This is a genomic window from Roseburia sp. AF22-2LB (genome assembly GCF_003461125.1).
Classification (GTDB): Bacteria; Bacillota; Clostridia; order Lachnospirales; family Lachnospiraceae; genus Roseburia_C; species Roseburia_C amylophila.
Map to the genome: position 1 here is coordinate 230687 of NZ_QTWM01000003.1, position 161814 is coordinate 392500.

The following is a 161814-nucleotide window of genomic DNA, read 5'->3' on the forward strand; positions in this document are numbered from 1 at the left end:
GCACTTAACGGACGGGACTTAATAGAACTTGGTGTGAAGCCCGGTCCGCAGATAGGGAACATTTTGGCAAAACTTTTAGATGTGGTAATTGAAGAACCGGAAAAGAATACAAAAGAATATCTGACAGGTTATACTTTAAAGAACCTCTTCATATGATAGAAAGACGCATAAAGATTTGTGCGAATTCGTCGTATGGAGGGGTTTTTGTGTATAATTTATCGAGCCAGTTGTTAGAACAGTATCCGTTTGAGGTAACCGCCATCCAGAAAGGAAGGGGAACCTATATCTGCACGACATCAGAGGGCGGAAAAATAATAATAGGATCTTTTCGCGGGTCAAAAGGCAGAGCGGAAGCTATAGAACATGTTTTGCTCCGTCTGAAAGAAAATGGAATAGAAGCAGATGAAATCATACATACCAGGGAAGGAGAAATTTTAGTCCAGGAGGTGGATGAAACCTGGTACTATGCCAGAAAATATATGGAGGGCAGGGAGTGTGAGACCAGGAGCCGTGATGATGTACTTGCTGCGGTAGAAGAACTGGCAAAGCTGCATCTTGTCCTGCAGAAGGTGGAGGATGAAAATTTAAAAATTGGCGGACAGGATTATGCCATGGAGGTATTCCGGCACAACCGGGAGCTTAAAAAGGTGCGCAATTATATTCATGGAAAGCATAAAAAGAATGAGTTTGAAATGATATTTATGCGCAATTATGAGATTTTCTTAAAACAGGCACTGGACGTGGAACATCGGCTGATGAAACCAAATCCGGGTGAAACGCAGGGGCAGAGCGGAAAGCAGAGCCTGGAAGCAGCAATGTATGGAATCTGCCATGGAGACTTTAACCAGCATAATGTATTATTTACCCATGGTAAAATTATAATTACAAATTTTGAACAGGCACATTATGATGTGCTGGTAGGGGATCTGGCGCATTTCTTACGGAAACTGATGGAAAAACATAATTTTAATATCGGGCTGGCAACGGATATGCTGGCAGCTTACGAAAAAAGACGAAAATTATTACCAGAGGAATGGGAGCAGCTTTATGTAAGGATGGCATACCCACAGAAGTTCTGGAAAGTGGCAAATCACTACTTTAATGCCAATAAGGCGTGGGTGTCCGGCAGAGACATTGAGAAGTTGAACCGGGTTATCGAACAGGAAGAAATCCGCCAGCAGTTTTTAAGAATGTTATTTTATTTTGTGGAATAATCATGTATAATCATGTACAGGCAATTGCCGGAGGAAAAGAGCATACAGGAGAAAAAGAGGTGCGAAATGAAGCAATCAGGGAAGCACTGGCTGTTGGCCTTGGCTATTTTCACAGTATTTGTGGCCTTGAGCGGCTGTGGAAGGAAAGACGATGGGCCTGTCAGCATGAAAGGCTATGTATCAGGTGTTGAGGCAGCAACGGAGGAAGTGACACAGGCAGAGGAAAGCAGCTTGTATACGGTAAGTGGTGCTGATACAACACTTTCAACAATGACATTTCTGAATATTGACACGGGACGTTATGAACAGTATTCTTATACAGATGGGACAATTTTTAAAGACAGACATGGCAGTCTGATTTCGGCTGCATCCATGGTACCGGGAAAAGTGGTTACTTTAACACTCCGGGATAAAGACCTGATATTAGAAAAGGTGGAGCAGTCGGCAGATGCATGGGAGATGGACGATATCGGAAAATTTTCCTATAATGAAGAAGATAAGATATTTACCATAGGAGACACAAAGTATTCTTATGATGAAGAATTACAAGTGTTTTCCGGAGATGCAGCCATAGAATTGTCCGCAGTTACCGGACAGGACACCTTAAGAATACAGGGAATTGACCGGAAAGTGCTGTCAGTGTCCGTTACAACAGGACATGGAGTCATCCAGCTTGTAAATACACAGGCATTAGAGGGCGGCTGGTTAAGCCTGAATCATAAGAATTATTATAAGATCACGGAGAATATGCAGTTAGAGGTGCCGGAAGGAACCTATGAATTAACCGTTGCCGGCAATGGCTACGGCGGTTCCACAGAGGTAGCTGTAACAAGAAATGAGCAGATTTCCGTGGATGTAGATTCCATAAAGGGTGAGGATCCGAAATATTGTACTTTAACCTTTGCGGTTGATGTTGCAGGCGCTTTGATGTATATTGATGGTAGTCAGGTTGATTATACACAGCCATTACAGCTGCAGTATGGCATCCATTCCATACAGATTACTGCAGATGGATATGACACCTGGTCGAAGCGGCTATATGTAAATTCGCCGGAAGCGCAGATAGAGATTGCGTTGTCAGGTGATGATACGGGCAGTACAGAGACAGAATCGACGGAAACTGCCGGAAATGAAGAGAACACAACCGTGGAGCATAAGCATTCCGACAGTACATCGAATTCCAGTGGAACGAACAGCTCCAGTGGAAGTTCATCCAGTGACTCTGATGCATATAGGAAGGCATTGAGTGAAATTATTGATACATTAACCAGTAACAATAATTCTTCGACAAGTACATTAAATCAGGTAGTTAACAGTCTTACGAATTAGTGAGAGAAATGAAAGGGCGAGACATCCGAAGGAGGCTGCCACTGGCAGGCTCTTTTGGTAAACAACATAAATGAAAAGTAGGAGGAAATCAGGAATGGGTTACAAGGAAACTTACGAAGCATGGCTTGAGGGAGCGTATTTTGATGAGGCAACCAAGGCTGAACTTCAGGCAATCAAAGACAATGACAAGGAAATTGAGGATCGTTTCTATAAAGATCTTGAGTTTGGTACAGCAGGATTACGTGGGGTAATCGGTGCCGGTACCAACCGTATGAACATCTATACTGTCCGCAAAGCAACACAGGGTCTTGCAAATTATATTTTAAAAGTAAATGCACAGGATAAGGGTGTGGCAATTGCCTTCGATTCCAGACATATGTCACCGGAATTTGCAGATGAATCCGCACTTTGCCTTGCAGCAAACGGAATCAAAGCATATGTATTTGAGTCATTAAGACCAACACCGGAATTATCTTATGCAGTCCGTAAATTAGGATGCACTGCCGGAATTAATATTACAGCAAGCCACAACCCGCCAGAATACAATGGGTACAAGGTATACTGGGAGGACGGTGCACAGATTACACCACCTCATGATACCGGAATTATGGATGAAGTAAAGAAAGTAACTGATTACAGCACCGTTAAGACCATGTCCTTAGAGGATGCCAGGGCAGCAGGCCTTTATGAGACTATCGGTGCGGCAATCGATGATGCTTATATTGCAGAGCTTAAGAAGCTTGTGGTACATCAGGATGCCATTGATGCAGTAGGCAAAGACCTTAAGATTGTATACACACCATTACATGGAACAGGAAATATCCCGGTCCGCCGTGTGTTAAAAGAGCTTGGCTTTGAAAATGTATATGTTGTTCCGGAACAGGAACTTCCGGATGGAGATTTCCCAACCGTAAGTTATCCGAACCCGGAGGCAGAGGAAGCATTTGCATTGGGACTTGCACTGGGCAGGAAAGTAGATGCAGACTTAATCCTTGCAACTGACCCGGATGCAGACCGCCTCGGTGTATATGTAAAGGATTCTAAGACGGGAGAATATCATTCCTTAACCGGAAATATGTCCGGCTGCCTGATTGGTGATTATATCATCGGACAAAAGAAAGCAATCAACGGCTCCCTGCCGGCAGATGGTGCATTTATCAAATCCATCGTATCTACCAATATGGCAGATGCCATTGCAGAATACTATGGCATTCAGTTAATCGAAGTATTAACCGGATTCAAGTTTATCGGCGGCAAAATCTTAGAGTTCGAAAAGACCGGAAAAGGAACCTACCTCTTTGGTATGGAAGAAAGCTACGGCTGCCTGACCGGAACCTATGCAAGAGATAAGGATGCAGTGGTAGCATCTATGGCGTTATGTGAGGCTGCTGCATATTACAAGACCAAGAATATGACTCTTTGGGATGCAATGCTTGCCATGTATGAAAAATATGGATACTATAAAGACCATGTTGAGTCTATTACATTAAAGGGAATCGAGGGTCTGGCTAAGATTCAGGAAATCATGGATACACTGCGCAGCGAAACTTTAACTGAAATCGGTGGCTATAAAGTTGAAAAAGTACGTGATTACAAGAAGGATACCATTACAGACCTTGCAACCGGAGCAGTAACAGCAACAGGACTTCCAAGCTCTAATGTACTTTACTATGAATTAAACGATGCTGCGTGGTTCTGTGTAAGACCATCCGGTACCGAGCCGAAAGTAAAATTCTACATTGGTGTGAAGGGTTCATCTATGGAAGAAGCAGAACAGAAATATGAAGTCCTTGGAAAAGCAGTTTTAGACAAAATCAACAAAATGTTATAGACCAAATTGTATGCCTTAATTTACCGTATTTTCCTTGACAAATAAAGGAAAAACAAGTATAAATATATTCGTAGGTAATCTTGGAGAGTGTAGACCTCAAGAAGAATTATAAAATCCAGAGGAGGAATTTTAACATGAACAAAGCAGAATTAGTATCAGCTATGGCTGAAAAAACAGCTTTATCTAAAAAAGATGCAGAGGCAGCTTTAAAAGCTTTCACTGATATCGTAGCTGAAGAATTAAAAAAAGGTGAGAAAATCCAGTTAGTTGGATTCGGTACTTTCGAAGTATCTGAAAGAGCTGAAAGAACAGGAAGAAACCCACAGAGCGGTAAAGAGATGGTTATTCCAGCTTCTAAAGCACCTAAGTTCAAAGCAGGAAAAGCTTTAAAAGATTTAATCAATAAATAAGTTGATAAAATGATTCTGATTAGAGGTGTAACGAAAGTAGAAAACTGCTTTTGCTACACCTTTTTTTATTGAAATTCGAATGAAAAAAGAATTTTCTATCATTCTATATGCATGAAGACACAGAAACGGAAACTGTTTTTGTGAAACCAGAATGCTGTAATTGCAGCCCTGATTTTTCCTTTTGTTAATTGAGCCTGTCTTTCCAATGTTTGACAAAATGCGGTGGGTGTTCGTCTGTATGCGGATACATGAACGAGACGGTTAGGGTGGCTTGCATTCTGCATAGCAACCGGCAACGCTGACACAGGGAGGTGTCAGCGAGGTGCAATTGGAGCATGGATGCGACTTTGCACCGATTGCCAGAATAACCATTTTCTTTAAGCAGAATGCTTAGCCACCCTTGCTGGCGAGTGGTCGTATCCGCAGCAGACGGACACCCGCCGCATTCCGTCAAAGCAAGCGGAAAGACAGCCTTACATCAAGGAAAAATCAGGACAGAAATTACAACGCATTCTGATTAGATACAAAAGCCAGTTTCCGTTTCTTTGCTTCATGGAACATAGAAGGATGGACAATGCTGCTTTGAATTTCAAAAAGAAAGAAGGTAAGCAAATGAGATTAGACAAATATTTAAAGGTAACCCGCCTGATTAAACGCAGAACCGTTGCCAACGAAGCCTGTGATGCCGGACGTGTCACCGTAAATGGCAAACCGGCGAAAGCATCCGTCAATGTAAAAGCAGGTGACATCATCGAAATCATGTTTGGCCAGAAGACGGTGAAAGTAGAAGTGGTTGCAATCGCAGATACCACCAAGAAAGAAGAGGCAGGAGAATTATTCCGCTATCTGTAAAAGAGTAAAAACGCATAAAAAGAGAAACAGTCTCATATATTTTGGAAAGGACTAACTTTCGGGTAAAGGAGTATGAGACTGAATGGAAGAATTGAAAACAGCAAAAGCACATAAAGTATTGCTGGCAAACCGGAAAAGTGCAAACTTCAGCGGAGTGCTGGATGTGCTTTCTTTTGATGTAAATGAAATTTTACTGGAAACAGAACAGGGAATGCTTCTGATAAAGGGAAATGACCTTCATGTAAACCGCCTGTCCTTAGAACAGGGGGAAGTGGATGTCACAGGGAAAATTGATGGCTTAACCTATTCGGATGTGGAAACCTATCACAAAGGTGGCGGAGAATCCTTCTTAGGCAGGTTGTTTAAATGATAGAAATCAGCCCGGAAATTTCCGGTGAAGCCTTAAGGTTCCTCCGGTTCATGCTGGTGGGATTTCTGTTAATCTTAGCCTTTGACCTGCTTCGGATTCTGCGCAGGCTGATACCCCATAGAACCGGGATGGTTGCAGTGGAGGATATGCTGTACTGCATCGGCAGTGCCATATTTATATTTATTATGCTCTGCCGGGAAAATGACGGAGCAATCCGGGGCTTTTGCATGCTGGGCATGAGTGTTGGGATGCTGTTATGCAATTATGCCATCAGTCCATGGCTGGTGAAGGGAATCGTAAAAGTATTTAAGAAACTGTTTCAAGTAGTGGGGAAACCATTGCGGGCAGTATTTCGCATGGTGGCAGTACCCTTACGTTTCCTGAAAGGGAAAATCAGAAGATTATTACGAAAATTACAAAAAACGTTGAAAAAAATCCGTAAAACTATTAGAATGGTGTTATGTAAACTATAGATGAGGAAATGAGTATGACAAATAGTCGAAGAAAAAGAAAACAGAAACGAAACGGAAGAATCTGTATCTCTTTGATTGCGATAATGTTCTTAGTGATTATGTCAGTTCAGATTGTTAAGCTCTACCAGAAGGAGCAGGAGTATACTGCCAGAGAGAAGGCACTGACGGAATCTTTAGAAGATGAAACAGAACGTCAGAATCAGCTGGATAATTACGAAGAATATACCAAGAGTCAGGAATATATTGAAGACCAGGCAAAGAGCAAGCTGGGACTGACCCATGAAAATGAGATTATCTTCAAGGAAGACAAGAAGTAGAACAGCTTCGAGAACATAAAGACCATAGAAAAACTTAAAATAGACAAACCATTCCGCTTTTTGCCGAAAACTTTTTTGAAATGAGACAACGGTTTGACAAAGATTTCGGACAAACATTTCTATAATAGCTTCTGCTGTCACAAATGACAGGAGAAGGAGGAACAATGGAAATGAAGAAATTGAGAACGAAACAGGCGGTAATATGCTTTATAGGGGTAGCAGTGTGTAAATTAGGATTTGCAGGCTGCTACCCTTTTATCCCGGCATATTTTGCGGCAGCTTACCTGGAACGGGGCGGACGGCTGCTGCTGGGAATTGGAATGTTTCTTGGAATGGCATTTATGCTGCCGCTGACACTGATGACAAAATATGTAATGACACTGCTGGTAACCATAGTAATCATCAAGCTGGCAGAATGGGTAAATAAAGGCTGCTATACCTGGATAGCTGCCTTTGGCGCAGGCTGTTCGGCAACCTTATTATCCGTATTTGGAGAAATGTTAAACGTAAGAGACGGAATGCGGACGGAAATGGCGGTCTTAGAAGGAGTCTTTATATTTGCAGCCACCATGGTGTTAAGCCGTATCATACATAGCTTTCTGGAATTCACATTTGTGAATCAGCCAATACCGGAGATAAAGAGTAATGAAGAAGAAAAACTACTGACCTATGCAAAGTCCTTTCAAAGCCTTTCAGATATATTCGGGCGGATGAATGTGGAACATACCAGTTTCTCGGCAGAGGAAATGGGCAGGATGCAAAATGAGATAACTGGGAAAATGTGTGTTTCCTGCGACCAGTGCGCTTTTTGCTGGGAAAAGGATGACAGCCCCATGTACGGCTATTTGTCGTCACTGCTGCAATCTATCCGGGAGGCGGGAAAGACAAACCGCGATATTGAAAAGAAAATGGAAGAATATTGCCCCTATATGCAGGAAATGACGGCGGAGGCTCTTCGGATATTTGAAAAAGCTTCTTTAAATATGGCGTGGTACAACCGGCTGGTAGAAAACCGTGAGGTCATAGCCGAGCAGCTGGATGCCATGGCATATATCATGGAGGATTGTGCAAAGAAGCAGAAAAATATTACAGAAGAGTGCCGGTCAAATCTGCAGGACATAGCTTACCGGGCAAGAGAGCGGGGCATAAAAGTGATTGATGAACAGCTCTGGGAAAAGGAAAACGGCCGCTGGCAGCTTGTGATGAAAGTCATGGTAAAAGATGGCTGTGTCACTACGAGAGAACTGACAAAGGCAGTAGCCGGAGCACTGAACCGGCGCATGATTCCGGAGAAGGATACCAAGACGCTGATTGGAAAAGGCGTCAACCTCTATACCTATGAAGAAGAGCCGCGGTTTCAGGCAATTTATGGCGTAGCCCGGATGGTAAAGGATGGAGCAGCAGTTTCCGGGGATAACTTTTCCTTTTTGGAGCCGGAAAGTGGAAAAATGGTCATGTGCTTATCGGATGGCATGGGTTCTGGAAGTCTTGCCTGCAAGGAAAGTGAAATGGTTATTGAACTGGTGGAAAAATTCCTGGAGGCGGGATTTGATGTGGAAACGGCAGTCCGCATGATGAATTCTGCCATGGTGATGAAAGGGCAGGAGGATTTATTTTCCACGGTGGATATCAGTGAACTGGATTTATATGACGGAACCTGCCACTTTTATAAAATCGGAGCGGCGGCAACCTTTATCCGGCGAAATGGCATAGTGGAATGTCTTATTTCCACCAGTCTTCCGGTGGGCGTGTCTTATAAACTGGATATGGAAAAAAGCGAAAAGGACTTATATAACGGAGATTTCCTTGTCATGGTATCAGATGGTGTGCTAGAATATTTACATGTGCCGAATCCGGAAGAAACCATGCAGGAAATTATAGAAAGCATTGAGACCAATAATGCAACAATTCTTGCAAAACGCATTTTGGAGCGGGTGTTACTTTTTACCGGAGGAAAGGCAGCAGACGATATGACGGTGCTTGCTACCGCAATTTGGGAGAAATAATATGATTCCTGGTGTAGAATCTTTTCTGGAACAATATCATATGATTGAGCAGTCGGATGTAGTGGTTGCCGGAGTGTCCGGTGGCGCAGATTCCGTATGCCTGCTGTTGCATCTGCTGGAATTGAAAGAAAAACTTTCCTTTACGCTGGCAGCAGTCCATGTGCAGCATGGCATCCGGGGCGAAGAAAGCCTTCAGGATGCAGCGTTTGTAGAGGAACTTTGCAGGCAGTATCAGGTGCAGCTATTCCGCTATGATTATGATGTGCCGGAATATGCAAAGCAGCATGGATATTCGGAAGAAGAGGCGGGAAGAAATTTACGATACGAAAGTTTTCATAAAGCGTTAGAAGAACTGGGTGCGCCGGAAGGGAAAATTGCAGTTGCCCATAACCGTAATGATCTGGCAGAGACCATGCTCTGGAATATGATCCGGGGCAGCGGCATGCGTGGCATGGCTGGAATTCCGCCGGTGAGAGATGGCATCATCCGTCCGCTTCTTCATACGGCAAGGGTGGAAATCGAAAATTATTTAAAAGAAAAAGGTGAAAGCTACTGTACGGATGCTACCAATGCATCTTTGGATTATAGCAGAAACCGGATCCGTAATCAGGTGCTTCCAGTGTTGGAGGAACTGAATGCCGGAGTTTATGCCCATATGGAACAGCTTGGGGATGACATCCGGAAGACACAGGAATATCTGTCTGCTGTAATAGAAGAAAAAAAAGCACAATATGTAGAAAAAGATTTCCGGAAGACGCAGGCTTTCCTGATATCGGAGGAACTTTTAAAAGAACCGGAAATCCTGTATACAAGCATGATAAAGGAGTGTATCTGTGAGACGGCCGCAAGCAGTAAAGATATTACAAGAACCCATGTAGAACTGGTGCAGAAACTTTTTGCCATGCAGACGGGAAGAAGCGTGAACCTGCCTTACCAGGTGGTGGCAGAGCGGACTTACGGCGGGGTGCGTCTGCAAAAGTGCGAAAAACAACCGGAGCATAAAATTACAGAACCGGTAGGAATGCTATCCAGTCAGTCTTCCAGTCAGCCGGTCGGACGACAAAGCGGTCAACCAGCCGGTTGTTGTGGGATTTCAATAGAAGAACATCCGGATTTTACCTGCCGGATTTATAAACGGGAAGAGTTACCGGAAGGAATTTCTAAAAAAAAGTATACGAAATGGCTGGATTATGATAGAATAAAAAATAGTCTTTTGATTCGGAACAGACAGCCGGGCGATTATTTTGTGCTGGATGAGACGGGCAGAACACAGAAGCTGAAGCAGTATTTTGTAAATGAGAAAATTTTAAAAGAGCAGCGGGACACTATTCCGTTGGTGGCAGACGGTGCTCATATCCTGTGGATTGTGGGATACCGAATCAGTGCATATTACAAAGTAAGCAGTACAACGAAGACAATTTTGGAAATACAATATCATGGAGGAAGAGAAGACAATGAGTGAGCAGATTCGTGTATTACTCTCAGAGGAAGAACTTGATCGTAAAATTGCTGAATTAGGAGAAAGAATTAGCAAGGATTATGAAGGTGAAAGCGTTCATTTAATCTGCATACTGAAGGGAAGTATATTCTTTACCTGTGAACTGGCAAAGCGTATTACCGTGCCGGTAACAATTGATTTTATGTGCGTTTCCAGTTATGGCGCGTCAACCGTGTCCAGTGGAAAAATCACCATAAAGAAAGATTTGGAAGAATCTATTGAAGGTAGAAATGTAATTGTCATTGAAGACATTATTGATACAGGAAGAACACTGCGTTATCTGCTGGATGATTTATCCGCCAGAGGACCGAAGAGCTTAAAATTGTGTGCAATGTTAGATAAACCGGATCGCAGGATAACAGACGTTGCGGTAGATTATACCGGTTTTGAAATTCCGGATGAATTTGTAGTAGGATATGGTCTTGATTATGACCAGCGCTATCGCAATCTGCCATACATTGGCATTCTTGATTTGGGATAGGAAGGAGTTTGCGTGAAGAAATCATATAGAGGATGGGGCTTTTATATCAGTCTGATTGTAGTTGTGGTTTTGGTCTGGTTCTTACTGGACGGACAGCATCTGAATCAGGATGACTATAATTATGCCCAGTTTAAACAGGAACTGGCTGATGATGAGATTAAATCTGTAGAAGTGCAGCCAAACAGAGTTTATCCAACCGGAAGACTGGATATTGTCAAAACGGATAAGTCAGAAGAGACCTTATATGTGCTGGATGTCAGTGAGGCTCAATCGCTGATGGATAAGGAAAAATTTACTTCTTATGTGGTGAATGATATTCCGGCAGAAAACTGGCTGATGAATTTATTGCCGCTCTTACTTGTGTTTGGAGCAATGTTTATTCTGTTTATGATTGTTATGAACAATCAGGCAGCAGGCGGTGGTGGTGGCAGCAAGATGATGAATTTTGGAAAAAGCCGGGCAAAGATGACCACCGATGAGAACCGCAATGTAACCTTTGAAAATGTGGCAGGACTGCGGGAAGAAAAAGAAGAATTAGAAGAAATTGTAGATTTCTTAAAAGAGCCGAGAAAGTATACCAGACTGGGAGCGAGAATCCCGAAAGGAGTTCTTCTGGTGGGACCTCCCGGAACCGGTAAGACTCTGCTTGCCAAGGCAGTTGCCGGAGAAGCAGGTGTACCGTTCTTCAGCATTTCCGGTTCTGATTTCGTGGAAATGTTTGTGGGTGTCGGCGCATCCCGTGTACGTGATCTTTTTGAAGATGCCAAGAAAAATGCACCTTGTATCGTGTTTATCGATGAGATTGATGCAGTGGCAAGAAGAAGAGGAACCGGTATGGGCGGCGGTCATGACGAGCGTGAACAGACGTTAAACCAGCTGCTGGTAGAGATGGACGGATTTGGTGTCAACGAGGGTATTATCGTGATGGCAGCCACCAACCGTGTGGATATCTTAGATCCTGCTATCATGCGTCCGGGCAGATTTGACCGTAAGGTACATGTGGGGCGTCCGGATATTGGTGGAAGAGAAGAAATCTTAAAGGTACATGCAAAGAATAAACCCCTGGCAGAGGATGTGGATTTGAAACAGATCGCACAGACTACAGCAGGTTTTACCGGAGCAGACCTGGAGAATCTTTTAAATGAGGCGGCAATTGTTGCAGCCAAAGAAAACAGAAGTTATATTATCCAGAAAGATATTAAGGAATCCTTCTTGAAAGTAGGTGTCGGTCCGGAGAAGAAGAGCCGGATTATTACCGAGAAAGAAAAGAAGATTACCGCATATCACGAATCGGGTCATGCGATTTTATTCCATGTACTTCCAGATGTGGGACCGGTATATACCGTATCCATTATCCCAACCGGTGGTGGAGCAGCAGGCTATACGATGCCATTGCCGGAGCGTGATGAAATGTTTGATACCAAGGGAAGAATGCTGCAGCAGATAATTGTTTCATTAGGTGGACGTGTGGCAGAAGAGTTGATTTTTGATGATATCACAACCGGAGCTTCACAGGATATCAAGCAGGCAACCGAGCTTGCCAAAGCAATGGTAACGAAATATGGATTTTCTGAAAATGTCGGACTGATTAATTATAACAATGATGATGACGAAGTGTTTATCGGAAGAGACCTTGCACATACCAGAGGCTATGGCGAGGGTGTGGCATCCAAAATTGATGAAGAAGTAAAACGTATCATTGACGAATGCTATGCCAAAGCAAGGGCAATCATTCAGGAAAATAGTGATGTACTCCATAAATCAGCAGACCTTCTTTTGGAAAAAGAAAAGATTGGAAGAGATGAATTTGAAGCATTATTCCAGAGCGGAGCTGATGTTGTAACTGAGACAACGGAGGAATAGAACACAAATAGAAAGTTTTTTCGAAAATGGGAAAAAGGTACTATATAAAGTATACAAAAAGTAGGCACAACTTTTGTGAAGTTTGTGCACACTTTAAACGGGAGAGGTGATACTATAATTAACGTAAAAACCCCCCAATACATTATATATATAGTTTTTACTACACCCCATAGTAAAAATACCTTCTCCTTAAAAGGGCAGCCGATCGGTGGCTGTCTTTTTTTTACGCGAGTAATGAGGAAAAGTGACAGGCGAGGAAAAGAAACCAAGCTTGCTTGAGTTTCTTTTTTACAGCTTGGAACTTTGACGAATACCGCGATAGCGAGGGAACTTGTTCCTGAGCCTATCGCGGAAGTGAGGGAGTTTTTCCCTCACTTATCTCGCATAGAAAACTCCCATCCCTCAAACAGTGGACATCGGTCCTAAAACTGCCTATAATGAATCTTAAGAAAAGAATATTTCGATAAAGCTGATACATAGATGGGAGATACAACATGATAAAGGCAGCATTTTGCGATGATGACGATACGGTTTTAAAAGAACTGCAGAGCTTACTGGAGGAGTATCGCAGGGAGCGTGATTACAGAATAGATGCAAAAGTCTATCACAGTCCGCTGGATTTGCTGAATGAAATGGAAAAAGGAACCCGCTTTGACATTTTGTTTTTGGATATTTTAATGCCGGGGGTAGATGGAATCCAAACGGCATCCGAGATTCGGAAGTTTGATAATAATATCAAAATTATTTTTCTTACTTCTTCGGTGGAGTTTGCGGTGCAGTCTTATGAGGTGAAAGCATATTATTACCAGTTGAAGCCGATTGAAAAGGGCGGATTCTATCATCTGCTGGATTCTGTGTTAGAACAGATGGATAAAGAGCATGGCAGCAGTATTGTACTGCGTTGTAAGACGGGAATTGCCCGGATTGAGTTAAAACAGCTGGAATACTGTGAAGTAATTCACAGGACTTTATTGATACATCTTGTCGATGGGACGGTATATGAATGCAGCGGCAGCCTGGATGAACTGTGCCGGCAGCTTATGCCTTATGGAACCTTTATACGTCCACATCGTTCATATCTTGTGAATCTGGAATATATAAAGAATCTTTCTTATCGTACCATTACGATGTCAAACTTTGTGGAAATTCCTATTCCAAGAGGGAAATACAATGAAATAAAGAGTGCATTTCTGAAAAATGCATTTGAAGATGGGCAGGTGACGTTATGAGCCTTTGGATGTCCCTTTTTAACAATGTGGCAGTCAGTGTTTTTGGAAGTGTGCTGGCGGCGTCCTTCTGTGATGCACTGGACCGGCGGAAAAACCGGATCATATTCTGGATATGCATCGCACTGATTCCGATTGCACAGGGGATTATTTACTATGTATGGGATGATGGCTTTTTGAGGCAGATTTATCCGCTGCTGGTACATGTTCCGTTGATTTTACTGTTATGTGGACTGACCGGTAAACTGCTATGGCCGTTTTTCTCTGTGATGGCAGCATACCTGTGCTGTCAGTTACGACGCTGGCTGGCACTTCTTGCAGTGGAAATTTTGGGCGGAGGAGCATTGATGTTGGATGTGGTGGAATTATTAATTACGCTGCCACTACTGTTTGGACTGATGCACTTTATGACGCCGGCAGTCCGCTATATTTCTGGTTATTCCAGAAAAATGCAGTGCCAGTTTGGTGTGATACCGGTGCTGTATTATGTATTTGATTATCTGACAAGGGTGTACACAGATCTTTTGTCCAGTGGGGCTCCGGTTGTTGTGGAATTTATGCCGTTTATCTGTTGCGGGGCATATCTTGTGTTCTTGTTGTATAACTTTACAAAAGGACAGGAAGAAAACCGGATGAGGGAGATTCAAAAAAGCCTTGATATGCAGGTGGCACAGTCCATGCGTGAAATAACGGCGTTGCGGGAGTCGCAGAATCTGGCGAGCCGCTACCGCCATGACCTGCGTCATCATTTACAATATCTATATGCCTGTTTAGAGAACCATCAGATCCAGAAGGCAGAGGATTATATATCTGATATCTGTAATGAGCTAGAACAGCAGAAGGTGATACAGTATTGTGAAAACGAAGCTGCGAATCTGATTTTGTCATCCTTTGCAGGAAGGGCAGAAGCGGAAGGAATTGTGATGAAAGTGGAAGGCGGCATGAAAGCGAAGACGGTGATAAGTGATACTGACTTGTGTGTGCTATTGTCTAATGCCCTGGAAAATGCCATCCATGCCTGCAGGGAAGTACAAAAAGAGGGAAAAGAAGCCAGAATAGAAGTACAGATTTATGAAAAACAGCAGCAGGTATTTTTACAGATAAAAAACTCCTGTGCCGGAGCACCAATCTTCGAAAACGGAGTCCCGGTTTCAAAGAAAAAAGGACATGGTATCGGAACCCGGAGTATCTGTGCCATTGTGGAACGCTATGGAGGTGTATATACATTTTCATTGGAAAAAGAGTATTTTGTACTCCGTTTGAATCTGTCGGAAAAGAATGTCGATTCAGTACATTTTACTGCCGTTTGAGACGTGAATCTCCTGCTGGATAAGAAAGAATGGTAAAATATATCTAAGTCAAGGATGACACACAAAAGACAGGAGGAAGATGAAAATGAAGAAAATAATTTCATGTTTAGTGGTATTGACTATGTGCATTTCACTGGCTGCCTGCGGGGGAACGGATAAACAGGCTGCAATTGATGCATTCAATAAAGCAAGCACATCATTCAATGAAGTAGCGAATGCCATCAATGCGGATCCGGATGCATACGACCAGGATGTGATTGATACCATGGTTGAAATGGCAGATGTCTTACAGCAGCACAAAGAGCTGTTAGAGGGAGACACTGAAATTGAAGAAGACAAATTAAATGAAATGATTGAATGGTATGGTACCGTAGAAGAATGGGTATCAGACGTAAAGGCGGAGTTAGGTATATAATAGATTTCATAGAGTTACTTCTTTAAAGAGGGGACGGATACGGAAAATGTATCCGTCCTTTTCTGGTTGTAATCTTTGGAACTTTCGTATATTATAGTAATAAAAATAATTATTTAGAAACGAGAGGCTTGTTGTAAGATGATGAAGAAACAGCAATCGATTTATGAATTGAACAGAATTCAGCAGTATATTATGCAGATGCGCCCGATTCTTAGAAAACGCGCACTCTTTTCTGATGGAACAGAAGATTATCGTAGTCCGGCAGAACCCAAAGTCGGAGAGCTGGTGACCATTCGTTTTCGTACAGCAAGAGATAATGTAGATGCAGTCTGGCTTTGTACAGAACAGAAAAAATATTTTATGGAAAAGACCGAGTCAGAGGGGCTCTTTGATTATTATTCCGTAGAAATCCGTATGACAGAGGAGCATTTCTACTATTACTTTGAAATTGAGACGGGAATGCTTCACTGTATCTTTGACCGCTATGGCGTGAATCAGACACCAAGACCGCAGTATAATTTTGAAATTGTACCGGGTTTTTCCACGCCGGACTGGGCAAAAGGGGCGGTTATGTATCAGATTTTAACAGACCGTTTTTACAATGGAGACACTTCCAACGACCCGTTGACGGATGAATATTTCTATATCCGTGCTACCAGTCAGAAGGTAGATAACTGGGAGAAATGCCCGGAGAATTTTTCGGTAGCAGAATTTTATGGCGGAGATTTAGAGGGCGTGAGAAAGAAAATGGATTATCTCACAGAACTTGGAATAGAGGTGATATACTTCAATCCACTGTTCGTTTCTCCGTCCAATCATAAGTATGATATTCAGGATTACGATTATATTGACCCGCATTACGGCAAAATAGTGGTGGATGAGGGAGAACTTTTACAACCGGGTGACCGCAATAACCAGCATGCCAGCCGCTATATCACCCGCGTGACGGATAAACGGAATTTGGAGGCAAGCAATGAACTTTTTGCAACGCTGGTAAAGGAAGCGCACCAGAGGGGCATCCGCGTTATCCTGGATGGAGTGTTTAATCATTGCGGTTCCTTTAATAAATGGCTGGATCGTGAAAAAATCTACCGTAGTGAAGCAGGCTATGAACCGGGAGCCTATATCAGCAAGGACAGTCCGTACAATGACTTTTTCCAGTTCCATGATCAGAATGCATGGCCGGATAACGGAAGTTATGATGGCTGGTGGGGACATGATACATTGCCGAAGCTTAATTATGAAGATTCAGATACATTGCATGATTATATTCTTCATGTGGCTGCAAAATGGGTTTCTCCACCTTATAATGCCGATGGCTGGAGACTGGATGTTGCGGCAGATCTGGGACACAGTCCGGAATATAACCATCAGTTCTGGAGAGAATTCCGTGATGCCGTAAAGAAAGCCAACCCACAGGCAGTGATTTTGGCAGAACATTACGGCGACCCGAGAGACTGGCTGGGTGGAGACCAGTGGGATACAGTTATGAACTATGATGCTTTTATGGAGCCGGTGACATGGTTCCTTACCGGAATGGAGAAACACAGTGATGATTTTAAACCGGAAAATATCGGAAAGTTTGAGAACTTTAAAGGTGCTATGAAGCATTATATGGCAAGCTTTTTGACACCATCGCTGCAGTGCTCCATGAATGAACTTTCTAACCATGACCATTCCAGATTCTTAACCAGAACCAATCATAAAGTAGGTAGAGCGGAGCACCTTGGAACAAAAGCAGCAGAAGAGGGCGTAAATACAGCAGTTCTCCGGGAGGCGGTTGTTATTCAGATGACCTGGCCGGGAGCACCTACCGTTTATTACGGTGATGAAGCCGGACTATGTGGATTTACAGATCCGGATAACCGCAGAACTTATCCGTGGGGCCGGGAAGATAAGGAGCTGATTCGTTTCCACCGTGATATCATCAGGATTCATAAAGAGAACCCGGCACTTCGTACCGGAAGTGTGAAATTTTTGAATGGTGAGGATAATCTTCTCTGCTATGGAAGATTTAACCGGGAACAGCAGTTTGTCATTATTGTAAATAATGATGAAAATATCCGGCACATTGATTTGTCAGTATGGGCAGTGGGGCTTCCGAAGTACGGAACTTTAGAACAGATACTTTTTACTAGTGAAAATGGATACTCCATTTCTTCTGTCAGCTATGACATCGTCAATGGAAGACTGGATATTACATTGCCAAAGCATGCAGCTGTCATTCTGAAAGGAAAGAATCCGGAAGAATAAAAAAATGGCAAAATAAAAAATGCAAAAAATGCATAAAAACGCCTTGCGCACAGCAGGGCGTTATGCTATAATCTATATTCGTCAGGACAATTAATGACTGATAAATGGGCAGATTCCCGAGTGGCCAAAGGGGACAGACTGTAAATCTGCTGCAAATTGCTTCGGTGGTTCGAATCCACCTCTGCCCATTCTCATTGTGGTTATGCAATGAGGATTTTTTTATGTAACTATAAAAAGATACTTGCCCGCGTGGCGGAACTGGCAGACGCGCAGGACTTAAAATCCTGTTGTGGTGACACAGTACCGGTTCGATTCCGGTCGCGGGCATTAAAAAAGGAAACGGTCGTTTCCTTTTTTTTATGCCGGAAATCCGCAAAGCACATTTCCATTGTTGTGATGTTCCCTTTGTGAATAGTCCTATTCTTTTTCTGCCTCTTCTTCTCTCTCTGCACATGGAGCAGTAGAAGCTCTTGTAATAAGCTGCGGACGCAGTAAAGTCATGCTGACGGAGACATGATTAATAAGGTTACTCAGAGCAGCATATCCACATTTGCCGAGCTCGGTTCTTTCCTGACGGACTGTAGTCAGTGGCGGCTCTAAGAAAGAAGAAATCGGCAGGTCGTCAAAACCAACCACACTGATATCATCCGGAACAGAAAAACCTCGAAGCCGGCATTCTGTAATGACTCCGGAAGCAATCAGGTCATTACCACAGAGAATTGCTGTTGCTCCGGCAGCAAGAAAATTCGGTACATGATATTTTGCACTGTCTGCAACATAGTAGCCATGTGCAACCATATCTTCTTCTACTGGAAGATTGTGGGATTTCATGGCATCTAAATATGCCTGATAGCGTTTCTCACTGACCATGGAATAGAGAGAACCGTTGAGAAAAGCAATCTTTTTGTGACCAAGCTGATAGAGATGGTCGACTGCAGATTCAATTCCTTCAGAGTTATCTGTTCCTACATAGCACACATGTGGATTCTTCTTAATATAATTATCGAAAAGAACGGTCGGAATGGAGGTGAAGGCAAGCTGCCGCATCCAGTCATCATGGAGAGCAAAGCCTACCAGGAACCCGCCGGAATAACCGTTCTTTAACATGTAAGTATCATATTTTTCAGTCATCTGGAAAGCCGGAGTAACCGGAATTACACTGACGGACCAGCCATCCCGGAAAGCAGCCTGACGGAAACCCAGGATGATTTCGTATCCGAACTGGTTGGCTGTTTCATAGTCCATATTTTCTATAAAAAGGCAAAGCTTCTTGTTTTCGTCCTTTTTCATCTTCTTGGACTGATATCCCATTTCTACAGCGGTATCAAGAACCATCTGCCGTAAATCTTCACTGATATCACTGGCACCGTTTAATCCTTTGGAAACAGTGCTGACGGAAATACCGAGCCGGTTGGCAATATCTTTAATTGTGACCATAACAAGCCTCCATAAATCTGGTATATTTTAAGTAAAATCATATCAAAAACCTCTTATATTCTGTATTATATAGAATTTGCATGACAGGTGCAAGTACTGCAAAATATTATTTTTCGAAAAAAACAGGGTTTTAAATAGCAATATAACCAAAAAAACAATGCGAATTCCGTTAAAAACGGCAAAAATGATGCTAAAAGGACTGTTTTGTTTGACAAAGTTGTTAAAAAGACGTAAAATAACCTCAGATACGAAAATTAACGAAAAGCAAAAAACAAAAACCGATGTGGGGGAAAAACATTGGAGGCAAAGAGACTAACCAGAGGAGCAGGAATCCTGATGGCAATAACAAGTCTTCCATCTGATTATGGAATCGGAACTCTGGGTGATGCAGCTTTCAATTTCGTAGACTTACTTGTAGACCTGAAACAAAGATACTGGCAGATACTTCCGATTGGACCAACCAGTTTTGGAGACAGCCCGTATCAGTCAATATCAGCATTTGCAGGAAATCCGTATTTGATAGATTTAGATGACCTGGTTCGCGACGGTCTGCTTATGGAAAGCGAGATTCGAAGCTATAACTGGGGTGCAGATGAGAAAGATGTTGATTATGCCAATCTTTTTGAAAACCGTTTTCAGATATTAAAGAAAGCATTTGAACGGTTTGATACCGCAAAGCCTTCTTTCCGGAAGTTTGAAGAAGACAATGATTGCTGGTTGACTGATTATGCATTGTTCATGGCAGTCAAAGGAAAAGAAAATAACCGGGAATGGATGGCATGGGAACCGGGAATCAGAAATCGTACACCGGAGGCATTACAGGAATACACAGAATTACTAAAAGAAGAGATCCTGTTTTGGAAATTCTGCCAGTATAAATTTTATGAACAGTGGAAATTCTTAAAACAGTACGCAAATACAAGAGGAATACAGATTATTGGGGACATACCGCTGTATATGGCAATGGACAGTGCTGATGTGTGGGCAGACCGGAAACTCTTCTTATTAGAAGAAGACGGAAGCCAGCAGTATGTAGCAGGCAGCCCGCCGGATAATTTTTCAGAAGAAGGTCAGAAATGGGGCAATCCCGTATATGACTACTCTTATATGGAAGAGTACCGGTTTGACTGGTGGAGACACCGGATTGAGAAAAACGCAGCGTTATATGATGTAATCCGGATTGACCACTTCCTTGGAGTTGTAAGGTACTATACGATTCCGTTTCGGGAAAAGGATTGCTGCAATGGGAAATGGAACAAGGGTCCTGGAAAGAAATTGACAGATGTGATGGAAGAAAGTGCCGGTGACTGCAGAATCATAGCAGACAATGCCGGAAGTGCCATCGCCGGGAGCAGAAAGCTTCTTGCAAGAATTGGATGGCCTGGAAGTAAAATCCTGATGTTTGCATTTGATGGAAATACAGGAAATGAAAATCTTCCACATAACTTTGAAGAAAATAACATAGTGGTATATACCGGAACACATGATAATGATACTGTTGTTGGTTATTTCCGGGATAAGACAGAATATGAACTGGCTTACCTCTATGAATATTTGAATATCGGCTCGAAGGAAGAAATTCCGGACGCCTTAATCCGTCTGGCTTATTCAAGCATAGCGGATGTGGTAATTATTCCAATGCAGGATATTTTACAGCTTGGCAATGAGGCCAGAATGAATCAGCCATCCACAGTCGGACAGAACTGGAAATGGCGGGTGGGAAAAGATACTCTGAGTGAAGAACGAAGAGCGTGGATCCGCACCATTGCGGCAGTATACCGCAGATAATTTCTATATGATATAGAACGGATTACCGTTTTATATAAATGCTTAATCGAAATCACATTTTTAAGGAGGAAGAAAATGAAAAAGAAAGCATTATCATTATTTCTTGTAACAGCTATGGCAGTATCCATGGTAGGATGCGGTAGCAAAGACGCAGACAAGAACACAGAAAAGAAAAGTACTGAAGTAGCAGTAGAAACAGAAAAACCAGCTGCAGCAGAAGATGAAGCTTGGGAGGGTGACTTAACAGTATGGAGCCCACAGGAAGATCAGGATACAAACTGGCTTCAGGATCAGTGTGAAGCATTCGCAGCTGAGCATCCAAACTGGAAAATCAACTTCAATTATGGTGTATGTGCAGAGGGTGAAGCAAAAGACAACGTAACAAAAGACGTTGAAGCAGCAGCAGACGTTTACATGCTTGCTAACGATAACATCCCGGATCTGGTATCTGCAGGCGCATTATCAGAGCTTGGTGGAGATTATCTTGGATATGTAACATCTACAAACTCTGATTCTATTCTTGCATCTGTTACATACAACGATTCAGTAGTAGCATTCCCATTTACCTCTAATACATGGTTCATGTACTATGATAAGAGCGTATTCTCAGAGGATGACGTAAAGAACTTTGATACAATGTTAGAGAAAGCTGGAGAAGCTGGAAAGAAAGTTTCTTTCAAATTAACTGATTCCTGGTATATTCAGGCATTCTATGTAGCTAACGGATGTACATTATTCGGTGATGGAACTGATACAGATGCTGGTATCGACTTCGGTGGAGACAAAGCAGCAGCAGTTACAGAGTACTTAGTAGACTTAGCAGCTAACCCTAACTTCTTAGTAGATGCTGACGGATCTGGTCTTGCTGGATTAGGCGACAGTGTAGCAGCAGTATTCTCCGGAACATGGGATGCTGATGCAGTTAAAGAAAAACTTGGTGACAACATGGGTGTTGCAGCTCTTCCTACCGTTACAATCGACGGAAAAGAAGGCCAGATGAAATCCTTCATCGGATCTAAAGCAATCGGTGTTAACCCTAATGCTGAGAACCAGCAGGTAGCTATGTCTCTTGCAGCTTACTTAGCAGGTGAGAAGGCTCAGACAGCTCATTATGAAATGAGAAACATCCTTCCTTCAAACATCAACATCTCTTTAGCTGACGATCCAATCGCAACAGCAGTTACAAATGTTATGACAGATACATCTATCATGCAGCCATTATGTAAAGAAATGGGTAACTACTGGTCACCAGCAGAGAATATGGGTAAAAATATCCAGTCTGGCGAAGTAACAAAAGACAACGCTGCTGAGAAGACAGAAGAAATGAACACAACTATGAATACAGACGTTGCTGAATAAGCAGAAGATGTAATTGGAAGTTCATTATAAGAATTCCTAAAAAAGCGGTTTGGAAAAGAACCGGGGACTCCAGGATACCGGAAACGGTACCCTGGATGTCTTACTATAGAGAGTATAGGAGGCCCATAGCGTGAAGAAGGCTGCTACAAAAAAGAAAAAAGCAAAAGAGTTCCAGACACCATATACTGTTGCTGGTGCGTTAGTTAAGGGAAATGCAATTACTAAGCTCTCCATGTTGATCATGGGCTTGGGCAATATTGCGCATAAACAGATTGTAAAAGGTCTTATGTTTTTGGCAATCGAGGTTGCGTATCTTTATTACATGATTTCTTATGGATTCTATGCAGTTTCCATGCTGCCATCACTTGGATGGAGAGAGCGGGAAAAGGTATGGAATGATGCAAAGAGTATTTATGAATATCAGGCTGGTGATAATTCACAGCTTATCTTACTTTATGGAGTTGCAACATTATATATTACCTTCATGTTTATCATTGTATGGAGGGAAGCAGTAAAAAGTTCATATAAATCAGAACTGCTGGCAAAAGCAGGTAAGCATTTAAACACATTTAAAGAAGACTTCAAGAGTTTGTTTGATCAAAATTTACATAAATTACTGTTAGCACTCCCACTGATGGGAATTTTGATCTTTACTGTTCTGCCATTGATTTACAATATTTCAATGGCATTTACCAACTACAGTACGTCTGGAGAACACTTAGTGTTATTCGACTGGGTTGGATTTGCTACCTTTAAGAAAATATTGAATGTTGGAGACAGTATTGGAAAACAGTTCTATTCCGTATTAGGATGGACCCTGATCTGGGCTGTGTTTGCAACAGCATTAAACTATATTTTTGGTATGATTCTTGCAATCATTATCAACCGGAAAGAAACAAGAGCAAAGGGATTCTGGAGATTCTGCTTTGTATTATCTATTGCAGTACCACAGTTTGTATCCCTTCTGATTATGAGAAGTATGTTACAGCCAACCGGTATTGTTAACACACTGCTTATGAAATATGGTATTATTGACACAGCATTGCCGTTTTTTACCAAGGCAATGTGGGCAAGGGTTACCGTTATTGTAATCAACCTGTGGGTAGGTATTCCATATACGATTCTTCAGGTAACCGGTATCTTACAGAATATCCCGGCTGAGTTATACGAAGCAGCAAAGATTGATGGTGCTAATGCTGTCCAGACTTTCTTCAAAATTACTCTGCCATATATGTTATTCGTAATGACACCGTACTTAATTACACAGTTTACAGGAAACATCAACAACTTCAATGTTATTTTCCTTCTGTCCGGAGGAAATCCTACGCCAGTGGATGCAACCGCAGGAAAGACAGACCTTCTGGTTACCTGGTTGTATAAGCTGACTGTTGATAAGAAATATTATAACCTGGGTGCCGTTATTGGTATTATGACATTCGTGGTATTGGCTATTGTTGCCCTGGTTACTTATCGAAATACCACATCCTACAAAGATGAGGAGGGATTCATGTAATGAGTAAGCAGAAAACAGCCACATCTGGCGCAAAAGTACGTAAAACATTTGTAAATGTTTTAATTCATATATTTCTTGCAGTATTAGCATTTATCTGGGTACTTCCGGTATTCTGGGTAGTACTTACAAGCTTCCGTGCGGAGAAAGGTTCTTATGTTGAGACCTTCTTCCCGAAGAGTTATACTTTTGACAATTATATTAAAATATTTACAGATACAAGTATCCTGAACTTCCCTAAGATGTTCATGAATACACTGATTATTGCAATCTTTACCTGTATCATTTCAACCATCTTTGTACTTTCAGTTTCATACTGTATGTCAAGAATGCGTTTTAAAATGAGAAAACCGTTTATGAATATTGCAATGATTTTAGGACTGTTCCCATCCTTCATGTCCATGATTGCGGTATACTTTATCTTAAAGGCACTGGGATTATCCGAAGGCTCCATGATTCGTATTGCGCTGATTATTGTATTCTCCGCAGGTAGTGGTGTTGGATTCTATGTAGCAAAGGGATTCTTTGATACCATTCCAAAATCCTTGGACGAGGCAGCAATCATTGATGGAGCGAGCAGATGGCAGGTATTCACTAAGATTACCATTCCACTTAGTAAACCAATTATTGTATACACCATCCTGACTTCCTTCATGGGACCATGGATTGACTTCGTATTTGCAAAGGTTATCTGTGGTGCAAATGCAGACCAGTTTACCGTATCTATCGGTTTATGGAAGATGTTAGAGAAAGAGTATATCAACAGCTGGTATACATGTTTTGCAGCAGGTGCTGTAGTAGTATCAATTCCGATTGCTATCCTCTTTATGTTTACACAGAAATTCTATGTAGAAGGAATGAGTGGAGCAGTAAAAGGCTAAATTTCACAGCCGTTTAAAATGTTTAAAAGAGAGGCAGTTTTTTGCCTCTCTTTGTTATATCAGTTGATAATGAAGGGTGTGGAAGATTGCGAAGGATATTTGTTCTGTGTTTGAAATAACAGGTGTTTTCATTCAGACAGAATGCGTCTCAATTCTTGGCAGTACATTTTTCTGATTTTCAGATGTCTTGCCACTGCTTTGACTGGATGCAGTGGGTGTCCGGCTGATACGGATACCTCATGCAACCGGTAAGGGGCGCTAAGAATTTCAATCTACATTATATCTATTCCGGCAACCGGCGCAAAGTCACATCCGTGTTCCAGTTGCGCCTCGTTGGCATGTCCTGTGCCAACGTTGCCGGTTGCCAGATGAAATTCCAAGCGCCCCTAACCAGTCACAAAATGGTATCCGCATTCAGCCGGACAACCACTTGCATTCTGTCAAACATTGGAAAGACAGATGATAATAAGAAAAGAAAAATGTGCTGGTTAGAATTGGAGCATTCTGTCTGGAAAATAACGTTATTTCAAATGCAGAACAAAAGCATCGCATTTACATCACCCCTTCATTTCAACGAAATAAGAAAGAGAAGAAAAGGAGAATCATATGAAAAAAAGACTACAGGTGTTACTTCTTGCACTGTGCCTTACCCTTGGAACTATAGGTGCCGGCTGTGGCGGCAGACAGGATAACAATGCTGCGGGAACAGAGACTGCTACGGCGACAGAAACTGAAAAGACCGCAAGTGTGGAAGACTCTGCTATGGCAAAGGCAAATGCAGGAGAACTGAATATCATTGATGATAAATACCGCACCTATTATGAAGTGTTTTTATATAGCTTTTATGACAGTGATGGAGATGGAATCGGAGATATCCAGGGATTAATTGATAAACTGGATTATATCAATGATGGAGATGACAGTACAGATACAGACCTTGGCTGTAATGGAATCTGGCTGATGCCGATCATGCCATCACCGACCTATCATAAATATGACATTTCTGATTATGAAAATATTGATGAGCAGTATGGAACTATAGATGATTTCAAACAGTTAATCGAAGCATGCCACAAGCGCGGAATCCGTGTGATTATTGATTTCCCGATTAACCATACATCGTCCAAGCACCCATGGTTTACACAGGCGGTGGAATATCTGGAGGGATTAAGTGACGGACAGCAGCCGGATAGCAGCGTTTGTCCGTATGTAGATTATTATAACTTTACAACAGATCAGTTAAGCAGTGTGTATTATAAAGCTGGCAGCAGCAATTGGTATTATGAAGGAAAATTCTGGAGTGAAATGCCCGATTTGAACCTTGACTGTGAAGCGGTGAGAGCTGAATTTGATGAGATTACATCCTTCTGGATGGATCTTGGGATAGATGGTTTTCGTATGGATGCTGCTAAAGAATATTTTTCAGATAATACCACTGAAAATGTGGAAGTCTTAAAATGGTTTAATGATATGGTAAAAGCAAAAGATGAGAATTCCTATATTGTGGCAGAGGTCTGGACGGATCGTGAGACATATGCAAAATATCTGGAAAGTGGAATTGATAGTGTATTCAATTTTGATTTTGGAGATGGCGATGGGATTATTGCCAATGCAGTAAAAGGAAGCTCAGAGTCTGGAGCAAAAGGATATGCCAATGTCTGCGGCAAAATGGATGAGCTTTTAAGCCAGTATAATGAAAATTATATCGATGCACCATTTTATACGAATCATGATATGGCAAGAGGTGCCGGATATTATAGCGGTGAGTATAAAGCTGCACAGATTAAGACTGCCGGAGCCATGAATCTTATGATGAGTGGTAATGTATTTCTTTATTATGGGGAAGAAATTGGTATGAAGGGCTCTGGAAAAGATGAAAATAAGCGTGCACCAATGCAGTGGTCCTCAGATGCATCTGCAGAGGGTATGTGTAAAGGACCGGACGGAATGGAAAGCATTAAGATGACAAATGGAAGCTTGGAAGACCAGCAGGATGACCCGGATTCCATTTATAATTATTTCAAGCAGGCAATCCGTCTGAGAAACCGTTATCCGGAAATCGCCCGTGGTATCGCTGCAAATGTAGAGAATCTTTCTGATAAGAATATAGCAGCAATTACCAAGACATATGATGGTAAAACCACATTACTGGTATTTAACCTTTCCCAGGAAACTCAGAAGGTTGACATTTCAGGTGTAGATTTAGGCGGAGAAGGTACTATCGGTGGAATGCTTCTTACCGGAGAAGATACAATTACGCTGGATAATAATGAACTGACACTGCCATCTTATTCCATGGCACTTATTACCGTAGAATAAAGCCGAAATGCATAAAAACGGAACAGAGTTATCGTGCCACCGGAATAAAAATGAAAAAATGAAAAAAGCAGGAAAATTGTCTTGACAACCCCTGCTTTTTCCGATAAAATAATCAGTGCTGTGAGTGCTTTACAGCACAAGCCCAGTTAGCTCAGTTGGTAGAGCAGAGGACTGAAAATCCTCGTGTCTCTGGTTCGATTCCGGAACTGGGCATTGCCGAAAGGCAATGAACTGCGGGTGTAGTTCAATGGTAGAACACCAGCCTTCCAAGCTGGATACGTGGGTTCGATTCCCATCACCCGCTTTGCAGAATACAATTGCATATGCGATAGTGGCGTAGTTGGTAACGCGCGACCTTGCCAAGGTCGAGACCGCGGGTTCGAGCCCCGTCTATCGCTCTTTCAAAAAGCAAGAAATTTATCTTGCTTTTTTTGACTTTACAGGAAATTGCTTTCCTGTAAAGTCAAAAACGCTCCGCGAGGATGCGCACTGCGGCGTATAAGGTAGATGTCGCAAGCGACCGCCGCAGGCGCGGGAATGTGCCAAGGCACATTCGATGTTCTATAAAAGTCTGATTTGGGAACATAAGAAATAAAAGAAAGCTAGTAAAGGAGTAGATTCATAGTATGGATAAAAAAGGTGTGGCAGAGTTAAAGAGACGTTTTACAAAAGAAAATTGTACCTTTACAAGATTATGTGGCTGTTATGTAGATGCCGGTAAGAATAAGGTCGTTGATTTAAGTGAGACATTTTTAAATCTGGAAGATGAAGAATTTTATAAATATTTAGAGATTGCCAAGAAAACCTTATCAGGAACTATTGGAAATAATCTTTTGGAATTGAATTTTCCACTGGATGAAGAAGCAGCAGGAGGAAGACAACAGTTTCTTTTAGGTTTAAGGGAAAGTAAATTAAAAAATCCTGAGTTACTGGAACGTTTTTATGATATGGTCATTGAAAGCTATGACTATGCAGGCAACTATCTGATTTTGCTGTTCCATGATGCTTATGATGTCATGACCAAGACCACGGATAATAATGCGTTGGATGAATCAGAAGAAGTGTTTGAATACCTTCTATGTGCAATCTGTCCGGTACAGTTATCCAAACCGGGACTGGGTTACAGAGAAGATGAAAACCGTATCGGACCAAGAATCCGTGACTGGGTGGTAAGCGTACCGGACAGCGGTTTCTTATTCCCGGCATTTACCGACCGCAGTACAGATATTCATTCCCTGATGTTCTATACTAAGGATACCAAGGCACCGCATGCGGAATTTATGGAGTTGGGATTAGGCTGTGGCGCAAGACGCACCGCAACGGAGCAGAAGATGACCTTCCATTCTATCGTCAAACAGGCATATGGCGATGATGTGGAAAAGAGCGGTGAAGTGCTGATGGAGATTCAGCAGAACTTAAATGATCTGGTAGAAGAGAAAGCAGAACTGGAAGAAGACCCGGTAATTCTGACACCGGAGCTTTTGACCAATGTTATGGAAGAAAGCGGCGTTGCACCGGAAAAGGCAGAAAAGATTGGAAAGACCTGCGCAGAGGAATTTGCAGAAGAAGCACCACTGGCAGAAAATGTAGTAGACAGCAAAGCACTGGCTGCCAATGAGCAGATTCAGAAGGAAAAGGAGCTGGTAGCCCAGGTTGAAGTGCTGCAGCAGCAGTTAAAAGAGAAACAGATCGAGGAAGAAGCAGACGAAGTAGTTAAGACCTATGATGTTGTGCTTCGTGTAAAACCGGAAAAAGTTTCACAGATTAAGTCCGAGGTTATCAACGGACAAAAATGTCTGGTAATTCCAATGGCAGAAGACGAACATGCCAATGTAAACGGAGTAAATACAACTGTATAATAAATAAGAATACCATCTTTACCGGCTGGTAGATTGAGCCGGTAAGGATGGTATTTGTATATAAAATCATTATGATGAAATACTTCTTTTGAATGTCAGATTAGTGCAGATTCCGGAGATAGGATGCAAAAAATCAGCAATCCACACAGCAGAAGAAATAGGAGAAGCTGGAAGAATCTGCCCCAGCGGAAGCTGCGATGGTTTAACTGGGTGCCGTCAATGAGAATGACATCATTGGCTTCGGCGAGGGCAATGGCACCGGGATAGAAAACGCTGTTGGTAATGACGATTGCTTCATCGCAATCGTAATAGGATTTGCCGGCAACGGCTTCCTGTACGGCACTGTTACCCACCTTTCCCTGATATAATTTGCACTGGACTGCATAGGTAGTCCGGTGTTTTTTTGCAATTAAATCCACACCAAAATCTCTGGAAGCTTTGGTGACAGTAACCTTTGAATATCCGTTGCGTTTTAAATATCCGGCAGCATATTCTTCAAATTCGTAGCCATTCATTTTGTCAAAATTGACACCAAAAAAGAAATGCCGCAGTCCATGGAATACGGCGAACGGAAGATGTATAATAAATCTTATGAAAAAGAAAAGTATTTTTCCAATCAGGCGAAACATAAAAGAATTCCTTTCCGTTCATAATAACGGATGCTATACTGTAATTGACCCGCTTGCATTCATTATAGCATAACATAGAGGTGATAGATTTGAAAGAAGAATTGATGGAATTAAGACAGAAGATGAAAGAATACGGCATGGCGGCATATCTCATTGTTTCCGATGATTTCCATGCATCAGAATATGTAGGAGAATATTTTAAATGCCGTGAATATATTTCCGGATTTAACGGTTCGGCAGGAACGCTGGTAATTACTGAAGATATGGCAGGACTCTGGACAGACGGAAGATATTTTATCCAGGCAGAAGAACAGCTTGCCGGCACCGGCATTACATTATTCCGGAGTGGACAGCCGGGGGTAGTGGATATTGGCACTTTTCTGGCAGAAAAAATGGAAGATGGCACCGTATTGGGGTTTGATGGAAGAACCGTAAGTACCGGCATGGCAAAGAGTTTAAAAGAAAAATTGCGGGAGAAAAAGATTACATTTGCTCCAGACCGTGATGTCGTAGGCGAAATCTGGGCGGATCGTCCGGCATTATCCTGTGATCCAATCTGGGAGCTTGGCGTGGAATATGCAGGTGAGAGCCGGAAAGATAAGGTGGCGGGGGTACGAAAAGCAATGGTGGATTGCAAGGCGGATTACTTTTTAATTCCGTCTTTGGATGAAATCGCATGGCTTTTTAATATCCGTGGAAATGATATTGCATACAATCCGGTGGCATTATCTTATGTGCTGATTGCACCGGATGAAATCCGCTGGTATGTAAATGAAATGAGTGTGCCGGCTGACTTAAAGGAAAGCCTTTCAACTGAAAAAATCGTTATTTACGGATATGAACAGATTTATACGGACGTAAAGAAAATTCCGGCAGACAAAAGCATTCTTATAGACGAGAGTATGACAAATTATGCACTGTATGATGCCATTCCAAAAGAGGCACATAAGGTAAAGAAGAACAGCCCGATTGAGCTTATGAAGGCAGTGAAAAATGCCACCGAAATGGAGCATGAGCGGCTGGCACATAAGAAGGATGGCATTGCTTTAACAAAACTTATCTACTGGTTAAAGCATGTGGAAGATAAGCGGCAGATAACGGAGCTTGCGGTATGTGATAAATTAGAAGAATTCCGGAGGCAGGGAGAAGGTTATCTGGGACAGAGTTTTGCACCAATTGCTGCATATGGTGCCCATGGAGCTATTGTGCATTATGAGCCGGATGAGAAGAGCAATATTCCACTGGATAACAAAAGCTTTCTGCTGCTGGATACTGGCGGACAGTATCTGGATGGCACAACGGATGTGACAAGAACCATTGCCCTTGGAGCATTAAGCTCAGAGGAGAAGAAGCATTATACTGCCGTATTACGAGGAAATCTGAATCTTTCGGATGCAAAATTTAAATATGGCTGTACGGGAGTCAATCTTGACTATCTGGCAAGGGAACCGTTGTGGCACATGGGGCTTGATTATAACCACGGAACAGGCCATGGCGTTGGCTATTTGTTAAATGTACATGAAGGACCGAATGCATTCCGTTACCGGGAACGGTATGGCACCGGAATTGTCATGGAAGAAGGTATGATTACTTCGGATGAACCGGGACTGTATCTGGAAGGAAAATACGGCATCCGCCTTGAGAACCTGCTGCTTTGTAAGAAAGCGGAGAAAACGGAATATGGACAGTTCATGGAATTTGAAACATTGACTGTTGCGCCATTTGATCTGGAGGCTATTGACTGGGAAGAATTAGACAGCCGGGAAAAGGCACTGCTTCGGAAGTATCAGCAGTATGTCTATGATACCATTGCAGACTTCCTTTCCGAAGAAGAAAAAACATGGCTGAAGGAGCAGATTCCGGCGTAGAGATATGGGTATTTATTGCACAGGGAGAACAAAGAATGTGCCTTGGCACATTCTCGCGCCTGCGGCGGTCGCTTGCGAAATCTACCTTATACGCCGCAGTGCGCATCCTCGTGGAGCGTTTTTTCCTTTACAGGAAAGCAATTTCCTGTAAAGTGAAAAAAGAGGCTTCATAAATCAAGCCCCTCTGTGTTTCCCGTAGTTTATTTCCCATAGTTTATTTATATGGAAGAATATCCTCGGTATAAGCCCGGAGAATTTCTCCGACACTCCATGCCTGGGCATAGCAGCCGCGGGAGGTGTGCGGTTCATCTCCGTCAAAGATTTCTGCAATAGAACCAATACAGCCGTGATAGAACTGCTCTCTGGTGGCATCTAACATGGCATCGGCCTGTTTGATGACTTCTTTGGAAGTTCCATAGACATGCACATAAGCAGTCAGAAAACCGCCTAAGAGGAAACCCCAGGAAGTACCCTGATGGTAAGCATGGTCACGTTTATCAAGACAGCCTTCATAGGTCGGATGGTATTCCTTATCATCAGGGCTTAAGGAACGAAGACCGGTTTTAGCATATAGTTTCTCGTAAACCTTATCTACAATCTCCTTTTCTTTGTCTGCATCTAACATGCGGTGTGGCAGGGAAACGGCATAAATCTGATTTGGACGAAGGGTGGCATCACCTTCCAGTCCGTCTACCACATCATAGAGACATCCATCTTTTTCATTCCAGAATTCTTTTGTGAAAGATTCCTTTGCATGCGCAGCAAGAGCTGCATAGTGGGAGCCGTCTTCTCCAAAACGCGTTGCCCATTCCTCCATCAGGCAGAGTGCATGATACCAGAGCGCATTGATTTCTACCGGCTTGCCGTGCCGTGGTGTAGCAACCCAGTCGCCCACACGGACATCCATCCAGGTTACCTGGTCGAGACCGCTTCCGGCATGGATAAGTCCATCTTCTTCCATATAGATGGAGAAATCTGTTCCGTGCTCATAAGCTGCAATAATTTCTTTTAATTTCGGATAAATGGTTTCCTGCACAAAAGCATAATCTTCCGGAGTGCCGGTATAATCGAGATATTTTCCAACTGCATAGAAATACCACATGGAAGCATCCGCAGTGTTATACAATGGGGCGCTTCCTTCATCCGGGAACATATTTGGTACCATGCCATGGTGGACATAGCGGGCAAATGTGGTCAGGATGTCTCTGGCATCCTGATAGCGCCCGGTAGACAGAGTTAAGCCGGTGAGGGCAATCATGGTATCCCGGCCCCAGTCGGTAAACCAAGGAAGTCCGGCAAGAACAGTCATCAGTCCGGTAGACTGCCGGTATGCAAGAAAATGGTCAGCGGCAATGGTCAGAGTCTCTGCCAGTTCATCATGGTAGCCAGCTTTTTTCTCTAACGCATTAAAACGTGCCATTTCTGCGGCAGCAGTGGCAAAAGCATCCTTTTCATAAGCATCTTCAATGGTGCAGACGATAGATATTTTCTTGCGGCATCCGGCGTCCAGCGGAAATTCAATCTGGTATGGCGTGTAGTTATCATCTAAAGCATCGGATTCTACATCCAGTTCTTTTTGTAACTGCATTCCGGTGGTATATTTTTCTTCACATGGAACAACGGTTCCGTCATCGGTAAAAAGACGGATGGTGACATCTTTATTCTGCTGCGGAACCAGTCTGATTTCCGGCTGCTCATAAGTAGTATCGAATTTTAAAGTGTCTACGGTAGAAGCATCATGGTGTACCCGGTAATTAAAGAGCGGAGTCAGCACCAGTGTAGCAGCCTCTCCATCATTCTGGATATCATAGGAAACTGCAATAGTATTCTTGCCGTGTTCAAAGGCGAGAGTCTTTGTCATGGTAAATTCCGGAGCTTTGGTGGTAAAATGTACCAGCCCGTCATAAGTAAAGGAATTAAGGTATTCAATACCTTCACGGTAAGCAGTGCTGCCATCACCGGCAAGATACTGTTCTACGGTAAAATCTATTTTCTCGGAAGAACGAATCAGACACTCGTTGATTTTGGAGAGAATGACGAAACGTTCTACCGGCGGGTGCAGGCTGGCAATCAGATAGCCATGGTGCTTTCTTGCATGAGCACCGGTTACAGAACTGCCGGCATAGCCGCCGATTCCATTGGTCAGAACCCATTCCTTCTGTACACCCACCGACATTGGGGTGAGGGCATCTTTATTTAAATGATATGCTTTCATAGAGATCTCCTTTATCGTGTAATCTGTCCGGGTGGCGGGGGAGAAAAAAACAGGAAAACAATTGTAAATGTCATTTCAGGCTTCGGCTATTTTTGATACAGAATGCTGCAGAACTAAGCTGCTTTGTTTTCTTTTGTTATTCAGCCGGTCTTTCCAATGTTTCACAGTATAGCGGCACGGTTCGCTGCAATGCGGATGCATGAGAAAGGCTGATAGGGACACTTGGAATTTCATCTAGCAACCGGCAATGCTGGCACAGGACGTGCCAGCAAGGTGCAATCTGAACATGGATGTGAATTTGCACCGGTTGCCAGATGAACGATTAGCCTTTTTGAAATTCTTGGTGCCCCTTGCAGGCTTTCTGTCGCATCCGCATGCAACGGACAGTACCGCTATCCGGTGAAAGCAACGGAAAGACAGCCTGCAATCAGAAAACAAAGGCAGCTAAGAACTGCTGCGCATTCTGTCTCCATAAAAAGGAGCAGAAGCTTGAAATAACATTGAAATATGTTTTCGTCTTATAGTTCTTTCCTCCACCCGGACTGTTTGCCTCTATTGTAACGAAATAAATCGAAAAAATCTACTGAAAAACACGGAAAAAACATAATTATTAAATAAATATAATCTACTGGATTAATCGCAGAAAAAGAGATATAATGAAAAAGAATCTGCATGAGAAGCAGCTGCAAAAAGAAAAATTGAGAGGTTTGAAGTATGAGTATTTTTGAAAACACAGTTTTAGTAGATAAGAAGGTGTCTGTTGTAAATGTAATCTTAAGGTATCTTTGTATCGCATTGGCGATTTTCTGTGTACTGGTTTCCATTATTGTGTATCCAGGAATTTTACTGGTTCCTGCAATTATCTTTGCAGTTTTCTGGTATCTTCTTAAAATTGCATCACAGATTGAATGGGAATATACCTATATTGAAGGAAGACTTAGCTTTGCACGCATCAAGGCAAAGAGAAAGAGAAAAAATGTTGCAAAGATTGAGATGGAAGAGGTTGTGCTGATTGCACCGTCAACTGCACATGAATTGTATAATTATCATAATAACAATCAGGTGAGCGTAAAGGATTGTTCTTCCAAGCAGTCGGGAGCGAAGACCTATGAAGTGATTTATAAGAACGGTAGCGGACTTGGAGATATTATCTTTGAGCCGGATGAAAATATGCTGGATATGATCTGCAACCGGAATGCAAAGAAAGTCATCAGATAGGAGAGGTGATTTTATGGCAGAGCAGGGAAATTGTGATACCTGTGTAAATTTTGTTTATGATGAAGATTACGAATATTATGTCTGTGATATGGATCTGGATGAAGATGATATGGTAAGATTTCTTACCGGCAACACCAATTCCTGCCCGTATTATCAGTTATATGATGAGTACAAGATTGTGCGTCATCAGATGTAAATTTTAAATAGGAACGGTTTTAAAGAGGTCTGCATTTTCTTCATAGACCTGATTGAGCCAGTCGCAAGCCTGACCAATGCCTTCGTCGGAATATTCGAAGGTGTTGGTCTTTTTTTTCTCATCCGGCGTGGCGGTAAAGCAATAAGGACCCGGCCACCAGGTGGCAAGCAGTGTGGTGGAGTCGTCTTCTACATGCTTCTCAATGCGGTAGCGCATGCCCAGATGGCTTCCGGTATACTGTGTTTTGTTATAAAAAGGAATGGAAAATAAATCTTTACGTTGTATCATAATTGCACCTGCTTTCGATTCTTTATTAAAAATAGCATGAAAAAAGTTGTCTGGCAAGGAAAAGGGATTAGATGATAATCCCTTTTTTTCTATATTCGGTTGGTGTGATTTTCAGATTTTTCTTAAATAATCTTATAAAATGTTCCGTTGTATCATAACCCACCTGGGAAGCAATATCTGCAACCGTAAGATTAGTATCAGAAAGAAGTACCTGGGCTTTTTCAATCCGGACCTGCTGTAACAGCTGGGTAAAGGTTTTCCCGGTAGTGCTTTTAAAAAGTCTTGAAACATGTTCAGGTGTATAGTGAAATTTTTCGGCAACCTGCTCTAATGTAACCGTTGCATAATTTTCCTGAATGAATTGAAGCAGGGCAAAACGCTGCACATCAGATTTACGGTTGAAAGTAGGAAGCTCGGAACTTTTTTCATAATTCCGGATTAAAAGACCAAAAGTTATCATCAGTGTGTAGGAAATCATCTGATCCCAGTAAAGGGAGCGGTTCAGAGATTCCCAGTACATCCAGAGAAAGCCAGAACGTATTTCATTATCATTGCCGGTGTGAAATACAATATAATCGTTGCCGTTTTCGGAATAGATATTATTTAAAAAGAAAGCGGACAGGATGTTTGGTGAATTTAAAAAATTGAAAAAGATATTATGTAAAGTGCTTTTTCGAATCAAAATATTTAAGATAACGCTGTTGTCATCGAAGACACTGACGGAATGTTTGATGCCGGGTGGAATAATACAAAGGTCTCCGGTGCGCAGTGTGAGCTGACTGTCACTGATTTTCTGGGAACAGCTTCCGTCATAGACATATAAGAGTTCAAAGAAAGTGTGGTCGTGAGTAAGTGCCGGAGAGTAACGGTTATGTCTGGTTACAGTAATAGAAACGTGGTTTCCTGCATCAAAAAAGAAATTATCTTCAAAGCGTGGAGGAATGGTTTCTTTGATTTCCGGAACCAGCAGATGCCGGCGCAGTACATCATCTATATTGATAGTACTTAAGAATTCCTGCAGGGAATACTCCTGCTGTTTGGCATAATAATATTTTTTGTAAAACTGCTCATCTTCATTCAATTTATATATTACTGTTCTTAACGCTTCATGATCCATAATGGAATCCTCCAATTCAAATATCAAAAATAGTCAATAACAACATAAAGAAAATGATATATCTATCAAAAAAAGTAAATAGAATTGGTTGTTACAAACAATTGGAAAACCACTTGAATAGATTATAATAGATTTAACAACAAAAGAAAAGTGATTTTCACAAAAACAATGATTACAGAGAAGGGGCATATGGATGAAGCAGGAAATCTTAGTAAAAGTAGAACATATGAATAAAAGATTTGGCTCTACCGTTGCATTAAAGGATGTTTCAATAGAGGTTTGTTCAGGCAGAGTTCTCGGACTTATTGGAGAGAATGGTTCTGGTAAATCAACAGTTACATCTATTATTGCAGGAATGCAGAACGCAGACAGCGGTACGATGACATATCATGACAAAGAATGGAAGCCGGAATCAATGCTGTATTCGTTGGAACATGGAATTGGAATGATTGTCCAGGAAACTGGAACAGTGCCGGGAATTACAGTAGCAGAGAATATATTCCTTGGCGAGACAAAATTTTTTAAGAGTTTTGGCGAAAAGCATAAATGGGGACCGGTTAAAAGGAAGCTGTTAAATCAGAAAGCACAGGAAGCCTTAGATGCAATCGGTGCCAGCCATATTCGAGCAGAACAGATGACAGCAAACCTTGATTTGCAGGAACGTAAGCTGATTGAGATAGCAAGAATTATGAATAAGCATCCGGAAGTGCTGGTAGTAGATGAGACTACAACTGCATTGTCACAGAAGGGAAGAGAGATTATCTACAATATTATGGAACAGATGAAAAAAGAAAACAAAGCGGTGGTTTTCATCTCCCATGATTTGGAAGAGATTATGGAAAAATGCGATGCATTGACGGTTCTTCGTGATGGAAATATTATAGTTACTTTTGATAAGAGCGAATTTGATGAAGACAAAATAAAATCAAGTATGATTGGAAGGCAGCTGGAAGGCGACTATTATCGAAGTGATTATGATGGAAGCTGCGAAGATGAAGTTGTCTTAGAAATGAAAGATGTAAATCTGACTGGCAAACTGATTGATTTTAATCTGCAATTGCATAAAGGAGAGATTCTTGGAATCGGCGGACTTTCGCACTGTGGAATGCATACACTTGGCAAAGTCATGTTTGGAAATAAAAAACCGGAGTCTGGTGAAATAAGAATCAAAGGAAAGAAATTGAAAAACGAAGCCGATGCAATGAAGCATATGGTTGGATATGTGGCAAAAGACAGAGACACTGAGTCGCTATGCCTGAATGCCAGCATCAAAGATAATATTGCTGTTGGCGGACTGGACCAGTTTACAACTGGTGGATTCCTGATTTTCCCGTGGAATGAAAAGAAATATGTTCAGAAACAGGTGGAAACATTAAGCATTAAATGTGCAGGAATAAATCAGTATGTTTCGGCATTATCCGGTGGAAATAAACAGAAGGTTGTATTTGGAAAATGGATTGGACGAGGCAGTGATGTATTGATTCTGGACTGCCCGACGCGAGGCGTTGATATTGGTGTGAAGCAGGCGATGTATCAATTGATGTACCAAATGAAAAAAGAAGGAAAATCAATTGTTATCATTTCAGAGGAATTAACAGAACTGATCGGTATGTCAGACCGTCTGATGATTATGAAGGATGGAAAGATTATGCATGAATTTCCAAGAAGTGAATCGCTTTCAGAAGCAGATGCGATTCAGTACATGATATAGGAGGCGGATGAAATGAAAACAAAGAATTTAAGAAAAAATGTTATGCTCCTTGCCCCTTTATTTGGTCTTGTGGCATTGCTGGTTGCTTTCTTTATCATTGGAACATCTAAAAATATAAATGTTGCATATGGAATGAAAAGTATTATCAACCAGTCAGTTGTGGTTGCAGTAGTAGCAACAGGTGCAATCTTTATTTATACCCTTGGTTCCTTTGATATCAGTCTTGGAGCATCTGTAGCAGTAAGCGCACTGGTAGGAGGGATTGTTTATAACAAAACAGAGAGCCTGGTAATAATGTTTGCAGCTTGCCTTGGAGTGGCGGTCTTTATAGGACTATTTAACTCAGTACTGGCATCTATTTTTAACCTCCCTGTTTTCGTAACAACGATTGCAATGCTAAGTGTATTGAATGCACTGGTACTGGTTCTGATTAAGATGAATGGAACAGGTTCTGAAATAAGAGTGCCAATGATGGCGGTCAGTAAGCTGAATACAACACAGTTTAAAATATTCGTATTAGCTGCATTTTTCTTAGTATGTTTACTGGTATTCTCTTTTACTAAAGTAGGAAGAATGCAGAAATTCCAGGGCGGAAATCCAATTTGTGCAAAATTAAGCGGTATTTCTGTAAAGAAAATGTCGATTATAGCATTTATCATGTCTGGAATAGGAGTTGGACTTGGCGCATGTCTTTCCATTGTCTATGCTCCGACTTTAACGAGAAATACTGCATCCAGTGTAGGAATGGATGTCATCATAGCGATTGTATTTGGTGGTATGCCGGTATCAGGTGGCGCAAGAAGTAAAATTTATGCAGCAGTAATCGGAGCTTTTTCCATGACATTGCTCAGTCAGATTATGGTGATGTTTAATCTGAATTCCGGAATTGGACAGATGGTAAAAGCAGCAATATTTATATTGGTAGTATTCCTGGCAACCAGTGACCAGAGAGGAAAGATGTTACCAAGATAATATCCATATGGTATTAAGTGATAGTCACTTTATACATAAACATGTAATGTACAGGAGGAAAGAAACATGAAAAAAATTCTAGCAATGTTGCTGGCAACGGTCATGGTAGTAGGATGCTTTACCGGATGCGGAAGCGACAAGAAGAATGACAGTTCTGAAGTAGTAAGTACAGAACAGTCAGGCAGCAAAGAAGAGACACCAGAACTTGATATGAGTGAAACCGTTAAAATGGGTATTCTTGTATCAGATGCAACAAGTGCAGAGGCGTTGGCATTCCGGACATACTATACAGAGTATATTCAGAAACAGTACAATGTTGAGCTTATTTATTCTGATGAATTAAAGGATGCAGCAGGGGAAACATCAGCAATTGATACTTTTATTACAAATAATTGTAAAGCAATTATTTCATTCTCATCCTTTGACCGTGCAGCACAGATTGAGCAGTGTGAAGCGGCAGGTGTGTATTATGCAGTTGCAACAGGAACTTTAACCGATGAAGAATATGAGACTTATAAGGGATATGAGCATTATGTAGGTGCAATCGGGCCATCTCTTGAAGTAGAATATCAGACTGGTTATGATATGGCAAATTACTATCTGGAGCAGGGCAAGAAAAACTTTGCTATCTTCGGTGGAGCAATTCCATATTATACAGATATGCATATTTATCGTGCAGCAGGTATGATTGCAGCTATGGTAGATGCAGGTGGAGCAGATGCTAATTACAAAGGTGCTACAGATGAAGCTGGAATTATTGGACAGATTTATGCAGATGGACAGATTGAAACCGGAGCAATTGGTGATGTAAATATCGTTGGTTATGTAGGTGGATATGACATGGATGATGCATGGTTTGGAAAATGTGCTCAGATGGCACAGACTCCTGACTTAGAGGTTATCTTAGCTGTTGGAAATGGTTCTGACTTCTTTGGAACAGCAATTGAAGGCACAGATGTTAAGATTGCCAGCGTAGATGCTTATGCAGAAAGCTATGGTACTGCAATGGATGGTGGAATGCTTGATTACCTTGCAGGTAAGTTCTCAGCAAGTATCGGACCTATCTTTATTGCAACTTATCGTGCAGTACTTGGAAGCCCGATCCGTACAGAAGATGGAAATGCTTTAGCTCTCAGCCAGGGTTACTGGGTTGCAACTTCACCAGAAGAGTTCTCTGAGTGCTATGCAGTAGACAGCTCTGTAGACAGCCCTGCATATACAAAAGGTATGTTAGATGGACTTCTTACAGCAGATTATGCATCATTTGAAAAATTTGTAAGTGCTTATGGATTTAAAGATATCCAGGAAGAAGCAAAATAAGTAACATATTAATAAAATTTTTGTTCTGCTCCGGAATTCTCCGGAGCAGAATTTAGAAAAGACATGAGGGAAAATAACATGAAAAGTAAAGGAAGAAATAGCATTTTAAAAAAGATAATTGGAACTTTGTGTATTCCGGTAGTGACACTGCTCGTAATGATACTCTTATGTCAGAGGAATGGTGTTGTATTTTTTGAATCAGAAGGAAACTGGATTTTGTTTTCCCGGGCAACAGCAACAGTAATGTTAACGACATTTGCTCTTTCATTGAATCTGAATTCCGGAAGATTTGATTTCTCAATCGGAGCAATTTCGTTATTGTCATCAGTAATCAGTGCATCAATTTGTTCATCCCATGGACTTTCAACACCATATATGCTCGTGATTTCTATTGTATCTGGAGCATTGCTTGGACTGATATCCGGAGCAATTTATGTAATTGTAAAATTACCACCGATTATTGTGTCACTGGGAGTAACACTGTTTTACGAAGGAATGGCATTCGCACTTACCGATGGTTATGGCGTGTCATTTGTAGCAAATAAAGAATTAACAAGTTTTCCAGGTGTTTTGAATTATGTACTTGTAATTGTAATTGGACTCGTTTTATTTATTGCGATTTTTGATTATACACAATTTGGTTATGAATATAAGTCACTATTATCCGGACAGAAGGTTTCTGTTAATACAGGAATTCATGAAGTATCCAATGCAGTAATCTGTTATACCATTGCAGGCGGCTTCATGGGTGTAGTTGGATTTATTAGTGCTTCAAATACAGGAAATATTCAGATGTCTTTAAACTTTGGCTCAATTGGAGTAATGTTTACAGCTTTCTTACCGATGTTTATCGGTGGATTTATCGGACGGTTCTGCAATGAAAAAATTGGTTATCTGTTAGGAGCAGTAACAACAGCATTCATATCATTGATGTATGCAAGATTAAATGTAGATGCATCCATTCAGCAGATTGTTACCGCAGTTATCCTGGTATTGTTCCTGATTTATCTGAATAACGAGAATAAGGTAATTGAGCTTGTAATGCTGAAGAAACAGTTGAAGAAAAAAAGACAAGAGGATAATTAGATGAAATATAAAGGAATCATTTTTGATTTGGACGGAGTAATCTGCTTTACCGATAAGTATCATTATCTGGCATGGAAGAGACTGGCAGATAAACTGGGAATATATTTTGATGAAACCATAAACAACCGGTTAAGAGGCGTAAGCCGGATGGAAAGCCTTGAGATTATTTTAGAGAAAAGTACAAAGAAATATTCCAAAGAAGAGAAAGAAGATTTCGCAGAGCAGAAAAATAAGATGTATGTGGAATTGCTGGAAGACATGACACCGGCTGATTTGCCAAAAGAAGTAAAAACAACCTTAGATGATTTAAGGAAACAGGGAGTTTTACTGGCAATTGGTTCATCCAGTAAAAATGCAAAGAGAATATTAAAACATTTAGGATTAGAAAATTATTTCGATGCCATCAGTGATGGAACGAATATTACAAAATCAAAACCTGATCCGGAGGTATTTTTGAAAGCAGCAGAATACCTGCAGTTAGAACCACAGGAGTGTCTTGTTGTAGAAGATGCGGTGGCAGGAATAAAAGCAGCTACAGCTGGAGGCTTTGATAGTGCAGGATTGGGTGAAGCGTCCGAATGTGAAATGACAACATATCCATTGAGCGGTTTTGCTGAACTGAGAAATATTAATTAAGAAAAGGAGCAGCCGTGGCTGCTCTTTTTGTGCCTTAAATGAAAGGAAAAAGAGATGAATTATAAAGAAAAACCATTTTATTTAGATGATGTAGACATTGCCTGGGTAGAAAATACGCTGGAAAATATGAGCCTGGAAGAAATGATAGGACAGTTGTTCTGCCCGATTGGATATTCAACGGATCCGGAGTATCTGAATATGTTATTACATTTCCATATCGGCGGATTATTTTTCCGGGATGGTGTGGCAGAAGAGATGCAAAGTACATTTACCTATGCGCAGGAGCACACAAAGATTCCGCTTCTGATTCCATCAAATTTAGAAGCGGGAGGAGATGGAGCGGCTACCAATGGAACTGCATATGGAAAACAGATGGCATGTGCAGCTGCAAATGATCCGGTATATGCATATCGTCTGGGAAAGATTGCCTGCTCAGAAGGAAGTGCATTAGGAATTAACTGGGCTTTTGCACCGGTAGTTGACATAGATAGAAATTATCATAATCCAATTACCAATGTCAGAACATATGGCGATGATCCGGAGAAGGTTTATGCCTATGCAAGGGAGTATCTTCGTGCAGCAGATGAATGCAATATGGCAGTCTCAATTAAGCATTTCCCGGGAGATGGTGTGGATGAAAGAGACCAGCATCTTTTGACATCGGTAAATAGTCTTAGCATGGAAGAATGGGATAAATCCTATGGAAGTATTTATCAGCGGCTGATTGACGATGGTGCCAAAACTGTTATGGCAGGGCATATTGCAATGCCAGCGTATCAGGAACATTTTAATCCACAGTTAAAGGGCAAGATTGTTCCGGCTTCTCTTTCCAGAGAGCTTTTGGTGAATTTGCTTCGGGACAAATTAGGATTTAACGGACTTGTCATTACAGATGCAACACCGATGGTCGGATTTACGGCAGCCGGTAAACGAAGTGAAACGGTACCAATGGCAATAGAAAATGGCTGTGACATGATTTTATTCAATAAAGATTTAAAAGAAGATTATCAGTTTATGCTAGATGGTTATAAGAATGGTCTGTTATCCCGTGAAAGATTACTGGATGCAAACAGACGCATACTGGCATTAAAGGCTTCTTTAAGATTACATGAAAAGAAGATAAAAAGACAGCTGGTTCCTGGAAAGGAAGCATTAAAAAACTTACGCACCACGGAGCATATACAGTGGGCAAAAGAGCTGGCAGACCAGTCTGTTACACTGGTGAAAGATATTGCAGAGAATCTTCCAATCAGTGCGAAGAAGACACCGCGTATTTTGCTGGAAATTTTAGGACATTTTCCGTCCAATGAAAGAGTAGTCGGAAAAGTAAAAGAAGAACTGGAAAAGAGAAATTTCCAGGTATTCCTCTATGAGAAGGAAGATTTCGAAAAGGGTGTCGATAATGTAACAGCTTTTAAAGATAAGTATGACATGGTAATTTACATCGGAAATGTGGAAAATGCCAGCAATCAGACCACCAACCGGTTAAACTGGTATACCTTCTGGGGACAGGGAAATAATGTTCCGTGGTTTGCAGAAGAAGTACCGGTAATTTTTATCAGTGTAGCCAATCCATATCATTTACTGGATGTGCCAATGATAAAAACGTATATTAACTGTTACTCCAATAATGATTATGTATTAGAGGCAGTAATAGCAAAGATTGCCGGAGAAAGCAGATTTAAAGGAGTAAGTCCGGTAGATCCATTCTGTGGACGAATCGAACTTTCCTACTAAAAGAATAACGAGACATAAGGGAGAACCGGTTATATGTATATCAGCAGATTAAGAGTAAATCATAAAAAAAATCCATTAGGTTTTAATTTGGCAAAAATCCATTTGTCCTGGGAAGTAAAGGATGTCTGTGGAAAATGGGCCGTGGAAACAAGAATTATAGTATCAGAGAGCAGCAATATGGAAAAGCTGGTATATGATTCCGGAGTACAGGAGAATTATCATGAGAACCAGATGCTGGTTTCCTTCGACTTAAAACCAAGAACCAGATATTACTGGCAGGTAGAAGTTAAAGATGACAAGGGAGACTGCGCAAAAAGTAATCCGGCATGGTTTGAAACGGGAAAACTGCAGGAAAGCTGGACCGCAAAATGGATTGGAACAGAAGAAAATGAAAAGAGAATGCCTCTTTTATATAAAGAGTTTGAATTAAAAGAGAAACCGGAGTCTGTCAGATGGCATGTATGTGGTCTGGGATTATATGAAGCATATGTCAATGAAAAGAAGGCGGGCAGAGAATTTCTTATGCCGGGTTATCATTGCTATGACAGCTTTTTAGAATATCAGACACTGGATGTTACAGAACTGTTATCTCAGGGAAAGAATAAAATTGCGGTTCTGTTAGGCGAAGGCTGGTATAAAGGAAGATTTGGATTTGATGGTGATTACAGAAATCTATATGGTAATCAGAAGAAGTGCATTGGAGAATTACATATACGATATGCCAATGGACAGGAAGAATGTATTGTAACAGACAGCAGCTGGAAGGCAGAAGAAAGCAGCATATGTGAAAATGGAATCTATGATGGAGAACATATTGATGAGACATTAGAACACAAAATGCTTTCCGTGGAGGAAATAGAAGAAACAAGACCACTTGTGGAACGATTTAATCCAAGAATTCATAAAGTAGAAGAATTTCAACCGGTATCAGTAAAACAGGAAGATGAAGCACTTTTGCTGGATTTTGGGGAAACAGTCACCGGTTGGGTAGAAATAACTGGTGCATTTGAAACAGGTCAGAAAGTTATGATGCAGTATGGAGAAGTTCTGCAAAAGGGCAGATTTTACAGGGATAATCTCCGTACTGCCAAAGCAGAATTTACATATGTATCGAAGGGAAAAGGAGAAACCATACGTCCTCATTTTACCTATTATGGATTTCGCTATGTGAAAATAAAAGGTCTGAATCCGGAAAAAGAATATAAATTTATTGCTTATCGTATTATGTCTGATATTGAGAGAACCGGCTGGGTGGCAACAGATCATGATAAGGTAAATCATTTATTAGAAAATACACTGCGTTCCCAGAAATGTAATTTTCTGGATATTCCAACGGATTGTCCGCAGCGTGATGAACGAATGGGCTGGACAGGTGATGCGGGAATTTTTGCATCCACAGCATGTTTTCATATGGATAGCGGAAGTTTCTTTCATCACTATATGAAAAATATGCAGGCTGAGCAGGAAAAATGTAATGGAGCTATTCCGTTCTTTGTTCCAAGACCAAAGGTAAAAAAAGAAGAACATACGAATCCTTTCTATCTGGATTCCGGAGCGGCAGTATGGGGAGATGCAGCAACGCTGATTCCATGGAGACTCTATCAGTTTTATGGAGATAAGGCAATGTTAGAGGAACAGTATCCTGTTATGAAAGCCTGGGTGGATTACGAATATGAGAGAACAAAAGAGAATGAGATTCCGTATCTGTGGCAGAATGACAGGCAGCTGGGAGACTGGCTGGCATTAGACAATGGAAATATCAATAATCCGATTGGAAAGACAGACAGTGGCTTTATCGCATCCGTTTACCATTATTGGTCAACCAAAATGGTGAAAGAAGCGGCAGAAAGTCTAGGATTAGAGGAAAGTAAAGTATATGCAGAGAGAGAAAAAGAGATTCGGAATGCAATTTTAAATTATTACTTTCCAGATAAAAAGTTTTGCTTGGAATACACACAAACCGCTTGTGCACTTTTGCTTTATTTAAAACTTTATCCAGAGGGAGAAAGAGAAGTTATAACGGCAAAACTGGCAGAGTTACTTAAGAAAAATAATGGACATTTAAATACAGGTTTTGTTGGAACACCAATTCTGTGCATGGCTTTGTCAGAGAATGGACAAAATCAGCTTGCTTATGACCTGCTTTTAAACGAGGACTATCCAGGATGGCTGCATGAGGTGAACCTTGGTGCAACAACGGTATGGGAACGATGGAATTCATTGGAAGAGGATGGAAGTATCAGCGGAACCGGTATGAACAGCTTAAACCATTATGCATATGGAAGCATTGCAGAATGGATATACAGATACATGTGTGGTCTGAATCCGTCTATAGGAGAGGCGGTAAAGATGACCATATATCCGATGCCAGATCAAAGATTAAAAAAAGCAGAGGGAAGCTGGAGAAGTGTATTTGGTAAATATGTCTGTGCATGGAACTGGAAGAGTGAGCAGGAAGTAGTCTGTAACATAGAAGTTCCATTTAATGCAAATGCGAGATTTATTTTGCCGGATGGAACGGAAGAGATATTAGACTGCGGAAAATATGAAAAAATTTTAAACATACGTCCTTAGAGAAGGTGTAAATATGAAGAAAACAATAAAAAAAGAATTTCTATTTATGGCAATTGGTTTATTTCTGGTAATGGTAATTGGAATTACGGTAATTATCGGAGAGGTAACAAAAATTGAACAGGCAGAGCAGCTTGTTACGGATGGCTATATTTCCATGGAGAAATATTATGGAAGAGTGGAAAAGAAAATTGAAACCTGTCAGAAATATGCCAATATTTTAACCGCACTCAGTGATGAAGACATGCTGATTGCCGGGGATATCAGTGGAAATATGGAAACAGAGGAAGAAGCCATTGCCCAGTATCTCACGGAAATGGAAAAGCTGACCAAAGATATTTCAGAGCAGAGTTTAACCGACAGTTTTATGACTTACAGCAGTGTAAATAAAGAACTGATGGAGCAATTGAAAGAATGCAGACAGGCAAGAGATGATGGAGATATTGCAAAAGCAAAATCCATCATTGGAGGCAGTGCATTAGAAAAAATACAGGCGCGGGAGTCGGCATGCAATGATTTTCAGGAAAAGTTAGATGAGAATGTAAAACGCAGTTCACAGAATATGAAAGCCCGGACCCAAAAAACTTATCTTATCAGTGTAACAATCGGCATATGTTTTCTGATTATCTGCTTAGTTACATACATACTGGTGAATAAGGCGATTATTCAGCCACTCAAAAAAGCAAGTTTACAGTTAAACCAGATGGTAGAGGATATCCAGAATGGAAATGGAGATTTAAGCATCCGGATTCCGGTAAAAAGGATGGATGAGATAGGACAACTGGTTACAGGAGTAAATCTTTTTGTAGAAAAATTACAAAATATCATGAAGCAGTTAAAAGATGGTTCATCCGATATGGACGAAGTTGCAGATAAAATGAACAGGCAGGCTGGAAATATCGGAGAAGAGACCATGAATATGTCAGCTGTAATTGAAGAGTTATCTGCAGGAATCATGGAAATTAATGACCGTTCCGGACAGGTTAGTGAACGGGTTGGAAAAATAGTAGAAAATGTCAGAGATATATCAGAGGAAACCGGAAATGGAGTTCAATTCGTAGATGAAATGCGTGAACGGGCAGATTATATCGAGAAAAAAACAGCAGAAAGCAAAAAAGAAACCAATGATATGATTGGCAGTTTAGGACATAGCATTGCGGACAGCTTAAAAGGAAGCAAAAAAATCTATGAAATAGGAAATCTGACAGAACAGATTCTTGGAATTGCAGAACAGACTAATCTTTTGGCTTTGAATGCTGCAATAGAGGCTGCAAGAGTAGGAGAGGCGGGAAAAGGATTTGCAGTAGTAGCATCTGAAATCAGGGAACTGGCAGATAATAGCCGGGAGACGATGGGTGAGATACAGACAATTAATATGTCTGTGACCACAGCAGTCAGCACACTGATTGAACAGGTGGAAAAAATGATGGAGTTCTTAAATCAGAACATATTGCAGGATTATAACGGTTTTGAAATGATGGCTTCCCGCTACCGCCAGGATGCAGACTATATGGGAGATTTTTGCGGAACAATCAATCATAATGTGCAGGATATGTATCAGGCAATGGATGAAATGAAAGAAAACATGGATACCATAGCAACGTCTATCGATGAAAGCTCGGAAGGGTTACAGGTCTTCGCAGGAAGTGTCGAGGATTTGGCAAAAGCAGTAGAAGATATCAAAGAGCAGTCATATGTAAATCAGACCGTATCAAATGGACTTAAAGGAGAGACAGAAAGGTTTATTAATATATAGTGTTTATTAAAGAAGATATTTAATGGAGAGGGAAAATGCTTTTTTGTGGGAGAAAAAGGAAACATAAATTTCATATAGTACAGGCATTATTAGCGGTAACACTATTACTTCTGCTGTCTTTTGCACAGAATGCGAATGCAAAAGAGCAGGAAAATGGTGAAGAAATTTATGAAACAGAGATAGGTGAGTTAGAGCAGAGTACAGAAGAAACAGAGGACACAGAAGATGTAGATAATACAGAAGAAAACAAGATAGCCTTTTTTTCACAGACTTATGGAAGTGGCACGATTTCACTGGGCAGTTATAACGGTGGAGGAACAATTTCTTTGACAGAGGATGTGACAGCTTCAGGCATTTGTCAGTTAAATGGTGTTTTGAATATTGATTTGAATGGCCATAAGATGACGATGCAGAATAACGCAAGTTTTATGTTATGCAGCGATAATGCAGTACTCAATATCCGGGATTCTGCCGGTGGAGGTGTCATTTACGCATCCTGTCAGTTAATCTGGATCTATAGTGGCGGAACAGTAAATTTATATGGTGGAACATTGGAGGGGGAGAATATGACAAAGCTTCCACAGAGTGGTGGCTGCGTGAACTTATCCAGAAACAATATGGGAACACCGGTATTCCACATGTATGGTGGAGTTATACGTAATTTCCAGGCATCACAGTATGGCGGTGCAGTATATGTGGCAAGCACTTTCTCCGGGAAGAAACCGTCTTTTTATATGTATGGAGGTACAATTGAAAATTGTAATGCATCAGAAGGAGCTGCTGTTTATGTAGATGATTCCGGAGATGGACCAGGCTATTTCTATATGAAAGGTGGAACGAAGACAGAAGAGGGCGGTGAAAGCAAGGCTGTGATACATTGCGCAGCTTATAATGGAAATAAGACTAAGAATGCCATATATAATTATGGATATTTTGGAATAGAGGGTGTTATAGATATAGAAGGAATTGTATATCTGCACCAGAATAACTGGGCAAGCACGACGAAGCATTTTATTAAGGTTACAGACAGGCTTGTTGTAGTGGGAGATGGATATATAGATATTGATTCAGCATATCCCAACAGTAATGCAGTCTGTACCGGACATACAGTTATTGAAAATGCGACACAGACCGAAGGAATTTCGCAAAATCCAATCTCACAGGAAGAATTTTATACTTATTCCAGTTATTTTATTAATTCTACAAAAGGATTGATGATTTCGGCGGGATTTGACCCGGCGAAGAATGAAATGGCTGGAAAGGAATATCCGTCCAACTGGCCGTCTTATCAGGCAGATTTGTACAGCAGGAAGTATACCTATAAAGATGTAAAGGGACAGACCATGCTGATTCAGGCTTCTGATTCACCAGGAGACAAAAGACAGATGCAGAATTATAATTATCTGATTTATACAGAACGGGATAAATTAGAGGAAGATTATGCTGTGTACTATAGTATCAAAATATCAAAACGGGATATTGGAACGGATGACAGATTAAATGGGGCTGTATTTTCACTTAAGAAAAAGAATATAGCGGAAGACGGAACAGTGCGTTATGAAGATATCGGAATAAGTGGAACAACCGGTATGGAAGAAGATGGCGTGGCGGCCGGTGAAACTTATATTTATCTGGATGCTGAGAAAATGGGAAAGTTAATGGTAGATGATGGAACTTATGTTTTGACAGAGGATACTGCGCCGGATGGGTATGTGGCAAGAGGTGAATTAGCTGTTATTGAAATTAAACATAAGCTGGATGAAAGTACCGGAAAGACAGTATCAGTTGTAGAAGTGGTTGCCAATAACAAAGTGCTTGGAACGTCAGAACAGGTAGTGAATTCTACATATGGCGACAAAGGAATGCTGGTGAATAAAGAAATTGTGTTTACTTTGAAGAATTCTACGGAACTGTTAGAAGAAAATATAGATTATACCATTCAGGTGGATAAGTACCGTGACACAGAATACCAGCAGAGACTCTCAGGAGCGCATTTTGAATTATATACAGCAGAAGAACCGGTTACACTGGTGGCAAACGGAACAACAGATACAAATGGTACGGTAAAACTGCTGGATTTAAATGGCTCAGAATTTACCTGTTCAAAAGGAGCCCATTATAAATTAAAAGAAGCAGAAGCACCGGAAAACTTTTATCTGATGTCAGATGAGATAGATATCAGGATAAAAGAAGAAAATCAGGTATTTATCAATGACGTTTTATTGGAAGATGGAAATACACTTTCCGGGGCAGATGCAGGTGGCACAACAGAATATGGGGACTGGCGTGTGACAAGGCAGGAAGATGCCATAGTATTTTCTGTTTATGATGAGGAAAAACCACCGACATGGACTTTACAGGCAAGAAAATATGGAACAAAAGTAATTGATGCATTGGCTCTGTCTGGTGCAGAATTTACGTTATATCAGGTGGAATCATCCGGCGAAACGGAAATTATATCGCTTACAAGTTCGGATGGAACAGATGGACATGAAATCGGAGAATTAGAATTTACAGATACAAATGGAGAACCACTGCAGCTTGCATGTAATACAACCTATATTCTGCGGGAAACACATGCACCTGTGGGATATGAAATAATGGAAGATATTATCTTAAGTATAAATGAGGATGCTTCACAAATAGAAGTAACGCAGGGTGGGGCAGGTTATGGAGAGGCATCATATGATGCGGTAAATAAGGTATTAACACTTTCAATTATAGATAAAGCAGTATATCGTATGCCAGAAACAAAAAGTGGAGGGCTCTATCCGCTTGCGGTTATCGGTACACTTTTCATGAGTTTTTTTGCCGTACTAATGCTGGTGATTTCCCAACGCCAGCAAAAAGTATAGGTTCTTCACCAATCAGTAGTATAACTTAGTTTTTTTTAAATTCCCTAAAAATGTAAGAATGATTGACAGTGTTGATATAAACTGGACGATTGCAAGGCGGCCTGGAGCACCGCTTTGATAATTGTCTGAACAAGTAAAGGAGAGAGAATATGAAACAGAGAGTAAGAAGATGGAAGGCAATGATGATGGCAGTAATGCTGGTACTTAGTATAATTCTGCCGGCGAAAACGGTTAGGGCGGCAGATCTTGCCACTACGATTCAGGTAACCGGAATCGAGGAAGGATGTAATGTTTATGCATATGCAGTTGCAATTGATGCAGTAGATGCAAATGGAAATCATTACTGGAAATACAATCCGGAGGGAAATGTTGAGTCGAGAGTAAAAGATGGCAAAGTGGATACAGATGATCTGGTTTATTTTTATATGAATCTGAATTCAACAATGGGAGCTGATGACTGGGATTTACATGATGGAGAAGGAGATGCTGTTGTAGATAAGACTGTATTACACATGCAGTATAATGCTGCAGATGCTTCCTATAGTGTATCAAATGTAAAACCTGGTTTATATGTAATCGCTGCAAATAAACAGGTCAAAGAATATTCTTATAGTGGTAATGTGGTTGCGGTAAATTATCAGTACAGTGGTACTGGAATAGCATCTATTGCAGATGAAAACGGAGTGATTCATGTAGCAGCGAAGAAATCCAGCGATCCAACCATGAAGAAGGAAGTAATTGAAAATGGAAATGCATATAAATATGGGGATGCGAATATTGGAGACACAGTAGAATTTAAGATTACGATGACAATTCCGGATTATCAGGGATCCTGGTTATCTGATAAGTTACATTATAATATTAAGGATTCACTCACAGATGGACTGACTCTGGATGTAAGTTCTATTAAATTAGAAGGAACATCCATCAATGATTTATTTGTAACAAACAAGAAATGTACTTCAACCAATATTACAACCTCCACAAGTGGTTTTACATTAGATTTATATGGTGAGGATGTTTATCAGTATGCAGGAAATACGATTGCAATTACTTATCAGGCAAAAGTAAATGAGAAAGCAAAAGTAAACTTTGATTCAGATGAGAATAAAGCAACTTTAAAGTATTCTACGGTAGCATCCGGTACTGATATGAGTGATCCGATGCAGGATATCACACATCATTATACATTTGGATTTGATACTCTGGTAAATGGAACTGGTTCTGAGAAAACTACAGAGATTACCAAATATGGTGTAAAGACAACGACAGAACTTGATAATAAAGTAGCACTGGACGGTGCACAGTTCCAGTTATTTGATGCAAATGGAAAGCAGTTATATTTTACCAGTGATGGTGAATATACTACCGAGACAAGTGGAACATATGATTATATTGTATCAAAAAACAATGGTCAGCTGACAGCAACCGGTCTGGATGCAGGTACATATACTTTAAAAGAGTCCAAGGCACCATTGGGATATGCATTGGATAAGACTACTTATACGATTGTAATCACACCGACTTATAATGAACTGACAGGAGAATTAAAGAATTATACGGTAAGAGTAAATGGCGCAACTGGAAATTCTATTACTTTTACACATGAAAAGCTGGATAATGGAACAATAAATACAACAGACAATGCTGCAAATGCAGATACGTTTGGAATTAATAATACACCACTTATTACCTTACCGGAGACAGGTGGAGCAGGAATGATTGCACTGACTGTTGCAGCAGTTGTCTTAATGGCAGGATTTGGAACAATGTTTGTTTCATTGAGAAAAAGAAAACAGGTAAAATAATTAAGAGAGGGCAAAGTAGAATGAAAGAATCTGTACGTAAAACATTAATGTTTCTCATGGCAGTTGGCTTTTTGACAGGCTTTGCCCTGCTGCTTTATCCAATGTTTTCTAATATGTGGAACGAGTATAATAGCAAATTAAAGTTTGAAGAATATCAGTATGAAAATGCAGAAAAAGCGGAGGATACCAGTTTAGAAGAGGAGTGGGAGAAAGCAGCGGCATATAACGAGCGGTTGCAGCCAATTGTAATTCCTGATAGTTTCATTCAGGCAGAACAGGAGGAAGTAACACAGCAGGATAGTGAATATATGTCCTGCCTGAATCAGAATGGGGATGGTATGATGGGTTATCTGTCTATTCCGAAGATTGGCGAAATTATACCTGTATATCATACTTCCAGAGAAGAGGTATTACAAAAAGGAGCAGGACATATCCAGGGTTCATCGCTGCCAATCGGTGGAACTTCAACACATGCATCCATAGCAGCGCATCGGGGAATTCCAGGAATGTCCCTGTTTACAGACCTTGATTTACTGGAAGAAGGAGACCAGTTCTACTTATATATATTAGATGATATTCTGGCATACGAAGTAGATCAGATAGAAACTGTGATGCCGGAAGATACAGAGATTTTAAATGTAGAAGAAGGGAAGGATTATGTAACGCTGGTTACCTGTACGCCATATGGTGTAAATACGCAGCGTTTATTGGTGCGTGGACACAGAGTGCCTTATGTAGAGGAACAGGAGAAGGAGCAGGAAAGACAGGCAAAGAAAAGCATTCATACGAATTATCTGGCATGGATTTTTATTGGAATAATAGCTGCTATAGGCTCCATTGTAATATGCAGAAGTATCATCTGGATGATAAAGAAAAAAAGCAGCCATGGAACAAAAGGGAGAAAGCACAGGAATAAAATAGTTTGTAAAATACTATTCATAATGATATGTTTTGCTGGTCTGCAGCCAGAGAGTGTACGGGCAGAGGAGGATATTCCGGTATCGGAACCATGTTCTATTACTTTTGAAATTCCCAATGCATACCGTGCAACTTTAAAAGAGCAGAAGCTGGAGCTTAGGCTATATCGCATTGCAGATATTACAGAGACAGGGGAATACCGTGATTTAGAAAAATATTCCGGGTTAAATATACAGGAGTTATCCGTGGAATCATCCGCCCGTGAATATAAGAAAAAAGCAGAAGATGTGGCGGCATCTCTTGGGGTTACCGAATGGGATGAGAGTGCAAAGACAGAACCGGATGCAGAGATTGAACTGACAGATAATACAGGAAGCAAGGATGGAATGGAAGCCGGAGTATATTTAGTTTGCATGAAACCGCTTTATTTATCCGATGAAGTCTATCAGGCAGATCCGTATCTGATTACACTGCCTGGTTTTATGGAGAATATCGAAAAAACAGGTGATGGAAAGTATGTCTGGATGAAGGATGCGGTAGTGGATTTAAAGCTGGCAAGGAAGGCAGTTTCAAGACCTCAGGAACCGCAGGAAGAAAGGGAGGAACCTGTGACTCCACTGGAAACAAAGGAGATTAAGACAGGCGATGAGACGGAATGGCAGCAGACTTTCGTATTACTGGAAGCTTCTGGAAGCATATTGGCGGTATTGTTGTTTTTAGGAAAAGTTTCATTGAGGAGAAAACGGGATGAGAAAAGAACTTCTAGACGAATTGATGATAATATCGGAGGAAGAAAAGAAGTATAAATCAGGACAAAGTACGGTGGAACAAAGTCTGTATGCGAAAGATAACCTGACAGAGATTGACAGAAAAAGATTACTGCAGCGAGGAAAGCTGATTACGGTACGTCCACACAGCCGGTTTGTGGATTTCCCGGAGCATAGGCACAATTATGTGGAAATGATGTATGTGGTACAGGGCAGTATTACACATTATATAGAAGGAAAAGAACTGGTATTGCGTAAAGGAGATGTGCTGATGCTGAATCAGCATGTGTCACATGCAATAAAAAGGGCTGAGTATGAAGATATTGGAATTAATTTTATTGCATTACCGGAATTTTTTGAAGTTCCACTTACGATGCTGCATGAGAAAAATGTACTGGCTGATTTTGTAATTGGTGCAATGCGGCAGAAGAATCCAGTTTCCCATTATCTGCTATTTCGTTTAAAAGAAGATTTACAGGTGGAGAATCTGATGGAAAATATGATAGAATCCATGCTGCATACACATTGTAATGAAGATATTGCCAATCAGTATACCATGGGGCTTGTATTTTTATATCTGTTGAATCATCTGGAAAATTTGAGCCATAACTCATCCCTTGATTATAAGGAAACTGTTGTACAGGCGGTGATGGAATATATTAACAGTGATTGCCAGAATGCAAATCTGACTAAGATTGCGGAAGATACCCATCAGTCGATGACAGTATTGAGTAAATTGATGAAGCAGAAAACAGGATATACATTTCAGGAACTATTGCAGAGAAAACGGTTTCAAAAGGCAGTATATCTGTTAGTAGAGACTGAACTTACGGTGGAGGACATTGCACTGGAAGTTGGTTATGAAAACCAGAGCTATTTCTATCGGCAGTTTCAGAAACGCTATGGAATGACACCAAAAAAATATCGTGATTTACATAAGAAAGACGTGCATATAAGAATTTAAAACAAGGAAAATAAGGACAGTTTTTTGGTCTAATGAGAGGCTAACAAACTGTCCTTATTTTTGTTAGATTTAGATTAACGAACAGGAAGAAGGAGTGTGAAAATGAATACAAAATATTATCTTGCAGTGGACATTGGCGCATCCAGTGGCAGACACATGCTGGCACACTTAGAGGATGGAAAAATAGTTTTAGAAGAAATCTACCGCTTTTCCAATGAAATGATTGATCGGAAAGGTTATAAAGTGTGGAATGTCAGAAGACTGTTTCAGGAAATTCTTTCAGGAATGAAAAAGTGTGCGGAACTTGGAAAAATTCCATATAGCATGGGAATTGATACCTGGGCAGTGGATTATGTGCTTTTAGATGAAAATGACAGAAGAATTGGTGAAACAGTTGCTTACCGGGATAAGCGGACCTATGGAATGGATGAAGAGGTATACAAATTAATAACGGAAGAACAGTTATATTTGAGAACAGGAATCCAAAAACAGATTTTTAATACAATTTACCAGCTGATGGCATTAAAAAAGACAGAACCAGGCCAGTTAGAACGTGCAGAAACTTTTTTGATGGTTCCGGATTATTTTAATTTCCTGTTAACAGGCAGGAAAGTGCAGGAGTATACGAATGCAACTACAACACAGCTGGTAAATCCGGCAACAAAAGACTGGGATGATGAACTGCTTGAAAAGCTTGGAATAAAGCGGAATATCTTTCAAGAGATAAAAATGGCAGGCTGTGAAGTCGGAGAACTTGAACAGGAGATTCAAAAACAGGTGGGATTTAACTGCAAGGTGATTCTGCCACCGACACATGATACAGCATCAGCAGTTGTAGCAGTGCCGTCCCGGAAAGAAGAGACCTTATATATCAGTTCTGGTACATGGTCTTTGATGGGAACAGAACGGCTGCAGGCAGATTGCAGCAAAGAAAGTATGCTTCACAATTTTACCAACGAAGGCGGTTATGGATATCGTTATCGTTTCTTAAAAAATATCATGGGATTGTGGATGATACAGTCGGTTCGAAAAGAACTTGTTCCGGATATGAGTTTTGCGGAAATCTGTGAACTGGCAGAGAAAGAAAAAATAACCTCGCTGGTAGATGTAAATGATGAAAGATTTTTAGCACCGGAAAGTATGGTAGAGGAAGTAAGAAGTGCTTGCTGGGAGACGCTGCAGCAGGTTCCAAAGACAATCGGAGAAATAGCGGCTGTTATTTATAACAGTCTGGCAAATTGTTATGCCATGGCAGCAAAAGAGATAGAAATAATTACCGGACAGAAATATCAGGAACTCCATATTGTTGGAGGTGGTGCAAATGCAGATTTTCTGAACAAACTGACAGCAAAATATACCGGAAAAACAGTTCTGGCTGGACCGACAGAGGCAACGGCATTGGGAAATATTTCCGTACAGATGATTACAGCAGGAGAATTCGCTGATTTGAAAGAAGCGAGGGAGTGTATTTATCATTCCTTTGAAATTAAATTATATAAAGCATAGAGAAGGAGATTAGAAAGTATGACAAGTTACGAAATGGCAAAAGAAAAATATGCCGCATGGGGAGTAGATACGGAAAAGGCAATGGAGCAGTTAAAAAAGGTTCCGGTTTCCCTCCATTGCTGGCAGCTCGATGATGTAATGGGATTTGATAATGATGGTGCATTGACCGGTGGAATCCAGACAACAGGAAATTATCCGGGAAGAGCGAAGACACCAGAACAGCTTATGGCAGATATGGAAGAAGCAATGAAACTTATGCCGGGTACAGCAAAATTAAATATTCATGCGTCTTATGCTATTTTTGAAGAAGGCGAATTTGCAGACAGAGATGCTTTAGAGCCGAAGCATTTTGCAAAATGGGTTGCTTTTGCAAAAAAACATCATATGGGAATTGACTTTAATCCTACATTTTTCTCACATGAAAAAGTAAAGAATGGATTGACACTTTCCAGTCCCGATGAGGAAATCAGAAAATTCTGGATTGAACATGGAAAGGCATGTATCCGCATTTCGGAGTATTTCGCAAGAGAAACGGGAATGCCTTGCGTTATGAATATATGGACCGGAGATGGTTTTAAGGATGTGCCGGCAGACCGAATGGGACCACGCATGAGATATAAGGATTCCATAGAGCAGATATTATCAGAACCATATGACAAAAATCTCGTAAAACCATGCGTGGAATCGAAAGTCTTTGGCATCGGAGTAGAATCTTATACGGTAGGTTCTGCAGAATTTACGTTAAGCTTTGCTGCAATGCATGAGGGCTGTATGCCGCTTATGGATAATGGACATTATCATCCACAGGAATATGTTTCAGATAAAATACCTGCAATGTTGTGCTTTTATCCAGAATTTGCATTACATATTACAAGAGGAGTGCGCTGGGATTCCGACCATGTTCTTTTGCTGGATGATGAAACAAAGGAAATGGCAAAAGAGATTGTAAGAAATCAGGCACTGGACAGGGTGTATATGGCATTGGATTATTTTGATGCAAGCATTAATCGTGTTTCTGCACTTGCAACAGGATTCCGAAGCTGGCAGAAGGCTCTGCTTATGGCTTTATGTACTCCGAATGAACAGTTGAAGGAATTACAGGATACCAATCAGCTGGGCAGATTAATGGTAATGCAGGAGGCAGTAAAGATGCTTCCAATTGGAGAAGTCTGGGAAGAATATTGCAGACGGGAAGGTGTTACAGATGATGCACATTTCTATGATGCAATCGAAAAATATGAAAAAGAAGTATTGGTAAACCGTAACTAGAGAACATACAAACAATAATAGTTGAGAAAGAAAAATATCAGAAAGATATAATAAGAGGAAAAGAGAGAATGAAGTTTTTAGATGCAGAATTTGTACAGGGATTCATCCGTATGGCAAATGATGGCTGGGAACAGGGATGGCATGAAAGAAATGGCGGTAATTTATCGTATCGTGTAAAACCGGAAGAAGTAGAAATGGTAAAAGAAAATTTTAATAGTAAAGAATGGCAGCCAATCGGAACATCTGTGCCATATCTTGCAGGAGAATATTTTCTGGTAACTGGAAGCGGCAAGTATTTTCGCAATGTGATTTTGAAACCGGAAGATTCCATCTGCATGATAGAACTGGATGAAAAAGGAGAAAATTACCGTATTGTCTGGGGACTGGTAAATGGTGGAAGACCAACTTCTGAATTACCGAGTCATTTGATGAATCTGGAAGTAAAAAAGAAGAAAAATCCAAATTACCGGGTTGTATATCATGCACATACCACCAATATTATTGCCCTGACCTTTGTTCTGCCGCTGGAAGATAAAGTATTTACAAGAGAACTTTGGGAAATGGCAACAGAATGTCCGGTTGTATTCCCAGATGGAATTGGTGTTGTTCCGTGGATGGTGCCAGGCGGCAGAGAAATAGCTGTTGCTACCAGCAAATTGATGGAAAAATATGACTTGGCAATCTGGGCGCATCATGGTATGTTTGCGGCAGGAGAAGATTTTGATCTGACATTTGGACTTATGCACACAGCTGAAAAATCAGCAGAGATACTGGTGAAGATGTTATCTATGCAGAGTAAGAAACGTCAGACCATCCAGCCGGATGAATTCCGGCAGCTGGCAAAAGATTTTAAAGTAACATTGCCGGAAGAGTTTTTATATGAAAAATAGAAAGTAATCGTTTTTGCTGGAAAAGTATTCAAAACACAGGTCTGTTATGGCTTGCACATCCCTTCCCAAGATGATAGAATAAAGATGACATTAGAAACATAGTGTTGGGGCGATAAAGAGTAGATAGGGGAAAGAATGGAAAACAAATTCTGTTACCTGAAAGGGCTTGTGGATTGCAGTTCGGGACAGATTCAGGACTGCAATGTAAAGCATGTGTCCAGGTGTCCGCGGGAAGAAGACACGGATAAGAAGGAGAGCCGGCAGGCGTTCTGCTACTTAAAAGGACTGGTAGACTGTGCTCCGTGTGATGTGCAGGACTGCAATATTAAGAGAGTGCGTAGATGCCCGAGGGAAAACTAAGAATTGCTGCTGAAAACGGAAAATCTGTTTTCAGCAGTTTTTTACGAAAGAAGAGAACCTATTTGTATGCGAAAACAGGGGGCTATCATGAAACAGACCGAAAGACCAATTGCAGTATTTGATTCAGGTGTAGGTGGAATAAGTGTATTACGTGAACTGGTACGCCTGATGCCAAATGAAAATTATATATTTTTTGGAGATTCTAAAAATGCACCGTATGGTGGAAAGAGCTTAGAAGAGGTGCGGAAACTGACGGAATGTCATGTGAGACATCTTCTGTCGGAAGGAGCAAAAGCAGTAGTGATTGCCTGTAATACAGCAACCAGTGCAGATGTCTCGATTTTGAGAAAAGAATATCCGGATGTACCGGTGGTTGGAATTGAACCTGCATTAAAGCCTGCAGTACAGTTTATGGAGCATCCACGGGTACTTGTTATGGCAACGCCAATGACAATCCGGGAAGAAAAATTTCAACGGCTTATGGCACGGTATGAAAAGGATGCGGAGATTTATCCACTGGCATGTCCCGGAATTGTAGAATTTGTTGAGCGTGGAGAATTAAACAGTGCAGGATTGAAGGCATTTTTATACAGGCTGTTGAAACCATATTGTGAGGGAACAGTGGATGCAATCGTTTTGGGATGTACCCATTATCCTTTTGTAAAGGATGCAATAGCAGAAGTGATGGGAAATACGGTGGAATTTTTTGATGGAGGAGCTGGCGTGGCACGGGAGACCAGACGGCGGCTTATGGAAAAGGAATTATTGTATACCGGAGACGGAAAAGGCAGGGTAATATTTGAAAACAGCGCGGCAACACTGGAAAAGTTGCGATTGTGCGAAACATTACTTAATTCTAAATAAAATATAAACTAAATGGGAATATTTTTTTAGATTTTTTTAGAATCCTTTTCGAAAACTGACACACTTTAGACACATTTCATGGATATAATGAATCTATCAAATGAAGGAACGCAAAAATAAAAAAACAGATTTCCTTTCGTTTGAGAAAAAAGTGGCAATAATTTCCTTTTAATAGATGAAACATTTTCATAACTAAACTCCTCGAAAAAACAGTCCGGAAGGGCTGTTTTTTCATGCTAAAAAGAAGGACTGATTTCTAATTGTGAAAAAGTAACAAAAAAATCTGGAAAATATATAAATATTAAGTAACAAAAAAAGAAAAAATATATTGCTATTACCAACAAAAAGAGTTAACATAGTTCCGGGTTTAGGAGAATGTAAAAAGAAAAAACAAGAGAAGAAAGGAAAGAGGTCATATTATGGAATCTTATGAATTTCTGCTTTTTTTAGCAATTATTTTAATTTCAACAAAAGTATTAGGACTTTTCTCACGAAAAGTGCATATGCCGGCAGTAGTAGGAGCACTGGCAGCCGGTATTATTTTAGGACCATCTGTATTAAAACTTATCACACTGGATGGAACCAACGGAGTATACCTTGAAATTACAGCTGAAATCGGAGTTATTTTCCTGATGTTCTCCGCAGGACTGGAGACTGATTTGAAAGAAATCAAGGCAAATGCATTGGCATCCTTTATCGTTGCTTTAATCGGAGTTATTGTTCCTCTGATTGGTGGATTTTTAGGGTATGCATTGTATTTCCATACAGATTTTGCAGATTATCAGGAGGTATTGAAATCTGTCTTTATCGGAGTTGTGCTGACAGCAACATCTGTGAGTATTACAGTAGAAACATTGCGTGAACTGGGACGTTTAAAGGGAAGAGTCGGAACAACCATTCTTGGCGCAGCTGTTATTGACGATATTCTTGGAATTATTGTACTTACCATTGTAACGAGCTTAAAGGATACCAGCGTAAATCCGGTTACTGTTATGGTTAAGATCGTTCTTTACTTTATTGTAATCGGAATTTTATTCTTCCTGGTATCAAAATGCAAACCATTAATTGAAAGCGAAGGTCAGAAAAGACGTGTTACTGTATTTGCACTGGCATTCTGCTTCCTGTTATCCTATGTATCGGAAAAATTCTTCGGCATTGCAGATATTACAGGGGCATATTTTGCAGGACTGATGCTTTGCAGCATGAAGAATGGTGAATATGTAAAAGACAGAATCAACTTCCCGTCTTACTTATTCTTCTCACCGGTATTCTTCGCAAGTATCGGTATTAAGACATCCTTAGACGGAATGACAGGTTCTATGATAGGATTTACCATTATCCTTTTAGTTATTGCTTTACTGACCAAGGTGGTTGGATGCGGACTGGGCGCAAAGTTCTGCCGCTATACAAATAAAGAAGCATTACAGATTGGTGTCGGAATGATTTCCCGTGGTGAGGTTGCGTTAATTGTTGCCCAGAAGGGATATCAGTGCGGCATGTTAGATGATAGATTCTTCGCACCAATCGTACTGGTAGTAATCGTGACAACATTGATTACCCCGATTCTGCTGAAGCTGGTAATGAATGATAAACAGTCTGAACAGCCGGCAGCATAAAAGTCAGATAGCGCAGTAAAATAAAATCCTGCAGACCAAAAATAAATGTAAGTTTGTTACATTTGCGTCCGCAGGATTTTCTTGTAATTGCGCATAGCTATTGATTTTATTATTATTTGCAGCTTGCTATTTAGTATTTGCTATTTAGATAAACGTTTGTGTAGTCTGCCAAAGCAGGGATGCTTATCGGGGCTGTTAGTAGTATCTGGAATTTGTTCTTTATCTGGCAACGCTGGTACAGGGATGTACCAGCGAGGTGCATAGGAACAGGGATGTGACTTTGCACCGGTTGCCGGAACAGAGACAACGAAAAAACAAATTCCAGATACTACTTACACCCTGATACCGCATCCCGTTTTGGCAGACTACACAGACGCCATTCAAAAAGATAAATTATAAAATGTAAAGAACTATCGAAAGAAAAGAAAGAGGACAAAACGTGGAACAAAAGAAAACTCTTGGACAATTGTTTGTACCAATCTGCCTGGAAACATTATGTTATATGCTTTCCGGCATGGTGGATACACTGATGCTTTCATCTGTGGGAGATGCAGCAGTCGGTGCTGTTGGAACAGCCAATACCTATATAGGTATTTTTATCATTATGTTTTCTGTTATTTCAGCCGGAATGATTGCGGTTATGACGCAGTATATCGGTGCCGGAAGAGAGGGGATTGCATATCAGGCAAGACAGCTTGGCATGTTATTTAACGCTATTGTAGGAGCAATTCTTGCGGTATTTTTGTTCTTCCAGTCAGGAATGATATTATCAGCGGTTGGTGTGGCAGATTCTCTGATGGAGTATGCAGAAACATATCTTAGGATTGTAGGGGGCGGATGCATTTTAAACGCACTGATTCCAATTTTTTCCAGCTACTTAAGAGCGTTTGGATATACCAGACAGCCTCTTGTGGCAACGGTATCTGCCAACATTTTAAATCTTATCTTAAATGCAGTATTTCTTTTTGGGTTCCACTATGGAGTAGCAGGAGTTGCTGCAGCAACAGTAATTTCAAGGGTATTGAATCTTGGGCTGGTAATCTGCTTCGGACATTATTATATCCATGCGAAGGAGAAGAAGGAGAGGCTTAAGAACCGTGTAGTATTCGGACAGATTGTCAAGGTCGGACTGCCTTCTGCCATGGAAACAGCACTATATAATGTGGCAATGACTTTGATTATCCGTTTCTTAAATCAGATGGACGCCAATGGAATGAACGTAACAGCCCGTTCCTATGCTATGCAGATTACAAATTTTTCTTACTGCGTAGGTGCAGCGTTAGCCCAGGCAAATGCAATTATGGTCGGCTGGCGGATTGGTGCACAGGATTATGAAGCCTGCGATAAAGGAACCAGAAAAGCAGCAGTTGTAGGTGTAATTGTTGCGACGATACTGGAGAGCATCTTTGCGTTATCGTCCCACTGGCTGATACGGATGTTTACGGCTGATCCACAGATGGTATCTCTGGTTGGAAAGCTGCTGGCTATCGATATTATCCTTGAAATTGGACGGGTGACTAATCTGGTATACGGAAATGCTTTAAAGACCAGTGGCGATGCGGTATTTACTACAGTAATTGCTGCGATATTCATGTACCTGTGTGCGGTGGGGGGAACTTATTTCTTCGGAATTCATCTTGGATTGCTGGTTTGTGGAGCATATATCGGTATGGCAATGGATGAATGTGTCCGGGCAGTGGGAATGATTTTACGGTGGCGGAGCGGAAAATGGAAACAGAAGGTATTGATAAAAGAAAACGCCTAGTATAAAATAAGAGAAAAATTGAAAGTAAGGAGCGGAAGCATGGCGGATACTGAGATTAATCTGGCACAATTAAAAGAATATAAGACTGGTGAATACCAGTTAATCGATATCAGAAATGAGGATGCCTTCCGCTATGGAAGTATCAGGGGAGCAGTCAATCTGCCGGAGCAGGAGATTCTTTTGAGAAAAGAGGAACTATCGGCAGACAAGCGTCTGATACTATTTTGTGCCAAAGGAATCAACAGTATCGGAGTAGCGGAAAGACTAAGGGAAGAAGGTTTTGATGCAGTCAGCTTAGAGGGCGGCTATGGCGCATATCTGCTGGACAGTTTCCAGAAGAAAACATCAGAGAAAGAGAAACGCTGTCAGGAAATTGAGAAGAGCATCCGCAAGAAATTTCATAAAGCAATCTTTAGTAAATTCGCAAAAGCAATCAATGAATACGAACTGTTGCAGCCGGGAGACAAAGTGGCAGTATGTATTTCCGGTGGTAAAGACTCCATGCTGATGGCAAAGCTCTTTCAGGAATTGCAGCGGCATAATAAATTCCAATTTGAACTGGTATTCTTAGTGATGGATCCGGGATACAGTGAGATGAACCGTAAAGTGATTGAACGGAATGCAGAGCTGATGCAGATTCCGATTACGGTATTTGAAACACAGATTTTTGATGCGGTATATGAGATTGAAAATTCTCCGTGCTATCTGTGTGCGAGAATGCGCCGCGGTTATTTATATAGTAAAGCAAAGGAATTAGGCTGTAATAAGATTGCACTGGGACATCATTATGATGATGTCATTGAGACTATTTTAATGGGAATGCTCTATGGTGCACAGGTACAGACCATGATGCCGAAGCTTCACAGCACGAATTTTGAAGGAATGGAACTGATTCGTCCAATGTATTTGATCAGGGAGGATGACATTAAGCACTGGAGAGATTATAACGATTTGCATTTTATCCAGTGTGCCTGCCATTTTACCGATACCTGTACCACCTGTGACCCGGATGGACGTACCGTATCAAAACGGATGGAAATCAAACAGCTGATTGCCAGATTAAAAGAAGTGAATCCATATGTGGAAAATAATATCTTCCGCAGTGTGGAAAATGTAAATTTAAGTACCATTATCGCTTATAAGAAAGATGGGGTAAAACATTCCTTTTTAGAAACCTATGTGAATGGAGCGGATGAGTAACATGCAGAAAGTTTCCGATACGGAAGCTGTAGTTGTTAAAACAGAGACTTTCAAAAAAGTAAAGAACCCAAAAGGAGCATAAAACCATGGGGAAAGAAGTAAAGACCAATGCCATGCGGATTTTAGACCGGCATAAAGTGGCATATGAAATCTTAAATTACGAATGTGATGAATTTATTGACGGACTGCATACGGCAGAACTGACCGGAGCACCGGTGGAACAGACTTATAAGACACTGGTCATGCAGGGAAAAAGCAAGGCATATTATGTCTTTGTGGTACAGATTGCAGAAGAGGTGGATTTAAAGGCGGCAGCAAGAGCGGCCGGCGAGAAATCCGTAGAAATGATTCATGTAAAAGATATTACAAAGATTACCGGTTATGTAAGAGGCGGCTGCAGCCCCCTTGGAATGAAGAAACAGTTCCCGACCATTTTGGATAAAAGCATGGAACAGTTTGATAAAATCTATATCAGTGGCGGAAGAATCGGCACATCCATGGCGTTATCTCCGGCAGACTTAGCAGCAGTAACCGGAGCAGCCTATGCAGATATTACTGCAAAATAAAGGAAAGAAATGAAATAAAAAAACAAGTGGAAGGAGCGTATTTATTATGAAGGAAACATTAAAGAGAATCAAAGCAGATGTTATATTATCCGCTATTCTTTGTGTGGCACTGGGAGTTATTCTTATGATATGGCCTACGCAGGTAACAAAGGTACTTTGCTATATTTTGGCAGCTATTTTATGCGTGATGGGAATCGGACATATTATTTCTTATATGAGAAATAAACTGGAAAGCAGGCTGGGACTGGCAACCGGAATTGCACTGGTTATTTTGGGGGTATGGATTCTGGTACAGCCATTGAACTTTGCAAAGATATTCCCGGTAGTAATCGGAGTCGTATTGCTGATGCATGGTCTGGAAGACTTACGGATGACCATCGAAGCAAAGCAGAATGGTGACACAGCATGGGGAATCCTGCTTTTGATTACAATTCTTAATTTTGCATTCGGAATATTATTAATCTGGAAAGCCATCGAGATGGTACAGATTGCTATGGTAATCGTAGGAATTGCACTGATTTATGACGGACTGAGTGATTTGTTTGTAGTATATCGTGTGGCAGGTGCTGTCAAAGCGGCAAAACAGGCGGCAGAAGCCATTGATGTAGAAGCAGTAGAAGAAGATTCAGAAGAAAATGAATAATTTAGAAGCATAATCAGGAGGCGTATTATCAATGCGGCAGATGGAGTTTAAAATGGAGAGAACCGGGTTACTGGAAGTAGGAGATGTGTTACCGGTGACAGAGAGTAAGCTGCCGACTTCTTATTACTATACACTTGGAAATGCATTTGCAATGTCAGCAAATTATACCTTCCGGGAACGCCTGAAGTCTACCGAAGGGACGGTAGTGGATGTAAAGGAAACACCGAAGGGCTTTTTTGTGACGGTAGAATTTGATGAGTAAAAAAGTTGTAATCGCAGATAAAATGTTATAGAATAGGCGTGTGGGGTAACAAAAGACAAAGAGGAGCAATTTAGATGCGTTATCTACCAATAAAAAGGGTGGAAGCCGGAATGGCACTGGCTCAGGACATATTAGACGGTCAGGGAGTCATGCTTTTAGGCAGACATCAGATTTTGAATCAGGAACAGATAGAGAATCTGGATAAGATGGGTTATCCGGGTCTTTATATTGATGATAAGTTTTCCGAAGAAATAGAGATTGCCGAAGTAATTAAGCCGTCTATTCACTCAAAGAGCCTGGAAATAGTACATCATCTGTTTGTTGACCGCATGGAAGAGGAAGATGTCAGTGAACAGGAATGGCAGATCCGGGAAGCTGTCATGCAGGTGGTGGACAGTCTTCTGGAAAATGAAGAAGTAATGTATAACATGATGAGTCTTAAGAATTATGATGATTATACTTATTTTCATTCTGTAAATGTGGGAATTTTATCCGCAGTAATCGGAGCACATTATGGAATGAATGAGTATGAGCTCCGCATTCTTACTACGGCTGCATTACTTCACGATATCGGAAAGAAATTCTTAGAGATAGATATATTAAATGCACGTCGTGCACTGACCGAGGATGAAAGAAGAATCGTATTACAGCATCCGAAGTTAGGATATGAGTTCCTGAGGGATAATTTTGATTTCGCACCGGAAGTATATCTTGGTGTATTAGAACATCATGAATGCTATAATGGCGAAGGTTATCCGATGCGCAAATCCGGTGATGAAATCAGTATTTATGGAAGAATTATCAAGCTGGCAGATGTGTATGATGCCATGATTTCAAAACGGCCATACCGTGATCCGATGCCGCCGGCAGATGTCATTGAATATATAATGGCAATGAACGGTTCGGAGTTTGATCCGAAGCTGGTGGAAGTATTTTTACGCTGGGTGGCTGTCTATCCGGCAGGCTGTGAAGTGGAACTTTCTGATGGCAGAATGGCAGTAGTAAAGCATAATTATCAGGGATTTGTGCTTCGCCCCATTGTAAAAGTCTGTGATACAGGAGAAATCATAGACCTTAAGAATGATAAGGAAGCAAGAAGTATCACCATAGTGCGACTGGTCGTTTAGACGGCTGTTTGATAGGAAGATGAGAGGAAGTTATGACGAATCAGGGAAGGAACGCAATCGATACACTGCTTGCGGAGAGCCTAAAAGAGCTGACAATCAAGCAACCTATAGAAAAGATTACAATCAAGGAGATAACTGATAAAGCGGGAGTTATCCGTCCGACCTTTTATAATCATTTTCAGGATAAGTATGAACTGTTAGAGTGGATTATCCGGACTGAATTATTAGAGCCGGTAAAGCCGTTGATTCAGAATGGAATGATTGATCAGGCGTTAATTATTATATTTGCTGGTATTGAAAAAGAAAAAGATTTCTATACCAAAGCAAGCCGCCTAGAGGGACAGAATTCTTTTGAAGATATTGTAAAGGAATGTATTACGGGAACATTGATAGAAGTATTGGAAGAGAAGAATCTGGATAAGAAGATTCCATCGCCATGGCTTACAAAAGAGCGGATTGCCCGGTATCATGCCCAGTCCTTATGTTTTCTGGTAATTACCTGGATAAAAAGTGGAATGTCTATGCCGGCAAAAGAGATGTCGGATATTTATAATTATATGATTCGCAATTCTATCGCAGATATTACAGGCGATAATTAATATACAAATTGGCAGATATGTATAGCAACTGTTACAGATTCAACAATTTGTATATTGGATTGATACAGCCAAAAAAGATTGCATATGTTCGGATGCAGTCTTTTTTTTTATACTCTTACCTAGAAAAACATGAAAAAGAAAGAGATGGTAAAGAGATGATTAAATTTGGAAAGGGCGTCGTAAAGCACAGAGTCCTGATACTTATTATCAGTTTTGCTTTACTGATTCCAGCAGCATTTGGTTACTTTAACACAAGGGTTAACTATGATATCCTTTCCTATCTGCCAGATGAATTAGAGTCCATGAAAGGACAGGATATTCTGGTAGATGAGTTCGGTACAGGAGCATTTTCCCTATGTGTCATTGAAGGTATGGAAGATAAAGATATCTCCACCCTTCGGGAACAGATTGCAGATGTAGACCATGTTAAATCTGTTATATGGTATGATTCACTGGCAGACTTATCCGTACCAATGGACGTATTGCCGGATGAAATTTATGACATATTCAACAATGATGAATCGGACAGCACGCTGATGGCGGTTTTGTTTGATACTTCCATGTCAGCAGATGAGACAATGGATGCCATTGAAGAGATTCGTGGAATCACAACAAAACAGTGTTACTTAAGTGGTATGTCAGCAGTTGTAACAGACATTAAGGATCTGACCAACAAAGAGGTTCCGTTTTATGTATTGATTGCAGTATTGTTATCTGTTCTGGTACTTTCCCTGACAATGGATTCCGCAATCATTCCGTTGTTCTTCTTATTAAGTATCGGAATGGCAATCGTATATAATCTGGGAAGTAACGTAATAAAAGGGGAAATTTCCTATGTAACGCAGGCGTTGGCGGCAGTCTTACAGCTTGGTGTTACCATGGACTACTCCATTTTTCTGTGGCACAGTTATCAGGAGAATCAGGAACGGTTTCCGGGAGATAAGAATCGTGCCATGGCACATGCAATTTCAAATACCATTACTTCTGTAGTCGGAAGTTCCATTACTACAGTAGCCGGATTTATTGCATTATGCTTCATGAGCTTTACCTTGGGACTTGACCTTGGTGTGGTAATGGCTAAGGGTGTTATCTTCGGTGTAATCGCCTGCGTAACCATTCTTCCATCCCTGATTCTGGTGTTTGACAAGGCAATTGAGAAAACGAAGCATCGTGTTATCTTACCGGACCTTGGAAATATTGCAAACTGGATTACCAGCCATCATTACATATTCATTATTTTATTCCTGGTAATCTTAGGGCCTGCAATCTGGGGTTATAACAATACGAACGTATATTATGATCTGGCTGGTACATTGCCGGATTCACTGGAAAGTATTGCAGCAAATAACAAGCTGGAAGAAAATTTTGATATGGGTGCTACCCACATTGTTTTAGTAGACAGCAGCTTAGAGCCAAAGACCATATCGAAGATGATTGATGAAATCGATGATGTGGATGGTGTAAAGGCAACACTTGGTCTGGATGCAATCGTCGGACCGGCAATTCCAAGAGATGTCATCCCGGATTCTATCCGTGGCGAGCTGGAAAATGAAAATTATGAACTGCTGCTGATTACTTCCGAGTATAAAGTAGCATCAGATGAAGTAAATGCACAGTGTGATGCCATCAGCGGCATTATTAAGAACTATGATGAAAATGGCATGTTAATTGGTGAAGCACCATGTACGCAGGATCTGATTACCACGACAGACCATGACTTCAAAGTCGTAAGTGCAGTATCTATCGGAGCAATTTTCGTAATCATCGCAGTTGTATTTAAATCTATATCACTGCCGATTATCCTGGTAGCTGCAATTTACTTTGCAATCTTTATCAACATGGGTATTCCGGCATACACCGGTACACAGCTTCCGTTTATCGCATCCATCGTAATCGGAACCATTCAGCTGGGTGCAACGGTTGACTATGCAATCCTGATGACCAATAAATATAAAAAAGCAAGATATAAGGGAGCCGAGAAGAAGGAAGCAATTACAAGTGCCTTGCAGAGCTCCATCCAGTCCATTATCGTATCCGCATTAAGTTTCTTCGCAGCAACCTTTGGTGTAGGACTTTATTCTGATATCGATATGATTAGTTCCTTATGTACATTGATGGCAAGAGGTGCACTGATTAGTATGTTGGTTGTAATCTTTGTACTACCTTCATTGTTTATGATATTTGATAAAGTAATCTGCGTAACCAGTGCTGGTTTCCGCAACAAGAACAAAACGGTATAGATTAAGAAGGAGGACATAACAATGAAATTTTCAGAATTAAAGAATAAATTCAAAAATAAATATGCGATTCGTGTAATCGCAGGTGTGCTGATGGTGGCAATGCTTGGAACCAGTTATGGCGTATGGCAGGTAAATGCAGCAAAGCCATCTACCGAAAGCGTATCAGAGGAGACTACTGAGAAAGAAGCTTCTACGGAGGATACAGATGCAGAAAATGCAGACGCAGAAGAAACCAAATCGGAATTAAAAGACCAGCTGGGAAATCTTCTGAATTCCGATAAGGAAACAGAAGAAACCGGAAAAGATGAAACAGTATATATGATTGCAGATGCAGATGGTACCGTAAATAAAACCATCGTAAGTGACTGGTTAAAGAATAAAGAGAATGCAGATACTTTGGAGGACGCATCTGATTTAAAGGATATCAAGAATGTAAAAGGCGATGAGACCTTCAAACAGGATGGAGATAAAGTAACCTGGGATGCACAGGGAAATGATATCTTCTATCAGGGTACTACGGATAAAGAAGCTCCGATTACCCAGAAAATTACTTACTATCTGGATGGAAAAGAAATTGCTCCAAAGGATTTAGCCGGAAAGAGCGGAAAAGTTACCATGCGTTTTGAATTTACCAATAATGAGAAGACAACAAAGACTATCGATGGCAAATCCACAGATGTCTATGTTCCGTTCTCTGTTGTAACCGGAATGGTATTAAATGATAACTTCACGAATGTAGAAGTTACCAATGGAAAAGTAATTTCTGATGGAAAAAACAATATTGTGGTAGGAATCACAATGCCAGGTTTAAAAGAAAGCCTTGGTATTGATGATGCTGACCTTGGTGATGATGTCCAGTTCCCGGATTATGTAGAAGTAACTGCAGATGTAGAAGATTTCTCACTGGACATGACAGTATCCATGGCATCCAGCAACCTTCTTTCTGAAATGAATGTAAATGGAGATATTGACTTATCTGTATTATCCGATACAATAGATGAGATGACTGATGCATCTGACCAGTTGGTAGATGGCAGCAGCGAGTTATCCGACGGACTGAAAACATTACAGAGCAGTCTTGGAGAATTTAAAGCTGGTGTTGGAACAGCACAGTCTGGTGTGAAAGATTATACTTCTGGTGCATCTGCAGTAGCAGATGGTGCAAATACCTTAAACTCCGGCATTGCAAAGCTTGCAGAAAGTGCTCCGGCACTGACAAGTGGTGTATCTGCATTAAAGACTGGTGTGCAGCAGGCAGGAGCCGGTGCAACACAGATTAATGGTGGAGTTGCCCAGCTGGTAGATGGAATCGGAACCTTGAAATCTACTGTAAATGGCAGTCTTGCAGGAATGGATGCTTATGCATCTTCAGCAGATGCACAGGCAGCATTTACTTCCGCATTGACTGATTATACCAGTGCAGCAGTAAATTATCTTGCAGTATTACAGCAGTTACAGACCCCGGGAAGTACATTAAACGGTGCCTATTCACAGGTAGTAGCAGCAACCGGTGGCGGATTACAGGCGGTTAATGCAGATGCTAATATTTATATGCTGGATGATACAACCAATGCAACACTTTTAGCAGTAACTACCCAGGCAGGCAGTGCGGTTGATTTCAATAGCTTAAGCACAGCTTATGCAGCCCAGTTACAGAATATTTCAGCAGTTGCAACCAAGCTTGGAACTACAGGTGGTGCACAGGCACTGGCTCAGGTACAGGCAGGACTTGCACAGTTTGATGATACACAGCTTGCAACCTTAAAGACTGGAGCAGCATCCTTAGATGCAGGCCTGAATGGTGACGATGGAATTGTAGCAGGTGTTAATACATTAGACAGCTCTGTAAATGGCGCACTTTCACAGGGAATTACAGATTTGACCAATGGTGCAAAACAGCTGGCAGACGGAGCAAATACCTTAGTTGCAAATAATGACAAACTGAATGCAGGAATGACTTCTTTGAAGAGTGCAACAGACCTTCTGATAAATGGTGTAGACCAGTTAGAGGATGGCTCTGAGACACTGGCAGATGGAATGGCACAGTTTGATGAGCAGGCAATTGAGAAACTTGCGGATGCTTACAACGGAGATTTGAAAGAGCTCTTGGATAAAGTAGATGCAGTGCTGGATGCCGGAAATGAATATAACACATTTACCAGAACAGCAGATGGTGTCAAAGGAAATGTAAAATTTATTTGGGAAACTGCTTCCATTAAGGCAGAGGATTAAGTATAATAATTTTAAGAGAAAGGAGGACGGAAGATGAACTGGATAGAAACATTAATAATTGTATGCGGACTTTCCATGGATGTATTTGCTTCAGTAGAATGTCAGGGAGCAATGTTAGCTAAGATTCGTACCAAACAGCTTGTGCTGGTGACATTACTGGTATCCGTATGGCAGGTAATTGTTTTATATCTTGGAAATCTTGGAGCCGACCTCCTGTGTAAATATGATATTAAAGAATCACAGGTTATATTAGGTGAAGTGATTTCAGTGGCAGTATTCCTGTGTCTGGGAATCCGGCTTTTGATTAAAGCCTGGAAGAATGACCGGATTGATGAACGCCGGGAAGAGAATCTTGGCGTACATAAATTCGTACGGATTTGTGCTGTAACATCATTTTATACATTCCTGACCGGTGCAGCATTTGGCTTTCTGGGAACAAGCCTACTGTCATTAATACTGGTTGGAATCATACTAACTGTTGTCTGTGTAGTCGGTGGTGCTTATGTTGGATATCATTTCGGCTATGAACAGAAGACAAAGGTATATCTGATTGGAGGAATTCTTCTTCTGATTGGCGGAGTAGATGTAATAATAAGGTTTATATTATAAATATAAGGGCGTGAAAATACCGCCGGCAACTGCGTTTGGGAGCGCAGCTGCCGGCGGTATTTGTAGTTTAAAGACGTTTTCGTTCCGAAGTTAAATCATGAGAATAGATGGATTCCCGACGAATAAGGGGACCGGTGTGAATAGCGTGGTTGGGATAGCCAAGATTAGTTAAATGTCTGTCAAAATTTGTAATATTTTCGGAAAGGGAAATGGATTGGTTGTGTAATACCATAGAAACAAGATAATAGGGAGCATGTGAATCATAGGGACCGAAGTCTCCGGATTCATCAATAAAAACGCTTAGAATTTTATTTGTCATAGATTTGTCCTTTGAATGATAGATATGTTGAAATAGTAATGGCGGGGAAATTCCCCGCCGCTCGGTGGACCAGGGTCGCTTGACCAGCCCAATTACTTTTTACTTATATGTTACCATCAGTCTATAAGATAATACATTATCTGTCAATTCTTTTTGAAAATTTTTATATAAATTTTATAGATAGGTGTGCTAAGGCAGAACAGAAAAGATTTTCCCCCTTGTTAAGTAGCAATGCCGGGGGGTATAATAGCCACAGTAGTGCAAATAAACAGACTTTCCGGTATTTGATATCGTAGCTGCATTGTCCATCGACTTCGAATGCATGATAAGGGCTGTTAGGGGCACTTAGAATTTTGCCTGCTTCCAGGCAACGCCGGCACAGGGAAGTGCCGGCGAGGCGCAATTGAACATGGATGTGAATTGGCGCCGGTTGCCGGAGTATACGATAGCTATGTCGAAATTCTTAGTGCCCCTTGCAGGCATTATGTTGCATTTGTAGTCGATGGATAATGCAGCGAGGCTATCAAAACAATGGAAAGGCGTTTTCGAGGAATGCTGGACAAGACAGCTTATAGGCAACCACAAGGAAAGGAGGCAGTGACCACAATGCTGAAACTTCGAATTGGACAACTACATCAGGACATTATTATGCAGCCGGGAGAAAGCATCGCACAGGCACTGCTTCGGAAAGATTATAAGGTTCCTATGGCATGTGGTGGAAACGGCACCTGTGGGAAATGTAAAGTAGAGATAGACGGTGCATGGGTGAATTCCTGTAAACTCTATCCGAAACCGGAAGAAGATATTATAATTTCCGCCTTTGGCTGGGGAGAGGGAAGAGAAGAATTAACCCAGATTGCAGGAGTAGAAAAAATAAATATAACAGAAGGCAGAGCACGGGAGGCAAAAGGACAAACGAGAAAAACTTTCCTTGCAGTAGATATCGGGACTACCACCATAGCTGCAGCGCTGGTAGAGAAGGAAACAGGAGCAGTGCTTGCTACAGCAGGCTGCGGCAACAGCCAGCGTATATTTGGACAGGATGTATTAAGCAGAATTAAGGCATCTGTAGCGGGAACGGGTGAAAAATTAAAGACATTAATCCGGCAGGATATTTTAAACCTGTCAGAAGAGATACAGAAGAAACAGAAAGACATTGTAATTGAGCATATTTATATTGCAGGAAATACCACCATGGAACATCTTTATATGGGAGATTCCTGTGAGGGACTTGGTAAGGCACCATTTACTCCGGTCAGTCTTGCAGAACGAAAGGACAGCCTTTCGAACATACCGGTGACGTTACTGCCTGGAATTTCAGCATTTGTGGGCGCAGATATTGCAGCTGGCATGCTGGCGTGTGGGATGGATGAAGAAGAAAGACCTTCCCTGCTTTTGGATTTGGGAACCAATGGAGAAATGGTGCTGGCATTAGAGGATAAGATGATTGCCACCTCTGCACCGGCAGGACCGGCATTAGAAGGTGGAAATATTTCATGCGGTGTTGCCAGTGTGACCGGAGCAATCAGCAAGGTGCGTGTCATTGGAGAGCGGGCAATTATTGGAACGATTGGAAACACACCGGCAACGGGAATCTGTGGAACCGGCGTGTTAGAGCTGGTGGCAGGACTTTATGAAAATCATATCATAGATGCATCCGGTCAGATGAAGGAAAAATACAGGGAAGAAGGGTTTCCGCTGGCACGGATGAAGGATGGAAAACAGATTACTTTTACCCAGCAGGATATCAGAGAGGTGCAGCTTGCCAAAGCGGCAATTCACAGCGGAATCGAATTACTGTTAGAGCAGGCAGGCATTTCCATGGGAGAGATAAAAAAAGTATATTTGTCAGGAGGCTTTGGGGTATATCTGGATGTGCATATAGCAGCAGGCATTGGACTGCTTCCGGCGGAATTAGAGAAGTGTACAAAAGCAGTCGGAAATACATCTCTGCAGGGCTGTATCGCCTATGGAAGTTCGGAAGAAAACAGGAGCCGCACGGAAGAAATGATAAGAAAATGCGAATCAATCAATCTTGCAGAACAGGCGGACTTTGAGGAACGATATGTTGCCAATATGAATTTCCCAGAATAGAAATAAAAGAGGAAGAAATCATGAAGAAAATATTACTCACGGCAGTAAATGCAAAGTATATTCATTCGAATCTTGCGGTTTACAGCCTGCGGGCATATGCCAGAGAATTAAAAGAAAATATAGTACTGGCAGAATACACCATTAATAACCGGACAGAATATATTTTAAGGGAGATTTATCTGAAAAAGCCGGATGTAATCTGCTTTTCCTGCTATATCTGGAATATTTCCATTATTTTAGAAGTGGCAGAGGAATTTCATAAACTTTGTCCCAAGGTTCCGATCTGGGTGGGAGGTCCGGAGGTTTCCTATGAAGTGGAGGCGTTCTTAAAAGAGCATCCGTTTATTACCGGTGTCATAATCGGCGAAGGGGAGAAAACTTTCTCGGAGCTTTGCAGGTATTATGTGAAGGGAGAAGGCAGTTTGGAGGAGATGAAGGGCATAGCCCTTTTTGATGGAGCTGGAAATGTGCAGATTCATGAGTCGCAGGAAATTCTTGATATGAATACGATTCCCTTCTGCTATGATTTGTCGGAGGATTTTTCCCACCGGATTATCTATTATGAATCCAGCAGGGGCTGTCCGTTCCGTTGCAGCTATTGCCTGTCCTCGGTAGAGAAGATACTTCGGTTCCGGGATGTGGAAATCGTAAAAAGAGAGTTACAGTTTTTCTTAGACCAGAAGGTAAAACAGGTTAAATTTGTTGACCGTACCTTTAATTGTGACAAAAAGCATGCCATGGCAATCTGGCAGTATATTTTAGAACATGATAATGGAATCACGAATTTTCATTTTGAAATTGCAGCGGATTTGCTGACAGATGAGGAAGCAGACTTAATTGCAAAGATGCGTCCGGGTCTGATACAGTTGGAAATCGGGGTTCAGTCCACCCATGATGAAACAATCCGGGAAATCCACCGTCATATGGATTTAAAAGATGTGCACCGGATGATGAAAAAAGTCCAGAAGGCAGGAAACATTCATCAGCATCTGGATTTAATCGCAGGGCTGCCTTTTGAAGATTATGAAACATTTACCCATTCCTTTGATGATATTTATGAATGGAAACCGGAGCAGCTGCAGCTTGGTTTCTTAAAGGTTTTAAAAGGCTCTTATATGTATGAACATGCAAAAGAGTATAAGGCAGTATACCAGGCAAAACCACCTTATGAGGTGCTTCGGACGAAGTGGCTTTCCTACGAAGATATCTGTAACATAAAGCTGGCAGAAGAAATGCTTGAGGTATATTATAACAGCACACAGTTTCCGGTGAGCATCCGGCTGCTAGAGACGATACACGAAAGTGCGTATCATATGTTTGAAAATCTGGGACATTTCTATGAGGAACATGGCTACCTTGCCATGAGCCATACCAGAATGCGGCGAAGCGAGATTCTCTTAGAATATGTAGAAAGCCTTGGGGTGGCTGACATGGAAGTGTTCTATCAGGCGGCAACTTATGATATTTACAGCAGGGAAAATGCCAAGAGCCGTCCGAAATGGGCAAAGGATTATGCGCAGTGGAAAGATGTGACAAGAGCATATTGCCCGAAGGGAAGCCTTGCGCATATCGAATGCTTTGACTATAGCTTCGAAGAAGATACATTTGGCAGAAAATGCGGACCATACTATCTGAAATTTGATTATGAAAACAGAAATCCGCTGACAAATCAGGCGGAAGTTACGATAATTCAGTGGGAGGGAGAGACAAAGTGACAAAAAGAACGGCAGAAATATTAAAAAGATTAGATGAAACCTATGGTACTGAATACATCTGTTATCTGAATCATGAGACACCATGGCAGCTTTTAATTGCAGTAATCTTAAGTGCACAGTGTACGGATGCCAGGGTAAATGTTGTGACAGAAACATTGTTTAAAAAATATGACACCTTGGAAAAATTTGCAAATGCAGATCTGACGGAATTAGAAGAGGACATCCGTTCCACCGGATTTTATCACAATAAGGCGAAGAATATCATATCCTGTGCGAGGACGCTGGTTCAGGAATATCATGGAGAAGTTCCGTCTACATTGGAAGAACTTACTTCCCTTGCAGGAGTTGGACGAAAGACTGCAAATGTCATCCGGGGAAATATTTACCATGACCCAAGTATCGTAGTAGATACCCATGTAAAACGTATTTCCAAACGCCTTGGATTTACAAAAGAGGATGATCCGGTAAAAGTAGAATATGATCTGATGAAAGTATTACCGAAGGATCACTGGATTTTATATAACATCCAGATTATAACATTCGGAAGAAATATCTGTTTTGCAAGAGGACCAAAGTGCAGCGAATGTTTCTTGCAGGATTTGTGTAAAGCAGAGGATAAGCGGAAATGATACTACAGGATTATACAGTAATTGACCTTGAAATGACGGGACTTCATCCGAAAAATGATGCCATCCTTGAGGTGGGAGCAGCAAAAATAAGAAATGGCGAAGTGACGGATACCATGGACATTTTTGTGAATCCCGGCAGGAAAATTACGCAGGAGATAACAGAACTTACCGGAATTACCGATGAGATGGTAAAGGAAGGCTTAAGTCCGGCAGCAGCATTTCATAAGACAGCAGAATTTATCGGAGATGATATTCTGGTGGGACACAATATCATATTTGACTACAGCTTCTTAAAGCAGCAGGCAGTCAATGAGAAAGTGCCGTTTGAAAAAAAAGCAGTAGATACGTTGAAAGCAGCACGCAAATGTATGCTGCGTCCGGAAAAAAAGTCTTTGGAATGTCTCTGCGATTACCTTGATATTGAGCGGGAGCGGGAGCACCGGGCAATCTATGATGCACTGGCAACCCATGAACTTTATCAGTATTTACAAAAGACATATGGAGAAACAAATCCGGAAGTATTTGAACCGAAAGATTTGATTTATAAAACAAAACGCCAGACTCCTGCAACGAAAATTCAAAAAATTCACTTGAAGGAACTGGCGGATTATCATAAAATAGAACTTGACATTGTCTGGGAACAACTGACCAGAAGCGAAGCATCGCGTCTTATGGATAAGTTGATTTCACAGTATGGAAGATGCACGAAAGATTAGGAAAGTTTTTCTTTGATACGTTTTCTGGAGCCTTCCGGCAGTGTGGCAAGCTTCTGATATACTTCGGTCAGTGAACTGCAGTCGTTTGTTTCTTTTAAAAGAGGAACTAACAACGTATAATTATCTGTAATATCGCTTCCGCAGCGGATGCCAAAGAGCAGAATATCGATGGCGGCTTTTGCTTCAGACTGGTCGCAGAGCAGTTTGCCAAGTTTTGCAATGGTACAGATTAAAGTATTATAATTTTCATCAAACTCGGTCAGAGCTGCAAGGCTGGCAGCACCGTAAGCTAATTTTAAATCGGTATTGGTTTTGCCATTCAGATTAACGATTTTTTTAGCAGACAGCTGACGAAGTGTTTCATAAAGGGTGAGGACATCTTCAGATGCCTGTGCCGGGGGAGTCAGCAGTTCTTCCGGAATAGTAATATAAGGAAGGTTGTCAAGACTGCGGCGGCGGGTGGCGTTGGCTTTATTTTCACGGGCCCAGAACTGCTCGGTAATTTCCTGTTCCTGTTTGGTAATCTGACGCTTTCTGGAGTTTAGAAAAACAACAAAAATGATAAAGCATATGAGTATGATAGGAAACATAGTTTGCTCCTTTCGAAAGTATAGTAGTATAAAAATAAATATGAGGTGAATGAAATGATTAATTTTAAAAATTCAAAAGGGAAAAAATATTTCGCAGGATTTATCGCAATTATTCTCGTTGCAGCAATGGTATTATCTCTTTGCATCACTATTTTTTCATAGAATTTTTTATGCATTCATCATGTCATAATATACAGAAATCGCGTATTTCTGTCAAATATATTAGTAGTTATGACGCTTGAAAATGCAAAGTTATATGATAAAATGAGTGTTAGCAAAACTTTCACAGTGTAATCTGGTGAATAAAAAGCTTTAAAATGTCTTGAGGGTTTAAGAGATTGAGAGGAAGAATATGAAAAAAATAAAATTAGTGCTTCCGATTCTGGGACTGGTACTCGCAGTAACAGCGGGTGTATCAGCAACCGCAATTGTGAAAGCGGATGAAAATGCAGAAGTGATTCCACAGAACGTATATATCGGGGATGTGTCTGTAGGCGGAATGAGTGAATCAGATGCAGAGGCAGCTGTAGAAGCAGCAGTATCTGCTTATGAGGATGCGACCTTTGAACTGTCCGCTGCAGAAAACAGTGTAAAGGCAAGCCCTTCTGATCTGGGATTGAGCTGGAGCAATAAGGATATCGTAAAAGAAGCAATGAATTATACCCGTACGGGAAATCTTCTGGAGCGTTACAAAGCGAAGAAAGATCTGGAAAAGGAAAATAAAGTATTTGATATTATATATACCGTAGATACAGACACCACAAAAAGTTTTCTGGAAAATCATGCCAAAGAGCTGAATCAGGAAGCGGTCAACAATGGCCTTACACGTGAGGATGGTGAATTTAAAATCATCGATGGCCAGGAAGGTATCGAAGTAGATGAGGATGCTTCTGTAGAAAGTTTACAGAAATATTTTACCGAAGAATGGAAGGGCGGAGATGCAACCATCAGTCTGGTAGCAAATGTGGTAGAGCCGGAAGGAACTGCAGAAGAACTTTCCAAGGTAAAGGATTTACTGGGCTCTTTCTCTACCGACTTCAGTGATTCTTCTGCCGGTCGTGTGGCAAATGTAAAAAATGCGGTAAGTAAAATCGATGGAACCGTACTTTACCCGGGAGAAGAATTTTCTGTGTATGAAGCTATTGCACCACTGGACGCTTCCGGTGGATATGAACTGGCAGGTGCATATGAGAATGGTACAACCGTAGAATCTTATGGTGGTGGGGTATGTCAGGTTTCCACAACGCTTTATAATGCGGTTATCCGTGCAGAACTGGATATTACCGAGCGTTATGCACATTCCATGCTGGTAACATATGTACAGCCATCTATGGATGCAGCGATTGCCAGCAATTTAAAGGATTTGAAATTTAAGAATAATCAGGAGGCTCCGATTTATATTGAAGGATACTGCAGCGGCGGTATTGTATATTTCAACGTATTTGGTCAGGAGACAAGACCGGCTGACCGTCAGGTAAGCTTTGTCAGTGAAACGGTCAGTGAAGAAGAGCCGACTATTCAGGTGCAGACTACCGAAGACCCGATTGGAACTGTAACCGTTCAGAAAGCACACATCGGTAAATCGGCAAAACTCTGGAAGATTGTTACCGTAGATGGCGTAGAAGAAAGCAGAGAGGTATTTAATACCAGTAAATATAAAGCAACACCTAGAATTATTTCTGTTGGTATGGGCTCTGATAATGAAGAGGCAATTGGAGCAATGAATGCAGCGATTGCAACGCAGGATGAAGCAATTATCCGTTCTGCAGCAGCAACCTGGTGCTCAGATGCGGTAGCAGCAAGGGCGGCAGAAGCTGCAGCACGGCAGCAGCAACAGGCGGTTTCCGGTGGAGTAGAGCCACCGGCTGATGCACCTGCCGCACCAACAACACCGACGACACCAACAACACCAACGACACCAACAACACCAACAACACCAACGACACCGGATACAGGAACCGGAGATGGAACTGCAGCCGCCCAGTAAAACGGTGAAAGATGATGCAGGCATGCGATTTTTATCGCCACCCGCGTAAATAAGAAGCAAGAAAGGCTGCCTCGGCTATGAGACAGCCTTATGCTGTAAAAATGGGAAGAAGAATCTATGAAGATAGGAAAAGTGCCGGAAAGCGTATTAAAACGCTCCGTAATCAGACAATTGCATACGAAGAGAAAGGAAGTTGTGTTAGGTGCAGGCGTGGGAGAAGACTGTGCTGCTCTTACCCTTGCCCCGGATGAGATGTTTGTAATGTCTACGGATCCGATTACAGGAACAATCCATGAAATCGGAAAGCTGGCAATTCTCATTACTACTAATGACCTGGCAAGTGCCGGAGCAGAACCAATTGGAGTTATGTTAACCATATTGCTGCCGGAGCACACGGAAGAAAGCCTTTTGAAACAACTGATGCAGGAGCTGGAAGAGGCTGCCGCGGCGGTGTCCGTTCAGATTATGGGCGGACATACCGAGATTACCAGGGTGGTAAATCAGCCACTGGTTACTGTATGCGGTGTAGGGAAGGTAAAGAAGAACGGACTCATTTCTACCGGAGGAGCAAAACCGGGCATGGACATCATTGCCACTAAGTGGATTGGCTTAGAGGGAACAGCTATTATTGCCCATGAAAAGGAAGAAGAACTCTGTACTCATTTTTCCAGGCATTTTGTAGAACAGGCACAGGCACTTGACCGGTATTTATCTGTAATGCCGGAGGCCGCCACCGCCGTGAAGTCTGGCGTGGGAGCAATGCATGATGTAACAGAGGGCGGAATATTTGGAGCACTCTGGGAGATGGCAGAAGCATCCGGCGTCGGACTGGAAATCGACTTAAAGAAGATTCCGCTTCGGCAGGAGACAGTAGAAGTCTGTGAGTTTTTCCATATCAATCCCTATGAACTGATATCCAGCGGCTGTATGCTGATGGCAGCAGCTGATGGAAATGAGCTGATCAGAAGATTAAAGGAAAATGGTATTGAAGCAACGGTAATCGGAAAAGCAACTGCGGGAAATGACCGCGTGCTTATGAATGAGGACGAACGCAGATTTTTAGAACCACCGAAGACGGATGAATTATATAAAGTAATTCAGTAGTAAATCAGAAATCAATTGGAGGAATTGAAGCATGAGAGAGAAGATTTTAACCTTTATAGAGAAGAATAGCAGAATCGATTTAAAAGAGCTGGCTGTTGTATTAGGCGTAGAAGAAGCAGCCGTTATGAATGAATTAGAAGCAATGGAGAAAGAAAATATCATCTGTGGCTATCATACCTTGATTAACTGGGATAAAGCCGGCGTAGAAAAAGTATCCGCATTAATTGAAGTACGGGTTACTCCGCAGCGTGGTATGGGATTTGATAAAGTAGCAGAGCGTATTTATAATTATCCGGAAGTAAATTCTGTATATCTGATTTCAGGAAGCTTTGACCTTTTGGTGACCATCGAGGGAAAGAGCCTGCGTGAAGTATCCCAGTTCGTATCTGAGAAGCTTTCTGCACTGGATTCTGTATTAAGCACACAGACCAACTTTATCTTAAAGAAATACAAAGACCACGGAACCATTATGGCAGCAAAATCAAAAGATGAAAGGATACAGATGATACCATGAGAAATCCATTATCAAAAACAATCGTAACGATACAGCCATCTGGAATCCGGAAATTTTTTGATATTGTAAATGAGATGGAAGATGCTATTTCCTTAGGAGTAGGCGAGCCGGATTTTGATACTCCATGGCATATCCGGGATGAGGGAATTTATTCCTTAGAGAAGGGACGTACCTTTTATACTTCCAATGCCGGATTAAAAGAATTAAAAATAGAAATTGCAAAATACTTATTCCGTAATTATGACTTGCAGTATGATTATCAGCATGAAATTGTAGTAACCGTAGGCGGAAGTGAGGCGATTGATATTGCCATGCGTGCCATGCTTGATCCGGGCGATGAAGTATTAATCCCGATGCCAAGTTATGTATCATATCTGCCATGTGCCGTGCTTGCCAATGGTGTGCCGGTGCCGATTAATCTTAAGGCAGAAAACGATTTCCGTCTGACTGCAGAAGAATTAGAAGAGGCAATTACACCAAAGACCAAGCTTCTTGTCATGCCTTTCCCGAATAATCCTACCGGAGCAATCATGGAGAAGAAAGATTTAGAAGCAGTGGCAGAGGTAGTAAAGAAGCATGATCTCTTTGTCATCAGTGACGAGATTTATTCTGCACTGACTTATACCGAGAAGCATATTTCTATCGCATCCCTTCCGGGCATGAAGGAGCGTACCATTGTTATCAATGGATTTTCCAAATCCCATGCGATGACCGGATGGCGTCTGGGTTATGCCTGCGGACCGAGAATCATCTTAGACCAGATGTTAAAGATTCATCAGTATGCAATTATGTGTGCACCGACTACCTCACAGTATGCAGCAGTGGATGCACTCCGGGCAGGGGATGAAGATGTCCAGAGAATGCGGGAAGAATATAATGGCAGAAGAAGATATCTGATGCACCGTTTTGAAGAAATGGGCTTGGAGTGTTTTGAACCATATGGAGCCTTTTACTGTTTTCCATGTATCAAAGAATTTGGCATGACTTCTGAAGAATTTGCCACCAATCTCTTAAAGACAGAGAAGGTAGCGGTTGTTCCGGGAACTGCATTTGGTGACTGCGGAGAAGGATTTATCCGTATTTCCTATGCTTATTCCCTGGATAATCTGAAAGAGGCATTAGACCGTATGGAGCGTTACATAACAGGATTGCGAGGCGGGAACAATGGCGAAGCTTAATATTGTACTTTATGAGCCGGAGATTCCCTATAATACCGGAAATATCGGAAGAACCTGTGTAGCAACCGGAACCAGACTGCATCTGATTGAGCCGCTGGGCTTCCATCTGACGGAGAAAGCAATCAAGCGGGCAGGAATGGATTACTGGGACCAGCTGGATGTGACAAGATATGTCAATTATGAGGATTTCTTAGAGAAGAATCCGGGTGCAAAGATTTATATGGCAACCACCAAGGGACGCCATGTTTATACGGAAGTAAATTATGAGCCGGACTGTTATATTATGTTTGGAAAGGAAAGTGCGGGTATTCCGGAAGAAATTCTGATACAGCATCCGGATGAGTGTATCCGGATTCCTATGATCGGAGATACCCGTTCCTTAAATTTATCCAATTCAGCAGCAATCGTATTATATGAAGCACTGCGCCAGAACAATTTTGACCATATGCGGCTGGCGGGTGAACTGCACAGATTACATTGGTAGAAAGGTAAATTATGGGCATCATCAAAGCAAAAGATTTGGTACATGAATATATAAGACGTGATGAAGAAGGCAATGTGGAGTCTATCCAGACTGCCCTTGATAAAGTAAGCCTTGATGTAAAAAAGGGTGACTTTATCGCAGTATTAGGACACAACGGTTCTGGAAAATCTACCCTTGCCAAGCATATCAATGCAATTTTAGAGCCCACAGAGGGAAGCCTCTGGGTAGATGGATTTGATACCACAGATGAGAAGAACATCTGGGATATCAGACAGCGTGCCGGAATGGTATTCCAGAATCCGGACAATCAGATTATTGCAAGCGTGGTTGAAGAGGATGTCGGATTTGGACCGGAAAATATAGGTGTGCCGACAGATGAAATCTGGCAGCGCGTGGAAGAAAGCTTAAAAGCGGTCGGCATGTTAAAATACAGAGAGCATTCCCCAAATAAATTATCTGGCGGACAGAAGCAGCGTGTGGCTATTGCCGGGGTAATGGCGATGCAGCCGGAATGTATTGTTTTAGACGAGCCGACAGCCATGCTGGATCCGGTAGGAAGAAAAGAAGTATTAGAAGCTGTTCATGCACTGAACCGGGAAAAGGGTGTGACCATCATTCTGATTACACATTATATGGAAGAAGTGGTAGAGGCAGACCATGTCTATGTTATGGATGCCGGAAAAGTGGTTATGCAGGGAACGCCGCGCAGCATCTTTTCCCAGGTGGAACGATTGAAGGAATATCGTCTGGATGTGCCGCAGATTACATTATTAGCATATGAACTTAAGAAGGCGGGACTGGATATACCGGATGGAATCCTGACCAGAGAAGAACTGACGGAGGCGTTGGAAAAGCTATGTCAATCCTAATAAATGAATTAAATTATGTTTACAGCTCAGGCACTGCCTATGAGATACATGCCTTAAAGGATGTTAATCTGAAAATAGAAGATGGAGAATTTATCGGTATCATCGGACATACCGGTTCCGGTAAATCCACCCTGATTCAGCATTTGAACGGACTGGTAAGAGCAACCAGCGGTGGCATTTACTATAATGGTCAGGATATTTACGAAGAGGACTTTGATATGAAAGCCCTGCGTAGTAAAGTGGGACTTGTCTTTCAGTATCCGGAGCATCAGCTTTTTGAAACTACCATTTTTGATGATGTATCCTTTGGACCAAAGAACCAGGGACTGACCAAGGAAGAGGCAGGACTTCGGGCATTTGAAGCATTACGGAGCGTAGGACTTCCGGAAGAATTATATTATCAGTCACCCTTTGATTTGTCCGGTGGACAAAAAAGACGTGTTGCAATCGCAGGGGTGCTTGCCATGCGGCCGGAGGTGCTGATTTTAGATGAACCGACAGCGGGACTTGACCCGAAGGGCCGTGATGAAATCTTAGATTTGCTTGCAGCAATGCATAAAGAACGTGGAATTACCATCATTCTTGTTTCACACAGCATGGAAGATGTGGCTAAATATGTGGAAAGAATTATTGTAATGAATCAGGGACAGGTGATGTTTGATGATGTTCCAAAGAAAGTATTCCGCCACTATAAAGAACTGGAAGCAATCGGACTTGCGGCACCACAGGTAACTTATCTGATGCATGAATTGAAGGAAGAAGGTTTCCCGGTAAGCACAGATGCAACTACAGTAGACGAGGCACGGGATGAAATCCTGCGTGTGACAGCAAAGAGACAGGATGGAACAGTATGTTAAGAGATATTACATTAGGACAATATTATCCGGCAGATTCCGTTATTCATAAGCTGGATCCGAGGGTAAAATTATTTGGAACACTGATTTATATTATTTCCCTGTTTGTATTTAAGGGACTTCCGGCATTTATACTGGCAGCAATCTTTCTGGTAGTATTAATCAAGCTGTCAAAGGTGCCATTTTCCTATATGGTTAAAGGATTGAAAACAATTGTACTGATTATGTTATTTGCAGCGGTATTTAATTTGTTTTTGACACCGGGAACAAAGCTGGTTTCCTTCTGGATTTTTACCATTACTTATGAGGGATTGAAAAATGCTGTTGTCATGATGGTTCGTCTGATTTTCTTAATTATCGGAACCTCGCTGATGACACTTACCACAACACCAAACGAGTTGACAGATGGTCTGGAAAAAGCGTTATCTCCATTAAAATATATAAAAGTACCGGTGCATGAAATTGCAATGATGATGTCAATTGCACTTCGATTTATCCCGATTCTGATTGAAGAAACGGATAAAATCATGAAAGCACAGATGGCAAGAGGAGCAGATTTTGAACATGGAAATCTGATTCAGAAAGCCAGAAACATGGTTCCGCTTCTGGTGCCATTATTTGTATCTGCATTCCGCCGTGCTAATGATCTGGCAATGGCAATGGAAGCCCGCTGTTATCGTGGCGGGGAAGGCAGAACCAAGATGAAACCGCTTCATTACCAGAAACGTGACCGCATGGCATATCTGACTTTACTGGTCTATCTTGCAGCAGTCATTGGACTTCGTATCCTCTGGACTAACGTATTGTCCGGTATGGCAGCCGGCATACTTCCGGGAGCATTCCCATTATGAGTATAGAGATAAATCCAGCTGTGAACATAGAGAAAACAGAAGAACAGAAAGCACCATCTGCCTCAAACCGATTGAAACGGGTGAAATTAATTGTAGCCTATGATGGCACAAATTATCACGGCTGGCAGGTGCAGCCCAACGGAGAGACGATAGAGGGCGTATTAAACCGCACTTTAAGCAGTCTCTTAGGGGAAAAGATTGTTGTGACCGGAGCATCCCGGACGGATGCAGGCGTACATTCTATGGGGAATGTTGCAGTATTTGATACAAAAAGCCGCATTCCGGCAGAAAAGATTTCTTATGCCCTGAACCAGCGGCTTCCGGAGGACATTGTAGTACAGAAATCAGAGGAAGTACCTGCTGATTTTCATCCGAGACACTGTGACAGCCGGAAAACCTATGAATACCGGATTTTAAACCGGGAGTTTCCGCTTCCGATGTATCGGAATAACACATATTTCTGTTACCGCAAGCTGGATTTAGAGAAGATGCAGCAGGCGGCAGAATATTTAAAGGGAGAACATGATTTTAAAAGCTTCTGTGCTACAGCGGCAGTGGTTGAAACAACGGTTCGTACTATTTATGAGCTGACGGTAAGCAGGCAGGAGGATATCATTACAATCCGTGTTACCGGAAATGGATTTCTTTATAATATGGTCCGGATTATTGCCGGAACCCTGCTTCAGGCAGGCATGGGAATGATAGAGCCGGAAGAGATAAAAACAATTCTTGCGGCAAAGGAAAGAAGTACTGCAGGACCAACGGCACCGGCGCAGGGATTAACGATGATTGGAATCGAATATTTATGATAATTAGATAAATGGTATATGGCGAATGTTGTGGTAAATATTTGTATAGAATTTACTTGACACACGAGGGGTCGTGTACTATAATATCTAAGTCTGACATAGTACAAGAATGTCAATCCAAAGCCCCGGAGCGACATTTCAACTATAGAAACAATAGTGTGGAACGCAAAGCGGACTGCGTCCGGACATTACGCAGAATGTATATGTTCCTTATAATTTCAAGGAGGTAAACCAATGAAAACTTTTATGGCTAGTCCAGCAACCATTGAGAGAAAATGGTATGTAGTAGACGCTGATGGAAAGACATTAGGACGTTTAGCATCAGAAGTTGCTAAAGTATTAAGAGGAAAGAATAAACCAACATTTACACCACATATCGATACAGGTGATTATGTAATCGTTGTAAATGCAGAGAAGATTAAAGTAACAGGTAAGAAATTAGACCAGAAGATTTATTACCATCATTCCGATTATGTAGGCGGTATGAAAGAGACTACATTAAAGGAAATGTTAGCAAAGCATCCAGAAAGAGTTATTGAGTTCGCTGTTAAGGGAATGCTTCCAAAGGGACCTTTAGGAAGAGAAATGTATACTAAATTATTTGTATACGCAGGACCAGACCACAAGCATGAAGCTCAGAAACCAGAAGCTTTAACATTTTAATAGGAGGTAAAAAACATTGGCTAATACAAAGTATTACGGAACAGGAAGAAGAAAATCCTCTGTTGCCAGAGTATATTTAGTACCAGGAACAGGTAAGATTACAGTAAATAAAAGAGATATCGATGAATATTTCGGATTAGAGACTTTAAAAGTTATCGTTCGTCAGCCATTAACAGTTACTGAGACAGCCGACAAGTTTGACGTATTAGTAAACGTAAAAGGTGGCGGATACACAGGACAGGCTGGAGCAATCCGTCATGGTATTGCAAGAGCATTACTTACCGTTGATGCAGATTACAGACCAGTTCTGAAATCTAACGGATTCTTAACAAGAGACCCACGTATGAAAGAAAGAAAGAAATACGGTCTCAAAGCTGCACGTCGTGCACCACAGTTCAGCAAACGTTAGTCGTTTCCGAATTATATTCAAAACATTCAAACAATATTCCCGGAAGCTTTGGGCTTCCGGGATTTTCATCTAAGTACCAGGTCAGGTACACATTTTCCAATATATAGAAATAGTCTTATAAATAGCATTATTTTAACAGAAATCAAGATTATATAATTTCAGATTACTGTTACAATTTAATGATAAGCATTATCATAATCAGAATATGATTACATTTACAAGCTGCTACTGGCGACTATTGCAGCACAAAATGAGAGATTCGAGAAAAGTGCTGTAGAAAAGAAGGCATAGTTACAGCACAGGATGAGAGATTTAGGGAAAGAGCTGTAGAGGAGAAGACATAGTTACAGCACAGGATGAGCGATTCAGGGAAAGAGCTGTAGACGGGAAGATATAGTTACAGCCGAAAATGAGAGATTCGAGAAAAAAGCTGTAGAAAAGGGTGAAAAGTTACAGCACAGGATGAGAGATTCGTGAAAAAAGCTGTAGAAAAGATGGCACAGTTACAGCACAAAATGAACATTTCGGGAAAAAGGATGTAGAAAGGGGCGAAAAGTTGCAGCTGAAAATGAGAGGGGAGAAAAAACAACTGTAATAGAATGGAAAAGTAGAGTTATTTATTGCAATTAATAAGAAGTGGAGGAAATGCATGAAGGGGTTAAGAAAATTATTGATAGAGGAATACTTGAGATTGGAGAAGATTGCTGGAAAGCTGAGAAAAGAATTGGCAGATATGCCAGAGGGAACGCTCAGGGTATCAAAATCTCATAATTATACTCAGTTTTATCATGTGAAAAAAGAGAATGATATGAAATGCCAAAAATTTCTTCAAAAATCCGAGATGGATTTAGTGAGAAAATTAGCTCAAAAATCATATGATGAAAAAGTATTGAGAATAGCAGAAAAACGGCTGCAACAAATGAAATCGCTGGTTGGGACATATCATGATAATGAAATTGAAGAAGTATATAAGAAGGAGCATCCTGCCCGAAAAGCATTCGTGATTCCGGTGGAACCAACAGAGGAGCAATTGGAAATGGAATGGTATAGGAGAGAATACAAGGGAAAAGAATTTCAGGAGGGAGTGCCGGTTATTATTACGGAAAAAGGGGAACGTGTGAGATCAAAAACAGAAAAAATGCTGGCAGACTTCTTTTATAGAAAAGAAATCTTATATAGATATGAAAAACCATTATATTTAAAAGGATATGGGATTGTTTATCCGGATTTTACATTCTTTTCCAGAAAAAAGCGAAAAGAAATTTATTGGGAACATGAGGGCATGATGGATAACCCTGAATATGCAAGAGCAGCAATAAGAAAGATTGAATCTTATGAAAAGAACGGAATATATCCGGGTGAAAATTTGATACTTACATTTGAAACTCAACAGAATGTGCTGGATTTTAAAATTATAGAAGAGATGATAGACAGATATTTACAATAGATATATAAACAAGCAGGGCGCTTTTAAAGCTCCCTGCCAGCCAATAGCCCGGGCATTAGACCAATAGCCCGAGCATTCAGCCAATAGCCCGGGAATTCAGTCAATAGTCCAGCACTTAGCCGAAGCCCGATCATTCAGACAAATAGACCGGGCATTAGACAATTTCTCTGGAAAATACCCGGAATATCTTCCGGTTATTTCAGAAAGAACCGGATAAGCCTGTCATGAAGAGAAGTATATGGCTGGTATCTCATAGGCAGATCAATCCAGGTTTTTTTATCAACGATGCTTTTATAATGGGAAAAGGTATCAAATCCGGTTTTGCCATGATAAGAGCCCATGCCACTTTCGCCGAAGCCGCCAAAGCCCATTTCTGTTGTGGCAAGATGGATAATGGTATCGTTGATACAGCCACCACCGAAACCAGTATGGGAAATGACTTCATCTGCAGTCTTTTTGCTTGAAGTAAAGATATAGAGAGCAAGAGGATGAGCCATGGAATTAATTTTGTCGGTAGCTTCGCTCATGCGTGAAAAAGTTAATACAGGCATAACCGGACCGAAGATTTCTTCTGACATGACGGCATCTTCAAAAGTGACATGATCCATGACGGTTGGCTCAATCTGCAGCGTTTCTTCGTTGGAATTACCGCCATAAATTACTTTTGAAGAATCAATCAACCTATTGATGCGATGAAAATGCTTTTCGTTGATGATTTTGCCATAATCGGAATTATCAAGAGGAGATTCCCCATATTGCCGGATGATTTCTTTTTTTATTTCTAAGAGCAAAGCATCTTTGATCTGCTCATCGCAATATACATAATCCGGTGCCACACAGGTCTGGCCGCAGTTGAGATATTTCCCAAATACGATTCGTCTGGCGGCTAATTTCAGGTTGGCATCTGCTGCAACGATGCAGGGACTTTTTCCACCAAGCTCAAGTGTTACCGGAGTAAGGTGGGAAGCTGCATGCTCTAAGACAGTTTTGCCGACCGCCTGACTTCCGGTAAAGAATATATAGTCAAAGTGCGACTGCAAAAGAGCCGTATTTTCTGCTCGGCCACCGGTTACAACTGCTACATATTTCTCTTCAAAACATTCTTTTATCAGAGATGTGATGATGGCACTTGTGTTAGGCGAGTAGGCGCTTGGCTTTAAAATGACAGTATTTCCTGCGGCAATTGCATCGATTAATGGGTCAATGGTTAACAGGAAAGGATAATTCCAGGGGCTCATAATCAGTACAACACCATATGGAGACGGTTTTTTGTAGCTTCTGGAATGAAATTGTGCAAGGGGCGTATGAACGGTTTTTTCACTGGCAAATTTTCTGGTGTGCTTTATCATATAGGTAAGTTCGCTTAAAGCCAGTCCGGCTTCGCACATATAGCTTTCGTGGGCTGATTTTCCAAGGTCAGCCTTAAGCGCTGCTAAAATTTCATTTTCATGGTTTGAAATAGTATTTTTCAGCTTTTTTAAAGCGGCAATCCGGTAAGCAACTGATAATGTTTCACCGGTTTTAAAATAATTGCGCTGCGTAGAAACAAGTTCTGTTATTTCAGCTTCAGTCATTATTTTTCCTCCTCTGGCATAAGCATATAATAGTATTTTTCGAGCTCTTTTGCATTCATCAGAACTGGAACCGGATAAAGCGGGTTTGCTTCTTTATCGGCATATCTGGAAAGCTCCGGAATATCTTCTTTTTGAATCTCGGAAAAAGTATCACCAATCTGGAAATATTTTTTCATGTCTTTGATGGCAGAGATAAATTTATCAGCAGCTACTTCATAATCATCGGATTCGTCAGCAATACCTGCATAAACAGCAAGTTGGTAGAGCTTTTTGTAAATGGTAGAACCATAATCTTCTAATACCATCGGAAGTATTGTCGCATTGGCAAGTCCGTGTGGAATATTATATTTGCCGCCAAGGGAGTGGGCTACGGCATGGACATAGCCGACATAGGATTTGGTAAAAGCACATCCGGCAAAGAAAGAGGCTTTCAACATTTCTTTTCTTGCTTCTATATTCTGACCGTCGTCATATGCTTTGTAGATATTGTCAAAAATTAATTTAGTTGCTTTTTTAGCATATTTTCTGGTATGCCTTGTAGTAGAACCGCCAATATAAGCTTCTACGGCGTGGGTTAAGGCATCCATACCGGTGGTGGCGGTAAGAGATGGCGGAAGACTTATGGTTACTTTCGGGTCTAATACAGCATATGCAGGAATTAAAGGAAAATCGTTGATGGCATATTTATGTCTTGTTTGGGCATCTGTGATAACAGCAGCGAGAGTGGTTTCGCTTCCGGTTCCTGCAGTTGTCGGAATCGCAACCAATAAAGGCAGTTTTTTATGCACTTTTAAGATACCTTTCATTTTGGATAAAGACTGCTTAGGTTTTGCAATTCTTGCACCGACGGCCTTGGCACAGTCGATACTGGAGCCACCACCAAAACCAATGATAGCATCACAATGTTTTTCAAGATAAAGCACTCTTGCTTCTTCTACATTTGTTGTAGTTGGATTAGCGACCGTCTTATCATAGATAAAATAATGGATGTTATGGTGGTCAAAATGCATAAGCATCCGGTCTAAAAGACCAAATTTGCGGATACCGGCATCTGTAATGATTAATATAGTATCAATGCCTTTTTCTTCAAAAAGCCCGGTCAGTTTGGAAGTGCTGTAAAAAACTTCCGGATGTCTGTAAGGCAAAAAAGGGATTGCAATTTTAAAACATTTCTGAAAAATTCTGCAATATGCAGCTTTACATTTATTCATGATCATCATTCCTTTCTAATTCATTACAATATTGTTCTAAGTTTGCGGAAATTGTTTTTAATGCAGAATAAAAAACAGCCCGGGTTTCATCGGAAAGATCTGAGCCGCCAAAAGATACCGCATTGTTGATTGCGGCATTTACTTTTTGGGCATAAGCAATCCCTTTGGGTGTCAGGATGACCTTGGCGCGGTATTTCCGCTTGTCGGACGTATCTTCTGCGTTGACATATTCTACCAGCCCCTGTTCTAGGAGGTCGGCAAGTGCCCTGGAAATACCAGCCTTGTTTTCTTTGGCGAGAACACAGATTTCAGCGGCAGTAAGACCTTCCGGAGAATTGTTTAGAAAATTCATGCATGTAACATGAGTGCCCTTAAGACCAATTTTGTTCATCTCATATTTCTTTATTTTTACAATGTTTTTGTAAATCGATGCAATATTGGTGGTAAAGGTTTCGAATCGTTCAATCATAGCTGCCTCCATAAAGCTACGGAAAAGAGTATTATTTTCCGTTATTTACATAAGAAAAGATGTTGCATACTCAACATATAAAAGCATAACAGTTAAAAGTTGAATAGTCAACATCTTTGTACATATATAGAATAAAAAAGTATTGGAAGCGGACTAATTTAATATAGAAAGAATAAATCTCCGGCTTCAGTCGTAGTTTACAGAAACCACACATCCGGATTGGTGGAAGAGATGCAGACAGCTCCGGCATTCAGCATGGAGACAACGTCTTCTTTATCGGAAATGAGTCCGCCGGTAATAACAGGGACTTTGGAAATCCGGCATATGCGGGATACAACCTTAGGCATCAGTGCCGGCAGGATTTCGATGTAATCCGGTTTAACAGAGCGAAGCTGCTTTTCGATGCTGCTGTAAGCCATGGAATCGATGACAAAGAAACGCAGAATCGTGGAAAGTTCTAATTCCCTGGCTCGTTTAATAAGGGCTGGTTTGGTAGTGATAATACCGTCAGCCCGGGTAAATTTCTGAATGAAATCCACGGCAATCTCTTTCCCGGAAAGACCATTAATTAAATCAATGTGTACCATAGCGGTTTTTCCGGCAGATTTCACTTTGTCTACAATATCTGAAATATTGCAGATATCTCCAAACAGAATAAAAATAACCTGGCTGTCACAGGTCAGACATTTTTCTAATCCTGTCATATCTTTAATCGCCGCAATAATCGGTGAATTATCCATAGCGTCTCTACAGTTGGAAAGCATAATATAACCGCTTTTCTGAATCTTTGTAACTATTATACCTGTATTTGAAAAAAATGATAAAGAGAAATGAAAAGAAATATGTTATAATTTAAAGACAAATACATTGCAAAGAGAAAGAGGAAACAAATGGATTTTAATGCAGTTTATCATCAGGCGAGTGACAATTATTGTTATCCGTTGAATGAAGATGAGTTAATTATTAATATTAAGACGGGATATGATGTGCAATCGGTATCCATCATATCAGGAGACCCATTTGCTGCCGGTATCTTAGGTGGCGGAGAGCATTGGGATGGAACGGAAGAAGCAATCATTTATAAGAAGCGTCTGAAAAATCAGATTTGGTGGACAACAACCATCCGACCGGAGTATAAACGTCTGAAATATTATTTTAAGTTACAGACAGAAAATGAAAGCTGGTTCTATTTTGAGGATGGATTTGTCAGTGATGAGCAGATGCATCTGGAAGGCAGAAGCCGCCAGTGTTTTGTATTTCCGTGGATGAATCCGTGCGATGTGCCGCGTACACCTGCATGGGTAAACGATACTGTGTGGTATCAGATTTTCCCGGACCGTTTCTGTAACGGCGACCATTCCATTGACCCGGAGGATGTAGTGCCGTGGCGTGAGCATGGCAGAGTGAAAAATGAGGAATGCTTTGGCGGAGATCTGGCTGGAATCACAAGTAAGCTGGATTACCTGCAGAATCTTGGAATCAATGGATTATACCTGACACCAATCAATGAGTCACCATCCAACCATAAGTATGATACGACGGATTATACAAAGATAGACCCACGGTTCGGAGATGAAGAGACATTGATTCATCTGGTGGAAGAAGCACATAAACGTGGCATCCGTGTAATGTTAGATGGCGTGTTTAATCATTGCGGATATTATTTTGCACCGTGGCAGGATGTCCTTGAAAAAGGACCGGAATCAGAATATTATGACTGGTTTATGATCAATGAATGGCCATTTGACCGGAAAGGAAAAGCTGCAAAGAAAAAACAGATTTATACCTTTGCCTTTTATGATGGAATGCCGAAAATCAATACCAATAATCCGGAGGTCAGAAAATATTTTGTCGATATCTGTGCAAACTGGGTGGAGCATTATGGTATTGACGGAATCCGTCTGGATGTGGCAAATGAGGTATCTCATCGATTCTGTAAGGAGCTGCATGCCAGAGTAAAGGAAATTAACCCGGACATTTATATTTTAGGAGAAATCTGGCACAATGCACTTCCGTGGCTTCGCGGGGATGAATTTGATGCAGTTATGAACTATCCACTGGGACAAAGTATTAAGGATTTTTGGATAGATAAAAGCTTGACCAATGAGGATTTTGAGTATACGATTAATCGCTGCTATACAAGCTATATGCAGCAGACTAATGATGTGCTTTTCAATCTTTTGGATTCGCATGATACAAAGCGGCTTCGCTCGGATGTGAAAAATCTGGATGAGTATTTTGCACAGATTGCAGTATTATTTGCAATGCCGGGCAGTCCTTGCATTTATTACGGAACGGAAATTGCAATGGAGGGAAGCTATGATCCAGATTGCAGACGTTGTATGCCTTGGAAGGATATTGAGGCTGGAAAATATGCTGAGCGCAGCAAAATTATTGCAACATTGATTCATCTGCGCAGACAGGAACCTCTTTTAAAAAGCCGCAATTTCCATTTCCCAAATGATTATGCCAAGTACAAGCGTGTTATCCAGTTCCGGAAAGTGGATTTTCCGGATTGTTATGTGGAGGTAATCATCAACTGCTGTGAAGAAGATGTTGAAGTGGAACAGCAGGGAGAAATCCTGCTTGCCCGCCACTACATTGATTCCACACTTTTGTCAAATGGTGTGCTGATAAGAAGAATAAGAAAGTAGGTGTAGTAAAATGAATGAAGATGAAAAGGGATTTGAAATGATTGGACAGAAATTAATACAATCAGAAATAGGGAGTTAAATTATAGCTCCAAGGTAAATGAAAAATAGAACAATGAATGCAATAACAATCCCAATAACAATCCATGTCCAGTGAAAATGCATGTTTTGTGGTTCTCTATCAGCTTCATTGGCATAGAGTGGGTTATATGGCATCGTTCTATGTTGCATAGACTGATTTGGTGTGGAGACACTATTAGCAGGAGTATTAGTATTTCTGTTAGGAGAAAGCAACTGATGTTTTAGGGCAAGAGGGTCACTCTGGTTTAATAATCGCTGATAAAAGGACTGAATCCACAGAGTATCATCTGAGGTAGCGAGCGAACCAGGAGATGTATTGATATCATGGCTGAGCTGATTTCTGAGATAGAGCAGATATTTCAGCTTTTTTAAATCAGAATTCCAGTTGGGAATCATTCTTGCAACTGAAAAGGGAGTATGCTCCATATCTTCAATATAATATTTAATACCACTTTTATAGTTTTTCTCCCGCTCTTTCTGATACAGATCATCACAAAAGTTGGCTGACTTTTTGTACGCTTCATAAAATTCATTATCGGTTGGTGTCATTTTTTACTCCCCCTATTATTTCTTTGCAATGCGGTCGGCCTCTGTAATCGGACGGAGAACACGGCATGGATTGCCGGCGGCAACGACATTGGAAGGAATGTCCTTTGTGACGACGCTTCCGGCACCGATAATGGTATTTCCACCAATGGTGACACCTGGAAGAATGGTGACATCACCGCCCAACCAGACGTTATCGCCAATAGTAATCGGAAGCGCCTTTTCCAGCCCAAGATTGCGCTCTTCGGCAATGGTAGCATGAACGGCTGTATACATGCCGCAGTTTGGACCGATAAAACAGTGGCTGCCAAGAGTGATTGGAGCACAGTCCATCAGATAGGCATTGTGATTGATAAAGCAATCAGAGCCAATGTTACAGTTATAACCATAATCGGTATAAAATGGGGAGAGAATGGTAACACGTTCACCCATTTTTGGAAGCAGTTTTTTAAGAATATCTTCCCGCAGCTCCTTTTCCTTTGGTGCAGTATGGTTGAAAGTGAAATATAAATCTTCGGCTTTCTCACGTTTTTCTGATAATTCCTGATCATAATTGGCATCATACCAAAGTCCCAGCTTCATTTTTTCTGATTCTGTCATAGGAAACCTCCTGATTCGTTACAAATAGAAATTGTATAAAATAAATTGAAAATCATATTACAAAAACCACACATCCGGATTCGTAGATGAGATGCAGACTGCTCCGGCATTCAGCATGGAAACTACATCTTCTTTATCGGAAATGAGTCCGCCGGTAATAACCGGAACTTTTGAAAGCCGGCATATGCGGGATACAACCTTAGGCATCAGTGCCGGCAGGATTTCAATGTAATCCGGTTTTACAGAACGAAGCTGCTTTTCAATGCTGTCATAAGCCATGGAATCAATGACGAAGAATCGCAGAATCGTGGAAAGCTCTAATTCTCTGGCTCGTTTGATAAGAACTGGTTTTGTGGTGATAATTCCGTCGGCGTGGGTGTATTTGCGGATGAAATCCACAGCAATCTCTTTTCCGGACAGACCATTGATTAAATCGATATGTACCATAGCCGTTTTCCCTGCAGCTTTGACCTTATCTACAATATCTGCAATATTGCAGATGTCTCCAAACAGGATAAAAATAACCTGGCTGTCGCAGGTGAGACATTTTTCTAATCCTGCCATATCCTTGATGGCTGCAATAATCGGAGAATTATCCATAGCATCTTTACAATTTGAAAGCATAGTAAAACCGCCTTTCTACGCATCGTATTTTCGTATTTATAAATATTATACCGTCATTTCCGGAAATGATAAAGGAAAACTATAAAATCATAAAGAAAAACAAACAGATACGCCAGCATCTGACCCCTCAATCAGATACTGGCGCACCAAAACAGTTATTCCCCTGGAATAAATATTTATCAGAATGATGTGAATCATTTGATAACAATGAGATTATAATTTTGCAGGAACATTTTTTGTGGCAACAATATCCACGCCGGTGCCTGCAACGTCCTGAACCAGAATATCTCCGATAGAGACCGGTGCAGGAACAGTGATGCCACAGAGAGCATTGATAATTGCAAAAATCTTTTCTTTTGGGATATCCTCTTTGGTTTTGCAGGACACCATCGGAATCGTGCCACCGGATACCCGGACGGTAGAAGTTACAATTCTGGTTGGATGGGTAACTTCCTTACGGGCATAAGCATCGCCGCGTTTGCAGGTGTTGCCGGTAACATCAAGAATTTCTGTATTTTCCATGGTTACGGTAATGGAGCAGCCTAAAGGGCAGCCGATACAGGTTAATTCACGTTTTTCCATCCTCTTACGCCTCCTCTATACAAATGGTAATCTGCTCTAAACCAGGGCAGTTGGTAAGTTGTTCTCTGGTAAGGACAACGGATTCCATCTCGCCCGGAGCCATAACCGGACGTTTCCGGAAGCTGATACGTTCTTTGCCGAAGTAAGTGGCAATTCCGCAGTTTTTATAAATTTGTCCCACGCGGAACCGGACAGTAACTTTGTCTGCCATAGCCTCCGGCCGGATGTATTTTGGAACGGTATAGCGGACGCCACCGGTTGGAATAATTTCGACAGATGGCTGGCTGCATTCGGAAACGGATGCATCGGAATGCTGGCTGTTGGTATTACATGCATCAGCAGTGTTGCCGGATAAAATATAATGTGCAGCATTCGCTCCGGCGATACCGGCTTCTTCAGAAACATAATCCACCAGGTCATGGACATGCAGGACATTTCCACAGGCAAAAACACCGGAAATACTGGTTTCTAAGCTGTCATTTACAACAGGACCGGAGGTGACCGGATTTAAAGTGACACCGGCACTGCGGCTTAATTCATTTTCCGGAATCAGACCACAGGATAAGAGGAGCGTATCGCAGGAATAATATTCTTCTGTACCGGCAATTGGCCTTCCATCGGAGCCGACTTCTGCAATGGTAACACCGGTGACACGTTCTTTTCCTTCAATATCAATAACGGTATGGCTTAATTTCAACGGAATATCAAAGTCATTCAGACATTGAACAATATTACGCTTGAGACCACCGGAATAAGGCATCAGTTCTGCTACGACTTTTACTTTGGCACCCTCTAAGGTCATGCGGCGTGCCATAATCAGACCGATATCACCGGAGCCTAAGATAACGACTTCTCTGCCCGGCATATAGCCTTCCATATTGACAAGACGCTGTGCCGTTCCGGCGGAGTAGATACCTGCCGGACGATAGCCCGGAATATTAAGGGCACCACGGCTCCGCTCCCTGCAGCCCATGGCAAGGATAATTGCTTTTGCCTGAATCTCAAACATGCCATCTTTCCGGTTCATGGCAGTTATTTTTTTCTTATGGGAGATATCCATTACCATAGTGTTTAATTTGTAAGAGATGCCAAGAGCGAGTACTTTTTCAATAAAGCGGGAAGCATATTCCGGCCCGGTCAGCTCTTCCTTAAAGGTATGAAGTCCGAACCCGTTGTGGATACACTGGTTTAAAATGCCGCCAAGCTCTTTGTCACGTTCAATAATCAGAATATCATTTATTCCATTTTCTTTTGCGGATACAGCGGCTGCAAGTCCTGCAGGACCGCCACCAACGATTACTAAATCATATGATTTCATGGCATTTCCTCCTGAATCTCTTTGTTATATCCATAGACAAACTGCGATGAGCCACCACATTTGCTGATGTCCGTCATTTCCATAGGAACTTCTCTGGAAAGAATTTCCATGGTACGCGGGGAACAAAAGCCTGCCTGACAGCGTCCCATGCCTGCTCTGGTACGACGCTTGATGGCATCTAAAGAGCGGGCACCCAGCGGGCGGTGAATAGCATCGAGAATTTCTCCTTCTGAAATCATTTCGCAGCGGCAGATAATGTTTCCATAGGCAGGCTGCTTTTTGATCAGTTCATTTCTTTCTTCTAAGGAAAGCTCTTCTGGTCTTAAAATTCCTTTGCGGGTGGCAATGAAATTTTCTTTTTCGGTTAAATGCATCTTATCCTGCACCAGTCTGGCCATCATGACGCCAATGGCTGGTGCAGAGGAAAGTCCTGGAGATTCGATACCAGCGGCATCAAAAAAGCCGGGAGCATCAGCTGCTTCGCCGATGATAAAGTCGCCATTATCTTCATGGGCACGTAGTCCTGCAAAAGAAGTAATGACCTGACGCATCGGAAGATTCTTAACGCTGTGGGAGGCTTTTTCGGAAAGAGAAGCAAGTCCTTCTCTGGTGGTATTGCTGCCTTCTTTGTTATCGGTATCCTCTGCGGTCGGACCAACGAGAAGATTGCCGTGAACCGTAGGAGTAACCAGGACACCTTTTCCCATTTTACCCGGTAGCTGGAAAATCGTATGGGATACATGAGTTCCGGCAGATTTATCAAGAAGCTGGTATTCGCCTTTCCGGGCGGTAATGTGAAGTTTTTTGCTGCTTACCATATTGTGAAAAACATCTGCATATACACCGGCAGCGTTGATAACAGTTTTTGCGGTGATATTCTGCTTATCAGTGGAAATCAGGTATCCATCTTCTAGGCTGGTGATAGAAGTTACAGTAGTATTTAAAAAGAATTCAACGCCATTTGCAACGGCATTTTCTGCGAAGGCAATTGTCATATGAAACGGACAGACGATACCACCTGTGGGCGCGTAGAGAGCACTTGTGACATGAGCGTCTAAATTTGGCTCCATGGTGAGTAAGGCTTCGCGGTCAAGAATGCGTAAGCCTTTGACCCCGTTTTCTTTCCCCTGTTCCAAAAGACGTTCCAATTCGCTGGCATCCTGTTCATCGGTGCAGACCACCAGAGAACCGTTTCGTACAAAAGGAATGTCCAGATCCTTAGAGAGAGTATCCATCATGGCATTTCCTTCTACATTAAGCTTTGCTTTCAGTGTGCCCGGTTTTGCGTCAAATCCGGCGTGGATAATGGCACTGTTGGCTTTGGAGGTTCCGCAGCAGACATCCTCTTCCCGTTCAATGACACAGATGCCTGCCTGATAGCGGGATAACTCTCTGGCAATGGCACAGCCGGTGACTCCGGCACCAATAATTGCAATATCGTACATAAATGACTCCTTTCTGCTGGCAACAAAAAAGGCAAGATAAATAAAAGCGATGCTCTCGCTCTTCTTTACCTTGCTCTCGTCTCTTGGTAATTCAATCTTTATTTATACATATTATAACATGAATTGGAATGGGTGACAATTCCTTTTTTACAGTAAAATGAAAAACATAATTTAGGCGGGTGACGAGAAATGTCAGAAAATTTAAAAAACAGGTATCACAAAGTTTTGCCCTATGCTATACTAGAACTATGGGAAAAACAGAGCATCAGAAACTGAAAATATTATATATATTAGAACTGCTGTATGAACAGACGGATGAGAAGCATGCTGTCAGGATGAGGGATATTATAGCATATCTGAATCAGAAAGGTATTTCGGCAGAACGCAAAAGTATTTATCGGGATTTGGAGATGCTGCAGGACTTTGGTGTGGATATTTTAAGGGAACAGGAGTACCGAGGCGGATATTATATCGGAAGCCGTGATTTTGAACTGGCAGAATTGAAACTTTTGGTGGATGCGGTGCAGTCATCGAAGTTCATTACACAGAAGAAATCAAGAGAGCTGATACATAAGTTGGAGAAGCTGGTCAGCGTCTATGAGGCAAAACAGCTTCAGCGTCAGGTGGTGGTAACCAACCGGAATAAGACCATTAATGAGAATATTTATTATAACATTGATATGATTTACAATGGAATTTCCGGAGATGTAAAAATCCGTTTCCAGTATTTTTCGTGGAATATCGAAAAAGAAATGGAGCTTCGACGGGACGGAGCATTTTACGAGGTGAGTCCGCTGGTGCTTTCCTGGGATGATGAGAATTATTATCTTATAGCATATGATGAGGAAGATAGGATTATCAAGCATTTCCGCGTGGATAAGATGCTTAAGATTTCACTGACCAGAAAGAAACGGGAAGGTCTTAAGCAGTTTGAAACCTTTGATATTGCATCTTATTCAAAGAAAACTTTTGGTATGTTTGCTGGTGAGGAAGAAACGGTGACACTGCTTTGTGAAAATGATATGATTGGCGTGGTGATTGACCGGTTTGGGCAGGAAGTAAATGTCAGAAAAGCAGATGATATGCATTTTAGAGCAAGACTTCATGTGGCAGTCAGCGGACAGTTTTACGGCTGGCTTTGTGGTCTTGGAGAAAAGGTTGAGATTATTGAGCCGGCAGAGATGAGAGAAAACTATGTGACATATCTTCAGAGGATACAGAATAAATACAGTTAGCAGGTGATGGGAAGAATGGAGACAGAAGTTAAGTATTGTAAGATGTGCAGAAAGGAATTGCCGCCTTTGTCAGACAGGGAATACTGTTATGCCTGTGAGGAACTGCTTCTTTTTGATAAAGTGCGGGAATTTGTACGAAACAATGATGTAAATGAATATCAGGTGGCAGAGTATTTTGATATTCCGGTACGGATGGTAAAGCAGTGGATTAAAGAGGGAAGAATTGAATATAAAGAAAAGGATAAAGCAGGTATTATGTCGAATTATTGTTCCCGGTGCGGACAGCCGGTTTCCTTTGGAACACTTTGTCCACAGTGCCTGCGTCTTTTAAATGGAGAAAAGGCCAGAATGATTGGTTTCTCAAAACCGGAAGAAGGGGAAGAGGGCGAGATGCGTTTCTTAGACGGAGAAAGAAAGTAAGCAGTACTGCTTTGATTTTTGGTTATATTTGTAAAACAGAAACAGCCTGTGATTTTCATGATTTATCATGAAAATCACAGGCTGTTTTTAAAATAAAGTCTATTTCTGCTTTCTGATTTCAGTTGCTGCTTTAATAAAGCCTTTGAATAAAGGATGTGGACGGTTTGGTCTGGATTTTAATTCTGGATGGGCCTGGGTTGCAACGAACCAAGGGTGTCCAGGAATTTCTACCATTTCTACGATACGTCCATCTGGAGAAAGACCACACAGCTTCATACCGTTTTCGGTAAGAATGTTACGGTAATCATTGTTCACTTCGTATCTGTGACGATGTCTTTCGTGGATGGTTTCTTCTCCGTAAACCTGATAAGCAAGGGAATCAGTATCCAGAACACATGGGTAAGAACCGAGACGTAAGGTTCCACCGATGTCTTCAATGCCATCCTGATCCGGCATCAGAGCAATGACAGGATGTGTGGTATTCGGGTCCAATTCGATGCTGTGCGCGTCATTGAGTCTGCAGACGTGTCTTGCATATTCAATGATAGCAACCTGCATACCAAGACAGAGACCAAGGTATGGAATTTTATGTTCTCTTGCATATTTTGCAGCAGTAATCATTCCTTCTACACCACGGTCACCGAAACCACCCGGTACAATAATTCCGTCAGAATTACCAAGAATTTCTTCTGCATTTTCATCATTTAATAATTCGGAATCTACCCAGTTTAAATTAACGGTTGCACGCTCGGCAATTCCACCATGTTTTAATGCTTCTACAACAGAGATATAAGCATCATGAAGCTGTGTATATTTTCCAACTAAGGAGATATTTACTTCCTGAATCGGATTGCGTAATGCTTCAACCATATCGGTCCAGTCTTTTAAATCCGGCTCCGGACATGGAAGATGAAGAGAATCACAGGCAACCTTTGCCAGATTTTCTTTTTCCATGGCAAGTGGTGCTTCGTAGAGATATTCTACGTCCAGATTCTGCAGCACATGGTCATTTGGCACATTACAGAATAAAGCAATTTTATCTTTTAAGCCCTGGTCTAAAGGATGCTCGGAACGGCATACGATAATATCCGGCTGGATACCCATTCCCTGTAATTCCTTTACACTGGACTGTGTCGGTTTGGTCTTTAATTCACCGGATGCCTTGATATAAGGAATCAGTGTTACATGAATCAGAATTGCATTTTCATGTCCGACTTCATGCTGGAACTGTCTGATAGACTCTAAGAAAGGCTGGCTTTCAATATCTCCAACAGTACCGCCTACTTCAATGATGGCAATATGGGTATCATTGGAAGTAAAGTTACGGTAGAATCGGCTCTTGATTTCATTGGTAATATGTGGAATTACCTGAACAGTACCTCCACCAAAGTCTCCACGGCGTTCTTTCTGAAGTACAGACCAGTAAACCTTTCCGGTAGTAACGTTAGAATTCTTGGTAAGACTTTCATCAATGAAACGTTCATAATGGCCTAAATCCAGGTCGGTTTCTGCTCCATCATCGGTAACGAAAACTTCACCGTGCTGGATTGGGTTCATGGTACCCGGGTCAATATTGATATACGGGTCAAATTTCTGCATAGTAACCTTGTAGCCTCTGGCTTTTAACAGACGACCAAGTGATGCAGCAGTAATGCCTTTTCCGAGACCGGAAACAACTCCACCGGTGACAAAGACGTATTTTACAGGCATGGTAGTTCCTCCTTAAATGTGTGTATATGGTTAAAACTTAGATAGACCGACAGTGAATGCGCCGTCGGTCTCATTTTTTCTCAAACTTAGTCTATTATACAACGACAGTAAAAATAAATCCACAAAAATTTATAAAATATTTAGAAAAGAAAGGAAAACTTAACAGAGTTATTATTGATTTATCCGGGCAGATTACATATAATAAGAACTATATTTTGGGAGAGTTTCGAGAATCATATACGGAGGATACAATGGATAACCTGTTTAATAATGGAAATAATAATCAGAATGGTGGAAATAATAACCAGAATAATGGGAATAATAATCAGAACGGCGATAAAAAGGGCGGTAATGGCCAGATGATACTGGCATTTGTTATCATTACTCTTGTGACGCTGTTCTTTATGAGTCTTTTAAACCGTTGCAGTGCAGATATGACTTCCCAGCGGATTACCTATACGGAATTTGTCCAGATGGTAAAGGATGACAAGGTAGAAAAGGTCGAAGTAGGTGCAAACCAGTATAATATCACACCAAAGTCAGATGATAAGACGTTAGTAAAGATGACCTATTATACCGGATTTATTAAAGATGAAAATTTATTAGACCTCTTAAATAAACACAATGTAGAAATTGACGGATATATTCCGAATAATACATCGACATGGGTATTTAATATTTTAAGTATTGTATTGCCTTTGATTATTATCTGGATTATTTTTGGCGCAGTCATGAAGAAGGCCGGCGGCGGAATGATGGGAGTCGGCAAGAGCAATGCCAAAGTATATGTAGAAAAGACAACCGGTGTAACCTTTAAGGATGTTGCCGGACAGGATGAAGCAAAAGAATCTTTACAGGAAGTGGTAGATTTCCTGCATAATCCGAAAAAATACCGTGAAATCGGAGCAAAACTTCCGAAGGGAGCATTGCTTGTAGGACCTCCTGGAACCGGTAAAACGCTGCTTGCCAAGGCAGTTGCCGGAGAAGCAAATGTTCCGTTCTTCTCACTGGCCGGTTCTGACTTTGTAGAGATGTTTGTAGGTGTCGGTGCATCCCGCGTAAGAGATTTGTTTAAGGATGCCCAGAAACAGGCACCATGTATCATATTTATTGATGAGATTGATGCCATCGGCAAGAGCCGTGACAGCAGATTCGGCGGTGGAAATGACGAGCGTGAGCAGACCTTAAACCAGCTGCTGGCAGAGATGGATGGATTTGATACTTCAAAGGGACTTTTGGTTCTGGCAGCAACAAACCGTCCGGAAGTACTGGATAAAGCGTTACTTCGCCCAGGCCGGTTTGACCGTAGAATTATTGTAGACAAACCGGATTTGAAGGGTCGTCTTGAGACGCTGAAGGTACACTCCAAAGATGTGCATATGGATGAATCCGTAGATTTGGAAGCAATTGCTCTGGCAAGTGCAGGACTGGTTGGATCCGATCTTGCAAATATGATTAATGAAGCTGCTATTAATGCAGTAAAACATAACCGTAAATTTGTAAATCAGAGTGATTTGTTTGAAGCCTTTGAAATCGTGGCAGTTGGTGGAAAAGAGAAGAAAGACCGTGCCATGAGTAATCATGAGAAGAAGATTGTTTCTTATCATGAAGTAGGTCATGCAATGGTTACTGCATTACAGAAGAATACAGAACCGGTACAGAAAATTACTATCGTACCAAGAACCATGGGGGCATTGGGATACACCTTGCAGACACCGGAAGAAGAGAAATTTCTTGAGACCAAGGATGAATTAATTGCCAAGATAACGACTTATATGGCAGGCCGTGCAGCAGAAGAACTGGTATTCCATTCTGCAACCAGTGGAGCAGCAAATGATATTGAAAATGCGACCAAGATTGCAAGGGCAATGATTACACAGTTTGGTATGTCAGATAAATTTGGCATGATGAGTTTGGCTTCTGTAGATAATGCATATCTGGATGGTGCAGCACATTTGAATTGCGGCGATGAGACAGCGGCACAGATTGATGAAGAAGTCCGTACCATGATTCATAACTGCTATCAGGAGGCATATCAGCTCTTAGAAGAGAATCGCGAGGTATTAGACCATATTGCGGATTATTTATATGAACATGAAACCATTACGGGTAAAGAATTTATGAAGATATTCCGTGAGTTAAAAGGGCTGCCGGATCCGGATGAGGAAAAGAAGGAAGAAGACCAAAAAGAAGAGAACGGGAATGACGTTTAATATTAAAGAAGAATTAAAGAAGCTTCCGAATCAGCCGGGGGTCTATATCATGCATGATGCCAGTGATGCCATTATCTATGTAGGTAAGGCAGTAAGCCTTCGAAACCGGGTACGTCAGTATTTTCAGGCGTGTCATGACGAAGGAATCAAGAAAGACCAGATGGTAAAGAAGATTACCCGGTTTGAATATATTATCACTGATTCGGAATTAGAAGCACTGGTATTAGAATGCAATTTAATAAAAGAGTACAGACCGAAGTATAATACCATGCTCCGGGATGATAAGACTTATCCCTATATAAAGGTGACTCTGGGGGAAGAATTTCCCAGGGTTCTCTTTTGCCGTCAGCTGAAAAAAGACAAATCCAGATATTTTGGTCCATATACCAGTGCCGGTGCGGTGAAAGATACGATAGATTTGTTGAAAAAAATTTATCATTTAAGAACCTGCAACCGGGTATTGCCAAGAGATATTGGAAAAGAACGTCCGTGCCTTAATTACCATATTCATCAGTGTCAGGCACCCTGTCAGGGTTATATTTCCAAAGAGGAGTACCGGGAGAAAATCAATCAGGCAGTAGATTTCTTAAATGGCAATTATCAGCCGGTTTTAAAAGAATTAGAAGAGCGTATGATGCAGGCATCGGAAAATATGGATTTTGAGCGGGCAATTGAGTACCGGGAACTTTTAAACAGTGTAAAACAGGTGGCACAGAAGCAGAAAATCACCAGTTCCGATGGAGAAGATAAAGATATAATAGCTCTTGCAGCCGATGACCGGGATGCAGTAGTCCAGGTATTCTTTATCCGGAGCGGAAGGCTTATAGGAAGAGAACATTTTTATGTAACTATTGCCAATGAAGACAGTAAGGAACAGATACTGGCAACATTTTTAAAGCAGTTCTATTCCGGAACACCATATATCCCAAAGGAAATCATGCTGCAATATGCAGTTGAGGATGCGGCAGTTATTGAAGACTGGCTGACTAAGAAGCGTGGTCAGAAGGTAGTACTCCGGGTACCACAGAAAGGAATGAAGGAAAAACTGGTAGAGCTGGCAGAGAAAAATGCCGCACTGGTATTGTCCCAGGACAGGGAAAAACTAAAGCGTGAAGAAGGCAGGACAATCGGTGCAATGAAAGAAATTGCATCCTGGCTGGATTTAGAAAAGTTAGAACGCGTGGAAGCCTATGATATTTCCAATATCAATGGATTTGAAACGGTAGGTTCCATGGTGGTTTATGAAAAGGGAAAACCACAGCGCAGTGATTACCGGAAATTTAAGTTAAGAACTATCACGGGACCGGATGATTATGCATCCATGCACGAGGTTCTGACCCGCAGATTTACCCATGGACAGGAAGAAAGGAAAATTTTACAAAAAAAAGGGCTGGATGACCAATATGGGGGATTTACAAAGTTCCCGGATTTGATTATGATGGATGGTGGAAGAGGTCAGGTAAATATTGCTCTTCAGGTGCTGGATGAACTGCATCTTTCCATACCGGTCTGTGGAATGGTAAAAGATGATCATCACAGGACGAGAGGATTATATTATCAGAATATAGAGATACCGATAGACACTTCCGGTGAAGGATTTCATTTGATTACAAGAATACAGGATGAAGCACATCGGTTTGCTATAGAATATCATCGTTCTTTACGAAGTAAGGAACAGGTGCATTCTGTGCTGGATGATATCCCGGGAATCGGGCCGGCACGAAGAAAGGCGCTGATGAGAAGGTTCCAGTCCTTAGACGCAATTCGCAGTGCATCCATAGAAGAATTGTCTGGGACAGAAGCGATGAACGAAAAAGCAGCGGAAGAAGTATTCCGCTTTTTCCACAGGGGAGAGGAAAAATAAAAAGAAAAAGGAGAATCACTATGACCAAAGAAGAAAAATTCAAAAACAAAAGTATCAAGAAAAAAGTTAATGATGCATTTAACATGATATTCAGGCTGTATTTTGCAACAGTAGCACTAGCCAGTCTGGGATTGATTCTGCTGGCAGTGGTGCCGGATGCGTTCCGTATTCCGGTTCTGGTTATCTGCATTGTGATTATGCTGACAATTGTAGTAGTAAGTGTTACTTTAACCGGCCGGGAATCCAAGTGGTTAATTTATTATATTGTAAAACCAATCCGGGAATTAGAAGATGTAGCAGAGCATCTTTCCCATGGAGAATTGCATGAGAAAGTAACTTATCAGTCTGAAGATGAAATCGGAGAACTGGCAAACCGGTTCCGTAATATGGAAGATACTTTACAGAAAATTGTTGGCGATTTACAGAATATTTTAAAAGAATTTGCACAGGGTAATTATACCGTACGTTCTTCATGCAAAGAAGCATATGTGGGAGAATTTGAAACGGTGATGGAAGAGCTGGTAAGCACCATCCAGAACGTAAGCAGTACATTATGCCTGATTAAGGAATCTTCTAATCAGGTAGCCGCCGGTTCTGAACAGCTTGCAATCAGCTCCCAGGATCTGGCAAAGGGTGCAACAGACCAGTCTATTGCAGTAGATAATCTGGTGGAGAATGTTTCAAAGGTTACAGAACAGGTTGTTGCAAACAGCAAGTCAACAGATATTGTACATGACCGTGCAAAGAGCGTAGGAATGGAAGCAAATGTCAGCCAGAACAAGATGCGGGAACTTATGGAGGCAATGGAACGTATCTCGACAACATCCAAAGAGCTGGAAAGAGTTATTACTGAAATTGATGGTATTGCAAGCCAGACCAACCTTCTTTCCCTGAATGCATCCATTGAGGCTGCAAGAGCCGGAGAAGCAGGAAAGGGATTTGCAGTTGTTGCGGAGCAGATTCGTATGCTGGCTGAAAGCAGTGCAGAATCTGCAGAGACATCCAAGCATTTACTGGAGACAAACCAGGTAGAAGTAGAACATGGAAACGAAGTAACACAGCAGACATCGGAATCATTAAATAAGGTTATTACAGAACTGGATGCTATTATTACAGAAGTTGCTAATATCAGAATTGCATCTGACCGCCAGGCAGTGTCAGTAAAAGAAATTGAAGATGGTGTAAAACAGATTGATGATGTTATTCAGACCAATTCTGCAGCATCCCAGGAAGCATCAGCAACCAGTGAAGAATTGTCTGCAGAGGCAACTTCTTTAGATGAACTGGTAGAACGTTTCAAATTATTAGAACAGTAAAGAATTATAAAAATACAGGGGTGAAGATAAGGAAGGAGTCATGCCATGGAAGGTGTAGGAATTGAGAAAATTGTAAAAAAACTGCAGTTAAAGAAATATATTGAGGATATGGAATTAAAGGGACACCGCATCAGACTTGCGGATGTAAACCGTCCGGCGTTACAGCTGAGCGGATATTTTGAACATTTCGAGCAGTCCCGTGTACAGATTATCGGTATGGTAGAATATACATACCTGCAGCATTTGAATGATTCAGAAAAGGACAGCATTTACAGCCGGTTCTTAAAATATGATATACCATGTGTTATTTTCTGCAGGGATTTACAGCCGGATGACCTGTTCTTACAGAGGGCAAAGGAAAATAATGTTCCGGTATTCGGAACAGGCAGAAGCACATCAGAATTCATGGCGGAGCTGATTTATCTTTTGAGTGAAGAGCTTGCCCCGTGTATTACCATCCATGGTGTGCTGGTAGACGTTTACGGTGAGGGACTTCTGATTACCGGTGAAAGCGGAATCGGTAAGAGTGAAGCAGCACTGGAACTGATTAAGCGGGGACATCGTCTGGTAACAGATGATGTGGTAGAAATCCGTAAAATCAATGAGCATACCTTAACCGGCACATCACCGGATATCACCAGATACTTCATTGAGTTAAGAGGTATTGGAATCATTGATGTAAAGACTTTGTTCGGTGTTGAGTGTGTAAAAGAGAAACAGAATATCGACCTTGTAATTAAACTGGAAGACTGGAAGAAAGATAATGAGTATGACCGCCTTGGCCTTGAGGAAGAATATACAGAGTTACTTGGAAATAAAGTAGTATGTCATTCCCTTCCAATCCGTCCAGGCCGAAATCTGGCAGTTATCTGCGAGGCTGCAGCCGTTAACCATAGACAGAAGAAGATGGGTTACAATGCAGCTCAGGAATTGTATCGTCGTGTACAGGCAAATCTGAACAAGAAGGACGACGAGGAAGAAGAGTAAAAGGAGATTCATTCATATGGAACGAGAAGTAGCATGGAATCATTACAGTGAAGAAGAGAAGAAGAAAGTTTTTGAATTTGCAGAAGAGTATCGTAAATTTATATCAGCATGTAAGACAGAAAGAGAATGTGTACGCACTTTTGTAGAGCGGGCAGAGGCAGCAGGATATCTTGATATAAAGAAAGTGATTGCAGAAGGAATAAAACTGGAATCCGGTGCAAGAGTGTATGCAGATAATAATGGAAAAGCACTTGCTATGTTCATTGTAGGAAAGAAACCAATGGAAGAGGGCATGCGGATTCTCGGCGCACATGTGGATTCTCCGAGAATGGATTTAAAACAGAATCCATTCTATGAAGATACCGGGCTTGCTATGTTAGATACCCATTATTATGGTGGTGTGAAGAAATACCAGTGGGTAACACTTCCGCTGGCATTGCATGGTGTAGTGGCAAAGAAAGACGGAAGTGTAGTAGAGGTAAATATTGGAGATAAGCCGGGAGATCCGGTATTTGGTGTCAGTGATTTACTGATTCATCTTGCCGGTGAGCAGATGGAAAAGAAAGCAGCAAAGGTTATTGAAGGAGAAAACTTAGACCTTCTGATTGGAAGTATTCCGCTTGCAGGTGAAGAAAAAGAAAATGCCAAGGATACGGTAAAAGAAAATATCCTTGGAATCTTAAAAGAGGAATATGAAATTGAGGAAGAAGATTTCCTGTCCGCAGAGATTGAAGTGGTACCAGCCGGAGAAGCAAGAGATTATGGACTTGACCGGAGCATGATTATGGGGTACGGACATGATGACAGAGTCTGTGCGTATCCATCCTTTGAGGCAATGCTGGCAAAAAATGAAACACCGGAATATACCAGTGTATGTCTCCTGGTAGATAAAGAAGAAATCGGCAGCGTGGGAGCAACCGGGATGCAGTCGAGATTTTTTGAAAATATGACAGCAGAAGTGATGGCAGCAGCAGGACAGTATACAGAACTTGCACTGCGTCGTGCATTGCAGAATTCCCATGTATTATCCTCTGATGTCAGTGCGGCATTTGACCCCAATTATCCGTCCGTTATGGATAAGAAAAATGCAGCATATTTTGGAAAAGGAATGGTATTTAATAAATATACCGGTTCCAGAGGAAAGTCAGGTTCTAATGATGCCAGTGCAGAATATGTTGGAAAATTGCGTGCAGTGATGGACGATGGTAATGTATTTTATCAGACTGCAGAATTAGGTAAAGTAGACCAGGGTGGCGGCGGAACCATCGCGTATATTCTGGCAAATTATGGAATGCAGGTAATTGACAGTGGTGTGGCAGTTTTAAATATGCATGCACCATGGGAGATTATCAGTAAAGCAGATTTATATGAAGCATATAAAGGATATGTAGCATTTTTGGCTTCATAGAGAAATAAAAAATGGGAGAAGCAAATTGTGAGAGAAGACTGGATAGAAGCCATTAAGACAATTGTAGATGAAAGCAGAATACGCTTGCAGGAGCCGATGAGCCGTCATACCACATTCCGGATTGGGGGCATGGCAGAGATTTTTCTGATGCCGACCATAAAAGAGGCAGTGGATGTTATCACATTGTGCAGAGCAAAGAAGATTCCGTATACGATTATAGGAAACGGAAGCAATCTTCTGGTGGGCGATAAGGGAATTCCCGGAGTGGTCATTGAATTTGGCGCAAATGCTTCTTCCATTGAAGTAAAGGAAAATATGATCCGTGCTGAAGCGGGAGCATTGCTTTCGAAGGTTGCGCACAAGGCACTGGAAGCATCCTTAGGCGGCATGGAATTTGCAGCAGGAATTCCGGGAAGCATCGGAGGTGCAGTTGTGATGAACGCCGGTGCTTATGGCGGAGAGATGAAGGATATTTTAGTATCTGCGGATCTTTTGACCAAAGATGGTGAAGTGGTAGAAGTTCCGGTAGAAGAGATTTCCTTAAGTTACAGACACAGCCGTGTTATGGAGACCGGGGAAGTAGTGCTGGGTGTAACGTTAAAATTAGTATCCGGAGAAAAAGAGAAAATTGAAGCTGTCATGCAGGAACTCCGCCAGAAACGGCAGGAGAAGCAGCCGTTGGAATTCCCAAGTGCAGGAAGTACCTTTAAGCGGCCGGAAGGCTATTTTGCCGGAAAGCTGATTATGGATGCCGGGTTAAGAGGCTATCGTGTGGGAGATGCCCAGGTATCTGAGAAACATTGCGGCTTTGTTATAAACCGTGGGCAGGCAACTGCAGCAGAAGTGGAAGAGCTGATGCGCAGGGTGCAGGAAAAAGTAGAACAGGAGTTTCAGGTAAGACTGGAGCCGGAAGTAAGAAGGTTAGGAGAATTTTCATGAAACTGGTAATTCTGACAGGAATGTCCGGGGCGGGAAAGAGTACAGCACTTAAGATGATGGAGGATATCGGATTTTATTGTGTCGATAATCTGCCGATTCCGCTGATTGAAAAGTTTATAGAGTTGGCAGATTTAAGAAATACCGAGCTTCAGAAGGTTGCTGTGGGTGTGGATATCCGAAGCGGACAGGCATTGGAAGATTTGCAGGATATTCTTGACCACCTGAGAGGTGAAGGAAAAGAATTTGATGTACTGTTTTTGGATGCAGAGGATGGTGTGCTGGTAAAACGTTATAAAGAAACCAGAAGAAGTCATCCACTGGCAGGAAGCGATCGTGTCGATAAAGGCATCGAAGAAGAAAGAAGAAGATTGGAATTCTTAAAGAAACAGGCAAATTACATTATAGATACCAGTCATCTTCTGACCAGAGAATTAAAAACAGAATTAAATAAAATATTTGTAGAGAATCAGGAGTTTAAGAATTTATTTATCACAATTTTATCCTTTGGATTCAAGTATGGAATTCCGGCAGATGCAGATCTGGTGTTTGATGTACGTTTTCTGCCAAATCCGTATTATGTGGAAGGCTTACGCCAAAAGAATGGCAATGATAAAGAAATTCAGGATTTTGTGATGCAATATAAGGAAGCCCACGTATTTCTGGATAAATTAGAAGATATGATAAAATTCCTGATACCGAATTACATAACAGAGGGGAAGAGCCAGCTGGTAATTGCCATTGGCTGTACCGGAGGCAAGCATCGTTCCGTAACCCTTGCCAATGAATTGTTTAAACGGTTGGAGAAACAGAAACAGTTTGGAATTAAGATAGAGCATCGTGACATTGAAAAGGATACGATGCGGCACTAGATGGAGATATGAGATGTCTTTTTCGGGAGAAGTAAAGGCGGAACTGGAGAAGCATATAAGTAAAAGCAGACACTGCCAGTTAGCAGAACTTGCAGCAATTATAAGTTTTTCCGGAAGAATGATATTGACGGGAGCAGATCCCAGATTGGAAATTGCAACAGAACATGCCGGATTGGCAAAAAAGTGCTATACGCTTTTGAAGCGGGCATTTGACATCAGTGCAGAGTTATCTGAACAGAATCCGGGTGTGTTATATATAGAAGAACAGGATGCCATGCGCAGGGTATTAATGGCACTTAAATTTTTGGAAGAGGACGGTTCACTGCATCCGTTCCGACAGGCAGTAAATGGAATGTTGCTGCAGAAGTCCTGCTGTAGAAGGACGTTTGTAAGAGGAGCATTTCTGGCTTCGGGTTCCATGAGTGACCCGCATAAATCCTATCATTTTGAAATTGTATGTGCAACGCCACAACAGGCAGAACAGCTCAGGACGGTAATCAGTGACTTTGGCATGGATGCGAAAGTGGTGGAACGTAAGAAGCACCATGTGGTATACTTAAAAGAAGGTGCACAGATTGTGGATATGTTAAATATCATGGAAGCACATGTGGCACTGATGAACCTTGAAAATGTACGCATTTTGAAAGAGATGCGTAACAGTGTAAACCGGCAGGTAAATTGTGAAACTGCCAATATTAATAAGACAGTGAATGCTGCAGTAAAGCAGATTGAAGATATTAAGTTTATCCAGGAAAAGGGACGACTGCAGGAATTGCCGGATAATCTTTACGAGATGGCACAGGTACGTTTGGAGCACCCGGAAGCGCCTCTTAAGGAACTGGGGGCATACTTAAATCCACCGGTGGGAAAATCCGGTGTGAATCACAGGTTAAGAAAGATAAGTGAAATTGCTGAAAACATGAGAGTATGAAAAGGATGAGGAGGAATACATATGATGAAGAAAGAGGTGACCATTAAATTTGTCAATGGTGTCGAAGCAAGTCCCATTGCATTGCTTGTTCAGACTGCAAATCGTTTTTCCAGCAGTATTTATATTGAATCCGGAGATAAAAAAGTAAATGTGAAGAGCATTATGGGTATGATGTCACTGGCAATGAATTATGAGGATATGGTAACAGTTGTTACTGAGGGTGAGGACGAGAAGGAAGCCTTGGATACATTGGAACAGTTCCTGTCTGAGGGCTAGAAGGAAAAGAGAGGTTATGTAAAAAATGAAAAAGAAATTACTTTTTATATTTAATCCACATTCCGGCAAGGGACTGATTAAGAATAAACTGTTAGAAATTGTAGACATTATGGTAAAGGCAGATTATGAAGTAACCATATATCCGACACAGAGCAAAGGGGATGCGCAGAACCATGTCAGAGAAGAAGCGAAGAATTATGATCTGATTGTCTGTAGTGGTGGAGACGGTACTTTGGATGAAGCAGTCAGCGGAATGATGGAAAGTGAAGAAAAGACACTGCTTGGCTATATTCCGGCAGGAAGTACCAACGACTTTGCCAATTCTTTAAGAATACCTAAAAGCATGCTAAAGGCAGCAAATGTAGCGGTAAAGGGAAGACGGTTTCCGGTAGATATAGGATATTTTAATGGAGATTCATTCGTATATGTGGCAGCATTTGGACTGTTTACTGCAGTATCTTATCAGACCAGCCAGCAGTTAAAGAATGTATTAGGACACGCAGCTTATATTTTAGAAGGAATGAAACAGCTTTTAGACATTCCGGTCTATAAGATGCGGGTAGAATATGATGATGAGGTATTAGAGGACGAATTTATCTATGGTATGATTACCAATTCTATTTCTGTGGGGGGATTTAAGAACCTGACAGGTAAAAATGTACTCCTGGATGACGGTGTTTTTGAGGTGACACTGATTAAAGCACCGAAGAATCCACTGGAGTTAAATGAGATTATTGCAGCATTAACCAGCCGCAAGGATGATACCGACCTGGTATACTCATTTAAGAGCAGCAATATTAAGTTTTATCCGGAAGAAATTATTCCATGGACTTTAGATGGTGAGTTTGGGGGAGACCATAAGGAAGTGGAAATAAGAAATATGCACCAGGCTTTGGAGATTATGGTCAAGAATAAAGAAACATCTGTAAAATGATTGTTATATTTTTAACTTTATTTTTGGGAAAAGCCATGGTACAATGAAAAAAAACAATGGAGGAATCAAAATGTTAGTATCAGCAACAGAAATGTTAAAAAAAGCAAAAGCTGGTCATTATGCAGTAGGCCAGTTCAATATCAACAACCTTGAGTGGACAAAATCAATACTGTTAACTGCAGAAGAATTAAAATCCCCTGTAATTCTTGGTGTATCTGAAGGTGCAGGAAAATATATGACAGGTTTTAAGACCGTTGCAGCTATGGTAAAAGCTATGGATGAAGAACTTGGAATCACAGTTCCTGTAGCACTTCACTTAGATCATGGAACATATGAAGGATGTTATAAATGTATCAAAGCTGGATTTACATCTATCATGTTTGATGGTTCTCATTATCCATTTGAAGAGAACCTTGCTAAGTCTACAGAGCTTGTAAATGTAGCTCATCAGCTTGGACTTTCTATCGAGTGTGAGGTTGGTTCCATCGGTGGAGAAGAAGACGGAGTAGTTGGAATGGGCGAGTGCGCAGATCCTAACGAGTGTAAGACAATCGCTGATCTTGGTGTAGATATGCTTGCAGCAGGTATCGGTAATATCCACGGAAAATATCCGGCAAACTGGAAAGGACTTTCCTTCGAGACTCTGGACGCTATCCAGCAGAAGACAGGAACTATGCCATTAGTACTTCACGGTGGTACAGGAATTCCTGCAGATATGATTAAGAAAGCTATCTCTCTTGGCGTATCTAAGATTAATGTAAATACAGAGTGTCAGTTATCTTTCGCAGATGCTACACGTAAATATATTGAAGCTGGTAAGGACTTAGAGGGCAAAGGATTTGACCCACGTAAATTATTAGCTCCAGGTGCAGAAGCAATCAAAGCTACTGTAAAAGAAAAAATGGAATTATTTGGTTCTGTTGGAAAAGCAGAATAAGAATGATTTTTATAAGGGCCGCCCATTAGAGGGTGCAAGTAAGGGATTTTTATCCTTTGAAAAATTGGCATAGTTTCGGAGAAATCCGGCTATGCCATTTTTTTCTTTTGCTTGCAGGAAGATTAACTGCACCAATGCAGTTGTAGATAATTTGGATTTCCTGCTGTCTGCGACCATCCATTTTCTCTGCTTTGAATACAATAATCTTGTCATCGAATTCTCGTATAATCTCAGCATTTAATTCTGTAAATTCAGCATATTTCTTTACTAATGATAAGAAGTACTGTGCATTGAGGTTTTCTTCCTTAGCCTTTGATAAGAATAATTTCAGTTCAGAGACTCTTTATATTCTTTCTTGCCTGAAATGCTGGAAACCACGGAATGTGTACATTAAAAAGTACAGAAGAGGGCACGGAAAAAGTAGTTGCAGATGAGAATGGGTATGCAGTACCGCCTGGCAGCAACTGATTTCGAAACCGGCGATTGATAAAATCGACAAAAAATGTATATTATTTTGCACAAATTTGTAGAATGTATCAAAAATAAAAAAAATATAAACTTTGACTTGATTTTTTAGAAAGTTTCATGTATTTTAGATATAGCAGATGAAATGTGCGTGACGAACAAGGGTGTTCCAAAGGAATTGGAATGCCCTTTTTTCTATATCTGGGGAATTACCGGAGGAGAGAAGTCATACATTGATTGCAGAAAATAAAAATCATATTTCTCAGGGGATTTATGGTGAGAGGCAGAAAGGATGTATAGTATGAGTGAGACAGAATATTTCAATGTAGCAGATATTTTCGGCGAGAACGTATTCAATGATGCAGTAATGCAGGAACGTCTTCCGAAAAAGACCTACAAAAAGTTAAGAGAAGTAATCGAAGAGGGAAAAGAATTAGACCTTGAGACAGCAGACGTAGTGGCACATGAGATGAAAGAGTGGGCAATCGAAAAAGGAGCTACCCATTATACACACTGGTTCCAGCCATTAACAGGGGTAACTGCTGAGAAACATGATTCCTTTATTACAGCACCAATGCCAAACGGTAAAGTTTTGATGAGCTTTTCAGGTAAGGAATTAATCAAAGGTGAGCCGGATGCATCTTCTTTTCCATCCGGTGGATTAAGAGCAACCTTTGAGGCAAGAGGATATACAGCATGGGATTGTACTTCACCGGCATTCGTAAGACAGGATGCAGCAGGAGCAACTCTTTGCATTCCTACCGCTTTCTGCTCTTACACAGGAGAAGCATTAGACCAGAAGACACCGTTACTTCGTTCCATGGAAGCAATTAATACCCAGTCTCTCCGGCTTTTAAGATTATTTGGAAATACAACATCTAAGAAAGTAACTCCTTCCGTTGGACCGGAGCAGGAATATTTCATCGTAGACAGAGAAAAATATTTAAAGAGAAAAGATTTAATCTTTACCGGACGTACCTTATTTGGAGCAATGCCTCCAAAAGGACAGGAAATGGATGACCATTACTTCGGAATCATCCGTGAGAGAATTGCAGCATACATGAGAGATGTAAATAAAGAATTATGGAAACTTGGTGTATCTGCAAAGACACAGCATAACGAAGTTGCTCCTGCACAGCATGAGTTAGCTCCAATCTACTCCGAAGCAAACGTAGCAGTAGACCACAACCAGTTAGTAATGGAAACCTTAAAGAAGGTTGCCGGTCGTCATGGCTTACAGTGTCTGCTTCATGAGAAGCCATTTGCAGGTGTCAATGGTTCTGGAAAACATAACAACTGGTCTATCACAACAGATGATGGAATTAACTTATTAGAGCCGGGCAAAACACCTCATGAGAACGTACAGTTCTTATTAGTGCTTACCTGTATCTTAAAAGCAGTAGATAAACATGCAGATCTGCTTCGTGAATCTGCAGCGGACGTTGGAAACGACCACAGATTAGGAGCAAACGAGGCACCGCCAGCAATCGTTTCTATCTATCTTGGAGAACAGTTACAGGATGTATTATCACAGCTTATCTGCACCGGAGAAGCTACACACAGTTTAGCTGGTTCTAAATTAGAGACTGGTGTTAAGACATTGCCTGACTTCATGAAAGATGCAACAGACCGTAACAGAACTTCACCGTTTGCATTTACCGGAAACAAATTCGAGTTCCGTATGGTTGGTTCCCAGGATTCCATCGCACAGCCAAACGTTGTATTGAATACAATCGTAGCAGAAGCATTTTCTGAGGCGTGTGATGAACTGGAAAAAGCAGACGATTTTGATATGGCAGTACATGATCTGATTAAGAAATATGCAACTGAGCATCAGAGAATCGTATTCAACGGAAACGGATATTCTGATGAATGGGTAGAGGAAGCAGAGCGTCGTGGACTTCCAAACATCAAGTCCATGGTAGATGCAATCCCGGCACTGAATACAGAAAAAGCAGTTTCTTTATTCGAGCGTTTTGGTGTATTTACCAAAGCGGAGCTGGATTCCCGTGTAGAAATCGAATATGAGACCTACGCAAAAGAGATTAACATCGAAGCAAAAGCTATGATTGATATTGCAGGAAAACAGATTATCCCGGCAGTTATCAAATATACAACAGAGCTTGCAACTTCTGCAGCAGCTGTAAAATCTGTATGTGATGCAGACATCAGTGTTCAGACAGAATTACTGGCAGAAGTATCTGACCTCTTATCTGAGACCAAGGTTGCTTTGGCAAAACTGGAAGAAGTAACAGAAAAAGGTGGAACAATGGAAGAGGGAAGAGATCAGGCTGTATATTACAGAGATGTTGTAAAAACAACAATGGATGCATTAAGAGCTCCGGTTGACAAGTTAGAGATGCTTGTTGACAAAGATATATGGCCAATGCCATCTTATGGAGATTTAATCTTCGAAGTATAAAAAAGAACTTTAATTGCAGGGCATTCTCCTTAGAACAGACGGAAAAAGAGGCATAAAAGGGAGGATGCCAGGCAACTTAAGTTACCTGGCAGATTATGAAAAAGAATATTTAAAGTTATGTTTTTCTTTTGCTTATGACTATACTATATCAGCCTAATTTGAAAAAAGCGTGTTGATAAAGTGAATCATCTTTGAATGCCAGGTGAATAAATTGTGAACAATAATAAGAAGGAGGACGAGATGATATGAAAAAGCTGGAAATTATTATTAAACCGGAAAAGCTTGAAGACTTGAAAGCAGTCTTAGAAAGCAGTGAAGTCAATGGTTTAAACATTGTAAATAGCATGGGATATGGTAATCAGAAGGGTATTATCAAGAATTACCGTGGAGCATCTTATAATGTTACATTACTTCCGAAAATCAAAGTAGAGACCGTTGTCTCAGATGAAGTTGCGCCAGGATTAATTGATAAGGTAGTAGATGAGATTAATACCGGTAACTTTGGTGATGGTAAAATCTTTGTGTATGATGTAGAAGATGCCGTTCGTATCCGTACCGGTGAACATGGTGACAAAGCATTATAAAAGATGCAAAGAGGAGTAAGGCGCAGATAGGAAACTGTCTTGTGGATATTGAAAAATGAATATCGCAAATAAATATTATCGAAGGAGATAAGCAGACAAGGAGAGAGCCTTGTTTGATATCTCTATTTTTTTTACTTTAATATTTATTTTGGTAAAGGAGGAAATGATTATGGATATGAGTGTTTGGTTCCTGATGGGAGCAGCGTTAGTATTTTTTATGCAATGTGGATTTGCAATGGTAGAGGCTGGTTTTACCAGATCAAAAAATACAGGTAATATTACAATGAAGAACCTGATGGACTTCTGTATTGGTACCGTTGCATTTTATTTATTAGGATATAATATTCTTTGTGGTGATGGAAAATTTGTAGGATGGGGCTTAAACCCATTGAAGAATTTTGGAACAACAGACTGGTCCAATTTCGTATTTAACCTGGTATTCTGTGCAACAGCTGCAACAATTGTATCTGGAGCAATGGCAGAGCGTACCAAATTCATTACATATTGTATTTACAGTTTTGTAATCAGCCTGATTGTATATCCGGTAGAAGCACACTGGGTATGGGGCGGAACTCCATGGCTTACAGACCTTGGATTTACAGATTTCGCAGGTTCTGCATGTATTCATATGGTAGGTGGAATTACCGCATTTATCGGAGCCGCTTTATTAGGACCTCGTATTGGTAAATATGACAAAGATGGTAAATCAAGACCTATTATGGGCCACAACATTTTGATTGGTGCTTTGGGAGTATTTATTCTCTGGTTTGGCTGGTATGGATTTAATGGTGCAGCAGCAACTGATACCTTACAGCTTTCACAGATTTTTGCAACAACAACCATTGCACCGGCAGCAGCAACTGTTACAGCAATGATTTATACCTGGATTAAGAATGGTAAACCGGATGTGTCCATGTCTTTAAATGGTTCCCTGGCAGGTCTGGTAGCAATTACAGCAGGATGTGCAAATGTTGATGCAGTAGGTGCATTCGTTATCGGTGGTTTAGCTGGTATCCTTTGTACCATGTCAGTATACTTTGTAGAAGACAAATTAAAAGTAGATGACCCGGTTGGCGCTGTATCCGTACACGGTGCCTGTGGTCTTTTTGGAACATTGATGGTAGGTCTCTTCGATTATACAGATGGCCTCTTCTATGGTGGCGGAGTTCATCATCTGGCTATTCAGGCACTTGGTGTCGTATGTATCGCAGGCTGGGTAATTGTAACCATGAGCATTGTATTTATCGTATTAAAGAAGACAATTGGTCTTAGAGTATCAAAAGAAGAAGAGTTAGAAGGTCTGGATTCTACTGAGCATGGCTTAGAGTCAGCTTACCCGGATTTTGTAACAAGAGAACTTCACTAATCATGTACTAATCTAATTGTGATTAGGTTAGTAATTATCTAATCCCCTTAGTAGTATATACATCAACAACGAAAGTCCTGGCGTATGTCAGGGCTTTTGTTGTTGTCTGTGCCCGGTATCAGATAGAAAAAATAGAAGCTGCCTTTGGCAGCTTCTATAGGTGTCTGATTATAGAATAATGATTTGGTTAATTCGTAGTGTTTCCATCAGAGCCGGTACCGGAACTTCCACCGCCGGTTCCTGTACCACCACCGGTTCCTGTGCCACTGCCGGTTCCTGTGCCACTGCCGGTTCCTGCACCACCACTGGTTCCTGTACTGCCGCCGGTTCCTGTGCCACCACCGGTTCCTGTATCACCACCGGTATTTGTACTGCTTCCGGTTCCGGTATTACCATGATCTGGTGTAGTATTATCCCCACCACCGGTAAGACTTCCACTGGTTGGATTAGAAGTATCTGTTGTATTAGTAGATGGTGTGGAAGGCTGTGTAACGGAACTTGAAGTGTGTACGTTACAGGTGCTGTTGGATAATTCATCTGTCATAAGATATGGAGAATCATCCGTACCTTCAGAACCGCCAACGATATAGATACCAGTCTGTCTTGTTTCGTTCGGACAATATTCATTTGCAAGCATTCCGGAGGAAGTACAGATTGTTGCGCTGACATGATGGTCACATACTTCTGTTGGAACTGTGCCGGTTGCAAAATATTCTGTTTCAACCATGCTGCCACGCGGATCACAGTCACATAAACCTTCTACGGCAAGTTTTCCGGATTTCTTACATACGACAGCAGAAGTGATTCCGCTTGGCATAGTAAAGTCTTTATATTCCAGATTTTCATGAACACGGGACATAACTGCTTTCCAGATTAACTTTGGATATCTGGTGCTGGAAAGTTCGCTGTTATCATCATATCCGCCCCATACACCACAGGTATAATATGGTGTGTATCCTACGAAAAGAGCATCGCGGTCAGAGGTTGTAGTACCTGTTTTACCGGCAATCGGCATAGAACCGAAGTTAACGATTGTACCGGTACCGGAGGTAACAACATCTTCCATGGCATTGGTTAAGAGCCATGCAGTGGTGTCCTTTAATACAGTATGGGTCTGCGGAGTATTGTCAATTAAAACATTTCCGTCATGGTCTAAAATCTTGGTATAGAATCTTGGTTTGGTATAAGTACCGCCATTTGCAACGGTCGCATAGGCGGCAGTTAATTCTAAGTTGGTAACACCTTTATAGATACCTCCAAGGCAGAGAGCCTGATTATTATCGTGTTCAGCATCTAAGGTGGTAAATCCGAAGCTCTGCAAGTAACTGTAACCTAAATCGGTACTGATATCAGTGAGGGTCTTAACGGTTACAATATTGATGGAGTGGCAGATTGCTTCTCTTAAAGTAGTAAATCCACGATACTGGCCATCGTAGTTACGAAGAGAACGTCCATTGGTATAAGAATAAGGAGCATCATCTTCTACAGAAGCTAAGGTCATTCCACCACTGTCAAGAGCAGGTGCATAAGCAGCTAAAATCTTGAAGGTGGAACCCGGCTGTCTGGTGGTATCAGAAGCCCGGTTTAAGGTTTTGTTTGCGGTTTTATCACCACGGCCACCAACTAATGCTTTCACTTCACCGGTAGCCTGATCCATCAGCGTAAGGGAAGCCTGTGGCTGAATCGTAAAGGTAACGGATTCGCCGCTGCCCCGGATGGTATCTCCCTCTTCCATAATATCTGCTTTATACTGGTCAATGGCAGCCTGGGCATCTTCTTTGGAACTGAAGTTGATGTTGTAGCTGTTATTACCGGTTTTTTCACGATAGTAGGTGAGCATGGTCTGTTCACTGTAATTCTGCAGTGTACCATCGGCTTTCTGGATGGAAAGACGATAGGAGAAAGAATATTCCACCTGACCGTTGTAGTTATCTAAGTTATTGACTTCCTCATCACAAATCTGCTGGAGATTAGCATTCTGGGTGGAGTAAATGGTAAGACCACCACCATAGAGTGCATTGAAAGCCTGTGTCTCGGTATAACCTAATTCATTGATTAAGTCATCCATTACTTGGTCGGTAAGGGTATCCACAAAGTAGGAGTTGACATTTGCAGTAGAAGAAGTGCTGTTATCTACAATCTGAATACGGTCGTAGACATTATCTGCTAATGCTTCGTCGTGTTCTTCCTGCGAAATATAACCTTGGTCTAACATATTGTCTAAGACATCTTTACGACGGGATGCGTTGTTGTCCGGGTTAGTAATCGGATTATACTTTGTCGGACTCTTGGTAATCGCTGCAATTACTGCACACTCAGAAAGTGTTAAGTCAGATACATCTTTGTTAAAATATCGTTTGGATGCAGCCTGGACACCAAGGGTATTCTGACCAAGGTTAATGGTGTTTAAGTAATTTTCCAGAATCCAGTTCTTGGATTCTCTTTTTTCAAGCTGTACAGCCAGATACTGTTCCTGTATTTTACGCTCAAACTTGTCAGCCATACTGTCTTCGCTTGTCCAATCGGTGAAGACGTTGTTTTTCAGAAGCTGCTGTGTAATTGTGCTGGCTCCCTGATTAAAATGAAAACCGGATGCAATGCCTTTGAAGCCGGCACGGATGATTCCTTTGATATCAATTCCGTTGTGATCGTAAAAACGTTCATCTTCGATGGCTACGAATGCATGCTGAAGATTAATCGGCATCTTATCAATGGTTACCGGGTCACGATTTGTACCGGAAGTAACCAGAGTGGCAATTTCATTACCCTCATCGTCAAGAACGGTAGAGAGCTGTCCGGTAGGACTTGCATCAATATCATCTATATCTGGTGCAGAATCAATGATTCCTTTGAAGATTCCGATTCCTGCACAAATACCAACGACAGCTGCTAAGAAAAAGCAGATCAGTAGAGTCTTGCAGAAAATTACGGAAAACTTCTTACGGACCATAGTACCTTTGGAAGTGAGCTCTTTTTCCTTCCTGGCGGTACTCTTCTTTCCATAATTCATAATGTGCCTCCTTTGGATTAATAACATTATTTTCTTATTATAGCAAAAAGATACCATATAATAAAGAAAAAAGTAAAAACGCAAGGTTTTGATAAGAAATTCTTAAGGTTTCCTTGCAGGAAAAATGGAAATCATGCTACAATAAGGAAACGAAAAAAGAGGCAGGAGCAATGCAATATGTCAGAAGTTTCAAACGGAAAAGTAATATATGAAGGCGGCAGTGGTGAGATTGAAGAGAAAAAATCGCGGTTTATTGCAAATATTGCACCAGTTACCACAGAAGAGGAAGCGGTAGCATATATCAATACTATGAAGAAAAAATACTGGGATGCAAGACATAACTGCTCCGCATTTATAATAGGAAGAAATCAGGAGCTGACCCGCTGCTCGGATGACGGAGAACCTTCCGGCACAGCAGGCCGTCCGATGTTAGACGTACTTTTACGGGAGGGCATCCGGGATGTAGTGGTAGTAGTAACCCGGTATTTTGGTGGAACACTTCTGGGAACCGGTGGACTGGTGCGTGCTTATCAGGGTGCTGTACAGGAGGGCTTAAAGAATTGTACCATCATTGAAAAGAGACCGGGAAAGCGTCTTAAGATAAGTACGGATTATACAGGACTTGGCAAGATACAGTATCTTCTGGCAGAACAGGGCGTTACGATTATGGATATCGAATATGCAGAAGGTGTGGAACTGGATGCAGCAGTACCGTTAGAACAGTGTCTGGAATTAGAAAAGAAACTTACGGATTCCACCAGTGGAAAGGCAAAGCTGATGTGGGAAGAGACCATTGAATTTGCAGATTTGAACGGTACAATCAAAGTTTTTTGATGACCTGTAAAAACTTTTTGCAAAAAATCGAAAAAAAATCGAAAAAGTGCTTGACGAATGGAATGTTTTCATGTAGAATACCCATTGTTGACACAACAAAGGGCTATCGCCAAACGGTAAGGCAACGGACTCTGACTCCGTCATTTCAAGGTTCGAATCCTTGTAGCCCTGCTCATGAAAACACCACAGCAGCGTGGTGTTTTTTTACTTTACAGGAAATTGCTTTCCTGTAAAGTAAAAAAACGATCCGCGAGGATGCGCGCTGCGGCGTATAAGGTAGATGCCGCAAGCGGCCGCCGCAGGCACGAGAATGTGCCCGGGCACATTCTTTTTAATAGCCAGGCATTTACAAGGAGGACACATCTATGTATTCCATGAAAAGCAGAGTAAGATATAGTGAAGCAGACAGCGGACAGAAGATGACATTTCAGGCATTGACTAATTATCTGCAGGATTGTTGTATATTCCAGTCAGAGGATCTTGGAATTGGCGTGGACTATTTGAAGGAGCATGCACAGGCATGGTTTTTGGCATCCTGGCAGATTGTGGTAGAACGGCTGCCGGTTCTTGGAGAAAAAATAACAGTAAAGACCTGGCCATATAACTTTAAAGGTTTTTATGGTTATCGTAATTTTACCATAGAGGATGCTGAGGGAAAAATCTGTGCTTATGCGGATTCCCAGTGGATTTTTATGGATTTAAAGAGGGAAAGACCGGCACGGATTTCTGATAAGATGTTAGAAGAATATCAGATGGAAGAGCCTTTCAAAATGGACTATGCGGACAGAAAGATAAAACTTCCGGAGAAAATGCAGGAAAAGGAAAGCTTTCAGATTCGCCCGGAGCAGATTGATACCAATCATCATGTAAATAATGAACAGTATATTGCCATGGCAAAGAATTATCTGCCTGAGAATTTTAATATCCATAAAATGCGGGCAGAATACCGGAAAGCAGCAGTATTAGGAGACAAGGTATTCCCATTTGTATATGCAGATGATAAAATGTATCTGGTATCACTGGCGGATGAAGAGCAGAAACCATATGCCATTGTAGAATTTGAACAATAGAAAGCAGGAAAATATGAATCTTGGAGAAAAACAGGAACTAACAGCAGTAAAGAAAGTTGAATTTGGAATGTATCTGGCAGAAAATCCGGAGGATGAGACCAGAGTGCTTTTGCCGGCAAAACAGGTGCCGGAGGGACTTTGCATTGGAGATAAAGTAGAAATCTTTTTATACCGGGATTCCAAAGACCGTCTGATTGCAACCACCCATGAACCGAAATTGGTACTGGGAAAGCTTGCAGTGCTTCCGGTATTGGAAGTTGGTAAAATAGGAGCATTTTTAGACTGGGGACTGGAAAAGGATTTATTCCTTCCCTATAAGGAGATGACCCGCAGGGTAAATGCCGGGGATGAAGTCATGGTAACTTTATATATTGATAAGAGCCGCAGACTCTGCGCCAGCATGAAGAATCTTTATGACCTTTTAAGCAAAGATTCTCCATATAAAGCCGGGGATGAAGTAGAAGCAAGAATCTATGAATTCAGTGATAATTTTGGAACCTTTGCAGCGGTGGATGATAAATATTCTGCAATGATTTCCAAGCATGAGGACAGCAGCCATCTTCGGATAGGGGATGTAATTGCTGCCAGAGTAGTCAATGTAAAACCGGATGGCAAGCTGGATATTACCCTTCGGGAAAAAGCTTACCTTCAGATGGACAGCGATGCACAGAAGGTAATGGAAGTGATAGATTCCTATGCCGGCGTACTGCCATTTACAGAAAAGGCATCACCGGAAGTAATCATGAGGGAAACCGGACTCAGCAAGGCAGCATTCAAGCGTGCTGTAGGCAGACTCTATAAGGAGAGAAAGATAACTCTCAGCGAGCATGCAATCCGTAAAAACAGTTAATTTACGCGAGCAGCCAGAAAAACTGCATGTTTGCATGCAGATTTGGCGAGCACCGCGAATAGTTATTATTTAAATAAAGAAAGAAGGAACGAGACATGAAGAAAGTAATCGCAACAGAAAAAGCACCGGCAGCAATCGGACCATATTCACAGGCAATTGAAGTAAATGGAATGGTATATACTTCTGGTATTATTCCCGTTGTACCGGCAACCGGCGAGATTCCGGAAGGCTCTGTAGCACAGGCAAAACAGGCACTGACCAATCTTTCCAATCTTTTAGAAGCAGCAGGCACAAATATGGACAAAGTGGTTAAGACGACGGTGTTCATCAAAGAGATGAATGATTTCGCAGCAATTAATGAGGTTTATAAGACATTCTTTACCACCGATTTCCCGGCAAGAAGCTGCGTAGAAGTAGCACGTCTGCCAAAAGACGTTATGCTTGAAATCGAAGCAATCGCAATGAAATAGGACAAGGAAACATAGAAAAAGACCGGAAATCTTAAAGTCTCCCTGAAGGAAGAAAAAGGTTCCGGTCTTTTGCGTTGCAATGTATTGTCTTGCAAAACCATACAGTGGATTTAAACGGAGACATCAAAGTTCCCGCCAACAGCAGGATTTACAGACAATTCCATGGCACGAATCAGGCTGTCACTCATACTCTGACTGACATCCAGCTGGTTACTCAGCATTGCAACTCCAATCGCTTCGCTGGTTGGAGTAGAGGCACTGTTGAGTGCGCTTAAAGCAGTATTGTTTAATGCTGCAATATCCATATCAGTCACATCCTTTCTGCTTTGATATGTACTTTCATTATGGCATGGCAGATTAGAAAAAGCAAGGAAACATTCATATATTTTGGAAAAGGTGGTATACTTATCCTACTGAAGAAATGGAGGAGCCACAACATGTATGATGTGATTATAATAGGAAGCGGTCCTGCAGGGCTGTCGGCGGCAATTTATGCAGGAAGAGCAAAATTTGATACACTTATAATAGAAGAAAAGCCAATGAGCGGAGGTCAGATTGTCAATACCAGTGAAGTGGACAACTATCCGGGACTGCCAGGAGTGGGGGGATTTGAACTGGCACAGAAGATGCGGGAGCATGCCCAAAAGAGCGGCGTGACTTTTGTAAAAGAACAGGTCGTATCGGTAGAAGATAAGCAGGAAAAGAAGCTAGTAACAACCAATCAGAACCAGTACGAAGCAAAAGCAGTAATCATTGCATCAGGAGCATCTTACAGGAAGCTTGGGGTACCGGGGGAGGAAAGACTTACCGGTATGGGAGTTTCATATTGTGCTACCTGCGATGGAGCATTTTTCCGGAATCGGACTGTTGCGGTGGCAGGCGGTGGTGATGTCGCGTTAGAGGATGCACTCTTTTTGGCAAGAGGTTGTGAAAAAGTATACCTCATTCACCGGAGAGACAGTTTCCGTGGCGCAAAAGTGTTAGCGGAGCAGGTGCAGACAAATGAAAAAATTGAAATTTTATATGATACCGTAGTAGAGGAAATCTGCGGTGAAGGAATGGTAGAGAAAATCAAAATATTAAATAAGAAGACACAGGAAGAAAAAATGCTTCCGGTAAATGGCATTTTTGTTGCTGTGGGAATGGTGCCGAATACCGTAAAAGTAATACCGCATCTGGCATTGGATGATACAGGATATATCAAAGCCGGAGAGGATGGAAGGAGCAGTGTGCCTGGCATATATGCAGTGGGGGATGTCAGAACCAAGCAGCTGCGCCAGGTCGTAACGGCAGTAGCAGATGGCGCCAATGCCATTGCTTCTATGGAAAGTGATGGAATGATTTCGTAAAAGAAAGGAAAGAATGTTGTAAAAAAAGCGGGAATTTTAGGTTGACATGACAGGTTAGCTGCGCTATAATGACTCTGTAATAAATGTAATAAATTTGTAACAAATCGTTAGGTTTGGAGGTTTTTATGTATAAGAAAGCGTTAAGATTAACAGCCTGCGGACTCGCAAGCGCATTATTAGTCACTGGAAGCAATGCAACAACATATGCAGCACCAGTCGCAGGTGTTACTTCAGCAATGGAAGTGGGGGCTTCCAATGACACATTAGTAGCAGGTTTTTCTCTGACATTCAGCAATTATATGGCAAGCAGTGAACTTGTAGCAAAGGCGAATGTGGCAACTGCACAGAATAATGACACACCTGTTGTTACAGAAGGGGATGCAGCACAGCAGGATACAGCAGAAGAGGCACAGCCGGCAGAAGAAGATCCGTTCGCAAATGTGGCAATTGCACAGGTTGATAACTATGTAAATATCAGAAGCGAAGCATCAGAAGACAGTGAGGTGCTTGGTAAGCTTTATAATAATTCAGCAGCAACCGTCCAGCAGACCGTAGATGGATGGTATCAGATTACTTCTGGTACCGTTACCGGTTATGTTAAGAGTGAATATGTAGTAGTCGGCAACGAAGAACTGGCCCGTTCCGTCGGACGTCGTGTAGCAACTGTAAATGAAGATGCAGTTACTTTATTTGTGAGAACAGAGCCTTCTACCGATTCTAAGAAACTTGGAATGGTTGCAGGACTGGATGATTTGACAGTTACAGATGAGTCTGTAGATGGATGGGTAAAAGTTTCCATCGAAGAGGGCGAGGGATATGTATCCGCTGATTATGTAACATTATCTACTGAATTCGTTCAGGCAGAATCCAAAGAAGAAGAAGCCGCAAGACTTGCAAAAGAAGAGGCTGAAAGAAAAGCAGCAGAAGAAGCCGCAAAGAAAGCAGCAGAAAAATCTTCTAAGAGCAGCAGCTCATCCTCCAGTACATCTGGTGGTACATCTACATACAATGCACCATCCGGATCTGATGGAGCAGCAGTTGCAAACTTCGCAAGCCAGTTCGTTGGTAATCCATATGTAGCAGGTGGAACAAGCTTAACAAACGGAGCAGACTGTTCCGGATTTGTAATGAGTGTGTATGCACAGTTTGGAGTATCATTACCGCATTCTTCAGGAGCAATGAGAGGCTGCGGATATGAAGTTGGTACAGACCAGATGCAGCCGGGCGATATCGTATGCTACAGTGGACATGTTGCAATTTATGTTGGTAACAACACAATCGTACATGCCAGCACACCGTCATCAGGAATCAAATTTACATCACCGATTGACTATAAGCCAGTTCTTTCTGTAAGACGTATTTTCTAGGATGTCCGGATTTGATTTACGCGAGTAGCGAGAAAAATCGCATGCTTGCATGCAGATTTGGCGAGCGCCGCGATAACTCGAGAAACTCGCAAAGCGTGTTTCTTGTAGTTTATGGTAAAATTAAGGATGAAATAATATTGAAAAGGATAAACAGGGACTGTTGCGGTTGCAACAGTCCTTTTTTTACTTTACAGGAAATTGCTTTCCTGTAAAGTAAAAAACGTTCCGCGAGGATGCACACTGCAGGTAGACATTTGGAAAAAAGCAGATATAAAAATTTGATACGTTATTAAAAGATATTCTATTTTTATCTGGAAAAACTGCAATTATAATAAAATCAGCCAATAAAGTGGCGGAGGCGCATTATTATAGAATGAAAGGAAAGGCAGGTTACCACAGATGGAATATACAGCATCAGAACAAAGATATGAAACCATGAAATACAGAAGAGTAGGAAAGAGCGGATTGTTGTTTCCAATATTGTCCCTTGGTTTCTGGCATAATTTTGGAACCAATGATAATTATGAGAACATGAAAGCAATGTGTTTTACGGCATTTGACCATGGAGTCACACAGTTTGACCTGGCAAATAATTATGGCCCGGAATATGGCAGTGCAGAGAGTAATCTTGGCAGAATCATGCGGGAAGAATTGCATGCCTACCGCGATGAATTATTGATTACAACGAAAGCAGGTTATGATATGTGGCCGGGACCTTATGGGGACCATGGCAGCAGGAAGTATCTGATTGCGAGCTTAGACCAGAGCTTAAAACGTATGGGACTTGAATACGTGGACATTTTTTATCATCACAGAATGGATCTGGATACGCCATTGGAAGAAACCATGCTGGCATTAGACCAGATTGTAAGAAGCGGAAAAGCATTATATGTAGGAATATCCAATTATGATGGCGTGCATATGAAACAGGCAGCTGAAATCTTGGAAGATTTAAAGTGTCCGTTTGTGATAAACCAGAACCGCTACAATATCTTTGACCGTACGGTAGAGAATAATGGCTTGCTAGAAGCTGCAAAAGAGAAGGGGAAAGGTGTGATCGCATTTTCTCCACTTGCACAGGGAATGCTGACAGATAAGTATATCGATGGAATTCCGGAGGACAGCCGGATTAAAAGAGATGGCAGATTCCTTCATGCATCCGACCTTACGGAAACAAGAATGCAGCAGATTAAGAGCCTGAATGAAATTGCAAAGCGCCGTGGACAGACACTGGCACAGATGGCATTAAGCTGGATATTAAAGGATGAGACGGTAGCAAGTGTTCTGATTGGCGCATCCCGTCCGCAGCAGATATTAGATAATTTAAAGATTGTAGATGCACCGGCATTTACCACGGAAGAGTTAGAAGAAATCGAAGCTGTCTGCAGAGCCTGAAGCCTGGACGCAGATGCAGTTTTGGAAAAAAGAATGGAAGGAATTGTTCATACAATTTCCCAATCAAAATAGTTATGTGAACGAATATGATATTATGTAAATATACATATGGGGAAGAGGTGCTATTTTGAAAAGTGGAAAAGAAATTCATTTGACGGAAAAGAAGTGTAAATTGCAATCAGACAATTTTACACTTCTTTTTTGAAAATATACAATATGCACAAAAAAGAAAAGAACGTCGAAAAAAAGTGCTGGAAATTATAAAAAAGTCCAAAAAGTTATCCACATCGAAAAATGTGGAAATATCGAAAAAAAGGAGTTATACACCAAGTTATACACATTATCCACAGAAAAAAGGAGAAAAATATAGGTTTACATAGCAAAAAATAAGAACAGATGTTTTGTGAACAAATGATAAAGTTGATAACTTTTTAAAAAAATATACAAAATCTATTGACATTGCAATATTGAAAAAATCATATAAAATTGTCTGAAAATGTCAGTTTATTTACAAAGGTGTAAAAAGGCGATCGGAGAAAATAATTACAGAAAATTTGCACAATGGTTGAAAAAAACAGGAGCTTTTGCTATACTACTTGCATAAAAGCGCATGGAAATGCACAGAATAAGACAGGTGTAAGATGTTAAAGAAAATCGATATACTGGGAATAGAAGTAGACAATTATACAGTCCGTGAAGCAATGATGCAGGTGGAAAACTATCTGGATAACACGGTAATGAATACCATAGAGACCATAGATATGAAGATGTTAGAACTGGCAGGACGGGATGAAACGGTACGGGCGTGCATTGAACAGCTGGATCTTGCGGTAATCGGAGAGAAGGAGATTCTGATTGCGGCAGATGTTCATTCCAGCCAGCGAATCAGTGAGACAATCAATCATGATTTTTTCAGGGAATTCATCAAGCGGATTATCCGTAACCATAAGAGAGTATTTTTATTGGCGGAAACCATTGCTCAGGAAGAACAGCTGGAGCATTTCCTTGTAGGAAAATACGAACAGATTGAGGTGGCGGGTCATTGTGCGATTGAGGAAAAGTCCAATGACTTTGAAAGTGTGGTAAATGAGATTAACAGTGCCAGTGCAGATGTTATTTTTTCCATTCTGCCGTCTCCGTTACAGGAACAGTTTTTGACAGAAAATAAAAGCAAACTGGATGCTAAAATATGGTATGGGTTGAGCAGTGATTATGCACCGCGTTCCCGTATCAGCAGAATATCCCAGATAGCGGGCAGATTGATTCATAAGAAGAAACTGCAGAGCAAATTACACAAATATAATAAAGATTAAAGGAAACGGATGGTTATGGGTCTGGGATATAAAAGACCGGCCATAGTGGATTATTTGTGTATGACAGCAGGAACCTGCCTTATGGGTATAGCAATTCAGTCCATCTATGACCCGGTAGGAATGGTTGTTGGTGGATTTAGCGGAGTTGCAATTCTTATCAGACAACTGACAGTAAAATGGATTCCCGGAGGAATTCCGTTATGGTTTACGAACCTGGCGTTGAATCTTCCGGTTTTTTTATGCGCATGGAGAAGAAAAGGAAAGAAATTTTTGTGGCGGGCATTATATGGAATGGTAATGCTGTCTTTCTGGCTTCTGGTACTGCCTCACTGGAATATAGCACAGGATGATTATATGCTGGCAGCTATTTATGGCGGATGCATCTCCGGAGCGGGAATCGGTCTGGTTCTGGTGACGAAGTCCTCTACCGGAGGGACGGATATGGTAGCCACTTTATTACAGCGTTTTCTTAAACAATATACCATTGCACAGATTATGCTGGTGTTAGATGGTATCATTGTGTTAAGCGGAATGTTTTTCTTTGGAGTAAAGCCGGCGTTATATGCTGTGGTGGCAATTTTTATAACAACGGAAGTATCGGATGCAATTATGGAAGGTATCAAATATTCCAAGGCGGCGTATATCATTACGGAAGATGCCACTGAAGTGGCAGATGCACTGATGCACCGGATGAACCGCGGTGTTACGGCGATTCATGCAAAGGGAATGTATTCCGGAAATGAGAAGGACATACTCTTTTGTGCAGTGTCGAAAAAGGAAATTGTAGAGTTAAAAGAGATAGTAATGGAACTTGACCCGAATGCTTTTGTAATTGTGACGGATGCCCGGGAAGTGCTGGGAGAAGGTTTTTTGGAATATTAGCATAAAAATATTCACATTTCCTCTTTATTTTTTTGACGTTTTGCATTAAAATAAGATTCAAAGAGTTTTATCTTTCACAAAAGGATGCGGATTTTTTGTGAAAGTTGTCCAGTAACTGGGGCGATATTGATAAGAGAAGGAGAAAAAAGTATGATTTCAAATCAGATACTTCAAAACACAATTGACGGTTTGAAAGGGATTACACGAGTGGATATGTGCATTATCGATACTGAGGGGAAAGTATTGGCAACCACATTTCCGGATGCAGATAATTATATCAATCCTGCATTGGCATTTGTAGAATCTCCAGCAGACAGTCAGGTGATTCAGGGATGCCAGTTCTTTAAAGTTTTTGATGATCATCAGATAGAATATGTTTTACTGGCAAATGGTGACAGTGATGATGTGTATATGGTGGGAAAAATTGCCGGTTTCCAGATTCAGAATCTTCTGGTAGCATATAAGGAGCGGTTTGATAAGGACAACTTTATCAAGAATCTGCTGCTGGATAATCTTCTTTTAGTAGATATTTATAACCGTGCGAAGAAGCTTCATATTGAGACGGAAGTACGCCGCGTGGTATATGTTGTAGAAACCAACCGGGAAAAGGACGGAAATGAACTGGAAAAAGTACGCAGTATCTTTGGTGGCAAGTCCAAGGATTTTGTGACAGCGGTAGATGAGAAAAATATCATTGTGGTAAAAGAACTTGCAGAAAATGAGACCTATGAGGATTTGGAGAAAACGGCAGAAGTTATCTTAAATCTGTTCAAGGCAGATGAAGACTGCGAGGCTTATATCGCATATGGTACCGTAGTAAATGAGATTAAGGAAGTATCCCGTTCTTATAAAGAAGCCCGAATGGCATTGGATGTAGGAAAGATATTCTTTGAAGAGAAGAATATTATTGCGTATTCTGCACTGGGAATTGGACGTCTGATTTATCAGCTCCCGATTCCACTTTGCAAAATGTTTATCAAAGAGATTTTCGATGGAAAATCTCCGGATGATTTTGATGAAGAAACACTTACTACCATCAATAAATTCTTTGAAAACAGCCTGAACGTTTCAGAAACATCCAGACAGTTATACATACACAGAAATACACTGGTATACCGTCTGGATAAACTGCAGAAAAGCACAGGCTTAGACCTTCGGGTATTTGAAGATGCCATTACATTTAAAATTGCGTTAATGGTAGTAAAATACATGAAATATATGGAGACATTGGATTACTAAGCAGTAGTTTTAGGAGGAACACATGATTAAGCTTGAACATGTAAGCAAGTCATATTCGGCAGGAATACCGGCATTAAATGATATCAGTCTTAATATAGAAGAAGGGGAATTTGTTTTTATCGTTGGAAACAGTGGCTCCGGAAAGTCAACACTGATTAAATTATTGTTAAAAGAATTAGAGCCGACCAAAGGGGTTATTACGATTAACAACCGTAATTTAAATGCAATCCGGAGAAAACAGATACCGAAATATCGTCGTAATGTAGGTGTTGTGTTCCAGGATTTCCGCCTTTTAAAAGACAGAAATGTATATGAGAATGTAGCATTTGCCCAGAAGGTAATAGGTACTCCGGCAAGGCTCATAAGAAGCAGTGTACCGACCATGTTATCTATGGTAGGGCTGGCTGCCAAATATAAATCTTATCCAAAACAGTTGTCCGGTGGAGAACAGCAGAGGGTTGCCATTGCAAGAGCACTGGTAAATCAGCCGAAGATTCTTCTGGCAGATGAGCCGACCGGTAATCTTGATAACCATAATGCATGGGAAATCATGAAGCTCTTAGAGGAGATTAACCAGAAGGGAACGACAGTAGTCGTTGTTACACATAATCTTGAGATTGTCAAGGCAATGAAGAAACGTGTAATCACAATGAAGAAAGGCGTCATTATCAGTGACGAGAAAGGTGATTGCAGCGATGAGGATTAGTTCGTTTTTCTATTCAATAAAACAGGGTATCAAGAATATCTGGCGTAACAAAATGTTTTCAGTAGCATCTATTGCGACCATGTGTGCCTGTATCTTTTTGTTTGGACTTTTCTATTCGATTGTAGAAAACTTCCAGTCAATGGTAAAAGAGGCAGAGGAAGGCGTTGCAGTATCTGTTTTCTTTAATGAGGGAATCTCGCAGGAACAGATAGATGAGATTGGTAATAAAATTAGTAAGCGTGTGGAAGTTGCCAGCTATGAATTTATTTCCGCAGATGAAGCGTGGGAAAGGTGTAAAGAGACATATTTTGGTGGTTCAGAAGAAGCTGCAGAGGGATTTGCGGAGAATCCACTTGCTAATTCTGCCAGTTATGAAATTTATATGAAAGATGTTTCCATGCAGGATGCACTGGTTACATATTTAGAGTCCTTAGATGGCGTAAGGGAAGTGCATCATTCTGCAGTGGTGGCAAATACATTGTCTGATTTTAATAAACTGATTGCGTATGTTTCCGGAGGCATTATCTTAATCCTGCTTGCGGTTGCTATCTTCTTAATCAGTAATACCGTTACAGTTGGCATCTCGGTACGAAGAGAAGAGATTGCGATTATGAAGCTGATTGGAGCTACGGATTCTTTTGTGCGGGCACCATTTGTAGTAGAGGGTGTGCTGATTGGACTTCTGGGTTCTGCATTGCCACTGATTCTGCTTTACTTCATGTATGGCAAGATTATAGTATATGTAGCGGACAAATTCAGCTTTTTAGATAATATTATGAATTTTATTCCGGTTGCAGAACTGTTTCACAGTCTGGTTCCAATTTCACTGCTGTTGGGCGTGGGAATTGGATTTGTTGGCAGCCGGCTGACTATTAAGAAGCATTTGAAAGTATAAGGACAAAGGGTATCGCCTGTGTACTGGTGCAGTCACGGGGATACCCTGTTTTGAATATATAAAAGGTGATGAGAATAAGATGAAGATACGAAGAAAAGTAACAACCGCAATACTGACAGCTGTGATGTTACTTTCTCCGGTGATGGAGATATCTGCCAGCAGCCTGTCTGATGCACAGAAGGAAAAAGAAAATTTAGAGAAGCAGTTAGAGGAGGCCCAAAGTGTCATTGATGGGCTGAAAGATTCCAAGGCTGATATTCAGACGAAGGTAAAGGAATTAGATCAGCAGCTTACAAGCATTTCTCTTGAAATTACCAATACACAGGCACAGTTAGAGGAAAAGAGTGCCGAGATTACAGACACCCAGAGCGAATTAGAGGATGCCCAGGCGGATGTGGCAAGCCAGGCAGAAGCTATGAGCAAAAGGATTCAGTTCATGTATGAAAATAGTGGAAAAATGTCATATCTGGAAGCATTTTTTCAATCCGGCAGTATGGCAGAATTTTTGAATCAGGCAGAATATATCCGGCAGATTTCAGAATATGATAGAGATATGCTGCAGCAGTACAATAACAGTGTACAGACCGTGGCAGATGCCAAGGAACAGTTAGAACAGGAATATACAGAGCTGGAAGAATTGAAGGCACAGGTAGAATCCCAGCAGCAGACCGTGCAGGCTCTGATGGATGCCAAGGAAGACGAACTGGATAAGGTAAAGAGTGACATTACGGTGGCACAGTCGGATGCAGATGCAGTACAGGCAGAGATTGATGCACAGAATGAAATTATTGCGCAGATTCAGGCAGAGGAAGCCAGAAAAAAAGCGGAAGAAGAGAAACGAAGACAGGAAGCAGAGGAAAATGGAACTACTCCGGATACGACTCCCGGAGATGTATACAGTGGCGGGGCTTTTGTATGGCCGTGTCCGAGCAGTACCAGGGTAACCAGTGATTACGGAACGCGATTATCTCCGACCCAGGGAGCATCCTCTAATCATAAGGGACTGGATATTGGGGCAAGCTATGGTGCGAGTATTGTGGCGGCGGCAGATGGAACGGTTTCCTATGCAGGCTATAATAATGGAATGGGCAACTATGTAATGATCAGCCACGGCAGCGGGCTATATACAGTATATGGGCATGCTTCGGCACTTTTGGTATCCACCGGTGATAAAGTCACGGCGGGACAGACGATAGCCCAGGTAGGAAGTACCGGTATATCTACTGGAAATCATTTACATTTTGGCGTATCCTTAAATGGAAGCTATGTAAGCCCATGGAATTATCTGAGTAAATAGTAAAAGAGGAAGAAAGATGGACGAAATAAGGGAAGAGACAAATTCAGCAGAAGCAATCAGGCAGGAAATAAAGGAAAAGAAAAGAACTTACTGGCGTGGTGCGATTACCGGTGCTGCTTCGGTCATGGCGGTATTGCTGATTGTATTATTGATTGGTATTTACAGTGGTGCTGTGGTAATTGGTGGAAAAGGCGTAACAGGAGGCAGCCAGACGGTAACAGCATCAGATGGTGATCTGCTTTCAAAGGATGTCATCAATAAGCTTGATAATCTGGCAGACCAGATTAATGCAGATTATTATGAAGATGTGGATCAGGAAGACTTGATTAACGGAATGTATAAAGGCTTGTTTGAGGGGATCGGAGACCCGTACAGTGAGTATTATACCCCGGAAGAATATGAAGATATCATGATATCCACCCATGCAAATTATTATGGAATCGGAGCAGGACTTACCCAGGATAAGAATACCATGGAAGTATCCGTTACCCATATTTATGATAATTCTCCGGCACAGGAAGCAGGATTAAAAGAAGGCGATAAGATAGTCAAGGTAGATGATATTGAAGCCACTTCTATGGAATTGTCGGAACTGGTAACCAACATCCGTGGCGAAGAGGGAACCACCGTTCATCTGGTAATTGAAAGAGAAGGGGAATCAGAAAATCTGGAATTTGATGTGTCCCGTGCCAAAGTAGATATTCCAACAGTAGCTTATAAAATGTTAGAAAACAATATCGGATATATACAGGTATCTGAATTTGCAGAGAATACACCAACCCAGTTTTCGGATGCAATTACAGATTTACAGGGTCAGGGTATGGAGAAGCTGGTTATTGATTTACGTGATAATGGCGGCGGAATGGTAGTATCCTGTCAGCAGATGTTGGATATGATTCTTCCGGAAGGAACTGTTGTTTATACGGAAGATAAATATGGCAACCGTCAGGATTATACTTCTGATGCAGAGCATTATCTTGATATGCCGATTGCAGTATTAGTCAATGGCAATTCCGCCAGTGCATCCGAGATATTTGCAGGAGCCATCCGGGATTTTGATTATGGAACACTGATTGGAACCACAACCTTTGGAAAAGGCATTGTGCAGAATATCATGCAGTTAAAGGACGGCAGTGCCATTAAGCTTACGGTAGCAAAATATTATACACCAAACGGTGATAACATCCATGGAACCGGAATTACACCGGATGTTGAAATTGAATATGAGTACACCGGAGATACCGAGGGTACTTATGATGAGATTCAGGATAATCAGATATTAAAAGCCATTGAAGTATTGAACGGAGAAGAATAATGAAGATGAATAACGAAGAGAAGAAAAAACTTATCATTCGCTATGTGGTGGCAGTAATTCTTTTGGTAGTTACCATTCTCGTACTTAAGGGGATGTATCAGGATGCGGAAGAGCATGACAATGCACAGAATACAGAAATTACAACAGAGATAAATCATGAGTGAATTAAATGAAAAGATTCGCCAGCAGTTAATGGAATGGGCAGAACCGGATTTTGGCACCTTTTCCGCCGGATTGATTCCGGGGGAAAAACATGTGCTTGGAGTAAGGTTGCCCTTACTTCGTTCTTATGCAAAAGAATTAGCAAAAGGAGACTGGCAGACTTACCTTTCACAGGCATCGGATGATTCCATGGAAGAGACCATGTTGCAGGGCATGACCTTAGGCTATGTGAAAAGTGATTTCACAGGAATCCGTCCGTATCTTGATGCCTTTCTTCCAAAAATTAAGAACTGGTCGGTATGTGACAGCACCTGTGCAAGTTTAAAAATTGCCAGAAAAGAGCCGGAGGCAGTTTTAGAATATTTACTGCCTTATCTTCGCAGTGATGAAGAATTTTTCATCCGGTTTGGCGTTGTGATGTTATTAGATCATTTTATTACGGAAGACTATATCGACCTTGTCTTAGAAGAGATGGATAAGATTCATCAGGATGCCTATTATGTGAAAATGGCAGTAGCCTGGAATTTGTCCGTGTGTTTTGTGAAGTTCCGGGATAAAACACTTTCCTATCTCAGGACAAATCATCTGGATGACTGGACTTACAATAAGACGATACAGAAAATCAGGGAATCCTATCGCGTGACCAAAGAGGATAAGGAAATGCTCTTAAAAATGAAACGGAAAGCAGAAAAATAGACTTTTCAACCAATATTAAGGAAAATATAATTGATTCGAAGCCGGGAAACCACTATAATGTTTATAGTGGTTTTTCTTACTTTACAGGAAATTGCTTTCCTGCAAAGAAAAAACGCTCCGCGGGGATGCGCACTGCGGCGTATAAGGTAGATGTCGCAAGCGACCGCGCAGGCGCGAGAATGTGCCAAGGCACATTCTTTGTTATACAGAAAATCATAAGAATATAAGAAAGTTGGTGATACTGTGGTTGAATTGGACGCATACCGATACAAATTGGGAACCTATAAGGCTCCACTACAGGAAGTGAGGGATTCACTTTGACTTAGCAGATAAGTCAAAAAAAATCGAAGAATTGGAACGGGAGATGGAAGCACCAGATTTCTGGAATGATGCAGAAGTGTCCCAGCAGAAGATGAAAGAGTTAAAAAGCTATAAGGATGACGTGGCAGTCTGTGCACAGCTGGAAGAGAAACTTTCTGACATTGAAACACTGATTGCGATGGGAGATGAAGAGAATGATGTTTCCCTGATTCCGGAGATTGAAGAAGAGATAAAGGAATACGAAGAAGCGTTTGAAAAGATTCGGATCAAAACCCTGTTATCCGGAGAATATGATAAAGACAATGCAATTGTATCCTTGCATGCAGGAGCAGGCGGAACAGAATCCTGTGACTGGGCATCCATGCTATACCGCATGTATACAAGATGGGCATCCGATAAAGGATTTGCCATTGAAGTACTGGATTCCTTAGATGGAGATGAAGCAGGAATCAAATCCATTACCTTTCAGGTAAACGGAGAAAATGCTTACGGTTATCTGAAATCAGAAAAAGGCGTACACCGTCTGGTGCGGATTTCACCGTTTAATGCGGCAGGAAAGCGTCAGACCTCCTTTGTATCATGTGATGTGATGCCGGATATTGAAGAAGACATTGATATTGAAGTAAAGGATGAAGATATAAGGATTGATACCTACCGTTCCAGCGGAGCCGGTGGACAGCATATCAATAAGACATCTTCAGCAATCCGGATTACCCATTTTCCGACGGGAATTGTAGTAACCTGCCAGAATGAGCGTTCCCAGCACATGAATAAAGACAAGGCAATGCAGATGTTAAAATCCAAGCTGTATTTATTGAAACAGCAGGAAAATGCAGATAAAGCAGCAGATATCCGTGGTGAAGTCACAGAAATTGGCTGGGGAAATCAGATACGCTCCTACGTATTGCAGCCGTATACTATGGTAAAGGATACCAGAACCGGCGTAGAGACGGGAAATACAGATGCAGTATTAGATGGAGATATTGATATTTTCATCAATGGATATTTAAAGTGGCTGTCACTGGGTTGTCCGGAGAAGATGGGAGAGTAAGATGGAAAAAGTAATCATACCACTGGTCATTATTCTTGTCATTGTGGGAGTGATAGCAGGCGTTGTTTTCTATGTGAAAAATAAAGTAAGGAAATTCTCACAGGATCTCTTTGGAACAGATTCTTTAGTGGAAGGCTGGAAGAAACAGGAAGAGGAACTGTCTGTGACACCATGTTCCGTATCCGGAATGACAAGATTATTAGAACCACAGATACAGCGGGATTTCCCGGAATTTAACTGGGTGCAGTTTAAAAATAAGGCAGAAGATGCATTGAAATTGTCATTGATGGCAATTTCCGCACATAGTATAGGAAGGGCAGAGAGCCTGTCGGAAGCACTTAAAGAAGAAGTGGCAGCAAGAATTGAGCAGAATCAGACAGCAGGTGTAAATGAGGTATATGAACGTATCCGTGTTCATCAGACTGAGATTGCCAGATATGAAAAACAAAAGGGTAAATGCATTATTACACTACAGAGTGCAGTGGAGCATATTCACTATAAAGAAAAAGACGGAAAACTGATTTCCGGTAAAAAAGATTTGTTAGAACAGACCAAGTACAACATGGAACTGATGTATATCCAGGATGAGAGCAAAGTCAGTGCTGATAAAGGGGTAGGACTTACCTGCCCGCACTGCGGTGCTCCGGTTACATCCCTTGGAGCGAAATACTGTGAGTTCTGTGGCAGTGAAGTAATACCAATCAATATGCAGGTTTGGTCTCTGCAGCATTTTTACGAAGTTACATACCAAAAGGTGTAATGAAAATATATAACATAAGAAAACAGGAGGTTTGTTATGGGTTTAATTAAAGCAGTAGCACAGGCAGTTGGAGGAAGTTTTGCAGATCAGTGGTTAGAGGTAATCGAGCCGGATGATATGGGAGATCAGACCGTCTTTACCAGAGGTGTGTTGATTCGCCGTGGACAGAATACAAAGGGAACGGATGATACCGTATCTAATGGTTCCATCATCCATGTATATGATAATCAGTTTATGATGTTAGTAGATGGTGGAAAAATCGTAGACTATACTGCAGAACCGGGATATTACAAAGTAGATAATTCTTCTTTGCCATCCCTGTTTAACGGGCAGTTAAAGGATACTTTAAAAGATTCCTTCGCACGTATCAAGTTTGGTGGTCAGACACCGGATAAACAGAAGGTATTCTTCATAAACCTTCAGGAAATCAAGGGAATCAAATTCGGAACAAGAAATCCGATTAACTATTTTGATAATTTCTACAATGCAGAATTGTTCCTGCGTGCACACGGAACTTATTCCATTAAGATTGTAGACCCGATTCGTTTCTATGCAGAAGCAATTCCAAGAAACAAAGACAGGGTAGAAATCACAGATATCAATGAACAGTATATCTCTGAATTCTTAGAAGCATTACAGACATCCATCAATCAGTTATCTGCAGATGGTGTCCGCATTTCCTATGTATCATCCAAGGGACGCGAGCTGAGTAAATACATGTCAGAAACTCTTGATGAGGAATGGAACCAGATGCGTGGTATGGAGATTCAGGCAGTAGGTATTGCAAGCATCTCTTACGACGAGGAATCCACTAACCTTATCAATCTGCGCAACAAAGGTGCAATGATGGGTAGTGACCCGAATGTAATGCGTGGTATTGCTGTTGGAAATATTACGGAAGGTATCCGTGATGCAGGTTCTAATGCAGCAGGTGCAATGACCGGATTTATGGGTGTTGGAATGGGAATGAATGCATTCAACAGCAGCATGGACAGCTTAAATCAGATGACTGCAGGCATGCAGCAGAATCAGCAGATGAATAATGGAGCACAGATGGCAGGCGGAGTAGCAGGCGTGCAGCAGGCAGCACCGGCTCAACAGGCAGCTCCGGCACAGCAGGCAGCAGCACCGGCAGGCAATGAGTGGACCTGTGAATGCGGAACAACAAATACCGGAAAATTCTGCTGTAACTGTGGAAAACCGGCTCCTGCACCGGCAGTAAAGTCAGACTGGACCTGTGAGTGTGGAGCAGTAAATACCGGAAAATTCTGTACTAACTGCGGAAAACCGGCTCCGGCAGCAGACTGGACCTGCGAATGTGGAACAGTAAATACCGGAAAATTCTGCAGCAATTGTGGAAAACAGAGACCATAAGGGAGGAAGGAGCATTGCATGTCAGTAATTAGTTTTAAGTGCCCGAATTGTGATGGCGAACTGATTTTTGACCCTGCTTCCGGAGCATATAAATGCGAATATTGTGGTTCAAAATTTACACAGGAAGAACTGGATGCCATGAAGCCGGCGGAGGAAAAGGAAAAGCCTGCCGGCAGCATGGATGGAAGTCAGGCTTCTGAGAATACAGACGGAACACAGGAAGAGAAGAAGACAGAGGAAGAAGCAGTCATTTATACCTGCCCAAGCTGTGGCGCACAGATTGTAACAGATGCAACCACGGCGGCAACCTTCTGCTATTATTGCCACAATCCGGTAGTGCTTTCCGGAAGATTATCTGGAAACTATATGCCGAATAAGGTAATTCCGTTTGCAATTGACCGTAAAGAAGCAGAAAAACGTTTTATGGAATATGTAGGCAGGAAAAAGTTTGTTCCAAAGGCATTTTTCAATAAGAAACAAATTGATAAATTATCTGGTGTATACTTCCCATTCTGGATTTATGATACCAGGATGAATGGTAATCTTTCGGCAGAGGCAACCCGTGTCCGGGTATGGCGTTCCGGGGATGAAGAATATACCGAGACTAAATTCTATGAAGTAGAACGTGGCGGAGATGTATCTCTTTCCAATCTGGAGCTGAATGCGTTACAGAAAGCCAACAAAGAGCTGGTAGAGGGTGTACTGCCATATCAGTTTGACAAGATGAAGGATTTCTCCATGGGGTATCTTTCCGGCTTCCAGGCAGAGAAGCGTGATATTGAAAAAGAAGGCGTAGCAGAGGAAGCTAGACGAGAGACAAAGGATTATGCAACCAGGCTCTTGCGGGAAAGTGTATCCGGCTATGACGGTGTGAAGGTACATAACTGCGGATTTTCTAATGGCAGTGAGAACTGGAATTATGTGCTTCTTCCAATCTGGACCATCACCTATCGCGCCAATAATGGCAAGATGTATTACTATTCCATGAATGGTCAGACTGGAAAAGTATGTGGAGAACTTCCGGTAGATTATAAGAAGCTGACTCTGGTTAGTGGAATCATATCAGCAGCAGTGCTGGTACTTGGATTGTTAGGAGGGCTGCTGATATGGTAAAGAAAAAGATAATTGTACCGTTACTGCTTTTATGCAGTATGTTATTTGTTGTTCCTGTTATGGCATCAGAGCCAAAGGCAGACTTCGTCTATGATGACGCAGAGCTTTTTACCCAGAGTGAAGCAGATTCCATCAGTGAAAAAATCGGCGATTTTTCCAGTGAGACCGGCTGGGAAATCTATGCATTTACCACAGAGGATGCGCAGGGGTATACTTCCCAGGAGTATGGAGAGAATACCTTTGACCAGTATGCCACCGGCATGGATGGCGTTGCTTTTGTCATTGACATGGATAACCGTGAAATCGCAGTGGTTCATTTTGGAGAAGCAAACCGTTATTATACGGATGAAAGAGTAGAAAGTATTCTGGATGAAGGCTTCAATTATATGGGAGATGCAGAGTATGCAGATGCCATGGAGGCAATGATTGATGAGGCAGAATATTATTATGGACAGGGCGTGCCAACCGGTCAGTATAATTACGATGAAGAAACCGGGGAGTATGATTACTACGAGAAAAATACGCTGACCTGGTTTGAAATTCTGATTACCTTACTGGTGGCATTAGGTATCGGTGGTGCATTCTGTGGAATCACAATTGGTAAATATCGCCTGCATTTTGATAAGTACAAATATGATTACCACAAGAACAGCCATGTAAATCTTACAAACCGTACTGACCGCTTTGTAAATCAGGTAGTAACCCATCGTCATATCCAGAGGGAATCTTCTGGTGGAGGCGGAAGTAGTTCCGGCAGAACAACAGTACATACCGGAGCAGGAGGACGAAGCACCGGAGGCGGAAGCCGTAAATTCTAAGAGCTTTCGGATAAGGAAAGCAAATATAAAAATTCGTCAATTTACCCATATGGAATCCGAAAAAGGTTCCATATGGGTACTTTTGTATAAAAAAGAGAAATTTACTTGTAATGGCTGTGTATATGTGCTATCATCTTTCTGGTGAGAACAGTTGTATTTGTACCACAAACAGTCGGAGGGGAATATGGCAGAGAATACGAAGTATTTTGTGTTGAAAGAGAAGGCTGTACCGGAGGTATTGCTGAAAGTAGTGGAAGCGAAACGTCTTTTAGAATCCGGACGCGTAACATCTGTACAGGAAGCAGCCGAGCAGGTAGATATCAGCCGGAGTTCATTTTATAAGTATAAAGATGATATTTTTCCATTTCACGACAATGCGAAGGGGAGAACAATTACGATGGTAATCCAGCTGGATGATACGCCGGGATTATTATCAACCGTTTTGAATATTGTGGCAGAGTTTCATGCCAACATATTAACTATCCACCAGTCTATACCGGTAAACGGGATTGCATCCCTGACACTGAGTATTGATATTCTGCCGGAGACAGGAGATTTGTCACAGATGGTAGATAAGATTGAAGGACAGGATGGAATACATTATCTGAAAATATTAGCCAGGGAGTGAAACAACAATGAAAGCAGCAGTAATGGGATATGGAACAATTGGTTCCGGAGTAGTAGAAGTATTAAACATTAATCATGACAGCATTGCAAAACGTGCAGGCGAAGCAATCGAAGTAAAATATGTTTTGGATTTACGGGATTTCCCGGGAGACCCGATTCAGGATAAAATCGTGCATGATTACAAAGTAATTGCAGAAGACCCTGAAATTGGCATGGTAGTTGAGACAATGGGCGGTGTAGAACCGGCATATACTTTTGTCCGTGCCATGTTAGAGGCAGGAAAGCATGTAACAACTTCAAATAAGGCATTAGTAGCAGAGAAAGGTGCAGAACTGATTGCACTTGCCAAAGAGAAAAATGTGAATTTCCTGTTTGAAGCCAGCGTAGGAGGCGGTATCCCGATTATCCGCCCGTTAAATTCCTGCCTGACTGCCGATGTAATTGAAGAGATTACCGGTATTTTAAATGGAACGACCAACTATATGCTTACCAAGATGAGCGTAGAGGGTTCTGAATTTGCAGATGTATTAAAGGATGCACAGGATAAAGGATATGCAGAGAAAGATCCGACTGCCGATGTAGAAGGCTTTGATGCATGCCGTAAGATTGCAATCTTAACTTCTTTAGTATGCGGACAACAGGTAGACTTCAATGACATTCATACGGAAGGAATTACCAAAATCAGTGCAACAGATATCAAATATGCAAAAGCAATGGGTAAAGCCATTAAATTACTGGCAACCAGCCGTAAAGTAGGAGAAAGCTATTGTGCAATGGTATCTCCATGTATGCTTCCACAGGAGCATCCACTGTATCCGGTGAATGATGTATTTAATGCAATTTTTGTACATGGTAATGTATTAGGAGATGCAATGTTCTACGGAAGTGGAGCAGGAAAACTTCCAACCGCCAGTGCTGTTGTGGCTGATATGGTTGAAATTGCAAAATTCAAAGACACCAACCTTCCAATGGAATGGAGACCGGAGAAATTAGAGCTTGCAGATTATAAGATGGTAACCAACCGTTTCTTTGTCCGTACCAAAGCAGACGAAGCAGCAGTAAAGAATGCATTCGGAGCAGTTGAGTTCGTTGCAGCAGAAGGTGTAAACGGAGAACTTGGATTTGTAACAGAAGAAATGACAGAAGCAGCATATGAAGAGAAAGCAGCAAAACTTGCTGATATTCTTCAGATGATTCGTGTAAAATAGTTGCGAAAAACCCTTCTGGAAATTATAATTGTACTAAGGGTATAAATATAATTTCAGGAGGGTATTTTTATGTCAAAATTTATTATGGCGTTAGACGCCGGAACCACCAGCAACCGGTGTATTCTCTTTAATGAAGCCGGTGAAATCTGCAGTATGGCACAAAAAGAATTCCGTCAGATGTTTCCGAATCCAGGATGGGTAGAACATGATGCCAATGAGATATGGTCGACGCAGCTTGGGGTAGCAGTAGAGGCAATGTCTAAGATTGGTGCTACGGCAGCAGATATTGCAGCCATTGGAATCACCAACCAGAGAGAGACGGCAATTGTATGGAACAAAGAGACCGGAGAGCCAGTTTATAATGCGATAGTCTGGCAGTGCCGCCGGACCGCTGATATTGCAGATGCGTTAAAGAAAAAGGGGTTGGAAGATTCCTATCGTAAGAAAACAGGATTGATTATTGATGCCTATTTTTCGGCAACGAAAATCAAGTGGATTTTAGATAATGTGAAGGGTGCAAGAAAATTAGCGGAAGAAGGAAAGCTGCTCTTTGGAACGGTAGAGACCTGGCTGATCTGGAAACTGACGAAAGGGGAAGCACATGTAACCGATTATTCCAATGCGTCAAGAACCATGCTTTTTAATATAAACACATTAACCTGGGATAAAGATATTCTGGCAGAGCTTGATATTCCGGAGAGCATGCTGCCAAAGCCGATGCCGTCAAGCTGTGTATATGGTTATACAGACCCGGCATATTTTGGAAGTGCGATACCGATTGCCGGTGCAGCAGGAGACCAGCAGGCAGCTTTATTCGGACAGACCTGCTTTTCCGAAGGAGAAGCGAAGAATACATATGGTACAGGCTGTTTCCTGTTGATGAATACAGGAGAACGTCCGGTATTTTCAGAAAACGGACTGGTCACCACCATTGCCTGGGGGCTGGATGGCAAAGTAAATTATGCACTGGAAGGCTCTATCTTTGTGGCAGGTGCGGCAATCCAGTGGCTGCGTGATGGTATGCGTCTCATTGACTCCGCATCGGATTCAGAGTATATGGCGACCAAAGTAAAAGGAACACATGGCTGTTATGTGGTTCCGGCATTTACCGGACTGGGTGCTCCGTACTGGGATCAGTATGCAAGAGGAACAATTGTAGGAATTACCAGAGGAACCAACAAGAATCATATCATCCGGGCAACTCTGGAATCTATTGCTTATCAGGTGGAAGGAGTTATCTCTGCCATGGAAGCGGATGCTGGAATTGAAATCCGTTCCTTAAATGTAGATGGCGGAGCCAGTGCCAATAATTTCCTGATGCAGTTCCAGTCAGACATGATACAGGCGCCGGTCAATCGTCCGGCATGTGTAGAGACAACAGCAAAAGGTGCGGCGTATCTGGCAGGACTTGCAGTAGGCTACTGGAAGACCAAAGAAGATGTGATAAAGAACCAGCAGATAGAGCGGGTATTCCATCCACAGATGGAAGAAGAAGAGAGACAGAAGAAATTAAAAGGCTGGAAGAAGGCAGTAAAATATGCCTTCGGATGGGCAAAAGATACAGAAGAAGAGGAAGAGGCGTAAGCCACTTCCTCTTCTTCACTTTACAGGAAATTGCTTTCCTGTAAAGTAAAAAACGCTCCGCGAGGATGCGCACTGCGGCGTATAAGGTAGATGTCGCAAGCGACCGCCGCAGGCGCGAGAATGTGCCAAGGCACATTCTTTTTTCTCGTTAAGCGTTTGAAAAAGCTGCTGGTGGCAGCTCCTTATAGGTTTCGATATATGATATATTATGATATATGCGTCAGCGGCATAAAATCAATCTGAAAGAATAGAAGAGCTGCATTTTTCACAATGAAATTTATAATAATAATAGCCAGTGCAATCCAAAGAAATGCTTCCCGGAAATGCATGCCAATACGAAGCCTTCCCTTAGAGAGCCGTTCAATGGTCTGGGAAATCATAAACCAGGTGCAGAGCACAAAGGCATATGGCACAAAGGGATGATAAACCAGTGAGTGCAGGAAATCCCCATGCAGTAAAAAAGCTACGGCTCTGGTGCCACCGCAGCCAGGACAGTAAAGTCCGGTCAGGCTGTGAAGCACACAGGGGAAAAGATATTTTGAAAGCTGGATATTTGTTGCTTTTATAAAAAGCACCAGCAGAAGAAGTGTGCCTATGATGCACCAGCCGGTGATATATAATCCGTTGTCCATAGCAGTGGACGTTTTTTTCTTTTCCATATAAACCCTCGCAAATCAGTATTCAAACAAAATATAGAATCTGTTGGTAGTATACAATTGTCATAAGGGAAAGTCAAAGTTATTGTGTTTCACCCAAGATATGTGTATAATAAAAAGAGGCACTTTTTTCAGACTTTGGAAGGAGGAGTGGTTTATGCAGATTGATGGATGGAATCCGAAAGATATAGGATATGATACCGGGTACAATCATACATATGGGGTCGGAACTGACGCAGATGCGAAGAGTACCGGGGTGGCAGAGGGCAGCAAAGGCGAATGCCAGACCTGTAAGAACCGGAAATATCAGGATGGTTCCAACGAGAATGTTTCTTTTAAATCAGCTTCCCACATCTCTCCGGAGGCGGCGGGAATCCGTGTGGCAGCCCATGAGGCAGAACATGTTTCCAATGCTTATGCCAAAGCAGCAGAAGGAAATGGTCAGGTGGTATCTGCAAGCGTAACACTTCGTACCGGCGTATGCCCGGAGTGCGGAAGAGTATATGTGGCAGGCGGAGAGACCAATACCACCATTAAGTATCCGAATGAAACAAATCCTTATCAGCAGGAGCGGAAGAGCCAGGATGCGGCAGATCTGACCGGAGCCAGAATCGACACAAGAAAATAAAAACAGGAGCTTGAGATAGATGAAAAGAAAATCAGCAGAAATAAAACGTATTGCAAGAGAAAATCTTACCGGACATTATGGATTGCCAATGGGAGCCATGGTAGTATCGCAGTTAATCGTAACTTTGCCGACCATGTTCTTTTCCTGGAATTTGACACCGTATTCCGGAAAAATGGAGTGGGCAATTTATTATGTGGCAGCATTTGTACTGGCATTGCTGGGGGTTGTTTTAAATATAGGAATTCTCCAGATTGCCCTGCGAATGGGAAGAAAGCAGCCATATAAGTTTACCGATATGTTCTATGGATTCAATCATCATCCGGATAAATACATTCTGGCATATCTTTTATTTATGGTTGTGGTATTAATTCCGATGCTTCCGGCAATCGCAGTCTCTGTTGGAATGTATGTAACTGCCATTTCCGGCAGCATGAAAATCACAGAGGGGATTTTTATTGGCTATGTAGTAGCTATGTGTGTACTTGGAATTGGAGGAGAAGTGATCGCATTTATTCTTTCCTTAAAATATTCCATGCTGTTTTTGATATTGCTTGAGGATAATACCAAGGGAATCCGGCAGGCAATGAGGGAAAGTAAAGCACTGATGCAGGGCAACAAGGGAAGATACTTCTATATCATGTTAAGCTTCCTTGGCTGGTCTTTCCTTGGCCTCCTTTCATTTGGAATTGGCTTCCTGTGGATTGGACCATACTATACGCAGACACAGGTGACATTCTATCGTGACATTACAGGAGAATTAGACCGGACAGAAAACCAGACAGACCCATACGGAACAAAACAGCAGAATCCGCAGTACAGTACGTGGAGTGCTTCGGTATAAAAATAAGAAAAGAAAAATGCCGGGAAATCAGAATTGGTTTCCTGGCATTTTTCTTTTGCATATATTTACTGGTACATTTGATTCATTTCATTAAACTGCCGCATCAGTTCGTTATAATCAGCGGTATTTCCATTGGACATCTGGTTGATGAAATCGGCGTTGGTAAACATCATGACAATGACGAAAGTATAAAGTGCAATAGTAAGTACAAGACCGATAATTCCAAGGACGATACCGATTTTGCCGGTGGTGGAAAAAGTCATCTCGCCGCCACGGGAAAGAAGTCCTAAAATAATGGCAAGTGCCCCACAAGGCAGTGCTGCATACAGGCAGCAGAAAGTTACAATGGAGACAATGCCAAGAGCAATGGATGCGGTGGCAAGTCCGGTGGAACGTTTGTCCATGTAATTACGTTGTGGTGCCTGGTTCATATTATATGAATAATTGGGATTTGGTTGATAGCCGTTTGGCTGCTGTTGAAAATCCATAAAAAACCTCCTCAAATCGTGAATAAATCCAGTATACCATTTTCTGCCGGAAAAAACAATAAAAGCCAAAATCTTCCCTTTTGCAGAAATGCCTGATGTGCTATAATGAGCGCAAACGCATCAACAGGAAAGGAAATACAAGATGGACATAACAGCAAAAATTGCCGAAGAACTTGGAATCAGAAAAAATCAGGCACAGGCAGCAATTCAGTTAATTGATGAAGGAAATACCATTCCTTTTATTGCCCGGTATCGAAAAGAAGCAACCGGCGCATTAAATGATGAAATATTACGTAACTTATTTGACCGGCTGACTTATCTTAGAAACTTGGAAGAGAAGAAAGAACAGGTCATTGCCAGCATTGAAGAACAGGGCAAGCTGACGGACGAACTGCGGAAACAGATAGAAGAAGCACAGACACTGGTAGTCGTAGATGATTTGTACCGTCCATACCGACCGAAGCGCAGAACCAGAGCAACCATCGCCAAAGAGAAGGGCTTAGAGCCGCTGGCAAATGTAATCAGTCTTCAGATGCTTAAGACTCCAATCTTAGAAGAAGCAGCAAAATATATCAACGAAGAAAAAGAAGTTCATACTGCAGAGGAAGCGTTAGAAGGTGCTAAGGATATTATTGCAGAGCATATTTCCGATGAAGCAGATTATCGTATCCGCATCCGTGACCTTACCGTAAAACATGGTCGGATTGTATCTGCTGCCAAAGATCCGGAAACAGAATCTGTTTATGAAATGTATTATGATTTTGATGAGCCGATTGCAAAAATGGCAGGACATCGTACGCTGGCATTGAATCGTGGAGAGGCAGAGAAAATACTGACAGTAAAAGTAGAAGTGCCGGAAGAACAGATTATTCCGTATTTACAGAAAAAGGTAATAACCAAAGATAATGCCATAACCAGACCTGTTTTGGAAGAAGTAATCGAAGACAGCTATAAGCGTCTGATTGCACCGGCAATCGAGCGTGAGATTCGAAGTGACCTTACGGAAAAGGCAGAAGACGGAGCAATCAAAGTTTTCGGAAAAAACTTAGAGCAGCTTCTGATGCAGCCGCCAATTGCAGGACAGGTTGTGCTTGGCTGGGATCCGGCATTCCGTACCGGATGTAAGCTTGCAGTGGTAGATCCGACCGGAAAAGTATTGGATACGACAGTCATTTACCCGACAGCGCCACAGAATAAGGTAGAGGAAGCAAAAGTAGTATTAAAGAAACTGATTTCCAAGTATCATATTACACTGATTTCTCTTGGAAATGGAACAGCATCCCGTGAGTCGGAGCAGATTATTGTAGATTTATTAAAAGAGATTCCGGTAAAAGTACAGTATATTATTGTAAATGAAGCAGGTGCTTCCGTATATTCTGCAAGTAAACTTGCAACAGAGGAATTCCCAAACTTTGATGTGGGACAAAGAAGTGCCACTTCCATGGCAAGACGGTTGCAGGATCCGCTGGCAGAGCTGGTTAAAATTGATCCGAAATCCATCGGGGTTGGTCAGTATCAGCATGACATGAACCAGAAAAAATTAAGTGAAGCCTTAGGCGGCGTGGTAGAAGACTGCGTAAATAAAGTTGGTGTAGATTTAAACACCGCATCTGTATCCCTGTTGGAATACATTTCCGGTATCAGCAAAGTGATTGCGAAAAATATTGTGGCATACCGGGAAGAAAATGGAAAATTTGCATCCAGAAGCCAGCTTTTGAAAGTGGCAAAATTAGGACCGAAGGCATATGAACAGTGTGCCGGTTTTCTTCGTATTACCGGTGGAAAGAATCCGTTGGATGCAACCGGCGTGCATCCGGAAAGTTATGAAGCAACCAGAAAGCTTTTGGAAAAATTAGGATATTCAGAAGAAGAGATAACTGGTGGCGGATTAACCGGGATTTCAAAGAAGATTTCAGATTATAAGAAACTGGCAGCAGAATTGGAAGTAGGAGAACTTACTTTACGGGATATTGTAAAGGAACTGGAAAAGCCGGCAAGAGATCCGAGGGAAGATATGCCAAAGCCGATTCTGCGGAGTGACGTACTGGAAATGAAGGATTTGACCCCGGGAATGGTATTAAAAGGAACCGTCCGTAATGTCATTGACTTCGGTGCCTTTGTGGACATCGGAGTACATCAGGATGGACTGGTACACATTTCCCAGATGAGCGAACGCTATATCAAACATCCGCTGGAAGTGGTCAGTGTGGGAGATATTGTAGAAGTAAAAGTAATGAGCGTAGACCTTAAGAAACAGAGAATCCAGCTTACTATGAAACTGTAAATAAAAGGTAACAGATAAAATTGGGTATTGACAAGGAAAAAGTGAAGCTCTACAATAGACCCATAGTAATTGAATAGGAAGTCTTCGGGGCAGGGTGATATGCGAAGCATAGATTCCCGACCGACGGTGATTGTGCATGACACATTAGTCCGTGAACTGCAGTATTGCAGTTGATTTGGTGAAAATCCAAAACCGACAGTATAGTCTGGATGGGAGAAGATAAGTGACCATTAAGGTGATTATTTTGCGTGCCCCGGATAGTTTTATCCGGGGCTTTTATGGTACACCAATACTCCGGACATCCCTTGCAAGAGCTAAAAGTAAAGAAAAAAGGAGTAAAAGAAATGAGTACAAACAGTGTAACAACAAACAGCAACGTAAAAACAGGTGTAAATGCAAGATATCTGACGATGACAGCAATGCTTTCGGCCATTGCGTTCATCCTGATGTTCCTTGATTTTGCAGTTCCGTTTATGCCAAACTTCATCAAACTGGATATTTCAGAACTTCCGGCATTGATTGGAGCATTTTCCATGGGACCGGTCAGCGGAATTGTAATCTGCCTGATTAAAAATCTGATTCATCTGACTATTACAACCACAAGTGGTGTTGGAGAACTGTCCAATTTCATTCTTGGAGTAGCGTTCGTGCTTCCGGCAGGACTGATTTACAAATTTAAGAAGAACCGCAAAGGTGCATTAATCGGTTCTTTAGCAGGAGCACTTTTCATGGCAGTATTCAGTGTGGTATCAAACTATTTCCTGGTATATCCGTTCTATACAGCATTTATGCCGGAAGATGCCATTATTGGTGCTTACAATGCAATCGCTTCTGCAGTAGGCGGACATATGGATAATTTATTGGAGTGTCTGGTAGTATTTAATATGCCATTCACCTTCTTAAAAGGTATGATTAGTGTTGGAATTACATTTTTGATTTATAAACATATTTCACCAATCATCAAAGGAACCAACAGCCGTAAGAATTAGACGTCCCTTTTTTGCCCGACACAAAATTGATAAAGAGTTTGTCTATTCCCGAAAATAATGCTATACTTCAATCAGAAAAGTAAGCAGGAGGAAAGACAATGCCAATTGAATTTGATGTAAAAATAACAGCGAACGATATGTACCGGTTTAATATGTATCATATATATACCAGTTTTACCGGAATCTTTTCCATCTTGGCAGCGGTGCTTGGATTTGTAGCCGCAGTGGGAACCTATGGAAAGGTAGATACCATGTATACGGTGCTTTACATCATATTTGGCATTGTCTTTCTTTTTTATTTTCCATTAACCTTGAAAATGCGGGCGGCAAGACAGATTTCCATGTCAGAGGCACTGAAAAGTACGCTGCATTATATGTTGGATGATGAAGGTGTCCATGTATCTCTGGGAGAAGAAAATGCCCTGCTGGAGTGGAAACAGATTTATAAAATGGTGTCAACAAAGCATAATGTTCTGATTTACAGCAGCCGCGTAAATGCATATATCCTGCCGATGGAAATTGTAGGCGGACAGTATGCAGCGTTGAAGAAACTGGCAGATAAGAATTTGAAGAAGCACCAGAATTGTATGAAGAAGAGATAGGAAGAAAAGTATATGGTATATGAAACATTTTCGGCAGAAGAAACAGAAAAGTTAGGCGAACAGATTGGACGGGAAGCAAAGCCGGGAGAAGTGTATACATTAATCGGAGATTTGGGAGTAGGAAAAACCGTTTTTACCCAGGGAATAGCCAAGGGTTTGGAGATAACAGAACCTATCTGCAGTCCGACTTTTACTATTGTGCAAGAGTATGAAGAAGGAAGAATGCCATTTTATCATTTTGATGTATACCGGATTGCGGATATTGAGGAAATGGATGAAATCGGCTATGAGGACTATTTTTATGGAAATGGTCTGACCATGATAGAATGGGCAAATCTGATTGAAGAAATTTTACCGGATCATTACCGGCAGATAACAATAGAGAAAGATTTGGAAAAAGGATTTGATTATCGCAGGATAACAATAGAAGAGGTGGAACGATGAAAATATTGGGATTGGACAGCTCCGGACTGGTAGCCAGCGTAGCAGTAGTAGAAGATGATGTGCTGTTGGGAGAATTTACTGTAAATTATAAGAAAACACATTCACAGACCTTGCTGCCAATGTTAGATGAACTTGCGAAGATGATAGAACTGGATTTGGATACATTAGATGCCATTGCAATTGCAGCGGGCCCGGGCTCATTTACCGGACTTCGGATTGGCTCTGCAACAGCAAAAGGATTGGGACTTGCACTGGATAAGCCGCTGATTTCCGTACCGACCGTGGATGCATTGGCATACAACCTCTATGGGCATAGAGATATTATCTGTCCATTAATGGATGCCAGAAGAAACCAGACCTATACCGGTTTATATCAGTTTGAAGACGAAAAAATGCAGGTATTGTGCCCACAGTGCGTTGTGGGAATTGATGAGATTGTAGCAAAGATAAATGAAAACAATGCTCCGGTTGTATTTTTGGGAGATGGTGTCCCTGTATTTACCACTTATATAGAAGAAAACTGTAAAGTGCCATATTCCTTTGCACCGGCACATGTGAATAAGCAGCGTGCAGCAGCTGTTGCAGCTTTAGGAGAAGAATATTACAAAGCAGGTAAATTAGAATCTGCAGAAGAACACAAACCGGAATATCTGCGCCTTTCCCAGGCAGAACGCGAGAGGATGGAACAGCATGGAAATTCGTAGAATGTCAGAGGCAGATGTTTTTGATGTAGCGGCCATAGAGGCAAAAGTCTTTTCGCAGCCATGGAGTGGGCAGGGATTTCGCGATGCTCTTGCCATGAACCATGTGATTTTTCTGGTGGCAGAAGAAGCGGGTTCCATCTTAGGATATTGTGGAATGTATATGGCATTAGATGAAGGCGAGATTACCAATGTGGCAGTAAGTGAGGCCTGCAGAAACAGAGGTTATGGGGAACAACTGGTAACAGAACTAATGCAGCAGGGTAGAAAACATGGTATTAGCCGGTATGTTTTAGAGGTAAGGGTATCCAATGAGCCTGCCATTCGCCTGTATCAGAAACTTGGATTCTCTGTACTTGGAACTCGAAAGAATTTTTATGAAAAGCCCTCAGAGGATGCATATATCATGAGCAGGGTCCAGTAATTTCCGCTGCAAATTTATTGGAATGGTTCTATAATGAAAGAGAACCACAAGATAAGAGACGGAGGATGCGAAATGGTTTGCAATTGTTGTGGAAAAGAAATCGAAGAACGAAAACAGGATTATATTTATATAGAAAAAGAATGGAATTATTTTTCTACGAAGGATGGTGTGAAAAGCAAACTGCGTGTATGCGAGTCCTGCTTTGATGAATGGACAAAACAGTTTGTGATACCGCCTTTAATGGAAGAAGTAACAGAAATTGTATAGAGAGCTGAGGAAATAGAATGTTAGATGTCTGTTTATTAGGAACCGGTGGAATGATGCCATTGCCATATCGCTGGCTGACTTCACTGATGACAAGATATAATGGCAGCAGTCTGATGGTTGACTGTGGCGAAGGCACCCAGATTGCAGTAAAAGAAAAAGGCTGGAGCTTCAAGCCGGTGGATATTATGTGCTTTACACATTACCATGCGGACCATATCAGCGGACTGCCTGGAATTCTTCTTACCATGGGAAATGCGGAACGAACGGAGCCGCTGACGATGATTGGACCAAAGGGGCTGGAACGTGTGGTAAATGCACTGCGTGTGATTGCACCGGAACTGCCTTTTGAGATTAAATTTATAGAACTGACGGAACCGGAAGAGACTATAGAATTAAAGGGATATACGATCCATGCTTTCCGGGTGAACCATAATGTTACCTGCTACGGCTATACCTTGGAGATTTCAAGGGCTGGAAGATTTTCAGTGGAACATGCATTAGAACGGCAGATACCGCAGAAATACTGGAGCCGCCTGCAAAAAGGTGAAATTATTGAAGAAGAGGACAAGACCTATCTGCCGGAAATGGTATTAGGCCCGCCAAGAAAAGGCATCAAGCTGACATATTGTACTGATACCCGCCCGACGGAGAGCATTGCAAAAAATGCCAAAGATTCCGATTTATTTATCTGTGAAGGTATGTATGCAGAAAAAGAGAAACTTGCAAAAGCGAAACAATATAAACATATGACTTTTTATGAAGCAGCACATCTTGCCAAGGATGCCGGGGTGAAAGAAATGTGGCTTACCCACTTCAGCCCGTCCCTTGTAAGGGGCGAAGACTATATGGATGCTGTAAGGAAGATATATCCGAATGCATATTTAGGCAAAGATGGAAAGAGTGTTACACTGGATTTTGAGGAGGCGTAAACATGAAGAAACGTACAGCAGGCATAATTAAGACAGTTATTATAGGTGTGATTTGCATTGGAATTGTGGTCGGATTTTATTATTATCTGACAAACCGCTCACCAAGAAGTGTGGAAACAACAGGAGAAACAGATGAGATAACCTCTGTTTTAAGTAAAAATTTAGAGAAGGATTATCCGGCGTCACCTCGTGCTGTAATCAAATATTATAATAGGATTCTGCTCTGCCTTTATAATGAAACTTATGATGATGAGCAGTACCAGAAGCTGTTGGAGAAGATGCGTGCACTGATGGATGAAGAGTTATTGGAAAACAATCCGCAGGATACATTTTCAACCCAGATGCAGAATGACATTGCGGCTTATAAAGCAGAAAGTAAGATTATAGCAACAGCATCTGTCTGCGATACAGATGAAGTGGCTTATAAGAAAGTAGAGGGAAGTGATTGTGCCTATGTGACGGCATCTTATTTCCTTCGCTCTACCAAGGCATATAACCGGGCTAACCAGGAATATGTGCTGCGTAAGGATGAGAATGGGGACTGGAAAATATTAGGATTTGTGGCACTGGAAGGAGACAATGGTGATGCAGAAAAATAAAGGAGATATTGCAATTCTTGCAATAGAAAGTTCCTGCGATGAGACTGCGGCAGCAGTTGTAGTAAATGGAAGGGATGTAAGATCGAATATCATTTCATCCCAGATTGCATTACATACCTTATATGGAGGTGTGGTTCCGGAAATTGCATCCCGTAAACATATTGAGAAAATTAATCAGGTAATAACAGAAGCGATGCAGGAAGCGCAGGCAGACTGGGCAGATATAGACGCAATCGGTGTAACTTATGGACCGGGATTAGTGGGTGCCCTCCTGGTTGGTGTGGCAGAAGCGAAAGCAATCAGTTATGCAAGAAATATTCCACTGGTAGGTGTGCATCATATTGAGGGACACATCAGCGCAAATTATATTGAAAATAAAGAGTTAGAGCCACCATTTTTATGTCTTGTGGTATCCGGCGGTCATACACATCTGGTAAAAGTACTGGATTATGGAAAATATGAGATACTTGGAAGAACCAGGGATGATGCAGCAGGTGAAGCCTTTGATAAAGTGGCGAGAGCAATCGGATTAGGCTATCCGGGTGGACCAAAGATTGAAAAAGTAGCACATGAAGGAAATCCTCATGCTGTGGAATTCCCAAGACCGAAGATTGCAGATGGGGAGTATGACTTCAGCTTCAGTGGTTTAAAGTCTGCTGTTTTAAACCATCTGAACAGCTGTAAAATGAAAGGTATTGAGATTGTGCAGGCAGATATTGCAGCATCTTTCCAGAAAGCGGTTATTGATGTGCTGGTGGGAAATGCCATGCATGCCATTGAAAAATATCAGATTGATAAATTTGCTATTGCGGGAGGAGTGGCTTCTAATGGAACCTTAAGAGGAGCAATGGAAGAAGAGTGCCGGAAGAGAAATGTGGCATTTTATCATCCGTCGCCGATTCTCTGTACCGATAATGCAGCAATGATAGGTGCAGCAGCATATTATGATTACCGGGCGGGAATCCGTTCCGGACTTGATTTGAATGCAGTACCAAACTTAAAATTAGGAGAACGTTAATGGCAAAGTATACAGCAATCGTGCTTTCTGCGGGAAAAGGAAGCCGCATGGGAAGCTCTGTCCATAAGCAGTATCTGCTTCTTTGTGGGAGGCCGGTGATTTATTATACCCTTAAGGCATTTGAAGAAAGCCCGGTAGATGAAATCGTACTGGTAACCGGTGAAGGAGAAGAGGAATACTGCCGGAAAGAAATTGTAGAAAAATATAAATTGCATAAAGTAACGAAGATAGTAAAGGGTGGTAAGGAACGTTACCACTCTGTTTTTCAGGGCTTAAGTGCGTGTGAACATACGGATTATGTACTGATTCATGATGGGGCACGCCCGTTTATAGGGCAGGAAGTCATCCGACATACAATGGATGAAGTGCAGAAAAAACATGCATGTATTGCAGCTGTGCCGGTGAAGGATACCATAAAAAAGGTAGATGAAAATGGAAAAGTAGAGGATACCCCACCAAGAAAAAACCTTTATACGGTACAGACACCGCAGGCATTTTCCTATTCCCTGATTTATGATTCTTATCAGAAGATGATAGCGGATGGAAGAGAAGATGTTACAGATGATGCAATGGTAGTGGAGGCGTATGGAAAAGTTCCGGTATATGTAATAGATGGTAGCTATCGCAACTTTAAGATTACAACACCGG

General features: G+C 41.5%; 147 protein-coding genes, 6 tRNA genes and 1 riboswitch (2 of these 154 only partly in view). Of the genes, 131 read left to right on the forward strand and 22 right to left on the reverse strand.

Annotation, left to right across the window (positions count from 1 at the left end):
* From DWX96_RS06490 to DWX96_RS06585, 19 genes are all read left to right on the forward strand, one after another.
* On the forward strand, positions 1-156 hold the final stretch of the coding sequence (locus DWX96_RS06490) for a CCA tRNA nucleotidyltransferase (RefSeq protein WP_118057117.1). It extends 1179 nt beyond the left edge of the window; 156 of the gene's 1335 nt are visible here — the last part of the coding sequence; its start codon lies beyond the left edge, outside the window; the stop codon is at positions 154-156.
* 50 nt (positions 157-206) lie between these two features.
* Positions 207-1214, forward strand: a complete 1008-nt coding sequence (locus tag DWX96_RS06495; protein ID WP_158561825.1) for a phosphotransferase — start codon at positions 207-209, stop codon at positions 1212-1214.
* A 66-nt stretch (positions 1215-1280) separates the two neighbouring features.
* Positions 1281-2543 (forward strand): hypothetical protein, encoded by a 1263-nt coding sequence (locus tag DWX96_RS06505; RefSeq protein WP_147337970.1) that lies wholly within the window; start codon positions 1281-1283, stop codon positions 2541-2543.
* A gap of 94 nt (positions 2544-2637) precedes the next feature.
* On the forward strand, positions 2638-4374 hold the full coding sequence (locus DWX96_RS06510; protein WP_117697716.1) for a phospho-sugar mutase: 1737 nt from the start codon (positions 2638-2640) through the stop codon (positions 4372-4374).
* Positions 4375-4508: 134 nt separating this feature from the next.
* On the forward strand, positions 4509-4784 hold the full coding sequence (locus tag DWX96_RS06515) for an HU family DNA-binding protein (RefSeq protein ID WP_022242343.1): 276 nt from the start codon (positions 4509-4511) through the stop codon (positions 4782-4784).
* Positions 4785-5396: 612 nt separating this feature from the next.
* Entirely contained in the window at positions 5397-5636 is a 240-nt protein-coding gene (locus DWX96_RS06520; RefSeq protein WP_022242342.1) for an RNA-binding S4 domain-containing protein, read from the forward strand.
* A gap of 82 nt (positions 5637-5718) precedes the next feature.
* On the forward strand, positions 5719-6006 hold the full coding sequence (yabP, locus tag DWX96_RS06525) for a sporulation protein YabP (RefSeq protein WP_022242341.1): 288 nt from the start codon (positions 5719-5721) through the stop codon (positions 6004-6006).
* Positions 6003-6479, forward strand: coding sequence for a spore cortex biosynthesis protein YabQ (yabQ, locus tag DWX96_RS06530; RefSeq protein ID WP_117697715.1), 477 nt, complete (start codon positions 6003-6005; stop codon positions 6477-6479). Before yabP ends, yabQ begins: the two co-directional genes overlap by 4 nt.
* Positions 6480-6493: 14 nt before the next feature.
* A complete protein-coding gene (locus tag DWX96_RS06535) occupies positions 6494-6796 on the forward strand; it encodes a septum formation initiator family protein (RefSeq protein ID WP_022242339.1) in 303 nt (100 codons plus the stop codon).
* A 170-nt stretch (positions 6797-6966) separates the two neighbouring features.
* Positions 6967-8802, forward strand: a complete 1836-nt coding sequence (locus tag DWX96_RS06540) for a SpoIIE family protein phosphatase (RefSeq protein WP_242988746.1) — start codon at positions 6967-6969, stop codon at positions 8800-8802.
* Between the two features lies 1 nt (position 8803).
* Positions 8804-10264 (forward strand): tRNA lysidine(34) synthetase TilS, encoded by a 1461-nt coding sequence (gene tilS, locus DWX96_RS06545; protein ID WP_118057062.1) that lies wholly within the window; start codon positions 8804-8806, stop codon positions 10262-10264.
* A complete protein-coding gene (gene hpt / locus DWX96_RS06550) occupies positions 10257-10781 on the forward strand; it encodes a hypoxanthine phosphoribosyltransferase (RefSeq protein ID WP_022242336.1) in 525 nt (174 codons plus the stop codon). Before tilS ends, hpt begins: the two co-directional genes overlap by 8 nt.
* Before the next feature lie 12 nt (positions 10782-10793).
* On the forward strand, positions 10794-12644 hold the full coding sequence (gene ftsH, locus DWX96_RS06555; protein ID WP_022242335.1) for an ATP-dependent zinc metalloprotease FtsH: 1851 nt from the start codon (positions 10794-10796) through the stop codon (positions 12642-12644).
* A gap of 494 nt (positions 12645-13138) precedes the next feature.
* Positions 13139-13873 carry a LytR/AlgR family response regulator transcription factor gene (locus DWX96_RS06560; RefSeq protein ID WP_118057063.1) on the forward strand — a complete coding sequence of 245 codons (735 nt, stop codon included), beginning with the start codon at positions 13139-13141 and terminating at the stop codon, positions 13871-13873.
* Positions 13870-15180, forward strand: coding sequence for a sensor histidine kinase (locus tag DWX96_RS06565; protein ID WP_242988747.1), 1311 nt, complete (start codon positions 13870-13872; stop codon positions 15178-15180). Before DWX96_RS06560 ends, DWX96_RS06565 begins: the two co-directional genes overlap by 4 nt.
* An 85-nt stretch (positions 15181-15265) precedes the next feature.
* The gene (locus DWX96_RS06570) at positions 15266-15595 is read left to right on the forward strand and encodes an LptM family lipoprotein (protein ID WP_117697705.1); all 330 of its coding nucleotides are present in this window, start codon (positions 15266-15268) and stop codon (positions 15593-15595) included.
* Between the two features lie 141 nt (positions 15596-15736).
* Positions 15737-17848, forward strand: a complete 2112-nt coding sequence (locus tag DWX96_RS06575) for a glycoside hydrolase family 13 protein (protein ID WP_118057119.1) — start codon at positions 15737-15739, stop codon at positions 17846-17848.
* Between the two features lie 106 nt (positions 17849-17954).
* Positions 17955-18036 (forward strand) — tRNA-Tyr (locus DWX96_RS06580).
* A gap of 55 nt (positions 18037-18091) precedes the next feature.
* Positions 18092-18175, forward strand: a tRNA-Leu gene (locus tag DWX96_RS06585).
* Positions 18176-18265: 90 nt separating this feature from the next.
* Here DWX96_RS06585 and DWX96_RS06590 read toward each other — a convergent pair.
* Positions 18266-19285, reverse strand: a complete 1020-nt coding sequence (locus DWX96_RS06590; RefSeq protein WP_117947134.1) for a LacI family DNA-binding transcriptional regulator — start codon at positions 19283-19285, stop codon at positions 18266-18268.
* A 336-nt stretch (positions 19286-19621) separates the two neighbouring features.
* On the opposite strand from DWX96_RS06590, the gene malQ reads away from it, so the two are divergent.
* From malQ to DWX96_RS06635, 9 genes are all read left to right on the forward strand, one after another.
* The gene (gene malQ / locus DWX96_RS06595) at positions 19622-21073 is read left to right on the forward strand and encodes a 4-alpha-glucanotransferase (RefSeq protein WP_199535174.1); all 1452 of its coding nucleotides are present in this window, start codon (positions 19622-19624) and stop codon (positions 21071-21073) included.
* A 75-nt stretch (positions 21074-21148) separates the two neighbouring features.
* Positions 21149-22432: an extracellular solute-binding protein gene (locus DWX96_RS06600; protein WP_118057064.1), complete on the forward strand. Its 1284-nt coding sequence runs from the start codon at positions 21149-21151 to the stop codon at positions 22430-22432.
* A gap of 130 nt (positions 22433-22562) precedes the next feature.
* Positions 22563-23945: a carbohydrate ABC transporter permease gene (locus DWX96_RS06605; protein ID WP_118057065.1), complete on the forward strand. Its 1383-nt coding sequence runs from the start codon at positions 22563-22565 to the stop codon at positions 23943-23945.
* On the forward strand, positions 23945-24823 hold the full coding sequence (locus tag DWX96_RS06610) for a sugar ABC transporter permease (protein ID WP_117697699.1): 879 nt from the start codon (positions 23945-23947) through the stop codon (positions 24821-24823). The genes DWX96_RS06605 and DWX96_RS06610 overlap by 1 nt, the downstream gene beginning before the upstream one ends.
* Positions 24824-25429: 606 nt before the next feature.
* Entirely contained in the window at positions 25430-27142 is a 1713-nt protein-coding gene (locus DWX96_RS06615) for an alpha-amylase family glycosyl hydrolase (RefSeq protein WP_118057066.1), read from the forward strand.
* Positions 27143-27282: 140 nt separating this feature from the next.
* A tRNA-Phe gene (locus tag DWX96_RS06620) sits at positions 27283-27355 on the forward strand.
* A gap of 20 nt (positions 27356-27375) precedes the next feature.
* Positions 27376-27446 (forward strand) — tRNA-Gly (locus DWX96_RS06625).
* Positions 27447-27467: 21 nt separating this feature from the next.
* Positions 27468-27540, forward strand: a tRNA-Gly gene (locus DWX96_RS06630).
* Between the two features lie 228 nt (positions 27541-27768).
* Positions 27769-29001 (forward strand): DUF4317 domain-containing protein, encoded by a 1233-nt coding sequence (locus tag DWX96_RS06635; RefSeq protein WP_022242942.1) that lies wholly within the window; start codon positions 27769-27771, stop codon positions 28999-29001.
* A 95-nt stretch (positions 29002-29096) separates the two neighbouring features.
* On the opposite strand, the gene DWX96_RS06640 is transcribed toward DWX96_RS06635, so the two are convergent.
* Positions 29097-29630 carry a restriction endonuclease gene (locus tag DWX96_RS06640; RefSeq protein ID WP_118057067.1) on the reverse strand — a complete coding sequence of 178 codons (534 nt, stop codon included), beginning with the start codon at positions 29628-29630 and terminating at the stop codon, positions 29097-29099.
* An 80-nt stretch (positions 29631-29710) separates the two neighbouring features.
* On the opposite strand from DWX96_RS06640, the gene DWX96_RS06645 reads away from it, so the two are divergent.
* Positions 29711-31498, forward strand: coding sequence for an aminopeptidase P family protein (locus tag DWX96_RS06645; RefSeq protein ID WP_334294260.1), 1788 nt, complete (start codon positions 29711-29713; stop codon positions 31496-31498).
* Complete coding sequence (locus DWX96_RS06650; protein ID WP_118082982.1) at positions 31471-31671, forward strand: hypothetical protein; 201 nt, start codon at positions 31471-31473, stop codon at positions 31669-31671. Before DWX96_RS06645 ends, DWX96_RS06650 begins: the two co-directional genes overlap by 28 nt.
* Before the next feature lie 41 nt (positions 31672-31712).
* Here DWX96_RS06650 and DWX96_RS06655 read toward each other — a convergent pair whose 3' ends face one another.
* Entirely contained in the window at positions 31713-33713 is a 2001-nt protein-coding gene (locus tag DWX96_RS06655) for an amylo-alpha-1,6-glucosidase (protein WP_242988748.1), read from the reverse strand.
* Positions 33714-34427: 714 nt separating this feature from the next.
* Between DWX96_RS06655 and DWX96_RS06660 the strand changes: the two genes are divergently transcribed.
* Positions 34428-34931 carry a hypothetical protein gene (locus DWX96_RS06660; protein WP_117841622.1) on the forward strand — a complete coding sequence of 168 codons (504 nt, stop codon included), beginning with the start codon at positions 34428-34430 and terminating at the stop codon, positions 34929-34931.
* Positions 34932-34944: 13 nt separating this feature from the next.
* Positions 34945-35127, forward strand: a complete 183-nt coding sequence (locus tag DWX96_RS06665) for a DUF6472 family protein (RefSeq protein ID WP_117697689.1) — start codon at positions 34945-34947, stop codon at positions 35125-35127.
* A gap of 3 nt (positions 35128-35130) precedes the next feature.
* Here DWX96_RS06665 and DWX96_RS06670 read toward each other — a convergent pair whose 3' ends face one another.
* The gene (locus DWX96_RS06670) at positions 35131-35415 is read right to left on the reverse strand and encodes a GNAT family acetyltransferase (RefSeq protein ID WP_117841623.1); all 285 of its coding nucleotides are present in this window, start codon (positions 35413-35415) and stop codon (positions 35131-35133) included.
* Positions 35416-35482: 67 nt separating this feature from the next.
* On the reverse strand, positions 35483-36532 hold the full coding sequence (locus DWX96_RS06675) for an AraC family transcriptional regulator (protein WP_118057068.1): 1050 nt from the start codon (positions 36530-36532) through the stop codon (positions 35483-35485).
* A gap of 193 nt (positions 36533-36725) precedes the next feature.
* Here DWX96_RS06675 and DWX96_RS06680 point away from each other — a divergent pair, with 193 nt between their 5' ends.
* From DWX96_RS06680 to DWX96_RS06835, 32 genes are all read left to right on the forward strand, one after another.
* Positions 36726-38243, forward strand: a complete 1518-nt coding sequence (locus DWX96_RS06680; RefSeq protein WP_118057069.1) for a sugar ABC transporter ATP-binding protein — start codon at positions 36726-36728, stop codon at positions 38241-38243.
* A 12-nt stretch (positions 38244-38255) separates the two neighbouring features.
* Positions 38256-39215 (forward strand): ABC transporter permease, encoded by a 960-nt coding sequence (locus tag DWX96_RS06685; protein ID WP_242988749.1) that lies wholly within the window; start codon positions 38256-38258, stop codon positions 39213-39215.
* Positions 39216-39281: 66 nt separating this feature from the next.
* Entirely contained in the window at positions 39282-40535 is a 1254-nt protein-coding gene (locus DWX96_RS06690) for a sugar ABC transporter substrate-binding protein (RefSeq protein ID WP_118057070.1), read from the forward strand.
* A gap of 78 nt (positions 40536-40613) precedes the next feature.
* Positions 40614-41621, forward strand: coding sequence for an ABC transporter permease (locus DWX96_RS06695; RefSeq protein WP_118057071.1), 1008 nt, complete (start codon positions 40614-40616; stop codon positions 41619-41621).
* Positions 41622-42257: a beta-phosphoglucomutase gene (gene pgmB, locus DWX96_RS06700; RefSeq protein ID WP_117697681.1), complete on the forward strand. Its 636-nt coding sequence runs from the start codon at positions 41622-41624 to the stop codon at positions 42255-42257.
* A gap of 54 nt (positions 42258-42311) precedes the next feature.
* A complete protein-coding gene (locus DWX96_RS06705; protein ID WP_022242961.1) occupies positions 42312-43994 on the forward strand; it encodes a glycoside hydrolase family 3 protein in 1683 nt (560 codons plus the stop codon).
* Between the two features lie 33 nt (positions 43995-44027).
* Positions 44028-46568: an alpha-L-rhamnosidase gene (locus tag DWX96_RS06710; protein WP_118057072.1), complete on the forward strand. Its 2541-nt coding sequence runs from the start codon at positions 44028-44030 to the stop codon at positions 46566-46568.
* 13 nt (positions 46569-46581) lie between these two features.
* Entirely contained in the window at positions 46582-48321 is a 1740-nt protein-coding gene (locus tag DWX96_RS06715) for a methyl-accepting chemotaxis protein (RefSeq protein WP_022242963.1), read from the forward strand.
* 35 nt (positions 48322-48356) lie between these two features.
* Positions 48357-51176, forward strand: a complete 2820-nt coding sequence (locus DWX96_RS06720) for a prealbumin-like fold domain-containing protein (RefSeq protein ID WP_118057073.1) — start codon at positions 48357-48359, stop codon at positions 51174-51176.
* Positions 51177-51325: 149 nt separating this feature from the next.
* On the forward strand, positions 51326-52984 hold the full coding sequence (locus DWX96_RS06725) for an isopeptide-forming domain-containing fimbrial protein (protein ID WP_118057074.1): 1659 nt from the start codon (positions 51326-51328) through the stop codon (positions 52982-52984).
* A 20-nt stretch (positions 52985-53004) separates the two neighbouring features.
* A complete protein-coding gene (locus DWX96_RS06730; RefSeq protein WP_118057075.1) occupies positions 53005-54708 on the forward strand; it encodes a class C sortase in 1704 nt (567 codons plus the stop codon).
* Positions 54650-55633, forward strand: coding sequence for an AraC family transcriptional regulator (locus DWX96_RS06735; RefSeq protein WP_117841630.1), 984 nt, complete (start codon positions 54650-54652; stop codon positions 55631-55633). The genes DWX96_RS06730 and DWX96_RS06735 overlap by 59 nt, the downstream gene beginning before the upstream one ends.
* A 102-nt stretch (positions 55634-55735) precedes the next feature.
* Positions 55736-57139, forward strand: coding sequence for a rhamnulokinase (rhaB, locus tag DWX96_RS06740; protein ID WP_118057076.1), 1404 nt, complete (start codon positions 55736-55738; stop codon positions 57137-57139).
* Between the two features lie 18 nt (positions 57140-57157).
* A complete protein-coding gene (locus DWX96_RS06745; protein WP_117841632.1) occupies positions 57158-58408 on the forward strand; it encodes an L-rhamnose isomerase in 1251 nt (416 codons plus the stop codon).
* A 68-nt stretch (positions 58409-58476) separates the two neighbouring features.
* Positions 58477-59298, forward strand: a complete 822-nt coding sequence (rhaD, locus tag DWX96_RS06750; RefSeq protein ID WP_118057077.1) for a rhamnulose-1-phosphate aldolase — start codon at positions 58477-58479, stop codon at positions 59296-59298.
* Positions 59299-59433: 135 nt separating this feature from the next.
* Positions 59434-59658 carry a hypothetical protein gene (locus DWX96_RS06755; protein WP_117947126.1) on the forward strand — a complete coding sequence of 75 codons (225 nt, stop codon included), beginning with the start codon at positions 59434-59436 and terminating at the stop codon, positions 59656-59658.
* A gap of 87 nt (positions 59659-59745) precedes the next feature.
* Positions 59746-60522 carry a glutamate racemase gene (gene murI, locus DWX96_RS06760; protein WP_118057078.1) on the forward strand — a complete coding sequence of 259 codons (777 nt, stop codon included), beginning with the start codon at positions 59746-59748 and terminating at the stop codon, positions 60520-60522.
* Positions 60523-60941: 419 nt separating this feature from the next.
* Complete coding sequence (locus tag DWX96_RS06765) at positions 60942-62138, forward strand: cation:proton antiporter (RefSeq protein ID WP_118057079.1); 1197 nt, start codon at positions 60942-60944, stop codon at positions 62136-62138.
* A 439-nt stretch (positions 62139-62577) separates the two neighbouring features.
* The gene (locus DWX96_RS06770) at positions 62578-63903 is read left to right on the forward strand and encodes an MATE family efflux transporter (RefSeq protein WP_118057080.1); all 1326 of its coding nucleotides are present in this window, start codon (positions 62578-62580) and stop codon (positions 63901-63903) included.
* A 39-nt stretch (positions 63904-63942) separates the two neighbouring features.
* Positions 63943-65103, forward strand: coding sequence for an ATP-binding protein (locus DWX96_RS06775; protein WP_118057081.1), 1161 nt, complete (start codon positions 63943-63945; stop codon positions 65101-65103).
* Positions 65104-65189: 86 nt separating this feature from the next.
* Entirely contained in the window at positions 65190-65669 is a 480-nt protein-coding gene (ybaK, locus tag DWX96_RS06780) for a Cys-tRNA(Pro) deacylase (RefSeq protein WP_022242976.1), read from the forward strand.
* Positions 65670-65715: 46 nt separating this feature from the next.
* On the forward strand, positions 65716-66312 hold the full coding sequence (locus tag DWX96_RS06785) for an HdeD family acid-resistance protein (protein ID WP_118057082.1): 597 nt from the start codon (positions 65716-65718) through the stop codon (positions 66310-66312).
* A 31-nt stretch (positions 66313-66343) separates the two neighbouring features.
* A complete protein-coding gene (locus DWX96_RS06790; protein WP_022242978.1) occupies positions 66344-66574 on the forward strand; it encodes a hypothetical protein in 231 nt (76 codons plus the stop codon).
* Positions 66575-66648: 74 nt separating this feature from the next.
* Positions 66649-67701: an HD-GYP domain-containing protein gene (locus DWX96_RS06795; protein ID WP_118057083.1), complete on the forward strand. Its 1053-nt coding sequence runs from the start codon at positions 66649-66651 to the stop codon at positions 67699-67701.
* A 32-nt stretch (positions 67702-67733) separates the two neighbouring features.
* Positions 67734-68300, forward strand: coding sequence for a TetR/AcrR family transcriptional regulator C-terminal domain-containing protein (locus tag DWX96_RS06800; protein WP_118057084.1), 567 nt, complete (start codon positions 67734-67736; stop codon positions 68298-68300).
* A 155-nt stretch (positions 68301-68455) separates the two neighbouring features.
* Positions 68456-70540 carry an efflux RND transporter permease subunit gene (locus DWX96_RS06805; RefSeq protein ID WP_118057122.1) on the forward strand — a complete coding sequence of 695 codons (2085 nt, stop codon included), beginning with the start codon at positions 68456-68458 and terminating at the stop codon, positions 70538-70540.
* Between the two features lie 21 nt (positions 70541-70561).
* Positions 70562-72772 (forward strand): hypothetical protein, encoded by a 2211-nt coding sequence (locus tag DWX96_RS06810; RefSeq protein WP_118057085.1) that lies wholly within the window; start codon positions 70562-70564, stop codon positions 72770-72772.
* Positions 72773-72805: 33 nt separating this feature from the next.
* Positions 72806-73381, forward strand: a complete 576-nt coding sequence (locus tag DWX96_RS06815) for a manganese efflux pump (protein WP_022242983.1) — start codon at positions 72806-72808, stop codon at positions 73379-73381.
* A gap of 925 nt (positions 73382-74306) precedes the next feature.
* A complete protein-coding gene (locus DWX96_RS06820) occupies positions 74307-75794 on the forward strand; it encodes an ASKHA domain-containing protein (RefSeq protein WP_158561826.1) in 1488 nt (495 codons plus the stop codon).
* Between the two features lie 20 nt (positions 75795-75814).
* Positions 75815-77509 (forward strand): B12-binding domain-containing radical SAM protein, encoded by a 1695-nt coding sequence (locus DWX96_RS06825; RefSeq protein WP_118057087.1) that lies wholly within the window; start codon positions 75815-75817, stop codon positions 77507-77509.
* The gene (gene nth, locus DWX96_RS06830) at positions 77506-78138 is read left to right on the forward strand and encodes an endonuclease III (protein WP_118057088.1); all 633 of its coding nucleotides are present in this window, start codon (positions 77506-77508) and stop codon (positions 78136-78138) included. Before DWX96_RS06825 ends, nth begins: the two co-directional genes overlap by 4 nt.
* Positions 78135-78854 carry a 3'-5' exonuclease gene (locus DWX96_RS06835; RefSeq protein ID WP_118057089.1) on the forward strand — a complete coding sequence of 240 codons (720 nt, stop codon included), beginning with the start codon at positions 78135-78137 and terminating at the stop codon, positions 78852-78854. Before nth ends, DWX96_RS06835 begins: the two co-directional genes overlap by 4 nt.
* Here DWX96_RS06835 and DWX96_RS06840 read toward each other — a convergent pair.
* Entirely contained in the window at positions 78851-79444 is a 594-nt protein-coding gene (locus DWX96_RS06840) for a hypothetical protein (RefSeq protein ID WP_117841646.1), read from the reverse strand. The two genes, DWX96_RS06835 and DWX96_RS06840, sit on opposite strands and share 4 nt — an antisense overlap.
* A gap of 352 nt (positions 79445-79796) precedes the next feature.
* Between DWX96_RS06840 and DWX96_RS06845 the strand changes: the two genes are divergently transcribed.
* The 12 genes from DWX96_RS06845 (at position 79797) to DWX96_RS06900 (ending at position 90613) form a co-directional block, all read left to right on the forward strand.
* Positions 79797-81431, forward strand: a complete 1635-nt coding sequence (locus DWX96_RS06845) for a VanW family protein (protein ID WP_118057090.1) — start codon at positions 79797-79799, stop codon at positions 81429-81431.
* A gap of 117 nt (positions 81432-81548) precedes the next feature.
* Entirely contained in the window at positions 81549-82535 is a 987-nt protein-coding gene (locus DWX96_RS06850; protein ID WP_117696609.1) for an AIR synthase family protein, read from the forward strand.
* Between the two features lie 31 nt (positions 82536-82566).
* The gene (locus DWX96_RS06855) at positions 82567-83049 is read left to right on the forward strand and encodes an Lrp/AsnC family transcriptional regulator (protein ID WP_117696612.1); all 483 of its coding nucleotides are present in this window, start codon (positions 82567-82569) and stop codon (positions 83047-83049) included.
* Positions 83046-84227, forward strand: coding sequence for an aminotransferase class I/II-fold pyridoxal phosphate-dependent enzyme (locus DWX96_RS06860; RefSeq protein WP_117841649.1), 1182 nt, complete (start codon positions 83046-83048; stop codon positions 84225-84227). The genes DWX96_RS06855 and DWX96_RS06860 overlap by 4 nt, the downstream gene beginning before the upstream one ends.
* Positions 84214-84711: a tRNA (cytidine(34)-2'-O)-methyltransferase gene (locus tag DWX96_RS06865; RefSeq protein WP_022242739.1), complete on the forward strand. Its 498-nt coding sequence runs from the start codon at positions 84214-84216 to the stop codon at positions 84709-84711. The genes DWX96_RS06860 and DWX96_RS06865 overlap by 14 nt, the downstream gene beginning before the upstream one ends.
* 11 nt (positions 84712-84722) lie before the next feature.
* Positions 84723-85580 (forward strand): energy-coupling factor transporter ATPase, encoded by an 858-nt coding sequence (locus DWX96_RS06870; protein WP_022242740.1) that lies wholly within the window; start codon positions 84723-84725, stop codon positions 85578-85580.
* The gene (locus DWX96_RS06875; protein WP_118057091.1) at positions 85568-86437 is read left to right on the forward strand and encodes an energy-coupling factor transporter ATPase; all 870 of its coding nucleotides are present in this window, start codon (positions 85568-85570) and stop codon (positions 86435-86437) included. Before DWX96_RS06870 ends, DWX96_RS06875 begins: the two co-directional genes overlap by 13 nt.
* On the forward strand, positions 86431-87285 hold the full coding sequence (locus tag DWX96_RS06880) for an energy-coupling factor transporter transmembrane component T family protein (protein ID WP_118057092.1): 855 nt from the start codon (positions 86431-86433) through the stop codon (positions 87283-87285). Before DWX96_RS06875 ends, DWX96_RS06880 begins: the two co-directional genes overlap by 7 nt.
* 71 nt (positions 87286-87356) lie before the next feature.
* Positions 87357-88094, forward strand: coding sequence for a tRNA pseudouridine(38-40) synthase TruA (gene truA / locus DWX96_RS06885; protein WP_118057123.1), 738 nt, complete (start codon positions 87357-87359; stop codon positions 88092-88094).
* Positions 88095-88328: 234 nt separating this feature from the next.
* Entirely contained in the window at positions 88329-88757 is a 429-nt protein-coding gene (gene rplM, locus DWX96_RS06890; protein ID WP_022242744.1) for a 50S ribosomal protein L13, read from the forward strand.
* Positions 88758-88773: 16 nt separating this feature from the next.
* Positions 88774-89166, forward strand: coding sequence for a 30S ribosomal protein S9 (rpsI, locus tag DWX96_RS06895; RefSeq protein WP_022242745.1), 393 nt, complete (start codon positions 88774-88776; stop codon positions 89164-89166).
* 649 nt (positions 89167-89815) lie between these two features.
* The gene (locus tag DWX96_RS06900; RefSeq protein WP_022243602.1) at positions 89816-90613 is read left to right on the forward strand and encodes a hypothetical protein; all 798 of its coding nucleotides are present in this window, start codon (positions 89816-89818) and stop codon (positions 90611-90613) included.
* Between the two features lie 194 nt (positions 90614-90807).
* On the opposite strand, the gene DWX96_RS06905 is transcribed toward DWX96_RS06900, so the two are convergent.
* From DWX96_RS06905 to DWX96_RS06920, 4 genes are all read right to left on the reverse strand, one after another.
* Positions 90808-92187 (reverse strand): aldehyde dehydrogenase, encoded by a 1380-nt coding sequence (locus DWX96_RS06905; RefSeq protein WP_118057093.1) that lies wholly within the window; start codon positions 92185-92187, stop codon positions 90808-90810.
* A complete protein-coding gene (locus DWX96_RS06910) occupies positions 92187-93398 on the reverse strand; it encodes an iron-containing alcohol dehydrogenase (RefSeq protein ID WP_118057094.1) in 1212 nt (403 codons plus the stop codon). Before DWX96_RS06910 ends, DWX96_RS06905 begins: the two co-directional genes overlap by 1 nt.
* Entirely contained in the window at positions 93391-93867 is a 477-nt protein-coding gene (locus DWX96_RS06915; RefSeq protein WP_158561540.1) for a MarR family winged helix-turn-helix transcriptional regulator, read from the reverse strand. Before DWX96_RS06915 ends, DWX96_RS06910 begins: the two co-directional genes overlap by 8 nt.
* Before the next feature lie 197 nt (positions 93868-94064).
* Positions 94065-94631, reverse strand: a complete 567-nt coding sequence (locus DWX96_RS06920; protein WP_117841656.1) for a glycerol-3-phosphate responsive antiterminator — start codon at positions 94629-94631, stop codon at positions 94065-94067.
* A 126-nt stretch (positions 94632-94757) separates the two neighbouring features.
* On the opposite strand from DWX96_RS06920, the gene DWX96_RS06925 reads away from it, so the two are divergent.
* Complete coding sequence (locus tag DWX96_RS06925; protein ID WP_118057096.1) at positions 94758-96521, forward strand: glycoside hydrolase family 13 protein; 1764 nt, start codon at positions 94758-94760, stop codon at positions 96519-96521.
* A 75-nt stretch (positions 96522-96596) separates the two neighbouring features.
* On the opposite strand, the gene DWX96_RS06930 is transcribed toward DWX96_RS06925, so the two are convergent.
* The 6 genes from DWX96_RS06930 to DWX96_RS06955 all read right to left on the reverse strand — a co-directional run bounded on the left by DWX96_RS06930 (position 96597) and on the right by DWX96_RS06955 (position 101714).
* Positions 96597-97148 carry a DUF6548 family protein gene (locus DWX96_RS06930; RefSeq protein WP_118057097.1) on the reverse strand — a complete coding sequence of 184 codons (552 nt, stop codon included), beginning with the start codon at positions 97146-97148 and terminating at the stop codon, positions 96597-96599.
* Between the two features lie 15 nt (positions 97149-97163).
* Positions 97164-97745 carry a sugar O-acetyltransferase gene (locus DWX96_RS06935; protein WP_118057098.1) on the reverse strand — a complete coding sequence of 194 codons (582 nt, stop codon included), beginning with the start codon at positions 97743-97745 and terminating at the stop codon, positions 97164-97166.
* A gap of 57 nt (positions 97746-97802) precedes the next feature.
* Positions 97803-98369: a glycerol-3-phosphate responsive antiterminator gene (locus DWX96_RS06940; protein ID WP_117696642.1), complete on the reverse strand. Its 567-nt coding sequence runs from the start codon at positions 98367-98369 to the stop codon at positions 97803-97805.
* 213 nt (positions 98370-98582) lie between these two features.
* A complete protein-coding gene (locus DWX96_RS06945) occupies positions 98583-98951 on the reverse strand; it encodes a DUF1667 domain-containing protein (RefSeq protein WP_118057099.1) in 369 nt (122 codons plus the stop codon).
* A gap of 4 nt (positions 98952-98955) precedes the next feature.
* Positions 98956-100269: an NAD(P)/FAD-dependent oxidoreductase gene (locus DWX96_RS06950; protein ID WP_118057100.1), complete on the reverse strand. Its 1314-nt coding sequence runs from the start codon at positions 100267-100269 to the stop codon at positions 98956-98958.
* Positions 100266-101714 carry an NAD(P)/FAD-dependent oxidoreductase gene (locus DWX96_RS06955; RefSeq protein WP_118057101.1) on the reverse strand — a complete coding sequence of 483 codons (1449 nt, stop codon included), beginning with the start codon at positions 101712-101714 and terminating at the stop codon, positions 100266-100268. The genes DWX96_RS06950 and DWX96_RS06955 overlap by 4 nt, the downstream gene beginning before the upstream one ends.
* A gap of 248 nt (positions 101715-101962) precedes the next feature.
* Between DWX96_RS06955 and DWX96_RS06960 the strand changes: the two genes are divergently transcribed.
* The gene (locus tag DWX96_RS06960) at positions 101963-102949 is read left to right on the forward strand and encodes a helix-turn-helix transcriptional regulator (RefSeq protein ID WP_117947732.1); all 987 of its coding nucleotides are present in this window, start codon (positions 101963-101965) and stop codon (positions 102947-102949) included.
* Between the two features lie 15 nt (positions 102950-102964).
* The gene (locus DWX96_RS06965) at positions 102965-103369 is read left to right on the forward strand and encodes a hypothetical protein (RefSeq protein WP_118057102.1); all 405 of its coding nucleotides are present in this window, start codon (positions 102965-102967) and stop codon (positions 103367-103369) included.
* A gap of 99 nt (positions 103370-103468) precedes the next feature.
* On the opposite strand, the gene DWX96_RS06970 is transcribed toward DWX96_RS06965, so the two are convergent.
* The gene (locus DWX96_RS06970; RefSeq protein ID WP_117947730.1) at positions 103469-105079 is read right to left on the reverse strand and encodes a CTP synthase; all 1611 of its coding nucleotides are present in this window, start codon (positions 105077-105079) and stop codon (positions 103469-103471) included.
* 251 nt (positions 105080-105330) lie between these two features.
* On the opposite strand from DWX96_RS06970, the gene ftsH (DWX96_RS06975) reads away from it, so the two are divergent.
* The 11 genes from ftsH (DWX96_RS06975) to fba all read left to right on the forward strand — a co-directional run bounded on the left by ftsH (DWX96_RS06975) (position 105331) and on the right by fba (position 117753).
* A complete protein-coding gene (gene ftsH, locus DWX96_RS06975) occupies positions 105331-107292 on the forward strand; it encodes an ATP-dependent zinc metalloprotease FtsH (protein ID WP_118057103.1) in 1962 nt (653 codons plus the stop codon).
* Complete coding sequence (uvrC, locus tag DWX96_RS06980; RefSeq protein WP_242988750.1) at positions 107282-109156, forward strand: excinuclease ABC subunit UvrC; 1875 nt, start codon at positions 107282-107284, stop codon at positions 109154-109156. The genes ftsH (DWX96_RS06975) and uvrC overlap by 11 nt, the downstream gene beginning before the upstream one ends.
* A 20-nt stretch (positions 109157-109176) precedes the next feature.
* Positions 109177-110472 carry a methyl-accepting chemotaxis protein gene (locus DWX96_RS06985; RefSeq protein ID WP_117696659.1) on the forward strand — a complete coding sequence of 432 codons (1296 nt, stop codon included), beginning with the start codon at positions 109177-109179 and terminating at the stop codon, positions 110470-110472.
* A gap of 45 nt (positions 110473-110517) precedes the next feature.
* The gene (gene hprK / locus DWX96_RS06990) at positions 110518-111459 is read left to right on the forward strand and encodes an HPr(Ser) kinase/phosphatase (RefSeq protein WP_022243584.1); all 942 of its coding nucleotides are present in this window, start codon (positions 110518-110520) and stop codon (positions 111457-111459) included.
* A gap of 16 nt (positions 111460-111475) precedes the next feature.
* Positions 111476-112867: an aminopeptidase gene (locus DWX96_RS06995; RefSeq protein ID WP_117696662.1), complete on the forward strand. Its 1392-nt coding sequence runs from the start codon at positions 111476-111478 to the stop codon at positions 112865-112867.
* Positions 112868-112894: 27 nt separating this feature from the next.
* Positions 112895-113806, forward strand: coding sequence for a UDP-N-acetylmuramate dehydrogenase (gene murB, locus DWX96_RS07000; RefSeq protein WP_117842223.1), 912 nt, complete (start codon positions 112895-112897; stop codon positions 113804-113806).
* A complete protein-coding gene (gene rapZ, locus DWX96_RS07005; RefSeq protein WP_118057105.1) occupies positions 113803-114675 on the forward strand; it encodes an RNase adapter RapZ in 873 nt (290 codons plus the stop codon). The genes murB and rapZ overlap by 4 nt, the downstream gene beginning before the upstream one ends.
* Before the next feature lie 13 nt (positions 114676-114688).
* Positions 114689-115606, forward strand: coding sequence for a DNA-binding protein WhiA (gene whiA, locus DWX96_RS07010; RefSeq protein ID WP_022243580.1), 918 nt, complete (start codon positions 114689-114691; stop codon positions 115604-115606).
* 21 nt (positions 115607-115627) lie between these two features.
* Positions 115628-115882 (forward strand): HPr family phosphocarrier protein, encoded by a 255-nt coding sequence (locus tag DWX96_RS07015; protein WP_022243579.1) that lies wholly within the window; start codon positions 115628-115630, stop codon positions 115880-115882.
* Positions 115883-115907: 25 nt separating this feature from the next.
* Positions 115908-116816: a diacylglycerol/lipid kinase family protein gene (locus DWX96_RS07020; RefSeq protein WP_117696671.1), complete on the forward strand. Its 909-nt coding sequence runs from the start codon at positions 115908-115910 to the stop codon at positions 116814-116816.
* A gap of 70 nt (positions 116817-116886) precedes the next feature.
* Entirely contained in the window at positions 116887-117753 is an 867-nt protein-coding gene (fba, locus tag DWX96_RS07025; RefSeq protein ID WP_022243577.1) for a class II fructose-1,6-bisphosphate aldolase, read from the forward strand.
* A gap of 49 nt (positions 117754-117802) precedes the next feature.
* Here the strand turns inward: fba and DWX96_RS14950 are convergent, their stop codons facing one another.
* Positions 117803-118084, reverse strand: a complete 282-nt coding sequence (locus DWX96_RS14950) for a DUF4368 domain-containing protein (protein WP_242988756.1) — start codon at positions 118082-118084, stop codon at positions 117803-117805.
* 435 nt (positions 118085-118519) lie between these two features.
* Here DWX96_RS14950 and DWX96_RS07035 point away from each other — a divergent pair, with 435 nt between their 5' ends.
* The 3 genes from DWX96_RS07035 (at position 118520) to DWX96_RS07045 (ending at position 122590) form a co-directional block, all read left to right on the forward strand.
* The gene (locus tag DWX96_RS07035; protein WP_117842224.1) at positions 118520-120640 is read left to right on the forward strand and encodes a glutamine synthetase III family protein; all 2121 of its coding nucleotides are present in this window, start codon (positions 118520-118522) and stop codon (positions 120638-120640) included.
* Between the two features lie 245 nt (positions 120641-120885).
* Entirely contained in the window at positions 120886-121224 is a 339-nt protein-coding gene (locus tag DWX96_RS07040; protein ID WP_022243575.1) for a P-II family nitrogen regulator, read from the forward strand.
* Between the two features lie 169 nt (positions 121225-121393).
* A complete protein-coding gene (locus tag DWX96_RS07045) occupies positions 121394-122590 on the forward strand; it encodes an ammonium transporter (RefSeq protein ID WP_117947749.1) in 1197 nt (398 codons plus the stop codon).
* A gap of 187 nt (positions 122591-122777) precedes the next feature.
* On the opposite strand, the gene DWX96_RS07050 is transcribed toward DWX96_RS07045, so the two are convergent.
* The gene (locus tag DWX96_RS07050) at positions 122778-125600 is read right to left on the reverse strand and encodes a transglycosylase domain-containing protein (RefSeq protein WP_118057106.1); all 2823 of its coding nucleotides are present in this window, start codon (positions 125598-125600) and stop codon (positions 122778-122780) included.
* Positions 125601-125777: 177 nt separating this feature from the next.
* Here DWX96_RS07050 and DWX96_RS07055 point away from each other — a divergent pair, with 177 nt between their 5' ends.
* The 5 genes from DWX96_RS07055 to DWX96_RS07075 all read left to right on the forward strand — a co-directional run bounded on the left by DWX96_RS07055 (position 125778) and on the right by DWX96_RS07075 (position 128824).
* Positions 125778-126434, forward strand: a complete 657-nt coding sequence (locus DWX96_RS07055) for a YigZ family protein (protein WP_117842226.1) — start codon at positions 125778-125780, stop codon at positions 126432-126434.
* A 99-nt stretch (positions 126435-126533) separates the two neighbouring features.
* Positions 126534-126605 (forward strand) — tRNA-Gln (locus DWX96_RS07060).
* A gap of 194 nt (positions 126606-126799) precedes the next feature.
* Positions 126800-127504: an acyl-[acyl-carrier-protein] thioesterase gene (locus DWX96_RS07065; protein ID WP_118057107.1), complete on the forward strand. Its 705-nt coding sequence runs from the start codon at positions 126800-126802 to the stop codon at positions 127502-127504.
* 13 nt (positions 127505-127517) lie between these two features.
* Positions 127518-128354, forward strand: coding sequence for a CvfB family protein (locus DWX96_RS07070; RefSeq protein WP_118057108.1), 837 nt, complete (start codon positions 127518-127520; stop codon positions 128352-128354).
* Between the two features lie 95 nt (positions 128355-128449).
* The gene (locus DWX96_RS07075; RefSeq protein WP_022243569.1) at positions 128450-128824 is read left to right on the forward strand and encodes a RidA family protein; all 375 of its coding nucleotides are present in this window, start codon (positions 128450-128452) and stop codon (positions 128822-128824) included.
* A 110-nt stretch (positions 128825-128934) separates the two neighbouring features.
* On the opposite strand, the gene DWX96_RS07080 is transcribed toward DWX96_RS07075, so the two are convergent.
* Complete coding sequence (locus tag DWX96_RS07080; RefSeq protein ID WP_022243568.1) at positions 128935-129129, reverse strand: YjfB family protein; 195 nt, start codon at positions 129127-129129, stop codon at positions 128935-128937.
* Between the two features lie 39 nt (positions 129130-129168).
* Here DWX96_RS07080 and trxB point away from each other — a divergent pair, with 39 nt between their 5' ends.
* The 20 genes from trxB to glpK all read left to right on the forward strand — a co-directional run bounded on the left by trxB (position 129169) and on the right by glpK (position 150296).
* Positions 129169-130173, forward strand: a complete 1005-nt coding sequence (trxB, locus tag DWX96_RS07085) for a thioredoxin-disulfide reductase (RefSeq protein WP_117947724.1) — start codon at positions 129169-129171, stop codon at positions 130171-130173.
* Between the two features lie 125 nt (positions 130174-130298).
* Positions 130299-131540 carry a C40 family peptidase gene (locus tag DWX96_RS07090; protein ID WP_118057109.1) on the forward strand — a complete coding sequence of 414 codons (1242 nt, stop codon included), beginning with the start codon at positions 130299-130301 and terminating at the stop codon, positions 131538-131540.
* A 399-nt stretch (positions 131541-131939) separates the two neighbouring features.
* Entirely contained in the window at positions 131940-132935 is a 996-nt protein-coding gene (locus DWX96_RS07095) for an aldo/keto reductase (RefSeq protein ID WP_118057110.1), read from the forward strand.
* A 641-nt stretch (positions 132936-133576) separates the two neighbouring features.
* A complete protein-coding gene (locus DWX96_RS07100; RefSeq protein ID WP_118057111.1) occupies positions 133577-134248 on the forward strand; it encodes a WecB/TagA/CpsF family glycosyltransferase in 672 nt (223 codons plus the stop codon).
* A gap of 60 nt (positions 134249-134308) precedes the next feature.
* Positions 134309-135130, forward strand: coding sequence for a YitT family protein (locus tag DWX96_RS07105; RefSeq protein ID WP_330416158.1), 822 nt, complete (start codon positions 134309-134311; stop codon positions 135128-135130).
* Between the two features lie 150 nt (positions 135131-135280).
* The gene (locus DWX96_RS07110; RefSeq protein ID WP_117696702.1) at positions 135281-136369 is read left to right on the forward strand and encodes a PucR family transcriptional regulator; all 1089 of its coding nucleotides are present in this window, start codon (positions 135281-135283) and stop codon (positions 136367-136369) included.
* A gap of 22 nt (positions 136370-136391) precedes the next feature.
* Complete coding sequence (ftsE, locus tag DWX96_RS07115; protein WP_022243561.1) at positions 136392-137075, forward strand: cell division ATP-binding protein FtsE; 684 nt, start codon at positions 136392-136394, stop codon at positions 137073-137075.
* A complete protein-coding gene (gene ftsX, locus DWX96_RS07120; RefSeq protein WP_117842235.1) occupies positions 137065-137970 on the forward strand; it encodes a permease-like cell division protein FtsX in 906 nt (301 codons plus the stop codon). The genes ftsE and ftsX overlap by 11 nt, the downstream gene beginning before the upstream one ends.
* A gap of 79 nt (positions 137971-138049) precedes the next feature.
* Entirely contained in the window at positions 138050-139267 is a 1218-nt protein-coding gene (locus DWX96_RS07125; RefSeq protein WP_118057112.1) for a murein hydrolase activator EnvC family protein, read from the forward strand.
* 16 nt (positions 139268-139283) lie between these two features.
* Positions 139284-140582, forward strand: a complete 1299-nt coding sequence (locus DWX96_RS07130; protein ID WP_118057113.1) for a S41 family peptidase — start codon at positions 139284-139286, stop codon at positions 140580-140582.
* Entirely contained in the window at positions 140582-140746 is a 165-nt protein-coding gene (locus tag DWX96_RS14255; RefSeq protein WP_022243557.1) for a hypothetical protein, read from the forward strand. Before DWX96_RS07130 ends, DWX96_RS14255 begins: the two co-directional genes overlap by 1 nt.
* Complete coding sequence (locus DWX96_RS07135) at positions 140739-141440, forward strand: DNA alkylation repair protein (RefSeq protein ID WP_117842238.1); 702 nt, start codon at positions 140739-140741, stop codon at positions 141438-141440. Before DWX96_RS14255 ends, DWX96_RS07135 begins: the two co-directional genes overlap by 8 nt.
* Before the next feature lie 243 nt (positions 141441-141683).
* Positions 141684-142812, forward strand: a protein-coding gene (gene prfB, locus DWX96_RS07140; RefSeq protein ID WP_117696719.1) for a peptide chain release factor 2 whose coding sequence is annotated in 2 segments (ribosomal slippage) — positions 141684-141758 and positions 141760-142812 — 1128 coding nt in all. Because the reading frame shifts where the segments join, the coding sequence is not laid out codon by codon here.
* Between the two features lies 1 nt (position 142813).
* Positions 142814-143572, forward strand: a complete 759-nt coding sequence (locus DWX96_RS07145; RefSeq protein ID WP_117696722.1) for a TIM44-like domain-containing protein — start codon at positions 142814-142816, stop codon at positions 143570-143572.
* 36 nt (positions 143573-143608) lie between these two features.
* Positions 143609-144946: an SPFH domain-containing protein gene (locus tag DWX96_RS07150; protein ID WP_117696725.1), complete on the forward strand. Its 1338-nt coding sequence runs from the start codon at positions 143609-143611 to the stop codon at positions 144944-144946.
* 18 nt (positions 144947-144964) lie between these two features.
* Positions 144965-146059, forward strand: coding sequence for a TFIIB-type zinc ribbon-containing protein (locus DWX96_RS07155; RefSeq protein ID WP_117696727.1), 1095 nt, complete (start codon positions 144965-144967; stop codon positions 146057-146059).
* Positions 146053-146877, forward strand: coding sequence for a TPM domain-containing protein (locus tag DWX96_RS07160; RefSeq protein WP_117696730.1), 825 nt, complete (start codon positions 146053-146055; stop codon positions 146875-146877). The genes DWX96_RS07155 and DWX96_RS07160 overlap by 7 nt, the downstream gene beginning before the upstream one ends.
* 184 nt (positions 146878-147061) lie before the next feature.
* Positions 147062-147505, forward strand: coding sequence for an ACT domain-containing protein (locus DWX96_RS07165; protein ID WP_022243550.1), 444 nt, complete (start codon positions 147062-147064; stop codon positions 147503-147505).
* 7 nt (positions 147506-147512) lie between these two features.
* On the forward strand, positions 147513-148712 hold the full coding sequence (locus tag DWX96_RS07170) for a homoserine dehydrogenase (RefSeq protein ID WP_117696733.1): 1200 nt from the start codon (positions 147513-147515) through the stop codon (positions 148710-148712).
* Between the two features lie 69 nt (positions 148713-148781).
* Positions 148782-150296, forward strand: a complete 1515-nt coding sequence (gene glpK / locus DWX96_RS07175; RefSeq protein ID WP_118057114.1) for a glycerol kinase GlpK — start codon at positions 148782-148784, stop codon at positions 150294-150296.
* Positions 150297-150502: 206 nt separating this feature from the next.
* Here glpK and DWX96_RS07180 read toward each other — a convergent pair whose 3' ends face one another.
* A complete protein-coding gene (locus DWX96_RS07180; protein WP_117698934.1) occupies positions 150503-150955 on the reverse strand; it encodes a DUF2752 domain-containing protein in 453 nt (150 codons plus the stop codon).
* A 154-nt stretch (positions 150956-151109) separates the two neighbouring features.
* Between DWX96_RS07180 and DWX96_RS07185 the strand changes: the two genes are divergently transcribed.
* On the forward strand, positions 151110-151580 hold the full coding sequence (locus tag DWX96_RS07185; RefSeq protein WP_242986237.1) for a hypothetical protein: 471 nt from the start codon (positions 151110-151112) through the stop codon (positions 151578-151580).
* A 19-nt stretch (positions 151581-151599) separates the two neighbouring features.
* Positions 151600-152421 (forward strand): DUF975 family protein, encoded by an 822-nt coding sequence (locus tag DWX96_RS07190; protein WP_117698933.1) that lies wholly within the window; start codon positions 151600-151602, stop codon positions 152419-152421.
* 65 nt (positions 152422-152486) lie between these two features.
* Here DWX96_RS07190 and DWX96_RS07195 read toward each other — a convergent pair whose 3' ends face one another.
* The gene (locus tag DWX96_RS07195; protein WP_022243544.1) at positions 152487-152909 is read right to left on the reverse strand and encodes a DUF4190 domain-containing protein; all 423 of its coding nucleotides are present in this window, start codon (positions 152907-152909) and stop codon (positions 152487-152489) included.
* Between the two features lie 142 nt (positions 152910-153051).
* Here DWX96_RS07195 and DWX96_RS07200 point away from each other — a divergent pair, with 142 nt between their 5' ends.
* The 11 genes from DWX96_RS07200 to ispD form a co-directional block, all read left to right on the forward strand.
* Complete coding sequence (locus DWX96_RS07200; protein WP_117698932.1) at positions 153052-155193, forward strand: Tex family protein; 2142 nt, start codon at positions 153052-153054, stop codon at positions 155191-155193.
* A 76-nt stretch (positions 155194-155269) separates the two neighbouring features.
* A riboswitch (FMN riboswitch) is annotated at positions 155270-155418 on the forward strand.
* A gap of 119 nt (positions 155419-155537) precedes the next feature.
* Complete coding sequence (locus DWX96_RS07205; RefSeq protein ID WP_022243542.1) at positions 155538-156182, forward strand: ECF transporter S component; 645 nt, start codon at positions 155538-155540, stop codon at positions 156180-156182.
* A 98-nt stretch (positions 156183-156280) separates the two neighbouring features.
* Complete coding sequence (locus tag DWX96_RS07210) at positions 156281-156784, forward strand: YcxB family protein (protein ID WP_117698931.1); 504 nt, start codon at positions 156281-156283, stop codon at positions 156782-156784.
* Positions 156785-156796: 12 nt separating this feature from the next.
* Entirely contained in the window at positions 156797-157228 is a 432-nt protein-coding gene (gene tsaE / locus DWX96_RS07215; RefSeq protein WP_022243540.1) for a tRNA (adenosine(37)-N6)-threonylcarbamoyltransferase complex ATPase subunit type 1 TsaE, read from the forward strand.
* Positions 157225-157932, forward strand: coding sequence for a tRNA (adenosine(37)-N6)-threonylcarbamoyltransferase complex dimerization subunit type 1 TsaB (gene tsaB / locus DWX96_RS07220; RefSeq protein WP_022243539.1), 708 nt, complete (start codon positions 157225-157227; stop codon positions 157930-157932). Before tsaE ends, tsaB begins: the two co-directional genes overlap by 4 nt.
* Positions 157919-158353 carry a ribosomal protein S18-alanine N-acetyltransferase gene (gene rimI, locus DWX96_RS07225; RefSeq protein WP_117698930.1) on the forward strand — a complete coding sequence of 145 codons (435 nt, stop codon included), beginning with the start codon at positions 157919-157921 and terminating at the stop codon, positions 158351-158353. Before tsaB ends, rimI begins: the two co-directional genes overlap by 14 nt.
* Before the next feature lie 72 nt (positions 158354-158425).
* Positions 158426-158620 carry a hypothetical protein gene (locus DWX96_RS07230; RefSeq protein ID WP_117698929.1) on the forward strand — a complete coding sequence of 65 codons (195 nt, stop codon included), beginning with the start codon at positions 158426-158428 and terminating at the stop codon, positions 158618-158620.
* 17 nt (positions 158621-158637) lie between these two features.
* Positions 158638-159549: a ribonuclease Z gene (locus DWX96_RS07235; RefSeq protein WP_117698928.1), complete on the forward strand. Its 912-nt coding sequence runs from the start codon at positions 158638-158640 to the stop codon at positions 159547-159549.
* 2 nt (positions 159550-159551) lie between these two features.
* Positions 159552-160148: a DUF6715 family protein gene (locus DWX96_RS07240; RefSeq protein WP_117698927.1), complete on the forward strand. Its 597-nt coding sequence runs from the start codon at positions 159552-159554 to the stop codon at positions 160146-160148.
* A complete protein-coding gene (tsaD, locus tag DWX96_RS07245; protein WP_022243534.1) occupies positions 160135-161166 on the forward strand; it encodes a tRNA (adenosine(37)-N6)-threonylcarbamoyltransferase complex transferase subunit TsaD in 1032 nt (343 codons plus the stop codon). Before DWX96_RS07240 ends, tsaD begins: the two co-directional genes overlap by 14 nt.
* Positions 161166-161814: the 5' portion of a 2-C-methyl-D-erythritol 4-phosphate cytidylyltransferase gene (gene ispD / locus DWX96_RS07250; RefSeq protein WP_117698926.1), read on the forward strand. The gene runs 65 nt beyond the window's last position; the window shows 649 of its 714 coding nt (coding positions 1-649); its start codon is at positions 161166-161168; the stop codon falls past the right edge of the window. The genes tsaD and ispD overlap by 1 nt, the downstream gene beginning before the upstream one ends.

Excerpts from the sequence above, each read along its gene's own strand:
- DWX96_RS07020 (WP_117696671.1), top strand. The coding sequence starts at position 115,908 with ATGAAAAAGAAATTACTTTTTATATTTAATCCACATTCCGGCAAGGGA.
- DWX96_RS06730 (WP_118057075.1), top strand. The coding sequence starts at position 53,005 with ATGAAAGAATCTGTACGTAAAACATTAATGTTTCTCATGGCAGTTGGC.
- ybaK (WP_022242976.1), top strand. The coding sequence starts at position 65,190 with ATGGGGAAAGAAGTAAAGACCAATGCCATGCGGATTTTAGACCGGCAT.
- DWX96_RS06720 (WP_118057073.1), top strand. The coding sequence starts at position 48,357 with ATGCTTTTTTGTGGGAGAAAAAGGAAACATAAATTTCATATAGTACAG.
- DWX96_RS07125 (WP_118057112.1), top strand. The coding sequence starts at position 138,050 with ATGAAGATACGAAGAAAAGTAACAACCGCAATACTGACAGCTGTGATG.
- uvrC (WP_242988750.1), top strand. The coding sequence starts at position 107,282 with ATGACGTTTAATATTAAAGAAGAATTAAAGAAGCTTCCGAATCAGCCG.
- ftsH (WP_118057103.1), top strand. The coding sequence starts at position 105,331 with ATGGATAACCTGTTTAATAATGGAAATAATAATCAGAATGGTGGAAAT.
- DWX96_RS14255 (WP_022243557.1), top strand. The coding sequence starts at position 140,582 with ATGAAGATGAATAACGAAGAGAAGAAAAAACTTATCATTCGCTATGTG.
- DWX96_RS06850 (WP_117696609.1), top strand. The coding sequence starts at position 81,549 with ATGAAGATAGGAAAAGTGCCGGAAAGCGTATTAAAACGCTCCGTAATC.
- DWX96_RS06815 (WP_022242983.1), top strand. The coding sequence starts at position 72,806 with ATGAACTGGATAGAAACATTAATAATTGTATGCGGACTTTCCATGGAT.
- DWX96_RS06910 (WP_118057094.1), bottom strand. The coding sequence starts at position 93,398 with ATGAATAAATGTAAAGCTGCATATTGCAGAATTTTTCAGAAATGTTTT.
- DWX96_RS06575 (WP_118057119.1), top strand. The coding sequence starts at position 15,737 with ATGAAGAAACAGCAATCGATTTATGAATTGAACAGAATTCAGCAGTAT.
- tsaE (WP_022243540.1), top strand. The coding sequence starts at position 156,797 with ATGGTATATGAAACATTTTCGGCAGAAGAAACAGAAAAGTTAGGCGAA.
- DWX96_RS06950 (WP_118057100.1), bottom strand. The coding sequence starts at position 100,269 with ATGAAATCATATGATTTAGTAATCGTTGGTGGCGGTCCTGCAGGACTT.
- DWX96_RS06690 (WP_118057070.1), top strand. The coding sequence starts at position 39,282 with ATGAAAAAAATTCTAGCAATGTTGCTGGCAACGGTCATGGTAGTAGGA.
- fba (WP_022243577.1), top strand. The coding sequence starts at position 116,887 with ATGTTAGTATCAGCAACAGAAATGTTAAAAAAAGCAAAAGCTGGTCAT.
- DWX96_RS07190 (WP_117698933.1), top strand. The coding sequence starts at position 151,600 with ATGAAAAGAAAATCAGCAGAAATAAAACGTATTGCAAGAGAAAATCTT.
- DWX96_RS06510 (WP_117697716.1), top strand. The coding sequence starts at position 2,638 with ATGGGTTACAAGGAAACTTACGAAGCATGGCTTGAGGGAGCGTATTTT.
- tsaD (WP_022243534.1), top strand. The coding sequence starts at position 160,135 with ATGCAGAAAAATAAAGGAGATATTGCAATTCTTGCAATAGAAAGTTCC.
- DWX96_RS07145 (WP_117696722.1), top strand. The coding sequence starts at position 142,814 with ATGGAAAAAGTAATCATACCACTGGTCATTATTCTTGTCATTGTGGGA.
- DWX96_RS07195 (WP_022243544.1), bottom strand. The coding sequence starts at position 152,909 with ATGGATTTTCAACAGCAGCCAAACGGCTATCAACCAAATCCCAATTAT.
- DWX96_RS06715 (WP_022242963.1), top strand. The coding sequence starts at position 46,582 with ATGAAGAAAACAATAAAAAAAGAATTTCTATTTATGGCAATTGGTTTA.
- DWX96_RS07235 (WP_117698928.1), top strand. The coding sequence starts at position 158,638 with ATGTTAGATGTCTGTTTATTAGGAACCGGTGGAATGATGCCATTGCCA.
- ftsE (WP_022243561.1), top strand. The coding sequence starts at position 136,392 with ATGATTAAGCTTGAACATGTAAGCAAGTCATATTCGGCAGGAATACCG.
- DWX96_RS06735 (WP_117841630.1), top strand. The coding sequence starts at position 54,650 with ATGAGAAAAGAACTTCTAGACGAATTGATGATAATATCGGAGGAAGAA.
- DWX96_RS06875 (WP_118057091.1), top strand. The coding sequence starts at position 85,568 with ATGTCAATCCTAATAAATGAATTAAATTATGTTTACAGCTCAGGCACT.
- DWX96_RS06985 (WP_117696659.1), top strand. The coding sequence starts at position 109,177 with ATGACCAAAGAAGAAAAATTCAAAAACAAAAGTATCAAGAAAAAAGTT.
- DWX96_RS06845 (WP_118057090.1), top strand. The coding sequence starts at position 79,797 with ATGAAAAAAATAAAATTAGTGCTTCCGATTCTGGGACTGGTACTCGCA.
- DWX96_RS07045 (WP_117947749.1), top strand. The coding sequence starts at position 121,394 with ATGGATATGAGTGTTTGGTTCCTGATGGGAGCAGCGTTAGTATTTTTT.
- DWX96_RS06965 (WP_118057102.1), top strand. The coding sequence starts at position 102,965 with ATGGAGACAGAAGTTAAGTATTGTAAGATGTGCAGAAAGGAATTGCCG.
- rimI (WP_117698930.1), top strand. The coding sequence starts at position 157,919 with ATGGAAATTCGTAGAATGTCAGAGGCAGATGTTTTTGATGTAGCGGCC.
- tilS (WP_118057062.1), top strand. The coding sequence starts at position 8,804 with ATGATTCCTGGTGTAGAATCTTTTCTGGAACAATATCATATGATTGAG.
- DWX96_RS07200 (WP_117698932.1), top strand. The coding sequence starts at position 153,052 with ATGGACATAACAGCAAAAATTGCCGAAGAACTTGGAATCAGAAAAAAT.
- DWX96_RS06515 (WP_022242343.1), top strand. The coding sequence starts at position 4,509 with ATGAACAAAGCAGAATTAGTATCAGCTATGGCTGAAAAAACAGCTTTA.
- hpt (WP_022242336.1), top strand. The coding sequence starts at position 10,257 with ATGAGTGAGCAGATTCGTGTATTACTCTCAGAGGAAGAACTTGATCGT.
- DWX96_RS07090 (WP_118057109.1), top strand. The coding sequence starts at position 130,299 with ATGTATAAGAAAGCGTTAAGATTAACAGCCTGCGGACTCGCAAGCGCA.
- DWX96_RS06755 (WP_117947126.1), top strand. The coding sequence starts at position 59,434 with ATGGAAAACAAATTCTGTTACCTGAAAGGGCTTGTGGATTGCAGTTCG.
- DWX96_RS06945 (WP_118057099.1), bottom strand. The coding sequence starts at position 98,951 with ATGGAAAAACGTGAATTAACCTGTATCGGCTGCCCTTTAGGCTGCTCC.
- DWX96_RS06810 (WP_118057085.1), top strand. The coding sequence starts at position 70,562 with ATGAAATTTTCAGAATTAAAGAATAAATTCAAAAATAAATATGCGATT.
- rapZ (WP_118057105.1), top strand. The coding sequence starts at position 113,803 with ATGAAACTGGTAATTCTGACAGGAATGTCCGGGGCGGGAAAGAGTACA.
- DWX96_RS07070 (WP_118057108.1), top strand. The coding sequence starts at position 127,518 with ATGAATCTTGGAGAAAAACAGGAACTAACAGCAGTAAAGAAAGTTGAA.
- DWX96_RS06835 (WP_118057089.1), top strand. The coding sequence starts at position 78,135 with ATGATACTACAGGATTATACAGTAATTGACCTTGAAATGACGGGACTT.
- DWX96_RS06785 (WP_118057082.1), top strand. The coding sequence starts at position 65,716 with ATGAAGGAAACATTAAAGAGAATCAAAGCAGATGTTATATTATCCGCT.
- hprK (WP_022243584.1), top strand. The coding sequence starts at position 110,518 with ATGGAAGGTGTAGGAATTGAGAAAATTGTAAAAAAACTGCAGTTAAAG.
- DWX96_RS06600 (WP_118057064.1), top strand. The coding sequence starts at position 21,149 with ATGAAAAAGAAAGCATTATCATTATTTCTTGTAACAGCTATGGCAGTA.
- DWX96_RS06880 (WP_118057092.1), top strand. The coding sequence starts at position 86,431 with ATGTTAAGAGATATTACATTAGGACAATATTATCCGGCAGATTCCGTT.
- DWX96_RS06745 (WP_117841632.1), top strand. The coding sequence starts at position 57,158 with ATGACAAGTTACGAAATGGCAAAAGAAAAATATGCCGCATGGGGAGTA.
- DWX96_RS06800 (WP_118057084.1), top strand. The coding sequence starts at position 67,734 with ATGACGAATCAGGGAAGGAACGCAATCGATACACTGCTTGCGGAGAGC.
- DWX96_RS06960 (WP_117947732.1), top strand. The coding sequence starts at position 101,963 with ATGGGAAAAACAGAGCATCAGAAACTGAAAATATTATATATATTAGAA.
- DWX96_RS06675 (WP_118057068.1), bottom strand. The coding sequence starts at position 36,532 with ATGGATCATGAAGCGTTAAGAACAGTAATATATAAATTGAATGAAGAT.
- DWX96_RS06905 (WP_118057093.1), bottom strand. The coding sequence starts at position 92,187 with ATGACTGAAGCTGAAATAACAGAACTTGTTTCTACGCAGCGCAATTAT.
- DWX96_RS06870 (WP_022242740.1), top strand. The coding sequence starts at position 84,723 with ATGGGCATCATCAAAGCAAAAGATTTGGTACATGAATATATAAGACGT.
- pgmB (WP_117697681.1), top strand. The coding sequence starts at position 41,622 with ATGAAATATAAAGGAATCATTTTTGATTTGGACGGAGTAATCTGCTTT.
- DWX96_RS06920 (WP_117841656.1), bottom strand. The coding sequence starts at position 94,631 with ATGCTTTCCAACTGTAGAGACGCTATGGATAATTCACCGATTATTGCG.
- DWX96_RS06695 (WP_118057071.1), top strand. The coding sequence starts at position 40,614 with ATGAAAAGTAAAGGAAGAAATAGCATTTTAAAAAAGATAATTGGAACT.
- DWX96_RS07205 (WP_022243542.1), top strand. The coding sequence starts at position 155,538 with ATGAGTACAAACAGTGTAACAACAAACAGCAACGTAAAAACAGGTGTA.
- DWX96_RS06725 (WP_118057074.1), top strand. The coding sequence starts at position 51,326 with ATGAAACAGAGAGTAAGAAGATGGAAGGCAATGATGATGGCAGTAATG.
- DWX96_RS06535 (WP_022242339.1), top strand. The coding sequence starts at position 6,494 with ATGACAAATAGTCGAAGAAAAAGAAAACAGAAACGAAACGGAAGAATC.
- DWX96_RS07180 (WP_117698934.1), bottom strand. The coding sequence starts at position 150,955 with ATGGAAAAGAAAAAAACGTCCACTGCTATGGACAACGGATTATATATC.
- DWX96_RS07130 (WP_118057113.1), top strand. The coding sequence starts at position 139,284 with ATGGACGAAATAAGGGAAGAGACAAATTCAGCAGAAGCAATCAGGCAG.
- rplM (WP_022242744.1), top strand. The coding sequence starts at position 88,329 with ATGAAAACTTTTATGGCTAGTCCAGCAACCATTGAGAGAAAATGGTAT.
- DWX96_RS07015 (WP_022243579.1), top strand. The coding sequence starts at position 115,628 with ATGATGAAGAAAGAGGTGACCATTAAATTTGTCAATGGTGTCGAAGCA.
- ftsX (WP_117842235.1), top strand. The coding sequence starts at position 137,065 with ATGAGGATTAGTTCGTTTTTCTATTCAATAAAACAGGGTATCAAGAAT.
- DWX96_RS06825 (WP_118057087.1), top strand. The coding sequence starts at position 75,815 with ATGAAGAAAATATTACTCACGGCAGTAAATGCAAAGTATATTCATTCG.
- DWX96_RS06685 (WP_242988749.1), top strand. The coding sequence starts at position 38,256 with ATGAAAACAAAGAATTTAAGAAAAAATGTTATGCTCCTTGCCCCTTTA.
- DWX96_RS06940 (WP_117696642.1), bottom strand. The coding sequence starts at position 98,369 with ATGCTTTCAAATTGTAAAGATGCTATGGATAATTCTCCGATTATTGCA.
- DWX96_RS06955 (WP_118057101.1), bottom strand. The coding sequence starts at position 101,714 with ATGTACGATATTGCAATTATTGGTGCCGGAGTCACCGGCTGTGCCATT.
- DWX96_RS06570 (WP_117697705.1), top strand. The coding sequence starts at position 15,266 with ATGAAGAAAATAATTTCATGTTTAGTGGTATTGACTATGTGCATTTCA.
- DWX96_RS07050 (WP_118057106.1), bottom strand. The coding sequence starts at position 125,600 with ATGAATTATGGAAAGAAGAGTACCGCCAGGAAGGAAAAAGAGCTCACT.
- DWX96_RS06610 (WP_117697699.1), top strand. The coding sequence starts at position 23,945 with ATGAGTAAGCAGAAAACAGCCACATCTGGCGCAAAAGTACGTAAAACA.
- DWX96_RS07080 (WP_022243568.1), bottom strand. The coding sequence starts at position 129,129 with ATGGATATTGCAGCATTAAACAATACTGCTTTAAGCGCACTCAACAGT.
- DWX96_RS06925 (WP_118057096.1), top strand. The coding sequence starts at position 94,758 with ATGGATTTTAATGCAGTTTATCATCAGGCGAGTGACAATTATTGTTAT.
- DWX96_RS06855 (WP_117696612.1), top strand. The coding sequence starts at position 82,567 with ATGAGAGAGAAGATTTTAACCTTTATAGAGAAGAATAGCAGAATCGAT.
- DWX96_RS07095 (WP_118057110.1), top strand. The coding sequence starts at position 131,940 with ATGGAATATACAGCATCAGAACAAAGATATGAAACCATGAAATACAGA.
- DWX96_RS06790 (WP_022242978.1), top strand. The coding sequence starts at position 66,344 with ATGCGGCAGATGGAGTTTAAAATGGAGAGAACCGGGTTACTGGAAGTA.
- DWX96_RS06705 (WP_022242961.1), top strand. The coding sequence starts at position 42,312 with ATGAATTATAAAGAAAAACCATTTTATTTAGATGATGTAGACATTGCC.
- DWX96_RS06560 (WP_118057063.1), top strand. The coding sequence starts at position 13,139 with ATGATAAAGGCAGCATTTTGCGATGATGACGATACGGTTTTAAAAGAA.
- DWX96_RS07170 (WP_117696733.1), top strand. The coding sequence starts at position 147,513 with ATGAAAGCAGCAGTAATGGGATATGGAACAATTGGTTCCGGAGTAGTA.
- DWX96_RS06615 (WP_118057066.1), top strand. The coding sequence starts at position 25,430 with ATGAAAAAAAGACTACAGGTGTTACTTCTTGCACTGTGCCTTACCCTT.
- DWX96_RS06635 (WP_022242942.1), top strand. The coding sequence starts at position 27,769 with ATGGATAAAAAAGGTGTGGCAGAGTTAAAGAGACGTTTTACAAAAGAA.
- DWX96_RS07100 (WP_118057111.1), top strand. The coding sequence starts at position 133,577 with ATGTTAAAGAAAATCGATATACTGGGAATAGAAGTAGACAATTATACA.
- DWX96_RS07105 (WP_330416158.1), top strand. The coding sequence starts at position 134,309 with ATGACAGCAGGAACCTGCCTTATGGGTATAGCAATTCAGTCCATCTAT.
- DWX96_RS06935 (WP_118057098.1), bottom strand. The coding sequence starts at position 97,745 with ATGACAGAATCAGAAAAAATGAAGCTGGGACTTTGGTATGATGCCAAT.
- yabQ (WP_117697715.1), top strand. The coding sequence starts at position 6,003 with ATGATAGAAATCAGCCCGGAAATTTCCGGTGAAGCCTTAAGGTTCCTC.
- DWX96_RS07075 (WP_022243569.1), top strand. The coding sequence starts at position 128,450 with ATGAAGAAAGTAATCGCAACAGAAAAAGCACCGGCAGCAATCGGACCA.
- DWX96_RS07240 (WP_117698927.1), top strand. The coding sequence starts at position 159,552 with ATGAAGAAACGTACAGCAGGCATAATTAAGACAGTTATTATAGGTGTG.
- DWX96_RS07150 (WP_117696725.1), top strand. The coding sequence starts at position 143,609 with ATGGGTTTAATTAAAGCAGTAGCACAGGCAGTTGGAGGAAGTTTTGCA.
- DWX96_RS06820 (WP_158561826.1), top strand. The coding sequence starts at position 74,307 with ATGCTGAAACTTCGAATTGGACAACTACATCAGGACATTATTATGCAG.
- DWX96_RS06505 (WP_147337970.1), top strand. The coding sequence starts at position 1,281 with ATGAAGCAATCAGGGAAGCACTGGCTGTTGGCCTTGGCTATTTTCACA.
- DWX96_RS06640 (WP_118057067.1), bottom strand. The coding sequence starts at position 29,630 with ATGTTTCGCCTGATTGGAAAAATACTTTTCTTTTTCATAAGATTTATT.
- DWX96_RS07110 (WP_117696702.1), top strand. The coding sequence starts at position 135,281 with ATGATTTCAAATCAGATACTTCAAAACACAATTGACGGTTTGAAAGGG.
- DWX96_RS06670 (WP_117841623.1), bottom strand. The coding sequence starts at position 35,415 with ATGATACAACGTAAAGATTTATTTTCCATTCCTTTTTATAACAAAACA.
- tsaB (WP_022243539.1), top strand. The coding sequence starts at position 157,225 with ATGAAAATATTGGGATTGGACAGCTCCGGACTGGTAGCCAGCGTAGCA.
- DWX96_RS06775 (WP_118057081.1), top strand. The coding sequence starts at position 63,943 with ATGGCGGATACTGAGATTAATCTGGCACAATTAAAAGAATATAAGACT.
- DWX96_RS06840 (WP_117841646.1), bottom strand. The coding sequence starts at position 79,444 with ATGTTTCCTATCATACTCATATGCTTTATCATTTTTGTTGTTTTTCTA.
- DWX96_RS06665 (WP_117697689.1), top strand. The coding sequence starts at position 34,945 with ATGGCAGAGCAGGGAAATTGTGATACCTGTGTAAATTTTGTTTATGAT.
- DWX96_RS07065 (WP_118057107.1), top strand. The coding sequence starts at position 126,800 with ATGTATTCCATGAAAAGCAGAGTAAGATATAGTGAAGCAGACAGCGGA.
- DWX96_RS07135 (WP_117842238.1), top strand. The coding sequence starts at position 140,739 with ATGAGTGAATTAAATGAAAAGATTCGCCAGCAGTTAATGGAATGGGCA.
- DWX96_RS06650 (WP_118082982.1), top strand. The coding sequence starts at position 31,471 with ATGGCTGAAGGAGCAGATTCCGGCGTAGAGATATGGGTATTTATTGCA.
- DWX96_RS07185 (WP_242986237.1), top strand. The coding sequence starts at position 151,110 with ATGCAGATTGATGGATGGAATCCGAAAGATATAGGATATGATACCGGG.
- DWX96_RS06865 (WP_022242739.1), top strand. The coding sequence starts at position 84,214 with ATGGCGAAGCTTAATATTGTACTTTATGAGCCGGAGATTCCCTATAAT.
- yabP (WP_022242341.1), top strand. The coding sequence starts at position 5,719 with ATGGAAGAATTGAAAACAGCAAAAGCACATAAAGTATTGCTGGCAAAC.
- DWX96_RS06795 (WP_118057083.1), top strand. The coding sequence starts at position 66,649 with ATGCGTTATCTACCAATAAAAAGGGTGGAAGCCGGAATGGCACTGGCT.
- DWX96_RS06520 (WP_022242342.1), top strand. The coding sequence starts at position 5,397 with ATGAGATTAGACAAATATTTAAAGGTAACCCGCCTGATTAAACGCAGA.
- DWX96_RS06660 (WP_117841622.1), top strand. The coding sequence starts at position 34,428 with ATGAGTATTTTTGAAAACACAGTTTTAGTAGATAAGAAGGTGTCTGTT.
- DWX96_RS06900 (WP_022243602.1), top strand. The coding sequence starts at position 89,816 with ATGAAGGGGTTAAGAAAATTATTGATAGAGGAATACTTGAGATTGGAG.
- rhaD (WP_118057077.1), top strand. The coding sequence starts at position 58,477 with ATGAAGTTTTTAGATGCAGAATTTGTACAGGGATTCATCCGTATGGCA.
- whiA (WP_022243580.1), top strand. The coding sequence starts at position 114,689 with ATGTCTTTTTCGGGAGAAGTAAAGGCGGAACTGGAGAAGCATATAAGT.
- DWX96_RS06590 (WP_117947134.1), bottom strand. The coding sequence starts at position 19,285 with ATGGTCACAATTAAAGATATTGCCAACCGGCTCGGTATTTCCGTCAGC.
- DWX96_RS06970 (WP_117947730.1), bottom strand. The coding sequence starts at position 105,079 with ATGCCTGTAAAATACGTCTTTGTCACCGGTGGAGTTGTTTCCGGTCTC.
- DWX96_RS06540 (WP_242988746.1), top strand. The coding sequence starts at position 6,967 with ATGAAGAAATTGAGAACGAAACAGGCGGTAATATGCTTTATAGGGGTA.
- DWX96_RS07035 (WP_117842224.1), top strand. The coding sequence starts at position 118,520 with ATGAGTGAGACAGAATATTTCAATGTAGCAGATATTTTCGGCGAGAAC.
- DWX96_RS07040 (WP_022243575.1), top strand. The coding sequence starts at position 120,886 with ATGAAAAAGCTGGAAATTATTATTAAACCGGAAAAGCTTGAAGACTTG.
- DWX96_RS06860 (WP_117841649.1), top strand. The coding sequence starts at position 83,046 with ATGAGAAATCCATTATCAAAAACAATCGTAACGATACAGCCATCTGGA.
- DWX96_RS06655 (WP_242988748.1), bottom strand. The coding sequence starts at position 33,713 with ATGAAAGCATATCATTTAAATAAAGATGCCCTCACCCCAATGTCGGTG.
- DWX96_RS06765 (WP_118057079.1), top strand. The coding sequence starts at position 60,942 with ATGGAATCTTATGAATTTCTGCTTTTTTTAGCAATTATTTTAATTTCA.
- DWX96_RS07160 (WP_117696730.1), top strand. The coding sequence starts at position 146,053 with ATGGTAAAGAAAAAGATAATTGTACCGTTACTGCTTTTATGCAGTATG.
- DWX96_RS06930 (WP_118057097.1), bottom strand. The coding sequence starts at position 97,148 with ATGACACCAACCGATAATGAATTTTATGAAGCGTACAAAAAGTCAGCC.
- DWX96_RS06915 (WP_158561540.1), bottom strand. The coding sequence starts at position 93,867 with ATGATTGAACGATTCGAAACCTTTACCACCAATATTGCATCGATTTAC.
- murI (WP_118057078.1), top strand. The coding sequence starts at position 59,746 with ATGAAACAGACCGAAAGACCAATTGCAGTATTTGATTCAGGTGTAGGT.
- DWX96_RS06805 (WP_118057122.1), top strand. The coding sequence starts at position 68,456 with ATGATTAAATTTGGAAAGGGCGTCGTAAAGCACAGAGTCCTGATACTT.
- DWX96_RS06995 (WP_117696662.1), top strand. The coding sequence starts at position 111,476 with ATGGAACGAGAAGTAGCATGGAATCATTACAGTGAAGAAGAGAAGAAG.
- DWX96_RS07210 (WP_117698931.1), top strand. The coding sequence starts at position 156,281 with ATGCCAATTGAATTTGATGTAAAAATAACAGCGAACGATATGTACCGG.
- DWX96_RS07055 (WP_117842226.1), top strand. The coding sequence starts at position 125,778 with ATGTCAGAAGTTTCAAACGGAAAAGTAATATATGAAGGCGGCAGTGGT.
- DWX96_RS07155 (WP_117696727.1), top strand. The coding sequence starts at position 144,965 with ATGTCAGTAATTAGTTTTAAGTGCCCGAATTGTGATGGCGAACTGATT.
- glpK (WP_118057114.1), top strand. The coding sequence starts at position 148,782 with ATGTCAAAATTTATTATGGCGTTAGACGCCGGAACCACCAGCAACCGG.
- DWX96_RS06680 (WP_118057069.1), top strand. The coding sequence starts at position 36,726 with ATGAAGCAGGAAATCTTAGTAAAAGTAGAACATATGAATAAAAGATTT.
- DWX96_RS06565 (WP_242988747.1), top strand. The coding sequence starts at position 13,870 with ATGAGCCTTTGGATGTCCCTTTTTAACAATGTGGCAGTCAGTGTTTTT.
- trxB (WP_117947724.1), top strand. The coding sequence starts at position 129,169 with ATGGCATGGCAGATTAGAAAAAGCAAGGAAACATTCATATATTTTGGA.
- DWX96_RS06710 (WP_118057072.1), top strand. The coding sequence starts at position 44,028 with ATGTATATCAGCAGATTAAGAGTAAATCATAAAAAAAATCCATTAGGT.
- rhaB (WP_118057076.1), top strand. The coding sequence starts at position 55,736 with ATGAATACAAAATATTATCTTGCAGTGGACATTGGCGCATCCAGTGGC.
- DWX96_RS07230 (WP_117698929.1), top strand. The coding sequence starts at position 158,426 with ATGGTTTGCAATTGTTGTGGAAAAGAAATCGAAGAACGAAAACAGGAT.
- DWX96_RS07165 (WP_022243550.1), top strand. The coding sequence starts at position 147,062 with ATGGCAGAGAATACGAAGTATTTTGTGTTGAAAGAGAAGGCTGTACCG.
- malQ (WP_199535174.1), top strand. The coding sequence starts at position 19,622 with ATGGCAATAACAAGTCTTCCATCTGATTATGGAATCGGAACTCTGGGT.